This window comes from Corticicoccus populi, assembly GCF_042686195.1.
In the GTDB taxonomy this organism is placed as follows: domain Bacteria; phylum Bacillota; class Bacilli; order Staphylococcales; family Salinicoccaceae; genus Corticicoccus; species Corticicoccus populi.
In genome coordinates, this window is the sequence record NZ_JBHUOQ010000001.1 from 690,999 (window position 1) to 921,684 (window position 230,686).

General features: G+C 39.3%; 238 protein-coding genes, 1 other RNA gene, 1 riboswitch and 1 other annotated feature (2 of these 241 only partly in view). Of the genes, 58 read left to right on the forward strand and 181 right to left on the reverse strand.

The genetic code is table 11. The features are described 5' to 3' along the window. A protein-coding gene (gene holA, locus ACFSX4_RS03605) for a DNA polymerase III subunit delta (protein WP_377771624.1) crosses the window boundary here: on the reverse strand, positions 1-111 show its 5' end (the start). 852 nt of this gene lie to the left of the window's left edge; only the first 111 of its 963 coding nucleotides appear in the window; its start codon is at positions 109-111; its stop codon lies beyond the left edge, outside the window. A gap of 92 nt (positions 112-203) precedes the next feature. On the opposite strand from holA, the gene ACFSX4_RS03610 reads away from it, so the two are divergent. Beyond that, positions 204-344, forward strand: coding sequence for a YqzM family protein (locus ACFSX4_RS03610; protein ID WP_377771626.1), 141 nt, complete (start codon positions 204-206; stop codon positions 342-344). A gap of 25 nt (positions 345-369) precedes the next feature. On the opposite strand, the gene ACFSX4_RS03615 is transcribed toward ACFSX4_RS03610, so the two are convergent. The 24 genes from ACFSX4_RS03615 to ACFSX4_RS03730 form a co-directional block, all read right to left on the reverse strand. Further along, positions 370-2,448 (reverse strand): DNA internalization-related competence protein ComEC/Rec2, encoded by a 2,079-nt coding sequence (locus ACFSX4_RS03615; protein ID WP_377771628.1) that lies wholly within the window; start codon positions 2,446-2,448, stop codon positions 370-372. Positions 2,449-2,588: 140 nt separating this feature from the next. After that, on the reverse strand, positions 2,589-3,050 hold the full coding sequence (locus ACFSX4_RS03620) for a ComE operon protein 2 (protein WP_377771630.1): 462 nt from the start codon (positions 3,048-3,050) through the stop codon (positions 2,589-2,591). Positions 3,051-3,066: 16 nt separating this feature from the next. Beyond that, the gene (locus ACFSX4_RS03625; RefSeq protein WP_377771632.1) at positions 3,067-3,678 is read right to left on the reverse strand and encodes a helix-hairpin-helix domain-containing protein; all 612 of its coding nucleotides are present in this window, start codon (positions 3,676-3,678) and stop codon (positions 3,067-3,069) included. A gap of 112 nt (positions 3,679-3,790) precedes the next feature. Continuing rightward, positions 3,791-4,516 (reverse strand): class I SAM-dependent DNA methyltransferase, encoded by a 726-nt coding sequence (locus tag ACFSX4_RS03630; RefSeq protein WP_377771634.1) that lies wholly within the window; start codon positions 4,514-4,516, stop codon positions 3,791-3,793. Beyond that, on the reverse strand, positions 4,503-4,841 hold the full coding sequence (gene rsfS, locus ACFSX4_RS03635; RefSeq protein ID WP_377771636.1) for a ribosome silencing factor: 339 nt from the start codon (positions 4,839-4,841) through the stop codon (positions 4,503-4,505). Before rsfS ends, ACFSX4_RS03630 begins: the two co-directional genes overlap by 14 nt. 4 nt (positions 4,842-4,845) lie before the next feature. After that, positions 4,846-5,415, reverse strand: coding sequence for a bis(5'-nucleosyl)-tetraphosphatase (symmetrical) YqeK (gene yqeK, locus ACFSX4_RS03640; RefSeq protein WP_377771638.1), 570 nt, complete (start codon positions 5,413-5,415; stop codon positions 4,846-4,848). Further along, complete coding sequence (gene nadD / locus ACFSX4_RS03645) at positions 5,405-5,965, reverse strand: nicotinate (nicotinamide) nucleotide adenylyltransferase (protein WP_377771640.1); 561 nt, start codon at positions 5,963-5,965, stop codon at positions 5,405-5,407. The genes yqeK and nadD overlap by 11 nt, the downstream gene beginning before the upstream one ends. Then, complete coding sequence (gene yhbY, locus ACFSX4_RS03650) at positions 5,962-6,258, reverse strand: ribosome assembly RNA-binding protein YhbY (protein ID WP_377771642.1); 297 nt, start codon at positions 6,256-6,258, stop codon at positions 5,962-5,964. The genes nadD and yhbY overlap by 4 nt, the downstream gene beginning before the upstream one ends. 4 nt (positions 6,259-6,262) lie before the next feature. Further along, positions 6,263-7,054, reverse strand: coding sequence for a shikimate dehydrogenase (aroE, locus tag ACFSX4_RS03655; protein ID WP_377771644.1), 792 nt, complete (start codon positions 7,052-7,054; stop codon positions 6,263-6,265). 2 nt (positions 7,055-7,056) lie between these two features. Beyond that, the gene (gene yqeH, locus ACFSX4_RS03660) at positions 7,057-8,163 is read right to left on the reverse strand and encodes a ribosome biogenesis GTPase YqeH (RefSeq protein ID WP_377771646.1); all 1,107 of its coding nucleotides are present in this window, start codon (positions 8,161-8,163) and stop codon (positions 7,057-7,059) included. A 3-nt stretch (positions 8,164-8,166) separates the two neighbouring features. After that, positions 8,167-8,691: a YqeG family HAD IIIA-type phosphatase gene (locus ACFSX4_RS03665; protein ID WP_377771648.1), complete on the reverse strand. Its 525-nt coding sequence runs from the start codon at positions 8,689-8,691 to the stop codon at positions 8,167-8,169. Positions 8,692-8,885: 194 nt separating this feature from the next. Next, the gene (locus tag ACFSX4_RS03670) at positions 8,886-9,590 is read right to left on the reverse strand and encodes a 5'-methylthioadenosine/adenosylhomocysteine nucleosidase (RefSeq protein WP_377771650.1); all 705 of its coding nucleotides are present in this window, start codon (positions 9,588-9,590) and stop codon (positions 8,886-8,888) included. Continuing rightward, the gene (gene greA, locus ACFSX4_RS03675; protein WP_377771652.1) at positions 9,583-10,053 is read right to left on the reverse strand and encodes a transcription elongation factor GreA; all 471 of its coding nucleotides are present in this window, start codon (positions 10,051-10,053) and stop codon (positions 9,583-9,585) included. The genes ACFSX4_RS03670 and greA overlap by 8 nt, the downstream gene beginning before the upstream one ends. Before the next feature lie 24 nt (positions 10,054-10,077). Continuing rightward, on the reverse strand, positions 10,078-10,695 hold the full coding sequence (gene udk, locus ACFSX4_RS03680) for a uridine kinase (protein WP_377771653.1): 618 nt from the start codon (positions 10,693-10,695) through the stop codon (positions 10,078-10,080). A gap of 9 nt (positions 10,696-10,704) precedes the next feature. After that, positions 10,705-11,325, reverse strand: a complete 621-nt coding sequence (locus ACFSX4_RS03685; RefSeq protein WP_377771655.1) for an O-methyltransferase — start codon at positions 11,323-11,325, stop codon at positions 10,705-10,707. A 104-nt stretch (positions 11,326-11,429) separates the two neighbouring features. Then, the gene (mltG, locus tag ACFSX4_RS03690) at positions 11,430-12,560 is read right to left on the reverse strand and encodes an endolytic transglycosylase MltG (protein WP_377771656.1); all 1,131 of its coding nucleotides are present in this window, start codon (positions 12,558-12,560) and stop codon (positions 11,430-11,432) included. A 70-nt stretch (positions 12,561-12,630) separates the two neighbouring features. Next, positions 12,631-12,933, reverse strand: coding sequence for a DUF1292 domain-containing protein (locus ACFSX4_RS03695; RefSeq protein ID WP_377771658.1), 303 nt, complete (start codon positions 12,931-12,933; stop codon positions 12,631-12,633). Positions 12,934-12,935: 2 nt separating this feature from the next. After that, positions 12,936-13,367: a Holliday junction resolvase RuvX gene (ruvX, locus tag ACFSX4_RS03700; protein WP_377771660.1), complete on the reverse strand. Its 432-nt coding sequence runs from the start codon at positions 13,365-13,367 to the stop codon at positions 12,936-12,938. Beyond that, entirely contained in the window at positions 13,360-13,623 is a 264-nt protein-coding gene (locus ACFSX4_RS03705; protein ID WP_377771662.1) for an IreB family regulatory phosphoprotein, read from the reverse strand. The genes ruvX and ACFSX4_RS03705 overlap by 8 nt, the downstream gene beginning before the upstream one ends. A gap of 63 nt (positions 13,624-13,686) precedes the next feature. Next, positions 13,687-16,305 carry an alanine--tRNA ligase gene (gene alaS, locus ACFSX4_RS03710; protein WP_377771664.1) on the reverse strand — a complete coding sequence of 873 codons (2,619 nt, stop codon included), beginning with the start codon at positions 16,303-16,305 and terminating at the stop codon, positions 13,687-13,689. Positions 16,306-16,559: 254 nt separating this feature from the next. Then, entirely contained in the window at positions 16,560-18,920 is a 2,361-nt protein-coding gene (gene recD2 / locus ACFSX4_RS03715; RefSeq protein ID WP_377771666.1) for an SF1B family DNA helicase RecD2, read from the reverse strand. Between the two features lie 19 nt (positions 18,921-18,939). Then, entirely contained in the window at positions 18,940-19,581 is a 642-nt protein-coding gene (locus ACFSX4_RS03720) for a tetratricopeptide repeat protein (RefSeq protein ID WP_377771668.1), read from the reverse strand. Further along, the gene (gene mnmA, locus ACFSX4_RS03725; RefSeq protein WP_377771670.1) at positions 19,578-20,684 is read right to left on the reverse strand and encodes a tRNA 2-thiouridine(34) synthase MnmA; all 1,107 of its coding nucleotides are present in this window, start codon (positions 20,682-20,684) and stop codon (positions 19,578-19,580) included. Before mnmA ends, ACFSX4_RS03720 begins: the two co-directional genes overlap by 4 nt. A gap of 20 nt (positions 20,685-20,704) precedes the next feature. Further along, entirely contained in the window at positions 20,705-21,853 is a 1,149-nt protein-coding gene (locus tag ACFSX4_RS03730) for a cysteine desulfurase family protein (RefSeq protein ID WP_377771672.1), read from the reverse strand. Positions 21,854-21,989: 136 nt separating this feature from the next. Between ACFSX4_RS03730 and ACFSX4_RS03735 the strand changes: the two genes are divergently transcribed. After that, positions 21,990-22,991 carry an LLM class flavin-dependent oxidoreductase gene (locus tag ACFSX4_RS03735; protein WP_377771674.1) on the forward strand — a complete coding sequence of 334 codons (1,002 nt, stop codon included), beginning with the start codon at positions 21,990-21,992 and terminating at the stop codon, positions 22,989-22,991. Between the two features lie 48 nt (positions 22,992-23,039). Here ACFSX4_RS03735 and thrB read toward each other — a convergent pair whose 3' ends face one another. From thrB to ACFSX4_RS03750, 3 genes are read right to left on the reverse strand one after another with little or no spacing between them, the layout of a single operon-like run. Then, positions 23,040-23,912, reverse strand: a complete 873-nt coding sequence (thrB, locus tag ACFSX4_RS03740; protein ID WP_377771676.1) for a homoserine kinase — start codon at positions 23,910-23,912, stop codon at positions 23,040-23,042. Continuing rightward, positions 23,902-24,969: a threonine synthase gene (gene thrC, locus ACFSX4_RS03745; RefSeq protein WP_377771678.1), complete on the reverse strand. Its 1,068-nt coding sequence runs from the start codon at positions 24,967-24,969 to the stop codon at positions 23,902-23,904. Before thrC ends, thrB begins: the two co-directional genes overlap by 11 nt. A 3-nt stretch (positions 24,970-24,972) precedes the next feature. Beyond that, positions 24,973-26,166 carry a homoserine dehydrogenase gene (locus ACFSX4_RS03750; RefSeq protein WP_377771680.1) on the reverse strand — a complete coding sequence of 398 codons (1,194 nt, stop codon included), beginning with the start codon at positions 26,164-26,166 and terminating at the stop codon, positions 24,973-24,975. Positions 26,167-26,329: 163 nt separating this feature from the next. Here ACFSX4_RS03750 and ACFSX4_RS03755 point away from each other — a divergent pair, with 163 nt between their 5' ends. After that, the gene (locus ACFSX4_RS03755) at positions 26,330-27,682 is read left to right on the forward strand and encodes an aspartate kinase (RefSeq protein ID WP_377771682.1); all 1,353 of its coding nucleotides are present in this window, start codon (positions 26,330-26,332) and stop codon (positions 27,680-27,682) included. A 42-nt stretch (positions 27,683-27,724) separates the two neighbouring features. Here ACFSX4_RS03755 and ACFSX4_RS03760 read toward each other — a convergent pair whose 3' ends face one another. Both ACFSX4_RS03760 and ACFSX4_RS03765 read right to left on the reverse strand, forming a co-directional pair. Next, positions 27,725-29,410, reverse strand: a complete 1,686-nt coding sequence (locus ACFSX4_RS03760; protein WP_377771684.1) for an ABC1 kinase family protein — start codon at positions 29,408-29,410, stop codon at positions 27,725-27,727. 27 nt (positions 29,411-29,437) lie between these two features. After that, complete coding sequence (locus ACFSX4_RS03765) at positions 29,438-29,854, reverse strand: RrF2 family transcriptional regulator (RefSeq protein ID WP_377771686.1); 417 nt, start codon at positions 29,852-29,854, stop codon at positions 29,438-29,440. A gap of 190 nt (positions 29,855-30,044) precedes the next feature. Between ACFSX4_RS03765 and ACFSX4_RS03770 the strand changes: the two genes are divergently transcribed. The 3 genes from ACFSX4_RS03770 to ACFSX4_RS03780 all read left to right on the forward strand — a co-directional run bounded on the left by ACFSX4_RS03770 (position 30,045) and on the right by ACFSX4_RS03780 (position 32,453). Then, on the forward strand, positions 30,045-30,407 hold the full coding sequence (locus ACFSX4_RS03770; RefSeq protein WP_377771688.1) for an MmcQ/YjbR family DNA-binding protein: 363 nt from the start codon (positions 30,045-30,047) through the stop codon (positions 30,405-30,407). Positions 30,408-30,480: 73 nt separating this feature from the next. Continuing rightward, positions 30,481-31,092 (forward strand): Type 1 glutamine amidotransferase-like domain-containing protein, encoded by a 612-nt coding sequence (locus ACFSX4_RS03775; RefSeq protein WP_377771690.1) that lies wholly within the window; start codon positions 30,481-30,483, stop codon positions 31,090-31,092. An 89-nt stretch (positions 31,093-31,181) separates the two neighbouring features. Further along, complete coding sequence (locus ACFSX4_RS03780; RefSeq protein ID WP_377771692.1) at positions 31,182-32,453, forward strand: replication-associated recombination protein A; 1,272 nt, start codon at positions 31,182-31,184, stop codon at positions 32,451-32,453. 26 nt (positions 32,454-32,479) lie between these two features. Here the strand turns inward: ACFSX4_RS03780 and ACFSX4_RS03785 are convergent, their stop codons facing one another. The 3 genes from ACFSX4_RS03785 to ACFSX4_RS03795 form a co-directional block, all read right to left on the reverse strand. After that, the gene (locus ACFSX4_RS03785) at positions 32,480-32,872 is read right to left on the reverse strand and encodes a hypothetical protein (RefSeq protein ID WP_377771694.1); all 393 of its coding nucleotides are present in this window, start codon (positions 32,870-32,872) and stop codon (positions 32,480-32,482) included. Positions 32,873-33,020: 148 nt separating this feature from the next. After that, a non-coding RNA gene (gene ssrS, locus ACFSX4_RS03790) (6S RNA) lies at positions 33,021-33,212 on the reverse strand. A gap of 63 nt (positions 33,213-33,275) precedes the next feature. Then, positions 33,276-33,968, reverse strand: coding sequence for a Crp/Fnr family transcriptional regulator (locus ACFSX4_RS03795; RefSeq protein ID WP_377771696.1), 693 nt, complete (start codon positions 33,966-33,968; stop codon positions 33,276-33,278). Between the two features lie 119 nt (positions 33,969-34,087). On the opposite strand from ACFSX4_RS03795, the gene ACFSX4_RS03800 reads away from it, so the two are divergent. Genes ACFSX4_RS03800 through ACFSX4_RS03810 form a run of 3 tightly spaced genes read left to right on the forward strand, consistent with a single transcriptional unit; the run spans position 34,088 to position 36,426 of the window. After that, entirely contained in the window at positions 34,088-34,249 is a 162-nt protein-coding gene (locus ACFSX4_RS03800; RefSeq protein WP_377771698.1) for a cytochrome c oxidase subunit 2A, read from the forward strand. A 13-nt stretch (positions 34,250-34,262) separates the two neighbouring features. Further along, positions 34,263-34,757: a cytochrome c oxidase subunit II gene (locus tag ACFSX4_RS03805; RefSeq protein ID WP_377771700.1), complete on the forward strand. Its 495-nt coding sequence runs from the start codon at positions 34,263-34,265 to the stop codon at positions 34,755-34,757. Continuing rightward, a complete protein-coding gene (locus ACFSX4_RS03810) occupies positions 34,747-36,426 on the forward strand; it encodes a b(o/a)3-type cytochrome-c oxidase subunit 1 (RefSeq protein ID WP_377771702.1) in 1,680 nt (559 codons plus the stop codon). Before ACFSX4_RS03805 ends, ACFSX4_RS03810 begins: the two co-directional genes overlap by 11 nt. A gap of 48 nt (positions 36,427-36,474) precedes the next feature. Here the strand turns inward: ACFSX4_RS03810 and ACFSX4_RS03815 are convergent, their stop codons facing one another. From ACFSX4_RS03815 to ACFSX4_RS03945, 27 genes are all read right to left on the reverse strand, one after another. Further along, positions 36,475-37,062 (reverse strand): helix-hairpin-helix domain-containing protein, encoded by a 588-nt coding sequence (locus ACFSX4_RS03815; RefSeq protein WP_377771704.1) that lies wholly within the window; start codon positions 37,060-37,062, stop codon positions 36,475-36,477. 152 nt (positions 37,063-37,214) lie between these two features. After that, a complete protein-coding gene (gene aspS / locus ACFSX4_RS03820; RefSeq protein ID WP_377771706.1) occupies positions 37,215-38,978 on the reverse strand; it encodes an aspartate--tRNA ligase in 1,764 nt (587 codons plus the stop codon). Positions 38,979-38,980: 2 nt separating this feature from the next. Continuing rightward, the gene (gene hisS / locus ACFSX4_RS03825; protein ID WP_377771707.1) at positions 38,981-40,240 is read right to left on the reverse strand and encodes a histidine--tRNA ligase; all 1,260 of its coding nucleotides are present in this window, start codon (positions 40,238-40,240) and stop codon (positions 38,981-38,983) included. A gap of 303 nt (positions 40,241-40,543) precedes the next feature. After that, positions 40,544-41,284, reverse strand: a complete 741-nt coding sequence (locus tag ACFSX4_RS03830) for an N-acetylmuramoyl-L-alanine amidase family protein (protein ID WP_377771708.1) — start codon at positions 41,282-41,284, stop codon at positions 40,544-40,546. Further along, entirely contained in the window at positions 41,284-41,736 is a 453-nt protein-coding gene (gene dtd, locus ACFSX4_RS03835) for a D-aminoacyl-tRNA deacylase (protein WP_377771710.1), read from the reverse strand. Before dtd ends, ACFSX4_RS03830 begins: the two co-directional genes overlap by 1 nt. 10 nt (positions 41,737-41,746) lie before the next feature. Continuing rightward, entirely contained in the window at positions 41,747-43,924 is a 2,178-nt protein-coding gene (locus ACFSX4_RS03840; protein WP_377771712.1) for a RelA/SpoT family protein, read from the reverse strand. A 102-nt stretch (positions 43,925-44,026) separates the two neighbouring features. Next, positions 44,027-44,557 (reverse strand): adenine phosphoribosyltransferase, encoded by a 531-nt coding sequence (locus ACFSX4_RS03845; protein WP_377773439.1) that lies wholly within the window; start codon positions 44,555-44,557, stop codon positions 44,027-44,029. 2 nt (positions 44,558-44,559) lie between these two features. Then, a complete protein-coding gene (gene recJ / locus ACFSX4_RS03850) occupies positions 44,560-46,803 on the reverse strand; it encodes a single-stranded-DNA-specific exonuclease RecJ (RefSeq protein ID WP_377771714.1) in 2,244 nt (747 codons plus the stop codon). Between the two features lie 45 nt (positions 46,804-46,848). Beyond that, a complete protein-coding gene (secDF, locus tag ACFSX4_RS03855) occupies positions 46,849-49,128 on the reverse strand; it encodes a protein translocase subunit SecDF (RefSeq protein WP_377771716.1) in 2,280 nt (759 codons plus the stop codon). A gap of 103 nt (positions 49,129-49,231) precedes the next feature. Continuing rightward, positions 49,232-49,492 carry a preprotein translocase subunit YajC gene (yajC, locus tag ACFSX4_RS03860; RefSeq protein WP_377771718.1) on the reverse strand — a complete coding sequence of 87 codons (261 nt, stop codon included), beginning with the start codon at positions 49,490-49,492 and terminating at the stop codon, positions 49,232-49,234. 22 nt (positions 49,493-49,514) lie between these two features. After that, entirely contained in the window at positions 49,515-50,660 is a 1,146-nt protein-coding gene (gene tgt, locus ACFSX4_RS03865; protein ID WP_377771720.1) for a tRNA guanosine(34) transglycosylase Tgt, read from the reverse strand. After that, positions 50,650-51,693, reverse strand: a complete 1,044-nt coding sequence (queA, locus tag ACFSX4_RS03870) for a tRNA preQ1(34) S-adenosylmethionine ribosyltransferase-isomerase QueA (protein WP_377771722.1) — start codon at positions 51,691-51,693, stop codon at positions 50,650-50,652. The genes tgt and queA overlap by 11 nt, the downstream gene beginning before the upstream one ends. Positions 51,694-51,695: 2 nt before the next feature. Beyond that, complete coding sequence (gene ruvB, locus ACFSX4_RS03875) at positions 51,696-52,715, reverse strand: Holliday junction branch migration DNA helicase RuvB (RefSeq protein WP_377771724.1); 1,020 nt, start codon at positions 52,713-52,715, stop codon at positions 51,696-51,698. 17 nt (positions 52,716-52,732) lie between these two features. Then, on the reverse strand, positions 52,733-53,308 hold the full coding sequence (gene ruvA / locus ACFSX4_RS03880; protein WP_377771726.1) for a Holliday junction branch migration protein RuvA: 576 nt from the start codon (positions 53,306-53,308) through the stop codon (positions 52,733-52,735). A gap of 9 nt (positions 53,309-53,317) precedes the next feature. Next, on the reverse strand, positions 53,318-54,598 hold the full coding sequence (gene obgE / locus ACFSX4_RS03885; protein WP_377771728.1) for a GTPase ObgE: 1,281 nt from the start codon (positions 54,596-54,598) through the stop codon (positions 53,318-53,320). A 91-nt stretch (positions 54,599-54,689) separates the two neighbouring features. After that, positions 54,690-54,974, reverse strand: coding sequence for a 50S ribosomal protein L27 (gene rpmA, locus ACFSX4_RS03890; protein ID WP_377771730.1), 285 nt, complete (start codon positions 54,972-54,974; stop codon positions 54,690-54,692). Positions 54,975-54,984: 10 nt separating this feature from the next. Next, positions 54,985-55,305 (reverse strand): ribosomal-processing cysteine protease Prp, encoded by a 321-nt coding sequence (locus tag ACFSX4_RS03895; protein ID WP_377771732.1) that lies wholly within the window; start codon positions 55,303-55,305, stop codon positions 54,985-54,987. Next, on the reverse strand, positions 55,305-55,613 hold the full coding sequence (rplU, locus tag ACFSX4_RS03900) for a 50S ribosomal protein L21 (protein ID WP_377771734.1): 309 nt from the start codon (positions 55,611-55,613) through the stop codon (positions 55,305-55,307). Before rplU ends, ACFSX4_RS03895 begins: the two co-directional genes overlap by 1 nt. A 14-nt stretch (positions 55,614-55,627) precedes the next feature. Then, positions 55,628-55,701, reverse strand: a sequence feature (ribosomal protein L21 leader region). Between the two features lie 43 nt (positions 55,702-55,744). After that, a complete protein-coding gene (gene mreD / locus ACFSX4_RS03905; protein WP_377771736.1) occupies positions 55,745-56,263 on the reverse strand; it encodes a rod shape-determining protein MreD in 519 nt (172 codons plus the stop codon). Between the two features lie 4 nt (positions 56,264-56,267). Beyond that, positions 56,268-57,116 carry a rod shape-determining protein MreC gene (gene mreC / locus ACFSX4_RS03910; protein ID WP_377771738.1) on the reverse strand — a complete coding sequence of 283 codons (849 nt, stop codon included), beginning with the start codon at positions 57,114-57,116 and terminating at the stop codon, positions 56,268-56,270. 203 nt (positions 57,117-57,319) lie between these two features. Continuing rightward, positions 57,320-59,053 carry an ABC transporter ATP-binding protein gene (locus tag ACFSX4_RS03915; protein WP_377771740.1) on the reverse strand — a complete coding sequence of 578 codons (1,734 nt, stop codon included), beginning with the start codon at positions 59,051-59,053 and terminating at the stop codon, positions 57,320-57,322. Then, the gene (locus ACFSX4_RS03920) at positions 59,040-60,785 is read right to left on the reverse strand and encodes an ABC transporter ATP-binding protein (RefSeq protein WP_377771742.1); all 1,746 of its coding nucleotides are present in this window, start codon (positions 60,783-60,785) and stop codon (positions 59,040-59,042) included. The genes ACFSX4_RS03915 and ACFSX4_RS03920 overlap by 14 nt, the downstream gene beginning before the upstream one ends. A 430-nt stretch (positions 60,786-61,215) precedes the next feature. After that, on the reverse strand, positions 61,216-62,370 hold the full coding sequence (locus ACFSX4_RS03925; protein WP_377771744.1) for an aminotransferase class I/II-fold pyridoxal phosphate-dependent enzyme: 1,155 nt from the start codon (positions 62,368-62,370) through the stop codon (positions 61,216-61,218). 1 nt (position 62,371) lies between these two features. Further along, a complete protein-coding gene (locus tag ACFSX4_RS03930; protein WP_377771745.1) occupies positions 62,372-63,175 on the reverse strand; it encodes a MetQ/NlpA family ABC transporter substrate-binding protein in 804 nt (267 codons plus the stop codon). A gap of 1 nt (position 63,176) precedes the next feature. Beyond that, complete coding sequence (locus tag ACFSX4_RS03935) at positions 63,177-63,836, reverse strand: methionine ABC transporter permease (RefSeq protein WP_377771747.1); 660 nt, start codon at positions 63,834-63,836, stop codon at positions 63,177-63,179. Then, positions 63,829-64,842, reverse strand: a complete 1,014-nt coding sequence (locus tag ACFSX4_RS03940) for a methionine ABC transporter ATP-binding protein (protein WP_377771749.1) — start codon at positions 64,840-64,842, stop codon at positions 63,829-63,831. The genes ACFSX4_RS03935 and ACFSX4_RS03940 overlap by 8 nt, the downstream gene beginning before the upstream one ends. 369 nt (positions 64,843-65,211) lie before the next feature. Then, positions 65,212-65,622: a phosphoribosylanthranilate isomerase gene (locus ACFSX4_RS03945; RefSeq protein ID WP_377771751.1), complete on the reverse strand. Its 411-nt coding sequence runs from the start codon at positions 65,620-65,622 to the stop codon at positions 65,212-65,214. A 244-nt stretch (positions 65,623-65,866) separates the two neighbouring features. Between ACFSX4_RS03945 and ACFSX4_RS03950 the strand changes: the two genes are divergently transcribed. Continuing rightward, entirely contained in the window at positions 65,867-66,373 is a 507-nt protein-coding gene (locus ACFSX4_RS03950) for a GNAT family N-acetyltransferase (protein ID WP_377771753.1), read from the forward strand. Between the two features lie 25 nt (positions 66,374-66,398). Here the strand turns inward: ACFSX4_RS03950 and ACFSX4_RS03955 are convergent, their stop codons facing one another. Then, positions 66,399-66,860, reverse strand: a complete 462-nt coding sequence (locus tag ACFSX4_RS03955; protein ID WP_377771755.1) for an AAA family ATPase — start codon at positions 66,858-66,860, stop codon at positions 66,399-66,401. Between the two features lie 92 nt (positions 66,861-66,952). Here ACFSX4_RS03955 and ACFSX4_RS03960 point away from each other — a divergent pair, with 92 nt between their 5' ends. Next, complete coding sequence (locus tag ACFSX4_RS03960) at positions 66,953-67,453, forward strand: GNAT family N-acetyltransferase (RefSeq protein WP_377771757.1); 501 nt, start codon at positions 66,953-66,955, stop codon at positions 67,451-67,453. Between the two features lie 80 nt (positions 67,454-67,533). Here ACFSX4_RS03960 and rsgA read toward each other — a convergent pair whose 3' ends face one another. Next, positions 67,534-68,517, reverse strand: coding sequence for a ribosome small subunit-dependent GTPase A (gene rsgA, locus ACFSX4_RS03965; protein WP_377771759.1), 984 nt, complete (start codon positions 68,515-68,517; stop codon positions 67,534-67,536). A 554-nt stretch (positions 68,518-69,071) separates the two neighbouring features. Here rsgA and ACFSX4_RS03970 point away from each other — a divergent pair. The 4 genes from ACFSX4_RS03970 to ACFSX4_RS03985 all read left to right on the forward strand — a co-directional run bounded on the left by ACFSX4_RS03970 (position 69,072) and on the right by ACFSX4_RS03985 (position 74,486). After that, positions 69,072-69,854: a gluconate 2-dehydrogenase subunit 3 family protein gene (locus ACFSX4_RS03970; RefSeq protein WP_377771761.1), complete on the forward strand. Its 783-nt coding sequence runs from the start codon at positions 69,072-69,074 to the stop codon at positions 69,852-69,854. Continuing rightward, positions 69,854-71,617, forward strand: coding sequence for a GMC family oxidoreductase (locus tag ACFSX4_RS03975; protein ID WP_377771763.1), 1,764 nt, complete (start codon positions 69,854-69,856; stop codon positions 71,615-71,617). The genes ACFSX4_RS03970 and ACFSX4_RS03975 overlap by 1 nt, the downstream gene beginning before the upstream one ends. A gap of 337 nt (positions 71,618-71,954) precedes the next feature. Next, positions 71,955-72,722, forward strand: a complete 768-nt coding sequence (locus ACFSX4_RS03980) for a gluconate 2-dehydrogenase subunit 3 family protein (protein ID WP_377771765.1) — start codon at positions 71,955-71,957, stop codon at positions 72,720-72,722. Continuing rightward, the gene (locus tag ACFSX4_RS03985; RefSeq protein ID WP_377771767.1) at positions 72,723-74,486 is read left to right on the forward strand and encodes a GMC family oxidoreductase; all 1,764 of its coding nucleotides are present in this window, start codon (positions 72,723-72,725) and stop codon (positions 74,484-74,486) included. A gap of 62 nt (positions 74,487-74,548) precedes the next feature. Here the strand turns inward: ACFSX4_RS03985 and ACFSX4_RS03990 are convergent, their stop codons facing one another. Beyond that, entirely contained in the window at positions 74,549-74,731 is a 183-nt protein-coding gene (locus ACFSX4_RS03990; RefSeq protein ID WP_377771769.1) for a PspC domain-containing protein, read from the reverse strand. 124 nt (positions 74,732-74,855) lie between these two features. Here ACFSX4_RS03990 and ACFSX4_RS03995 point away from each other — a divergent pair, with 124 nt between their 5' ends. The 4 genes from ACFSX4_RS03995 (at position 74,856) to ACFSX4_RS04010 (ending at position 76,625) form a co-directional block, all read left to right on the forward strand. After that, positions 74,856-75,278 (forward strand): MarR family winged helix-turn-helix transcriptional regulator, encoded by a 423-nt coding sequence (locus tag ACFSX4_RS03995; protein WP_377771771.1) that lies wholly within the window; start codon positions 74,856-74,858, stop codon positions 75,276-75,278. 30 nt (positions 75,279-75,308) lie between these two features. Beyond that, positions 75,309-75,803, forward strand: coding sequence for a GNAT family N-acetyltransferase (locus tag ACFSX4_RS04000; protein ID WP_377771773.1), 495 nt, complete (start codon positions 75,309-75,311; stop codon positions 75,801-75,803). 134 nt (positions 75,804-75,937) lie between these two features. Beyond that, entirely contained in the window at positions 75,938-76,402 is a 465-nt protein-coding gene (locus ACFSX4_RS04005; protein ID WP_377771775.1) for a DUF2975 domain-containing protein, read from the forward strand. A gap of 13 nt (positions 76,403-76,415) precedes the next feature. After that, complete coding sequence (locus tag ACFSX4_RS04010; RefSeq protein WP_377771777.1) at positions 76,416-76,625, forward strand: helix-turn-helix domain-containing protein; 210 nt, start codon at positions 76,416-76,418, stop codon at positions 76,623-76,625. 45 nt (positions 76,626-76,670) lie between these two features. Here the strand turns inward: ACFSX4_RS04010 and ACFSX4_RS04015 are convergent, their stop codons facing one another. The 3 genes from ACFSX4_RS04015 to ACFSX4_RS04025 all read right to left on the reverse strand — a co-directional run bounded on the left by ACFSX4_RS04015 (position 76,671) and on the right by ACFSX4_RS04025 (position 77,768). Beyond that, positions 76,671-77,219, reverse strand: a complete 549-nt coding sequence (locus ACFSX4_RS04015) for a DUF4256 domain-containing protein (protein ID WP_377771779.1) — start codon at positions 77,217-77,219, stop codon at positions 76,671-76,673. A gap of 66 nt (positions 77,220-77,285) precedes the next feature. Further along, on the reverse strand, positions 77,286-77,444 hold the full coding sequence (locus ACFSX4_RS04020) for a hypothetical protein (RefSeq protein ID WP_377771781.1): 159 nt from the start codon (positions 77,442-77,444) through the stop codon (positions 77,286-77,288). 120 nt (positions 77,445-77,564) lie between these two features. Then, complete coding sequence (locus ACFSX4_RS04025) at positions 77,565-77,768, reverse strand: hypothetical protein (protein WP_377771783.1); 204 nt, start codon at positions 77,766-77,768, stop codon at positions 77,565-77,567. A 216-nt stretch (positions 77,769-77,984) separates the two neighbouring features. On the opposite strand from ACFSX4_RS04025, the gene ACFSX4_RS04030 reads away from it, so the two are divergent. Further along, positions 77,985-79,244 (forward strand): MFS transporter, encoded by a 1,260-nt coding sequence (locus ACFSX4_RS04030; RefSeq protein ID WP_377771785.1) that lies wholly within the window; start codon positions 77,985-77,987, stop codon positions 79,242-79,244. A gap of 425 nt (positions 79,245-79,669) precedes the next feature. Here the strand turns inward: ACFSX4_RS04030 and ACFSX4_RS04035 are convergent, their stop codons facing one another. Next, positions 79,670-81,331: an ABC transporter substrate-binding protein gene (locus ACFSX4_RS04035; RefSeq protein WP_377771787.1), complete on the reverse strand. Its 1,662-nt coding sequence runs from the start codon at positions 81,329-81,331 to the stop codon at positions 79,670-79,672. Between the two features lie 235 nt (positions 81,332-81,566). Here ACFSX4_RS04035 and ACFSX4_RS04040 point away from each other — a divergent pair, with 235 nt between their 5' ends. Continuing rightward, the gene (locus tag ACFSX4_RS04040) at positions 81,567-81,935 is read left to right on the forward strand and encodes a VOC family protein (RefSeq protein ID WP_377771789.1); all 369 of its coding nucleotides are present in this window, start codon (positions 81,567-81,569) and stop codon (positions 81,933-81,935) included. A 51-nt stretch (positions 81,936-81,986) separates the two neighbouring features. On the opposite strand, the gene ACFSX4_RS04045 is transcribed toward ACFSX4_RS04040, so the two are convergent. The 9 genes from ACFSX4_RS04045 to ACFSX4_RS04085 all read right to left on the reverse strand — a co-directional run bounded on the left by ACFSX4_RS04045 (position 81,987) and on the right by ACFSX4_RS04085 (position 89,580). Next, the gene (locus ACFSX4_RS04045) at positions 81,987-82,925 is read right to left on the reverse strand and encodes a nucleoside hydrolase (RefSeq protein ID WP_377771791.1); all 939 of its coding nucleotides are present in this window, start codon (positions 82,923-82,925) and stop codon (positions 81,987-81,989) included. After that, positions 82,906-83,718: an energy-coupling factor ABC transporter ATP-binding protein gene (locus ACFSX4_RS04050; RefSeq protein WP_377771793.1), complete on the reverse strand. Its 813-nt coding sequence runs from the start codon at positions 83,716-83,718 to the stop codon at positions 82,906-82,908. The genes ACFSX4_RS04045 and ACFSX4_RS04050 overlap by 20 nt, the downstream gene beginning before the upstream one ends. 2 nt (positions 83,719-83,720) lie before the next feature. Beyond that, complete coding sequence (locus tag ACFSX4_RS04055) at positions 83,721-84,554, reverse strand: energy-coupling factor ABC transporter ATP-binding protein (protein ID WP_377771794.1); 834 nt, start codon at positions 84,552-84,554, stop codon at positions 83,721-83,723. Then, complete coding sequence (locus ACFSX4_RS04060) at positions 84,551-85,291, reverse strand: energy-coupling factor transporter transmembrane component T (RefSeq protein ID WP_377771796.1); 741 nt, start codon at positions 85,289-85,291, stop codon at positions 84,551-84,553. Before ACFSX4_RS04060 ends, ACFSX4_RS04055 begins: the two co-directional genes overlap by 4 nt. Then, positions 85,288-85,893: an ECF transporter S component gene (locus ACFSX4_RS04065; protein ID WP_377771798.1), complete on the reverse strand. Its 606-nt coding sequence runs from the start codon at positions 85,891-85,893 to the stop codon at positions 85,288-85,290. Before ACFSX4_RS04065 ends, ACFSX4_RS04060 begins: the two co-directional genes overlap by 4 nt. A 108-nt stretch (positions 85,894-86,001) precedes the next feature. Beyond that, positions 86,002-86,700, reverse strand: coding sequence for a Crp/Fnr family transcriptional regulator (locus ACFSX4_RS04070; RefSeq protein ID WP_377771800.1), 699 nt, complete (start codon positions 86,698-86,700; stop codon positions 86,002-86,004). A 303-nt stretch (positions 86,701-87,003) separates the two neighbouring features. Continuing rightward, positions 87,004-87,483, reverse strand: coding sequence for a GNAT family N-acetyltransferase (locus ACFSX4_RS04075; RefSeq protein WP_377771802.1), 480 nt, complete (start codon positions 87,481-87,483; stop codon positions 87,004-87,006). Positions 87,484-87,701: 218 nt separating this feature from the next. Continuing rightward, positions 87,702-88,688 carry a ketoacyl-ACP synthase III gene (locus tag ACFSX4_RS04080; protein WP_377771805.1) on the reverse strand — a complete coding sequence of 329 codons (987 nt, stop codon included), beginning with the start codon at positions 88,686-88,688 and terminating at the stop codon, positions 87,702-87,704. A 217-nt stretch (positions 88,689-88,905) separates the two neighbouring features. Next, positions 88,906-89,580 (reverse strand): HAD family hydrolase, encoded by a 675-nt coding sequence (locus tag ACFSX4_RS04085; protein ID WP_377771807.1) that lies wholly within the window; start codon positions 89,578-89,580, stop codon positions 88,906-88,908. A 228-nt stretch (positions 89,581-89,808) separates the two neighbouring features. Between ACFSX4_RS04085 and ACFSX4_RS04090 the strand changes: the two genes are divergently transcribed. From ACFSX4_RS04090 to ACFSX4_RS04100, 3 genes are all read left to right on the forward strand, one after another. Continuing rightward, complete coding sequence (locus ACFSX4_RS04090; RefSeq protein ID WP_377771809.1) at positions 89,809-90,783, forward strand: S41 family peptidase; 975 nt, start codon at positions 89,809-89,811, stop codon at positions 90,781-90,783. Between the two features lie 122 nt (positions 90,784-90,905). Then, complete coding sequence (locus ACFSX4_RS04095) at positions 90,906-91,628, forward strand: DUF5694 domain-containing protein (RefSeq protein ID WP_377771811.1); 723 nt, start codon at positions 90,906-90,908, stop codon at positions 91,626-91,628. A 42-nt stretch (positions 91,629-91,670) separates the two neighbouring features. After that, positions 91,671-92,147 (forward strand): peptide-methionine (S)-S-oxide reductase, encoded by a 477-nt coding sequence (locus tag ACFSX4_RS04100; protein WP_377771813.1) that lies wholly within the window; start codon positions 91,671-91,673, stop codon positions 92,145-92,147. Between the two features lie 66 nt (positions 92,148-92,213). On the opposite strand, the gene ACFSX4_RS04105 is transcribed toward ACFSX4_RS04100, so the two are convergent. The 3 genes from ACFSX4_RS04105 to ACFSX4_RS04115 form a co-directional block, all read right to left on the reverse strand. Then, a complete protein-coding gene (locus tag ACFSX4_RS04105; protein WP_377771815.1) occupies positions 92,214-92,726 on the reverse strand; it encodes a GrpB family protein in 513 nt (170 codons plus the stop codon). 28 nt (positions 92,727-92,754) lie between these two features. Beyond that, a complete protein-coding gene (locus ACFSX4_RS04110) occupies positions 92,755-93,495 on the reverse strand; it encodes an SDR family oxidoreductase (protein WP_377771817.1) in 741 nt (246 codons plus the stop codon). 373 nt (positions 93,496-93,868) lie between these two features. After that, a complete protein-coding gene (locus ACFSX4_RS04115; protein ID WP_377771819.1) occupies positions 93,869-94,042 on the reverse strand; it encodes a hypothetical protein in 174 nt (57 codons plus the stop codon). Positions 94,043-95,140: 1,098 nt separating this feature from the next. Here ACFSX4_RS04115 and ACFSX4_RS04120 point away from each other — a divergent pair. After that, on the forward strand, positions 95,141-95,440 hold the full coding sequence (locus ACFSX4_RS04120) for a hypothetical protein (protein ID WP_377771821.1): 300 nt from the start codon (positions 95,141-95,143) through the stop codon (positions 95,438-95,440). Between the two features lie 112 nt (positions 95,441-95,552). On the opposite strand, the gene ACFSX4_RS04125 is transcribed toward ACFSX4_RS04120, so the two are convergent. Both ACFSX4_RS04125 and ACFSX4_RS04130 read right to left on the reverse strand, forming a co-directional pair. Then, positions 95,553-96,425 carry a GNAT family N-acetyltransferase gene (locus tag ACFSX4_RS04125; RefSeq protein ID WP_377771823.1) on the reverse strand — a complete coding sequence of 291 codons (873 nt, stop codon included), beginning with the start codon at positions 96,423-96,425 and terminating at the stop codon, positions 95,553-95,555. A gap of 111 nt (positions 96,426-96,536) precedes the next feature. Continuing rightward, on the reverse strand, positions 96,537-97,751 hold the full coding sequence (locus tag ACFSX4_RS04130) for a helix-turn-helix domain-containing protein (RefSeq protein ID WP_377771825.1): 1,215 nt from the start codon (positions 97,749-97,751) through the stop codon (positions 96,537-96,539). Between the two features lie 105 nt (positions 97,752-97,856). Here ACFSX4_RS04130 and ACFSX4_RS04135 point away from each other — a divergent pair, with 105 nt between their 5' ends. Together ACFSX4_RS04135 and ACFSX4_RS04140 are read left to right on the forward strand one after the other, a co-directional pair. Continuing rightward, positions 97,857-98,399, forward strand: a complete 543-nt coding sequence (locus tag ACFSX4_RS04135) for an MFS transporter (RefSeq protein WP_377771827.1) — start codon at positions 97,857-97,859, stop codon at positions 98,397-98,399. A gap of 49 nt (positions 98,400-98,448) precedes the next feature. After that, positions 98,449-99,147, forward strand: coding sequence for a hypothetical protein (locus tag ACFSX4_RS04140; protein ID WP_377771829.1), 699 nt, complete (start codon positions 98,449-98,451; stop codon positions 99,145-99,147). A gap of 48 nt (positions 99,148-99,195) precedes the next feature. Here the strand turns inward: ACFSX4_RS04140 and ACFSX4_RS04145 are convergent, their stop codons facing one another. The 4 genes from ACFSX4_RS04145 to ACFSX4_RS04160 form a co-directional block, all read right to left on the reverse strand. Further along, positions 99,196-99,735 carry a GNAT family N-acetyltransferase gene (locus ACFSX4_RS04145; protein WP_377771831.1) on the reverse strand — a complete coding sequence of 180 codons (540 nt, stop codon included), beginning with the start codon at positions 99,733-99,735 and terminating at the stop codon, positions 99,196-99,198. An 88-nt stretch (positions 99,736-99,823) separates the two neighbouring features. After that, positions 99,824-100,219, reverse strand: coding sequence for a hypothetical protein (locus tag ACFSX4_RS04150; protein WP_377771833.1), 396 nt, complete (start codon positions 100,217-100,219; stop codon positions 99,824-99,826). Further along, positions 100,212-101,528: a Y-family DNA polymerase gene (locus ACFSX4_RS04155; RefSeq protein ID WP_377771835.1), complete on the reverse strand. Its 1,317-nt coding sequence runs from the start codon at positions 101,526-101,528 to the stop codon at positions 100,212-100,214. The genes ACFSX4_RS04150 and ACFSX4_RS04155 overlap by 8 nt, the downstream gene beginning before the upstream one ends. A 120-nt stretch (positions 101,529-101,648) precedes the next feature. After that, positions 101,649-103,859 carry an alpha-galactosidase gene (locus ACFSX4_RS04160; RefSeq protein ID WP_377771837.1) on the reverse strand — a complete coding sequence of 737 codons (2,211 nt, stop codon included), beginning with the start codon at positions 103,857-103,859 and terminating at the stop codon, positions 101,649-101,651. A 242-nt stretch (positions 103,860-104,101) separates the two neighbouring features. On the opposite strand from ACFSX4_RS04160, the gene ACFSX4_RS04165 reads away from it, so the two are divergent. The 4 genes from ACFSX4_RS04165 to ACFSX4_RS04180 all read left to right on the forward strand — a co-directional run bounded on the left by ACFSX4_RS04165 (position 104,102) and on the right by ACFSX4_RS04180 (position 106,257). Continuing rightward, positions 104,102-104,581: a GNAT family N-acetyltransferase gene (locus tag ACFSX4_RS04165; RefSeq protein ID WP_377771839.1), complete on the forward strand. Its 480-nt coding sequence runs from the start codon at positions 104,102-104,104 to the stop codon at positions 104,579-104,581. Positions 104,582-104,687: 106 nt separating this feature from the next. Next, complete coding sequence (locus ACFSX4_RS04170) at positions 104,688-105,233, forward strand: GNAT family N-acetyltransferase (RefSeq protein WP_377771841.1); 546 nt, start codon at positions 104,688-104,690, stop codon at positions 105,231-105,233. Between the two features lie 26 nt (positions 105,234-105,259). After that, positions 105,260-105,688: a PH domain-containing protein gene (locus ACFSX4_RS04175; protein WP_377771843.1), complete on the forward strand. Its 429-nt coding sequence runs from the start codon at positions 105,260-105,262 to the stop codon at positions 105,686-105,688. Between the two features lie 47 nt (positions 105,689-105,735). Next, positions 105,736-106,257, forward strand: coding sequence for a DNA topology modulation protein FlaR (locus ACFSX4_RS04180; protein ID WP_377771845.1), 522 nt, complete (start codon positions 105,736-105,738; stop codon positions 106,255-106,257). Between the two features lie 29 nt (positions 106,258-106,286). Here ACFSX4_RS04180 and ACFSX4_RS04185 read toward each other — a convergent pair whose 3' ends face one another. The 4 genes from ACFSX4_RS04185 to ACFSX4_RS04200 all read right to left on the reverse strand — a co-directional run bounded on the left by ACFSX4_RS04185 (position 106,287) and on the right by ACFSX4_RS04200 (position 108,143). Continuing rightward, positions 106,287-106,601: a hypothetical protein gene (locus tag ACFSX4_RS04185; protein WP_377771847.1), complete on the reverse strand. Its 315-nt coding sequence runs from the start codon at positions 106,599-106,601 to the stop codon at positions 106,287-106,289. 17 nt (positions 106,602-106,618) lie between these two features. Next, entirely contained in the window at positions 106,619-106,870 is a 252-nt protein-coding gene (locus tag ACFSX4_RS04190; protein WP_377771849.1) for a DUF3923 family protein, read from the reverse strand. A 19-nt stretch (positions 106,871-106,889) separates the two neighbouring features. Continuing rightward, positions 106,890-107,522 (reverse strand): hypothetical protein, encoded by a 633-nt coding sequence (locus ACFSX4_RS04195; RefSeq protein WP_377771851.1) that lies wholly within the window; start codon positions 107,520-107,522, stop codon positions 106,890-106,892. Positions 107,523-107,591: 69 nt separating this feature from the next. After that, positions 107,592-108,143, reverse strand: a complete 552-nt coding sequence (locus tag ACFSX4_RS04200) for a GNAT family N-acetyltransferase (RefSeq protein WP_377771853.1) — start codon at positions 108,141-108,143, stop codon at positions 107,592-107,594. A 150-nt stretch (positions 108,144-108,293) separates the two neighbouring features. On the opposite strand from ACFSX4_RS04200, the gene ACFSX4_RS04205 reads away from it, so the two are divergent. Next, positions 108,294-109,010, forward strand: coding sequence for an alpha/beta fold hydrolase (locus tag ACFSX4_RS04205; RefSeq protein ID WP_377771855.1), 717 nt, complete (start codon positions 108,294-108,296; stop codon positions 109,008-109,010). A 4-nt stretch (positions 109,011-109,014) separates the two neighbouring features. Here ACFSX4_RS04205 and ACFSX4_RS04210 read toward each other — a convergent pair whose 3' ends face one another. The 3 genes from ACFSX4_RS04210 to ACFSX4_RS04220 all read right to left on the reverse strand — a co-directional run bounded on the left by ACFSX4_RS04210 (position 109,015) and on the right by ACFSX4_RS04220 (position 111,772). Next, positions 109,015-110,250, reverse strand: coding sequence for an MFS transporter (locus ACFSX4_RS04210; RefSeq protein ID WP_377771857.1), 1,236 nt, complete (start codon positions 110,248-110,250; stop codon positions 109,015-109,017). A 43-nt stretch (positions 110,251-110,293) separates the two neighbouring features. After that, positions 110,294-110,560 (reverse strand): DUF2087 domain-containing protein, encoded by a 267-nt coding sequence (locus ACFSX4_RS04215; protein ID WP_377771858.1) that lies wholly within the window; start codon positions 110,558-110,560, stop codon positions 110,294-110,296. A 90-nt stretch (positions 110,561-110,650) separates the two neighbouring features. Next, entirely contained in the window at positions 110,651-111,772 is a 1,122-nt protein-coding gene (locus tag ACFSX4_RS04220; protein ID WP_377771860.1) for an MFS transporter, read from the reverse strand. A 187-nt stretch (positions 111,773-111,959) separates the two neighbouring features. On the opposite strand from ACFSX4_RS04220, the gene ACFSX4_RS04225 reads away from it, so the two are divergent. Together ACFSX4_RS04225 and ACFSX4_RS04230 are read left to right on the forward strand one after the other, a co-directional pair. Next, positions 111,960-112,385 carry a GNAT family N-acetyltransferase gene (locus ACFSX4_RS04225; RefSeq protein ID WP_377771862.1) on the forward strand — a complete coding sequence of 142 codons (426 nt, stop codon included), beginning with the start codon at positions 111,960-111,962 and terminating at the stop codon, positions 112,383-112,385. Positions 112,386-112,409: 24 nt separating this feature from the next. Continuing rightward, positions 112,410-112,883 (forward strand): DUF1572 family protein, encoded by a 474-nt coding sequence (locus tag ACFSX4_RS04230; RefSeq protein ID WP_377771864.1) that lies wholly within the window; start codon positions 112,410-112,412, stop codon positions 112,881-112,883. 18 nt (positions 112,884-112,901) lie between these two features. Here the strand turns inward: ACFSX4_RS04230 and ACFSX4_RS04235 are convergent, their stop codons facing one another. Together ACFSX4_RS04235 and ACFSX4_RS04240 are read right to left on the reverse strand one after the other, a co-directional pair. After that, on the reverse strand, positions 112,902-114,488 hold the full coding sequence (locus tag ACFSX4_RS04235) for an ATP-binding cassette domain-containing protein (protein WP_377771866.1): 1,587 nt from the start codon (positions 114,486-114,488) through the stop codon (positions 112,902-112,904). Positions 114,489-114,639: 151 nt separating this feature from the next. Further along, on the reverse strand, positions 114,640-115,431 hold the full coding sequence (locus tag ACFSX4_RS04240) for a PHP domain-containing protein (protein ID WP_377771868.1): 792 nt from the start codon (positions 115,429-115,431) through the stop codon (positions 114,640-114,642). A 182-nt stretch (positions 115,432-115,613) separates the two neighbouring features. On the opposite strand from ACFSX4_RS04240, the gene ACFSX4_RS04245 reads away from it, so the two are divergent. From ACFSX4_RS04245 to ACFSX4_RS04260, 4 genes are all read left to right on the forward strand, one after another. Beyond that, a complete protein-coding gene (locus ACFSX4_RS04245) occupies positions 115,614-116,141 on the forward strand; it encodes a YceI family protein (protein ID WP_377771870.1) in 528 nt (175 codons plus the stop codon). Between the two features lie 211 nt (positions 116,142-116,352). Further along, positions 116,353-116,670 carry a PadR family transcriptional regulator gene (locus ACFSX4_RS04250; protein WP_377771872.1) on the forward strand — a complete coding sequence of 106 codons (318 nt, stop codon included), beginning with the start codon at positions 116,353-116,355 and terminating at the stop codon, positions 116,668-116,670. Positions 116,671-116,681: 11 nt separating this feature from the next. Further along, positions 116,682-117,212 (forward strand): DUF2812 domain-containing protein, encoded by a 531-nt coding sequence (locus tag ACFSX4_RS04255; protein ID WP_377771874.1) that lies wholly within the window; start codon positions 116,682-116,684, stop codon positions 117,210-117,212. 95 nt (positions 117,213-117,307) lie between these two features. Further along, the gene (locus ACFSX4_RS04260) at positions 117,308-118,117 is read left to right on the forward strand and encodes a nucleotidyltransferase (protein ID WP_377771876.1); all 810 of its coding nucleotides are present in this window, start codon (positions 117,308-117,310) and stop codon (positions 118,115-118,117) included. Between the two features lie 81 nt (positions 118,118-118,198). Here the strand turns inward: ACFSX4_RS04260 and ACFSX4_RS04265 are convergent, their stop codons facing one another. The 3 genes from ACFSX4_RS04265 to ACFSX4_RS04275 form a co-directional block, all read right to left on the reverse strand. Continuing rightward, entirely contained in the window at positions 118,199-119,929 is a 1,731-nt protein-coding gene (locus ACFSX4_RS04265) for an ABC transporter ATP-binding protein (protein WP_377771878.1), read from the reverse strand. Beyond that, positions 119,930-120,748, reverse strand: a complete 819-nt coding sequence (locus tag ACFSX4_RS04270; protein ID WP_377771880.1) for a MerR family transcriptional regulator — start codon at positions 120,746-120,748, stop codon at positions 119,930-119,932. Between the two features lie 166 nt (positions 120,749-120,914). Continuing rightward, positions 120,915-121,244 (reverse strand): hypothetical protein, encoded by a 330-nt coding sequence (locus tag ACFSX4_RS04275; protein ID WP_377771882.1) that lies wholly within the window; start codon positions 121,242-121,244, stop codon positions 120,915-120,917. Positions 121,245-121,499: 255 nt separating this feature from the next. Here ACFSX4_RS04275 and ACFSX4_RS04280 point away from each other — a divergent pair, with 255 nt between their 5' ends. Both ACFSX4_RS04280 and ACFSX4_RS04285 read left to right on the forward strand, forming a co-directional pair. Next, positions 121,500-121,925 (forward strand): hypothetical protein, encoded by a 426-nt coding sequence (locus ACFSX4_RS04280; RefSeq protein WP_377771884.1) that lies wholly within the window; start codon positions 121,500-121,502, stop codon positions 121,923-121,925. Positions 121,926-122,335: 410 nt separating this feature from the next. After that, positions 122,336-124,027 (forward strand): ABC-ATPase domain-containing protein, encoded by a 1,692-nt coding sequence (locus tag ACFSX4_RS04285; protein WP_377771886.1) that lies wholly within the window; start codon positions 122,336-122,338, stop codon positions 124,025-124,027. Between the two features lie 58 nt (positions 124,028-124,085). Here the strand turns inward: ACFSX4_RS04285 and ACFSX4_RS04290 are convergent, their stop codons facing one another. After that, entirely contained in the window at positions 124,086-124,457 is a 372-nt protein-coding gene (locus tag ACFSX4_RS04290; RefSeq protein ID WP_377771888.1) for a general stress protein, read from the reverse strand. A gap of 242 nt (positions 124,458-124,699) precedes the next feature. Between ACFSX4_RS04290 and ACFSX4_RS04295 the strand changes: the two genes are divergently transcribed. Further along, positions 124,700-126,445 carry a GMC family oxidoreductase gene (locus ACFSX4_RS04295; protein ID WP_377771890.1) on the forward strand — a complete coding sequence of 582 codons (1,746 nt, stop codon included), beginning with the start codon at positions 124,700-124,702 and terminating at the stop codon, positions 126,443-126,445. A gap of 41 nt (positions 126,446-126,486) precedes the next feature. Here the strand turns inward: ACFSX4_RS04295 and ACFSX4_RS04300 are convergent, their stop codons facing one another. From ACFSX4_RS04300 to ACFSX4_RS04310, 3 genes are all read right to left on the reverse strand, one after another. Beyond that, positions 126,487-126,879, reverse strand: a complete 393-nt coding sequence (locus ACFSX4_RS04300) for a RidA family protein (protein WP_377771892.1) — start codon at positions 126,877-126,879, stop codon at positions 126,487-126,489. 241 nt (positions 126,880-127,120) lie between these two features. Continuing rightward, entirely contained in the window at positions 127,121-127,927 is an 807-nt protein-coding gene (locus ACFSX4_RS04305; protein ID WP_377771894.1) for a metallophosphoesterase family protein, read from the reverse strand. A 57-nt stretch (positions 127,928-127,984) separates the two neighbouring features. Continuing rightward, the gene (locus ACFSX4_RS04310) at positions 127,985-129,451 is read right to left on the reverse strand and encodes an MDR family MFS transporter (protein WP_377771896.1); all 1,467 of its coding nucleotides are present in this window, start codon (positions 129,449-129,451) and stop codon (positions 127,985-127,987) included. 315 nt (positions 129,452-129,766) lie between these two features. Between ACFSX4_RS04310 and ACFSX4_RS04315 the strand changes: the two genes are divergently transcribed. From ACFSX4_RS04315 to ACFSX4_RS04330, 4 genes are all read left to right on the forward strand, one after another. Then, positions 129,767-130,471 (forward strand): MBL fold metallo-hydrolase, encoded by a 705-nt coding sequence (locus ACFSX4_RS04315; RefSeq protein ID WP_377771898.1) that lies wholly within the window; start codon positions 129,767-129,769, stop codon positions 130,469-130,471. Next, positions 130,468-131,049, forward strand: a complete 582-nt coding sequence (locus ACFSX4_RS04320; protein WP_377771900.1) for a TetR/AcrR family transcriptional regulator — start codon at positions 130,468-130,470, stop codon at positions 131,047-131,049. The genes ACFSX4_RS04315 and ACFSX4_RS04320 overlap by 4 nt, the downstream gene beginning before the upstream one ends. 155 nt (positions 131,050-131,204) lie before the next feature. Further along, entirely contained in the window at positions 131,205-131,783 is a 579-nt protein-coding gene (locus ACFSX4_RS04325) for a type 1 glutamine amidotransferase family protein (RefSeq protein WP_377771902.1), read from the forward strand. Between the two features lie 88 nt (positions 131,784-131,871). Continuing rightward, complete coding sequence (locus ACFSX4_RS04330) at positions 131,872-133,008, forward strand: DNA alkylation repair protein (protein WP_377771905.1); 1,137 nt, start codon at positions 131,872-131,874, stop codon at positions 133,006-133,008. An 83-nt stretch (positions 133,009-133,091) separates the two neighbouring features. Here ACFSX4_RS04330 and ACFSX4_RS04335 read toward each other — a convergent pair whose 3' ends face one another. The 4 genes from ACFSX4_RS04335 to ACFSX4_RS04350 all read right to left on the reverse strand — a co-directional run bounded on the left by ACFSX4_RS04335 (position 133,092) and on the right by ACFSX4_RS04350 (position 136,196). Continuing rightward, on the reverse strand, positions 133,092-133,622 hold the full coding sequence (locus ACFSX4_RS04335) for a tetratricopeptide repeat protein (protein WP_377771907.1): 531 nt from the start codon (positions 133,620-133,622) through the stop codon (positions 133,092-133,094). Between the two features lie 94 nt (positions 133,623-133,716). Further along, positions 133,717-134,385, reverse strand: coding sequence for a thiaminase II (tenA, locus tag ACFSX4_RS04340; protein ID WP_377771909.1), 669 nt, complete (start codon positions 134,383-134,385; stop codon positions 133,717-133,719). A gap of 76 nt (positions 134,386-134,461) precedes the next feature. Next, a riboswitch (TPP riboswitch) is annotated at positions 134,462-134,561 on the reverse strand. Between the two features lie 100 nt (positions 134,562-134,661). Continuing rightward, entirely contained in the window at positions 134,662-135,861 is a 1,200-nt protein-coding gene (gene chrA, locus ACFSX4_RS04345; protein WP_377771911.1) for a chromate efflux transporter, read from the reverse strand. A gap of 26 nt (positions 135,862-135,887) precedes the next feature. Beyond that, positions 135,888-136,196, reverse strand: coding sequence for a PadR family transcriptional regulator (locus tag ACFSX4_RS04350; protein ID WP_377771913.1), 309 nt, complete (start codon positions 136,194-136,196; stop codon positions 135,888-135,890). A 197-nt stretch (positions 136,197-136,393) separates the two neighbouring features. Here ACFSX4_RS04350 and ACFSX4_RS04355 point away from each other — a divergent pair, with 197 nt between their 5' ends. Then, the gene (locus ACFSX4_RS04355; protein ID WP_377771915.1) at positions 136,394-137,698 is read left to right on the forward strand and encodes a TrkH family potassium uptake protein; all 1,305 of its coding nucleotides are present in this window, start codon (positions 136,394-136,396) and stop codon (positions 137,696-137,698) included. An 87-nt stretch (positions 137,699-137,785) separates the two neighbouring features. On the opposite strand, the gene ACFSX4_RS04360 is transcribed toward ACFSX4_RS04355, so the two are convergent. Beyond that, positions 137,786-139,324, reverse strand: coding sequence for an AbgT family transporter (locus ACFSX4_RS04360; protein ID WP_377771917.1), 1,539 nt, complete (start codon positions 139,322-139,324; stop codon positions 137,786-137,788). A gap of 925 nt (positions 139,325-140,249) precedes the next feature. Here ACFSX4_RS04360 and ACFSX4_RS04365 point away from each other — a divergent pair. Together ACFSX4_RS04365 and relB are read left to right on the forward strand one after the other, a co-directional pair. Beyond that, entirely contained in the window at positions 140,250-140,885 is a 636-nt protein-coding gene (locus tag ACFSX4_RS04365) for a LysE family translocator (RefSeq protein ID WP_377771919.1), read from the forward strand. 704 nt (positions 140,886-141,589) lie between these two features. Then, entirely contained in the window at positions 141,590-141,775 is a 186-nt protein-coding gene (gene relB, locus ACFSX4_RS04370; RefSeq protein WP_377771921.1) for a type II toxin-antitoxin system RelB family antitoxin, read from the forward strand. Between the two features lie 517 nt (positions 141,776-142,292). On the opposite strand, the gene ACFSX4_RS04375 is transcribed toward relB, so the two are convergent. Together ACFSX4_RS04375 and ACFSX4_RS04380 are read right to left on the reverse strand one after the other, a co-directional pair. After that, complete coding sequence (locus ACFSX4_RS04375; protein ID WP_377771923.1) at positions 142,293-142,673, reverse strand: VOC family protein; 381 nt, start codon at positions 142,671-142,673, stop codon at positions 142,293-142,295. A 32-nt stretch (positions 142,674-142,705) separates the two neighbouring features. Continuing rightward, the gene (locus ACFSX4_RS04380) at positions 142,706-143,056 is read right to left on the reverse strand and encodes a n-acetylglutamate synthase (RefSeq protein ID WP_377771925.1); all 351 of its coding nucleotides are present in this window, start codon (positions 143,054-143,056) and stop codon (positions 142,706-142,708) included. Between the two features lie 186 nt (positions 143,057-143,242). Between ACFSX4_RS04380 and ACFSX4_RS04385 the strand changes: the two genes are divergently transcribed. The 3 genes from ACFSX4_RS04385 (at position 143,243) to ACFSX4_RS04395 (ending at position 145,560) form a co-directional block, all read left to right on the forward strand. Then, positions 143,243-143,731 carry a MepB family protein gene (locus tag ACFSX4_RS04385; RefSeq protein ID WP_377771927.1) on the forward strand — a complete coding sequence of 163 codons (489 nt, stop codon included), beginning with the start codon at positions 143,243-143,245 and terminating at the stop codon, positions 143,729-143,731. 87 nt (positions 143,732-143,818) lie between these two features. Further along, positions 143,819-145,180 (forward strand): aldehyde dehydrogenase family protein, encoded by a 1,362-nt coding sequence (locus tag ACFSX4_RS04390; RefSeq protein WP_377771929.1) that lies wholly within the window; start codon positions 143,819-143,821, stop codon positions 145,178-145,180. Positions 145,181-145,215: 35 nt separating this feature from the next. Continuing rightward, positions 145,216-145,560, forward strand: coding sequence for a DUF6176 family protein (locus ACFSX4_RS04395; protein WP_377771931.1), 345 nt, complete (start codon positions 145,216-145,218; stop codon positions 145,558-145,560). 63 nt (positions 145,561-145,623) lie between these two features. On the opposite strand, the gene ACFSX4_RS04400 is transcribed toward ACFSX4_RS04395, so the two are convergent. From ACFSX4_RS04400 to ACFSX4_RS04410, 3 genes are read right to left on the reverse strand one after another with little or no spacing between them, the layout of a single operon-like run. Continuing rightward, positions 145,624-145,992 carry a hypothetical protein gene (locus ACFSX4_RS04400; protein ID WP_377771933.1) on the reverse strand — a complete coding sequence of 123 codons (369 nt, stop codon included), beginning with the start codon at positions 145,990-145,992 and terminating at the stop codon, positions 145,624-145,626. Between the two features lie 15 nt (positions 145,993-146,007). Then, positions 146,008-146,688, reverse strand: a complete 681-nt coding sequence (gene radC / locus ACFSX4_RS04405) for a RadC family protein (RefSeq protein WP_377771935.1) — start codon at positions 146,686-146,688, stop codon at positions 146,008-146,010. Beyond that, positions 146,685-147,401 (reverse strand): prepilin peptidase, encoded by a 717-nt coding sequence (locus ACFSX4_RS04410; protein WP_377771937.1) that lies wholly within the window; start codon positions 147,399-147,401, stop codon positions 146,685-146,687. The genes radC and ACFSX4_RS04410 overlap by 4 nt, the downstream gene beginning before the upstream one ends. 276 nt (positions 147,402-147,677) lie before the next feature. Between ACFSX4_RS04410 and ACFSX4_RS04415 the strand changes: the two genes are divergently transcribed. Then, positions 147,678-148,700, forward strand: coding sequence for a lactonase family protein (locus tag ACFSX4_RS04415; protein ID WP_377771939.1), 1,023 nt, complete (start codon positions 147,678-147,680; stop codon positions 148,698-148,700). Between the two features lie 71 nt (positions 148,701-148,771). Here the strand turns inward: ACFSX4_RS04415 and msrA are convergent, their stop codons facing one another. Further along, positions 148,772-149,293 carry a peptide-methionine (S)-S-oxide reductase MsrA gene (gene msrA / locus ACFSX4_RS04420; protein ID WP_377771941.1) on the reverse strand — a complete coding sequence of 174 codons (522 nt, stop codon included), beginning with the start codon at positions 149,291-149,293 and terminating at the stop codon, positions 148,772-148,774. A gap of 250 nt (positions 149,294-149,543) precedes the next feature. Here msrA and ACFSX4_RS04425 point away from each other — a divergent pair, with 250 nt between their 5' ends. Both ACFSX4_RS04425 and ACFSX4_RS04430 read left to right on the forward strand, forming a co-directional pair. Next, positions 149,544-150,602 carry a DmpA family aminopeptidase gene (locus tag ACFSX4_RS04425; protein WP_377771943.1) on the forward strand — a complete coding sequence of 353 codons (1,059 nt, stop codon included), beginning with the start codon at positions 149,544-149,546 and terminating at the stop codon, positions 150,600-150,602. Positions 150,603-150,727: 125 nt separating this feature from the next. Then, a complete protein-coding gene (locus ACFSX4_RS04430; protein WP_377771945.1) occupies positions 150,728-152,134 on the forward strand; it encodes a YfcC family protein in 1,407 nt (468 codons plus the stop codon). Positions 152,135-152,255: 121 nt separating this feature from the next. On the opposite strand, the gene ACFSX4_RS04435 is transcribed toward ACFSX4_RS04430, so the two are convergent. Next, positions 152,256-153,188 carry a nucleoside hydrolase gene (locus ACFSX4_RS04435; protein ID WP_377771947.1) on the reverse strand — a complete coding sequence of 311 codons (933 nt, stop codon included), beginning with the start codon at positions 153,186-153,188 and terminating at the stop codon, positions 152,256-152,258. A 263-nt stretch (positions 153,189-153,451) separates the two neighbouring features. On the opposite strand from ACFSX4_RS04435, the gene ACFSX4_RS04440 reads away from it, so the two are divergent. After that, positions 153,452-153,916 (forward strand): hypothetical protein, encoded by a 465-nt coding sequence (locus ACFSX4_RS04440; RefSeq protein ID WP_377771949.1) that lies wholly within the window; start codon positions 153,452-153,454, stop codon positions 153,914-153,916. A gap of 42 nt (positions 153,917-153,958) precedes the next feature. On the opposite strand, the gene ACFSX4_RS04445 is transcribed toward ACFSX4_RS04440, so the two are convergent. From ACFSX4_RS04445 to ACFSX4_RS04480, 8 genes are all read right to left on the reverse strand, one after another. Then, positions 153,959-155,152, reverse strand: coding sequence for a CynX/NimT family MFS transporter (locus ACFSX4_RS04445; RefSeq protein ID WP_377771951.1), 1,194 nt, complete (start codon positions 155,150-155,152; stop codon positions 153,959-153,961). A 176-nt stretch (positions 155,153-155,328) separates the two neighbouring features. Further along, positions 155,329-155,937 carry an SCO family protein gene (locus ACFSX4_RS04450; protein WP_377771953.1) on the reverse strand — a complete coding sequence of 203 codons (609 nt, stop codon included), beginning with the start codon at positions 155,935-155,937 and terminating at the stop codon, positions 155,329-155,331. A gap of 69 nt (positions 155,938-156,006) precedes the next feature. Next, the gene (locus ACFSX4_RS04455) at positions 156,007-157,431 is read right to left on the reverse strand and encodes a DHA2 family efflux MFS transporter permease subunit (RefSeq protein WP_377771955.1); all 1,425 of its coding nucleotides are present in this window, start codon (positions 157,429-157,431) and stop codon (positions 156,007-156,009) included. A 47-nt stretch (positions 157,432-157,478) separates the two neighbouring features. Continuing rightward, the gene (locus ACFSX4_RS04460) at positions 157,479-160,472 is read right to left on the reverse strand and encodes an AAA family ATPase (protein WP_377771957.1); all 2,994 of its coding nucleotides are present in this window, start codon (positions 160,470-160,472) and stop codon (positions 157,479-157,481) included. Continuing rightward, entirely contained in the window at positions 160,459-161,574 is a 1,116-nt protein-coding gene (locus ACFSX4_RS04465) for a metallophosphoesterase family protein (protein ID WP_377771959.1), read from the reverse strand. The genes ACFSX4_RS04460 and ACFSX4_RS04465 overlap by 14 nt, the downstream gene beginning before the upstream one ends. Before the next feature lie 286 nt (positions 161,575-161,860). Then, positions 161,861-162,727 (reverse strand): 2-oxoacid:ferredoxin oxidoreductase subunit beta, encoded by an 867-nt coding sequence (locus tag ACFSX4_RS04470; protein ID WP_377771961.1) that lies wholly within the window; start codon positions 162,725-162,727, stop codon positions 161,861-161,863. Beyond that, positions 162,728-164,464 (reverse strand): 2-oxoacid:acceptor oxidoreductase subunit alpha, encoded by a 1,737-nt coding sequence (locus ACFSX4_RS04475; RefSeq protein ID WP_377771963.1) that lies wholly within the window; start codon positions 164,462-164,464, stop codon positions 162,728-162,730. Positions 164,465-164,569: 105 nt separating this feature from the next. Further along, positions 164,570-165,328 (reverse strand): TIGR00282 family metallophosphoesterase, encoded by a 759-nt coding sequence (locus ACFSX4_RS04480; protein ID WP_377771965.1) that lies wholly within the window; start codon positions 165,326-165,328, stop codon positions 164,570-164,572. A 77-nt stretch (positions 165,329-165,405) separates the two neighbouring features. Between ACFSX4_RS04480 and ACFSX4_RS04485 the strand changes: the two genes are divergently transcribed. Then, positions 165,406-165,633 carry a hypothetical protein gene (locus ACFSX4_RS04485; protein ID WP_377771967.1) on the forward strand — a complete coding sequence of 76 codons (228 nt, stop codon included), beginning with the start codon at positions 165,406-165,408 and terminating at the stop codon, positions 165,631-165,633. A gap of 42 nt (positions 165,634-165,675) precedes the next feature. Here the strand turns inward: ACFSX4_RS04485 and rny are convergent, their stop codons facing one another. The 41 genes from rny to ylqF form a co-directional block, all read right to left on the reverse strand. Further along, a complete protein-coding gene (rny, locus tag ACFSX4_RS04490; RefSeq protein ID WP_377771969.1) occupies positions 165,676-167,235 on the reverse strand; it encodes a ribonuclease Y in 1,560 nt (519 codons plus the stop codon). A 148-nt stretch (positions 167,236-167,383) separates the two neighbouring features. Beyond that, positions 167,384-168,439: a recombinase RecA gene (recA, locus tag ACFSX4_RS04495; RefSeq protein WP_377771971.1), complete on the reverse strand. Its 1,056-nt coding sequence runs from the start codon at positions 168,437-168,439 to the stop codon at positions 167,384-167,386. A 170-nt stretch (positions 168,440-168,609) separates the two neighbouring features. After that, a complete protein-coding gene (gene pgsA, locus ACFSX4_RS04500; RefSeq protein ID WP_377771973.1) occupies positions 168,610-169,197 on the reverse strand; it encodes a CDP-diacylglycerol--glycerol-3-phosphate 3-phosphatidyltransferase in 588 nt (195 codons plus the stop codon). 4 nt (positions 169,198-169,201) lie between these two features. Continuing rightward, on the reverse strand, positions 169,202-170,029 hold the full coding sequence (locus ACFSX4_RS04505; protein WP_377771974.1) for a helix-turn-helix domain-containing protein: 828 nt from the start codon (positions 170,027-170,029) through the stop codon (positions 169,202-169,204). A 9-nt stretch (positions 170,030-170,038) separates the two neighbouring features. Then, entirely contained in the window at positions 170,039-170,860 is an 822-nt protein-coding gene (locus tag ACFSX4_RS04510) for a DUF3388 domain-containing protein (protein ID WP_377771976.1), read from the reverse strand. Next, positions 170,857-171,543 carry an SDR family NAD(P)-dependent oxidoreductase gene (locus tag ACFSX4_RS04515; RefSeq protein WP_377771978.1) on the reverse strand — a complete coding sequence of 229 codons (687 nt, stop codon included), beginning with the start codon at positions 171,541-171,543 and terminating at the stop codon, positions 170,857-170,859. The genes ACFSX4_RS04510 and ACFSX4_RS04515 overlap by 4 nt, the downstream gene beginning before the upstream one ends. Next, entirely contained in the window at positions 171,536-172,819 is a 1,284-nt protein-coding gene (gene yfmH / locus ACFSX4_RS04520) for an EF-P 5-aminopentanol modification-associated protein YfmH (protein WP_377771980.1), read from the reverse strand. The genes ACFSX4_RS04515 and yfmH overlap by 8 nt, the downstream gene beginning before the upstream one ends. Before the next feature lies 1 nt (position 172,820). Beyond that, positions 172,821-174,071 (reverse strand): EF-P 5-aminopentanol modification-associated protein YfmF, encoded by a 1,251-nt coding sequence (gene yfmF, locus ACFSX4_RS04525; protein ID WP_377771982.1) that lies wholly within the window; start codon positions 174,069-174,071, stop codon positions 172,821-172,823. Positions 174,072-174,082: 11 nt separating this feature from the next. Next, positions 174,083-176,524 (reverse strand): DNA translocase FtsK, encoded by a 2,442-nt coding sequence (locus ACFSX4_RS04530; RefSeq protein ID WP_377771984.1) that lies wholly within the window; start codon positions 176,522-176,524, stop codon positions 174,083-174,085. A gap of 57 nt (positions 176,525-176,581) precedes the next feature. Beyond that, entirely contained in the window at positions 176,582-178,255 is a 1,674-nt protein-coding gene (locus tag ACFSX4_RS04535; protein ID WP_377771986.1) for a ribonuclease J, read from the reverse strand. Between the two features lie 17 nt (positions 178,256-178,272). Beyond that, complete coding sequence (locus ACFSX4_RS04540; protein ID WP_377771988.1) at positions 178,273-178,530, reverse strand: hypothetical protein; 258 nt, start codon at positions 178,528-178,530, stop codon at positions 178,273-178,275. 1 nt (position 178,531) lies between these two features. Next, positions 178,532-180,652: a polyribonucleotide nucleotidyltransferase gene (pnp, locus tag ACFSX4_RS04545; protein WP_377771990.1), complete on the reverse strand. Its 2,121-nt coding sequence runs from the start codon at positions 180,650-180,652 to the stop codon at positions 178,532-178,534. A gap of 113 nt (positions 180,653-180,765) precedes the next feature. Then, positions 180,766-181,035: a 30S ribosomal protein S15 gene (gene rpsO, locus ACFSX4_RS04550; protein ID WP_377771992.1), complete on the reverse strand. Its 270-nt coding sequence runs from the start codon at positions 181,033-181,035 to the stop codon at positions 180,766-180,768. Positions 181,036-181,212: 177 nt separating this feature from the next. After that, a complete protein-coding gene (locus tag ACFSX4_RS04555; protein ID WP_377771994.1) occupies positions 181,213-182,181 on the reverse strand; it encodes a bifunctional riboflavin kinase/FAD synthetase in 969 nt (322 codons plus the stop codon). A 12-nt stretch (positions 182,182-182,193) separates the two neighbouring features. Then, positions 182,194-183,120 carry a tRNA pseudouridine(55) synthase TruB gene (truB, locus tag ACFSX4_RS04560; protein ID WP_377771996.1) on the reverse strand — a complete coding sequence of 309 codons (927 nt, stop codon included), beginning with the start codon at positions 183,118-183,120 and terminating at the stop codon, positions 182,194-182,196. A 95-nt stretch (positions 183,121-183,215) separates the two neighbouring features. Continuing rightward, positions 183,216-183,551 (reverse strand): 30S ribosome-binding factor RbfA, encoded by a 336-nt coding sequence (gene rbfA / locus ACFSX4_RS04565; RefSeq protein ID WP_377771998.1) that lies wholly within the window; start codon positions 183,549-183,551, stop codon positions 183,216-183,218. A gap of 5 nt (positions 183,552-183,556) precedes the next feature. Next, positions 183,557-185,614: a translation initiation factor IF-2 gene (infB, locus tag ACFSX4_RS04570; protein ID WP_377772000.1), complete on the reverse strand. Its 2,058-nt coding sequence runs from the start codon at positions 185,612-185,614 to the stop codon at positions 183,557-183,559. 4 nt (positions 185,615-185,618) lie between these two features. Then, the gene (locus tag ACFSX4_RS04575) at positions 185,619-185,927 is read right to left on the reverse strand and encodes a L7Ae/L30e/S12e/Gadd45 family ribosomal protein (RefSeq protein ID WP_377772002.1); all 309 of its coding nucleotides are present in this window, start codon (positions 185,925-185,927) and stop codon (positions 185,619-185,621) included. Continuing rightward, on the reverse strand, positions 185,924-186,208 hold the full coding sequence (gene rnpM / locus ACFSX4_RS04580; RefSeq protein ID WP_377772004.1) for an RNase P modulator RnpM: 285 nt from the start codon (positions 186,206-186,208) through the stop codon (positions 185,924-185,926). Before rnpM ends, ACFSX4_RS04575 begins: the two co-directional genes overlap by 4 nt. Positions 186,209-186,222: 14 nt before the next feature. Beyond that, a complete protein-coding gene (gene nusA, locus ACFSX4_RS04585; RefSeq protein ID WP_377772006.1) occupies positions 186,223-187,281 on the reverse strand; it encodes a transcription termination factor NusA in 1,059 nt (352 codons plus the stop codon). Between the two features lie 16 nt (positions 187,282-187,297). Then, entirely contained in the window at positions 187,298-187,765 is a 468-nt protein-coding gene (gene rimP, locus ACFSX4_RS04590; RefSeq protein ID WP_377772008.1) for a ribosome maturation factor RimP, read from the reverse strand. Positions 187,766-187,886: 121 nt separating this feature from the next. After that, positions 187,887-192,167, reverse strand: a complete 4,281-nt coding sequence (locus ACFSX4_RS04595) for a PolC-type DNA polymerase III (protein ID WP_377772010.1) — start codon at positions 192,165-192,167, stop codon at positions 187,887-187,889. A 42-nt stretch (positions 192,168-192,209) separates the two neighbouring features. Next, entirely contained in the window at positions 192,210-193,895 is a 1,686-nt protein-coding gene (locus ACFSX4_RS04600; protein ID WP_377772012.1) for a proline--tRNA ligase, read from the reverse strand. Positions 193,896-193,907: 12 nt separating this feature from the next. Continuing rightward, complete coding sequence (rseP, locus tag ACFSX4_RS04605; protein ID WP_377772014.1) at positions 193,908-195,191, reverse strand: RIP metalloprotease RseP; 1,284 nt, start codon at positions 195,189-195,191, stop codon at positions 193,908-193,910. 4 nt (positions 195,192-195,195) lie between these two features. Next, positions 195,196-196,320, reverse strand: coding sequence for a 1-deoxy-D-xylulose-5-phosphate reductoisomerase (locus tag ACFSX4_RS04610; RefSeq protein ID WP_377772016.1), 1,125 nt, complete (start codon positions 196,318-196,320; stop codon positions 195,196-195,198). Between the two features lie 16 nt (positions 196,321-196,336). Next, entirely contained in the window at positions 196,337-197,131 is a 795-nt protein-coding gene (locus ACFSX4_RS04615) for a phosphatidate cytidylyltransferase (protein ID WP_377772018.1), read from the reverse strand. Positions 197,132-197,135: 4 nt separating this feature from the next. Continuing rightward, entirely contained in the window at positions 197,136-197,882 is a 747-nt protein-coding gene (locus tag ACFSX4_RS04620; protein ID WP_377772020.1) for an isoprenyl transferase, read from the reverse strand. 256 nt (positions 197,883-198,138) lie between these two features. Beyond that, positions 198,139-198,696, reverse strand: coding sequence for a ribosome recycling factor (gene frr / locus ACFSX4_RS04625; RefSeq protein ID WP_377772022.1), 558 nt, complete (start codon positions 198,694-198,696; stop codon positions 198,139-198,141). Positions 198,697-198,710: 14 nt separating this feature from the next. Then, complete coding sequence (gene pyrH, locus ACFSX4_RS04630) at positions 198,711-199,433, reverse strand: UMP kinase (RefSeq protein ID WP_377772024.1); 723 nt, start codon at positions 199,431-199,433, stop codon at positions 198,711-198,713. Positions 199,434-199,504: 71 nt separating this feature from the next. After that, positions 199,505-200,383 (reverse strand): translation elongation factor Ts, encoded by an 879-nt coding sequence (gene tsf, locus ACFSX4_RS04635; protein ID WP_377772026.1) that lies wholly within the window; start codon positions 200,381-200,383, stop codon positions 199,505-199,507. A gap of 70 nt (positions 200,384-200,453) precedes the next feature. Next, positions 200,454-201,224, reverse strand: a complete 771-nt coding sequence (gene rpsB, locus ACFSX4_RS04640; RefSeq protein ID WP_377772028.1) for a 30S ribosomal protein S2 — start codon at positions 201,222-201,224, stop codon at positions 200,454-200,456. Positions 201,225-201,382: 158 nt separating this feature from the next. Further along, a complete protein-coding gene (gene codY, locus ACFSX4_RS04645; protein WP_377772030.1) occupies positions 201,383-202,153 on the reverse strand; it encodes a GTP-sensing pleiotropic transcriptional regulator CodY in 771 nt (256 codons plus the stop codon). 21 nt (positions 202,154-202,174) lie between these two features. Next, on the reverse strand, positions 202,175-203,542 hold the full coding sequence (gene hslU / locus ACFSX4_RS04650; protein WP_377772032.1) for an ATP-dependent protease ATPase subunit HslU: 1,368 nt from the start codon (positions 203,540-203,542) through the stop codon (positions 202,175-202,177). A 13-nt stretch (positions 203,543-203,555) separates the two neighbouring features. Next, a complete protein-coding gene (hslV, locus tag ACFSX4_RS04655; protein WP_377772034.1) occupies positions 203,556-204,083 on the reverse strand; it encodes an HslVU peptidase proteolytic subunit in 528 nt (175 codons plus the stop codon). A gap of 9 nt (positions 204,084-204,092) precedes the next feature. After that, positions 204,093-205,031 (reverse strand): site-specific tyrosine recombinase/integron integrase, encoded by a 939-nt coding sequence (gene xerA, locus ACFSX4_RS04660; protein ID WP_377772036.1) that lies wholly within the window; start codon positions 205,029-205,031, stop codon positions 204,093-204,095. A 189-nt stretch (positions 205,032-205,220) separates the two neighbouring features. Next, complete coding sequence (topA, locus tag ACFSX4_RS04665; RefSeq protein WP_377772038.1) at positions 205,221-207,290, reverse strand: type I DNA topoisomerase; 2,070 nt, start codon at positions 207,288-207,290, stop codon at positions 205,221-205,223. Positions 207,291-207,384: 94 nt separating this feature from the next. Next, positions 207,385-208,194 carry a DNA-processing protein DprA gene (gene dprA, locus ACFSX4_RS04670; RefSeq protein WP_377772040.1) on the reverse strand — a complete coding sequence of 270 codons (810 nt, stop codon included), beginning with the start codon at positions 208,192-208,194 and terminating at the stop codon, positions 207,385-207,387. Between the two features lie 157 nt (positions 208,195-208,351). Beyond that, the gene (sucD, locus tag ACFSX4_RS04675; protein WP_377772042.1) at positions 208,352-209,260 is read right to left on the reverse strand and encodes a succinate--CoA ligase subunit alpha; all 909 of its coding nucleotides are present in this window, start codon (positions 209,258-209,260) and stop codon (positions 208,352-208,354) included. Between the two features lie 24 nt (positions 209,261-209,284). Continuing rightward, positions 209,285-210,448 (reverse strand): ADP-forming succinate--CoA ligase subunit beta, encoded by a 1,164-nt coding sequence (sucC, locus tag ACFSX4_RS04680; protein WP_377772044.1) that lies wholly within the window; start codon positions 210,446-210,448, stop codon positions 209,285-209,287. An 81-nt stretch (positions 210,449-210,529) separates the two neighbouring features. Further along, positions 210,530-211,288 carry a ribonuclease HII gene (locus ACFSX4_RS04685; protein WP_377772046.1) on the reverse strand — a complete coding sequence of 253 codons (759 nt, stop codon included), beginning with the start codon at positions 211,286-211,288 and terminating at the stop codon, positions 210,530-210,532. Continuing rightward, positions 211,275-212,141, reverse strand: a complete 867-nt coding sequence (gene ylqF, locus ACFSX4_RS04690; RefSeq protein WP_377772048.1) for a ribosome biogenesis GTPase YlqF — start codon at positions 212,139-212,141, stop codon at positions 211,275-211,277. Before ylqF ends, ACFSX4_RS04685 begins: the two co-directional genes overlap by 14 nt. A gap of 294 nt (positions 212,142-212,435) precedes the next feature. Here ylqF and ACFSX4_RS04695 point away from each other — a divergent pair, with 294 nt between their 5' ends. Then, positions 212,436-212,831 (forward strand): ribosomal protein L7/L12, encoded by a 396-nt coding sequence (locus ACFSX4_RS04695; protein ID WP_377772050.1) that lies wholly within the window; start codon positions 212,436-212,438, stop codon positions 212,829-212,831. Between the two features lie 41 nt (positions 212,832-212,872). On the opposite strand, the gene rplS is transcribed toward ACFSX4_RS04695, so the two are convergent. The 6 genes from rplS to ACFSX4_RS04725 form a co-directional block, all read right to left on the reverse strand. Continuing rightward, positions 212,873-213,220 carry a 50S ribosomal protein L19 gene (rplS, locus tag ACFSX4_RS04700; protein WP_377772052.1) on the reverse strand — a complete coding sequence of 116 codons (348 nt, stop codon included), beginning with the start codon at positions 213,218-213,220 and terminating at the stop codon, positions 212,873-212,875. 134 nt (positions 213,221-213,354) lie between these two features. Continuing rightward, positions 213,355-214,023, reverse strand: coding sequence for a tRNA (guanosine(37)-N1)-methyltransferase TrmD (trmD, locus tag ACFSX4_RS04705; protein WP_377772054.1), 669 nt, complete (start codon positions 214,021-214,023; stop codon positions 213,355-213,357). Continuing rightward, entirely contained in the window at positions 214,020-214,511 is a 492-nt protein-coding gene (gene rimM / locus ACFSX4_RS04710; protein WP_377772056.1) for a ribosome maturation factor RimM, read from the reverse strand. The genes trmD and rimM overlap by 4 nt, the downstream gene beginning before the upstream one ends. A 70-nt stretch (positions 214,512-214,581) precedes the next feature. Continuing rightward, on the reverse strand, positions 214,582-215,283 hold the full coding sequence (locus ACFSX4_RS04715; RefSeq protein WP_377772058.1) for an aspartate/glutamate racemase family protein: 702 nt from the start codon (positions 215,281-215,283) through the stop codon (positions 214,582-214,584). A 63-nt stretch (positions 215,284-215,346) separates the two neighbouring features. Beyond that, positions 215,347-216,060, reverse strand: coding sequence for a GntR family transcriptional regulator (locus tag ACFSX4_RS04720; RefSeq protein WP_377772060.1), 714 nt, complete (start codon positions 216,058-216,060; stop codon positions 215,347-215,349). A gap of 130 nt (positions 216,061-216,190) precedes the next feature. Beyond that, on the reverse strand, positions 216,191-217,390 hold the full coding sequence (locus ACFSX4_RS04725; protein ID WP_377772062.1) for an enolase C-terminal domain-like protein: 1,200 nt from the start codon (positions 217,388-217,390) through the stop codon (positions 216,191-216,193). A 284-nt stretch (positions 217,391-217,674) separates the two neighbouring features. On the opposite strand from ACFSX4_RS04725, the gene ACFSX4_RS04730 reads away from it, so the two are divergent. Next, positions 217,675-219,024: a PTS transporter subunit EIIC gene (locus ACFSX4_RS04730; protein ID WP_377772064.1), complete on the forward strand. Its 1,350-nt coding sequence runs from the start codon at positions 217,675-217,677 to the stop codon at positions 219,022-219,024. Between the two features lie 119 nt (positions 219,025-219,143). Here ACFSX4_RS04730 and ACFSX4_RS04735 read toward each other — a convergent pair whose 3' ends face one another. The 13 genes from ACFSX4_RS04735 to ACFSX4_RS04795 all read right to left on the reverse strand — a co-directional run. Beyond that, positions 219,144-219,371 (reverse strand): KH domain-containing protein, encoded by a 228-nt coding sequence (locus ACFSX4_RS04735; RefSeq protein ID WP_377772066.1) that lies wholly within the window; start codon positions 219,369-219,371, stop codon positions 219,144-219,146. 5 nt (positions 219,372-219,376) lie between these two features. Continuing rightward, entirely contained in the window at positions 219,377-219,652 is a 276-nt protein-coding gene (gene rpsP, locus ACFSX4_RS04740) for a 30S ribosomal protein S16 (RefSeq protein WP_377772068.1), read from the reverse strand. A gap of 96 nt (positions 219,653-219,748) precedes the next feature. Continuing rightward, entirely contained in the window at positions 219,749-221,095 is a 1,347-nt protein-coding gene (gene ffh, locus ACFSX4_RS04745; protein WP_377772070.1) for a signal recognition particle protein, read from the reverse strand. An 11-nt stretch (positions 221,096-221,106) separates the two neighbouring features. Further along, positions 221,107-221,442, reverse strand: a complete 336-nt coding sequence (locus tag ACFSX4_RS04750; protein ID WP_377773441.1) for a putative DNA-binding protein — start codon at positions 221,440-221,442, stop codon at positions 221,107-221,109. Further along, complete coding sequence (gene ftsY / locus ACFSX4_RS04755; RefSeq protein ID WP_377772072.1) at positions 221,435-222,535, reverse strand: signal recognition particle-docking protein FtsY; 1,101 nt, start codon at positions 222,533-222,535, stop codon at positions 221,435-221,437. The genes ACFSX4_RS04750 and ftsY overlap by 8 nt, the downstream gene beginning before the upstream one ends. Positions 222,536-222,550: 15 nt before the next feature. Next, a complete protein-coding gene (gene smc / locus ACFSX4_RS04760) occupies positions 222,551-226,081 on the reverse strand; it encodes a chromosome segregation protein SMC (protein WP_377772074.1) in 3,531 nt (1,176 codons plus the stop codon). Beyond that, positions 226,081-226,848, reverse strand: a complete 768-nt coding sequence (gene rnc, locus ACFSX4_RS04765; protein WP_377772076.1) for a ribonuclease III — start codon at positions 226,846-226,848, stop codon at positions 226,081-226,083. Before rnc ends, smc begins: the two co-directional genes overlap by 1 nt. A 97-nt stretch (positions 226,849-226,945) precedes the next feature. Then, positions 226,946-227,182, reverse strand: coding sequence for an acyl carrier protein (locus ACFSX4_RS04770; protein WP_377772077.1), 237 nt, complete (start codon positions 227,180-227,182; stop codon positions 226,946-226,948). A gap of 33 nt (positions 227,183-227,215) precedes the next feature. After that, positions 227,216-227,953 (reverse strand): 3-oxoacyl-[acyl-carrier-protein] reductase, encoded by a 738-nt coding sequence (gene fabG, locus ACFSX4_RS04775; protein ID WP_377772078.1) that lies wholly within the window; start codon positions 227,951-227,953, stop codon positions 227,216-227,218. Further along, a complete protein-coding gene (fabD, locus tag ACFSX4_RS04780) occupies positions 227,946-228,851 on the reverse strand; it encodes an ACP S-malonyltransferase (RefSeq protein ID WP_377772079.1) in 906 nt (301 codons plus the stop codon). The genes fabG and fabD overlap by 8 nt, the downstream gene beginning before the upstream one ends. Then, positions 228,851-229,828, reverse strand: a complete 978-nt coding sequence (gene plsX / locus ACFSX4_RS04785; protein ID WP_377772081.1) for a phosphate acyltransferase PlsX — start codon at positions 229,826-229,828, stop codon at positions 228,851-228,853. Before plsX ends, fabD begins: the two co-directional genes overlap by 1 nt. Then, positions 229,821-230,393: a transcription factor FapR gene (gene fapR, locus ACFSX4_RS04790; RefSeq protein ID WP_377772083.1), complete on the reverse strand. Its 573-nt coding sequence runs from the start codon at positions 230,391-230,393 to the stop codon at positions 229,821-229,823. The genes plsX and fapR overlap by 8 nt, the downstream gene beginning before the upstream one ends. A gap of 193 nt (positions 230,394-230,586) precedes the next feature. Then, a protein-coding gene (locus tag ACFSX4_RS04795; RefSeq protein ID WP_377772085.1) for a class A sortase crosses the window boundary here: on the reverse strand, positions 230,587-230,686 show its final stretch. The gene runs 572 nt beyond the window's last position; only the last 100 of its 672 coding nucleotides appear in the window; the start codon falls outside the window, past its right edge; the stop codon is at positions 230,587-230,589.

The window sequence follows — 230,686 nt, forward strand, 5'->3', positions numbered from 1 at the left end:
TGTAATCAGATTAAAGTCATCCGGCTCACCGACATACTGTTTAGAGATTGACGCCGCTTTTTCATCAATCCGCATGACGTTGCTTCCATATATAAGTTGAATTAAATTCATGTTTGTCCCACCTTTAAACCGATAAATCTATTATAGCTTTTTTTTAATATTTATCATATACTAGATTATGAGAAGTTAATGGGGGTTTTCGTATGAATAAATTCGAAAAACAAGTGCAGTCTAAAAACAATGATGTCATTGATGCGGGTCTTGCATTTGTTGTCGGCTTACTCGGCTTCACTGCAATTTATGTAATTGCTCAGGCCTTTGAAATCGTGAGCAGACTCTGGTAACTGATATTTTAAAAGACGAATGTTTTCATTCGTCTTTTTTTATACACAATTTTTTCTCATCAGTGAGTTTTGCTTCACTGCACATTATATTTTCACGAATTTTAAAACGCACCATGCCGTCAGTTACGGTACTGTATATGTGTGTATTCCCGACTCTTTCCATCACTTCAGTATCCGGGTGATGATACCTGTTGTTTACTCCTGCAGACACAAGAACTGTGTGATAGTTTACAGCACTGAGAAACTCCTCTGTTGAAGATGAATTTGAACCGTGATGTGCGAGTTTTAATACGTCAGCAGTGACATCCTGACCACTATTAATTAAATTTTCCTCCATGTCCCCTGTCATATCTCCAGTCATTAAAAATGTATATGCATTCATTTTTAATTTCAGTACAATTGAGAAATCATTCGATGATTCTGAACTTGATAAATAATCAAAGTACAGATTTTGAATTTCTATATTTCCTGCTTTTAAACTTCTGAAACTGTTTGAATCAATCAAATCCCCTTTAAAATTTCGAAGATCTGAATACCATTCCCGAAATTTGATATCCATCTGATTGACCACAAGGCGCTCCACCTTCAATTTCGAGATTATATGCTTGCTCTCACCCATATGATCAATGTCCATGTGCGTTAATATCATCATGTCTATTGTATCTATTCCCTGTTCCTTTAAATACGGAAGAATATTCTTCTCCGACTGCTTCACATTTGAATCATCCATGTAAAATCTGCCGCCGGTATCAATTAGAACCACCGTATCATTATTATGGTCTTCAATAATAAATGCATCACCCTGTCCGACATCCACCATTGATACTGTAAAATCATTATACTGAATTTTATTGTTCAAAAATAATAAGACGAAAAACACTAAAGCAGTGAAAATCAACTGTCTATAACGGCCTAAAAGAAGCATCTTAGACATGATATACGTCAAAATCACTAAAACAACAATCAGAAAATCATTCATATTCCTTACCGGGAAACGGTGTTTAAAAGCACTTCCGAGAAACATGATTAACTGCTGGAACCAGGTAAATATCCATTCGATTAAATCATTAAAGAAATAAGTGGAATTTAACAGAACAGCCAAATTATACAGAATGACTGCTGGAAAAATAATGATCGAGAACAAAGGAACAAAAATCATATTCATTACTATACCGCTCATACTAATTTCATTAAATTGCACAATAACAATCATAATAGTAGATAATTCAGCAATCACTGTAATACCGAAAAGCTGCTTTACTGGAGAAACATCTGCAAAAAATGTCCGGGACAATAATATAAAATAAGTTGTAATGTATGACAGCTGAAAGCCTGCATGAAAAATCACCAACGGATTCATCATAATTTGAATTAGTGCCGATACAGAAATGACCGTTAAGTACGGCTTCCTGCGGAACATTGATGTGATAAACAGAACAACAGCCATAAACACTGCTCTGAAAACACTGGGGCTGAAGAAATTAAACAGGAGAAACAGAATCAATACTGTAATCAACAGCCATTTAATCGTTTGAATCGTCAGTCTCATCTTTTTGAATATGAAAAAAAGCACTCCGGTGATAAATGCCACATGTGTGCCTGAAATTACATATAGGTGATATATACCGAGTTTCTGAAGTGCATCAAAAAATTTCGACTCAATGTATGATTTGTTGCCGATGGACAACGTGATGACATCGAATTTAAAGCTGCCGCCTGTACTGCTTAAAATTTTATTAATATAGTCAGATCTCATTTGACTGATTTTCATTATGAAAGATTTTTCAACCGGTTCACAGTGCTGAATGTCGTCATCGTATATCCTCCCGTCGACACCATTCATTAAGAGCCTGAGACGTTCATTCTTTTTAATGAAATTTCGTTCTTCACCCGGAACTTCAATTGAAAACGGACCGCTGCACCGGTCTCCGATGAGAAGCTTCTGAGATGAATACAGATCAAACTTATTCCCGTCTGATTCAACAATGTAGCTTAAACTTTCTCTGTAGTACTTATAATCCACTACAACAAATGAGGGAATGCTCTCAACTGCATCACTGTATGTCATTTGATCTGCGAAAATAAAAGTGATGATTGTCGTCAATAATACTAAAGCACCCATCAGTTTATTCGTGCATCTTCTGACGGCGATAAGTAGCGTGACGAGCAAAAAAAATAAGCCCGCAAAGGGGCTTATCGTCAATATGAATCCTGTAATAACGGCCAACAGCACTAAGAAGGCTGTCATGAGAAGGTTTCAAAGTAACGTGCTATTTTTTGTTTATCAAGATGAATGCGGTGGTATTCCACACCTGTTTTGTCCAGTAATTCCAATGCATACGGATGATTTTTATAATCTTCCGCATAGTAAATGTTTTTAATGCCTGCCTGGATAATTGATTTCGTACAATGGACGCAGGGAAAATGCGTGACATAAATGCTCGCACCTTCTGTTGATACCCCGAATTTTGAACACTGCAGTATCGCATTGATTTCTGCATGAATGGTTCTTATACAGTGACCACCCTCAATATAACACCCGGCATCAATACAATGGTCTTCGCCGGATACAGAGCCGTTATACCCGCCTGCAATCACCCGGTTGTCTTTAACAATGGTTGCCCCTACCTTTAATCTCTCACAAGTGGAACGGAGTCTTAACAGGTGGCTTTGTGCCAGAAAATATTCGTGCCAGTCTATACGCATTTTATCCCCTCTTTCTCTATTCTATTGTAATATACGGTTCGAGACTTTCAAATGTTTTTTCACCGATACCGGAAATATTCATCAGGTCTTCTTTTTTCATAAACAGCCCGTTCGCTTCCCTGTACTCAATAATCAGTGCTGCTTTCTTCTCGCCGATGCCGTTTAATGTCGTCAGATCATTTATATCAGCTGTATTAATATTTACAGTATCCGTTTCCTCAGACTTTTCATCTTCGGACGAAAAATCAGCTTCGACTTCTTCACCTTCGTACGGCACATAAATCACCATCTCGTCCGATATTTTTTGAGACTGATTGACACTCTTCAAATCAGACACAGAGAGAAGCCCCGCCATATCAAGTACATTAATCACACGGGCATCTTTCGCAAGCTCATAAACACCAGGTGATTTCACTGCACCTTTCACTTCTACAAAAAATGTTGATGATTCTGCTTCAACCGATTCAGTTTCCGCGTCTTCAGTTTCAGGCACTGTATCCTCTATTTCTGCACTTTCAATCACTTCAATATCCTTACTGTTCATCAGCCAGAAAACAGATAATATCAGTATGACTGCAGCGCCTCCTGCAAAATACCATTTAAACTGATTGATAAATTCTTTCACCATCTTATCTCTCCTTTTTATAAGACCCTATACTTATATATGGAGGAAAATCAGCGTTTTACTTTTTAAAAATATAAGTAAATAAATAAACTCAAAAAAACTTTGTAACTAATAGTTACAAAGCCTTTTTTACGATATAAAAATTTCTGTCGGAAATATCAATAATAGAGTGATCGATATCGAAGTCACTGAAAGCATTCACACATAAAAGCCCTGATTTTTCGAGCATATTGAGAATATCTTCATGAGTATAGGTTCTCTGAGTATATACTTCATCATATCTTTCATATTTATTATTTTCCTGTTTGATAAAAAACGTCATATCATGTGTCACAGTGAGCGGTGTCTCTTCACGAACTGCATTCCATATATATACGAGATGTTCGGTCTCATCACTGTAAGTCATATCCATGAATTCTTCATTCATTTTATATACACTGTGGACATCGAAAATAAATACACCATCGTCTTTTAGATGACTTGCAATATTTTTTAAGGCTGTCACAAATACATCCGGTCCACTGCAGTAATTCATCACGTCAGCAGTCGCAGTAATCATATCGAACTGTCTTGAGAGGTTGAAATCCGTCATATCCCCAACAAAATAATTAATATCAGGATGTTTTGTTTTGGCAATATCAATCATTGTACTTGATATATCCAGTCCTTCAACATTTGAAAAATCAAGCCTGCCGGTTAGTTCACCCGTTCCGCAGCCGACATCAAGCACCGATTCCCTCTCTTCTTTATAGTGATGAATAATATCGAGCCATAAGTTATACGGCATGTCATATGTCAGCTCATCATAGTATTCACTTAAAAATGCCTTATTCGACTCCAACATGCTCACCATTTGTAAACAGACGTTCTAAATTGTAATACTCTCTTTCAGGTTTATAAAATACATGGATAACCACACTGTGGAGGTCACAAAGAATCCATTTCGCATCCTTGTAGCCTTCAATCAGCGGCTCTATGTCATTGTCTCTGGCAACTTCTTTAACTTCATCAGCAATGGCCTGCACCTGTCGGTCTGATGTACCATGGCAGATTAAATAATAATCACACACAGAACTTGTTTCTCTTACATCAAATTTCATTATATCTTCAGCACGCTTATCATCACATGCTTCAATCATTTTGTTCAGTAATTCTTCCGTAGACATTCAGTCACTCCTTAACCATATTATAATAATTGTAACACTCAACAGTGTTTTGATAGATTGAACGGTTCTTACTAATTAAATGCTCCAGATTGGCTTTTGTAATTTCATATACTGCCAAATCCAGATTTTTTTGTTCAAAAACTATTTTTCTGATTTTCTCTACACCCGGCTGTGTACGTTTTGGTTCAATGTAGTCGGCAACAAAAATAATTTTCTCGACAAGGACCATATGTGCCCGTCCGGTTGTATGATTTTTAATCGCCTGAAAAATTTCTTCATCATCTACACCGTACTGTTCTCTCATCTTAACCGCAGCAACAGGTCCGTGAAGAATCTCACTTTTAAAACCAAGCAGTCTCGGATTTAATTTATATTTTGTGACCACCTGATACATTTCACCAAGTTCATCATATTTGGAATAGTCATGCAGTATTCCGGCAAGATAACATTTTTCTTCATCAGCATTAAATATCTCCGCCATTTGAAGTGCTGTTTTCGCTACTCTTTTTGAATGCTTATAACGTCTTTCAGGGAGTTTTTCTTTAACAATTTCTTTGGCATCCTTACGTTTCATACAAATTGTTCTCCTTTATATAACCGTACACACTTTCCGGCAATAAATGACGGTATTCATCTTGTTTTTTTATCCTGTGTCGTATATCCGTTGAAGATATCTCTATGACCGGCTGACCGACATCTATAAACGGTTCTAAAATCACGGCATTACTATCATGTCTTCTCATGACTGCAAAGTGTATCATTTCAAGCAGTGATTGATACCTGTACCATTTTTCAAAATTATCATACTGGTCTGTACCGATTAAAAAATAAAGTTCATCCCCGGCATACTTGTTTGTTAAATACTTCACTGTATCATAAGTATAGCTGAGTCCTTTGTTCTTAAGTTCAAAAGTATCAATTTCAAAAAACGGATAAGATTCAACTGCAGACTCAAGCATTTGAAGTCTGTTTGTATCACTGCCGGGCTCTCCCTTATGCGGAGACTGAAAGGCCGGAATAAAAATCACTTTATCAAGCTTCAGCGTCTTCCGAGCCTCCACAGCAGAGATCATATGCCCGGTATGCACCGGATCAAAAGTACCGCCGAAAACACCTATTTTCATGATAATTCAATCTGTTTATGATTCACAGATTCTTTATACAGTATGATTGTGTTACCGATTATTGTCACGATATGACTGCTGGTTTGTCTGCTGATGTCATCTGCGATTACATCTTTGTCTTCCAGACAGTTCTGCAGTACGGAGACTTTTATCAGTTCCCGTTTCTCAAGAACATCACTGATTTGATTTATAAAGTTATCGGTAACACCATTTTTACCGATTTGAAAAATAGGTTTTAAATGATGCGCCGATTTTTTCAGTTGTTTTACTTCAGAAGAAGTTAGTTTTTCCATAATTTCATCCTCCAAGATGTGACTTTAAAGCCTTATTTACAGCCTGATAATCGCCGTCAATACCGGTCCATATCTTAAAAGCATGCATCGCCTGATATACAAGCATAGGCAGTCCGTTCATAGTGTTTTTCTGATTAAAGTAAGTCAGAAATTTTGTTTTTTCAGGATTGTATATTAAATCAATACCAATCATTTTATCATTAACAAGCGCAGCATCCAAGTTCAAAACTTCAAACAAATCCTCATCTTTCAGACCGACCGGTGTTGCATTTATAATGACATCATAATTCAGATTTTCAACACTCGAAACCGGTGTGAAATCATCTATAATAAAACTTTCGAAACTTTCTTTTCTTCTCGCATAAATATATACCTCGTCACCGAGATCTGAATGTGCACGATGAACTGCTTTTGCCGCACCGCCTGCACCAAGAATTAATATCTTTCTCCGTCTGTCTTTGAAAGCATCCAGATATGCACTTTTATAACCGGAGACATCCGTGTTATGTCCGATATACTTTCCGTCTTTGATGTGTACAGTGTTAACCGCACCGATTTGTTTCACATTTACATCCACTTCATCAAGATATTTCATGATATTCTCTTTATGCGGAACCGTTACATTAAAACCTGACAACTCATTTTCAATGGCAGTATCACGTATGACACTTAAATGATCAGGTGTCACATGAAGCGCCTGATAATCTGCATCCAGCTGCAGTGCCCTAAAATTGGCACGGTGTATTAAGGGAGACATCGTATGACTTATCGGGTCGCCGATGACAGCAAAATTCATAACTATACGCCCCCTTTAAAGATGGTCGGACGAACAGAAACTTCAACTCCATCCGGAACTTTGACAGTCACTTCCGCACCGCTTTGAACCGCTACAAAAGCGAGACCGCTGATTAGAATATCACTGTCTTCATTCATTTGGAAAGTGATGTCCTTACCGTTCTTTAGAAGCAGTGATTCGTCGAGCTCCGGCGGCCCTAAAAGAGTGTTGTAGTGTTTCTCATAAAACTCATCTGCCCGTTCTAATTTAGTACGGTGAATAGTTAAATGCTGACAACCGTATATACTGAAACTCGTGCGTCTGCCGCCGGTAAAATCAACCCTCGCAAGGTTCCCTATAAATAAAGTCTGTTCAGGATTTAACTGAAATGTTTTCGGTTTAATTTCCTTAGCCGGTGTAATATATTTTAAGTCTTTCGGCTTTACATAATGAGCCATCTGGCTTGGTACGACAATTCCCGGTGTATCATAAATAAAATGCGATTCATCCAAAGGAATATCGATTAAGTCAAGAGTCGTTCCAGGGAAACGGCTCGTTGTAATCACATTATCATCTCCTGTTGAACGTTTAATCAATTGATTGATTAACGTTGACTTCCCAACATTCGTTGTTCCGACTACATAAACATCCTGATTACTGCTGTATTTGGAAATCACTTCAACAAGTTCGTCTACACCATCATTTTTTAATGCACTGACAGCAACTGTTTCTACTGCTGTAATACCAGCTTCTTTCAGCATGTGTTTCGCACGGTGAATCAATCGTTTTCTGTTTGTTGATTTAGGCAGTAAATCCAGCTTATTAATAACAGCAATGACTTTTTTATCCCCTACTATTCTGTTGAAGGATGGTACAAGACTGCCGTTAAAATCAAATACATCGATGACTTTAACAATAACACCGGTTGTTTCATAAAGTGAGTTCAGCATTGTTAAAAAGTCTCCGGATGCAACATCCACATCCATCACTTCATTATAATGCTTCAGCCGGTAACACCTCTTACAAATTGCATCTTCTTTCATTAAGCCGCTCTCCGGAATATATCCCGGTTGATTCTGATCATTCGACTGCAGTGCAGCACCGCATCCGATACATTTCAATTCACCCACGCATTAATCCTCCTTACTCAATAATCCTCGTTTATTAAAATATCTCATAATCATTCTTTCCATTCGTCTATTTAATATTGTTGCGAGACCGTCTTTATCTTTTACAGGAATCACAAGAATACTTTTCATATTCACTCTATTTGCTCCGAAAATATCCGTCATTAACTGATCTCCAACCATAACTGTATTTTCAATATCCGCGTTCATTTCTTTAACTGCGCGTCTGAAGTTTTTTGACAGTGGTTTTCGCGCGCTGCAGATATACTGGAAACCGTTCGGTTCACAAAATGTTCCGACACGGCCGCTTTTGCCGTTCGACAGAATCATTACATTTATACCGTTCTCTTTCAGATTACTAAACCATTCCACAACCTCATTATCTGCATCAGGCTCATCGAAAGCGACAAGTGTATTATCAAGATCTGTCATCACTGTATTAACACCCATATTTTTCAAACGCTCCGGTGTAATGGCTTTAATATTCTCAACATAAGAAGTCGGTAAAAAGTATTTTTTTAGTAAATTCAATATCCGTACTCCTCATCATTTTTATTTACTTTATTTTATCACAAAAGAAAAGCACCTTAACGATTTAAGGCGCTTTTCTTTTACTCGATAATTTCGTTATCTTCTGTTTCTGTTTCGCTGTAAATCAAATAACCTATTACAACTGTAATAATGATTGAAAGAATCATTAGTAATAGCATACGGTCCCCTCCAGATTACAAGTCCTTTATCAATAATTTTACAACTTCCGATGAATTTACACAAGCTTTCTTCAAAAATTCATCATATGTCATATCTGCACTGTCATCTGCCTTATCTGATATAGAGCGCACGATCACAAACGACGTTGAAAACTGATAGCATGTCTGTGCAATGCTCGCGGACTCCATATCGACAGCAAGTGCCTGTTTAAAATTACCGGTGATTTTCTGTTTCTGATCACTGTCTGCGATAAATGAATCACCACTTACAATGAGACCCGTATGGCCGTTAACATTTCCAAGTGACTGAATCGCATTATAGCTTCTTTTTACAAGACCCTTATCTGCGATATAGTAACGCGGCATCCCGGGCACCTGACCAAGTACATAACCAAACTCCCTTGCATCAACATCATGATGAAGGACCTCAGATGAAACGACCATATCAGTCACATCCAGCTTATCGGAAAGGCTGCCTGCAACACCGGTATTGATAACAATACATACATCAAAACGTTCTATCAGAAGTGCGGTAATCATACTTGAATTGACTTTGCCGATTCCACTTTCGACAAGCACCACATTTTTGCCGTCAAGCGTTCCAACAAATACTTCAACATGTGCAATGTACTCAGTTGAAGTGATATCCATCCACTCCTTCAGGATATCTACTTCCGGTTTCATCGCACCGATAATGCCAATGACATTATTATTAGTCAATGGAAACGATTTTCACTTTCATATCATTGCCGTTTGGGAGCGGAACATTAATTTCATCTTCTAATTTCGCTCCTAAAAGCGATTTTGCGATTGGAGATTCATTGGAGATTTTACCTTCGAATGGATCTGCTTCAGCACTTCCGACGATTTGATACTGCTCTTTATCTCCGTCAGGCAGTTCAATAAATGTTACAGTTTTACCAAGTTGAACACTGTTATTATTGTTGTTGTCTTCAATAATTTTCGCGTGTCTGATCATGTCTTCAATTTTTGTGATTTCCTGTTCTACAAATCCCTGCTCGTCTTTTGCTGCATCATACTCTGAGTTCTCGGATAAATCACCGAAACTTCTTGCTACTTTAATTTTTTCAACAACTTCCGGTCTTTTTACTGTAATTAACTGTTCAAGTTCTTCCTGTAATTGTTCATATCCACTTTGTGTCATTGGAAATTCTTTTTGCATTATAAAACCCTCCGTATATTATTTCTAATTAATTAATGTTCTGATTTTAGTAGTAATTAAGTCAATAGCAACGTAATTTTCTCCGCCCTCTGGGATGATAATATCGCTGTGCCTTTTTGTCGGTTCGACAAATTGAAGATGCATTGGACGGACAACTGATAAATATTGATCAATTACTGAATCCATAGTTCTGCCGCGCTCATTAATATCACGCCGCATTCTCCTTAAGATTCTGATATCCGAATCCGTATCCACGTAAACCTTCACATCCATCATTTGACGAAGCTGTTCATTTTCAAGTGCGAAAATACCTTCGACAATAATCACTTCTTTTGGATCAACAGTAATTGTTTTTTCACTTCTTGTATGCTCTGCATAATTATATGTGGGAATCTCAACGGATTCCCTGTTGATTAACTGATTGATATGCGTAATTAAGAGATCATTATCAAATGCAAACGGATGATCATAGTTTGTCTTCAGCCGTTCATCCATCGTTAAATGGCTTTGATCTTTATAATAATAATCCTGCTCAATTAATACCACACTATGCCCTTCCAAAGCTTCCATCACCTGACGGGTAACAGATGTTTTTCCAGAACCGGAACCGCCGGCAATACCAATAATTGTTGGTTTCTCCATGATTATAACCTACCCTTTTGTAATGACTAATAATCCGTCACCGACAGGTAAATATGATGTTTCATGATTAGACTCTGCCAATTTTTGATTAAAATCATTTACTTTTTCTCTCAGTTTTCTGCGGTTTCTGCTGCTCAATTCTTCTTCAACGATCTGTCCCCGCAAAAGAATATTGTCTACAATAATTAAGCCGCCTTTTTTTATATACTTACTGTATTTATCAAAAAATAATTGATTGTTACCTTTAGAAGCATCGATGAATAAAAAATCCAGTGATTCATATAAAGCATCAGGTTCAAAAGTTTTGGCATCACCTTTTATTGCAGTGACACGCTCAGAAACTCTGTGATTTTCAAAATTTGATAATGCCGTTTGATGCTTTTCCTCATCTATCTCAATCGTTATTAATTTTGAGTCCGGAAAAACGGATAATAGATGCAGACCGCTGTATCCAATCGCCGTGCCGATTTCCAAATAATTCCTGGCACCTGAAATTTTCAATAAATGTTTAACCACAGTCAGGGCATCAGAATCAATAATTGGAACATTATTTTCGATGCCGTATTGATAGACATCAGAAAATATTTCATCTTTTGTGTTTAAATTTTTAATATAAGACATTATATCCATATAAACTCACCATATACAAAAAATACAACTGATAACAATTGTTATCAGTTGTTCTAACCATTATTGATATATTAGCATATCACATCTATTTTGAAAAGTACCTTTTATTCCTGGTTGTTAATGTACTCTTCTCTGTTTTCTATGTGTTGTTCAAATGTTTCTGCAAAGTGATTGTTTCCTTCACTGTCTGACAGGAAGTAGTAATAATCCGTATTAGAAGGGTTCAGTGTACTTTGTACAGATTCTTGACCTGGTGAAGATATTGGTCCCGGCGGCAGTCCCGTATTCAAGTACGTATTATACGGATCTTCAACCTCTAAATCTTCAAACAGTGTTCTTTCCTGATGTTCACCGAGTGCATATAATACAGTCGGGTCTGTTTGAAGCGGCATTGCAGGGTCAGAAGCCAGACGATTCAAAAATACACTGGCAATCATTGAACGGTCCGCAAGTGATGTTGCCTCCATCTCTATTAGTGAAGCAAATGTCAGGAATTCATGGAATGACTGATCCTGATACTCTCCCTCAAATTCAACCTGATAGTCTTCAACTGCGTTATATTCCTGGAAGCTGTTGGACTGTGTTGCATCAAGCATCTGTCTGATGATACTTTCAACAGTCGGATCTTCTTCAGTAATATCATATGTTGCAGGGTATAAATAACCTTCAAGCGGGAACTTGATATCGTCTGCCAGAATTTCATCTGTCAGCATTTCCGGATATTCTTCAATCAGTTCCTGAATGAATGACTCATCCTCCATGACCTCCATGAAACGCGCAGCAGATACAGGCGCATTTTCTTCAATCTGCGTAGCAATCTGATCAACTGAATAGCCTTCAGGAATCGTTACTCTGTATAGAACTTCCTGATATACAGTACCTGTTTCAAGTGTTCTCGCAATCTGCTCATAATTCATTGAAGGAGAAAGTTCATAATCCCCCGCCTGATAATCCGAGATACTGTTTAATTGTAAGTATATATGAAACATTGTTCCGTTGCCTATAATTCCTTCACTTTCGAGGATGTCGCCAATTTCACCGCCGCCGGATCCCGGAGCGATTGATACTTCAGTCATTTCTGTAGAATTTTCATCAAGCGGCTCGGAAGATGATGAAATATAAAAATACACAACGATGCCGCCTATAATAATTGCGAGAGCAAGTATTATTATTATAAACAGCGATAAGTAAGACGAGACACTTTTAGAAAATCGAATGTCATCTGATTTAGCCATAAAATACTCCTGTTCTTGTTAAAGAAGCTTCCAATACCTCTTATTGGAAGCTTTCTTCTGAAAATTATTTTTACTCTTCAGGTTCATCCATTTGAGTATTGACAACTTCTTCAATCATATCCCATTCCTCATCAGTTTCGACAGGCAGGAATTTACCGCCTTCGCCGTCTTCATCAGGAACATTAATCATTGGAATCAATTCAATATCTTCATCATCATCACTGAAGTTTCCTTCTTCAGCTAATATAATATAGTCTTTCCCAAATTCAGGATGGTGAAACTCCAGCATTTTGCGGTATAGTACCTCGTTGCCGTCTTCATCATACAGAGTCAGTAACTCTTCTTCAGAGTTGAATTCCATCTCTTGTGTCATTGTTATTCTCCTTTAGCCGGATTATCTAGATATCCTTGTAATATAAACACAGCTGCCATTTTATCAATAACTGCTTTTCTTTTTTTGCGGGATACATCAGCTTCAAGTAAAGTGCGTTCTGCACCCATGGTACTCAATCTTTCATCCCACAATTGTATTTTAACATTTGGAAGATGTTTCGCAAGTAATTTACTGTATTCAATAGAACGTTCTCCGCTTTCGCCGATGGAATTATTCATATTCTTCGGCAGTCCGATGACTACAGTTTTCACATTGTGTTCTGAGACGATATTTTCAATTTCTTTAAAACCATATTTACCATTATGATAATCTATCTTTAATGTGGTGATTCCCTGGGCTGTCCATCCGAAAGCATCACTTACCGCAACACCAACAGTTTTTGTTCCGACGTCCAGCCCTAAAATTTTATCCATTGATTTCCCGTTCGATATATGTTCTCACAAGAACTTCCATAATCTCATCACGGTCTACATGACGAATCTGGTTGCGGGCCTCATTATTACGCGGAATATACGCTGGATCACCGCTTTGTAAATATCCCACCAATTGATTAATCGGCTCATATTCCCGTTCTTCAAGAGTGTTGTACACATTAGTTAAAATTTCTTTTACATGCTTCGCGCGTGAGTCTTCTACGTTAAATTTCATAGTCTCATCAAAACGTCCCAAAATAAAGCACTCCAATCTTGCTGGTATTTGACCTTCATTATAACATTTATCCCGAAGAATCAGTTACTTTTTAATGTACTCTTCAACAAACTGTAATGCTTTTGTTAAATTCCGAGGATTTGTTCCGCCGCCCTGTGCCATATCCGGACGTCCACCGCCTCTGCCGTCAACCTTCTCAGCCATACCTTTCATTATCTCCCCTGCTTTATAATCAGCAGTTAATGATTTCGGTACTGTGACGACGAGAGATACTTTTCCGTCTGTCACTGCACCGAGTGCGATAACAGCATCCTGATGGCTTGATTTTATATCATCCATAATACTGCGCAGCTCTTTAGCATCATCAACGGATACTTCCTGCTTGATCACTGAAACACCGTTAATATCTTCAATTTGAATGTCCGACAGTTTATCTTTCTGAAGCTCGGATTTCAACGTTTTATTATTTTCTTTCAATTCTTTTACTTCATCAAGAAGCTGATCAATTCTGCGGTCAATATTCTCTTCCGTGGATTTCAATCTGCCTGCAATCTGCTGGAGATGGTTTTCTTTTTCCTGATAGTATTTAACTGCATATTTACTTGTGACAGCTTCAATACGTCTGATTCCGGCACCGATACCTGATTCTGAAACAATTTTAAATAGACCGATATCTCCTGTATTCCGGACATGGATTCCGCCGCACAGTTCTACTGAATAGCCTTCAATATCCACAACACGTACAATACTTCCGTATTTCTCTCCGAAAAGTGCCATCGCACCTTTCTCCTTCGCTGCATCAATCGGCATCTCTTCGATTACAACATTTAAGCTTTCAAATATCTTTTCATTTACAATGTTCTCAATTTTTTCAATTTCTTCAGTTGTTAATGCTTCAAGATGTGAAAAGTCAAACCGCAGACGCCCTTCCTCAACAAGGGAACCAGCCTGGTTCGCATGTTCTCCGATTGTATCTTTCAATGCCTGGTGCATTAAGTGTGTTGCAGTATGATTTTTAATGATGAAACGACGTGCTTCTTTATCCACCTGCAGATGATACTTTTTCCCTGACTCAAGTACACCGGAAATTATTTTTGCAACATGAACATTCTGGTTATTCGGTGCCTTGTACACAGACTCAACTTTCAGTTCAACACCGTCTGCAGTGATCCGGCCGGTATCTGCTACCTGTCCGCCGCTTACAGCATAAAACGGTGTACGGTCAAATACAAGTTCAACAAATTCATCTCCATCATAAGCATCTACCCGCTCATTATCTTTCACAATAAGGAGGAGTTCCGCATCTTCTTCAGTCTGTTCATAGCCGGTAAACACACTTTGTTCGGTAAATGAAGACAGTGTTTCTGACTGAACCTGCATTGACTCACTTCTTTTCCGTGCATTTCTGGCACGTTCTCTCTGCAGTTTCATTGATTCGATAAAGCCTTCTTCATCAACTGACAAACCGTCATTTTCAGCATATTCTTTAGTGAGTTCATACGGGAAACCGTAAGTGTCGTAAAGTTTAAATGCATCTTCTCCTGAAATTGTTTTCGTAGTATTTTTCACTGAATCCCGAAGCCCTTCATAAATCCGGATACCTTCATCCAGTGTTGAAAGAAAACGCTCCTCTTCTTTTCTGACAATGTCTTTAATGAAATCTTTCCGCTCTGCGACATTAGGATAGAATTCTTCCATGATACCGGACACTGTATCAACCAGCTGATACATAAATGCCTGTTCAATGCCGAGTTCTTTTGAGAATCTTACTGCACGGCGCAGAAGGCGTCTTAATACATAACCTCGTCCTTCATTAGAAGGCAGTGCACCGTCTGCGACTGCGAAACTTACAGTACGAATGTGGTCGCTGATCACTTTAAATGCAACGTCCTGCGAGTCATTTTCACCGTATTTTTTACCGGATACTTCCTCAATATTACGGAGAATCGGCGTGAACAAATCCGTATCAAAGTTTGTACGAACATCCTGAATGACACTTGCCATACGTTCAAGTCCCATACCCGTATCAATGTTTTTCTTAGGGAGCGGTGTATATGTCCCGTCCTGATTATGGTTGAATTCACTGAATACAAGATTCCAAATTTCTAAATACCTTTCATTTTCACCGCCGGGATACATTTCCTCCTCAGGGTCAAGACCGGAATACTTTTCGCCACGGTCATAAAAGATTTCGCTGTTCGGACCACATGGACCTTCACCGATATCCCAGAAGTTCCCCTCAATTCTAATAATCCGGTCTTCTGATAAACCAATCACTTCTGTCCAGAGACGGAATGCTTCTTCATCTTCAGGATGAATCGTGACATATAAGAGTTCAGGATCAAAACCAATCCATTCGTCACTCGTCAAAAATTCCCATGCCAGTTCGACAGCTTCTTTTTTAAAATAATCACCGATTGAAAAGTTACCGAGCATTTCAAAAAAAGTATGGTGTCTTGCTGTAAAACCGACATTTTCAATGTCATTTGTACGGATTGATTTCTGTGCATTTACAATCCTTGGGTTTTCAGGTATCACACGTCCGTCAAAATACTTTTTCAGTGTTGCCACTCCGGAATTAATCCAAAGCAGTGAATCATCATCTATCGGTACAAGAGGTGCACTTGGTTCAATCATATGATCTTTAGATTTAAAAAACTCCAGGTATAAATTACGAATCTCATTTCCAGTTAATATCTTCATTACATTACTCTCCTCAAAAAATAAAATAAAAAAGCCCCTATTTATTTAAAAATAGGGACGAATCACTCCGCGGTACCACCCATGTTATGGCTCTGCCATCACTTTAGTGTCATAAATATAACCGGAAAACAGCACAGAAATAATTGTGTCATTGTTTCCACCAGCCACAATGTCTCTTAAAGCTACAAATTATTCCCTTAAAAATTCCGGAAGTATTAAGTTATTTCTGATTATATGGATTATTATCATCAAAGTCAATTAAAATCGTAAGGGGTTTTATCGACACCAATCATTGCGGGGATTTTAAACATCACCGCTTCTGTCAGGTGTTCAATACGGCTCAATATGTCGTCTGCTGATTCTCTTTCCACCTGAAACTTATCCCTTAAAAACTGCTTTAATGTAGTATCTCTTTTGATACCTTCACGGCTGAGTGCATCGTAAAATGCATTTTGGTCACCGCAGATAATCAAGGATTCTTTTGCTCTCGTAATACCGGTGTATACAATATTTTTTATCAGCATTCTTCTGTAGCTGTTGACGACCGGCATAATTACAATCGGGTATTCACTGCCCTGGGCTTTGTGGATACTTGTACAGTACGCATGAGAAAGTTCCATTAAATCCTTTCTTTCATACGTAATGTGTATTCCGTCATAATCCACATTCACCATATCTTTTTCGGCACCGTTCTCATCCTTTAAGAATATACTTTCTATGATGCCGCCGTCACCATTAAACACATTATCCTCTCTCCTGTTGACAAGCTGAATGACTTTGTCACCCTCCCTGAAGATAGTTTCACCGGAGACAAGCTCATTCTTCTCATCATTTTCTGGATTAAGTATATTTTGAAGAATTTGATTCAGTTTGATAATCCCTGCATTTCCGCGGTAAATCGGTGCAAGCACTTGTATATCCCGCATGTCATAACCTTTTTTCACTGCCCTTTGCACGATATTATCAATCAGCTCAGCAATCTGGTCCACACGTGCCGGAATGAATGACCGGTCTCTGTGTTTTTCCGTAATATCAATCTGTGTACCTTCTTTAATTTCATGCGCCAGCCGGATGATGGACGAGCCTTCGCCCTGACGATAAATGGTATCGAGTTCCGTGACTTTAAGTACATCAGATTCAATTAAATCTTTAAAAACAGTTCCCGGGCCGACTGACGGCAGCTGATCTTTATCCCCGACAAACACAAGTTTAGTATGGGACGGCACATTTCTTAAAAACTGATAAAACAGCCACGTATCAACCATGGACATTTCATCAATAATGATTAAGTCGGCATCAAGTTCTGCATCGATTAATTCATCCTTTTCAGTATCCTGCCCCCAGCCGATCAGCCGGTGAATCGTGGATGCTCCAATTCCGCTGGTTTCACCGAGACGTTTTGATGCCCTGCCTGTCGGCGCAATCAGTTTTATCGGATACTCATCTTCCTCATAGTCATCCATATCCTTTAAATCAAATAATTCATGATAGGCATTAATAATCCCTTTTACAATTGTTGTCTTACCTGTTCCGGGACCACCGGTAATAATCGATACTTTTTCATTTAAAGCATGATGAATTGCAGACTTCTGCCTCGTGTTATATTCAATTTTGAACAGGGATTCGAGTTCCTCAACAGCAGTATCCACATTTTCATCCGTGATATCATCTTCTTCCGGATGATTGACCAGCCTGAAAATTTCATCTGCAGCCTTGTACTCCGAATAAAACAGTGTCGGCAGGTACACATGATTATCTACTACAACGATTTTCTCTTCTGCTTCAATATCAGAAACGGCTTCTTTAATCTGTTCATCACTGAAATAAACAAGCTGCGGTGTATTTAATAATTCATCCACCTTCATAATGACATCATTGATATGCAGAAATGTATGTCCTTCAGACATTGTTACATCATCGACAATATAGAGAATCCCGGCATAAAGACGCCTGATTTCATTTAATTCAATTCCAGATTGAACAGCAATTTTGTCAGCAGTTTTAAAGCCCACACCGTCAATATCCGTAACAAGACTGTACGGTGACTCTTCTAAAATACGGAGAGTGTCTTCACCGTAATATTTAATAATTCTCGCACTCATACTTGCACCGAAACCGATATCATTCAGACGAATCATAATTCTTTCCGTTTTCTGGTTCTCAAGTATTGTATGATAAATCATTTCAATCTTGGATTTTGACAGGCCTTCAACTTCTTTCAGTGCATTTTTATTATCCGCAATGATTTCAAGCGCATTTGTCCCGAGTGTGTCCACAATTCGTTCAGCTGTTTTCCGCCCGATACCATGAAATACATCACTCGACAGATAATTAATCACTCCGGTATTTGTTTTCGGCATCTCATGCTTAAAACTGACAGCACTGAACTGTTCGCCGTAGCGTTGATGTTCCGTCACTTTACCAGTGAAACGATATGTTTCTGATTCACTGACATCATGAAAGTAACCGGTGACAATGGTCTCACCGGTAAACTTTGTATTTGTTTCATCTACTAATACTTTCAATACATGAAAGCGTGTCTTTTCACTCAGGAAAATGACACGCTCAACCTCACCTGTTAAATATAAATCATCATAAATGGATGACTGTGACATGACTTTCACCGCCCGTTACTTATCCCTCTAGTTTTTGAAGTGCATTCTGTGCGAGATGGTGGGAAGCTTGAATATTTACAGCTTCCTTAAATAATCTGACTGCCTCTTTCTTATCATCATACATCATAAGCATCACTAAGCCCAGATTGTAACAGGCATCAGCATGCGGTTCTTTCTCAATCACTTCAGACAGCAGTATATCCGCCTGCTTATACAGTGACAGCTGGCAGCACAATAAACCATACTGAAAAGTAATATCTGTATCTTCCGGCTTTTCTTTATGGGCCACTTCATAAAACTGAACCGCCCGGCGTTTATCATCTATATGCGTGTAAGACAATGCCAGCATAAAATTCAAATCGGGATCCTCAGGGTTCCTGCTGTAGGCAATCAAATATAAACGGATGGCTTCTTCATAACGTTCATTATCGAAATAAAGACCCGCAAGCGTATAATAGGCACTTGTACTTGCACCGTTCAGTGTGATCGCTTTCTGAAGAAATTTTTCCGCTTCTTCATCTCTGCCGATTCTGTGCAGGAGGCTGCCGCCGTTAATGTAGTGGACTTCTTCATCCGGTTCTTCCTCAACCGCTTCAAAAATCAGCTGCAGTGCCTTCTCGTATTCACCATTTCTGATTGCATCTTCATATACTAAAGTCATCCTAAATACTCCAACTCTCTGTCTTCGTTATATACTGTGTCAATTGTTGCACCGCCGAGACATACATCGCCGTCATATAAAACGACAGCCTGACCCGGTGTCACTGCACGTGCTTTATCGTGAAAATGAATATCAATTGTATCATCAGAAAGTCGTTTCACAGTGACAGGTACATCACCCTGACGGTATCTGAATTTCGCAGTACAATCGAAAGTTTCAGGTACTTCATTGATAAAGTTAATATCCGATGCGACCAGGCGGGATGATTCAAGCGCTTCATTATCATAGCCTGAGACAACGTACAGTTCATTTGTTTTCAGATTTTTTCCTGCAACAAAATAAGGTCCGCCGTCACCGCCGATACCAAGCCCCTGTCTCTGGCCAATCGTATAGTACATTAAACCGTCATGCTGCCCTTTGTCCTCACCTGTATCCATATTAATCATACGGCCGGGATTTGCCGGCAGATAACCGCTCAAAAATGTTTTAAAATCTTTCTCACCGATAAAACAGATGCCTGTTGAATCTTTTTTATCTTTAGTTGCCAGGTCATATTTATGTGCAAGTGCTCTGACTTCCTTTTTCTCAAGGTGTCCGAGCGGGAACATCACTTTTGACAGCTGGTCTCGTGACAACTGGTTCAGAAAATAAGTCTGATCCTTATTGTTATCAACACCCCGCAGCATCTCAACTCTGCCTTCTTCATGATTCATACGTGCATAATGACCCGTTGCCACATAATCTGCACCAAGTTTCATCGCATGGTCCAGAAATGCCTTAAATTTGATCTCCTTGTTACACATAACATCCGGATTCGGTGTACGCCCTTTTTCATACTCCTCAAGAAAGTATTTAAATACTCTGTCATAATACTCTTTTTCAAAGTTTACAGAATAATAAGGAATGCCGATTTGTTCTGCAACAAGCCTCACATCCTCATAATCTTCTGTTGCAGTACAGACACCGAACTCGTCAGTATCATCCCAGTTTTTCATAAAAATACCAATGACATTATACCCTTGTTCTTTTAATAGCTGTGCCGTCACAGATGAGTCCACTCCGCCGCTCATACCGACCACAACCGTTGTTTCAGAACGATCCATATACAGTCTCCTTTCATTTACTAAATCATTTTACTCTCGTATAGTCTCGTATATATTTCTTTTAAAGATGCAGCAATCTGTTTGATATCATCTTCACTCATTAAATGCGAAAAGCTGAAGCGGATTGAATGACCCGCTCGCTCATCATCATACATCGCCTTTATAACATGCGACGGCTGTACCGTGCCGGCATGACATGCAGAACCTCCGGAAGCATATACTCCCGCCATATCCAAAGCAGTCAGCAGAAATTCAGATGCCGTCCATGGAAAATGCAGGTTAATAATATGGCTGCTCATCTGGTTGACATCCCCGTTCACTTCAAACGGGACCTCGGATGCGGTCAGTTCAGTCAAAAACAATTCCTTCAGCTGCATCTCTTTCAGAGTCCGTTCTGTAAGGTTGTCTCTAACTTTTGTCAATGCAAGGCTCAAGCCTTCCGTCCACTGTATATTTTCAGTTCCGGCCCGCCGGGATTTTTCCTGGTCACCGCCGGTAGTGAGTGCTTTCAAATGAATACCGCTTCTATGATACAGTGCGCCGATTCCTTTCGGGCCGTATATTTTATGTCCGCTTAAAGACAGAAAATCGATTTTTAAATCGTTAACGTCTATTTCCATATGCCCGACAGCCTGTACTGCATCAACATGCAGATATGCCGGGTGGTCCGACAATACATCCTGAATATCATACATCGGCTGCACAACGCCGGTTTCGTTATTTACAAGAACAATCGACACAAGCACTGTTTTGTCAGTCAATGCGGATTTTAATTCATCGGGACTGATCAGCCCGCTTTCGTCCGCACTCAAATATGTGACAGTACATTTTCCTTCTTGTTCGAGCAGCTCTATTGTACTCAGCACTGAAGCATGTTCTATCTCTGTTGTAATAATGTGCGGCGTATCATTCCCGGCAGCAATGCCTCTTATAGCCATATTATTCGCCTCGGTTGCACCGCTCGTAATAATTATTTCTTCCGGTTCTGCACCGATTGCGGACGCGATATTCCGTCTGTTTTTTTCAAAATATGCCTTTGCGCGCTTCCCTTCCTGATGAATACTGGAAGGATTACCAAAATACTCTGACGACGAAAGTATTGTTTCAAGTATTTCCTTATCTATCGGCGTTGTCGCTGCATAATCCACATAAACTGACACTGTAGTCACCTGCTTTTCTCTTCTTTACATCATTAGATTTTAACATGAATCACTTTCATTTTATACTTTTTAAGACCAATCATTAGATTTTATTAAAATCAACCGATACAATACTATAATGTATTCATTTAATGGAGGGAAAGTAATGGCGAAACCACTTAATATTTCAGTTTTAAATTTAGTTCCTGTCAGAGAAGGAAAAGATGCAACGGGAGCTATTGAAGATATGATCACGCTTGCCCGTCATGTTGACGGTTCAGACTACCAGCGTTACTGGATTTCAGAGCATCATAATATGAGAACACTTGCCTCCAGTGCAACCCGGATGCTCATCCAGCATACACTCGAGCATACCGATGAAATTCGTGTCGGCAGCGGGGGCGTCATGCTGCCGAACCATTCACCACTGATTGTTGCAGAGGAATTCGGCACAATGCATGCTATTCATGGCGACAGACTCGATATCGGACTCGGCCGGGCACCGGGTACTGATATGCAGACAGCAAGTGCGATACGAAGAAATAATCATGACGGTGTTTTTTCATTCTCCAACGAAATTGAAGAACTGCAGAGATATCTGTCAGATTATCCCGGTCATGTCATCGCATACCCGGGTCTCGGGTCAAATATACCCGTCTATGTTCTCGGGTCGTCTACAGACTCTGCATACGTTGCAGCAAAGCTCGGACTTCCTTATGCATTCGCAGCACATTTTGCACCAACACATATGGAAGAGGCCTTTAAGATTTACGAACGGGAATTTGAGCCGTCCAAACAATTGGACAAACCATATAAAATGGCAAGTCTCAATGTCATTTGTGCGGATACAAATGAAGAAGCGGAATATATTAAAACCACTCATTATTTTAATATACTCAATTTAATCAGAAATGAAAGAAAGCCGCTCCGTGCGCCTGTAGAATCTATGGAGGGTGAATGGAACGAACGGGAAGAATACGCAGTAAAAACACAGTTCCCGATTGCATTTTCAGGTGATGAAGACAAAGCCCTTGAAGAACTCAGAGCTTTTCAGACACAGTTTAATGTAGATGAGGTTATGGCAGTTTCATATATTTATGATATGGACGCCTGCCTGAAGTCTTACGACATATTTGAAAATGTTGTAAAACGTTATAATGAATCATAGAACAGAAAAACGTGTGTGATGTTATCTATCACACACGTTTTTTGGTATTTATTTATTAAATAAAGAGATTCTTTCATGAATGACACCGTCAATTTTCTTAAGAGATTCAAAAATAGTATCCTGGTTTTCTTTACTGCACACTGTCAGAACACTCGGTCCTGCACCGCTTATTGTCGTAGCATATGCCCCGTTTTCGATAGCTGTGTCTTTAATATCATTGAACTCCCGGATTAACGGCTGACGGAACGGTTCATGAAAACGATCTCTCATCATCAGACGTCCCATATCTTCATACTTACCTTTAACCAGCGCCATGAGCATTACATTGTTCAATGCATTCTGGCTGACAGCGACGGATTTATGATATTCAGCAGGCAGTCTTTTACGTGCTTCATCCGTATTAATTTCATAGTGCGGTACAGAGATGATAAACCTCAGCCCGTCGTCATTAATAGTCTGGTAAAATAACTCCCCGTCTTCAAAATAACCGACAAATATTCCGCCTGTGATACAAGGACCGATATTGTCAGGATGTCCTTCAATATTACAGCCGAGCATCACCTTATCATGTTCACTGAGTTCAAGACTGCAGAAATGATTTGCGAGCTCAATTCCCGCAACAATAGCAGATGAAGAACTTCCGAGCCCGTGGGAAAGCGGGATTTCACTATCCATCACAAGATTTAGTTTCGGCAGTGTTTTTCCGAAAAGTCTTGCTGTATGAATTGCAGTATCAAGTACCAGATTAGTCTCATCAAGCGGCAGTACATTCAATTCTTCCTGTAACATTTCGATTGAATATGCATCACTGACAGATGCTTCCACTGTTAGAAACTTATTTACGGCAAGACCCATAGAGTCGAAGCCCGGACCGAGATTCGCACTCGTCGCAGGCACCTTTACAACAAAATTACTCACCATTGTTCAGGCTCTCAATATACTCAATGATTTTGTCCTCGTCATTCGGCAGAACTTTCGGTGTGATATCCGCCTGGTCCATCGCAGTCTGCGGATCCTTTAATCCATTGCCGGTCAACACTGTCACAACCGTCGAACCTTTTTCTATACTGCCGTTATTCACAGATTTAATGACGCCTGCCACACTGGCATTTGAACCTGGTTCTGCAAACACACCTTCTGTCCGTGCCACTTTATTATATGCATGTAAAATCTCATCATCCGTTACAGAATCAATCACACCGCCCGATTCGTCGCGCGCTGCTTCCGCAAGCTTCCAGCTTGTCGGATTTCCGATACGAATCGCTGTACCTATTGTTTCCGGATTTTCAATCACTTTCCCTTTAACAATAGCAGCAGAACCTTCCGCTTCAAAACCGAACATTTTTGGAAGTGTAGAGCCTTTCTTATCATGATACTCTTTGAAACCTTTCCAGTAGGCCGAAATATTTCCCGCATTGCCGACAGGAATCGCTAAATAGTCCGGTGCTTTTCCTAGCTGCTCCACCACTTCAAATGCCGCTGTTTTCTGACATTCGATACGGTATGGATTGACAGAATTAACGAGTGTTACTCCTTCATTCTGTTCGGCAACTCTTCTTACTGCCCTTAGTGCATCATCAAAGTTCCCTTCAATTGACACAATTTTTGCACCATACATAATTGCCTGAGCAATTTTACCGAGCGCAACTTTACCGTCCGGAATAACAACGATTGTATTTAAACCGAGTCGTGTTGCGTAGGCTGCTGCAGATGCAGAGGTATTTCCTGTAGAGGCACAGATTACTGTATGTGCTCCCTCTTCTTTTGCCTTGGCAACCGCAAGCACCATCCCGCGGTCTTTAAATGACCCTGTCGGATTTAATCCTTCAAATTTCGCAAACAAATTAATTCCAAGTTCTTCGCTTAAACTGTTAAGCGGAATCAAAGGTGTATTCCCTTCCTGCAGAGAAAGTGCCGGTGTATTCTCTGTCACCGGTAAATAAGATTTAAATTCTTTTAATAAACCGTCCCATTTCATAAATTACTCCACTCCAATCACTTGATAACGTGCTTTAATATTTAAATTTTTCTCCAGCTCATTCAGTTCATCTGCACTGATTTTTGGAGTGATAAATGTTGTATTGTTTTCTTCAGAGATTATTTTTAAGTCTTTTCCGAGTTGATTGACCTCGCCGGCAGTATTCTCTGTGCGGATAAAATAGTTTTTTGTACTTTTTCCTGCCTGAATCTCTACTTTTTCCTCAGGTACTATGTTCTTTTTATGGCCGCCTGATGCCACATGAATTAAATCCGATACAACCGCACTCGCTGTTTCTAAAGACCCGGCACCTGCACCGTAATACATTGTTTCACCGACTGCATTACCGATAACATACACCGCATTCTTTTCATAGTTGACGCCCGACAGCTGGTGGGATTCCGGAAGAAGAACAGGTTCTACGCTGATCTCAAGCTTACCGTTCTCAAAGTGGCTTTTCCCGAGTAATTTCATTATTAAACCTTCTGCTTTTGCGGTCTTCAAATCGTTTACGTCAACATTTGAAATACCCTTTGTCTCCACATCATCAATATCGACCTTCACATGATACGCCAGCCTTGAAAGAAGCACGATTTTCCGCAGTGCATCGATTCCTTCCACATCATTTGTCGGATCAGCCTCCGCATAACCTTTTGCCTGTGCTTCAGCCAGTGCACGTTCATAGTCCCAGCCGTCTATTGTCATTTTCGATAAAATGTAATTGGTTGTGCCGTTGAGTATTCCCATCACTTCACTAATATCATTGCTGTTCAGTGATGATTCAATTGTCCGGATAATCGGAACACCGCCTGCAACACTTGCTTCATATGAAAAAGTCACATTATTTTCATTTGCGGTCTCAGTTAATTCGTCTATATGTTTTGCAAGCATATCCTTATTGGCACTGATTACATGCTTGCCCTGTTTTAATAATTTAATGAGGATATCACGTGTATTTTCAATTCCTCCCATCACTTCAATCACAATATCAATATCAGCATCTAACAGCTCTTCAACATCATCTGTTAATTTAATGCCGCTGACATCAACATCTCTTTTTTTATTCACATCATTAACAACCGCATGAGTCACTTTAAGCTCATCATCGGAAAGACGTGAAATTTTTTCCTGATTTTCTGAGAGTACTTTTAAAACACCTGTTCCGACTGTACCCATTCCTAATAAACCTATTTTCATAAATACGTGTGACCTCCTCAAAAAGCTTTATAGATATCCATATTAGATTGAATAATTGAAAAATTCAAGGAAATTTTTAATATATGTCTACACAAATGCTTTTTTTTATTGTATTATAATTTCTAAAATTCAATTTAATTAGACGTGAGGGTGTTTAGAGATTATGAAAGTAGCAAAATTCGGCGGCAGTTCCCTGTGCTCAAGTACACAAGTGGAAAAATGTGCAAATATCATCAAAAATGATTCAGAAATCAAGGCAGTGGTAGTCAGTGCTCCAGGTAAACGTTTTGAAAAAGATACTAAAGTCACCGATTTACTTATCGCACTGTATGTCAACCATACTGCTGACTTAAAAACAGATAATGCACTGCAGGCAATCATGGACAGATATGATGATATTATTACCGGTCTCGACATAGACCGCACCCTGTTGGATACATTTGAAGCAACAATTAAAAAATATTTAACTGAAATCAAAGACCGGGATCGTCTGCTTGACGCATTAAAATCATGCGGTGAAGATTTCAATGCGCAATTAATGAGTGCCTATTTAAATAAATTAGGTATCAATGCAGTATATTTATCCCCGAGGGATGCCGGAATCTTTGTAACCGATGAGTCATCAAATGCAGCACTGTTAGAAGAATCCTATGCGCATTTAGCAAAGCTTAAAGAACGGGATGAAGTCATTATTATTCCAGGATTTTTCGGAGAATCCAAAAATGGGCATATCGTTACATTTCCGCGGGGTGGTTCAGATATCACAGGTGCGATAGTCGCACGCGGTCTCCTCGCAGATATTTATGAGAACTATACCGATCAAAGTTATATTTTCTCCGGTCATCCCGGAAAAATAGAGAATCCCCTGCCGATCACAGAAGTCACTTACCGGGAGATGCGGGAACTGTCATATGCAGGATTCGGTATTTTTCATGATGAAGCACTGCAGCCCCTGTATGAAGTTGAAATTCCTGTAATGATTAAAAATACAAATGCACCTGAGATTGAAGGGACAAAAATTGTACCGAAAAGAGCCGTCACACCTGAAAAGCCGGTCATCGGCATCAGCTGTGATGAAGGATTCACTTCGATTTCAGTCAGACATTACTTAATGAACCGGGAGATCGGGTACACAAGACGTCTTTTACGCGTATTTGAAAAATATGGGGTGAATATTGAACATATTCCGTCCGGTATCGATAACTTATCTGTCATTGTTCGTTCAAATCAGTTTGACGGTAATAACAAAAAAGAAAATATTTTAAAAGAAATTGAAGAACGCATGAATCCTGACTGGATCGGCATTGAAGAAAACCTTGCACTGCTGGTGATTGTCGGCGAAGGTATGGAAAGACACATCGGCGTTGCGAATAAAGCGACTAAAGCACTCGCAGACCACAATATTAATATCCGCATGATGAATCAGGGATCCTCTGAAATCAGCATGGTCTTTGCGGTCAGAATGGAAGATGATGATCTGGCATTATCCTCAGTTTATAATGAGTACTTCAAATAAACACAAAAGGGCACGGCGGAATTCCGCCGTGCCCTTTTTAATTTAAAATCGTCCCGATCTGAATATAGAATATAGTAATCCAAGAAATAAAAATACTGCGAGTACAAATCCAATCTCAATTGCAGGAATACTCCATATTACAGTCGTCTGTCCTGCAATGGCAGCACCGACAATCAATCCGACCATAATAATGCTGAATGAAAGCAGCACAATACTGAACGATAAACGGTTGCCGACCCTATCCATCTTTTTGAATAAATCATCTGCACCTTTTACTTCCATATCCACAGGGAGCTTCTGGTGTTTCAGACCTTTTGAAAAATCTTTCAGATTTGTCCGTACATCAGACAAGTCATCACCGAGTTCCAGTAAATCAGACCAGTAGCGGTTCACCATATTTTTAGGGTTGTATTTTTCTTTCATCAAAATATGACCAAACGGTTCTGCAACATCAATAATACTGAACTCCGGATCGAGCTGACTGACAAGGCTCTCAAGAGTGATTAAAGCTTTTGCAAGAATCGTAAAGTCCTGCGGCAGTCCGATACGGTGCTTATTGGCAATTTTAAAAACATCCTGCACAGCTTCACCAAAATTAAGCTGGCTCAGTTCAACATCATAGTATTTATCGCGGACTTTTTCCGTCTCTCTGTTTAACGAAGCCATGTTCACATCATCCGGCACAACACCCATCTTAATAATCGCCTTCACTACTCCTGAAGCATCCTGCTTCATCATGGAAATCAAAAGTGATGCAAAGTGCCCTTTCATTTCGCTCGTTAATCTGCCGACCATTCCAAAATCCATAAAAATAATCGTATTATTTTTCAGTACACTGACATTGCCTGGATGCGGATCCCCGTGGAAAAACCCTTCTACAAAAATCTGATGGAACATTGCATTAGCAAGGCGCTCCGCCAGAAGTGTACGGTCATATCCGGCATTATCAAGCTCTTCCAGGTGATTAATCGCAATACCATCCACATACTCCATCACTAAAATCTCTTTAGTAGACAGGTCCCGCTTAATTTCAGGCACTTTTACTGTCTCATCTTCTGTGAACTGTTTTCCAATTTTTTCAGCATTACTTGCCTCAATTGTATAATCCAATTCATCAATAATTGACAATGAAAACTCCTCAATCATTTCCACTACATGATATTTTCTCGCCCACTCCAGCCTGTGTTCTGCGAGCGTCGCCAAATGATGCAGAATTTCAAGATCATTTCTGACAATGCGTTCAATATTCGGTCGTTGAACCTTAACCGCAACAATATCGCCTTCAACTGTTTTCGCTTTATGCACCTGACCGGTTGATGCCGAACCAAGCGGTGTTTCATCAAACTCACTGAAAAGGTCATCAATCGGTGCACCGAGAGAGTCTTTAACAATCTTCTTTACCGCTTCAAATTCAAACGGCGGCACACTGCTTTGAAGCTTCTCGAGCTCCTTCACAATATCATGCGGGACAATATCAGGACGGGTACTCGCGATTTGTCCGAGCTTAATAAAGGTCGGTCCCATACGCTCCAAAAAGATACGGATTCGTTCCCCTCTGGATTTTTCCACATGTTCGTTTTTTGACTGCCTTAAAAGTACACGCTTTGGAATACTTAAAAACTCGTCCAGCCCAAGTTCTTCAACAATAAAGCCCAGTCCGCTTAAAGAAAACTGCTTTGCAATCTCACGATAACGGTTAATATACTCAATGCGTTTTTTTATTATCATTACACTCACCATGTTTATCTATATTATTTAAATATAAAACATATAGTCATCAATTTCATCTTCATCATAATCAATCATATCTTTTAAAGTGGTATGATCCAGAACGTCACTGACAGCATCCCTGATACGTCTCCAGAGGAAACGTTCTGCTTTCCCGTCTTTTTCATCACTCTCAACGGCTACAATATTTTCTTCAACCGCTTTAAATATTTCACCGACATACATTTCCTCCGGCGGCTGATTAAGTTCATATCCGCCGTATGCGCCGCGCGTACTTTTTACGAGCCCTGCCTTTTTCAAACTTGCTACAATCTGCTCCAGATATAAGTCACTGATATCATGTTCTGTTGCGACTGATTTTACACTTCTTTTTTTAATTCCATACTCATTTGCAAGTGTCAACATAAAGTAAAGACCATAACGGCCCCGTGTTGAAATCTTCATAATACACCTCGTCTAAATTCTCATTGTTTAATTTTAATATTTAATACAATAATATCATAGATGAGCCATTACCACATTTAATAACACGGTGCAGTATCCTGAAAAATAATATACATTTAAGTATGCGTTTCTTTTTATAATGACACGGGTACATTTAATTACTGCTGAAGTTGAAAATGAGAGGTGCATAATGATTAAAAGAGAAGAAATCTCACAGTACATTAATAAAAATTATGATATTCATCCGGATTATCCGTGGAGTAAATTCCCCGGTTATGCTGCTTTCAGACATAAAGAAAGTGGAAAGTGGTTCAGCTTAATCATGAATGTCACAGGAGACAAAATAGGTCTCAGTAGTAAAGAAGAGATTGATATATTAAATGTAAAAGCAGAAAAAGAATTCATCGGTGCACTTAGAAATAAAAGTAATATTTATGCAGCTTACCATATGAATAAAGATAATTGGATTACAATTAATCTGAATGAAACAACAAACATCTCACAGATTAAAGACCTTATTGAAGACAGTTTCAATTTAACCGGTCCGTCATAAAAGAGCTATTTGATGCTCTAAGAAAAGAATGTAACAAACTCAAATCTCAATAAATATTAAGGGGCTATCTTCAATGAAAATTTTACTCACCTCAACTGGGTTCTATGCCCAAAAAGTTAAAGAGAAATTTCTGTCTATGACTACAGAATCAACACAAAAATATAAAGTTGGAATCATCACAACCGCCTCTCCTGAAAAAGAACACAATATGTTTGCTATAAAAGCTAAAACAGATTTTCTTAGTATGGGTTTCACAAATATCGAGTTTATAGATATTGAATTTGATAACCCTGATAAACTTTTAGACAAGGACATCATATATATTAATGGGGGTAATCCCTTTCACCTATTGTTTCACATAAGAAATAACCATATAGACTATATTCTAAAAAATATGCAGTCAAAAAATACAATTATTATTGGTGTAAGTGCCGGTGCACTAATCTTTTGTCCCAATATCAAAATTGTTGACTTTTTCACCCCGCAACTGAATGATATTGGTCTTAAAGATTTATCCTCATTGAAATTCACTGATTCCTTTATCTTTCCGCACTATGGCAGAGAAGATTTATTTCCAGATGATGAAAATAAATCAATCGATGATAGAATAGAAGAATTTGAAACCCTTGAGAATTGTAGCGTTCAGCGTATGAATGAAAAACAGTGGAAATACATAAATCTTTGAGCAAAATTAGGACATGAACCCTCTACTATTAAGATAACCAATATATGTGATAGTATTAATACGATTAAACAACTAAAGCAGGTGAAATTATGTCAACACAGCCTCTAAGCTACAAAATGCGTCCAAAATCGATTGATGATGTGCTCGGGCAGAGCCATTTGGTTGGTGAGGGCAAAATTATCAGAAGGATGGTTGAAGCTAAAAAGTTATCTTCAATGATTTTATACGGACCGCCGGGTACTGGAAAGACCAGTATCGCAAGCGCTATCGCCGGATCCACAAATTATCATTTCAGAACTTTAAATGCTGTCACAAATACTAAAAAAGATATGCAGCAGGTTGCTGAAGAAGGGAAAATGAGCGGTTCAATTATTCTGCTGCTGGATGAAATTCACCGGCTAGATAAAGGAAAGCAGGATTTTCTTCTTCCACATTTAGAAAACGGTACGATTATTTTAATAGGTGCAACAACTTCCAACCCCTATCATGCCATTAATCCGGCAATCAGAAGCAGGTGTCAGATTTTTGAAGTCCATCCGCTTGAGGAAAAAGATATAAAAGAAGCACTGAACAGGGCACTGAAGGATCAGACATCAGGTTTAGGCAGTATGAATGTTTCTATTGATGATGACGCTGCAGAACATTTCATTCTATCCAGCCATGGTGATGTCAGAAGTGCTTTAAATGCTCTGGAACTGGCTGCTCTCAGCACGAAGCAGGATGAAGACAATCAAATTAATATTACACTCGAGGACGCTAAAAACTGTATGCAGCAGACTGCATTTCTGCATGATAAAGACGGCGATCAGCACTATGATGTCATGAGTGCATTTCAAAAGTCAATCCGAGGCAGTGATGTAAACGCAAGTCTGCATTATCTGGGACGTCTTGTTGAAGCGGGTGATCTGGTAACCATTGCGCGCCGGTTAATCGTCATTGCACATGAAGATATCGGACTCGCGAATCCTCCGCTCGCAGGACGGACACTGGATGCGATTATTGCAGCAGAACGACTCGGATTTCCGGAAGCAAGAATCCCGCTTTCTTCTGCAGTGATTGAACTTGCTTTGTCTCCTAAATCAAACAGCGCAATTAAAAGTATCGACAATGCGATGTCGGATATCAAATCCGGACATATCGGTTCTGTTCCTAAACATCTCCGTGACGGACACTACAGCAGTGCTGAAAAACTCGGCAATGCGATTGGATATAAGTACCCTCATAATTATCCGAATCATGTTGTAAAGCAGCAGTATCTGCCTGATTCATTAAAGAACAAAAAATATTTTGTTCCTTCATCGAATACTAAATATGAGCAGCAGCTTGAAGATATTTACGATAAATTAAACGGACTCACATAAAAAATCCCTGCAGATGCAGGGATTTTTTATCTCAATTTGTTATCTTCCGTTAAACCTGAAGCTTCAAAAGCATCTTCTTTATCATCAAACCTTGCCAGAGACTTAACTTTGTCATTAATGATAGTCAAAAATGTATACACATCCTGTCTTCCTTTAACACTTCCATCCTGTTCCAGCCACTCAGCATGCTGACTCAGAATAATTTTATTATTATCTGCATAAATCTCAAACGTTTCAAGTCGGATTCCTGCACGGTTCAACCAGTCTTTAATTCCTTCTGTATCAAGAACTGCAGTCCCCTTTGGACCGGATACTTCAAATTCTTCTTCAGTAATTGCCTTTAATTCATCTATATTTTTCTTATTACACCATTCTGTCCAATTTTCAGCAATGGCAACTGTTTTTAAAGTGTCTTTCATACTTACACTCCTATCCCGTATTAAATGGTTATTCTGTAAAATATACATTCTATTATTATATGTATCTCAAAACCAATGATTATAAACATTACAACGTTAATTTTCAATAAAAAAATAAGCACTGAATGCGAACATCCAGTACTTACTTGAAATAACCGAGCTTAAGCCGTGTGTTTTTGTTGATTATTTTGGCCTGCTATTTGCAGGTGGGTGTCCTGTTTCCGATTCCAAACGTCCTGTAAAACAGGCATGTTTTTCAAAGGAAAACCTATTAGACTCCCGTTTATAAAAGTGTTAGGTCAAAATATAATTCAACACATCACGAACTTCTCAGATATTTCTATTACAGATACTATAGCACATTAATTTATAAAAGAAAAGAAAAACAATTATTTATACATAATCAGAAAATCTGGCAGACATCAACAGTACAGTTGTCACAGTTAATGCTTTCTTTTAATGCAGGAAGATTATGAATGGTTATATACTTGCGGTCAACCGATACAATTCCCGTCTCTCTCATTACAGCAAGCATTCTGTTCACTGCTTCCCTCGATGTTCCGCACAACTGTGCAAGATCCTGATTGGTGAGCGGTGTATCAATCAATATGCCTGATGCAACTTCCCGGCCGAAAGAATTTGAAAGCCGGATTAATATTGAATCCAGAGCACCACCCTTCCCGTACATCATTAAATCACGCATTTTAGAAGCGTAGCGGTTTCTGTCTATATCCAGCCACCGCATCCATTCCGTTGTGAACACCTGGCTGTCGAGCACTTCTTTTTCAAAAATTGTACGTTCTATCTTTTTCACTACAACATTTGTTTTCGCTTTTGCATATGTATTATATTCTTTTGCACCGCAGAATAAAGTCACTGCTCCAAATATGCCGTCTTTATCAATGAAGTTTGTCACAAGTTCTTTACCATCTTCCTGCATACGGCTGACAAATACCTGTCCCTCTTCGAGCAGGAAAACATGTGATGCCTGATCTCCCGGGTGATAAATAAATTCTCCTTTTTTAAAAGTGATTTTTTCACCTGTTGCTGCAATATATTCAAGGATTGACGACGGTTTATATACATTTTCGTGCACTATTTTTCCGCCTCCCTTATTTTTCCTGAATTATATCACAAAATGTGATTTTTATCACTTTTTTTAAGGACATTATTCTTTATCATCATATATATACAAATGGACAGGGAGTGGTATAAATGGTTGAAAAAAATAATCTTTCAGAGGAAAAACATACAGCTCATCAAGATGATCATTCAAACCTGGATTTACGCGGTACATTAATGATGGTTCTGTTTTTAGGCGGCCTGATTTTAGTAAGCTGGTTTGGTGCTTTCATGCTGTTTATGGGAAGAATGTAAAGGAGGATTTACAGTGCATAAGTTTGAAAAATTATGGTTGATTATCGGAACAGGATCGCTTGTTCTCTTTTTAGGAATTTTAGGGATATCCGCGGTACATGCCGGACATACCCCCGCTGCAAGCGGAATAGAAACGATTCATCCGGATCATGTACGGGAAGATTCAAGATTTAGTGAACCGGGTTTATACGAGTCAGATTCTGATGCATATGATTATGATTTATACATGGTCGCAAGTGCTTTTATGTATGAGCCGAATGACATTGAAATTCCTGAAGGGTCAAGAGTCAACATTCAGGTCGCTACAACAGATGTCATTCACGGTTTTCAAGTTGCAGGAACCAACATTAATATGATGGTTGAACCCGGCTTAATTTCTACATATGAAGCAGATTTCAACAATACCGGTGAATATTTAATTTTATGTAATGAGTACTGTGGTGTCGGACATGCAGAGATGACATCAAAAATAACAGTCGTTCCAGGAGGTGACAGCAGTGAGCAATAATTTATCCCCGGACAAAATATTTTCTCCGCTGCAAAAAGTAGGCGCTAAAGATGCAAAACTGGTACTCGCAAATATGTACTGGGTGATATTCTCTTTATTTATCGGCGGTACAGCCGGACTGTTGCAGACCTTGGTTCGTTCAGGGCATCTGGAACTGCCTTTTGGAATCGGTTATTATCAATTACTGACATTACATGGTGTCATACTCGCACTCGTTCTGACATTCTTCTTTATCATGGGCTTCCAGATTGCGATTCTTTCAAAAGTCTGCGGTCCGTTATCAAGAAGCCAGAGAAAACTCGGCTGGACCGGCTTCTGGCTGATGACTGCCGGTACATTAATGTCTGCTGCGATGATTGCACTAAATGAAGCGACTGTATTATATACTTTTTATGCACCGCTGCAGGCACATGCCATCCACTATATCGGACTCACTTTAGTCATCGTCGGTACATGGGTGTCTGTTGCAGGTCAGCTAATGAAATACTTCAGCTGGAAAAAAGAATTTAAAGGTCATAAGACGCCACTCTTGTCATACATGACCGCTGTAAATAATGTCATGTGGATTGTTTGTACAATCGGAGTTGCTGTCACTGTATTATTCCAGTTTATTCCGTGGTCACTCGGATGGGTGGACCGGATCAATGTATCCCTAAGCAGAACCTTGTTCTGGTATTTCGGGCATGCGTTAGTATACTTCTGGCTGCTACCTGCTTACATGTCATGGTATGCAATTATTCCTAAAATACTCGGAACAAAAGGATTTTCAGATAATCTTGCAAGAATGAGTTTTGTATTATTTCTATTCTTCAGTATTCCAGTTGGAATACACCATCAGCTGGTTGAACCGGGAATTGACGCTTTCTGGAAAGGACTGCAGGTGGTACTGACATTCATGGTGATTATTCCTTCACTGATGACTGCATTCAGTCTTTTTGCTGTATTTGAAACATACGGCAGAAACCGTGGTGCAAAGGGTTTACTTGACTGGTTCAAAAAACTGCCGTGGAAGGATGCTCGGTTTGTTCTCCCATTCCTCGGTATGCTGTTCTTTATTCCGGGAGGTATCGGCGGTATCATAAATGCTTCCGGTCAGATGAATCAGATGATTCATAATACGATATGGGTTGTCGGACACTTTCACATTACTGTCGGTGCACCGGTTATTCTGACATATTTCGGGGTCATGCTTTTCCTTCTGCCGCATCTTACCGGCCGGAAGATTACTAAGCAGACGAATAATATGGCCTTATACCTCGGATACACATGGACATTTGGAATGGGAATTATGAGTCTTGCCATGCATTTTGCGGGGCTGAGAGGTGCACCGCGCCGTTCAACTTATTCAGAGTACGGCGGTGCCGGTATTGCTGAAGAATGGATTACTTATCAAGTTATGCAGGCTGTCGGCGGTTCATTTTTATTCCTTGCGATTATTATCGCAGTCATTCTGTTCTTCAAACTGATGACCGGACCTAAAGCAGATCAGCCTGAAGTTTTCCCTGTTGCAGAAATGATGGATCAGAACGCCCCTCAGACAAAATGGGTGGAAAACTGGAGACTCCTCATCATTATTACAGTATTCCTGATTTTGATTGCCTATACTGTGCCGATTACACAGATGTTTACTGAAAACATACCAGGTGCCGAAGGCTATAAACTTTGGTAAATAATATAATATATGAAGAAAAATGCCGGTGAATTCACCGGCATTTTTCTATTCTAGAAGATAACTTTTCACTGCTTTCAGCTTTGCATCTTTCTTATGATTCTCAAATGTATAAAAATCTGCAGTGTGAATACGGCTGCCGCTGTTTAACGTGATGACTGAATCTGAAGCACCTGCTTTGCCGTGTGAAAGATTAGTTTCAATCACCAGGCTGCTGATGGTCCGTTCTCCTGTTGTCATTGAATCAATAAACTCTTCGAAACCCTGAACAGTCTTCCCGTTCACCGTCTCATATTCAAAATCCTCCGTAATGAGCTCTTTCAGCTGACTTTTATTCACTGCTGTCCGTGCAATAATGAAATCCCGAATCACTCTTCTCTTCGGTGCATTATCACATTTTAAATCACCGAATACAGCAAAGCCTGGATTAAATGCCAAAGGTTCAGGATTTTGAAATTTCAACTTTTTCTGATCCATCTCCGCCTTTAGTAGCTTTACTGCCTTTGGTCCGACACCATGAATTTTCAGCAAAGTTTTTTCATCAAGCTTCGATACCTCTTCAAGTGTTGTGATGCCGATATGATTCAGCGCATTCCCTGCCGGCCTGCCGATATTCGGAAGCGGTGTACTTCCCATAAAATCTCCCCCTTCATGATTAAATTACGACTGTTTCTATTTAAATTGATATTACACAAGTTTTTAGATACATACAATAAAAAGCCATTTAAAAAGGATGCCCCGCTTTAAAACGGGACATCCTGCTTTTTACGTACTTATCTAATCTGAAATTACTTATCTTCTTCCAACAGTTCAATGTGCAGTTCTTCAAGCTGATCTGTTGATACACCTGACGGTGCATTCATCATTAAGTCTCCTGCACTCGCAGTTTTAGGGAATGCAATGACGTCTCTGATATTTGTAGTACCTGCAAGAAGCATTACAAAACGGTCAAGACCGTATGCGATTCCACCGTGCGGCGGTGCGCCGTATTTAAATGCTTCGATTAAGAAACCGAACTGTTCATCTCTTTCTTCATCAGTAAATCCGAGTGCCCGAAACATTTTCTCCTGCAGTTCTGCATCATTAATACGGATGGACCCGCCGCCGAGTTCATAACCGTTTAATACAATATCATAAGCATTCGCTTTCACCTTCTCAGGTGCAGTTTCCAATAATTCAATATCTTCTGTTCGCGGTGCTGTAAATGGATGGTGTGCTGCAGCAAACCGGTTATTTTCTTCGTCATATTCAAGGAGCGGCCAATCTGTCACCCACAGAAAATTATATTTACTGTCATCAATCAGATCGAGGTCACGTCCGAGTTTATTTCTTAAGTTGCCGAGTGCCGCATGAACGACTTTCTCTTTATCTGCAACGAACAGAACCAGGTCGTCAGTTTTTGCACCAAGCACTGATTTCAGCTCTTCCTGCCTGCTCTCATCAAAGAATTTTGCAATTGGTCCAGTGAGTCCGTCAGCCGTCACCTTAACCCATGCAAGGCCTTTCGCACCATATGTTTTCACGTAACTCTCAAGTTTATCAATATCTTTACGTGAATAATTTCCAGCTTCGCCCTGCAGCACAAGTGCTTTTACTAAACCGCCGTTCTCAACTGTTGATTTGAATACTTTGAAGTCCACTGTATGACTGAAGTCAGATAAGTCCTGAAGACGCAGTTCAAAGCGTGTGTCCGGCTTATCTACACCGTAATCCGCCATCGCATCATCATAAGTCATGCGTGGGAACGGCAGTGCCACATCAAGCCCTTTAACTTCTTTCATAACATGTTGAATCAACCGCTCATTCATTTCAATAATATCTTCCTGATCTGTAAATGACTTTTCAATATCAATTTGAGTGAATTCCGGCTGTCTGTCCGCACGTAAATCTTCATCACGGAAACACTTAACAATCTGGTAATACTTCTCAAGACCGGATAACATCAATAACTGCTTATAAATCTGCGGAGACTGCGGCAGTGCATAGAATTCCCCTTCATGTACACGGGATGGTACGAGATAATCCCGGGCACCTTCCGGTGTTGACTTTGAAAGGACAGGCGTTTCAACATCGATAAAATCTTCATTATCGAGGAATTCTCTGACACTTTTATTGATTTTGTGGCGCAGTTTTAAAATATTCTGCAGCCTCGGACGACGGAGATCCATATAACGATATTTCAGTCTGACATCCTCTGTTGTTGTCTCATCCTGAATTTGAAACGGCGGTGTTTCTGCCTTCGACAATACTTCTATACTGCTTGCAAACACTTCGATTTTCCCCGTTTTTATTTTATCATTCACCTGGGCCTGATCCCTTTTATTCACTTTACCTTTTACTTCAATGACATATTCACTTCGAATGTTTTCTGCACATTCCAGTGCTTCTTTTGAAACATCCGGATTAAACACGACCTGCATCACACCTTCTCTGTCACGGAGGTCAATAAAAATCAACCCGCCGAGGTCACGGCGCTTCTGTACCCATCCTTTTAATATCACTTCTTCGCCGGTATGTTCTTCTGTAACTTCTGTAGTATAAATTCTCGACATCATTATTCCTCCAAGTGGCTGGCAATTTCTTCAAAGTGTACGCTTTTTGTTTCACCAGTTTCCATATTTTTAAGTTCAGCCTGTTTTGTTTCGAGTTCGTTTTCACCAAGTACAATTGTATATTTAGCACCTTTTCTGTTGGCATCTTTCATCTGTGCTTTTAATTTACGGTGCTTATAATCCATATCTGCACTGACACCGTTTGTACGCAGGTTGTAAAGAAGACGGTTTGCAGTTACTGCAGCTTGTGAATCAAGCGTACAGATATATAAATCAAGACCTTCCGGTTCCGGCAGTTCTATACCTTCCGCTTCCAAAGCGAGAAGCAGACGTTCTATGCTCAATGCAAAACCAATTCCGGTTTCTTCCGGTCCGTCCAAAAGCTCCAACAGACCATTATATCTTCCACCGCCGCAGAGCGTAGTAATCGCACCGAAGCCGTCTGCACTGCTCATCATTTCAAAGGCAGTGTGTGTATAATAATCCAGCCCTCTGACCAGGTTATAATCCACCTCATAATCTATACCGAGTGCTGTCAGGTTTTCTTTAACTGTTTCAAAGTATGCTTTTGATTCATCATTTAAATAATCATACATGATCGGGGCATTTTGAATTAATTCATGATCCCGGTCTTTCTTACAGTCAAGTATCCTCATCGGATTTGTGTGAATACGTGACTGACAGTCACTGCAGAACTCGTCAATTCTCGGTTCAAAATGTTTCACCAGCGCTTCATTGTACTGCGCGCGGGAATTGTGATCTCCAATGGAATTAATGTGCAGCTTTAAGTGTTTGAGTCCGAATGATTGATAAATATACATCAGCATGGAAAGGACCTCTACATCAATCAGAGGGTCCTCTACGCCAATCGCTTCAACACCAAATTGTACGAATTGACGGAAACGTCCTTTTTGACTGCGTTCATATCTGAACATCGGACCGTTATAAAATACTTTTACCGGCTGGTTGACATCATGCTGCATTTTATTTTCAATGTAGCTTCTTGCTACAGAAGCAGTACCTTCCGGTCTGAGTGTAAGACTCCGGTCACCTTTATCTTTAAATGTATACATTTCTTTATTTACAATATCAGTAGATCCTCCGACACCTCTTACAAACAAATCAGTCGCCTCAAAAATCGGTGTACGGATTTCTGCATAGTTAAAATTTTTGGCAATTTCATTCAGCTGGTTTTCAATATACTGCCATTTATATGTGTCCTTAGGTAAAACATCCTGTGTCCCTCTTGGAATTTGAATCATCACAGTCACTCCTTTTAAATTTTTGAAAATAAAAAAGCCCCTTATACCTGACGGTATAAGGGACGAATATATCGCGTTGCCACCCTGCTTCGATCATCATTAAATGATCCTTTAACATGATATCGACTGCCGCCGCCTGATTGTCAGGATTCTGCCAAAGTGTCAGCAGATACATTTTAGAAGAATTCACTTTCAGCCTGTGATGAATTTCTCTGGTACTTCCTATAATCTATCCTCTTTGGGTCATCGAATATAATATCTGATTATTTTATATAATAGTGACTTATAAAACCAAAGTCAACCCTACTCATACAAATAATTATAAATTCCTTCTACAAGTGCATCCGCCATTAATTCCTGATACTCCTCGTCAGCAATGATTCTGTCATCCAGCGCATTGCTTAAATAGCCGAGCTCCACAAGAACACCCGGATAATCGAGCTGCCATGTCACCTGGAAGTTTTCCTGGTTAACACCACGGTTGTAGAAATATGAGTATTTGTCCAATGCACTGCTGATATTTTCTGCAAATTCCTGTTGATTCGGATAAGTGTAATATACTGTAAAACCGGATATCGAGCTGTCTTCTATTGCATCACTGTGAAGTGCCACAAATAAATCACCATCAACATTACGCTCATCAAGTGTTTTAAATTCATCAGGTTCCCGGGTTAAAATAACTTCCGCTCCCTGACTCTCAAGTTTTTCCTGCATTTGTAAAGCCACATTATAAACAATCTCGTCTTCAGTGAGGCCAGTTACACTTGAAGCACCCGGATCATGACCGCCGTGCCCCGGATCAATCACAACGGTTTCACCGTTAAATTCATAGACAGGTTCATCTGTTCCACCCGTAAAATCCATTGTGATCTCCTCTGTCTCTTCAGGCACCAGATATCGTTCATATATAAAGTTGGCAAGCAGAATAAACAGTACACTGACAAGAATAAAATACATTGGAATAATATACAGATGCTTTTTATTCTTTAGAAAAAACAAACATTTTTCCATGACACTTTTAAAGATTTTCTTAATACTGTCCATTAAACAATTTTTCCATCTCTGGATTCATAAATCATCGTAATCGGTCCGTCATTATGGATAGTTACATCCATATGCTCGCCGAAAAATCCTTCTTTTACTACAATGTCATGTGATTCTAAATGTTTATTAAAATGTTTATAGAGCGGCAGTGCTTTGTCTTTCCCTGCTGCATTTGTAAAGCCGGGTCTGTTTCCTTTCTTTACATCTGCATATAGTGTGAACTGTGAAATACTTAAAATCTCACCGCCGGCATCTTTAATTGATAAATTAATTTTTCCATCACTGTCTTCAAAATTCCTGGAGTTTGCGATTTTATCTGCCAGTTTTTCTGCATCTTGTTCAGTTGATTCATTGTTTACTCCGACCAGCAGCATATACCCCTGGTCAATTTCATTATATAATTCTTTTGTTGTGACTCTTGAATAGGACACTTTCTGTAAAACAACCTTCACTAATTACACCTCACTTAAAGACTCTTTCAACACTGTAAACATCTGCAAGTTGTTTTACCTTATCTACTACACGATGTAAATCAGTGGTGTTCTGCACCATTACAGAAATACTCACTTTTGCGTTCTTATCTTCATCCGCTTTAGCATTTACGCTCGTAATCGGAAATTTTGTGCTGGTAACTACATTGAGGATTTCATTGACGAGACCCTGTCTGTCGTAACCGCGTATCTCTAAATCCGCCTGATATCTGCGGTCTTTATTCTTGCTTTGTACCCAGTCCACATCGATTAAACGCTCTTTTTCATTGCGAATATTCGGACAACTTTCAACGTGGACTTTCACACCGTGTCCTTTTGTGATATATCCTTTTATAACATCTCCCGGGATTGGATTACAACATTTAGACAAATTGATGAGCAAATTGTCCATGCCTTCAACATAAACACCGGATTCAGTGGACACTTCTTTGTAATGGTGTGTTCTGTCTATTTCAGAGATTTGTTCATTTTTCTCTTCACGAGCTTTAATTTTTTCCATCAGCCGGTTCGTAACCTGCTGGGCAGTCACACCGCCAAAGCCGATCATCGCAAATAAATCATCTTCCTGATTCAAATTATAACGTTTTAATACAGGATCAACATTCTTGTCCTTTAAAACATCATCCGGCTTATATTCTCTGTTTTTAATCTCTGTTTCAACCGCAAACCGGCCTTTTTCAATATTACTCGCACGGTCCTGTTTTTTAAAGAATGAACGGATTTTATTTTTTGCACTGCTGGATTTAACCAGTTTCAGCCAGTCCATACTCGGTCCGTACGACTGCTTGCTTGTTCTGATTTCAACAATGTCACCAGTATGAAGTTCCTGGTCAATCGTCACAATTTTCCCGTTCACTTTCGCACCAATCATTTTATTCCCGACTTCAGAGTGGACCTGGTATGCAAAATCAATCGGTACAGCACCCTGCGGCAGCTCGACAACATCGCCCTCAGGTGTAAATACATATACTTTATCACTCAAGAGGTCTGTTTTTAAGCCTTCCATAAACTCTTCAGCGTCCGGCGAGGATGTTTCCTGCTCTGCGATATCTTTAAACCAGTTAATTCTTTTCTCAACAGCTTTCGTCTGATTTAAAGTTTTACCTTCTTTATACGCCCAGTGTGCGGCAACCCCGTGCTCTGCGATATCATGCATTTCAAATGTCCGGATTTGAATTTCAAGCGGATCACCCTGCGGACCCACCACTGTTGTATGCAGTGACTGATACATGTTTGGTTTCGGCATAGCAATATAATCTTTAAACCTGCCGGGCAGCGGTTTCCAGATTGTATGAATCACACCGAGTACAGCATAGCAGTCTTTAATACTGTGTACCAGCACCCTCACTGCGAGTAAATCAAAAATCTGATCAAACTGTTTATTCTGCTTCTTCATTTTCCGGTAAATGCTGTATATATGTTTCGGACGTCCGGATAAATGTCCGTCCACATGTGTTTTCTTCATCTCGGACTCAATTTTTTCTATCGCCTCGTTAATAACACCTTCACGTTCACTGCGTTTCTTTTTCATCATGCTGACAATTTTAAAATACTGTTTCGGTTCAATATAACGAAGTGCAATATCTTCAAGTTCCCATTTAATACTCGAAATACCCAGCCGGTGTGCAAGCGGTGCATATATTTCAAGTGTCTCCATAGAGATTCTATACTGTTTTTCCTGAGGCATCGCCTTTAAGGTCCGCATATTATGGAGCCTGTCAGCAAGCTTAACCAGAATCACCCGGATATCCTTAGCGATGGCGACAAATAATTTTCTGTGATTTTCCGCCTGCTGTTCTTTATCCGACCGGTATTTTACTTTCTCAAGCTTTGTGACACCATCTACAATGACTGCCACTTCCGCATTAAACATTTTCTTTAAATCATCATAGGTATACGCTGTGTCTTCGACAACATCATGTAAAAAGCCGGCAATGATTGTCGGACAGTCTAAATTAAGCTCCGCCAATATGCCCGCCACTTGTACCGGATGTAATATATAAGGCAGACCGTTTTTCCTAAGTTGACCGTCATGTGCTGCATATGCCAGATCATAAGCCTTCTTAATTAAGACGATGTCTTCGTCACTCATATATTTTTGACACATATTAAATACATCTTCAGCTGTATACGGATACTCTTTACTCATGACCTCACCTCTTATTGTTCAGGAAAATAGATAAATCAATCATACTATAAAACATTCTGCAAATAAATATATCAATGAAAAAAAGCCTGTAAACACAGACTTTTACTCATCATAAGTAATTAATGAGACAGTATCGTACCCTTCCAGCTTTTCAATCCCGTTCAAATACTTAAGTTCTATCAGAAAAGCAATTCCTGCGACAATACCGCCCATTTCCTCAATTAGTTTAATGGTTGCGACTATCGTCCCGCCTGTTGCCAGTAAATCATCTGTAATCAGAACACGCTGTCCCGGCTTAATCGCATCACTGTGCATCGTTAATACATTAGAGCCGTATTCAAGGTCATACTCATACTCAATCACTTCTCTTGGAAGCTTACCTTTCTTTCTGACCGGCGCAAAACCGATTCCCATACTGTAAGCAACCGGGCAGCCGATTATAAATCCTCTTGCTTCAGGACCGACAACAATGTCAACTTCCTTTTCCCGCGCATACTCAACAATCTGGTCTGTCGCATATTTATAAGCTTCACCGTTGTCCATAACTGTCGTGATATCTTTAAAACTGACGCCCGGCTTCGGCCATCCTTCAACTTCTGATACATATTTTCTTAAATCCATAACTTCCTCCATCATTAAATCATGTCTTTCATCAGTGACTTCACTTCATTTGCAGATGACATTTTCAATTGACTTTCCGCATCAAGACGTGACAATAAATTTTTCATTAACATTGAATCATGTAAAGGCACACTCTCAATTGATTGAAATTTGTCCTTCTTGTATATTATAGCATTTTCTACAGAAATAATGCCCAGTTCCTCAAGTATATCAATCGCCATTTTTAAAATTTTCATACTGATATTCAGCTTCTCTGAAAATTTAGGTGCGTGTTTCATCAAATTGATTGCGCCGTCATCCGCCCCGCCGATCAGGCTGAACACTTTATCCATAATCACTTCATTTGGAATACCCGAGAAATAAAGTTCCTCTTTGCTGTTAAAAATCATGATAATTTTAGATACATGAATCCCTTTCAAAGAAGCTTTCAATTTTGATATATCTTCAGGGAGATCTCTCAGTATCAATGTATCCATCGTAAACGGCAGTGCCTCTCCATAGTAATAATAATGGTCACTCCGGCGTTCGCCTGATGAAACCAGAAAATAATCATTCTGTGAAATGATTGAGAAATCCTGAGTGGCACGGCTCCGCATATCAAGAAGCTGCACCTGGTCCATTCTGATATCCTGCAGAATCATCTGAAGTTTTCTTTCCTGATTAAATTCATTCACATTCACAGCACCAATGATGCTGATATCGTCCCCGACAGATACTTCATGTGCCAGATGGCCGAAGTTGAAGCCGATAACATCTACATCGATACCATCAAGTGTCATTTTAATATGTGCCGCATCTTTGCCGACCCGCTTTAAAGTTCTGACTTTCACATTACTGATCATAAAAAGCGGCGTCATAAACTGATGACCGAAAGGCTTCAGCCGGTTGAATCGTTCGAATTCTTTTAAAGTTAAATTAGACTGGTTAATCGCATAGTCAATATTTTTTAACGGCTTAAAATCCATATCGAGCTGTGAAACATGTTCAACAATGTCAGATTTGAATCCTTCTATGGAATCTTCTGCAACTTCAATACCGAAAGCACCCGCATGGCCGCCGCAGTTTAAATAATCCGCACCGCTCTCTTTGACCAGAGATAAAAAATCAAGTCCTTCAATTGAACGTGCAGACCCCTTATAGCTGCCTTCTTCAGACAGTGTGAGTGCAATGACAGGCTTGCCGTAATTGTCTGCAATCCTTGATGCCACAATACCAAGTACACCCGGATGCCACTCATTATCATAAACAATAATGACATCTTCATCTTTAATTTGTGCTTCCGCTTCTTTATAAAACTGATGGACCAGGTCCTTCCGTCTCGCATTCAATGACTCTATTTCAGTTGCACTCTCGTATGCCTCTCCCTGGTCTTTCGTCATCAGCAGTTCAACACCGATTGAGGCATCATCAAGTCTGCCGGCAGCATTTAACCTCGGCGCTATCGTAAAACCGATGGTTTCTTCGTCAATGTTTCCACTGTGTCCGCCGACTCTGAGAAGATTTTTAATCCCTATAGGTGTGTCAGAATTTAACTCTTTTAATCCATCCATCACAATCCGTTTATTTTCACCTGTCATCTTCACGATATCCGCAACTGTCCCTACTGCCGCAAGACCGAGATATGACGCTTCATGGAGACCCAGTGCTTCTGTCAGCTTATATGTGATTCCGACACCTGCAAGATGAGGAAACGGATATGTCCCTTTTGGATGAGCAGGATGAATAATCACTGCATCCGGCAGTTCAGCAGCGAATGTATGATGATCCACGATGATGACATCAATATCATGTTCCCGCAGCATAGCAATTTCATGTGCTGCAGAAACACCGTTATCTACAGTAATGACTAAATCAAAATTACCGATCACTACTTCATTGAATATTTGTTCATTCGGTCCGTATCCGTCAGTGATACGGTTTGGAATAAAGTACTCAACATTACTTGTTTTCTTCAGCAGTGCGTCATATAAAACAGCGGTACTCGTAATACCGTCTGCATCGAAATCACCATATATTAATATGCTTTCATCATTTTGAAATGCCCGGTTAATCCGGTCAACGGCTTTATCCATTTCAAAAATATCTTCATACGAGTGACAGACAGGCTCAAAAATATCATTTAATGATGATTCATCACAATATCCTCTGTTTTCTAAAATCGTTTGTTCCAGACCGTTCAATTTAAAACGTTCGACTAACTCATCGCTGATTTCTGACGTTTTTTCACGTACTTTCCACTCAAATTTTGATTGATACATACATACCATCCTTTTAAAAACGCCTGGGAAACCCCAGGCGTTAATTTATACTAATATTTTGTCATCATCTTTTTTCTTCTCACGGTATACAACCAGCTCCCCGCCGGCTGCTTTTAACTGACGTTTCTTCAGAACACCCCAAAGCTGTGCTGCGATAAAGAATGATGAGTATACACCACTGATAAGTCCGATTAACAGACCGAGAGAGAAGCCGAATATTGACCCTGCCCCGAACAGCACAAGGAATACTACAACAACCATCACAGTCAGTACAGTATTAATCGACCGGGTAGCCGTCTGCCTCAATGACCGGTTAACAATAATATCGATTGTTTCCGGATCACGGATGATTTTAATTTTACGCAGATTTTCTCTCATTCTGTCCAGTGTAACAATCGTATCATTTATGGAATAACCCACAATTGTTAATACTGCTGCGATAAATGTAATATCTATTTCAATTCTGAAAATCGAAAATACTGCAAGCATAATAAAGACATCATGCAGGAGTGCGAGAACAGCCGGCAGTGCCATCCGCCACTCAAAACGAATGGAGGTATAAATAATAATACCAATGGATGCGATGGCAAGCGCAAGCAGTGCATTTCTCACGAGTTCCTGACCGATTGTCGGACTGACTGTACTGATCATCGGTTCATGATCATACATTTCACTGAATGTGGTCTGTACGGAGTTCACTTCTTCCTGGGATAAGTCGGAAGTGTATCTCGCAACAACCATCGCCTCGCCGGATGTCGTAATATTATCCGGCGGCACATCCAGTGATTCCAGTGTCTCTTCTACTTCAGTGACAGACTCCGAACCGTCCGTCTCGATATCCACACGGGTACCACTCGTAAAATCAATACCGAGATTTAACCTGAATATGCTCAAGATAATCAATCCCGCGATAATCAAAAGACCGCTGAAAATAAAGAATTTCTTTGCGTGCTTAACAAAGTTAAACCGGTCCCATGGTGTAGTTAAGTCTTCAATCCCTTTATTCTCAGCCAATTTGTAACGGGACTTTTCACTCACACCGAACAAGCCGAGTTTCTGACTGAAATAATTCGAATGAACCACCAGTCTCATTAGAATACGTGTTAACAGTACAGCTGTGACAAAACTCATTAATATTGACAGAATCAGCATCGTTGCGAAACCTTTAACACTGCTTGTACCAAAGGCAAACAGGACAAGCCCTGCAATCATTGTCGTCAAGTTCGCATCAATAATCGTCCATATTGAATTTCCTGCTGCACGCCTGTATGCCTGCTTTAATGAATGACCGATTCTAAGCTCATCTTTCAGCCGCTCATATAGAATAATATTCGAATCGACTGCCATACCGACACCGAGAATCAATGCTGCGATCCCCGGCAGTGTGAGAACACCGCTGATTGTATTAAACCCAAGTACAGTTAAGTAAATATAAACAACCAGTGTTACCGCTGCAATAAGACCCGGCAGGCGGTAGAATGCAATCATAAATATTAATACGAGTGCAACCCCGATAAAGCCCGCAAACAATGTCTCCTGCAGTGCCTGCTCCCCGAACTGTGCCCCGACTGAAGTGGAATACACTTCTTCAAGATGTACAGGAAGTGAGCCTGAATTTAACAGTTCCGCAATATTCTGTGCCCGTTCGACACCTTCCTGACCCTGGAAGCCCCCTGAAATCATTACTTCAGTAGAATTGATTGCTTCACTGACACTCGGTGCAGAGATAAATTTCGGATCTTCCGACTGAGCTTCCGCACTGAAGGAATCTTCTCCTTCAACAAAGTCCATCCAGATGACCATTAAATTTTCTCCTGCAGGCCGTTCAGAAATTTCCTGAGTGACTTCCCTGAACTTATCGGAATCCTGAAGCTGCAGTGAAACCATTGCATTATTCATCTCATCAAAGTTCTGGCTGGCACCGCCCTGTACAAGATCCGCACCGGACAACAGAATATTATCGTCGACATCACGAATAGTCAGTTCCGCCTGTGTGGATAAAAGCTCACGCGCTTCCGCCTGATCTTCTATACCGGCAAGCTGAACACGTATTCTGTTGCCCTCTTCAATCTGAATATTCGGTTCGGATACCCCGAGCACATTCACACGTGAATCCAGTGTACTCGCAGTACTGCTTACCGCTGTATCATCAATAACGTCTCCTTCATCCAAAGGTTCGACCTGGTACAGAACTTCAAAACCGCCCTGTAAGTCCAGACCCAGATTAACATCACTTCTGACATCATCAACAGTAAGGAAAATAGTGGTGCCTAAACCAAGTATGATTAACAGCACTAATAAAATGTGACTAAACTTCTTTCTCAAATAAGACACCTCGATTTTATATAAAACATCAACGCTTCTATTATAACGCGGGAATATCTAAATATAAATACAAAAAGCCGACAACAATGTGCCGGCTTTTAATTTATCTAACAACTTCTTTTAAGGCTACACGTTCAAACTTAAGTATCGGACCATTGTCTTCTGTACGGATGTACATATGCTTCTGGTCGAAAGATTCAACAGTTCCGTGCATGCCGCCGATTGTTACGATGTCATCACCTTTTTGCAGATCATTCTGCATTTCCTGGACTTGTTTCTGCTTTTTTTGTGCAGGACGAATCATCAGGAAGTACATTACAGCGATAATTGCGATAAAAGGTAAAAATGCCATAATCATATCCATGTTTAAAAATCACTCCTTTTGCTTAGAAATTTTTAGGATTAGCAATGTTTAATCCATAAGATTCGAAAAACGCTTCTTTAAAATCCAATAAGGAGTCATTCAAAATCGCACTTCGAACATCTTCCATTAATTTTAACAGAAAATATAGATTATGATAAGTAGTAAGTCGTAATCCTAGAATTTCATCTGTTTTAAATAAATGTCTGAGATACGCGCGGGTGTAGTTCCGGCAGGTATAACAGTCACAATTCGGGTCAAGCGGTGAAAAATCACGGGCAAATTTCTGGTTTTTCACAACGACTCTGCCCTGAGATGTCATTGTTGTGCCGTTTCTTGCGATACGTGTCGGCAGCACACAATCAAACATATCAATCCCTCTGATGACACCTTCAATCAAAGCATCCGGAGAGCCTACTCCCATTAAATAACGCGGTTTATCAAACGGCAGGAGCGGTACAGTGTCTTCCAGCACCTGATACATGATTGGTTTCGGCTCGCCCACAGACAAGCCGCCGATGGAGTATCCCGGGAAATCGAGAGATACAAGGTCTTTCGCACTCTGCTCACGCAGATCTTTATACTCGCCGCCCTGAACAATACCGAACAGTGCCTGGGTTTTGTCACGGCCTTTTTTCACATGATGATTCAGACCGCGTTCAGCCCATCTCGTGGTTCTCTCAATAGAATCTTTAACATATTTATGCTCTGCCGGGTGCGGCGGGCACTCATCAAATGACATCATAATATCAGAGCCGAGGTCATGCTGTATATCCATTGCACCTTCAGGACTTAAGAAAAGCTTGGAGCCATCCAGATGACTTCTGAAATGAACGCCCTCTTCCTTAATTTCACGGCGGTCACTTAAACTGAACACCTGAAAGCCGCCTGAGTCTGTAAGAATCGGCTTATCCCAGTTCATAAAACTGTGAAGTCCGCCCGCTTCCCTGACCAGGTCACTTCCCGGTCTCAGCCATAAATGGTACGTATTTGATAAAATAATCTGACTTCCAATATCTGCCAGTTCTTCAGGTGTCATTGATTTAACTGTCGCCAGTGTACCAACAGGCATAAATATCGGCGTATCAATTACACCATGCGGTGTATGCAGCCTGCCGAGGCGTGCACCTGTCTGTTTACATGTTTTAATATGCTCGTACCTAATTGCCATCTGTCTGTCCTCCATAAATAATCATCGCATCACCGAAGCTGAAGAAACGATAGTTTTCTTCAACAGCATGCCTGTATGCATTCATGATATTGTCACGTCCCGTGAACGCACTGACCAGCATTACAAGGGATGATTTCGGCAGATGGAAATTAGTAATTAATGTATCCACTGCCCTGTACTGAAAACCAGGATAGATAAATATATCCGTAAAACCGCTGGCTTCTACGAATTCACCGTAGTCTCTCACGACTGTTTCAAGTGTCCGGGTACTTGTTGTTCCGACACTGATAATCTGTCTGCCTTCACTTTTAGCACGGTTCAGACGCTCTGCCGCTTCCTTTGAAACAGTATAATATTCCGAATGCATTTTATGTTCTTCAATCGTATCTGCACTGACGGGTCTGAATGTACCTAAGCCGACATGAAGAGTGATTGTGACAACATCTACACCGGCACTTTTAATCTCATCCAGCAGCTCATCAGTAAAATGAAGCCCTGCAGTCGGTGCCGCGGCAGATCCGGTTTCTTTTGCGTACACAGTTTGATAACGATCATTGTCATCTAATGTTTCCTTGATATAAGGCGGCAGCGGCATACTGCCGAGTTCATCCAGCACATTTTCAAGAATCCCTTCATGCTCAAGCTTCACATGACGGATTCCTTCATCAAATACTGCCGTACATACTGCTGTCAGTTTACCGTGTCCAAAAGATACTCTGGTGCCTTCCTTCACCCGCTTCGCAGGACGGATCAGCACCTCATATGCTTCTTCAACCGGCTTTAAAAGCAGCATTTCAATTTTTGCACCGGTATCTTCTTTCTCACCGAACAGGCGGGCGGGAAGTACTTTTGTATCGTTTAATACCAGCACATCTCCGCGGCTCATATAGTCAGTAATATTTTTAAATACACTGTCATTTAATGCGCCTGTTTCTTTATTCACCGCAAGCAGACGGCTGCTGGAACGGTCCAGCAGCGGCGTCTGTGCGATTAATTCTTCTGGTAAATCAAAATCAAATTCATCTAACTTCAACGTTAATCCTCCCGGCTGAACAAGTCACTTTGTCGTTTTCCCTCAAAGTACTCATAACTTTTCGTCGTTGCTTTTCTTCCGCGCGGTGTTCTTTCTAAAAAGCCCCGCTGTATTAAATAAGGTTCATACACATCAAGCAGCGTAATCACTTCTTCACCTATTGAGACCGCAACAGTCTCAAGGCCGACCGGTCCGCCGCCGTACGTGTTAATAATGGTCTGCATAATTCTGTGATCTGTCGGGTCAAGCCCCTCGGGATCAACTTCAAGCACTTTTAGTGCATGATTCGTCGTTTCAAGTGAAATTGACTGCTCGTCTTTCACAATGGAAAAGTCACGCACCCGTCTTAACAGCCTGTTCGCAATACGCGGTGTCCCCCGGGACCGTCTCGCGAGTTCAACTGCGCTGTCGTCATCAATAGCCACTTCGAAAATATCAGCCGTTCTGTTAACAATTGTAATCAGACTTTCCGTATCATAATATTCGAGACGGAGCTGTACACCAAAACGATCACGAAGCGGCGCTGACAAACTGCCAAAGCGCGTCGTTGCACCGACCAGTGTAAACGGCGGCAGATCAATACGGATACTTCTCGCCTCTTCTCCTTTACCGATAACCACATCGATAAAAAAGTCCTCCATTGCCGAATATAAAATCTCTTCAACAGCACGCGGCAGCCGGTGAATTTCATCGATAAATAAAACGTCACCTGCTTCAAGGCTCGATAAAATCGCCGCAAGATCCCCGGCCCGTTCTACAGCCGGTCCGGTTGTGGTCCGTATATTTACATTCATTTCATTCGCAATAATATTGGACAGCGTCGTTTTACCAAGTCCCGGCGGACCATATAGTATCACATGGTCCAAAGCCTCTTTTCTGATTTTTGCAGCTTCAATAAATACTTTTAAATTACTTTTCAATGCACCCTGACCAATATACTGAGTTAACAGTTCCGGCCTTAGGGACATTTCAAACTGCTCTTCGTGAGCCGTCTGTCCTTCGTCTAAAATACGGTCGTCCATTTATGACACCTCTTTAACTATTGAACGAGTAATTTCAAGCCCTGCTTCACTGCATCATCCACCGACGACACATCCTGCCCGCTCAATTTTTTGTTAATTTTACTTAATTCTCTTTTTGAATACCCGAGTGCTTCCAGTGCAAGCATCGCTTCTTTTATGAAGTGTGCACCGCTTGAAACACTGACTTCCTCACCTGGTGTCAGCTTGCCTTTTAAATCCAGAATAATCTGGCTCGCAGTCTTCTTACCGACACCCGGAAACTTCTGCATATAAGCCTGATCTTCATTATCAATGGCTTGAATCACTTCCCGAGGTGCTGATGCTGCAAGGATAGCGAGTGCACTTTTCGGACCGATGCCGGTCACTTTTAACAGTGACAAAAATAATTCTTTCTCCTCCATTGTTTTAAAGCCGTACAATGTATGACTGTCCTCTCTGACAATCAGTTCAGTATATACCGTAACATTTTCATTAATACTGCCTTCAAAACGAAAAGGATTCGGTGCATGAATTAAATAACCGACGCCCTGTACATCCACTGTAATATGGAGCGGGGTCACTTCTTTTAATGCACCCGAAATATATTGATACATATTCTCACCCTATTCTACAAATTCAAACTCTCCGCCGAGAATACGGACTGTTTCACCTGCTTTGATGCCGCGTTCACGCAGTGCTTCGTCAATACCCATTGAGCGCATCTGTCTTGCAAAACGGCGCACGGCTGCATCACGGTTAAAGTCCGTCATCTTAAACAGACGCTCAATCGCACCGCCTGAAACAACATATGCACCGTCATCATCACGTGTGATTTCAAATGCATCCGGATCTTTTTCGTGACGGTATACCACTCTTGTATCTGATTCTTCCGGAACGATTTCTTCCTTTTCAGTACGCTCAAGTAAATCAGCCACACGGTAAAGCAGTTCATCAATATTTTGATGGGTCGCCGCAGAAATCGGATAAATTTCTTTATCTTCTCCGACCTCCGACTTAAATAATTCATACACTTCTTCATCATTCACAAGGTCTGCCTTATTCAGCACAATAATTTCAGGACGTTCAGTCAGTCTTTCATTATACCGTTTAAGTTCACGGCGGATGATTTTATAATCCTCAACAGCATCTCTGCCTTCCATTTCACTGATATCAATCACATGAAGAATGACACGCGTTCTTTCAACGTGGCGGAGAAACTGATGACCGAGTCCCGTTCCGTCAGAAGCCCCTTCAATCAATCCCGGAAGATCAGCCATTACAAATGAACGCCCGTCTCCTGTTTCCACTACACCAAGATTCGGCTTAATGGTTGTAAACGGGTAGGCACCGATTTTTGGCCTCGCCTTTGATACCGTGCTCAAAAGTGTTGATTTCCCGACACTCGGAAAACCGACAAGGCCGACATCCGCCATTAGTTTGAGTTCAAGAACAACTTCAAGTTCTTCCCCGGGTTCACCGTTTTCTGCATAATCCGGTGCTGAATCACGCGCTGATGCAAACCGGGAATTCCCGCGTCCGCCGCGTCCGCCTCTGGCAATCACGCTACTCTGACCATGCTGTGTTAAATCTGCGAGTGTTTCATCTGTATCTTTACGTTTCACAATTGTACCCGGCGGCACTTTCAAAACAAGTGCTTCACTGTTCTTGCCGTGCATGTTTTGATTCATACCATGGACACCCGGCTTCGCCTTAAAATGTCTTTGATACCTGAAATCCATTAATGTTCTTAATCCTTCATCGACTTCAAAAATGATGTCCGCACCATTTCCGCCGTCACCCCCGGAAGGTCCGCCGAGAGGTACATATTTTTCTCTTCTATAGGCAACAATACCATTTCCGCCGTCACCGGCTTTTAAGTATATCTCAACCTGATCTATAAACATGCCTTCACCTCAATTCCTTAATCATTATATCATTGATCTATTTTTATACATAAAATAAAAAGCACCAGCAGAAGCTGATGCTCATCACTCATTATTTTGCTTCCTTATATACGGAAACGCGTTTCTTATCGCGACCGAAGCGTTCGAATTTAACCACGCCGTCGATTTTAGCGAATAAAGTATCATCACCGCCGCGGCCTACGTTTTCACCTGGGTGAATTTTAGTACCACGTTGACGGAAAATGATTGAACCGCCGGTAACAAATTGTCCGTCTTGTCTTTTAACACCAAGGCGTTTAGATTCTGAATCACGACCGTTTTTCGTTGAACCTACACCTTTTTTGGATGCGAAGAACTGTAAGTTTAATTTAAGCATGAATTTCACCTCACAAATACTTTATATTAATATATTCCCCATATTCATCTTCTATGGTCTTAAGTGATATTATCATTGATTCAAGAATGATTTGCAACTTTTCCACATCAGGATCGTCTACTTCAAAATGAAACAGTCCGTTCTCCTCATTCATATTAATCATCGGCTCGCTCTTTGTCATATTGATTACAGCATTGACTGCACCGAACACAACAGCAGAAGCACCTGCACATACAATATCTTTGCCGTACTCATCAAAATCAGCATGACCGGACATTGTAAATGCGTAGACTAAGCCGTCATCATTAATATTAATTGTGACGTGAATCATTACGCTTCAATCTTTTCAATTGTCAATTTTGTATAAGGCTGACGATGACCTTGTTTGCGTGAATAGTTTTTTCTGCGCTTGAACTTAACAACAGTGACCTTTTTACCGCGTCCGTGTTTTTCAACTTTCGCTGATACACTTGCGCCTTCAACTGTTGGAGCGCCAACTTTAACGCTGTCTCCACCTACGAATAATACTTTGTCAAAAGTAAATGTTCCGCCTTCTTCAGCGTCGATTTTTTCAACGTAGATTGTTTGTCCTTCTTCAACTTTAACCTGTTTACCGCCTGTTTCGATGATTGCAAACATACTTACACCTCCTGATATTTAATAAGACACGCCATTTACAGGTGGACAACTGTCTCTTTAACCCGTAATTGTGCGGTTGATATTTACAAAATTCATCAACTACTAAACTATAGCAAAACACCACTGCAGTGTCAATATTTACCCAGAATATTTTTTCTCACTTTTGATGTTTTAAGACTCACAATAAATATAACCATATAAAGCAGCGCATTGATTAACAGACTCGGCACAGAACGGAGTGCGAAATAATCAAATAACGGCATGTCCACAAGACCGAGTATCGTATACACAAGATAAATATATGCATCATATAAAAATGTTAGCAGCAGGACAACAAACGCCATCGCCACAAAGTCTTTGTAAAAGACTCTGAATGCTGTATGCATGAAAATAACGAACATCACGATTCCAAAAGTATGTACCCCGTATATAAGACCGACATACACATCAATCATCAGACCGAACAGCACCGCAAAAAACGCACTGATCTGCGGACTGACATAGATGGATATCAGCAATATGTACATAAACAGCATTCTCGGAACAATATAAATACTCAGTTCATTGATAAACAGCGGACTGAACTCTGAAAATAAAAAATCAATATACATAAAAATCAAACCGCAGATAAATATAACCAATGCTCGCATAAAACTAATCCTCCACCGATTCAGGATTACGTTCCAGTACAAAGACCATATCCACATTTTCAGGACTGCTGTTCAGTCTGACATGTGCATTTTGACTTAAACCGTACTCATCATTCTCAACTTCAACCACTTCGCCGATAATCAATCCTTCAGGGAAGTCGCCGATTAAACCGCTCGTAAACACTTCATCGCCTTCTGCGACTGTCTGATTATTACGGATATTATCCACAACGAGAAGCCCCCGTTCCTGATCAAAGCTGTTGATATTTCCAAAAACCTGCTCACCGTCATGATGAAGTTCAACGGACAAATTGTTCTGCGATACGTTTGTAGTAATCATTTCAACAAAACTTGAATTACCGTTTGCACGTTTTACCGACCCGATTAAGCCGTCCGGTGTCATGACCGCCATACCTTCCTGGATGCCGTCATTTTCACCTTTATCAATAGTGAAATTATCAAGCCACTGATCCTGGTCCCGTGAAATCACACGTGCATTCACCGCTTCATATTCCCGCTTTGAACTGACATCAAGTGCCTCTCTGAGTTCTTCATTCTCCGCTTCAAGCCGTTCAATATCCGCCTGCATCTGCGGCAGCATGGACAGCTGGTTACGAAGTTCTTCATTTTCGCTCTGGGCTCTGAAGCCGCCCGTAATATTTGTAAAAATATTAGATATAAAATTCACCGGCGCGCCGATAATCGACTGTGTCGCTGCGACAGTATCACCAGTAAATTGTTCTGCTCTGGTGGAAGACGTCCGGTCGGACATAGAAAAACCGATCATTAGTATTAGTACAATGATACCGACAAGAATCAGTAACATACGATTTCGTGTAAAAAGCTTTACCAAAATGATACGCCCCCATTTAATTTTCTTAATAAAGAATACCACACTTCTGAACTTTCTAGAAAGCAATATTGATAAAACAATAGTGAGACAGTCATGTGTTTTTTTAACACTGTAAATTTAACGTGTTTCTTCATTAGAATAGTCTGATTGAAAAAAATACTGCAGAACATATCATGTCTGCAGCATTTGATAAATACAGATGTTTAATGCTTTGTCACCTGCATACGGTACATTTCAGCATATCCTCCGTTTAGTTCCATCAGTTCTCTGTGACTGCCTTCCTCAACAATAGTGCCCTGACTCAGCATAATAATATTTTCCGAATGCTGAATCGTCGAAAGTCTGTGTGCAATGATGAATGTTGTGCGGTCTTTACTGACCACCTTCATCGCATGCTGAATCATCTGTTCTGTCTCAGAGTCAATGTTACTTGTTGCTTCATCAAGTATTAATACTTTCGGCTTAAAAGCAAGGGCTCTGGCGAATGAAATCAGCTGACGCTCACCAAGAGACAGTGTTGCGCCGCGTTCGGTCAGTACTGTATCCAGACCATCCTGCATCCGTTCAAGCATCGGCGCTCCACCGACACTGATCAATGCTTTTTCTGCATCTTCTTTTGATATCCCTTCGTTATTTAAACGGATATTATAAAATAAAGTACCGCTGTAAATAAAAGGATCCTGAAGCACAATAGACATCACCGAGCGCAGATTTTGTTTGTTAATCATCCTGGTATTCTCGCCATCAAACAATATTTCGCCTTCATCCGGGTCATAAAAACGCATCAAAAGATTAATAATGGAACTTTTTCCAGAGCCCGTGTGCCCGACAAGTGCCACAGTATCTCCGTTGTTCACATCGATATTGATATTTTTTAATACCTTGTTTTCTCCGTCATAACTGAAATTCACATTCTTAAACTGAATATTTCCGTTAAAATTTTGAAGTCTTCCGGAATCTTCTTTTTCAGAATTTTCATCGAGCAGTTCAAATACTTTCACACTCGCAACACGTGCCTGTTCGAGCACGTTCAGCTGACTGACAATATCAAGCAGCGGGTTAAAAAACCGCGATACATAATCAACGAGTAAATACATTGCTCCGACAGTCAGCGCCATTTCACCGCTTAAAAATGTTGAAGCAAATATATAAATGAGTATCGCAAAAACAATTGAACGCATACTGTCGACTAAATTATCACCGGTCAGTGAATCAGCATTGACAATTTTCATCGCACTCTTCGTGTACTGATCATTCAACTGCTTAAATTCACCGGCAATTTTCTGCTCCTGATTATACACCTGAATAATCGGCATGCCGTTAATTGATTCATTAATCATAGCATTCATATCACTGTTTCTTTCACGTTTTACATGATTGTGTTTATTCACATACACTCTGTATATGATAATCCATAATATGATGACAGGGATGAATGCGAGCATTACCATTCCTGCGAACGGATTCACAAAATAAATTGCCCCTGTAATCCCGACAATAGTAAGAATGCTCACTAAAAATGTCGGAATGACAGATGAAAATAATGCCAGTATTGACTCTGTATCATTGGTAATTCTTGCAACCACCATGCCTGCCGGCAGGTTGTCAAAGTATTTCACCGGCAGTTTCTGGACATGTCGGAATACATCTGTTCTTAGTTCCTGTACGGTTTTCGCACCTGTATTCTGCAGTACAATATGACTGAAATACGCCGCCACGGCATGAATCAGGCGGATTAGGAAAAACAGTGCGAGCATCATGAGTACGGGTGATAAATCAATCGGACCGTCAATATCTATATATCTGTCGAGTACTACCATGAGTACCACCGGACTCAAAAGCTGCAGTGCTACTGTCAACACAGTGAGCACCACGCCGAGCACAAACCACCACTTAAATTTCATGGCATACGCCGTAACTCTTTTAAACTCTGTCATCAGGGCCACCTCCTGTCTGATAATAACTGTGCTGTGTACTGTACCAGCCCTCTTTTGACGATAATGTTTTATGGTCGCCAATCTCTATAATTTCACCGTCGTCCATTACAATGATTAAATCTGCATGCTGCACCGCGGACAATCGATGCGTCACAATAATGGTTGTTTTATCCGCACGGCTCTTTTGAATACTTTCAATAATACGTTTTTCGGTTTTAGCATCCACCGCACTAAGTGCGTCATCCAATATTAAAATATCCGGATTTTTAATCAGACTTCTTGCGATTGAAATTCTCTGTTTCTGCCCGCCGGACAACGCCACACCTTTTTCACCGACAAGTGTTTCGAGTCCTTGAGGCATATTTTTCAAATCCTGATCAAACGCACTCAGTCGTATCGCCTCAAACATTTCTTCTTCTGTTGCATCCGGACGGCCGAATAAAATATTCTCTTTTACTGTCCGTGAAAATAAAATATTCTCCTGGGACACATAACCGATTTTCTCTCTAAGCTCACTCTTACTGAGTTCCGACACTTTAACGCCGTCAATGATTAACTGTCCCGAACCCGACGGATAAAATTTTAAGAGCTGTTTAATCAGAGTCGATTTACCGCTCGCTGTTCTGCCGACAACACCAAGTGTCTCGCCTGCTTTCAGCTCAATATTAATATCTTGAAGACTTTCCCTGTCGCCGGTCGGATAACGGAACGTTACATCACTGAAATTCATTGATGTATTCTCTATTTTTTCAACCGCGTCATCTCCGACATCGTCCACAACATCAAGCACATCGATGATACGATTATATGAAGCATTGCCCCGCTGCATAATATTAAACAGCATGCCGATCGCAAACATCGGCCAGACAAGCATATTCAAATAAATATTGAATGCAACAATGTCCCCGGTCGTAATCTGTCCCCGGTTGACAAGTACCGATCCAAAAGCAAATGCAGTCACAAAACTTGCCGTTGTAATAATAATAGTGAGCGGACGGAACAATGCATCGAGTCGTTCAACTTTCATGAACTTATCCAGGTAATCGCCTGTCATTTTTCTGAAACGTTTATTTTCTGCATCTTCCTGCACGAAACTCCGTGTCAGCCTGACGCCTTCTACCACTTCGAGTACAGAATCATTCATCGCACCGAATGACTTCTGGGATTCACTGTGGGTTTCATTAATCCGCTTCCCAATTTTTGCTTCAATCACTGCAAGAAGCGGCAGCGGCAGCATCGCAAGAAATGTGAGCGGCCATGAGATCGTCACACCCATAACGATGACAATTGTTAATAAAAACACTGTTGAATCAAGCAGTGTCAGGACTCCGAATCCAAGCGCCACATTGACGCTCCTTAAGTCATTTGTTGCTTTTGCCATTAAATCACCGGTCTTATTCCGTTCATAAAAGCTCGGTGACAGCAGTAAAAATTTCCCCATTAAGCGTGTTCTGATAATACTTTCTATGTCATACGCACCGCCGAACAATAAATATCCCCATGTATAATTAAAAAGATAAGAGATCAAAATAATCGACAGCAGCAGACCAACTGACTCCCACATTAATTCCTGAGTCATGCTGCCGGATGATATTTGATCAATAACCCGCCCGAGAAACAACGGCGGCAGTGTATCCAATACATTCTGCATCAGAAGAAGCACGAGTATGACGCCGTACTTCAATTTGTGTTTTTTAAAATACCATTTCAGCTTTATTAAAATATCAAACATGTTAAACCTTCTTTCTTGATGTCGTAATTTTCGCACAAAAAAAGTGCGCACTATTTCTGTGCGCACTAAAAAATGACATAAAAATAGAGAGACTACAAAGCCTCCCGTCATAATATACTGTGTAATGGATTCATTATTCAGTAAAATTGCTGCTAACTTTCAAAGAACACACTTAAGAAGGCATTATTTAATTGATGGTTTGCTGTCGGGACATTCAGTAAGTTGTTGTACATATCAATTTCCTCCTTTTGTAAGTCTGTTTTCATTATAGTCCAGCAATTTAAAATTTACAAGAAAATTTTAAATTTTTACTGAAATGAAATTTTCGGTGAATTTAAAAATATGGTTGAACCTGATATTCCACCATACAAAAAAGCCGGATACTAAAGTGATCAACTTTAATATCCAGCCTTCAATTTAAGAAATAATTTCACTGCCATAAGTCCTTTATTTCTTTAAACCTGCTAACCAGTTCTTCTAAATCTGCATCCTCTACAGCAAGTGATATTCTGATATAGTTTCTGCCTCTTGAACCGAATGGAATGCCCGGTGTTACAAGGATAGACTGTTCCTTTAATAAATATCCGGTAAACGATTCACCGTCAAATCCTTCAGGCACCGGGAGCCAGCCGAATATACCGCCCTCTATCGGATTAAGCGGGACTCCCATCGCTTCAAACTCGGAAACAATATAATTTTTGCGTTTTAAAAATATCCTCTGCTGCTCAGGGAGTACGTCAGGTGCACTTGACAGTGCAGCAACAGCCGCATCCTGCAGTACGCCCCACATCCCTGTCTGGGTATGATCCTGAAATTTATTGATGGACTCAATCATTTCCGGGTTGCCGACCGCAAAGCCGACCCTGAAACCCGACATATTAAATCCTTTCGATAACGAATAAATTTCCATACTGCATTCGAACTCAGGGTCACTTTGGAGAATACTCGGATGTTTCCCTGAATAACTGAATGGTGCGTAGGCAAAATCATGTACAATCCGCGTTTTCGTATTTTTAAATCGATTAATGGTTTCATCAAAAAATGATTTGTCCGCAACTGCACCGAGCGGGTTCGATGGATAATTCAAATAAATCAAGCGGGCATTTTCAACTTCCTCCGGATTCAGTGCATCATACACCGGCAGAAAGTGATTTTCCGGATGAAGCGGCAGATCATATACTTCACCGCGGGCAAGGTTAACCCCCGCTTCATAATCTGCATATCCCGGATTCGGAAGATAGACACCTTCACCCGGTTCGATAAAAGTCATTGGAAACTGTACGAGTGCACTTTTTGTCCCGTATAATACCGCAATATTTTCCTCTGACAATTTCACATCGTATTCTGATTGATAAAATGCAATAATCGCTTCTTTAAATGACGCTTTCCCCCGGAAAACACCGTAACGCTGATTTTCCGGCTGTTCCACCGACTGTTTAACAGCATTAATGACTTGTTCCGGTGTCGGCTGGTCGGGAATTCCAACCGCAAGATTAATCACCCGCTTCTTTCCCGCTTCAAGTTTTTTACTCATCGCACTCCCGAAATAACTCGGCGGAATGGATTCAAGTAATCGATTCGGCATTTTATTCCTCCTCCGGCTTATCGAAACCTTCAAAGTCCTGATCAATCACTTCATTAAAATGTTCTGACTGTACAGCTTCAATTAAATCTCCTGCAAATTCACTGTCCACATCTTTTGAATTGACTACTATCTGGTTTCTGAAATTTTCATTCATACGCTCTAAAAACAATGCATCTGCAAGGTCCATATCACTCGCGAGGGCAAAGTTCCCCGGAACAAGTGACAGTCCAATCTGATCGACACTTCTCGGCAGCTGGCCGGCGTCCTGGAATATAAACTCGAGGTTCTTAGGATTTGAAGTGATATCTGATTCCTCAATCGCAAAAGTATTCGCATCATCACTGATTGTTATCAGGCCGGCATCCTGCAGCGTTAAAAGTCCGCGGGATGTATTCACCGGATCAAGCGGAAGCGCGACTTCACTGCCGTTTTCAATCTCTTCCAGACTCTCATATTCAGAAGAATAAAGTCCCATCGGCGCTGTCGGCACCTGAATCAGCTCGGAAAAATCAGTGCCGTTTTCTTCATTAAAATTATTCATAAAAGTAACATTTTGATACAGATTCGCATCAAGGTCGCCATTGTGAAGTGCATTATTCGGCTGTACCCAGTCAGTATATTCTACAATTTCAACTGAGTACCCCATCTCTTCCAAAGGCGGTTTAATTGCGAAGTTTACCATATCACTGAATGGTCCTGTTGATGCACCGATAGTAATGACCTCACCTTCATCTTCATACAGCAGCACACTGGATATGAGAACCACTGCAAGTGTTGATGCCAAAAATATAAATATACTGCGCATATTATCTGTCCCCCTGTTTCTGACTGATGAAATCACCAATCCATTGAATCAGCTGTACGACAACAATTAATACAATAACAGTCACAATCATCGTCACAGTGTCATATCTGTAGTAACCGTAGCGAATCGCGAGGTCGCCAATACCGCCGCCGCCGACAACTCCGGCAGTCGCACTGAAAGTAATGACTGAAATAATCGTCAGTGTAATTGCCTGAGTAATACTCTTTTTCGCTTCCGGAATCAGCACATCCGTAATAATCATATATAGAGGTGCACCGCCGGCAATACTTGCTTCAATCACTCCCGGATTAATACTGTTGAAACTCGATTCCACGAGACGTGCAAATAAAGGAATCGCTGCAATAGAGAGTGCAACACTCGCAAATACCGGTCCGTGTGATGCGTTCACGAGCCATGTTGCGAACGGCATGATTGCGACAATCAAAATAATAAACGGGAACGACCGTATGACATTCACCACTGCACCCAGTACTTGATTGAGGGGTTTTATTCTGAAGATTAACGGGTGCTGGGTGATATATAATAAAACACCGAGCGGAAGTCCCACTAAAACTGCGAAAAATGTTGAAATAGATACCATTAATGTTGTTTCTAAAAATGCTTTATATAAAAGCGGGATGAGTGTTTCCAGTCTATCCATAAATATCCGCCCTTTCTACACCTGCGATATCGTCTATATAAGTAAGCATCCGGTTAATCTCTGTTTCTTCACCGGAAACGCTCAACATAATAATTCCGAGCGGCTCATCTTTAATATATTCAATGCGGCCGTTTAAAATACTGATATCGAGTTTAAATTCACGATACAGCTGATTTAAATGATTTTCTTCTGCATTATCATTCAAAAATTTCAATGTGACCAGACGGTGTGCATCACTTTCCTGTATATGCTTTGGAACAATAAAATCATAAATATCCTGAACAAAGCCTTGAGTGACTGTATGTTTCGGATGACTAAAAATGCTGTAAACATCATTTATCTCAACAATTTCACCTGCTGACATCACACCAACCCTGTCTGCAGCATCTTTAATCACTTCCATCTCGTGAGTAATTAATACAATCGTAATACCAAGTTTTTTGTTAATATCTTTAAGCAGTTTGAGAATATTTTTTGTTGTTTCCGGATCAAGTGCACTGGTCGCCTCATCACACAGAAGCACTTCAGGATCATTTGCGAGTGCACGTGCAATCCCGACACGCTGCTTCTGCCCGCCGCTTAGATTACCCGGACGCTGATCATGCTTATCCGACAGACCGACCAGTTCAAGCAGCTCATTAATCCGTGATTTCATCTGCTTTTTGTCAAATTTCCCTGCTTTTAATACAAATTCAATATTTTCATATACCGTTTTTGACTCAATTAAATTAAACTGCTGAAAAATCATCCCGATTTTCTGCCTTTTAATACGTAAAGATTTTTTATCAAGATCCGTCAAGACTACATCACCAACAGCAACACTTCCTGTGGTTGGAAATTCAAGCAGATTCATCATACGCAGAAGCGTACTTTTACCTGCACCGCTGAATCCGATTAAACCAAAAATCTCTCCCGATTGAATAGTCAGGTCAACCGGTTTTAAGGCTTCTATCCGATTGCCTTTGTGAAGATATGTTTTAGAAACATTTTCAAGCTTTATTGACACAACACCACTCCTTAGCACTATTAATTTTTAACATAAACCATACCATAAAACTATGTATTATAAAAGACAAAAAAGAAGAGGTGGATATGTCCACCCCTTCTCAATACAGATAAATAATATAATATATGATATCTAGAACAACTTGACTCGAGTGTTCTATCGAAGGCATCCGCAGACCTGCGAATCGAAAATATAAAACATTATACGTTCAAGTGACCGCCTTGTTATGTTAGTTTAATTATATTTTAATCTAATTCTCATTTCAAGGGGTCATCTGCAATTATTCCCCTTTGTAATCTAATTGTAACATTGGATATGACCAATCACTTCATTCAATAATCCTGTATTTCTATTATAAAACCCTTCATATCAGTCGTCCAGAACTTCTTTTAAGTAATCAATTTTCTTAAAATCTTTAAAATTATTATTTTCATTTCTATAGCTGTCTTTTGATGATTCCTGATAAATTGACAGGAACTGTTCTTCTGACGGTACTGAAAACTGGACACCACCCACATTTTCCTGTCTTAAATCTTCGGGATTCACACCGGAAAACTCAAGCAGCGTATCCTTACTGCCGAATTCCACATAAACACCATTCTTTTCAAATTCATGTTCATGCAGGTCAACCAGTCTATATCCTTCATCTTCCATCAACGCCTGAATCTTATCCCAATGATATATCCTGTCCTCATCCGGGGCACGCCATCCCCTTGGATCACCGGGTACATGAATGTCAATATCAGACGGACACCAATCTTTCTCGCTGACATATTCCAAACCCAGCGATCCCATCAATACCGGGACATTTCCCGTTGCTTCAGGCGTGCGCCAATTTCCAAAAAATGTTTAAAAAGTTTTTCTTCCATACTACTCCCCTTTTCGATTTTTCAATTGTACATCGTATTTATTCTTATTATACTGATATTAGAGATTAAATAATTCTGAATTTTAATATTGTATTATGAATCTATAAAAGTTATCTTTAAATATAATAATAAAAATAATGGAAGCAGGGATGGTTATGGTAGAAATTAAAAGAGCAGACAAAGATCATGTTCACGCGATAGCGAAGCTGTGTATAGACGGCTACTGGAATACATTCGGCGGAACGCATTCCAAAGACTACATAAAGCGGATTATTAATGAATTTTATAATATTGACAGACTCAGAACAGAAGTTGACGAGAACAGTGAAGCCTGGGGCGGTTATTTCATCGCCGTCGATGACGGTAGAATTAAGGGTGCCAGTGCAGGCGGTATGATTGATTCCAATGCAGGAGAAGTATTCTTTCTTTATGTTGATTCCAATGAGAGACATTCCGGTGTGGCATCAAAACTTCTTGAAGCAGTGACTAAGCAGCAGGTTGATATGGGTGCCGATGAACAGTGGATTTCCATTCATGCAGAAAATGAAAACGGCATTGGATTTTATGAATCAAAGGGCTTCGAATTTAAGCACGAAGGTCCGGGCTCCGGGATTTATCAGGACGGCAACTACCTTTCTTTAAGGTATTCACGTAAAATTTAAAATAACAGGCACACTTGCGTGCCTGTTATTTTATATAACGATAAATTTCATCGATTGTATCTGTAACCGGCTGAGTCGTATCGATTGTTAAATCACTCCCCTTAATAATGAGTGCTTCAAAATCTTCTTTATCTTGAACGATCTTCCGCCATTCCGAGTCACTTCTGCCGAAAGGATTATCCGTTCTCTGCATGATGCGCTCCTTCATTACATGTAACGGAGCGGTCAGTGTAACGACAGCATCCAGATACGGATATATTTGCCCCTGATTCACTGCAGTTCCGGCAAGAAAAATATTTTCTTCGGAACGTGACCTTATAAGCTCAATAACCCGTGCAACATCCAATATATACTCTCCGGAATCGTCATGATATATCATCCATCCTCCGTAATCCAGATCGACAGTAACATTCCCGTCATCTTTCAAATGTTTTAACAGTGTCGATTTCCCTGTACCCGACATACCGGTCAAAAGAACAACAGACATAATACACCCCCGTAATGAAATTTATTACAATATTAGTAAAATAACCTTTATATAATATATTATAATAATACATCAATATTTAGGAGGTCGTCATGTTAAAAATAATTAATTTGGATATCCACAATGAAAAAGCACTCAAAGAAGTAAATGAAATTTTCCAACGGACCTGGAATGATTCTATCGAAGAATCTCTAAAGAAACATACAGGATACGAAGGTTTTCAATGTATACTGCTTCAAATTGAAGAAAAAACTATTGGTTTTGCATACGGCTATTCGAGTGTGCCGGGTCAGTATTATCACGACTTACTGCACCGTCATTTAAGTCCACAGGACTACGAGTCTTACCTGACAGACTGTTTCGAATTTGTTGAACTCGCTGTCCTTCCGGAATACAGGAAAAAGGGCTTCGGTGCCAGGCTGACCAACTGTCTTTTAAATCAAACACCTCACAAAAATGCAGTTTTAACGACGCAGTATGAAAATCATCGTGCGAAACATTTATATCATACACTCGCCTGGGTGACTCTCGATGATGCCTTCATTCCACGGGATGAAAGATATGTGATTATGGCAAAAAAATTAAATAAATAAAACAGACAGAGATTTTTTCTCTGCTCGGTTTATTCAATTGATGCCTGAACAGATTACACAGTACTCAAATACTGAATATTTCACCGCATCCGCTTTTTTCTTGCCTCATGCCGCATTTGACCGTTCACAATCCGGCGGTTTTCCAAATACCGCTTGTAATAGGCTTCTGTTATTTCACCGGTGTCTACTGCATTTAACACCCGGCACCCCGGTTCATGAACATGAGTGCAGTCATTAAATTTACATCCGTCTGCAAGCCTTTTTATGTCCCCGAATAACACATATTCATCCATTTGATTTGTCGTGCTGATGGTTTTAAAACCCGGGGAATCAATAATATATGCATTCACTGAGCCAACATACAGCATTCTCGTAGTCGTTGTTGTATGTCTGCCTTTGCCGTCCCGACGGACTTCATTCGTCAAAATTTCATCACTCTCAAGCAGTTGATTCAAAAGTGTTGATTTCCCGGCGCCGGATGAGCCAATTAATATTGCTGTTCCGTCTTTTTGGAATAATGTCTTTACAGTTTCTACAGTACTTTTTTGGAAATTAGAGAACACGGTGATTTCAAAGTCGGGATAAACGGATAAGATCCGGCTTCTGATTTCTTCAGCACGGTCCGAATAATCTCCTTTTGAAATTAATACATGCAGACTAATATTTTTCCTGTTGAAAGTCAGAACATACCTTTCAAATTTCGGCAGTGTAAAACGCTGGTCTGCTGCGATTAATATGAAAATTTGATCAACATTGGCAGCAAGAATCTGCTCCCCTTCTGCAGTGTGAAAACTCTTTGAAGCATGACTGGTCTGCTTTGAGACACTACTGATCCGCGGCAGTACTTTAACAATTAAGTATCCGCCCGCCTCATAGTCAATAAATTCAACAAAATCCCCGACAAAAATATCCTGTGTCGATAAATTATTGACAGTCTTCATCTGTACAACTTCACCATCACTCGTTCTGACAGTATATAAATAGTTCTTTTTATCAATAATTCGTCCATTCATTTCCGTACATTCAATCTCATGCATTTTAAAATATTGTTTAATATCATTCATTTTTCTGACCATCCTATTTTATTTTTTACGTATACTCCGAAGTATCAGACGACGCAAAAACATAATAGATGCCTGCCTAAGCATTGATTCTCTTTATTCACTTAAACTTCCCCGGTCCAAAATAAAACACTTCCCGTACGGCGAGTCTATACTCATCCTCCGGAAAGCGTCATGTTAATTGATATCTATTTCACACATCACTTATAAGCCGTCCTTAAAGCATTTCATGCCAAAGTCAGTTAAATGATATTTTAATATTTATCTGCATAAACCTTGAATTCGGAAGAGGGTCTGAGACCATATATTATGTTTTTGTTTAAACATTTTAATCTCTCCCTTCTAAAATTCATTAATTACAAATTACCACAAAATTTGCTTACAAGAAAGCCTTTTCAATAATTTCTTATAAATCTATGAATATATTTACAAATTTCATTTTTTAACCCCCTCATATAAACGTAATATAATTGTCATACTATTGACATATTTGTGGAAAGCGATACCATTATAGTAAGTATGTTTAATACTAAACCATATTTTGAGGGGGCATAATAATGGCTGATAAAAATAATGAGAAACAATTTTCGAGGCGGGACTTCCTAAAAACGACCGGGGCCGCAACCGGCGGTATTATCGGGGGTTCCCTTCTCGGTGGGTTAGTCGGATTCAGAATGGACGGCAGTAACGCACCGGCTGATGAAGCACCAACGGATACTGCTTCTGAAACAGAGTCCGGTGGAGAAGAAAGTGTTGAAGCACGTACTTTCTTCAGCCGGAGTGAGGATTTCAGAACACTGGCTGCTGCTGTTGAAAGAATTTATCCGGAAGATGATAACGGACCGGGGGCTGTAGCGCTTGGTGTCCCTTACTTTATTGACAGACAGTTATACGGCTTTTGGGGTTCAAACAGTAATGACTATAAAAAGGGACCGTTTGATCCTTCAAGAACAAGTACACATGGTCTTCAGGAAAGAATGAACCGGGGTGAAATATTCCTTGCAGGTGTCAGAAAACTCCAGGAAATCAGTTTGGACGAACACACTGAAGAATTTCCTGCACTTGACGGCGGTCAGCAGGATGATATCCTGAGACAATTTGAAGCAGGTGAAGTTGAAATTAAAGGAACGAGTTCAAGTACATTCTTTTCACTATTGAGAAGAACCACCATTGAAGGCGTCTATGCAGATCCTGCATACGGCGGGAATAAAGATATGCAGGGCTGGGAAATGATTAAATACCCGGGACCGCGTATGGGATGGATGGAAGAAATCGAATCGGAAGAGTTTCAGGAACTCGAACCTAAAAGCTTAAGAGCGTATCAAGGAGGCGGCGTATAATGGCTGAACAATTGGAAAAAGTAGATGTTGTTGTTGTCGGCATGGGCTGGGCAGGCGGTGTTGTAAGTGCCGAACTCGCTAAAGCAGGCAGAAGTGTTGTTGCATTAGAAAAAGGAAACAGTAAAACAAGAAGTGATTTTATAGGTGTTAAAGACGAGCTCCGTTTTGATAACCGTTATCATATTATGCAGAGTCTGGCGAATGATACAGTCACTTCCCGAAATGAGATTGATGAGACTGCACTTCCAATCAGAACACCCGGAGAGATGCAGCTCGGTATTGATGTCGGCGGTGCCAGTCTGCACTGGGCCGGAGCAACATACCGGTACTGGCCGTACGATTTTGAGATCCGCAGCCAGACCATTGAACGGTACGGTGAGGATAAAATCCCTGATGATATGAACCTTCAGGACTGGGGTATTACATATGAAGAGATGGAACCTTATTATGAAATGTGGGAAAATACCGCCGGAATCAGCGGTGAACAGGACCCGCTTGCACCTGAACGGGCTATGCCGTGGCCCAATCCGCCTATGAAAGAAACACCCTCTTTAAAATTATTTAAAGAAGCAACCGCAAACCTTGGACTGCATCCTTTTCAGCTTGCTGCAGGAAATATGACTCAAAACTATACCAATCCTGACGGAGAACAGTTGAATCAGTGTATGTACTGCTCGTTCTGTACGAGAGCAGGCTGTGACTTTGATGCGAAATCAGATCCGCTCGCAACTGTTGTGCCTACCGCGTTGCGACATGATAATTTTGAACTCCGGACACGCGCCAATGTAAGACGTGTATTGTATGATGAAGACAATAACCGTGCCACAGGAGTGATGTATACGGATGAAACCACCGGTGAAGATTTTGAACAGCCGGCTGATGTTGTTGTACTTGCTGCATTCGCATTCACGAACAACCGTCTTCTGCTCCTTTCTGAAATTGGAGAACCGTATGACCCTGAAACAAGAGAAGGTGTTATTGGAAGAAGCTTCAACGGTCAGTATAATCACGCATTTAACGGTGCCTCCGGTTACTTTGAGGATAAGCAGTTTAATTTATTTATGGGCGCCGGTGCACTGGGTGCTGTTGTAAATGACTATGCCGCAGATAACTTCGACCACTCCGACCTCGATTTCATCGGCGGCGGTGCAATTGAACTCAGACAGTACGGCTATGCAGCCATTTCAAGCAGTAACAATGCCCCGGGTGACACGCCAAACTGGGGTCAGGAATATAAAGAGCAGTCCTTAAAATATGCCTACCGTAAATTAACCATCTGGTATACCGCAACTGCGATGTCATACTGGCATAATTTTGTTGACCTTGACCCGACCTACGAAGATGAATACGGTGACCCGCTTCTCCGTGTCACTTATAAATTCGGTGATAATGAAAGAAACATTGCTGCTTTTGGTATTGAGCGATGCCGTGAAATCATGGAGGAAATGGGCGCAGATATTGTAGAAGAAGGTTCTGTACCGGAAGAGTTCAACCATGTCTATTCAGGCGGTCACTACACAGGCGGTGTTGCCATGGGTGATGATCCTGAGACGTCCGCTGTCAACAGTTATCTTCAAATGTGGGATGTAGATAATTTGTTTGTTGTCGGCGGCTCAGCATTCCCTCAATTCGGAAGCCACCATCCGACACCAACCATCGGTGCACTTGCCTATCGTGCAGCTGAAGGTATTGAGATGTATCTTGAAGACGAAGGACAATTAGTTGAAGCAAATGCATCATCAAGAAATCGTGCAAATGTTTAAATATCAGTAATATAACATATGCTTTCTAACGCCCTGTAAGTGTGACAGTAATAACTGCTTCAGCACTTTCAGGGTGTTTAAAATATTAACAGCAATAACTTATCCTTAAAAATAATTCATAAAACCTTATTTCCATTTTTTTATTTCATTATGAAATGTAACAATACTCCAAAGACTGCCCATAACTTTTTATTATCTGCTGATATTTAATTATTTCAAATATTTATTTTTTCTATTCATTTAGTCAATATCATTAAATTTACAGATGATTGACATATTTCCGAAAACATATACCATTAAATTATATAATCTACCAATTTTTGAAAGGAGTAATATTATGTCTTCTGATAATCAAAAATTTTCAAGGCGTGACTTTTTAAAAACAACCGGTGCAGCGACCGGTGGAATTATAGGCGGGTCTTTACTCGGCGGCTTTGTGGGCTTCAAAATGGACAGTACTGACCTGCCGACAGAGGAAGCAAATGAAACTGCTTCTGAAACTGCCGAAGACATGAACATGGAAGCACGTACATTTTTCAGCCGCAGTGAAGACTTCAGAACGCTCGCTGCAGCTGTAGAAAGAATCTACCCCGAAGATGATAACGGTCCCGGCGCTGTTGAACTCGGCGTCCCCTACTTCATTGACAGGCAGCTGAACGGGCAGTGGGGCTCAAACAGTGACGACTATATGCAGGGTCCGTTTAATCCAGCTGCTTCTGAAACCCATGGTATTCAGGAAAGAATGAACCGTGGTGAGATGTTCTTAGCAGGCGTCAGACGTATTCAAGAGATTAGTATGGATGAACATGATGCGGAATTCACAAGTCTCGACGGCGGTCAGCAGGATGATATTCTCCGAAGCTTTGAAGCCGGTGATGTTGAAATCAAAGGTATGCGTTCAGAGTCATTTTTTGAGTTATTGAAAGAAACGACTATAGAAGGTGTTTATTCAGACCCCGTATACGGCGGCAATAAAGATATGATGGGCTGGAAGATGATTGAATACCCAGGTCCCCGTATGGGCTGGCTGAGTGAAGTACTGACAGATGAGTTTATGACATTGGAACCCCAAAATTTAAGAGACTATCAGGGTGGTGGCGTATAAATGGCTGAAGAACTGGACAGAGTGGAAGTTGTTGTTGTAGGTACAGGCTGGGCCGGCGGTATTGTCAGTGCAGAACTCGCTAAATCAGGAAGGAACGTTCTTGCACTGGAACGCGGCAGCAGGAAAGACCGTGAAGATTATGTCGGTGTTAAAGATGAACTGCGGTTTGACAACAGATTTGAAATGATGCAGAAATTATCAAGCGAGACTGTAACATCCAGAGTTGAACTTGATGACACAGCACTGCCAATCAGATCTAAAAAAGAGATGCAGATGGGAACTGATCTCGGCGGCGGCAGTGTACACTGGGCCGGGGCAACATACAGATACTGGCCCTATGACTTTGAATCATACAGTCAGACAGTTGAACGTTACGGTGAAGATAAAATCCCGGATGATATGACTTTGCAGGACTGGGGTATTACTTATGAGGAAATGGAACCTTATTACGAGAAATGGGAGTATACTGCCGGAATTTCCGGAGAACAGGATCCGCTCGCGCCTAAACGCGCAGCTCCCTGGCCGAATCCTCCCCTTGGCGAAACACCGGGATTAAAATTATTTAAAGAATCAGCAGAAAGTCTCGGGCTTCATCCATTTCAGCTCGCTGCTGGAAATTTATCGCAAAACTATGAAAACCCTGACGGTGAAACACTGAACCAGTGTATGTACTGTTCGTTCTGTACTAGAGCCGGGTGTGATTTTGATGCGAAATCAGATCCGCTCGCAACAGTCATTCCGACTGCTTTAAGACATGATAATTTCGAACTCAGAACCAATGCGTATGTCCGCCGTGTACTATATGATGAGGAAACAGAACGTGCCACCGGTGTATTGTATGTAGACGAAACAACAGGTGAAGAATTTGAACAGCCGGCGGATGTCGTTGTTCTGGCAGCCTTTGTATTCTCGAATAACCGCCTCCTGATGTTATCAGATATTGGAGAACAGTATAATCCGGAGGAACGGGAAGGTGTTATCGGACGGAATTTTACCGGTGAATTTTCATTTTCACATATCGGTACTAAGGGATTCTTCGAAGATAAAAAATTCAACCTCTACATGGGGGCTGGTGCACTCGGTGCTGTCGTCAATGATTATGCAGCTGACAACTTTGATCACACCGACCTCGATTTTCTCGGCGGCGGTGCGATTGAACTGAGACAGTACGGCTACGCCGCGCTCGCAAGCAGTGATAATGTTCCAGGTGATACACCTGAATGGGGACAGGAATATAAAGCACAGTCTTTAAAATATGCCTACCGGACACTTGAAATCTGGTACACTGGAGCGGCAATGCCATACTGGCACAATTATTTAGACCTTGACCCGACATATGTTGATGAGTACGGTGACCCCCTCCTCCGTGTCACATATAAATATACAGACCAGGAAAGAAATATTGCAGAATTCGGTGTCGCGAGATGTCATGAACTGATGGAAGCTATGGGTGCTGATATTATTGAAGATGATCCCATTCCGGATGAATTTGACCATGTATACTCAGGCGGCGGTTATGTCGGCGGTGTTGCCATGGGAGATGATCCTGAAACATCTGCGGTCAATAATTATCTGCAGATGTGGGATGTAGAGAACCTGTTTGTTGTCGGCGGTTCTGCTTTTCCCCACCGGGGCAGTCACTATCCGACTCCAACCATCGCAGCTCTCGGTTACCGGGCTGCTGAAGGAATAGAAATGTATCTGGTAGATGAAGGGCCGCTCGCCGAAGCCAATACACGCTCCAGAAATCGTGCCAACGTATAAAATTATACCGTTTCATACTAAAAGTCCGCATAAATACTGCGGACTTTTTTTGAATCAGAATACTATATATATCCATCATCAAATACAAAGTATAAAAGTGTAAAATACACAAACACTGAGACAGGTGTCGTAAATATAAATAACAGTCTCACTAAAATCGAAGGAATATTAAATTTCTCTGCGACTGCACCGGAGACACCGTAAAATATTCTGTCATCAGATGATGTTTTTATTTTACCGGCCACTGTTCTCCCCTCCTGTATTTATAATTATTACTAAATTTTCCCTTATTACTCATTCACTAAACCATTGTTGACAAAAGCCACAATAAAGATAAAATAAAATTATTCTTATTATTTGGAGCCTGTGATGAAGAAAAATGAAGTTGATGCAATCAGAGCGTTTAACAGAGAATACATTTTAATACTCGGTATTTTAAACAATAATATGAAAGACTTGGACTTCTCCTTGACCGAAGGACGGGTGTTGTTTGAAATTAATGCGGGAGAAAATATTATTGCCAATCAACTGGCTGTTAAACTGCAGCTCGACAGAAGCTATCTTAATCGTTTAATCAATAGGCTGTCGCATCTCAATTTAATTGAAAAAAAGAATTCCGAATCAGATCACAGAATTAAAATTCTAAACTTAACCGGTAAAGGGCATTCTGTCTTAAAAGAAATAAATTTGCAGAACGAAAAAATGACCGAAGAAATTTTTTCAAAATTTTCTCAGAATGAACTGCACGATATTATTCAAACAATGCATTTAATCACAAATAGACTGTTGTGAATACACTCAGTAAATAAGGAGAATACATTTATGAAACCATCATTTTTTATTGCACAGGAAACAGATCTGCCGGAAATTGTACGCATTTATAACCAGACTGTTTATACACGTCAATCTACTGCGGACCTTGAGCCGGTCAGTGTGGATGACAGACGCGAATGGTTCTTTCAGCATAATGAAGACCGCCGTCCACTCTGGATTATAAAACTCGGGGATAACATTGTCGGCTGGATCAGCTTGACTGACTTTTACGGAAGGATTGCCTACAGCAAAACAGCTGAAGTCAGCATCTATATTGATGAAAACTACAGGGGTAGACAGCTCGGTGTGAAAGCACTGGATTTTGTTGAATCATGTGTGAAAGATTTTAATATTGAAACAGTTCTCGCGTTTATATTCGGCCATAATCTGCCGAGCATATCATTATTTAAAAAATTCGGTTATGTGTCATGGGCACATCTTCCGGAGGTTGCAGAAATGGACGGGATAAAAAGAGATTTAGTGATACTCGGGAAAAAATATTAATCGTCTGTACTAAAATATAATCTTTTCATTTTATTAAATATCGGAAATTATTTATCGAAAAACAATATATATTTATTGTTTATTACAATTAATCATGGTAATATTATCTTCAAATAAAAAAGGAGATAATTCAAATGACGAAAACCATATTTTTAAGAATCACCTTGTGGATGATTGTCGGTGTAGCACTGTTATTCAGTACACTTCTCGGAGTTCAAATCATCACTGCTGAAAACCAGTTACTTATCGAAATGTATATTGCAGCTGCTGTTTTCTGGATTGATGTCCTGCTCGCTATATGGATTGCTTTAATATTGCACAAAATGCTCCGTCTGATTGACAAAAAAGAAATCTTTACAGAAACGACATTGCACTTGCTCCATACTATTCAAAAATTAACACTTTCAATTTCAATCGTTTCTATCGGCTTAATGCCGCTTTTTGTTAAAGCTGCACATCTGGATGACGCTCCGGGACTCGTCCTGTTTGGACTCGGTATTCTGTCCATACCATTTGCTGTGTTTGTATTTGTTTCTGTTCTTAAGGAACTGATGCATCAGGCGGTTAACATCCAAAAAGAAAATGAGCTAACAATATAGTGAGGGGAAAAATATGAAAATTATTGTGAACCTTGATGTCGTACTTGCTCAGAGGAAAATGAGCATGACTGAACTTGCCAGTGAAGTCGGCGTTACTATGGCAAATCTGTCAGTACTTAAAAATAATAAAGCAAAAGCCATTCGTTTTTCAACATTGGAAAAGATATGTGAAGTTTTAGACTGTCAGCCGGGGGATATCCTTGAATATCGTGCCGGTGACTGATTACACGCATTAAAGATATAAAGAAGACAGCCGCGGCTGTCTTCTTTATATCTTTAATCTGCCTCTGAATCCACGTGCACCGTAATATGAGTCTGCCCCGTTATGATATAAAAATACCGTATCATAGCGCCGGTCACAGAATAAAGCGCCGCCGAGACTCCGGACATCATCAGTGGTCAGCACCCAGCTGGATGTTTTCAAATCAAACGGTTCAATTGACTGAAGCTCACGGTATTCACTTTCTGTTAATAGTTCCACACCGATTTCACGGGCAAGGTCAACCGCAGAGTTGGCAGGCTTATGCTTTTTCCGCGCCTCAAGTGCCGCCCTGTCGTAACATATGCTCCGTCTACCTTTCGGACTCTCCTTCGAGAAATCTGCGAATACAAGATTTTCCCCGAGAAATACCACATCCGGTTCTCCACCAGTAATATCCATATTATAAAGTACACACAGCTGATTATCATTCAGCTTATTCTGAACATCCGTCCATTCAACACCTTCGTGACGCGCTGTATGTGTTTCAAAACGTGACTTCAGCTGATTCAGTAAAGTATCTTTTTCTTCTTCTGACAATGCCTGTTTTAATTCCATCAATCATCCACACCTTTCAAGATAAGTATATAAAATCCTTACAGGAAATACTACTGTATTAAGTTCTCAGCTGTTCACACGATCTAAAGCATTTAATATCAGTTCGGTTGACGCAGTGTTCGCAGGATTAATTTTTCTTCTTAGATCCAATGATTTTTCTGCATAAAATCTGGAACGGCTGTAATCACCCGTGTCAAAATACATCTTGGCCTGATGCTGGTACAAATATCCCTTCATCAAATCATTGTTATTCTCTTCACAGTGTTTTTCCGCCTGATGATATATACGTTCTGCGTAATTGAATTCTTCTCTCCAGTGATAAACTGCTGCTAACCTGATTAATGCCTAAGCATATTTCTCTGTTCCTTTACATCTCCCGGCAAATAAAAGCCCAGAATCACGTGCTTCATCAAATCTTCCTGTCATTCTTAAAAAAGAAACCACTTCCGGATTATCTGAGTTTTCTTCACACCACTTTTCAGTATACTTCTGATTAAGAATCAGCTCTCTCAAAGTATATTCATCAATTGTATATTCAGGATAATTCACTTCATCTCTCCTCAACCAGTCGTATTCATTTTATTCTAATCGATATCACGTATTTTTGAAAACAGACTCTCAAATCATACCTTTAAAATGAAAATATTATAAAACACTTGATATTTGTATTTACAAATCGTAATATTAAATTAAATCAATTTGTAAATGCAAATATAAGATTTAAAAATACAAATTGATAATATTATGATTAAGGGGATGAAACATATGGGCAAGATTAAGCCGTTTGTGAAAGAAAAAAATTTTTTAATTTTAATGACCGGGGTTTTTATTAATGAATTGGGAAGTGGGATTTACTTGATTGCAGGAATGCTGTTGGTTCTTGAATTGAGCGGCAGTGTACTCTACTCTGGGATAGCGGTATTCGCAACAACACTCCCAGGGGTACTTGGCTTTCTTATTGCGCCTCTCGCAAATTACATGAAATATAAAAACGGGCTGGTATCGAGTAACTTTATTAAAGCACTGTTGTTATTCACTATCCCGCTGATACATTATACTGTCGGTCTTGATGTATGGTATTTAATCGCTGTACTGTTCTTAAGCAGCTTGCTGTCACAGTTTACCTACCCGATTGAATCGACCATTCTTACGATTATTGCCGGTAAAGATAATGTTGTCGATGCAAATGCCTACTTACAGACTTTACGACAATCAATGGATTTTATATTTATCGGCAGTGCCGGCATTATTGTCGCATTGATTGGCAGTGTTAATGCACTAATGATTACTGGTGTCTGCATATTCCTCGTCGCTGTAACATATACATTCTTTACTTTTAAACAGCCTGCACAACCGGATAATCAGGATCCATCATTTAAAGGCACGTTAAAACAATACCCTAAGGACTTAAAGGGCGGTTTTATCTATATTAAAGGCTCTATCATTCCTAAAATGATTATATCTGCTGTAATCATCAATTTTTTAATGGTCATTATGACAACAAATATGCCCGCATTCTCATTAATTAAAGGTAATGGTAATGAAGCCATATACGGCTTTTACTTAGCCGCTTTATCACTCGGTATACTCGCTGGTACCATCATTTCCCCGAAATTAAAGCATATTGATTTTGGAAAAATGATTATATTCACTTATGCTGCGAGCGGTGTCATGTGGCTGGGTACAGCACTCCTTCCACTCATTCCTTCACTGATTTTGTTCAGTACAGGCGCAGTTTCAATCAGTATATTTAATATCCTGCTTATATCTTCTATTCAAAAGCAGGTGGAGACTCATTATATCGGACGCGTCATTACATTACTGACAAGTATAGCCACTATCGGTATGCCGATCGGTGCACTTGTCGGCGGAGTTATTGGGGATTCCTTTAGTCCTGTCATTACAGTAATCGTAGGCAGCATGGGGATGATTATATTCAGTATTTACTGGTTGAGCAGCTCCGTTTTGAGAAAACTGCCGAACATTGAAAAAGTAAATCTGTTTCCGGAAAGAGCAGCGGAATAACTGTTTGTCCTGCAGATTAAACTGACATTAATCATTTTTCTTTGAGACACACCACAGTTTTATTTTGTTATATGAATACTCCATCACATCAATGATTTTTTTGCTGATTAGATAAGAAATAATAATATTAAAAATAACAAAAATAATCATCATTAGAAATTGTGTTGCTCGTGAAGGGATTCCAAATAATTGATTCACTAAAAAAGCCCATAATTCCCAGATGAAATAGAAACAAAAGATAAAGAAAAGGATATTGAACAGGCCTTTCAGGATTTTCCTCATTGTATCACCTCAATGACCATTATATTTTTACATCATTTTCCTGATGGCTCTTATTTTTCTATATCCGTCCGTAAAATATTTAAACATCATATCAAAACCACCGCTGTGATGAAAACACGAGCGGTGGTTTTAATTCAGTGACCTTATTTAAATGAAACATCTTCCAGTCTGATATATCCTGCGGCATCAATGTTTACACCGTCCAGCTGATCCGTGTTAAATGCCAGCGTCATATTCGGATGACCAAGCGGCAGGTACGGTACTTCTTCACGGAGAAGATTATGAATTTTTGTATACTCTTCTAAGCGTACCTCATCTTCTGTTGCGCTTCTTGCTGATTCCAGCAGTCCATCCAGCGTTTCATTCTCATAGAATGCTCTGTTACCTCCGAAACCGGCATTAGTACTTAACGTCAGTGAACTCAGCAGATAATCTGCATCAACAGTGGACGCTGTGAAATCAAGCAGGAACATATCATGGCCGCCGTTACCAAGCATATCGAGAAATGCTGCAACTTCAAATTGTTCAATGCTGACGTTAATATTCAACTCACGGAGCTGTTCCTGAATATATACTGCAGAATCAATCAGTGCCTGTGTATCCTCAACCCAAAGTGTCGCATCAAAACCATCTGCTACATCTGTCTCTGACAGTGCTTCTTTCGCTTTATCAATATCCTGTTCAATCAGCGGCAGTTCTTCATTGTAGCCGAACACACTGGATGACACCATACTGTTTGGAATACTTGCCATTCCGTCATATATCCCCTGCTGCAGTGCTTCTCTGTCTATAGCAAAATCAATTGCCTGTCTGACTTTAACATCATCAAAAGGTGCTTTTTGAGTGTTAATCCCTAAATAATTTGTTCTTAGTGATTCCTCTTCGACCAGTTCTATGACATCATTACTGTTGATTCTGTCCATCATTGACATATCAACAGGTGTTGTCAAATTAACACCGCCTGATTCAAGTTCGGCCATCATGGAACCTGCTTCCGGAATCACCTGGAACGTTAAGTTATCAACGACACTGTCCCCTCTGTAATCTTCAAATCTTGAGAAAACAATGTTCTCACCCGGTGCTCTTGATTCAAACTGAACATAGTTGGTGCCGTCAGGTTCATTAGTAATATGCTCTCCTGTATACTCAGCAATCTGTTCAGACACTTCCTGGAATTCGTCACCCCCTGCTTCCCTGAGTGAATAGTACTCGTCGAGCGTAACCTCCGATTCAGCAAGATCAAGCGCATTTTGGTAATCTGCATCAATACTTTCCTTACTCATTATACTTGCCGCTGCATGGGCAAGGTTATTCGGAAGCGGTGCAAAAGGATAAGATGTCGTAATCTTCACCTCATAATCATTCACAACCTCTACACTCTCAATCATTTCAAAAAGAAATTTTGTCGGTGCACTGACACTCGGATCCACTACTCTGTCAAGAGACGCCTTAACATCTTCTGCAGTAAAGTCTGAACCATTATGGAATGTGACACCTTCAGTAAGTTTGAATGTCCATATATTCTCATCATCCTGTGTCCATTCAGTGGCGAGCCCCGGCTTATATGACATATCAAGTTCTCTGTCCACAAGTCTCTCAAATAAAAATCGTCTGACTTGAATTGCATTCACATCATTCGTACCGTGCGGATCGATTGTTGATATATCCTGATTAAATCCAATCACAATATCCCCAGTCTTTTCCCCGTCCGTACCTTCACCCTCAGTATTGACCTGGCTGTCATCTGTGCAGCCTGCCATTACTAAAAGCATCATGAGAAATAAAAACAATAATCCTTTACGCATATCATCATCTCCTGTTGTTCATTTTAAATATCTGAATATTAAAATTATACAGTTAATTATCATGAAAAACCAGCTGACAAAGGATTAATATACGAAATATTTTTATCCGCCCCCTTTAAAGTAAATATATTCTTTTATTTACTAAATGCTTCCTTTTAGTTTATAATAAATTTAGAATAACTTATATAAAATTGAATAATTAATAAGTTAAATTTATATTTAGGATGTGATTATTTTGTCATTTGAATTTACAGATTTTGATCATATTCAACTCGCAGCTCCGCCTCAAGACGAAGCAAAAGCCCGTGAATTTTTTGCCGGAATTTTAAATCTTAAAGAGATACCCAAGCCCGATAATCTGGCAAAAAGAGGCGGTGTGTGGTTTAAAGTCGGAGATAAAGAACTTCATATCGGAATTGAAGACCCTTTTTCACCAGCCAAAAAAGCACACCCTGCTTTTGCAGTAGATGATATTGAAGATTTAAAAATACAGCTCAGAAAAAATAATATCCCTGTTCATGAAGATACGCCGCTTCAAGGTGCAGAGAGATTCTATACACATGATCCTTTCGGAAACAAAATTGAATTTATTGAGCGTAAATAATTATTAACCCCTCCATGCACGAAGGGGTTTATTCGTCTCCATTTTTATGATTCAGCCTTCGGAACGGGAATCTAATAATTCTAATGCCTCTGTCAACAAAGCAACAAAATCTTTTCTGTTTACATCTGTCAGCACATACGTATTTCCCGATTGTTTAGTATGTCTTCTTTTATCAATGTATGTCATACCTCTTGCATCACTGTCATCCGTGATAACTTCTACATCATGCTTACTGCCTGTAAAAATTTCTGGTTTCAATATATAAGCAACCGCACACAAGTCATGTACAGGACTATTGATAAAACCGAACTGTCTGCCGGATTGGTTATAAAAATCGAGGAGTTGATACGCAAGATGCGACACCTTTCCTTTGTTTTTTAAAGAGTGGATTTCATCGACAGTAATTTCAGCCTGTTCAGTAACATCCAGTCCGGACATCACTACAGGGATACCGGAATTAAAAACAATATCCGCCGCTTCAGGATCTACATAAATATTAAATTCCGCCAGTGCTGTAACATTTCCGTGAGAAATCCCCCCGCCCATAATACTGATGAAATCAATTTTTTCTTTAATTTCTGGAAATGATTTCAGAAGCAGCGCAATATTCGTCAAAGGTCCCAGTCCGACAAGTACGACTTTATCCTCAGCAGAAACAATAGACTGATACATATGTTGAACCGCATGTCCTCTTTCAACCGGATAATGATTATCGCCAAAATACGGTCCATCCATACCGGAATCCCCATGAGCCTCGGGTGCTGTATTCAATTCCTTAACGAGCGGTCTCTCTTCCCCCTTGACGAGTGGAATGCGGGCATCAATAAAGGACAATACGTTTTGTGCATTTTTAGTGACTTTATCCAATGTCTGATTACCCCCGATTGTGGATACACCTAGTATATTCACTTCATCAGGGTGCGCAGCGGCAGTCAATATTGCAAGCGCATCATCATGTCCGGGGTCACAGTCAATCCATAGTTGTTTCATGATGCCGTACCTCCAGTAATTCTTCAATTGTTATAATATCTTTATGTCCCAGCAACCCTGCCAGCTGACAAATATACGGCTGTTTTAAATCGCTGAAAGAAAGCAGTTCTTCATCCCAGAATATTTCTTTCGGTGTTCCCTCTTTACGTTTCTGTTTATCTGCAAGTACAATGACCCGTTCAAATTCAGAAGCAACAAATTCCATATCATGCGTAATAGTAATGACTGTTTTATTATTCTGTGTCAGTTCCTTAATAATCTCTCCAAGTCTTTGAATAGAGCCTCTATCCTGACCGGCAGTCGGTTCGTCTAAAATAATGACATTTGGATTCATTGCAGTAACAGCCGCAATCGTTATAAATTTCCTTTTAGAATAAGGCAGATTATAGGGATGTTCTTCTAAATCATTTTCAAGTCCGCATAATAATGCCGCTTCTTTTACAATCCTGTTGATATCGTCTTTTTTTAATTTCTTCTTCTTCAAACCAAATGCAATTTCTTTATAAATGGTATCCTGAAATATCTGTTCATCCGGATTTTGAAATACATAACCGACGTATTGAGACACTTCTGCTGTTGTCATTGACGCTATACTCTTTCCTTCCAGCAATACAAGGCCTTCAGACGGCCTCAATAATCCATTCATCATCTTTACAGCAGTAGTTTTTCCCGCTCCATTCTGTCCAACGACAGCAGCTGATTCACCCAGTTCAAAATCAAGGTTTAAATTCTTCACTGCTTCATGACCATTTGGATACGAATAGCTGACTTCCTTCAACGATAAGTAAGACATGACTATTCACTCCCTTCCAGCATTTGATATGCAGCTTCTACTGTTAACGGAATGTTTGCATTGTTCAGTTCTGACTGAAGGAAATACAGGACAATCTGTGGAAGTCCTGCCCCGTATTTGAGCACTTTTTCATCAGATAGTATATCTTTAGTTTTTCCCTGCATCACCATTTCGCCCCCGCTTAACAAAAATATTTCATCACAGTACTCCGCGAGCAGATCCACTTTATGTTCCACCAGAAAAATAGTTTTCCCCTGTTTTTTCAAATGCTCCACTACTTTAAAAATATCTTCTGTACTTTTAGGATCAAGCTGTGATGTCGGTTCGTCCAGAATAATGATTTTCGGATCAAGTGCCGTTACTGACGCCAGCGCTACACGCTGTTTTTGACCGCCGGAAAGTTCGAACGGATTTTCATTTATAAGTTCTTCTAAGTTAAACAGTGCTGCCAGTTCATTGACACGAGCTGTCATCTGTTCTCTCGAAATTCCTAAGTTCTCCATACCGTATGCAATTTCCTCAAAAACAGTTTCTTTAACTCCCGAAATTTGAGTAAACGGATTTTGAAAAGAATAACCGATTTCAGATGCCAGATCTCCAATATTATATTCGGCGATATCTTTTCCTTTATATAATATTTCTCCCGTCAATTCTCCTTTATAGAGCTCCGGTATAAATCCCCGCATAATATTGCATAAGGTTGTTTTCCCCGATTCATTGGCTCCGATCACACCGTAAACTTTCCCCTCCTTTAAATCGAAAGAAATATGTTTTACTGCTTTTTCCGCTTCCAGAGGGTACTGGTAACTGACGTTTCGTAATGATAAAATACTCATCCGTTATTCCTCCAAATCACATACAGTATAAATACTAAAACACATAATCCAAAAATGAGATAATCCGTTGTACTCTTACTTATTTCATGAATGGAAGTTTTTTTATTTTTAGAAGAGAAACCCCTCGATTCCAATGTTAAGACCCGCTCTTCGGTTTGTTGAATTGAAGAGAGCACCAGAGGTCCGAGCATAGGTAAAAATGCTTTCATCCGAACAAACAGCGACCCTTCCGTTTCAATCCCTCTTGATTTTTGTGCATCAGAAATAGTTTTCGATAATTTTGTCATTTGAGGAATCAGCTGAATTGTCGATGCAACCACGAAAGTCACTTTTTTCGAGATATTCACTCTTTCCAATGCAAGAATAATATCCTTAACACTTGTAACTTGAAAGAACCATATAATCACTGAGCTGATTGCAGCGATTCGTGTGGAAATATCAATACTGACTGCAAGTCCAGTCTCAGAGTAGCTGATAAAAGCCCATAATTGTGATGAATCTTCATTGTTCACGATAAACACCTGAATAATGAAGATAAACAGTACAATCAACGCAATTGACTTTAAAAATGTGCTCAGAAACTTCGACAATGTTTTTGAGATGGCGGACAGTACTATAACGACCCCAAATAAAACCAGTTGAAAAATATAGTCAGGTGTAAACATGCTGAGTACAATGATCAGCAGAACAATTAAAAACTTTGTCGATGGGTAAAGATGCCAAATTACATTATTCATGATTTAATGGCCCCTTTCTTAATAAATTGTCCACCGTAGTTCAATTTAATTAAGAACCTGTCAGGTATTCTGTGAACAATCAGCAGTCCGACTGCAACATTAATTACAGTATTAGCTGTACCGGTAATCAGGTTGGTAGATATTACAGAACGCCATAATTCCTGTCCTGCTGCTAAAAACGCTGCTGTAACTAAATCAGTTCCAGCCCCTGTCACACCGCCAAATAACAAGACTGTCACAACAGCTGCTGTAGATGCTGAAAGAACGGTCAAAACAATCACTGATAATATAATGCCGAAAATATTCCTGAATAAACCCCATCTGGAGAAAAAACCTGCAGCAAGACCAATGCTCATAGAGACCAGCCCATAAGGAATCGCAATAGGATTAATCATACCGTTTACCACATTGGCCAATAAGCCTGTAATGAGCCCTACCCACGGTCCTGCAATTAAAGAAACCAGAATTGTTCCAATCTGGTCTATAATTAGCGGGAGTTTTAATATTGTCGACAATTGATAGCCCACAACATTCAAAGAAACACCGACCGGAATCAGCAAAAGCGCCAAAAGCGAGAAATCATACTTCAAACCTCTCTTCATTTCATAACCTCCTGAATTTGATGAAACGCTTACATTTATGATTTCTAAGTTTACTCGACTTTTCCATCTGCTGAAAGGACATCTGTCCTCTTCCTGGTCTTTAAAAAATTAATGCAGGTTTTTTCGTATTTTTTCAACATGCGGATAATCCAGCATCACCTTTTTCTTTCCATACATTATCTCCCCGCTGTTTTTCAATGACTGAATACTTCTGCCAACTGTCCGGACACTGATTCCGAGCTCAAATGCAATGTCCTGATACTTGCTTTTCACTTCTACTGCAGCAGTTCCTCCGCTGTTTTTATCAAAATACTGTATGAGATAGTGTCTTACTCTGTCTATACCTCTGTAGCGGTAAAGCAGCCCCTCATTGCCTGAAGTTGTATATAAGTCTTGCGACAACAGCACTGAACACCTTCTCAGCAGTGAAGGATCATTCATTATTTTTTGATATATCAAATATGAAGGAATTTTAACCGCAGTCATTTCAGTTAAGGATGTAACAGTAGAAATATAAGCCTCTCTTCTCCCGAGAACTTCCAAAAGACCTAAGTTACCATCCGACTGGTCCACTTGAAAATAGACATACTCATTCCCATCTTCATACGCCCGTTTTCCTCTCGCAATCCCTTCTTTGATAAATAAAATATCAGATGGAAATTCCCCTTCTTCCACTAAAATCTCACCCGCTTCATATTTGACTGTTTCACCATTTTGTTCTAAAAAATCATGGATAACAGAAAAATTAAAGGTCGTTTCCTCAGAATACTTTTCCCAATGCATTTTCAGAGATCTTTTCTTATCCATAAATACCTGTCCCCTTTAATTCTTGTCATTTTCCAAATCAAAAATTTATCTGTTTCAGTAAAATGTTGTATATGGTTATAAATTTAAAATTTAAATCACACACTTCGCTCCTGCTTAAGACATTTAAATATAAGTATATTAATATACTTATATTAGAAAATGCCGTCCGAATAAAATATACCTGTGTATTTTTAATAAGTCTTTTAATGTTTTATTGATTCCCATTGTGAATCTATTATTAGAAACAGCAGATTTCTCATCCTATCCGGATTACTATCAACTCATAATTACTTTAGATTTTTATTAATCCAATTTCTTTATTAATTCTATTTCGTCCCTGATTGGTATACCATTATTACCAATCAAAGGGATTTCCGGTTTTAGTTTTCTTGCTTTATTCACAGCATTATTAATAATATTTTTCAGAACAAAACCTCTCTTTTGATAAAATTTCAGTGCTGATAAATTATCATTAGTCGTTATAAGTCTAACAGCGTTACAAGTTTTCTTGACGGCATGTTTTTCTATCTCTTGAACCAAAAATGTCCCTATCCCTTTACCTTCATCTATGCTGTCCAATGATATAATTTCTATTTCTTTTCCTTTTATTATGTAAGTAATTAATCCTATAATTTCTTCTTTATCATTTACTATTGCAAAACCATCTAATTTACTACAATCATAAACACCACTTGAGAGAACCATTTCTGAACTTCCCCAATGAGATTTAAAGAATTTAACTATTTTCTTATTCGGTATATTTTCAGCAGAATATATTTCCATTGTCTTCCTCCAAAAATTGTAAGTATTTCTTAAAGTATATTATACATTACCGAAATGCACCTTAGATTTTACTGAGTATATGTAATATTTATCTTTGATACAGACATTTATCCTAAAGCACTCATCTACCACTTGAATTTTTTATCAAATAAAATTATCCCCTCAATAACACTGGATTGAAGGGATAATACGCTTGTATTCAATTAAAACTATAATTATTAATCTATCGTCCAATTAATTAGAAGGCCGGCATAGGCAAGACCACCGCCGAATCCGTATAAAATTAACTTGTCATCTTTTTTAATCCGGTTTTCTTTAACTGCCAGATCAAGTGCTAAAGGGATGGTTGCGGATGATGTATTACCAAAATACGGAATACTGCTCAAAGTATTTTCTGTAGGAAAATCAATTTTCCTGCATATAGATTCTAGTATTCTGCTGTTTGCACTGTGTGGAACAAACCAGTTAACATCTTTTAATTCAAATGGTGTGTTTGATAGCAGTGAAGGGATATTATTTGCCACTGTGCTAACAGCCCACTTGAACACTTCACGACCATTTTGTACAATCATTCCGTTATCTATGATATCCTGATTAAATATTTTGTCTGAAAGATTCGAACTATACAAACTTCCGCCTTTTTCACCATTCGAACCTAATTGATGTGAGATGAAGCTTGGACTATCTTCAGTATATTCAACAAGCACAGCGCCACCACCGTCACCAAACAATATACAACTACTTCTATCTTCATAATCAGTAATTTTTGATAATGTTTCTGCTCCAACCACTAATATTTTCTTATTAAGTCCTGAAGTAATTAATCCGTTAGCTAAATGCAGTCCGTAGGTAAAACCAGCACATGCAGCATTTAAATCAATTGCTCCTGTTTGAACAAGCCCCAGCCCTGCCTGTACTAATGAAGCTGTGCTGGGTGTGTGGTGATCTGGTGTTAAGGTACAGACTATAATTAAATCCACATCATCCAACGATTTATCATATCTCATTTTTAGGTTTTCTACTGCTTTTATACAAATATCACTTGTAAATTCATCTTTACTGCTGATTCTCCGCTCTTTAATGCCTGTACGTTGAACTATCCAATCATTATCTGTTTCTACTATCTTCTCTAAATCTGTATTTGTCAGCTTTCTACTGGGTACATAGGAACCTATCGCAGTTAATTTCGCTCTTGATTCAACCATATCCACCATCCTTAGTACTAGATTTTAGTATCTGGTGCTAAATTGATGATAACATCTTTTTGGGTTATGTCCAAACCTAAATACTTTTTATTTAGATTTTTCAGATTTTTAAGTCGATTTATTTAATATAGAAAAGAGCTCTCCTGTTATTATTTAAGTAAGCATCAAAGTGCATCATAGCCCTCCAGCCTAACACTTTCCAGATACATATCTTTCCCTACTCTATCCATTTTAAAAGATCACCCATATTTTTGATTTCTTTTGAAGGATGTATGTGTGTATTGTTTTCATGATTCAATGGATTAAACCATACATCATTCATTCCGGCATTTTGACTCCCTTCGACATCCCATTCCAGGTGATCACCGATAAACAAAACCTCTCCCGCCTCCAGTTCAAGATGATTCAGTACCATATCAAATATTCTTCTGTCAGGTTTTCTCACTCCTGCTTCTTCTGAAATAAGGATTGTTTTAAAGTATGCATCGAGTCCACTATTTTTAATTTTGGCGTTTTGTCTTTCACTTGTACCATTCGTTACAATTGCCATTTTCACTTTGGAGGATATTTTGTCAAGAATGCTTAATGTTTCTTGATCTGCCTTAAAACATTTCGGAAAATATGTATTCCAAAATTCCATCATTTCATCCTTGTCCATTTCAATATCCGGAGGAAACGTTTCAAAAAATGGTTCTAAAACTTTTGTTTTATCAGCCTTTCCAAAGTTTTCTTTATCATAATGCCTGAACTGATACAGCATTTTATCAGTATCTATATCACCTGAAGAGTTGTAATACTTTTCAACAAGCAAATATAATAATTCGTCTACCGCTACATTTCTGTCTAATAAAGTATCATCCAAATCAAAAATAACTGCCTTATACTTTTTCATAAGTTTTCACCCCTTTATTCATATTTCAGAACTATCTCTTTAATATAAAACAATTTCATTTATATTCCAATTTTTCTAATTATTCATGAATTATGCTACACTTGAAATGATTTAATACATAGAAATCGCATTAATACGAGAGATACGCGACAATTTTTTCTTTTAATATTTTAAAATCAGAGTTCAAATCTGCACGTTATTAACGGTTGACCATAAGGAGTCGTTTTCATGAGACAAAAACTAAAATCTATCTTCCGATTGAAGACAGTCGGTATATCTATATTTTCATTAACACTCGTGTCACTCATCATTACTATACTTTATCGCTTTGCCCCCTATTTCGGCAGATATTTCTTTAAACCATCTCCAAAACATTACGGTGAAATTGCTTTAAATACTATTCACCTGCAGGCACTTTATGCCACAGGTGATTCCTGGGAGAAGAAATATAAAATATTACACAGTAAAATTAAAAGCTGCAGGACCTATGAAGAGACTCTTCCATTTATTAGTGAGGCCTTAAAAGCAGGTGGTGGGAACCATTCATTTTTAATGAAGCCTGACATGGGAAAGACTTCTAAAATGCCCATGGAATATCCGAGAATTGATACTAAAGACGATTATTTATATATTAATATTCCACGATTTTCAGGGACACCAGAAGAATGTCAGAAATTTAAAGATATCATTGAATCTTCGCTGCTGAACAAAAGTTTTGAAAATGTCATCATTGACTTACGAGAAAACAGCGGTGGTAATATGGGACCGATGATCACAGGTTTAACCTCACTGTTAAATGATGGACATTTAATCTCTTTTGTTATGAAAGACCATTCCGAATTTAAAGTGAATATTGAAGATGGTGAAATTAGGAATGCAGGTACACCGACGACTGTTAAGCACAGAAAATTTGTAAGGGTAAATAAGATAGCTGTATTAATCAGCGGCCGGACAGCAAGTTCCGGTGAGATTATCGCAATTTCATTTGACGGTGTTCCAAATACTAAAATTTTCGGAGAAAAAAGTGCTGGATTCACTACCAGCAACAATACCGTTACTTTATATGACGGTGTCATGCTGAATATTACAACATCCAAACTTAAGACCAGAACCGGAAAAATCTATGAAAACAATCCAATTGTTCCTGATGTAGAAACTAGTCATCCATATGAAGACGCTGTTGAATGGTTTAAAACTGTTTAAATGAAAGACCTCCTCATCAATTTGATGAGGAATTTTTCTATAAATAAGTTAAATATCATTTAACTTATAACTATAATATGATATATTATAGTTATAATACATTTAATAAAGGTGTGGTGGGCATGAAACCGGAAATACTTATTGTTGGAACTTTTCACTTTTTTTCTACAACTGATTTAATAAAAAATGATGACTTATTTAATCAAGAAGAGCATTATAACGAGGTGATTGAACTAATTGACATTCTGAAAAAGTTCAAACCTTCTGCTCTGGCAGCTGAGTGGACAAAAGACACACAAAGTATTCTTGATAAGCAGTACCAGTCATACTTAGAAAATGATTTTAATCTATCTGAAAATGAAATTCATCAAATATTATTCAGACTGGGACAGTCTGAAAATATTCCCCGTATTAATGCTGTTGATTGGATGGATTCCATCGGAGAAAGGAATTTTGGAGACATAATAGAATGGGCAAAGAAAAATCAACACGAATTCTATACAGAATTAATTGAAAAAATTTCAGTAAATGAACTAACCAAAGGTGACTCTCTGATGAAAAATTTCAAAAAAATTAATGATGAGAATAGTATTTTCCACAGTCATCAGGCACATCTTAAAGTCTCACAAATAGGAAGTGAAACAGACTATATTGGTATTGACTGGGTAAGATGGTGGTACCAAAGAAATTTGATTATTTATAAAAATTTAATTGATATCATAAATGAGGGACACTCCAGAGTTTTACTGCTCGTCGGTGGTGCGCACATTCATCTTGTCCGCCAATTCCTTGAAGAAACAGGAGAAGCAAACGTTTTAACATTTAATGACTTGGATATTACATAAATATTCTATTATAATGAATTCAAAAAGACAGGAGAATTAATGATGGCAGTTGTATATTTAGCCGGTGGATGTTTATGGGGAGTTCAGGAATTCGTAAAAACACTTCCTGGTGTGATATCCACAGAAGCCGGACGTGTGAATGGCAGCAGTAACGACTTAGATGGAAATTATGATGGCTATGCGGAGTGTGTTAAAACTGAATTTAACCCGGAAGTTGTGTCAGTAAAATCACTCATGACATATTTATTTGAAATAATTGACCCCTACAGTATCAACCAGCAGGGAGAGGATGTCGGAGAAAAGTATCGAACAGGCTTCTACAGTGAAGATTCTCTTCTTTTAAAAGAAGCGGAACGTTTTATTCTCGAAAGAGATGATAAAGAGCGTATTGCTGTAGAGGTACTGCCTCTCAGAAACTACATTAAAAGTGCTGATGAACATCAGAACCGTCTGGAAAGATATCCGGAGGATATCAGTTACTGTCACATCCCGCCTACGCTGCTTAATAAATATACCTAGAAAAGGTACAGACAGCTTTCAAAAACGAGGAGCTGTCTGTACCTTTTATTCTAAGTTTTATCCAGTTTAATATTCATATTTCTCTAAAACATCATGTATAAACCCCGTCTTCATCTCCGCATATTTATGTTTATCTTCTGCATGGGCTTCAACCAATTTTATTTTCAATAATTCATATCTCTCTTTGATACTGTTGTTTTTACGCAGTATATCTCTAAATGTAATCTGCTCTTCTAAAAAGGAATTTCCTTTCTCGAACAAATGAATCTGATGGGTTCTGGGCTCCCCTTTTATAAAATAGTATCTTTCCGGAAGAATACTACTGCCCATATTTTTATACCCTATACGCTCAAGTCCTTGAATATATTCTTTAATATCTTCAAAGTTGTTAATTTCCATTCCAATATCAAGAATAGGTTTTGCTTTTAAACCCTCTACACTCGTGCTTCCAATATGATGAACTCTAATATTTTCATCAGGAAATACACTTTCTATTTTGTTTTTCTCGATAATAAAAGTCTCGGCCCATTCCTTTGTCCACTCTGATAAAAATACAGTTCCTCTTGGGAGACCAAGCATATGCAGCACCTCTTCAAATATTCTAGTCTTACCTTAAAAATCCACCCTCGCTATTAATGACCTGTCCTGTAATCCATTGCCCTTTATCGCTGTGAAGGAATGAAATCAAGTTCGCAATATCAGAGGGTTTCCCCCACCGCTTCTGATTAAAACGTGATTCAATTTCCTTATACACTGATTCATTTTCATCAATATATCCTGTATCCGTCGGACCCGGGTTCACTGCATTAATCCTAATATTTTCTTCACCCACCAGGAATGATAAGTGAAGCGGCAAGTTTGCAACGCCTGCTTTAGAGACTGCATACGGTATTTCACTAATCATTGGACCCAGTAGCTGACCGGATGAGAACAATGTAATACAGCCCTGTTCACTGTTAAACTGTTTTTTAAATGCCTGTACGAGCAGCATAGATGCAGTAATATTTGTAATAAGATGTTTGTTAATTTCTTCAAAGCTCCAGTCTTTGAAATGACTTTGAGTGCTGTATGCATGGCATAATACCAAGTGATTGATATTACCATTCGACTCAATCATTTTAGCTAGTTCTTGTATTCCATCTTCAGTAGATAAATCAGAATCAGCTAATTTAACGACATCCCCTTCAAATTCTGCTGCTGAATCTTTATCTTTGTAAAGCATCTGTTGATCATATTGATTTAACCCATGTACAATCACATTAAATCCTTCATTTAAAAAGTGTCGTGCTATTTCTGTACCAATACTCCCCGGGCGACTCACTCCTGTAATTAATACTGTGTTAGACATAATGTCCTCCTATTAATTATTTAATATAAAAAGTTCTATCACACATCTGTGTGATAAATCCAGGTACGTGACAAGTGATTAATATTTTATATAACACTAGTGCAGCATATCCAAGATCATATATGCTGCACTATCTCACTTAAACTCATTTTTCTTTTCCTCATCTAACTTTGCGATTCCTATACCAGTATAACCTAGTACAATTGCAAAGATAAACCCTACATAACACAGGAGCATAACTAAACGTAGAAACTCCCAAAGTTCCAGCCATAAACACTCCTGCTGATGACCATGAAATTAATGGAACAGTGACTGTTGCAGTCAGATTACCTGTCAAAAACAATACTGTTATTTTAGATAGAAAAAAACCTCTTCATAGAAGGTTTTTTAAAGACTGAAAATCATGGGGAGCACACCTCATGTAAAGACCCACACAATAAATCCAAAAACCCAAAGGCACACCAATCCATTCCGGCCACACTTCAAACAATCCTGCGGTCATCACTACAAATCCTAACGCCAACAACATATATGGTTTTTCATTCATTTAGTATCACTCCTTTACTTATTCTCCTCATAATAATTAATTTTAATTTTAATTTTAATAGCAAACAGACAAAAGTATGACTGGTAACGGAGTTACTTGAAGAATAGAGATTTCATTTTTTATTTATACTATATTCTAGACATAATTTATAAATACTACATGAAATCATTTATCGCTTCTCACAGAAGCAAGGAACTCATAACAGGTATGAGTCTACATTCTGTGAGAGCGATTTTTCATGCAAAATAGAGTATCGAACAACCACTTGAAAGTCTTATATTTTGAACAGAACAAAAGATAGATGTAAATTTTAAGCATTATTAGATACATTAACTAAAATTTGATTGTATTTACGTTTTAGAATTTTAAAAAAAGGTATGAGAAATAAAAAACTAGAGGTGTTATTATTATTAAATATATTAGATATGGTCTAACAGCTTTTCTTATTTCACTAACATCCTCAGCATATTCAAAAGAGACGATTGAATTATCTGATGTTGGTTGGGCATCTTTTTTTGGACTATTATGTGTAGGAGTTTATTATTTAACACAAAATCCCTTTCATAAAGATGATGATGCAGAAAAAGATAATGATAATTAACTGAACTGTAACCCGAATAATAGAGAGCTTATAAAAAGTATCTCTTATTCGCGTTTTCCTATGCCCTAAAGGTCGTCTTGTTTATTCTTACGTCAATGTCATGAAAATGATAGTATTATTTATTTTGATTTCTTCTAAATCCTATTAAGTAATTTTACACTTAATTTAAAAAAGTGTAAAATTAGGTAAAGGAGTGAGTGCGAATGAGCCTCTCAATGTATGACAAAATATCATTACCTATTATGATTATTATCTTTTTTATTATACTGTTTTCATTAATCAGTGAGCCGACGTTAATAAAAGTCGGATTTCTAATCATTCCTATTATTTATTTCTTTAATATATTTTTAAAATTAAAGAAATCTAAGACCTAAAGATCATGGATTTAAAAATGAGTATGACCTGATGGTGAAATCACCCATGAATCTGAAAGTATTAAGAATGTCTCTAGTATTGAGGGAAGGTAAAGCTGTGCGTTTTCAAAGGAGTTGTTTAATTTGAGTATCGAAGCACTCATTATCATCGGAGTAATTCTTTTAATTATTATTTATTTGATAACTGACTTAATTGCTTGGAAAAAAAATAAAGAAATAACATTCTATGCAGATATAATCGCCCCATTTTCAGTATTCACGCTATCTATGATTATCCCTATTATGTATCCTGAACCAGAATACTGGGCAATTGCGATACCCCTTATCATGGCAAGAGTATTTGTTCCTATTTCATTGGTATTTACAATAATTAAAGTGATAGTAATATTTATAAGAAAGAATAAGAGAAGCAGCTCAAATTGACGCTTTCCTAAACTTTAATACTGCCATCTACAACCAGATGACACCAGCCATAAAAATAACCTCTATTCTATCCCACTAGAATGAGGCCATTTTGAAAACACGATTTAAACACTTATTGAATTTCGTAGCTCTCTAAAATATATTTATCTTTAAAACCAACAGATTTATATAAATTTATTGCTTTCTCATTAGTACTTGATACACAAATATCTACTTCCTCAATAGTTGGATAAGAGAAAATTTGATTTAGTGCATCCTCAATAAGCTTCTTCCCGATTCCATTACCTCGTAAATCAGGATCTACAGACACATATTCAATATTAGCTTCTTTATGTTTTGGTTGAGTTTCGATATACACATATCCTTTGATATTTGTATCGTCATTTTTCATTAATAGTAAAGTGTTCTCTTCATTTATTCTATTTATAATTTCATTAGCGTTAAAGTAAGTCTTAGGAAAAGCTGTATTATGCAGCTCTTCAAAGGATTTTTGATAAGCTTTTTCAAATTTTATCGACTCAGTTACACCTATACTAGAAATAGTATCCTTAGTTATGCTGAATACAAAATCTGTCCCTGAAAACTTAGCATTATTTTTCTGTAAAAATTCTTTTACATATAAGTTATTTTCATTTATAAAAAAGGAAAATGACTTTACATCTTCCGGAGCTTTTAATAGAATATCATTCCACAACTTTTGTGCTATTTCTATATCATTGTTTGTAACAAAGGGTCCCCATACATCAGCATATTGATCTTCAAGGTCTATATCTAATCCAATTGCTCCAATTATTTCAGCGTCATTATAAGCCACTAAAAATGAATCATTAATGCTTAAATCAGAGAAATCATTCATTAAAGAATCGTGGATTTCTTCCCTTTCTTCCCCACAAAATCCAATATGAGCTGCACTTTGTGCATTCATTTTTTCAAGATAAATAGAAAGTTCTTTTATATCCTTTGGTGGAATAATTTTAACATTCATAACATAATTCCTTTCTAGTGATTTTATACCCAACTATTCCTTTTTGAATATTTGAAAGTCCAAAAAATACTTAATTATACAAAACTTGAGATTTCATAAAGTATTAATCCGTCACTGGTTAATAATCTCCTTTATTTCGTATAATTCTTTTGCAAATATCATATGCGAAATATCTTTCACTTCACGCTCTATTCTGTCGAATTCTGATACAGCCTTCGATTTTTCTCCGAGATAATACAGGCATAACGGATATACACACTGCCGAATGGCAATTGTCATTCTATCTACCTGATGGTTTGCTGAATGTCTGTGATAATATTCTTTCTTAAATTCTTTCAATACTTTTTCATACTCACCACTGAAATAATACAGTTCCAACTGAAAAATCGGTAAATAAAACTCCAGAAATTTGAACTCAGACTCCTTATTTCTTTCAAGGTAATCTTTAAGCAGTAACCTCTCTTTTTCTTCATCTTCAACCAGTAGAAACTTTAATGTAACCGGTGATTCCTTATTTAGAAAAAGAGCATCATATTTAGGGTCATCATTAAAATCAATATACGATTTTATTTTTTTAAAATAATACTGGTACTCTGAATCATTCAACAGCCCATAATAGCAGCTCATTAGATTATTCAGAGTAAGATAGTTTTTAAAACTCTGTAACTTGTGACACATTCCAATCGCTTCACGCGAATATTTTACAAATGCCGCTTCATCTATAGACACTGAAAATAAAGCGAGCATAAAATAATACTCAAGTTTAATCTCCGGCACTGTTTCTGCAATCACTTCGACCTCATCATACAGGTCGAGTAATTTATTGAATGTTTTCTCATAATTATATTGATTGATGTATGATACAGCATCATCAATTTTGTCCTTCACAGCAAGATGCTCAAGACCAAGACGATTATAATAATCATAGATTCTGCTGCTGATATCATCCGCTTTTCTATCATCGTACTGTCTTCGAAAATATCCTCTCAAATACAAGTACACCCGGACACCGGTTTCTGTTTGACTGATTTTATCCATATTCGGAATGATTTCATTCTGGACTACTTCTTCCGGATAATTAAAATCATCATAAATTCTAAGTTTTTTAAATATCTCCCGTGTCCATGCTTCGTCACCTTCCTGCGTTAAATATGAAACCGGAACGCCCAGTTTTTTCGCAAGGTAATTTAATGTTTCGAGTGACGGGTCTGATTTATCATTTTCAATAATGCTTAACATATTCTTTGTGATTCTATCTCCGGCTAAATCCGTCTGTGTTAATTTTTTTTCTTTCCTAAGTGTTCTAATACGCTGACCGAGTGTCATTATTATCACCTCTAGTTAAATTATATTTAACTTAATATTGACTTTCAAGTTTTTCTGCTTTATATTAAATACCAAATCATAAGTTAAACTACATTTAACAAAGGTGTGATATTTATCTTCCATCGTTCTGTACCTTTATATGAAAGAGCAAATTTTATTATTTATATTTTAAGCCGTTTATCCGTTAACCTGGGTCAAAGTGTATTTATGTTTGCCGTGACATACTTCATCATGTACGAAACCGGATCCGCACTGTATTTCTCTATCAACCTCGTGATTAGTATGGTGGTCAGTTTTATCGTTCTGCCCTTTTCCGGCTATTTAAGTGATTTCAAAAATAAGAAAAGAATTATATTATACGGAGAAGGCATACAGGTATTACTCATTCTTTCTTTTTTCGGACTTGTTACTTTTTCAGGTGTCAATTTGTTTGTGATATATACTTACACCTTCTTAAGCAGCCTGGTATCTCCATTTATCAGTAATGCCTTTCAGTCTGCCATTGTAGAACTCTTTGATAAATCCCGGATACAGAAAGTGACCGGCTATACAGCTTCTATACTGTCTTCTGTCATTATCGGCGGCCCGATACTTGCAGGCATATTATTCGGGTTATTAGAATTTAATCAAATGATACTCCTTTTTTGATTTTCTACAGCATTTCTTTTTTTCTAGATTTTTTCTTAAGTTACATTCTATGGATAATACAATTGAGGATACTAATGAAGATAACAAAAACTATATCAAAGAATTTACTGAAGGGCTTCGCTTTATTTTAAATCATGAATTATTCAGTAAAACACTGATTGTTTTTATCGGTATTAACTTCTTTGGGTCATTTCTTGCAGTACTTCCGGAAAAAATGATGATTAATGAATTGAACTTCCTTCCGGAGCAGGTGGGCATTGTAAATGCTGTTGCAGGTACCGGTATACTTATTGGGGGATATATGATTGGTAAACGAAAAAACATTAAGAACCCTTTAGCATATATGAAATTCGGATTTACATTATCCATACTGTTAATCCCTTTATATATCCTTCCTATTTATCTCGACATGGGTTCTACTGTCTCTGTTCTTTATATCGCATTATTGTTCTTTATGTACTTGTTTCTAAACCAAATCTCTAATGTTCCTTTTTTGTCTTTTATACAGATTGTTGTCCCGCATAAAATCAAAGGCAGGTTCTTTGCAGCAACCCAGGTGGTGAATATGGTACTCAATCCGCTTGGCGTCATTTTATTCAGTCTCTTATACGACTTAGGATATTACTGGCAGGTCCATTTGATTGTGACAGTTATTTTGCTTCTGCTTATTTTCACTATGATTAGAAAGACATTATTAAAGAAATCTGAACAACTATATATACAGGCATTACACAAAGATGAACACTAACAACATGAGGTCATAGTCTTTACTGAAGTATTTCTATTTTGAAAATTATTACCATGCGGTTCCCCTGATATCAATATCACCTTTTGGAAAGTCAGCAATCCCGTTATTTATGGCAGATACCAGTATCGGATCACCTGTTCTTACAATTTTCTTGTGACTAAAGTTCTCAAGGAATATTTCTGTACGATAAATTCTGGTGAAACCACATGATTCATAAAATCTCACCACTTCTTCCCGGCACCCTAAATATGCAAAATCTGCTGTCTGATTGTATTTAAGATAGCTTTTCAGTTCTCTCATCATATTTTGAGCAAGCTTCTGGTTTCGAAAACCCGGTGCAACCAGTACACCGCCTATTCCTGCTGCAGATACTTCAGTGCCTCCTACTGAAATCATACGCTGCTCAGCACCAATATGCCCTACCAAATTATTTTCATTATCAAAAGCCAGAGTTCTGACAGATGCCGGTGAATAACCATAGGGGTCATTCCTTGTCCACTGAGCATCTGTATATTCTTGATTAAACAACATCTCAATTTGTTTAATTACTTTATCTGAGCACTCATTGTCCAATACTGTTTTAATCATTACAGTTAACCACCTTTACAATATTTGTACTGCCGTTATTTAGACTTCACACTACTGTATTATATAATTCAACTGCTTTTCAGAGGAGCTACTCTCCTTCATACCACTCTTCCACCCTCATAATTTCTGCATTTCTTATTTCCTCTATCATACAGTTGACTGAGCGGCCGTCCTTAAGCTGCAGGTATATTCTGTTATCAGCATATCCGGAAACTTTACATTTCAGATCCTGATAATAATAACCGTTCTTTAATATATTCGCCTGTATCCGGACTGGATAATGATAAGTAAATGACTGGAATAATATATTGGATATTTCTGTGTCTGTCATTTCCGCCTTTGCTTTCACTTCTCTTTTCCTGCTGTCCTGTGATTCTTTCTTCAGGGCCTCGGAGTGATCACTGAGCATCATCCCGAGCCACTTCACAATACCCCGGTCTTTATATTTCAAATCGTCAGGTGTTACTTTTTTACTGTTACTCATTTTTCTCACCCTTCCCAGAGCGGTGGCCGCCGAGTAAAGTTGCTCTGTATTTTGCCATAGCTCCATCCATCAGACTCGATGCATGGAGGATCGATGTATAACCGTACTTCCTTCTCATCTTGTCTACCGTTTGATCTAAATGCTCCCCCTTTATATTTTCTTCCACAGGTTCAAATAAATTCAGCTGCATATCCAGATTTTGTTTCTTTTCAAAATGCCCGAAAGTAATATTTACTGTCCGTACAGGATAGCCTTCATAATGTCTGCCAAAGATCAGAAGGAGATATTCTTTTAATTTCTTTGATGAATCTGTCGGGTCAATTGTCATATGTTTACTAAAGCCGTCTTCCGGCACATTTTTTGAATAGCCGATGTACAGCCCGACTCTCGAAGTGACAAAGCCGTGTTTTCTCATCCTGACAGCATTCTCATCAGTCATTTCCCTTATCACAATCTCCACGTCTGTCTTTTTGACATAGTCTGTATTCAGAATCTGATTTCTTGAGAATGACGTACTTTTCGGTGTGTATTTGTCCGATATTTCTGACCGGTCAACACCGTGGGCATGAAAGAATAACTGCTCACCAATGACTCCGAACTCTTTTTTCAACTGTTTCAAATCATACTGGGATAAATCATAAATACTTTGAATACCAAGGCGGTTCAGGGCACGCTCCATCCTGTGTCCGATTCCCCAAAATTTGCTGAGGGGTTTAATCGGCCAGACTTTTTCCTGTACATCTGTATAATGCCAGACGCTTATAAAATGATTTAAGGCATCGTGTTTTGCATCGTGGTCTAGAGCAAGCTTCGCAAGGAGCGGATTATCCCCCATGCCGATTGTCAGTACCAGTCCGAGCTCTTTCCACACATCTCTTTGAATTTTGCGCATCATTCTGTAAGGAGAGCCGAACAAATGGTGATACTTAGTAATATCCAAAAACGACTCGTCAATAGAATACACCAGAATATCCTCCTCCTGAACATAACGTTTAAAGATACGCTGTATATCAAGATTTCGCTCTACATACAATGCCATTCTCGGTTCAACAATTTCTATGTCTGCACCAGGAGGGATTTCATATATTCTTGTTCCTGTCTGAACGCCGTACTCTTCCTTTATACGGGGAGAGGATGCAAGAACCAGTCCACCCTTATTTTCAGGCTTTGACACTACGGCAATTCTTGCTTCGAGAGGATTCTGCCCGCGCTCAGCCGCTTCTACTGATGCGAAAAAAGACTTTGCATCTACACATATCACCTGTCTTTTCTTCTCGTCGACATAATCAATCGTAAATATATCACTCATCTCATCACCGCCTTCCTATCTGTCTGTGTTCTCATCATTATTATACGAACATACGTTCTGTCAGTCAAGAAAATAAAATCCCGCCCCCTGATAAAGAGAACGAGATTTTTATTCCAAAAATTACTGTATTTTATCTTCTGATACTTTTTCAAATACCCATGTCATACTGTGAAAATCTTCTTTCACTCTCGGAATTGAAATACCTGCGTACATCAATTCATCACCGCCGAAGCATTCACCGGTCTCCAAATCTCTGTAAAGACTTGCCGGATCAAGACCGTTCAGTTTTAATATTCTGATTGGTGCGCTCGGAAGTGAAAAACGCTTAACATATGTGACAAGACACCGGGACTGTTCCTTGTCTGTATACATCCATGCCGCCTCATTTCCTTCTATCGGATTAATTAGTCTGTACTGATTACCAAATTGTATCAGTTTTCTATATTTCTTATAAAAATTAATCTGTGCCTTTATCTCACGCTTTTCATCTTTACTGAGCGCATTCAAATCCAGTTCATAACCGAGGTTTCCAGCCATAGCCACATCCCCTCTTGTTTTAAGCGGGGTGATCCGGCCGACCTGATGATTTGGAACTGTTGATACATGGGCACCCATAGTTACTGCTGGATAAGTCAGACTTGTCCCGTACTGAATATTTAAGCGTGATACAGCATCTGTATTGTCACTGGTCCATGTCTGCGGCATATAGTAAAGCATCCCCGGGTCAAATCTTCCGCCGCCGCTCGAGCAGCTTTCAAATAAAACATCCGGAAAATCACAGGTCAGTCTCTCCATCAATTCATAGAGCCCGAGAATGTAACGGTGGCCGGTCTCCTGCATTCTGTCCTCAGGCAGTTCTTTGGACCCGGGTTCTGTTATATTTCTATTCATATCCCATTTCACATAATCTACATCCGCTGTTTTCAAAACTTCTGAAATAGAATCATATAAATAATCACGTACATCTTCCCGTGTTAAATCCAGTACAAGCTGCATTCTTCCATATGAAGAATTTCTGTTTGGAATCCCGAGACACCACTCCGGATGACGACGGTATAAATCACTGTCTTCAGACACCATTTCCGGCTCAAACCAAATACCGAATTTCATATCAAGTGCATGAATTTTTTCAGACAATCTTTCAAGCCCGCCGGGAAGCTTCCCGGTATCTACTGTCCAGTCACCCAGTGAACTTTCAAAACGGTTTCTGTCCTTGAACCAGCCGTCATCGAGAACCATCAGTTCAATGCCGAGTTCACGCCCCTCCTCTGCGAGCTGAACGATTTTCTCCTCATTAAAATCAAAATATGTCGCTTCCCAGTTGTTTAATAATACCGGGCGTTCTCTGTCTTTATGACTGCCGCGGAGAAGATGCTTTCTGTAGAAATCATGAAACTGACGTGACATTCCTCCAAAACCGCTGTCTGAATACGTCATCACGGCTTCAGGTGTCTGGAATGATTCTCCAGAATCCAGCTTCCATGAAAAATCATACGGATTAATTCCCATTGATATTCTCGTTGTTTCGTATGAATCCAGTTGCACCTGTGCTAAAAAACTACCGCTGTATACCAGCTGGAAGCCGTATACTTCACCATGAAATTCTGTCGTATCTGGTTTTGCGAGCGCAGCAAACGGTGCCTGATGTGCGCTGCTTGATATTCTCGTACTCTCAACAGATTGAATGCCCGGTACAACTTTCCGTCTGACTGCATTCCGTTCATTATTATGAGAACCGTAAAGTGTCACCAAATCGAAATCCGGGTCCCGGAAATCAATATTCATACTTAATGCACGCAGCAGTTTAACGGACTGACTGGTTTCATTAATAAATTTAACGGAGCGTGTCATGACATCTGCATGATAAAAAACAGTGTATTGAAGTTCAACTGCTAAACCATTTACAGCATCTTTCGCATGAATGATTAACGTTTCTGCATCACCTTTATTTTCCGCATGCGTATGTGGAAGCCCCTGCAGCTTTTGTTTCCCTTCAATCACTTCATAGGAATCAAAATGAAATCTCGATATTCTCGATCCGTTTCCTTCAAGCGTCTGATAAGCTGCTGTACGAAAATCCCCGTCGCCGTTTGTCGGATACTCCTGGGGGATGGTGTCATAAGAAAAAGTACTGTCTTCAAGTGTCGGATTCGGTGAAAACCCGCGGTCCACAAAGATATAAGATTTCGATCCATGATACCGGCGGAGTCTTTTACCGTAATATATATGGCTTAATGTACCGTCTTTAAGAATTTTAATAATATAACTGCTGTTCTTTGTATTTAAATGAAAAATATTCTGCTTGGTGTCAAAATGGATGCTTTGATTCATCATCTTCCCCCATGAATTTTATATTTTAATTCCGATTCATCATAACTACAGTATATATTACAGAAAATTTTTAAGATGATAAATAAAACCCTCTCATCCCTCAGTTTAAAACAGGTAAAATAGACAATATCATCTTTTTATCTGATTCAATATATGCACCTGTGCTAAAATTCCATAAATGATGCGATTGAAATCCCCCGTAAAATGAAAAGATTTGATTAAGTCAGGAGGTAATGACTTTGATGATTAAAAATGTAACACCAGATACTATTCATGAATTCTCTTCTATTTTAATTGCTGCATCAAGGTGGCTGAAAGAAAACAACAAAGAGATGTGGCGGTATGATGAACTCACTGTATACGCATTATTGAACAAAAATGATATGAGTGAGATGTTTATCGGCTGTTTAAATAATGAGGCTGTGGCAACCATTATTGTTCAGCAGAACGATCCTGTATTCTGGCCGGAAAAAACAAACAATAATGCACTTTACATTCACAAATTTGCGGTTAAAAGAGCCTGTGCGGGCAGGGGTATCTCAAGAGATATGATTCACTGGGTAAAAAATGAAGCAGAAAGGCAGAATAAAAAATATATCCGGCTCGACTGTGCATCTGATCGTGAATCACTATGCAGATTTTATGAAAAACAAGGATTTAAACATATAGAAGACCGTCAAGTTGACGATTTTCATGTTTCTTTGTACGAATACAAAATCTAATAAAAAATGACTTTTTATATAAATTATGTATTATAATGGTTATTAAATTTCACAAGAAATGATATAATTTTCAGAACTGCTGAGGGAAATCAAAGGAGGAAAAATGATGCTGGTACATAAAATTGATGATGAGGTGTCTTTAAGACTATTCAATAAAAACGACGCGGAAGAATTCTATCATCTTACGATGACTTCCAAGCCTTACTTGAAAGAATGGCTGGGCTGGCTGGATTATGTTAATACAGTTGAAGATACCGAAAAAAATATTCAATCAAGATGGGACGAGCTGAAAGCTAACGGCGGCTACCCGCTTTCATTTGCCATCATATATAACGGCCGGATTGCCGGGACTATCGGTTTTAATCAGATTGTCTGGGCAAATAAAACAGGTACAGTTGGATACTGGCTTGGCGAAGACTATCAGGGGAAGGGGATTATGTCCCGGGCATTTCAGGCCCTGATTAATTACGGATTCGATGATCTTAAGCTTAATCGAATTGAGGTTCGTGCTGCGTCCGGGAACGATAAAAGTACTGCCCTGCCTGTGAAATTCGGCTTTAAAGAAGAAGGCGTCATCCGGCAGGCTGAATGGCTGTATAATCATTATGTAGATCATGTGATATACGGTCTTTTATCTGAAGACATGAAATAACTACTTAAAATGTAAGGAGCATCATGATGATATTCCGTTCCAAAATGGACAGAGGGTTTAAAATACTAATGACTATTGTCTTAACTATTCTTACGCTCTCAATGATACTGCCGGTTTTTTCACCACAGACTGATTATTTAACAGCCTTTTTTCTGGCCGCCTTATTTATTGTTACAACTGGTTTAATACTGTGGACTGTTCTTCATATAAAATATGTGATGTATGACGATTATTTATACGTACAAGGTGGACCGTTTCGTTCTAGAATTAAATACTCCGATATTATTGGAATTAAAAAAACAAATCATATTGCGATGGGATTTCGCATAGTGTCTTCCAGTGATGCTGTTGAAATATCATATAAATCCGGATTTTGGGGACATGTCATTATTTCACCTGAGGACAGGGATTTATTTATTGAAGAACTTGAAAAAAGACGATCAAAACTTAATTAAGAGCGCACAAATTACTACAACACTAACTTGAAACGAATGAGGTTGCTATGAAAAATAAAATTCATATTATTGGTTCCATCGGCAGCGGTAAAACCACAATTGCAAAAACACTTTCGGTCCTTCTCGCTGTCCCCCATTATGAGCTCGACAATGTCGTGTGGAAACGGCTTGACTCCGGAGATACGAAAAGAAGTATTAGTGACAGGGATGAATATTTAAACCGCCTTGCAGGTTCAGATAAATGGATTATTGAGGGGGTTCATCACAAATGGATTGAGCCTTCTCTTAAAAGTGCAGACTTAATTATATTTCTCGATATAGATCAATCAAAAAGAAAATGGCGAATCATAAGAAGGTTTATAAAGCAGATATTGAGAATTGAAAAGGCAAATTATAAACCGACCATTAAAATTTTCAGGTTTCTCCATAATTATAATCAACAGTTTGATAATCAGCAGAAACCTGAAATTTTGAAACTACTTTCTTTATATCATTCCAAGGTCATCACTCTTAACAGCGATGACGATATTGCTGTACTGCTTCACCGTTTAAAGGCTGAGACGTTTTGACAAGTATTACTGTATTCGTACTCCCCTCACTACACCCGCTTCGTCCGCCACAGTTCTTTACATTTATCCAAATATTTTAATGAAATTGGATATACCTGCATCGGAGGCGGGCAGCTGAGGTTATAGGCGGCGATTAATTGATTGATTTCATCAATATCAGCTGCACTTTCTGCCGACTCAATTCTCTTTGCTATCATCTCTTTCTTACTCACCCAGCTTGGTTTATACCCTTCTCTTTTTGCTGTTTCTTCCATCGACTTCAGTGTAGATAAGTTACTGTTGTTTGATGCTTTAACCGGTGTTTTACTTAACATTTCACCGATTAAATCATTATGTTTTCTCATCGTTACACCTCCCCTGTCTAATCACCTGCATACTGATAATTAGACTTTTTATTACTTACAATTATATTTACAACCAGCCAGATACACTGAATCACTATTGGAATGATGAAAAATGCTAACAATACACCTATATTTATCAGTTTAATCTCAGGTGTCTGCAGTACACCTGCACCATCTACTTCTCTCTGCCATAAAAATATAGAAATCCCGATCAACAGCGCGATTTCTGTAACACTTACAATCGTCCAGAGAATCCAGGACAACTTCATGATGTTTTCCTCCTCCAATTTATAAGTTTAATGAATTCTTTTTCAGATAATGATCTATATATTCAACCGCTTCTTCAAATAAATTATCCTGATCTTCAGTCGCATCCAGTACCAGAGTCTGCGGATTCCGGTACTTTAACAGCAGATTCCGTTTTCGTTCAAGAATATCCGGTGACCTTTCGTCATATGTCATCTCTCCGCCTCTGTTAAGGATTCTGTCATACGCCGTTTTCCCCGGACAGTTCATCAAAATGCTGACATCCGGTTCAGGACAGAATTTATTAATCTCCTTCACCCACTGATCATCAAGCCCTCTTGCTGCAAAGGAGACAATGCCGTCAAGCTTATATCGGTCAGAAAATATCATGTCCTTGTCCGAGAGCTCATGCTTTAAATCACTGACATGACAGAGCCGGTCGAAGGCTGACAACAGGGCGAGCGCTTCCGGCCCTGCCTCAGTCCTGCCGGTACTTAAATTGTCTTTTACAAGCGGATGTGTCATATAATTTAACGTCGGTTGTTTTGTTAATAAAGTCTCTTTGCCGAGTTTGGTGTAATGTGAATTTAAACGTCCAAGTAAAGTTGTCTTGCCGCTGCCGTCAATGCCGCTTATTGAAATGATGATTCCTTCTCCGCCGCTGTTATTATTCATGTTCGAGCATCCTCTCAATTGATTGTGCTGTATTACTAAAAAACACTTACTTCATTTTCAAATGTAGTGTCAGCTGTCTGTTTTCAAAGATAAACCGTTCAAATTTTTACTCATGATGACACTTTCATAATTAGTCATCTCCCAGTCCACATACCCGATAAAACGGTAGCCTCTTCTTCCGTAATATGATCGTAAATGCTGTGTACCCTCTGCAGTATCCAAAGCAATTTCTGCAGTTCCTTCACTATGGGCAGCTGCTTCAACCATATCCATCATGTATGCCCCGAGTCCTATCGAACGGTAACCAGGCAGTACACCAAACTGTCCCACAACACCGACATCTTCTTTTTCATACCATTCACTGCCTGACTTAATCCCCGGTTTGTAATATGTAATCGTCGCTATAATTTTATCATTATGTATACCGACCAGGCAGTATGCACCGTCAATCCGCTGTCTTGTGACATCAGAGTTCTGATATGTCGCATGATACTTAAAGCCCATGTCATCGAGCTCTTTATATGCACGGTTCAACAATCGTGTCAGCTCTTCAATATCATCACTTTCCCGCTTGAACGGACGAATCAGAATATTTTCGTACATATGAATTTTATTGTTCATCAAATTGTCACTCCAAGTTCCATATTATGTATTCAATTTTACATATATGAGTTATTATTTTCAAACTATTCTTTATTTAATATATCAATCATCTCTTTATTCAGTCATAATTAAAATATAGAAAATATAAGAAATAAAGGAGAAATAAGTATGATACTGCATACAGAAATTACAGGGAACGGTGCACCTCTGCTTTTTTTACACACGGCACTTCAAACCGGGGCTGTGGAACTTGAAGATCAAAGGGAGTATTTCAATCAAAACTATCAGGTCATACTGCCTGACTTACGCGGTCATGGCAAATCTGTAACAGAAAACTTTAATCTCAATAATTATTTTCAAGATTCTGTATCGGATTTAGTCGAAACCCTGGATGACTTAAATGTACAAAAAGTTCATCTCGCCGGCTGTTCCCTCGGTGCTCTGGCCGCACTTCATTTTGCGAAAGCCCGTCCGGACAGAGTACAGAGTCTAATGCTGTCAGGCATCATTCCGGAACGGCCGGATAATTGGGAGGATATTAATGAGAAAGAGAATAAAAATATTGCCGAATTATTAAAAGACGAAGAAACTGCTGCATATTTTGATCAGCTTCATGACGGCGACTGGAGAGCAGTCCTTCAATCGACTGAAGGAAATGACTGGTATCCTTTTGACCAGACAAAAGATTTATCAGATTTACACATGCCCGTATTGTTTATAGTCGGCGGGGATGCAGACCTCGAGACAATCGGTGCAGTAAAATATCCAAAAGAGAATGAAAATATTCATGCTTCAATACTTCCGTTTGCCGGTCATACCGTACACCTTGATCAACCGGAGCTGTATAACAACATTCTCGATCAGTTTTTAAAACAAGTCGTTTAAATGATTAACGGGAGTTCACCAATGGCTTAGCCTCAGATTTCTTAATTTTGTATCTGCCTGTTACCGCAAATGATATCAATAAAATCCCGCCTGTAGAAAATAGTGCTGATAATGGGCTTACTGTCATTAATAACGGAATCAGCAGTAATGACAGTGAGTCACTTGCATAACTCAACGATCCTGAAGTACTGAATACCTTTCCGAGCAGGTGTTCCGGTAGTTTTTCCTGAAAAATTGTTACCCGTGTCAGTCCCTGGGCGGCCTGTCCGGTGCCGAGCAGTATGGCTGCTGCATAAATGAGTATTAAGTTCGGTGACAATCCGATAATCAAAAGACCAGTCCCCCAGATAAATACACCGGCAACAAAAGTCAGCTGGCTGTTATAATTCTTAACCATTCCAAGACAGAGTGATGTCAGAAGTGAAGCTGTCCCTAAAATACCAATCATATAACTGTAGGCTGAGACTCCTGCATTTAATTGGACACTCAGCAGTAAAGGAAGTGCGACTCTCCACAGTCCTGTATTCACAAGGATACAGAGTGCGGAACTGAACATCGGTACGGATATTTCAGGATGACTTTTAATATAACTGAATGTGTATTTCATTTCCGCAATATCAGACATCTGCTTCCGCTTCGTCTCCGCTCTTTTATCCTCATATTTAATCAATAGATGTGAGACAAGTGCTAAAAGGATAGACGCTGCTGCGACACTGAATATATGAACTTCCGGAAGAAACAATAGAAAAAATGTAATCGTGACCGGTACAAAAATTGCTGCACCTCTTTGTATTGAATCAAGAAGCGCATTACCCTGCTTCAATTTATCCCCCGGCAGAACTGAAGGCAGTATTGAGCGGAAACTGGGTTCTGAAAAACAGTTACAGATCGTAAATAACACCGTGAGTATCACCAGAACGGTAAAACTCAGCAAGCCTGTAAAATACAACATCGGTATCACTAATAACAATGGTATGGCAAATAAATCAGAGAAAATCAGCATTCTCTTTTTATTCCATTTATCTGCCTGAATGCCGCCGTAAACACCAAAAATGATATATGGCACCGTCTGTGCAACCGCAATCACCGACAGATGAAACGCAGACTGATTCGTTAAATCCAGTGTCAGCCAGATAACCTCAATACTGAATAATGTCATACCTGCAATTTTGAACAGCCTTCCAAGTGCGAGCGATATAAAATTCCGCTCTGTTTTCAATTGTCCGTATGTATGCCTCATCTGTTCCCTCCCCCAATAAAAACTTCAACCAATATTAAATTTTTTACTTTTCCTTATCTGTTTCAGACACAACATATTCACTGCCGTCAGTACTTCTTTCCAGATAACCGTAATCTACCATGTATCTTCTCAGAACTGCATGGTCGTCATAGACAGACCGTAATGTGAGGTTGACTTCGGATTCACTGTAAATTTTTCCTGTCTCAAACCGTTCACTTAAGTAATCAAAAAGTGCTATTTTATCTTTTTCTTTTTTTGGTACATGGTTCAATCTGTCATCTTTAAAAAATCTTTTTTTAATATCGCTCATTTCCTTCACTCCAATGATTAAAATTTATATTTCCAAAACTTCATAATGATATACGCCTTCATAAAACCATTCCTGTAATAACAATCCCTATCATTCATTCTCTGCCGCCGGAACATTCATTATATTTCTTGATAGTATATAAACTAATACAGAACTTAAAATATAAATCACACCGCTCAAAATATAAACCGTTGTAATGGTTGTCACTTCAGCAAGAAATCCCATCATCATCACTGCTACACCGTTCCATGGTGTTAGAATTGCGGACCTTGCTGAAAAAACAGTTGTCCTGTTTTCATCATCTGTATACATCTGCAGCGCTGTCGTTTGATATATATTTCTTATCTGATATATCGGACCCATAAAAAATGCAGCTGCCAGTGCTGTCCACGTATTCCCTGAAATTGTCATAATTAAAGTCAGTGCACCCATCACACAACCGCAGATAATAATCAGACTAAATAAATTAAATTCTGTATTCTTTAACAATGTAACGAGTACAATTCCACCGATAATCGAACCGGCAAAATAGAGTGCGTTAATATGTCCCCACACCATCTCATCCGCATTTAAAACATATAGTGTGAACGACAATAATAGTGCAGAAGTCCATATTGTATTGGCGGCACTTTCGAGCATATCAACAACAGTAATGTTTAAGACCACAGGATGCGTCAACAATATTTTAAAACGCTTTTTCTTATGCTCTTTTTTAGATATACGCTGATTCAGTTTAATCAATGAAGCCAGCACAGCCGATAAGGCAAACAGGCAGAGTATAATAATAACTAAAATATCCGACTCCAGATACAATAAAAGTATTCCGCCGAGAGACCATCCGACTGCCTGAATGACTTCATTTGTTGTGGACAAAAATGTATTGATTTCACGCAGCTGTTCCCTTCTGAATAACAAGGGAATAATTGACTGGCCGGCAGGTGCAGACCATGCTGAAAAAAATGACTGTACCATCAAAAGAATCATAATCAGCAGAAGATTTTCCGAATTGATACAGATATAAAGTGCAGACACAGTGAAGATACGCAGAATAGAAGTGGTCACTAATATATTTTTCAGTTTAAAATAATGAATAAAACGTGTCACAATCAGCCCGCTGAAAAATGCACTTAATGCCATTACCCCTATAATCATCGATGTCATAAACACCGACTCTGTCATCTGGTACACTTTAACCATTATTGTAATTTCCAACAATGTACCTGCAAGCTTCAGAAATAAGTTAAAAAAATAAAAACAACGGAAAGATTTCAGCTTAAATATATCATCACCGTCTTCCTTTTATGTAATGTTTTAACAGGTACATTTTAAATGCTACTATAACTGTAAGACTTATCATATCGTCCAAAGGTATTATAAATTAAGAAATGAGGGATGTTTAATGAAGGTTACAGCCTTGAAAAACCACCTGTCTGATTCAGAAATACTGACACTCCTGTCCTACAGTGAGTATCCCTGCAGCCGGCAGAAACTCATTAACATTGCTGAAAGATACAAATCTAATCCGGAAATATACGCATTTGGCTGTGAACACTTAGAAACTGTAGACGGTATCATTATTGTAAAAAAGCACAGCCTGAATCATATTGAGATTAAAAGTATTTCAGTCTCTCCCGACTATAGAAAAGAAGGTATAGGTTCATATCTGATTTCTTATATTGCCGGCTGTAATCTTCATAGTAAAATTACAGCAGAAACTGATAATGATGCCGTAGTATTTTATCGAAAAAATGGTTTTCTTGTGGAGAGATTAAAAGAAAAATATGTTGGGACACCCCGTTATTTGTGTACGCTTCATTTAAATTAATATTTAAAATTTGGAGGTCATACCATGACATACTTAGACATTACGATAAAACAGTTTAGCCACATTAAAAAACGGGCGGAAGAAGGTTTGAGCCAATTAAATGATGAAGAATTCTTTTATCAGCCGAACGCGGCATCCAACAGTGCTGCTGTTATCTTGAAACACTTAAGCGGAAATATGCATTCAAGATGGAAAAATTTTTTAACGGAAGACGGGGAAAAACCCTCCCGGAAACGGACGGAAGAATTTAAATATGCAGGTGAAAAAAGAGAGTTTTTAATGCAGCAGTGGGAAGACGGCTGGTCTTTATTATTCAATACATTGAAAGAACTGAACGGCAGCGATTTAAATAGAACGGTTTACCTGCGGAAGCAACATTTAAGTGTCATGGAGGCTGTACAAATTGAATTATCCCACTTAAGTTATCATCTGGGGCAGATTTTATACATTGGTAAGTTATTAAAAAACAATGACTGGAAAATATTAAGCATCAAATAAGCAGAGAATGAGGACTGCCTATTTATATTCACCGAGTTTCAAAGTCTTATTAAAACGGCTGCTGATTTCTCTCGTGAGCCGGTGTTCAATATTAATAACAGTTCCGGGATAATCAATAATCAACTGATTCAAGCGGTCGGCATTCGAACTGTCGAGCCCTGATAATGCTTCATCCACAATTAAAATGTCTTTCTCATTTAACATTGCCCGTGCGACTTCCAGCCGTTTAAGTTCACCACCCGACAACTGACGGCCGGATCCAATCTCTGTATCGAGACCTGTCTCATCTGCCAAGCTGTCCAAGCCGACCTTTTTCAGTACAGCGTACAACTTTTCATCCGGTACAGATTTCCCAAGAACAAGATTATATCTCAGTGTGTTATAAAAAACGAACGGCTGCTGTTCAACAACAGCGAACGTGTCTGTTAATTTACCTTTTAAGTTCTTCCCGTATTTCAATGAACCTGATAAAGGATTCTGTTCATTCAATATTGTTTTCAGCAGTGTTGATTTTCCTGAACCGGACGGTCCCTCAATTAAAATTTTGTCTCCCTTTCTGATTTTAAAATTTAAATTTTCAAGGACAGGATGATTTTTGTCATAACCAACTGAGACATCTTCCAGATGAACTAAATAATCCGACTGATTTGTATATACCGGCGGCAGAGTCGGTGCAGTGGATGGACAACTGTCCAGCACCTTTCTTAGCAGCGGTTCTGAACCCGCCATATTATTATAAATATTCGCAAGTGATATTAACGGGCTCGTGACACGGTCTGCCGCCATATAAATGGTAATCATTACACCGATTGTGATATTCCCCTGAATCACCATCCATGCTCCAAATACCAGTGACGCCATCGCTGAAACGACATATAATGCACTGACGAGGTATGAGGACGCACTCTGCCGGATATTCATTGTAAAATAACTGCTCTGTTCTTTTGACAACGCCCGGTACAATTCCTTAAAAATAAAAGGAACAGCATCATACCGCTTGACGAGACTTCTTGCATTTAAACCGTCCTCAAGTTGTCTAATATAACTGTGATTTTCTTTCTGCCACTCTTCCGTTCCTTTTTTCAGCCATTTTGATGTAAATTTCGGAATCAGAGCCGGCAGAAAACCGAAAGCAACAAATACAAGCCCGACCTGCCAGTTCAAAACTAAAAGAAATACCAGTGTCACCAGACTCTGAAGAATACAGTATATGAAGGTCATCGAGTTATCTATAAAGTCTTTCTCAATCTGCTTAATATCAGCAGTGATCATTGAAATGTACTTACTCGAAAATACACCGCTGTTTCCTTCGTCATACGAACGTTTAAACACCATATCTTTTAAATCAATGTTGATATCCCGGCGCAGCTTGCCAAAGAAATACGAAAACGCAAATTGTGAACTGACAAGAATCAGCCAGATGATAAACCATAGCATCAAAAGACTTGAAACACTGTCGTATTCCCCTGCCGTCAGAACATCGGTAAAACGTCCTAAAAAGTATGGAAACATAATACCGTCTAAAGAAAGTATACTTAAAAATAAGAAACTCACCACTGCCATCCGCCATTTTCCATGATAAATACGCTGTATTAATTTCATCATGATAGACCCCTCCTTTTAATCCAAAGGTTTTTAGTAATTACGGTATTCCAAAAGTTTAATTTAATTAAACTAATTGTAAAATAATTACTCTGATTAATCAAGCAAAATAAAATCCAGTATAATGACAATCAGTCATCATACTGGATTATTATTATTCACTGTCGGGAAGTTTGGTAATATATCGTTCTTTTCCTTGAAAAACAACTAAATGATTCACATCAAATATTTTCAGCATGGCAGACATTTCAGGAAATAACATTTGATAGTCTTCAGCTTTGTGGGCGTCTGATCCGAGTGTAAACAATTTTCCGCCGAGACTTTGATAAAGCGGTACTGCGTAATGGTAAAGTTCAGCATTTTTATACGGTCCAAAGCTTTTCGCATTAATCTCTACCGCCATTTCTCTGTTAATCACCTTTTTAAAAATAGAGGTCAGCTCCCGTTCAAAATTTTCTTCCAGCTCTTTTTTGCTGAAGTCAAACTGACGGAGACCGTATTCAAAGTGCGTTAAAATATGACCATCCTTAAACGTATCAAGCACCCGGTCCATCTGATCAAAATACATCTTTACCACGTCGTATTTGTTTTTCTTTAAAACAGCTGGATCCATATAATCAAACCGGCCGTTTTGATGAATGCTTACAAGCTTTAAATCATATGGATGTTTTCTCAAATAATCTTCAATATCAGATTCCTGTCCCGGCACCACTCCAATTTCAACACCTCGCAAAAAGTTTGTCTCGTATGTTTCGCTCAGTGAGTTCAATGAACGGCTTAGTTCATTATAATCCGGAATCTCATCGGCAAAGTTGGTTCCCGGATTTTTTAAATCAAAATGATCCGTCGCAGTAAAGTATTCAGGCTGGTGCTTTAAATAATTTTCAAACGTCTCATCTGAATCAAACGATAATGAGGTATGTAAGTGCTGATCATAATACTTCATAAAATAATCCCCCTTTTTCTATTTACTTTATATTATCATAACGTATTCAAATATCGTCACGGGCCATCTGTTTTATTTATATATATTATCTTTATGATTTATTAATGTAATTCACTTTCTTTATGTAACTAACTATGATATTATAACTTTAGAAATAAAACTTAACTCAAGGGGGAATAACAATGACAAAATTTGTAGCAGATAATGCACACTCAGAAGTAGAATTTATGGTAAAACACATGATGGTGACAAAAGTAAAAGGGACTTTCGATGATTACTCAGTTGAAATTACAGCAGATGACATCGAAGATTTTGAAAATGCCAAAGTATTCGCTAAAGCAAACGTCGCTTCAATCAATACAGGTGTTGCAGACCGTGATGGTCATTTAAGAAGCGGTGATTTCTTTGAAACAGACACTTATCCTGAAATTACATTTGAATCTTCTAATATTGAAAAAAGCGGGACTTCTTACAAAGTAACCGGTGATCTGACTATCAAAGACGTGACTAAAGAAGTCACTGTTGAACTTGATTATAACGGACAGGCAGTTGACCCGATGTCCGGTTCTACCGTTTACGGTTTTGAAGGTAAATTCAGCCTCGACCGTGAAGCATACGGTTTAACATGGAATCAGACACTTGAAACCGGCGGTGTCCTTGTCAGTAAAGAAGTAAAAATTTCTGTTGAACTCCAGTTCAGAGAAGCTTAATAAAAATAGAATATTATATGATGATGTACTCATTGGCGACTGTGTTAAGTCCGGTGTTCCACCGGCATAACGCAGTCTTTTTTATTATCCTGATCTGATTATTCAATCCCCTCTTTTAACTCCTACTAAAATTAATTCCCTTCAGAAAAATTGACAAGTATATCGCACCTCGATATACTATAAGTAACAAATACATCGAGGTGCGATATATATGGAGGATAGAATACAAAAGATTTATTTTCCAATGACTGAAACGGCATTTTATATTTTATTATCTCTGCAGACACCGAGATACGGTTATCTGATTATGCAGTATGTTGAAGAAATGACTCACGGCCGTATCCAACTCGGGGCGGGTACATTATACGGCAGTCTGTCTAAAATGCAGAAGGATGGTCTAATCGACATTATAAAAATAGAAAACAAGCGGAAAATATATCAAACAACTAATCTCGGGAATCAGCTTCTACTTATGGAAAAAAGCAGAATTACAGAGCTATATAAAAACTTAGAAAGGATTGAGGATTAGTGGAGAAAAAAGTGCTGAAATTTTTTACTGTAGATAACTTTGAAAAAGAAGGAATGTATCTGCGCAGCATGGCTCAGAAGGGCTGGCATTTCAAAGCCTATAAAAACTTCAAATATATTTTTGAAAAAAGTGAATCAAAAGACGTGTACTACCAAATCGATTATCACAGCCAGGCTGAAGGTGATAAAGATGAGTATATACAATTTTTTGAGGACAGCGGCTGGAGTTTTGCTTTTTCATACCCTATTTTTGACGGTGAATGGATTTATTTTAAAAAAGAAAGCAGTGCAACAGGCACTGCAGAAATTTATACTGATACATCATCCAAAATTAATCTGTTTCAAAAAATAAGAAAACGATGGTGCCTGTTCGGAATCTTTATATCTATTTTTATGATTATGGCTTTATTCATTAACGGACTTGCTCTTGAAAGCCCATCTATCTCTCTTTATGTAATTATGATACTCGCATTATTCGTAATTATTTTGTACAGTAAAATGATTGTTAATCTTACACGAAAAATTCGACAGCTCCAAACCTAATGTTCCTGTCTTTCATTGTAAACTGTCTGAGTACAGAAAAAATTGATTTCTCTTTTATAGTGGAATCAGAGAATACTAATCAATGGGGTGCTTTATTGACACAAATTAAAAATATCGGACAATTTTGTCCAACCGACAACCGGGGTTACATCATAAACGACACCAGTCTGAAGAATATTCAACCGGGCTTCCATAAAGTGATTGAAGAAGTAGTGAATGCCTATGATTTTCATTTAAAAGATCAGCTGCACAGTATATATATCAGAGGTTCAGTTCCGCGCGGTTTTGGTATTGAACAAGTCTCTGACCTGGATACAATTGCTGTCACCACAAAAGATATCACTGATGTTGACCTCGCTTGGGTTGATCAGGTACAGAATCATCTGGAAAATGACTTTGATATTGTAAGCGGTGTGGAATTCGCTGTATTCAGCATTGATGAAATTCTATCTGCTGATAATACTTCGATTATCTCTTTCATAATCAAAACGCACAGTATCTGTGTATACGGAAAAGATTTAATCCCTTCCATACCAGATTATAAAGCAGATAACTTACTGGCAGGTTTTCATCTGAATCCTCTGGAAAATCAGATACAAACAGCAAAGTATGATCTTAAGGATAACGATGATATAGAAGATATTTTAGACTGCTGTGTATGGATTATGAAAATAATTGTCCGTGCAGGACTTGCGCTCGTGATAGAAAGAGAGCATAAATACACAAGAGACTTATATCCTGCCTATCAGCTTTTCTCCAGACATTATCCTGAAAAAGAAAATGATATGAGACAGGCAGTTCAGTACGCTGTTAACCCTGTAGAAGAGCCGGACAGAATCATCTCCTTTTTAAACACATTTGGAAACTGGATGATTCATGAATCCAAGGGTCAGATGAGAACTTAAACACAAAACAGCTGAACATTACCTCAATTAAATAATACCCAAAAAAGGCAGAATACCTGAACAGGTACTCTGCCTCATCATTTATTTTAACTGCTGTTTGGCGAAGGAACGATATAGCTCGTGGCTCTCTATCAATGATTGATGGGATCCTTTGCCTGTAATCTGTCCATTTTCAATAAAGATAATTTGATCGGCATCTACAATGGTCGACAGACGATGTGCGATAACGAATGTTGTTCTGCCTTCCATCAGCCGCTGCAGTGCTTTTTGAACCACTTGTTCAGACTGGCTGTCGAGACTTGCGGTTGCTTCATCCAGCAGAAGAATTTTCGGGTCTCTTAAAAACGCGCGGGCGATATTAATACGCTGACGCTGACCACCCGATAATTTAGTCCCTCTTTCCCCTACTTCTGTTTCCATTTTATCCGGCAGTTCTTCGATAAAAGTCGTTGCATAAGCCATTTCTGCGACTGCCCAAAGTTTGTCTTCACTGATCTTGTCCGCTTCCGGCAGACCGTATGTTAAATTATCCCGAATCGTACCGGACATCATTGAACTCTCCTGGGATACATAACCGAGCTGGGAACGCCAGGATTCGAGTGAGATATTTTCCACACTCTCTCCCCCAAGCAGCACTTCACCCTCATCCGGTTCATAATAACGTTCAATTAATCCAAAAACAGTGGTTTTACCGCCGCCGCTCGGTCCTGCAAATGCAATCATCTCTCCCGGTGAAGCTTTAAATGAGATTTTGTTTAATACTTTCTCACCGGAATCATAGGAGAAGGATACATTCTGGAATTCAATTGGAAGATTTCCAATTTGTTTTTCCTGACCGGTAAGCCCTTCTTCCTCTTCTTCAAGTATCTCCACAATACGCTCCGTTGCACCTTTCGCTTTCTGCAGTTCTGTAAAGAACATCGCAAAAGTGGTAATCGGAAATACGATTTGGAATAAATACAGTAAAAATGCGACGAGCGACCCAGTGGTCATTGTCCCCTGCTCAACTCTTATACCGCCGTAACCGATAATAATGACAATCACAAGCATCACTACCATGTACATGAACGGTCCGATAACCGCAAAAATTTTAGCTTCAGTCAAACCTGTTTTCAATAGCTTTGAAATACCTGTTAATCCGCGCGTCTTTTCCATATCCTCTGCTGTAGAAGATTTCATCAGTCTGATTTCACTGACAGTCTGCTGAATTTCACCTTGAAAATTCGCAGTCTGATCCTGAAGTCTCCTGGACACCTTAGCCATTCTGCTGCCAAGCGGTATCATTACAACAAGTGTAATCGGCACCGCGATAAACATAATCAATGTCATCTTCCAGTCCATAAATAATAAAATGATAACAGCACCAATAATAGATATAAGACCCGATATAAATTGAGGAAAGTGCTGGGATACTAAATCTTTTACAATACCTGTATCATTGATGACCCGGCTGACAGATTCCCCGCTCGGCTGTTTTTGAAAGTAACTGACCGGCAGTCGTATTAATTTTTTCCATACAATTTCACGTAATTTAGCCACTACATTCTGACCGACATATGCAAGTGCGTAGGCCGAAAGACCATCAACAATCGCATGAATTATAAATACACCGACAATCACTGCGATAAACCACCAATTTAAATCGGCGATGGAAAAACCGTCGACAAGCTCTCTCGTCAGGAGCGGAATCGTTAAGCCTACTAAAGTGGTAAGTATACTTCCAAGCAGTCCGAGTGTTAACACGAATTTTGATATTTTTGTTGATAAAATCAGCTGGATAAAACTGCTTGATTTCTGTTTTGAATCGTTCATCTAATTTTCCTCACTTTTTTTATTCGACAGAGAATCTGAATATTCCTCCGTTATTTTCTGAAGCCACTTATCTTCCTTCTCAGTCAGCGGTGTCGGGAACATACGGTCCATTTCATACAGGTACTGATTGATACGTTCTGTATCTTCCTGACTATCAAAATCAACCGTATAAATTTCTGCCAATTCTTCAAGAGTATCTATTTTAAACGCTTTAAGAACTCCTCTGTAAAAAGCATCAAGCATTTCCTTTACCTCAAAATCATCAGCAGATCTGCCGTATAATTGTTTTACTTTTTTATAAAACTGCATCATCTCTTTTTCAAAAGTCATCTTATCTTCAATTTCACCGGGAAACATCGCTTCTATAATATCACTTCGAATAATCCCTTCCGTAAGTTCCTGCTGCTTTCTTTCATTCTGCATACCGGAGAGAAGACTGACCAGAATAGCGTCATTCACTTCCTTTTCATCTTCAAACAGTTGAATGGTTCTGTGAATGGATTCAAGTGCAGTGTCAATCTGCTCACGGTCTTTACGAAGCTTTGTCTCCTGAAGATGTAATGTATCGATAAAACTTAATCCGAATGTGTTCTGCTGCATATACTCACTGATATTATCCAAAGTCAAACCGAGGAATTTTAAAGTCATAATTTTATGAAGCTGAATTAAATCCTCTTTATCGTATATACGGTGCCCCGACTGATTGTCCCGCTTCGGCTTCAAAATATTTTTGCTGTCATAATAATGAAGTGTTCTTACTGAAACACCAGTATATTCAGCAAATTCGCTTACTGTAAACGTCCCTTTCTCCATATTCATTACTCCCCTTCGTGAGATAGATTCATCATATCACCTAACGTTACGTCAGGCACAAGTAGAAACTCAAGTTTTTATAAAAAATAACACTTTGCCTCTATTTGTCGAGAATCATCCTCAACAACTGTTTACATAAGTTCTGTATAGAGCGTCAAAGGACAAAGTCGTACTAAAAATGATATTCAGTACGCGTCCCCTGATGAAAAATTAATTTCCATTCTCCTTGAAACACGATCCAGACAGAACTTCTGTTACTCGCCTGTTTCTTAGTCGTATTCAATAATAAATAAGTACACAACCTGCTTTCTTTCGATAAATCCGTGACTGAGAAATGTTTTATTTCATACTCACTGTTATCAGAAATAGAATCTGGAAAATCTTGTGTTACATATATATTTCCCGACTGTCCAAATTCTTTGAAATCCGGATGTAAGACATTTTTAAATTTTCCTGTTCTTCTATTTTCCTTATTTAGATGGAACTGCTCATAGCTGATCATAAAGTCCTCCCTGTAAATATTCATATTTATGCTGCCTTTAACATGATTACAATGATTTAATATTATACGAAATAATGATGATGAAACAATTAAACAGATGAATTAATTGATATCTGGGGAAGTAAAAAACAATGAGAGTGTTTATAAATTAGTTAATAAAAACCAACAATAATAATATTGACAGAAAATTTATTTAAATGTATTGTTTAAGATAAAGTAGGAATATTTTCCATTAAAAATGAAAGGATTGATTATTTGAAATTATTCGGTATACTGCTGACAATTTCGGCCTCTCTTTATTTTTTATCCGGATGCAGTCTGTTAAATAATATGTCTGGTGAAGAAATAGACGGAAATTTAGAGACTGCCTTTAACAATGATACTGGTGAAGGATCTATTGAATTACTGACATCGGATATTACTACAGAAAGCAATCAAATTGAGATTCAAACACATGGTATTGATGAAGACAAACACACCTCTATTTCCGTAGCAAATGAAACAATTTATGAAGGAACAATTGACAATGACAGCGTCTATACATTACAGATTGCCGATATTGACGGTGCCTTGAGTACCGACTATGATCCCAAAATACAGCTGCTCCAGACAACTACCGATGATGATGATGGAGATATCACTACTTTTAAAGAAATTAGATATTCAGTTGAAGAAGAGTAAGTTCAGCCTCCCCTGTTCGTAATTTTCAGGTGGCGGCTTTTTATCGGAATCATTAAGCTGATCTATTGAAAAACTAGTCTCTACCTCTCAGTTCTGTTTTCCTTCTATAATATAATGCCTTTCATAGTTTAATGTGTACAATAAGAATTGAATAACCTCATCCATATACTTTCTTCCCTAAAGAAGTACTTTCTAAAAAATCTATAGACTCAGAATTAACAAACCGCTTAATATGGACTTTTATTCTTTACCATTCTTTACGGTAGTTACTGACTTGACCAGAGATATCTATTTTATCAGACTGTATAAATTACTCAGAAACTTCATGGATTTCGATTAACGAGTTATTTATGTTATTATTTGCTCATCTTACACGAATGAATCACACTGTTGAAAAAGGAGAATCTCAAATGAAAAATGCTGAGTACTTGGAACGTTTACTTTCCTCTTTAGACGGCCAAAAGTATGGTGCATACAAAAAACTGAGAAACACTTATCAGTTTAATCAATATAGGCTTGCAGTGGATCATGTGCAGGTTGACCCTTATGCACCGCCGTCTAAAATGAGAATCATTATAAAACGAACAACTTCCGGAATACCTGATGAACTTTTGGATTCAAAAGATAAAATCACTGCTGTTTCTGACTTTTTAACCCGTGCCTTCTACAGCAATATCAAAACTTTCAATAAAAATTCTAAAGGAAAGAATATCTTCATCGACCGCTGCGGACAGGAAATTCTGGAACGCACTTCTGTCATGATTAACAGGGATACTATTGAATTACGATTTGAAGTAGGACTGCCGGCAGCAGGCAGAAAAATCCGCGGCAAATCTGCCTCACAGCTACTCACTCAAATGCTTCCAAAAATCGTTCGTGAATCACTCTTCTACAGTCGCTTAGACCAGGGTTTATTGAAAGAACATGTATCTCTGGTACTTGACCAGGTGCATATACGTAAAGAGCTGAAACAAAGAAAATTGACAGCATTTGTTGCGAATGATGCCATCCTTCCAAGAGAAAGCGGTGTGTCTGACCGTCCGCTAAAAAGTGCAGTTCGTTTTATCAGTCCGGTAAATTTTGAAGTGCACCTCACACTTCCGAGCGGCAGAACAGTCAGTGGAATGGGGATCCCAGAAGGCATTACACTGATTGTCGGCGGCGGTTATCACGGTAAGTCAACACTGCTTCAGGCTCTGGAACGCGGTGTGTACAATCATATCCCAGGAGACGGCAGAGAAATGGTACTCACACAGGATGATGCGGTCAAAATTCGTGCCGAGGACGGCCGTAATATTGAGAAAGTGAATATCAGTCCGTTCATTAATAACCTGCCAGGCAAGAAAGATACACACCGGTTTTCAACTGAAAATGCCAGCGGCAGTACTTCACAGTCGGCAAATGTCATTGAAGCAATTGAAGCGGGCAGCTCTTTATTATTAATCGATGAGGATACTTCCGCAACTAATTTTATGATTAGAGATATCCGGATGCAGAAATTAATCTCATCTGATAAAGAGCCGATCACTCCATTTACCCATAAAGTGAAAGCATTGTACGAAGAATTAAATACTTCCACAATTCTAATCGTCGGCGGCTCCGGTGATTACTTTGAAGCTGCTGACCAAATTTTCATGATGGATGAATATCGATTAAAAGATGTGACAGATGCTGCGAAATCCATCACACAAACCGAGGGCTTTCAACGGGATATTATTTCAGACCTTTCATTTGGACCACAATCTTCAAGGATTCCTCTGAAATCCAGTTTTTCTAAAACCGGTAAAGACAGCCGCTTCAAAACAAAAGGAATGCATACGATACTCTACGGCAGAGAAGCGATTGATCTCTCCGGGCTGGAGCAGCTGGTTGACAGCAGCCAGACCAGTTCTATTAGTGCTATGATTGACTACCTGCAAAGGGAAGTTCTCGATAATACTATGACACTGCAGGAAGCCGTTCATCAAGTCTACCGGCATATTGAAGAAAACGGACTTGATGCTGTATCACCTTATTCAGGGCATCCCGGCAATCTTGCTTTACCGAGAAAACAAGAACTCTTCGCTGCACTTAACCGCTACCGCGGTCTTAAAATTAAATAAATCTATGATAAAAAAACCGTCATATCCTAATCAGGACATGACGGTTTAAAATTTCCTACTATTCATTTAACAATGTTTCAATATTAACTTTCTCTGCATCGCCCTCTACATCAGTGACGATAAGAAAGACGGCGCCTTTATCCATTTCCGCTTCATATTTTGACGCTTCCTCAGTACTAAATCCGACATTCTGCAACTTATTTCTGAGTTCATCACCCTGTTTTTCAAATGTCGTTTTTACAGCATCAGCAAGCCCCTGCTCACTTAAGCCGATCGTATTTGCACTTGCATTATCAACGATACGCTTTGTACGATCATCATCATGACAGATAACGTAAATATTTTCTTGTTCAATGTTATTTGATTTTAAAGTTTGAATTGCTTCCTGTATTTCCTCATCATTATTATATTCTTTAATAAATGGTGCCATTCTAAAACCTCCATAGATTATAGATTCTAATGATTTTGTTACATTATTATATAACCACACATTAAAATTTTTAAACATAGTTCAACTATACTGGTCAGTTATATGTACATTTATCAATACAATTTATATCTATTAATCTCATTTATTGACTTTTTTTATAAATAATATAGCATTAAGTGTATAGTCTTTATTTTCTGAATATTTATGTGTTATATATTTTAAAATCAAATAAGGAGGAAACTATGCCGACAGTACTAGACAGAGTAGATGCCGTCATTGTAGGAACAGGCTGGGCAGGTGGAATTATCAGTGCCGAGTTAGCTAAAGCAGGCCATAATATTGTTGCCTTAGAACGTGGAAAAGATAAAAATAGAAATGATTACATAGGCGTGAAAGATGAACTGCGTTATGATAATCGTTTTGATATTATGCAGAAATTGTCCAGTGAAACAATTACTTCAAGAACTGATTTAGATGAAACAGCGTATCCGGTCAGGTCAAAAAAAGAAATGCAGTCAGGAACCGACTTAGGCGGCGGCAGTGTTCACTGGGCCGGCGGTACTTACAGATACCTGCCATATGAGTTTGAGGTACTAAGTCAAACAATTGAGCGATATGGTGAGGAAAAAATCCCTGCAGATATGAATCTTCAGAATTGGGGGATTTCATATGAAGAAATGGAACCCTACTATGAAAGATTTGAGTATATGGCAGGCATTTCAGGTGAACAGGACCCTCTGGCACCAGAACGAAACAGTCCCTGGCCCAACCCACCACTCGGTGAAACACCACCATTAAAACTTTTCAAACAGGCTGGTGAATCTCTCGGTCTGAACCCATTTCAAACTGCTGCAGGAAATATGTCCCAAAACTATGAGAATCCTGATGGTGAACAATTGAATCAATGTATGTATTGTTCGTTCTGCACACGCTCGGGTTGTGATTTCGATGCTAAATCAGATCCTCTCGCAACTGTAATTCCAACAGCTTTAAGGCATAATAATTTTGAACTTAGAACTAATGCTAATGTAAGACGTGTTCTTTACGATGATGACAGCGAACAAGCTTCCGGAGTATCATATATTGATGAAACAACCGGAGAAGAATTTGAACAGCCTGCTGATGTCGTTGTTCTCGCTGCATTCTCCATCACAAACAATCGTTTATTAATGCTGTCAGACATTGGAGAACAGTATGATCCTGAAACAAGAGAAGGTACTCTTGGACGTAATTTTTCAGGTGTCTTTAACCATTCGTTACTCGGTGCGACTGGATTTTTCGAAAATGAAAAATTTAATTTATACATGGGGGCCGGTGCGCTCGGTGCATCTATCAGTGATTATGATGCAGATAATTTTGACCATTCCGATATTGATTTTATCGGCGGAGGTATTATTGAAATAAGGCAGTATGGCTACGGTGCACTTGAGAGCAGTCAGACAGTTCCTTCAGATACACCCGGTTGGGGAGCGGAATATAAACAGAAATCTCTGCATTATGCTTATAGAAACCTTCACGTTCGATACTGTCCTATGATGATGTCTTATTGGCATAACTACTTAGATCTTGATCCAACTTATACAGATGAATATGGTGATCCACTTTTAAGAGTCACATACAGACCGACTGACCAGGAAAATAATATCAGCCAATTCGGAGTCGACAGATGTCATGAAATTATGGAAGCCATGGGTGCAGATATCATTGAAGATGATGAAATTCCAGATAATTTTAATCACATTTATGAAGGTGGATCATATGTCGGAGGTGTTGTCATGGGTGATAACTCTGAAACATCCGTAGTCAACAGCTATCTGCAGATGTGGGATGTTGAAAATTTATTTGTAGTCGGTGGTTCAGCATTTCCTCAATTGAGTAATAGTCACCCTACAAATACAATAGGTGCTCTCGCATATCGGGCTGCTGAAGGCATTGAACAATATTTGGAAAACGGTGAAGCCTTAGCAGAAGATGCCGGTGAAAACTAACAAAGACAGCAGGCAGATGCCTGCTGTCTTTAAGTAATGTGTTAAAATTCCGCACACCACAGTTCTATTTCAATCTTTAATTCAGGAAGTCCGAGTGCCTGAACGTAAGCGATTGTCATCGATGGATAATCAGATTCAAACAACCAGTTCCATTCATCATACAAATGATCCCAGTCAATTTCTTCTGTTGCCCAGATATTAACCTTGATGACATTTTCTTCACTCAAAGATTCAGAATCAAGGAGCTTTTTCATATTTAAAAACGTATTTGTCACCTGGCTGTTAAACTCTGAAGGAATGCTGCCGTCTATACCAGTACCGACCTGCCCCGAAGTAACAACTAGTTCTGCTCCCTTCGGCACACGCGTCACATGACTGTAGTGACCGACCGGCTTCGGCATAAATTTTGGATTGCTTCTCATAATTTTTTTCATAACAATACCCTCATTTTATATATTCTGCTGTTCTCTTCTAATTAGACAGACTCACCCAATTCTATAAAATTTAAAAGAAAACTGCAGTGGAGTATCCGTAACCCATGGAAATATACATTAATATTTTCTTTTTCATTACAGACACTCCCTTCATAAAAATATTGAGGTTGAAGTTTACTATTCTTTTATACTGTATCAAACATGGTGACTGGACTCCAGCATCATGCTATAATCGCCCTGCCTATATTTCTCCGCTGTCTACAAACATCTCCTGATAGTTTTTCCCGTTGATAATAAGACAGTTTAACCTGCCGCCGTACGCACATGCACCGTCAATTCCGATTTTTTTATTACCGAAATAAATATTATTATCTTTATCTCCCCGGATAAACTGAGCAGGTGTATGACCGTGTACTACAGTAAAATCATACGGATGCTCTGCTCTGAAAAATGCATCACGAATCCAGATCATGTCATATTCCGGGGTGTCTCGCCAGTCGTCAAGACCGGGATCAATTCCGGCATGGATAAACAGATGATTATCTGTTTCAACATAATACAGAAGTCCGGAAATAAAATCGATATGGTCCTGATAATGCGTTTTTATATATGATTTTGCCGACTCCAGATTTTCCATTGTGACACCATTTTCAAAATGTTCTTTTCCCACATAAGTTTCCAGTGTCACCTGACCGCCGTTCATCATATAGTGCTGTGCCCGCTTCGGATTATCACTGTTAATAAAGTCTAAAAACATCTGATCATGGTTGCCTCTAAGTGCTGATGCTCCTAAATTTACAAGCTCCATCACACGCTCCAATGTCTGTTTTGACTTTGGTCCCCTGTCCATATAGTCTCCGAGCAGAATCAACCGGTCACTGGAGGAATCAAATTGAATCCGTTCTAACAACAATTGGAATTCATCATAACAGCCGTGAATATCACTGATTGCAAGTATTCTCTGTTCAGAAATAACAATCGCTCCCCTTTCAGCTAAATTATAACATGGAAAAGGAAAATTCTGATTAATCTGATATAAAATAAGCACTTACAGACATTCTGAAAAGACTCGAGCCATAGCTCTTAATCACCTGGCAGTATATTTCTATAACATCTTTCTCGTCTTCGATCTGTAAACGAAAAAGGATATAAGAAATGCAGTCACAGCCATATAAAATGCAATAAGATAAACTAATTCCATTCCTCCGATCATTGCTTCACTGACAGCAGCTGGATCTGCCGGCACCGGGGACTCTTCCAATAACTGCTCCTGTCTTGCATTCATTATACTGATAAAAACAGATACACCAATTGCGCCTGCAATAGGCTGAAGTGTACTTACAATAGCTGTTCCGTGAGGATACAATTTTTTCGGAAGCTGATTTAAGGCATTGGTCTGCGCTGGCATCATAACAGCCGAAACAGACACCATTAATAATACAAATCCTATAGTAATAAACCATACAGGCGTATCCATACTTAATTGACTGCTCATCAAAAACATTGTAGCGCTTAATATTAAAGTTGCAGGAATGATTATTACTCTCGGTCCGAACTTATCAAATAAAGCACCCATTACCGGTGACATCAATCCGCTGATAATACTGCCCGGCAGTAAAATCAAACCGGCAGTCGTCGGGGACAGCGCCAGTGGCCCCTGCATGTAAAGCGGAAGTATAATTTCAGATGCAAACATTGCCATAAGCACAAACAATACTAATATAATTCCAAGAGTAAACATCGGGTAACGAAATGCTTTCAGATTCATAATCGGTTCATCCAGTTTAAGCTGTCTGACTGTAAATAGTATCAATCCCACTCCACCTATTATTAAAGGAATCAATACAGATGAATCCAGAAATCCATTCTCGGAATGGCCGACAGAACTAAATGCATATACCGTTCCTCCAAATCCCAGAGTAGACAAAACCAGTGAGATGATATCAATTTTCGGTCGTTTCACTTCAAAGACATTTACTACATATCTGTATGCCAGCAAAATTGAAAGTAATGCGAACGGAATTACTGAAATAAATAAATAGCGCCATCCAAGATGTTCAACAATAATTCCTGAGAGTGTCGGACCGATTGCCGGTGCAAACAAAAGCACCAGACCCAGGAGACCCATTACTTTACCACGGCGTTCAGGCGGATATATTAACAAAAACACATTCGATATAATCGGTAGCAGCAACCCTGTTCCAGCAGCTTGAATCAATCTTCCTGTAAGTAACACTTCAAACGATGGTGCCGCTGCACAGATTGTTGTACCCACTATAAATGTAAGCATTGTTCCGATAAACAGCTGCCGAGTTGAAAACCACTGCATTAAAACTGCAGATGCAGGAATTACAATCCCCATCACCAGCATAAAACCGGTTGCCATCCACTGAACTGTAGGAAGAGTAATTTCAAATTCTCCCATTAATGTCGTTAATGCAATATTTAACAGTGTTTCATTCAAAACTGCAAAAAATGCACCGACAATAAAAGCAATCATAATAGGTGCTGCTTTAAAATCGGGATTTTCCGCTAAATATTCATAGTCATTACTCGTCTTTTGATTAGTCATTTCATAATCTCCTTCTCATTTTAAAATTCTTGTCCCATGATTGACTGTTTAATACCAGCTTACTTCCTCTCTGTTGTGTGAAATCATCGTATCACCTGACGCAACGACAGGCGCAAGCAGGAATTTTAAATTATTTTGTGGATGACACAGCCAATATCTAAAAGTCATTAAATTCGTGACCTTTAATCATGATTATTGATTTTTATTTGAAAAAGAAATAAGGATGAAATGAAAATTTAACTAAAAACCACCTCACAGCATCATTCTAGACAAAACTAATATCATTAGTTAAAATGAATATGTGGGGGAGATTATATGAATATTTCAAAATACAAGAATATTTATCAGCTTACTTTCGCAAGGTATTTATTTCCTATCAATTGCTTTGTCATTGAAAGAGAAAATGATTTGGTAGTGATTGATATGGGTCTTAAAAATTTCAACAAGGAGATAGTGAAGCTGCAGAGAAGCACAGGCAAAAATGTATCAATGCTTTTACTGACACACGCACATAGTGACCATGTCAATGGAACAAATACATTTCGTAAATATTTTAAAAATGCTGAAATCGGAATTTCAAAAAGAGAGTCTTATTTGTTAAATGGAGACATGAGACTCTTAAAAGATGAATCACAAAATAAAATACGCGGCGGCTTCAGTAGAGGTATTATACATACAGATTTCACATTCGAAGAAGGAGACGTATTCGACAGTATTCAGGTCATCAATACACCTGGACATACTCCCGGCTCAGTGAGTTTTTATTTACCTGCAAACAGATCGATCATTGTCGGAGATGCATTTCAAACTAAAGGTAGACCTGCCGTTTCAGGAGATTTGAACATTACTTTTCCCTTCCCAGCCTTAGCTACCTGGGACAAAAAAACTGCATTAAACAGTGCATATAAAATAAAAGAATTACATGCCTCCTCTCTGTTTTGCGGCCACGGTCATTTCATTATTCATCCTGAGAAAGAAATTAATCAAGCAATCAAACATTTGGAGAAAAAATTACTATGAAAAAAGGAATTAATTCAGATTCTATTATTAATGCTGCTCTAAATATTATTGATAACGAAGGAATAGAACAGCTCAGCATTAAAAAAATTGCTGATTTTCTTAATATTAAACCGCCCTCTCTATATAACCATATTCAAAGTCTTAATCAAATTATCGATTTATGTGCTATGGAGAGCTTAGCAATTTTATTAAAAGAAATAGAAGATGTCCTTAACAATTCTGAACGTAAAATCAGTATTTTATATGAAATTGCGTGTGCTTATCGATATTTTGCGCATAAATACCCCGGAAGATATAAATTAACACAGTCACCTGAATATTGGCACAGTAGAGAAACACATTCAAAAGCTGACAACATTATCATAAGAATGTTACAGGAATTCAGCGATTCAAATATTAGTAAGGAATCGAAAATTCACTTTCTTCGAATATTTAGAAGTTATCTTCACGGCTTTATTACATTGGAATTAAATCAATCTTTTCAATTGGAACAGGATATAGATGAAAGTTTTCAACAAGGTATTCATTTATTTACAGAAAATTTTTCAGAACACCTTAGTGCAGATATAGAAAATTAAGATACAAAAGCACTATTATAAAGCAGACAAAAGCTGATTTATTTGAAATGCTGAAAAATTCTTTATTTACTGAATGCTTTCTAGATAAAATTACTTTTTAGATATATACTATGACTGACTTATTAAATATCAGTTGTTAGTAATGGGGGATAATATTGAATAAAAATGAAGTTTTAATACTTTTGACAGACCAATGGTGTGACTGGGAAGCTAGCTATGCAGCCGCTGTCATCCATTCATTTTCCGAATATAATGTTAAAACTATTGCGATGGATACTAAACATAAAGTATCAATGGGCGGCATAAAGACTGCAGTTGATTTTAGCATTGATGATTATAATACTTTCAACAATCTTGCGATGCTTATTCTTCCCGGTGGACTCTCCTGGGAGAATAATACTTATGATGAAATTGCCAAATTTGTTAAAACAGTCCGAGAATTAAACATTCCTGTCGCCGGTATATGTGGTGCAGCCTCTTTCTTATGTCATCATGGATTTCTTAATGATGTTCAGCATACCGGAGATTCTCTTGAACTATTCAAAAAAGAAGAGCGCTACAGTGGAGACAATCTTTATATACAGGCTCAAGTGGTTTCTGATAAGGGAATCATCACTGCCAATGAAACAGCTGCCGTTGAATTCGCGTATGAGATATTCAAAGTTTTAAAAGTAGACAATACAGAAGAAATCAATCAATGGTTTGATAATTTTCAAAATGGTGCTGTTCGATGAAATAACTTGCTTTGTTGAGTGTAAAAAATAACATCATAATATGTATCCACTCTCTCTTATCACAGTACCGTTTATAAAGGAGACAAAAATGGCAGATCTACTAAAAGACAAATACAATGACACATCGGTTCGTAAGCTCGCTTTAAGTGTTAAGGATGTTTATCCTTCGTTCGAAGTTGAACGGTTTGTTAATGACACGATAGACAACACCTGGCAGGAACTCAGTCTGAAAGCACGGATGCGCCGAATTACTCTAAATTTAGGAAAATACCTGCCTTCTGACTATGAAGAGGCACTCTCGGTCATTGATGCAGTCATTAAAAATCTCCCTGCAGACTTGAATGACTTTACTTTGATGTACTTTCCGGATTTTGTTGAGGTTTTCGGACTGGATGAACACCATTGGAATTTATCCATGGCTGCTCTTGAAAGGTATACTTCATCCTCGTCTGCTGAATTTGCTGTAAGACCATTTATCACAAACTATGAAGAGCGTATGATGGCTCAGATGGCTGTCTGGGCGAAGCATGACAGCGCGCATGTCCGCAGACTCGCCAGTGAAGGCTGCCGGCCCAGCCTGCCGTGGGGACAGGCACTTACCAGTTTTAAAAAAGACCCGACACCCATCCTTGGTATTTTAGAAGAACTGAAAAAAGATCCATCTCTTTATGTCCGTAAAAGTGTCGCGAATAATCTAAATGACATTTCTAAAACTCATCCCGAATTAGTTGCGGGCATCGCCAGAGACTGGTACGGTGAAAACGAACATACGGACTGGATTATTAAACACGCATGCAGAACCCTACTCAAAAATGGGAACAGAGATGTCCTCTCAATCTTTGGGTTTTTGGATTCCCGGCATGTGACTGTTAATGATTTTAAATTAGACAGCACATCTATTGCGATTGGTGACCGTATCACTTTTTCATTTGATATTGAAGCAGAAAAAGAAACTAAAATACGGATGGAATATGCCGTTTATTATGTGAAGGCAAATGGGAAACGAAACCGTAAAATATTCCAGATATCTGAGATTTCTTTAAAAGAAAATGAGAAAAAACACTACATTAAAAAACATTCCTTTGCAGATATGAGTACGAGAAAACATTATTCTGGCCTTCACGCCGTTACACTCATTGTGAATGGTGTGGAACAGGGCACACTGGACTTTGACGTCCGAAGTGAACAGCCTGTCAGAACTGAAACTCTAATTGATTCGATTTGAAACGTTCACACAATTATTAGGCTCATTAATTTACCCCCTGAAACAGTGAAATTCTGCTTCAGGGGGTATTATATTTAAACGTATCAAAATTCATCTTTCTTATCATAACTGTATTGTTCCGGATTCCAAGTGTCATCAATATAAGATGTATAATATTTTAAAGGTTTATTGTACTGGCTAATGTTTGAGTCATTCGTTGTATCCAGTAAATTATTTAATGTCACCTGCATGGCTTCTTTAAATTCTTGATTATTGTATAGAGCAATCGCATAAAATGTCTGAATTGCCCGGTTTTCCGGGAATTTTTTATATCCCTTTCTAAGCACTGATACGGCATATTCATATTGTCCGGTTAAACGATAAGAACTTCCAAGCCCTAATATACAGCCCTCTAAATCTGTCGAACTTAAATCCAGTTCAATGGCTTTTTCGTAAAACGGAATGGCATCCCATGTGTAACCGGTACTGTCAAAATTCACCGCTATATGATAATTAAGTTCCGGAGAATCATCGTAATCTTTTAACAGACTCAGCATTCTTTGCGTCGACTCTTCCCCTGAACCCTTTTTCCTTAAATCAATTGCTGCTTGTAAATGTTGTTCCAACCCTTCCATTACCAGCCACCTACTTTTTATATTTATCCAGGGAAAACAGTGGGTATTAAAATTTAACCCAAAATGTCCGCTTCATTTCACATCAATCCTGACTTTATCTCTTAGACAGCCAGTCCTCGAAAGTATAGGACATCTCCCAGAAATGCAATTCAAAATCTTTTGCGATAATAAACTGCTCTTTAACACTCTCTTTTTCCTTGTCATTCATGTCTTCAACAAGTGAATCCATTAAATCAATCATTTCGTTGGTTGAATCCTGGAACCAGTCTCCTGCATACATTTTGATCCAGTTTTGATAAATCTCAAGTTCCGGAACTGCATCTTCATTGACCTTTCCTATATCCGCATACAGCCAGTAACACGGCAGTATCGCAGCAATAGAATGTGCAAGACTACCGAACATCGTTGCCCTGTACAGATGGGATGTATATGCATAAGCAGTGGGTGCAGGTTTAAAATTTTTCATATCTTCTTCTGTTATATTTAAAATCTCAGCGTGCTCTTTATGTACTGTCAGCTCCGCTTCGGCAGTAAATCTCGCTTTATCAGCAAGCAGTGCAGTAATTTTAAAATCAGCAGCCTGAGATGCCGCAATGGCATGTATTTTGCCGTAATGTTTTAAATAATAAATATCCTGCAGAATATAATTTTTGAATTTTTCCAACGGCAGCGTCCCTTCCACAATCCCCTGCACAAAAGGATGATTCAAACTTTTCTCCCAGCTGACTTTAGTCGCCTCTCGTAATTCATCAGTAAATTTCATGAAAATCCTCCTATAATCTTATTTCCAAAGACTTTACAGGAGGATTATAACAGTCGGAGGGTATAATAATAATCCTCAACTGCTCACTCTACTTCCCTCCGCTGGTCTTAACCAATCAGGTTCCAAGGGTCTAAATCAAATTTATCTCAGCCTGTACGGCACCCCTAGTAGAAATATTAAATTTTTGTTATATATTATGCTATCAGAACTTCAAATTAAATCAAGGATAAGTATTCAAATTCTCTTTCATCTCATCCTTATCAAATAGGAATAAAGTTATAAAATGCCGAGAACTACCCCGCCGGCGGCACCTGTTATGACGATAACCCAAGGCGGCAGTTTAAAATAGACCAGCATGCTGAACAAAACTGCTGCGAATGCAAAATCAACAGGTTCTCTAATTGTACTCGTCCAAATCGGTTGATAAAAAGCTGCAATTAAGATACCGACAACCGCAGCATTGACGCCCATCAGTGCACCGCTCACTTTATTATTATGCCGTAAAACATTCCAAAACGGTAGAGCACCGATGATAAGAAGGAATGCCGGCAGAAAGATTGCGGCTGTTCCCAGTAATCCGATCTGCCACCCGCCGATAACTGTTCCGAGATATGCTGCAAATGTGAATAAAGGTCCCGGAACTCCCTGTGTCGCCCCATACCCCGCAAGAAAGGATGCTTCGCTTATCCATCCGACGGGAACCAGTTCCTGCTCAAGCAGCGGCAGTACCACATGACCGCCTCCAAAAACGAGCGCCCCTGCACGGTAGAAACTATCGAACAGTGCAATCCATTGGATGGAAGTAATATCTCTTAAAACCGGCAGCAGTATTAGTAATCCAAAAAACAAAGTCAGGCAGACACCGCCGACTGTTTTAGACACAGGAAAATGTATTTTAGAATGATGCTCTTTTACTTCATGGTTCTTATAAATAAAATAACCCACGATACCGGCTGCTAAAATAACAAAAACCTGAGAATAAACAGCATTCCACAACAAGATGACAACTAAGGCAGATAAGGCAATGATTTTCCTCTTTAAGTCCGGCGTTAAATTTTGAGCCATTCCCAATACCGCATGTGCCACTATTGCCACTGCGACTAATTTCAGCCCCTGAATAAAACCTGTTTCTGTAATGTTAAATTTCTGCAGAACCAGTGCGAATGCTATCAAAACAATGACTGAAGGGAGTGTAAATCCAAGGAAAGATATAAAGCCGCCCAAAACACCGGCACGGGCAACACCGATACCAATTCCCACCTGACTGCTCGCTGGCCCCGGCAGAAACTGTGACAGTGCAACTAAATCAGCATAACTCTTTTCATCTATCCACTTCTTCCTTCGTACATATTCCTCATGAAAATATCCAAGGTGTGCCACCGGACCGCCGAATGATGTAAGTCCGAGTCTTGTAGAAACGATGAGAATCTCAAATAAAGTACGGAAAGAAAATTGCTTCTTTTCGTTATCATTCATTGACTCACTCCCCTTCCTACGAGTCTTCAATCACTGATTTCCTTAAATAGTTCATATGCTTTTTCCCTTGCTTCTTCCAGCACCTGGATCCCTTTGTCAGTTGTCTGATAATATTTTCTGATTTTACCATTATTATTTCTTTCCTCTTTAATGAGCAGGCCGTCTGATTCCATCGAGTGTAAAATCGGATATAATGTTCCGGCACTGATACTGTATCCATGATTCTTTAACTCTTCCACCATCCATAATCCGTAAATCGGCTGTTCATCTGCATGATGGAGAATATGTATATGAATGAATCCGAGAAATAATTTGCGTAACACTTTATCTTCCATTATTTCATCCTCCTTCACTACCGATATCGAAATTCGATATCGGTAGTATATATTAAAATTATCATAATAATTCCCATGCTGCCACAGCATTTACAAAAGCTTTACAATTCTTTTTACGAGATTTTCGATTAAATTTAATTGCTTTTATATGAATAAATATGTACGATTCTATTATTAAAAGATGAGGGTGCCGGCCTATGAAAAATATAACAAAACTAACACTTATATATTTGTTATTGTTTTTGAGCACGACTGTTGTTGGAACAATATTTTTGTACCTGCCTGTTACCGGTGAAGAACCCGTTTCCTTGATTGATGCATTTTTTATTACCAGCAGTGCGTTTACAGTAACCGGTCTCGCATCTATTGATATATCGACACATTTCAACGCTCTCGGACAGACGATTATCATGCTCCTAATCCAGATCGGCGGTCTTGGTATTGTGACTTTATCTATATTCGTGTTAATACTGAGCAGAAAAAGAATCACTTTTAATAACCGCAATCTGCTCATGCTTTCATGGAACAGTGATGCCGAGCCTAAACTCTTGAGGCTGACTGTTCAAATCGTCGTCTTCAGCCTGATGATTGAGGCTGTTGGTTTTTTATTTCTAACGATGGTGTTCGTGCCTGACTATGGTTTTAAAGAGGGAAGCTTTATCAGCATTTTCACTTCCATTTCGGCATTTAATAATGCAGGCTTTGGCCTGTTTTCAGACAATCTCATGTCTTATAGTAATGATTTGATTGTAAATATTGTTGTTCCGGCACTCATTATTCTAGGGGGTATCGGCTTTATCGTCATTGCCGATATTTGGAAAGTAAGACGGTTTAAAAAACTCAGACTGCATACCAAAATTGTCCTTGTATCTACGCTTTTCCTGATTGTTTTCGGCTTTTTAAGTTTTTGGCTGCTGGAAGCAGATAATGTATTACAGGGACTGCCTATTCATGAACAGATATTTAACGCCTTCTTTCAGTCTGTCACCACCCGGACTGCAGGATTTAATACTGTTGATATCGGTCAGATCAATGTTTCGACTCTGATACTTTTCATTGTTTTGATGTTTATCGGAGCTGCACCGATGAGTACAGCAGGCGGCATAAAAGTAACGACATTCAGCCTGATTCTAATTCACTTATATTCAGGAATGAGAGGAACGGCGCACCCTCATATATTCAAAAAATCTGTTGATTACACACAGGTTAATAAAGCTGTATCCGTATTTCTATTGGCTTTTTTCACAATTTTTTCTGCGTCATTTATCATTGTGCTGTGCCATCCGGATATCGACTTTATAAAAATATTATTTGAAGTCGTATCTGCTTTCGGCACCGTCGGTTTATCAACAGGCATTACTGATGATTTAAATAATGTGTCTAAAATCGTGATTATCATTGTAATGATTCTTGGGAAAATCGGTCTTTTCATATTGCTGACTATCTTCCAGACCCCTTCATCGGAATCTTATTATTATGCAAAAGAAAAAATAGAAATGTAGATGATTCATAAAAAAAACAGGATGCCGGGCATCCTGTTTTACTTTCATAGAAATTTAATCGTTGTTTAATTCAGTTGTTGATTCGACCTAATAGCTCATACTCGTTCCCGGGCCTACAGGGATTCCAAGGAGATACCAGATGATAAAGAAAATAATCCATGTAACTAAGAATATCACTGAGTAAGGCAGCATAAGTGAAATGACAGTACCGACCCCGTTCTCTTTACCATACCGCTGTGCAAATGCAACAACCAGCGGGAAGAACGGCATCAACGGTGAAATAATATTCGTTGAGGAGTCACCGATACGATAAGCAACCTGCGTCACTTCCGGAGAAATCCCCATCTGCATGAACATCGGGATAAATACCGGCGCCATAATTGCCCATTTGGCAGAATCTGCTGCAATAAACAAGTTGATCAGTGCCGTGATGATGATCAATGACACTAAAAGCGGTGCCCCGGTCAGATTGATGGACTGTAAAAATTCTGCGCCGTTTACTGCGATAATTGTACCCAGGTTTGTATAGTTGAATAGGGCAACAAACTGTGCCGCAAAGAAAATCAATACGATGAAGCCCGCCATTGTTTCAAGTGAAGAAGTCATTAATTCTGCGATATCTTTATCATTCTTCACTGTTTTAGTCACAATACCATATACAATTCCCGGAATCAGGAATATCAGCATCATAATAAAAATAATACTGCTCATAAATGGCGACTGAATGAACCCGCCGTCATCACCACGGAGCGGTGCATTTTCAGGAATGACTAATAATGAAATCCCTACGATGACCAGCAAACCGGAGATATTCGCAAAACGCAGTGCTTTTTTCTCCTGTTTTGATAAACCGTTTGCTCCTTCATCTTCTTTTCCAACATGATATTCGCCTAGTCTCGGTTCAATAATTTTATCCGTGATTAATGTTCCCAAAATAACAATAAGGAATGTCGATACAAACATAAAAAACCAATTGTCTGTAGCATTGACAATATAGGACGGGTCCAGAATATTTGCCGCTTCTGTTGAAATACCACTTAACAGCGGATCATTCGTACCGAGAAACAAATTCGCCGAGTAGCCTCCGGCAACACCCGCAAAGGCAGCAGATAAACCAGCTAAAGGATGTCGTTTAAACCCAAGGAATATAATAGCACCGAGCGGTACTAAAACAACATAACCTACTGAAGCGGCAACGTTTGATAATACACCCATTAAAACAACAATCGGTGTCACGAGCTTACGCGGTGCCTTTGTCACAGTATTGGTCATCAATGCACTGATATAGCCGGATTTCTCAGCGACTCCGACACCAAGCATTGCCACAAGGACAGGACCAAGTGCTACGAATGATGTAAAATTCTCAACTACACTTGAGAACATATGCGCAATACCGTCTGAAGTTAACAGGCTCACTGCACTGACTGTCAGTTCTTCAATCTGTCCGGTCTCATCATTTACACCTTCAAACTGAACACTGACATTACCAATGTACAATAGATGTGCAATAACAATCACAGCCAGTGTAAAAATGACAAATATCGTGACAGGATGAGGCAGTTTATTTCCCTTGTCCTCAATAAAATTTAAAAGACGTAATGTAAAAGATGGTTTTGTTTCTTTCATAATGCACTCCTTAATTTTTTACTGTACCGGATAGTATACACCTTTATAAAACAAAATTTGAAATTTTATGTTTGGAATGCTGATAATTTAATATGAATAAATAAAAAAACATCCGACTTTGAACCAATACTTGAAAATTTTCGATGGTATAGTTAAAAGAGGCATATGATATAAGTCTGTCTTGCTTTTTATTTAGCAGTAATAATACAAATATTTAATATCTTCTATACAATTCATACAATATTAAGAAAAACCAGATAATGCAATACAATTTCCGCATATAAATTACCAGTTATTGCTTAATCAGCTGATCAGTATTTGTTATAGTTCATGCTATAATTTTTACTGGCAACTAGCCCCGGAAGGGGGTGTATGTCATGGAGATATTTCTATCAATTTTCGTCGGTCCATTCGTAGTTGGGCTGACACTATTACTCATTAGTCGTTGGTTAGACGACAGTGATAATAACAATAACTAGCTGCCATCTAACCCACAGAAAAAGCCCATCAGTACTACCATACTGATGGGCTTTGTGCTGTCATGGAACATAGTTCCTATCAATTTCATAGTTATTATAGCATATTTTTTTGGATTTGTCTGCCATATCAATACCACTCAGTCATTAATTTCTTACTTACCATATCTCTTTATTTTTTGTATCTTATCAAAACTGGTGAAACTTCAGAGTCATCAGACTCTATTTGTTCTAATAAATTATATTTATCCATAAAATAAAAAGTATCTCTTCAAATTTTCGTCGCTAGTTGTTTTTAAAGTAATAGGAGACATACATATTGTCCAATACATTCCATATGCAATCCCTGTCAGAAGCCAAGAAATGTTATTCTTATTAATATAAGCTGTATACCATTTTCAAATTATTTACCTAAAAAAATAATACATTCCTAACGAAAGGAAATTTATATGTTTTTATTTTTGACATATGTCGCTGCGGGTATTGCAATTGCAATGCCTGTCGGTGCAATTACCATTGAAATGACAAAACAGGGCCTTAAAAATGGCTTCTTTCATGGCTGGGCTGTGGGGCTTGGCGGAATGACAATTGACTTTGTCTTAATCGCAGCACTGTATTTTGGACTTGCTTCTATTTTACAGCTTTCTTTTGTCCAAATTCCCATGTGGTTCATCGGTGCGGTATTTTTGGTTTTAATCGGATATGAGTCCATTAAAAATGCAGATAAGGATATAACCCTGCCGGGAGAAAAACCCGTAAAGTCTATCTTCTCCTCTTATCGTAATGGGTTCTTAGTAGCTGTCTCCCCCGGAAATATCGTATTCTGGCTCAGCGTATTCGGAGCAGTCTTAAGTAATACATACGATTCAAATGATGCAGGAAATTTTCTTATTATCGCTTCAGGTATTTTAACAGGAATTTTACTACATGACATTGGGCTACTAACCATCACCACTCTGACTCGAAAAGTAATCAACCGTTCTATAATTAAGTGGTTCTCAATTACTGCAGGTATCGTATTAATTAGTTTTTCGGTATATTTTTTATATGAATTTATTATGTCTATCATACGTATTATTCAGTGACTACTTTCATTCTATTAAATATTAGGAACAAGATATTATATTTATTAGTAGATTATCCAAAATATAGAGTATAATTAAAATATGTAAACTAAATATTTAGAATTGAGGATGAATTATGAAATATAGATATATAATATATATTCTAATAGGGATTATCGTAGTGTTTTCGTTCTCTTTTTTTATTTTTAATCATAGTCTAACTGTATCTTTAATTGTAAGTCTTTTTTATACTGTAACAGCATCCGTCACAGCGATATATAAGATAAAAAAAGGAAATCTATAAAATAGAACTCCTTTTTTTATAAATAATATTTCATCTTTCTTTCCTATGAATATTTCACTGAAGAAAATGGTTGAATCAAGTTTTCTTCCTCTTCTTCAATTACTAACTTTTCTTCATCATCTACTATCACATTCATAATTGAAACTCCTCTTGTTAAGGCTTCAGTCATACTTACAATGTCTTTTAATTTATCATTCGATAACTCTACACCATCATTATAAAATCAGAGATATACTCTTCATATGAAACTTCAAAGTTATCAGACTCTAATACTTCATCATTATTTGATTTTTCATAAAATAAAGTATCTCTAAAAGCAATAGTATGTTCATAACTAAAAATAAGTTGCTGAATGTTAATTCTGAATAATGTATTCGCTCATGTTATATTGAATTTATTAAAGTATGAAAGGGCTGATTGTATGACTACAACCACAATCCGTATACCTCAAGAAGATTACAAAAAAGTGGAATCACTCGCAGCATTTGAAGGAGTAAGTGTTTCTGAATTCATGCGTAAGGCAGTCATGGAACAAGTCGAAGATACTCTTGACTATGAAGAAGGAATTAGTATCTTAAGTGAGCATAATGAGCGTGTGTCCAGGTAAGATGTTTTGAAAGCAGTGTTCTCTGAGTGATATACTTCGAGTTTTGAAAAAAGCACTTAAAAATTAAATTCAATGATTCAAAAAGAATCGTTAAATGGTTAGATAACCATATAGAAGGATCTGGAGACCCCTGCTAATGAGGAAAAGCACTCGAAGGGGATAAGAAAACACTTTGGCGTTATCGTGTAGGCGCATTTCGTTTGATTGTTGATATTATTGACAATCAATTTATTGTCCTAATTCTTAAGACCGGTAAACAAAATGATGTGTACAAAAATAAATAACTTTTAAATATTTCTATAGAAAACATTATTGAATGTAACTGTTCAAATAATGTTTTCTTTTGTTTAATCACTCCACTTAACCCGCTTCAATTTTATTCGACGCATTTAGAAGTATAGTTCATTCAATAAAATCATTGTTGAGCCTTTGGTGATTCCCTACACAAAAATCAGAAAAATATTTTACCAATGCACTGAACAGACTCTTCATCAATGAATTGCTGGATAATAACATGCTAAATCGTAAGCTCCAGAAGATTTCCCTCCGGGTCTTCTATAACACTCTCATAATAACCGTCACCGGTCGTTCTTGGTCCATTTATTAAATTATAGTTGTCATTCGTTAAACGTTTTGTCATTTGATCTACCTTCTCCTTACTCCCCAAAGAAAAAGCAATATGTGCAAAACCTGTCCTATTTCTGGAATCCGGTTGATCCACCCCTTTTTGACGCATTATTTCCAGACGGGTATTGTCATCAAAAGATAAAAAGTAAGATTCAAATGCTTTCTTATCATTATGATATTTTTCACCTGCTGTTCCATTAAAATAGGTCTCATAAAATTCCCGCATTTTCTCTAAATCTCTAACCCAAAGTGCAACATGTTCTATCTTCATTTTGAATACCTCTCTCTTCAATAGATTCTCTACTACTTCTCTATCACCACTGATGTCCCCGTAGACTTATCACCATTCAACCACTGCCAGTTTTCATCCATAACGAGCCTGCCATTATCAGTCTTTCTCGGCACACTATGGCACTTTCCAATCCTTATTTCTCCATCTTCATTCAAGTGCTGATAATGAAAATCCAAAGTACCGTTATCAGCCGCTGTACCAATTAAATGGCCTCTTACCACTTCACCGCCTGAATATTCCGCCCAAAATACACTGTCCTCCTGGTGATAGGAAAACTCAGTAGCCTCGCCGACTTCACCATTCTCACTGTTTTCTTTCGCGATAAACGTTCTGCCGTCATAATTGATTTTAGAATTAGACATATTTAAATTCTCCTTGCTCATGTACATGTTTGACAGTTATTTTAACACAATATTCCATCTATGCACCCAACTCTCACTTATAATTTAAATGACTGCTTCTTTTATTTCATACATAGGAGAGGTTTTTTCCCGACTTAGATGATAAACTAATTTTATGTGCAGTTTATTATATTGAGGTGTCCTAAAATGAAATCTATTCTGTTAACGAAACAGTTATTAAAAAATATGAATGAATTGGAGTTAACTGATCTTGCCTTAGAAAATCAAAACCGACCTTATGAAGGTGCATCATTTTGGGTTAACAATATTCACTTCAGAAGCAGGATGGCAAAATTAACACCAAAAAAGCCCGGTTATTTTGTAACGCTTTGGGAAAAAGGGAGCGATGGAAAAAATCAGCCGTTCAAATATGAGGAATGTCCGGATAAAATAATTATTTCTATAATAGACGGTAATTTAAACGGGCAATTCATATTCAATAAAGATATTTTGTTGGAAAAAGGTGTACTGCGAAGCGAGGATACTGAAGGAAAAATGGCAGTGAGAGTATACCCATCTTGGATTAGTGATTTAAATCCATCAGCTTCTAAAACCAAAGAATGGCAGAATGAATACTTTGTTGACCTGACTGATGAATGTCCTCAGGAACGTATTAAAGAGTTATATTTATCCTGATAGATTATTGAAGGTTATAGAGGTGTTTTTTAGGGAAACATTAAGTTAATCATATTCTAAAATGATTATTTAAGAAAGGATGATTGGATGACAGAACTCCACTCACATCAGCATTTTTTCAATTCAGGACGTACACAGTCTGTCTCATGGCGGAAAAAGCAGCTTCGTATACTGTTAAAAGCCGTGACACAGTATGAAACAGAATTGTATCAGGCATTTAAAACAGACCTTCATAAAGGCCGTTTTGAAACATTGTCCACAGAAATCGGACTCGTCAAACGGAGTATCCGACATACAATTAAACATCTGTCCGACTGGACGGAACAAAAACATAAAAGTACACCTTCCATACTCTTCGGAAAAAAGAGCTTTACTGTCTATGAGCCGTACGGTACGGTTCTTATTATCGGTCCGTTCAACTATCCGTTTTTATCTGTCATTGAGCCATTGATTGGTGCTGTGGCATCAGGCAATACAGCAGTCATTAAACCTTCCGAGCTGACGCCTAATGTCAGTAAAGTAATTGAAGAAATGATTCATACACACTTCACTTCCTCTTATATCCAGGTAGTCACAGGCGGTGTCAGTACAACCCAGTCACTGCTCGACAAAAATTTTGATTTTATATTCTTTACCGGAAGCCCGCGGGTTGGTAGAATTGTGATGGAAAAAGCTTCAAAAAATCTGACACCTGTCCTTCTTGAACTCGGCGGGAAAAGTCCTGTTGTTGTGTTGAATGATGCGGATGTTAAACTTGCTGCCGGACGAATCATATGGGGAAAATTAATGAATGCCGGACAGACATGTATTGCGCCGGATTATTGTTTAGTGCATACTTCATTGAAAGACAAATTGTTAAAGGCAATGGTTAAAGAAATCAAATCTCTATACGGTAAAAATGCACAGTTGTCCAAAGACTACGGCAGAATTGTGAGCAGACGTCATGCAGACCGTCTGATAGAAATGATAAACAGTCACTCTGATGAAATTGTATACGGTGGAAAATACGACGACCGGTACATTGAACCGACTGTTCTCGACTTAAAATCAGCTGACGGACCATCAATGGAAGAAGAAATATTCGGGCCGGTCCTGCCAGTCGTTTCCTTTTCGACGGAAGAAGAGATGTATCAAGTGATTAAACAGTATCCAAAGCCACTTGCATTCTATATCTTTGGAAAAAACGAACAGAAGATGAATCATATTATCAATAACGTATCCTCCGGCGCAGCTGTAATGAATGATGTGATGATTCATGCTGCAAATGAACACCTGCCATTCGGCGGTGTCGGCGGGTCAGGTATCGGCAGATTTCACGGCCGATACAGTATCGAAGCTTTTTCACACGAAAAAGCTGTCATGATATCCAAATTTCACGGTACAGATTCATTTCTTAAAGCACCTTACACAAGGAAAAAATATTCACTGTTAAAACGATTATTCCGATAATCATTTAATAATAGATAATAAAGGGAGATTAACCAATGAATGTAGAAATTACGAGATTTAAAGTGTTAGACGGTAAAAGTAAACAGGTAGACGAATGGATGGAATTTCTGAACAAAAATATGAAAGATGTTCTCCTCACTCTGGAAGATGAGAAGATGTATGTTGAAACTATTTTCAGAGAAGTATTAAATGGTGAAGAATATCTATATTGGTATGCTGTCCAAGGGGAAGGCGGTCAGGATGTAACAGAATCCTCACACTGGATTGATATTAAACATCTGGAATACTGGAAGGAATGTATAGACCCTTCTTTCAGACCAGTGGATTTATCCACTGAAGTCGTTATGATTCCCGATAAAATCAAAATGCATATGAACTAAATCACCAAATATAACAGACTCGTGGGCAGATCCTTGAGTCTGTTATATTTATGTCTGTGTATATCAATAATGCCAATGCGCAATAATATACAGACGATAACGGCTGTAATCCAGAAATTTTGCATGATAGAAGTCAGATGCCGCCTGCCTGACATGATTTTTATATATTTTGTCGTACTCGAGACTCCCAAATAACGGACCGTCGAATGAAGGAAGCAGCACATCACTCTTAAGTGAGTTATATTTTATTTCATTTAAAATCAGATACAGTTCATCTATCGTGTCCCTGTTAAGATAAATTTTCACCAAATTGTCTATCCCGCATTTTCTGTGAAAGTAACCGTACAGGGCATTAAAATTCCTGTAGCGGCTGTACTCGACATGTTCAGATGTATGTGTATCCAGAAGATACAAACGAATATCAAGCCCCATATACCATCCCCCCGGTCATATATAGCTTAATTCCTTTAAACTCAAATACCTGCCTGAACCGATAATGATATGATCCAGAAAATCAACACCAATCAGCTCACCGCACTCCACCAGACGCTTCGTAACTTCGATATCCTCTTTGGACGGTGCCGGGTCCCCGCTCGGATGATTATGCACACATATAATCGCAGCAGCACTTCTCTTAACAGCACTCTTATATATTTCCCTTGGATGCACAATGCTCGTGTTCAGTGACCCCTTAAACATCGTTTCCTGATGAATAACCATATTTTTTGTAGATAAAAATAATACAACAAAGTGCTCCTGCTGATAGTAGCGCATCTGTTCCATCAACAGATTGGATACATCCTCCGGACTTTTAATATATACTTCTTCCTCAAGTGAATGTGAGTGCATTCTGACTGCAAGTTCTATCACGGATAAGATTGTGACTGCCTTCGCCTCCCCTATTCCTTTAACACTCATCAGTTCCTGTAAAGTAACATCTCTCAGCTCCCGGATGGATTTCATATCTTTAATAATCCGGCTCGCAAGGGTCAGGCTCGATGCATCCTTACTGCCGCTGTTAATGATAATTCCAAGAAGCTCCTGATTCGTAAGTTTGTCCGGACCGTATATCATCAGTCTTTCACGCGGTTTATCAGATGAATGCATCTCTTTAATCATCAGTGTCATAAAAATCCTCCATAATATATCATATTAATTTCCTCATAGAGGAAGAAAACAATTACTACCGCATTTGTAATAAAAGGAACGAGCGGTACTTTTTTTATCGTTCTGTTTTTAATCATCTGGATAAATACGATAAATGCACCGCCGATTAAATAAGTAAACAGTACTGTGTACAGGAAAAAAGAAACAGGTGTAATCAATGTGAGCACAGTAAACAATTTAATGTCACCGTAACCGATGGATTCGTTAAATAGGAAATAGACAATATGAAGCATGAGAATAATCAATATATCGTAAAACGGCTCAAAATAATTTAGATGCGTCAGAAACAATCCGGTAAATAAAAAGAGCAGTGTCATATGATTTGGTATTTTCATATGTTCATAGTCATAAACAGAAAGCGGTACAAGAATAAGAACCGCTAAATAGTAAAGCGTTAATTCATACAATCCAATTTCAAAAAACAACGGCAGTATAAAAAGTGCGACTGTCATCACTTCTGTAACTAAATAACTTAATGAGATGGTTTCATTACAATTAAGACACCTGCCTTTAAGAAATAAAAAGCTGAATACCGGAACGAGTTCAAACCACGACAGTGTATGTGAACAAGTCTCACATCTGCTCCTTCTGAACAGAAAACGAATACCTTCCATCGATGTCACAGCAAAAAGAAAAGAAGCAAGCAGCCCTCCAAAAATAATCAGTATCAGCATTTGTCCACTCCTCTAGATCATTATATGAGAATTATAAACACCCGTGAAATAGTTGTAAAAACGCAAATATACAGTGTCTGTCACCAACCATCATGTAAAACAGCTGAAGTGAAGCAGTCTGATATACATATTAAATTACAGGCTTCAGATTATTAAATTTTGAAAGATATTTAAATGTTGTATTTGAATAAGCCTCTGCTATATGAAAGTGTCACATTCAGATTATTAAACATTATATGTTAATATGGGGATAATCTCGTATATGGAGGGTTTATTGTGCAGGAAAAAATATTATTGGGGACGTATACCCGTCGTGAAAGTAAAGGAATATATTCTATTGTTCTTGATACAAAAAAAGAAGATTTAACAGACTTAACTTTAATGACTGAAGAAACCAGTCCAACCTATCTCTCAGAGAGCCGGGATGGTTATATTTACTCCGTAACATCAGTAGATGATAAGGGCGGTACAGCTGCTTACGACCGGAATTTCAATTTAGTAAATACTGTCGTTAAGGACGGGGCACCTGTATGTTACACTGCGGTCGATGAAACACGCGGTCTCGTTTACGGTGCCAACTATCACGAAGGTGAAGTGAATGTTTACAAAATCCTAAAAGACGGATCTTTGGAAGCTGCAGATACTATTGTTCATGATGAACCTACCGGCTCTCATGAAAACCAGGATTCCGCCCATGCCCACTACGCAGATTTAACACCGGATAAGCGGCTTACAGTCTGTGACCTCGGTACAGACAGTGTCTACACTTATGATGTCTCAGACGATGGTATTTTAACAGAGACCGCTGTCTATACTGCAGAAGACGCAACAGGGCCGAGACATTTAACATTCAATCCCAACGGCAGATACGCTTATCTGTTCGGGGAACTCGACAGTACAGTCACCGTACTGTCTTATGAACAGGAAACAGGTGTATTTACAGAGCTGCAGAAAGTAAGTACACTGCCTGAAGGATACAGTGATTTTAATGCGGGTGCCGCCGTTAAAATTACAAAGGATGGAAAATTCCTTTATCTATCAAACCGCGGCCATAATTCAATCGCAGTATTCAAAATAAATGCAGATGGTTCTGAAGTCACTTTTGTTGAGCATGTTTCGACTGAGGGCAGTACCCCGAGAGACTTCTCACTCAGCCCGGATGATCAATTTCTAATCGCGGCCAATCTTGATTCAGACAATCTCACTTTATACCGGAGAAACAGTGATTCCGGCAGACTGTCAGTCATCAAAAAAGATATTTATGCACCAGAAGTGGTCTGTGTGCTGTTTACAAAGTAAATATTCTATAGAATACTGCATAACAAAAGCCGTCATTTTTGACGGCTTTTATACTGCGGTAATATTCATATCTACTTCCAGTTTTCTGCTATAAATTCATCTCTGCCGGAATTTTCCCGGTCCGCTTCATATGCATCTTTACTCTTTATATAGAAATCCTGATGATATGTTTCTGCTTTATAAAATGTTCCGGCAGGTTTTATTTCAGTGACGACCGGCTGATTGAATCTGCCGCTCGCATCAACTGCCGCTTTTGATTGTTCCGCCAGTACTTTCTGTTCATCATTATGATAAAAAATTACCGTTCTGTACTGAGGGCCTCTATCCTGGAACTGACCGTCCGGATCTGTCGGATCAATCTGCGGCCAATATAAATCAAGAATGGTCTCGTAGTCGATGACTGTGTCATCGTAACTAATTTCAACCGCTTCATAGTGACCCGTCTCACCTGTTTTCACTTCCTCATAAGAGGGATTGACTGTCTCCCCGCCTGTATATCCGGATAATACCTGGTGTACACCATCCCATTGATCAAAGGGCTTCACCATACACCAGAAACACCCGCCTGCAAATGTTGCTTTTTGAACTGCCATGCTGCTTCCTCCTTGTTACTCTTTATCATCCACTATATATTTTAAAACGCTTTTGTTTTTCAGGATTGTTTCCATCATTCATCAGACGGTACTTCCTTAAATTTAAACACTGTAGCATATATTGTAATCCTTTTATCAGTTAAATTCTATATTTTGATATGAAGTATAGGAACAGAAAAGAATATTACCCGGCATCTTCTCTTATTTACTCTGTTATTATTATCTTATGCACTATTCTGGAGGTCATAAAATGAAAAAAGGTATCCGTGATTATAATATTAAAATCGGCAGCATGGCACACGGAAAGAGAAACTCTGTTTCCGATGTCCCCGGTGTCACTGTCGGTCATACGACTCTGTCTGACGGTGATATTCAGACGGGTGTCACTGCTGTACTGCCGCATCAGGATAATATATTCCGGGAGAAACTGATTGCAGCAAGCCATGTAATTAACGGTTTCGGCAAAACAACCGGTCTCGTCCAAATCGATGAACTCGGCACACTGGAATCCCCTATACTGCTGACAAATACATTGTCTGTCGGCACGGTGCAATCTGCACTTGTTGATTATATGCTGAATGACACACCTGAAATCGGTCGTTCCACCGGTACAGTCAATACAGTTGTCGGGGAATGCAATGATATGGTTTTAAATGATATACGGAGAGAAAGTATTCAAAAAGAAGATGTATGGAACGCCATACGCACTGCTTCTGCAGATTTTGAAGAAGGCGCTGTCGGTGCCGGACGAGGAATGGTCTGTTATTCTCTTAAAGGCGGAATTGGTTCTTCTTCAAGGCTGATTCCCCTGCCGCACGGGACTTATACGCTCGGTGTTCTCGTCTTATCGAACTTCGGCTTTATTTCAGATTTAATGATTAACGGCCGTCAGTTCGGTATGGAAATCAAAGATAAGATTATTCCACCCGAGGACACCAGTGATAAGGGATCGATTATAATTATTGCAGCAACTGACCTTCCTGTATCACAATTACAGTTAAAACGAATTATTAAACGCTCTGCCGCCGGTCTTTCGCGAACCGGTTCAATTATTGGAAACGGCAGTGGTGATATTGTCATCGGCTTTAGTACCGCATCAAGGATTCCCCATCAAAAAACGCAGTCACCCTTTGACATACCGCAGATTCACGATGATGAGATTGATCATGCATTCCGTGCTGCCGGTGAAGCTGTCGAAGAAGCTGTTTTAAATTCTTTAATCAATTCAGAATCGGTTACGGGTCGTAATGGTGTAACGAAAAAAAGTTTAAAGGAATTTTTAAATAATAATTATAAAAATAACACTTAATTTACTTAAAAATCTAAAAATTACATTTACAACCTCTTTTGTGTATAGTATTTTATTAAATATGTATCTTCGAATGATGCATCACTTGATTTAATATCCCAGTTACACTAAGGAGGAAACTGTAAATGGCCAAAGAAAAAAGGTCAGAGAAAAAAGGCTTTGTCATGCCTCATATATATGTCATTTTATTTGCAATGATTACTCTCGCAGTGATTGCTACATATATTGTACCAGCAGGTGCTTATGACCGTGAAACTGTGAATGGTGTCGATATGATTGTTTCAGATACATTTAGTTTTGTCGGACAGACACCGGTCAGCTTCATGGATTATATGACATCCATTCCACGCGGTGTTATTGCAACAATTGAAATTATATTTGGAATTATGGCGATTGGTGCTTTATTTAAAATAGTTGAAAATGCAGGAGTCATTAACTTAATCATTGATTTCCTGACAAAGAGATTTAAGAAAAAAGGATTACTGCTTATTCCTACAGTAATGATTCCATTGGTTATTTTCGTAACAATTACAGGAAACATTGAATCTTCATTGATCTTTTTACCTGCAATGCTTCCATTATTTTTAAAACTTGGCTTTGATAGAATTGCAGCAACCGCTACGACTCTCGTTGCTACTGTAGTTGGTTTCACAGTCTCACTGACCGCACCTGCCAATCTCGGTACAGCTCAAACGATTGCAGAGCTGCCGCTCTATTCCGGAATGGGATTCAGAGCTGTTGTTTTAACTGTAATGACGATAATCGGGATTATCTATGTCCTCTGGTACTCAAAGAAAGTATTGAATAACCCGGAGAAAAGTTTAGTTACTAATTATGTTGATCCCAAAGAATTCAGCAGTGACACTGAAAATCAGCCGGAAATTACAACCCGGACTAAAATTGCTACCGGGGCATTTGTTTTGTCTTTCGCCGGAATGTTTTATGGTGTGTTAGTTCATGGATGGTATTTTACAGAGCTTGCAGGTTTTTATCTGTTCGCAGGTATTATCTGCGGTCTGATTGCGGGCATGGGACCGTCTAAAATTGCTGACTCCATTAATGACGGAATTAAAAATATTCTGCTTGGTGCTTTAATTGTCGGTGTGGCACGTGCAATTTCAATTGTATTAGAAGACGGACAGATTTTAGATACTGTTGTTTATTCTTTAAGTTCAATCATCGAGATGATTCCCGGAACTTTCGTTCCTGTAGTAATGATGATTACACAGGGTCTGATAAACTTCCTGATTCCGTCAGGAAGCGGCCAGGCAGCAGCAACGATGCCGATTATGGTCGGTATTGTGGATATCACTGAGATGACCAGACAGAATGCAGTACTTGCGTTCCAGTTCGGTGACGGCTTCTCAAACATATTTTATCCGACATCAGGATACTTCATGGCGGCACTCGTTATTGCGAAAGTGCAGTATACAGACTGGTTAAAATTCATCTGGCCGCTTCTCGTCATCTGGTATTCGGTCGGTGCAGTATTTCTCATCATCGCCCACTTAATGAACTGGGGACCGTTTTAAATACGGACCTTATCCATTTAAAATTTAGAAACAGTAAAGAAGCAGACATTCAACTTCAGTTGAGTGCTGCTTCTTTTTATTCCTGTCCGTGAAATGCTGGTTATTTGTCAGTTGTGTTCATTTATTTCCCACTGAATGATTCGAGTATATGATAGAACTGTTCCCAGAACGTCTCCTGATTCACTCCAACCGCAAACTTTACATTTTTCTTTTTACCAGTTGTCCGAAGCAGGTCCACTACTGTCATTCCATACGCTGCCTCACCTTTTGTTTCAATGGTCACATTCGTCTCTTTAAAGTCGAACATTTCAGGATTGATTAAATACATTGTCGTACATGCATCATGAATCGGACCACCGTTAAACCCGAAATGATTTTCATACATCTTCCCAAAAAATATCAGCAGTTCTTTTACAAAGACCGCTGTTTTATTATCGATTTGTGCTACCCGATCAATGACTTTCTGATCCGCAATGACTTGATGTGTCACGTCCAGACCGAACATTGTGACAGGAATACCGCTTTTACAGACCACTTCCGCCGCTTCTGCGTCAACGTATATATTAAATTCCGCCGCCGGTGTCCAGTTGCCGAATGTCCCGCCGCCCATCAATACAATCTCTTCAATATTATCTTTAATCGATGGTTCTTTAATCAATGCAAGTGCAATATTAGTTAACGGCCCAGTTGGTACAAGTGTAACCTTTTCATCCGACTGTTTTACTGTATCTATAATAAAATCAACAGCATGCCCTTCATGTCTCACTTTGACGGGATCCGGCAGCACAGGGCCGTCCATTCCGCTCTCCCCGTGAATCTCCGGTGCGATTTCACTCTCTTTGACAAGCGGTCTTTCCGCACCTTTTACAACCGGTACATCCAGCTTTAAAAGATCACACACCTTCAGTGCATTCACTGTATTTTTTCCGACATCCACGTTACCTGCCACTGTTGTAATTCCTAAAATATTCAGGCTGCTCTGTTTAGATGCGGCAATAATAATTGAAACCGCATCATCATGCCCCGGATCACAGTCCAGTATCACATTTCTCATCTCGTTGACCTCCACTTTGATATTTACTTTCAGTTTATCAAATTTATGTTCTGTTTCGTAATCAAAATGATTAATCTCAGCTGTTCTGTCTCTATATCAAATTTTTATAGACGTATCCTCTTTACAATACGAACATATGTTCGTATAATGAGTTTAAAGAATTCTCTTTTTCCTTCCGTTACATTCTGCTGTTTATTCTTTATATACATTCAACTGTCACTGCGCATCAAATGACAGTTCGATTAAAAGTAAGGAGTTTCATTATGAAAAATAATCAAAATCACTATAACTATTCCGGTTATGTCATTGGTGCAGGTTTGATCTTTGTTCCTGCCTTGTTTTATATTATGCTGCCGGGGCTGATTATTAATTCAGCCGCTTTCTTCATATATATTTTTGGTATTCTATTTATCACATTTGAACTGATTCGAAATAAAAAAAGAAATTCCGCTTTTATGATTTCAGGCGTCGGTTTTTTCCTGCTGGCATTTCAGTTTTTCAACAGTGATAATACGTTTTATACTGTCGTATTTATCCTTCTGTCTTCAATTTCATTTTTAATATTTGTTGCCGGACTCATCGAATCTGCACAAAGAAGAAAAACTAAAGCAGCCAATGATGAAGATAACAAAAAATGGAGCCGTCCATTCCAGACACTCCAGGATATTATCGGTATCATCTGTTCCATTCTATCCATTATTGGTTTTATCGTTGAATTTATACTGTAGTATTCAAGCAGTATAAAAAAGGTGAGTGCAGGGCACCCACCTTTAATTCGTTACTGTTTTATTACTTCCGGCAAAATATCCGAGCACAGCAATGATTAATGATATTGTCATTAAAATAATCAACGGGATATTCCATCCTCCTGTAATTTCGGAAATCATTCCAAGGAATAAAGGACCTGTTGCTGCAATAATATACCCTGCAGACTGAGCCATTCCTGATAACTGCGCTGACTGTTCAACTGAATTTGTACGGAGTACAAAGAACATCATTGCGAGAGTAAATGTAGTACCTGCACCGACACCCGCCAGCACAAGAAACGGAATGATAATATTACCGTTGAAAATTGTCACTCCAAGCAGTCCTGTAAACCATAATAAGCCGCTGACTGCTCCAATAACGCGCTGATCTGAAAATTTATAGGCAATGACCGGTGCAATGAATGCAGTCGGCAGCAGACCCAGCTGATAAATCGTCAAGAGCCACCCTGCCTCACTTTCAGTGAAACCTTTTTCCACTAAAACTGCAGGCAGCCATGCAAATAATGTATATGGTATTAATGACTGACAACCCATATACAGTGTAATCACCCATGCAAGCGGTGATTTCCACAGTTTCACTGACGGTTTATCATCAATTTTCTTGAAGACTTTCTTTCGTTCATCAAGTACCATCGGCATCCTGAGTATCAGCACGATAACACCAATCAACGGAAAAATTCCCCACATGGTCAATGCCGCCCGCCAGTCAAAATCCGGACTTGCTGCGACTGAAACAGACAATCCGCCGGACAAGGCAGATACAATATTCATAGAAAACGAATAAATTCCTGTCATTATACCGACTTTAAATGGAAATGTTGCCTTAATCAACCCCGGTGACAGTACATTCCCCACCGCAATAGACATACCGATTAAAGCTGTTCCGATGAATAAAAGAAACGGTCCGTCAAGACCGCGGATTAATATACCGACAGATAGAATAATCATTGAAATAAGAAGTGGTATCTCCATTCCGAATTTCCCGGCGAGCCTTGGTATAAATGGTGAAAATATACCAAATGCGAGCAGCGGCAGTGTATTTAAAAGACCGATTGTTGTATTTGTAATCTCAAGGTCTTCACTGAAAAAAGGAACCAGAGGTCCGACAGATGAAATCGGTGAACGCAGTGATGCACCGATAAATACAATGGCTAAAACTAATAATACGATATAATACCTTTCTTTGCGGACAGACATTTTACCACCTCCATATAAATAACTTAATCATCATATCATGGAAAACCATGTAAAATGAAGACATGTTTTAATGAAAAATAAACTGTAATACGTTTTCATAGTTAAAAGAATTTAATTATACGTGAAAACCCGTCAATCCAAAATTGACGGGTTCCATTGTATTTATCAATACTCTGCTATTCAAGTTCATTGGTCAGTGTTTCCACATCACTGACGATTTCTGATAACGGAAATTCTGTGTCTCCAACATTTACACCTGCATAATCCTTAATAACTGTACCGTTTTCATCTATTAAATAAAAACTCGTACCGTGTGTGACCTGATTACTGCCTTTTGGCGGTGGTGCTACAATTGTTTTGAAATTCTTTTCTGCGAATGCACGGATAAAATCATAATCATACCCAGTCATGAGGTGCCATTCTGTGCTTTCTGGTACATCATACCAGCTCATATATTCAGTGAGAACATCAGGCGTGTCCGTTTCCGGATCCACACTGAAGCTTAATACTCCGTAATTTTCCACTCCATTTTCTTCAAGTTCATTCACAACATTTGTCATATTTGTTGTCATCGGCGGACAGACTGTTGCACAATTCGTGAACATAAAGTTTAACAGCCAGACCTTACCGTCCATATCGGCACGTTCAAATGACTCATCGTTCTGGTCGGTCACTTCAAAGTCATTGATTTCATTACCGTAGCGGCTCATTGTTTGAACATCAGAGGAACTGCATCCGGATATTATTAATGCACTAAACAAAATAGATGCAATGATTCTTTTCAATATGTATCCCTCCATCATTTTACTTAAACACAGTATAGCAAATAAAAAAACACCATAACATGGTGTTTTTTAACGTTTCTGTGTCTGATCTTTCACTTTTTTATTATCTTTCAAAAAGAATACCATCACAAGCCCGATTAACGCAACGACAGACGCCACGATAAATGATGCATTAACGCCGGTAATCTGGTCTTGGGCAGCCAAGGTGCCTGTACCCGCAGCACGTATACCGACACCTGTCATTACTGTCACCAGTAATGCTGTAAATAAAGAACTGCCGATTTGCCGCATTGTATTATTGATGGAAGTCCCGTGTGAAATCATCCGGGTACTGAGTGCATTCATGGCAAATGTCGACAGGGGCATCATGGATAAGCCCGTCGCAAATAACCGGATCGTGTATACAATGACGATGTATTTAAACGGCGTCTCTTCACTTAAAAATGTAAGAAGTACAGAAGTTACAAGAATTAATGATAAGCTGATGACTGCAAGCATCTTAATACCATATTTATCAAAGAAATATCCTGCAGCAAAAGACATTATCCCCATCATTAGTGCACCAGGCAGTAATGCGAGTCCGGATTCAAGCGGAGAATACCCGAGCATATCCTGCATTAAAACAGGAATAATGTTGTTAGCACTCACCATTGATGTGAAAACAATGACGCCGATTAATGTGCTGATTAAAAAGTGTTTGTTTGTAAATACACTTAAATTCAGGATCGGCTGCTCAAGTTTCAGCTGCCTTGTCACAAAGAAAAATACGATGGCCCCGCCTGCTGTAATCGGTAAGATGACCGGCATGGACATCCAGCCCGCTGTCCCAGCGACTGAGAAGCCGTACAATAATCCACCGAAACCGAGAGTGGATAAAATAATCGACAGGATATCCACTTTAGGATTGGTGGTCTCTACTACATTTCTCATAAATATGAATGCAAAAATAATATTAAATACTGCGATTGGTGCCACGACTAAGAATAAACTTCTCCACGGCCAAATTTCCACAATATATCCGGAAAGTGTCGGACCGATTGCGGGCGCAAACCCGATAACAAGTCCGAAAAGTCCCATTGCCCTTCCCCTGTTTTCAACCGGAAACATTGTCAGGAGCACCACCTGGGTCAGAGGCATCATAATTCCGGCACCTGAGGCTTGAACAATACGACCGATTAAGAGCGTCGGGAAATGAACAGCCACTGCCGCAATTAAAGTACCAATAGTAAACATCGTCATTGCGTATATATAGAGTTTTCTGGTTTCAAATTTATTAATCAGAAAAGCTGTGACCGGAATCATTATCCCGTTCACGAGGAAGAAACCTGTTGTCAGCCACTGTGCCTGGCTGAACGGGATATTCAAATCCGCCATAATTGAAGGTACTGCCGTAATCAGCAGTGTCTGATTCAAAATAGCGATAAACGCCCCGATAATTAAGTTCGTGACAATGAAATTACGTTCGCTGAAAATCCCCTTTGACTGTATCTCCATAAATTCACTACTCTCTTGATATCATAAATTAATTATATCAATAAAGGTTACATATTAAAATGTGTCGTACTTTTCTCATTTTCTGCTGTGACATACAGTATATTTTCCATACGCTCTTTTAATTCTGCAACATGTGAAATCACACCGATTGTTTTACCGCTCGACTGAAGGTCAATTAACGTATTGATTGCGATATCAAGCGTTTCAAGGTCCAGTGTTCCGAAACCTTCATCAATCAGCATTGTGTCCAGACTGATCCCGCCGGACTCCTGCTGGAGTGCCTCGTTCAATGCCAGTGCCAGCGTTAAGGATGCCTGGAAAGTCTCCCCGCCGGACAATGAAGTGATATGCCTCTGCTGGTTGTTGTAGTAATCGAACACCTCAATATCAAGTCCTGTCTGACGATTCATCCTGGATGTGCTTCTCACCAGTGCATAACGATGGTGAGTCATTTCAAGAAGTCTCTGATTGGCAATTTTTAATATTCTCTCAAGATAATACGTCAGGACATAGCGCTCAAGCGATACTTTCGCATGATTCTTCCCTGACACAATATTGGAGAGCTCCATCAACTGTCTTAAGGATTCTTCATTTTGGCTGAACGCATCTGCCTGTTGTTTCATTTTCTGATGAATTTTCTCATTATGTTCAATCGTATTTTTAACTGCGGCAGAATCATTAAAGAGTGCCTCAAGCTCCTCTTTAAATGATGACAATGTATGATTCACTGTCTCTAAATCATATGGTTCCAGTGACTGAAGTGATGACTGCGCCTGTTTAATCTGACGGTCGTACAGCCTCAAGTCCTCATAGAAACTCTGAATTTCCTGCTCTGTCCCTCTGATGTCGGACAGATTTAATGCCGACCATACTTCATCTCTCGAACTGAAGTTTTTTTCACTGATAAATGTCTCTACCCGGCTGCTGTATTTCTCCTTCAGCCCGGATAATTCACTGAGCCGTTCGTTTAAAAATTTTAAGCGTTCATCCATTTTCACCTGTTCCTGGTTCTGCTCTTCCAGTTCACGCGTCAGTGAATCCATCTGCTTAAAATACTTTTCAACCGCTTCTTTATCAGCATGAAAAAATTCAGAGAAATCATCATACCGGCGGAATCCTGTTGAATCCGTAAAATCACGCTTCAAGTTTAATACTTCATTCAAACGCGTTTGAAATTTTTCATGTTTTAAATCCTGTGTGTGACCTGTCTTTTCCAATGTCTGAATTTCATCTTTTTTTGATGTGACATATTCGAGCAGTGACTGCTGATGTTTCAAGTTTTTTTCTGCCGTTTGAATCGTTGACTCGAGAGATTCACGTGTCTCTTCTGCTTCTTTAAGATTAATGCGCTCTGTACCTTCCAGACCTTTACGCTCTGCATATAACTCTCTTTCCGCCGTCTCTATCCCTGCTTCTATCGACTGCCGTTCATTTCTTAAAGACTCAATCTTTTCTTCTTCATCTTTTGACAGATACGTCACATCGTCCGGCAGGATGTCTACTGTCTGCCTGCAGACAGGACATGGCTCACCAATCTTCAAGTGATTGATCAAATGCTCGATATGCACCTTATCATCACTCACATATTTCCCCTTAAGTGCATCCTCTATACTTGAAAATTCATGATCACACCGTTTTAATGCCTGCTGCAGGTCACTTTCTTTTTTAACTAATGCATTAATCCTCACATCAGCTTCACTAAACTTTTTTTCCTGCTTTATTGATTCCTGCAGCTGCTCACGCCGGCTTCTCAGTTCAAATAACTTTTCCTTTTCTTCATCAATATCACTTTGAGATATTTCCGACTGGGAAATTTCTTTTTTCAAGGATTCAATCCGGGCTTTATTTTCATCCATCTCACGCACCAGATCTTTAATAATCAGACGTCCTTTTTCTTCACTTTCATCAAGATTTCTGTACTGATTACCGAGAAACCGCTCGATGCGCGTCAATCGCTTATCACGCTGTTTCATACCGTCCTCATCATGTTTAAGTTTTTGAAATAAAGTCTCCTTCTCTTTGACAGACGCTTTAAGTTCTGTAAGGGACTCTTCAAGTATCCGGCGGTCATTATTTTTATTTTCAGCTTCAACTGATATTTCCTGTTCCTGCTTCAATTCATATTGAATCTCCGCTGCCAGATGATAGGCTTTCACTGCTTTTTCAAGACGTTCTATCTTTTCTTTGTCATCTAAAAGCAGACGCCGTTTCTCTTTCAGAGTTTTGAGTTCCAAAAGTGATGCGTTATGCTGCTCTTTTAATTTTAATTCCTTTTCGGTTTCTGCTATACGTCCCTGAAGCACGTCGATTTTTTCATTGACAGTCTCTAAACGGGATACGTCTCTGTCAATCAACTCCTGAATTAAATTCAGTCGTTCCTTCATCGACGGTGAATCATCGAGCGGTTCATCTGAAATAACAGACTGGTACAAACCGTTAATATGAGATTCTATTAATTCAAGTGACTTCTGTTCTTTTTTCCATTCATCTTTTAAGGTTTCTTCAAACTGTACAAATCGTTCTGTTTGAAACAGTGTTCTTAAAATAGATTGTTTTTCCTCACTTTTCGATAATAAGAGTCGTTTAAACTCACCCTGCGGCAGTATTAAAATCTGTCTGAATTGATTCACTGAAAGCTTTACAATATCAATGACCTTTTCAGTGACACTTCTCACCTGGCTTTCAAGAACATTACCTTCGCTGTCAAAGAGTACAGCTTTATTGGGCACCTTACTTTTGTTGCCTTCTTTCTGATAAGTCAGCTCCCGTTCAACCGTATACATTTTGTCTCTGATACTAAATGACAGGGAGACGCATGAAATATTGTCATCAAGAGCAAACTGGCTCCGGACAGACTGTTCATTACGGTCTGAAGTCGATGCTTCCCCGTAGAGCGCAAAAGTAATGGCATCAAAAATCATCGTTTTACCAGAACCGGTTTTTCCGCTGATTAAGAACATCTGATCCTGCACTCTGGAGAAATCGATAGTTTCTTTTTCAAATGGTCCAAAATATGACATGTTCAACTTAATGGGTTTCATCGACTTCTCCTTTAAACATATTTTTAAATACTTCGTTCTGATATTCAGAAGAATCACTTTCCGTAATCTCCTGAATAAATGATTGAAAAATTTCAAAATCATTCGTTGCACTGACATCAATGGTTTGGATTTCACGGTCACTGCCTGTCACTTTTGGTCTGAGTTCCAGTGTGTTGGGATAAATCTGCTTAATTTTAGACATAGGTTCTTTAATATGGAGCATATTTTCAAGCTCAAATTTAAAATATGCATTAACATCATCAAACATAATGTCTTTTTCAATCACTTTGTTAAAATCACCTTCATAGTAAACAAGATCATGCATGGGGTACAGCCTTTTAAATTTAACTTCCTGACGCTCTGTGTCAATCAAGCGGTAGCCTTTCGGCTGATTGATTTCAGAAAAGGAATATTTTAAGAGTGATCCGCTGTAGAAAATTCGTTCATCAGTCACTGCGAACGGGTGATGCAGATGACCGAGCATTACATAGTCGAACATCTGAAATGTTTCTTTGTTCACCTCTTCAGATAAACCAATGGACAAAGGCCGCTCTGAATCACTCGCTTCTGCATTGGATACAAACAAATGACCGACCAGTATATTAACCATACCCGGGTCAAGATTTAGCTTTATTTCATCCATAATCCTGGAATATGCATCCTGATGACTTTTAATCGAATCATCATCAAAATAATGTCTTACTTCCAGTACATCAACGTGCGGGAGCAGATAAAAATGATGTCCCTCATGCTCAATCGGCTTTAATGCCGCTTCAATGGAAGTCGAAATATGCAGGCCGCTTTCTTTGAACCAGGCACTGCCGTAATTCAGACGTTCTTTTGAATCATGATTTCCGCTGATGACAAATGCCGGTTTTTTCAGTTCAATATTTAATTTATATAAGTACTGATTCACGAGCTCGAGTGCTTCCTTTGACGGATTCGAACGGTCAAATAAATCACCGGCAATTACAATAACATCCGGGTCATCTTCAATGACACTGTCAATAAGCTGATCCAGAACATACTTCTGCTCTGATAATAAGTCGAACCCGTTCAGTTTTCTTCCAATATGCCAGTCGGCAGTATGTAAAATTTTCATATAAACACCTCAACTGTTAATTATACTAAAGAAGTGCCCTGAAAAATATTCAGGACACTCATTTTATGAATGGATTATCGTTCTGCAGTTGCTTACATCATTTGTAGAGTGATGATTGATTCACATAGTTCATCTGTTTGTTCTCAGCCAGTGCAAACAGCTTATCACTGTTAATCAATAAAAAACTGAACCTGCATAATGCAGATTCAGCATCTTACGCCTGCTCAATATCAAGCAGATATTTCTTCGTTTTTATTAAATACCATTTCTCATAACAGAATACCCGCTATTTAAACTCTGCCATCATTTCATCAAAGTTTTCTTTTTCAAGACGCATTTCTCTCGAAATAAGCGGCTGATCCTGATAACCGTCTAAATGTTCCTGGTATGATTTTGCATTTTCATCATGATAAATAATACCTTTTAAAAGCCCTTCATACTCCATAATTGCATTCATGGCATTTTTGGAATCATGTTTGTCATAGTTTTCAATATCTTCAACCGGTGTTAAATGTTCTTTAAACCAGTCATATGTGTTTACTTTATTATAAGTGACACATGGACTGAATACGTTGACGAAACTGAAACCTTTATGGTTAATTGCTTCCTGAATAATTGCAGTCAGCTGTTTAATATCGGAGCTTACACTTTGTGCAATAAAGGTTGCACCGCTCGCCATGGCTGTACGGATTGGATGGATCGGGTTTTCAATCGCACCGTCCGGCGTAGATTTTGTAACAAATCCTTTTGCTGAAGACGGGGAAGTCTGCCCTTTTGTTAAACCGTAAATCTGATTGTCCATCACAATGTAGGTAATATCAATATTACGTTTTAACGCGTGGACTGTATGTCCCATACCTATCGCAAAACCATCACCATCACCGCCTGAAGCAATCACGGTTAAATCATCATTTGCCATCTTCACACCTTGTGCAACGGGCAGGCTTCTGCCGTGAGTGGCATGAAAGCCGTAGGATTTAATATATCCGCTTAATCTTCCGCTGCAGCCGATACCTGTGATTACTGCTAGTTCATCAGGTTCCAGTCCATTTGCTGCACATGCTTTTTGTATTGCAGCCTGTACACTGAAGTCACCGCAGCCGGGGCACCAGTTTGGTTTAATATTATTTCTAAAATCTTTAAAAGTCGCCATTTATAAAACTTCCTTTACTTCCATAATTGACTCTATATGCGATTTAATTTCGTGAGGTTTAAAAGGCGTTCCGTCATATTTGGTATATGACTTCAAACGGTCATGTCCATAATAATTCATTTTTACAATATTATATAACTGTGCACCATAATTCTGTTCCACAACAAGTATTTTCTTCGCACCGTCAAGATACGGTTTAATCGTCTCAATCGGGAATGGATGCAGCTGCTTCATCTGAATGCGTGTGATATTACCACCGCTTTCTGATGCACCCTCTTCCACTACACCGTTGACACTTAAAAAGCTGATAATCAGAAGGTCGCTCTCTTTTTCACCGCGTACTTTGAAAGGCTCATCCATTGAGAAATTATGAAGCTTTCTCATCCGTTTATCCATCATCATCTGACGGTTTTCATGAGTTTCACTTGGCGTTCCGGTCTGATTGTGCTCTACACCGGTCACATGGTGAATACCGCCTTTCAGCCCCGGAATCGGTCGGTTGGATATACCGTCTTCTGAATCATTATATCTTTCATAATACCCGTCTGTTTCTTCAATATCCTCGAGAACAGTTTTTCCTCTGTTAATATCAATCTTATCAAGATCGAACGGTCTTGCTGACTGTTTACCTAGAGACATCTGTAAATCTGATAATAAAATCACCGGTACCTGATAATATTCAGCTAAGTTAAATGCATCGACAGTCGTATAGAAGGCATCCTCTACATCACTCGGTGCCATAACGATTTTCGGAATATCTCCGTGCGTGCCGTAAATCATCTGGTTTAAGTCTGACTGCTCCTGCTTTGTCGGCAGGCCTGTAGACGGCCCCCCGCGCATTGTATTAACAATTACAAGCGGTGTTTCTGTCATTCCCGATAATCCGATGGACTCCATCATCAGGCTGAGGCCCGGACCGGCTGAGGCAGTGAAGCTTCTCGCTCCGGCATAGTTGGAACCAATCGTCATCGTCACTGCAGCGATTTCATCCTCAGTCTGGATAACAGTACCGCCGAGCTTCGGAAGATGTTTAATCATATATTCCATGATCTCACTTGCAGGTGTAATCGGATAGGCAGGCATAAATCTGACACCTGCATTGACTGCACCAAAACTGATTGCATCATTACCAATCAGGAATAACCGTTCTTCCTCGGGTGCTGCTTCCATCTCAAAGTCATCTTCGATGTTCTGCATCTCTTCTGCCATTTTTTCTGCTCCAAGTGCAAGAGCTCTGTTGTTGGATGCGACAATCTCTGCACCTTTACGGATGAATATTTTATGAATCATTTCCTCAAAAGGCGCCAGTTCCAAATTCATCAGCTTCGCACTGGCACCGATCGCAACCATGTTTTTCATCAGCTGGCTGCCTTCTTCTTTGGCAATTTCAGTAAACGGGATACTGACAAGTTTTACATCCAGGTCTTCATTTACTGTCGGGTTAAACTTACTGTCTGCAAGAATAATCCCGCCCCCGACCAGTTCATGACTGTTAACATCTATAGTCTGCTGGTCAAACGCAACAAGAATATGAATATTATCAGCAACAGAACGTACTTCATCAACTGATATTCTTACATTATTATTCGTATGACCGCCTTTAATACGGCTTGAAAAATGTCTGTAGCTATATAAATGGTAGCCCATTCTGTTCAGCGTAGTTGAAAATATTTCTCCTGTGGATTCGATACCTTCACCCTGCTGACCGCCCACTTTCCATGATAACTGCTTTCTCATTTTATAAATAGCCTCCTTATTCATATAAAATTATAACAAATTTAAGCCACTTTCACATAATACTTAAGGCTGTTTATTTAAAAATCAGTCCTTTGGATGAGCCGCTTATTCGGTAATTTTAATTTTTTCTATTTTATGATAGTCCGTATCAATAATCACACCGCTTAATATTCCTTTCCCTGTTTCAGGAACATTGTGTTTTACGGGCAGCTGGTGGAGAAAACGATCAATCACTTCTTCTTTTGAAATACCGAGAATGCCGTCTTTAAATCCTGTCATTCCGACATCTGTAATATATTTTGTCTTATTTTCAAGCACTGTCTCATCATTGGTCTGTACATGTGTATGCGTACCGACCACTGCATCCACACGGCCGTCTAAATAATATCCCATGGCAATTGATTCACTTGTTGTTTCACTGTGAAAATCTACGAAAGCATAATCATATTCATTTTCTTTTAGAATTTGATCTACACATCTGAACGGACAGTCAATGGCCGGCATAAAACTTCTGCCCTGGATATTCATAATCAACAGCTTTTTACCATTGATATTAATCGTCTGATGGCCTTTTCCCGGCACACCTTCCGGATAATTTGCGGGACGGATCATACGTACATCGCGCTCGAATAAATCATAGATTTCTCTTTTTTGAAATGCATGGTTGCCGAGAGTAATAAAATCAGCACCATATCCAAGCAGTTCTTTATAAATTTTCTCAGTAATCCCTTTCCCATGAGCCGCATTTTCACCGTTTACAATTGCAATCTGTGCACCGTGCTCTTTTTTTAATTTTAAAAGATGTTCCTGAACCATTCTGCGGCCCACTTTCCCGACAACATCTCCAACAAATAAAATTCTCATATATTAACATCCTTATATTTTTATGTTTTTTCTGAAACTTAACAGGGTATATTAAAAAAGACTAACTTTTTATAGGAGTGAATGTATTGGCACTATCAATTGATCCGAAAGAATTCGCGAAGATGACAGTAACAGCAAACCCTTCTAACAAAGAGACAGCAGAAGACAAGGCAAAAGACGCGCTCGAGCTTTATCTTACCGCCTACAGACTGGCTGAGAACTATGACCGTTATTCAACTGCTCATAATTCTCAAGAGACTTCCACAGTATTTCATGCAATTAAAGGTGAAGATTTCCAGTTGTAAGACTCATGAAAAATCCCGAACTATATTCAGTTCGGGATTTTTTTATTTGGCATATTCTACTGCCCTCATCTCACGGACCACTGTCACTTTAATGTGTCCTGGATATTGCAGTTCGTCTTCAATCTGTTTTTTAATATCTCTGGCAAGGCGATGTGCACTTACATCGTCAATGTCTTCCGGTGATACCATGACTCTGATTTCCCGTCCGGCTTGAATGGCAAATGTTTTCTGTACACCATCGTAGCCTTCTGCAATCTGTTCGAGTCTTTCAAGACGCTTCACATAGTTTTCCAATGTTTCACGACGGGCACCGGGACGTGCTGCACTGAGTGCATCCGCTGCAGCAACCAGTATGGAGATCACACTTGTCGGCTCAACATCCCCGTGATGGGAATGAATCGCATTAATGACAGTGTCAGATTCTTTATAACGTTTTGCAAGTTCCACACCAATTTCAACATGACTGCCTTCCACTTCATGGTCAATGGCTTTACCAATATCATGAAGCAGTCCTGCACGGCGTGCCACAGCAACATCTTCGCCAAGTTCACTCGCGAGAATGCCGGATAAATATCCGACTTCAACTGAATGTTTCAGAACATTTTGTCCGTAACTTAAACGATATTTCATTTTACCTAAATGTTTAATTAACTCTGGATGAAGATTATGAATATCAAGCTCAAATGCGGCTGCTTCGCCGGCATCACGAATATCTGTTTCCATATTACGTTTTGCTTTATCCACCATCTCTTCAATACGGCCCGGATGAATCCGCCCATCCTGAACAAGTGCTTCAAGCGCATTTTTCGCAATCGCACGTCGGATTGGATCGAATCCTGATAAAATAACTGCTTCCGGTGTATCGTCGATAATTAAGTCGACACCAGTCAGAGTTTCCAAAGTTCTTATATTACGGCCTTCACGGCCAATAATACGTCCTTTCATTTCATCATTAGGCAAGTTAACAACTGATACTGTGGATTCTGAAGTATATTCTGCAGCATAGCGCTGTGCTGCTACTGCCAGAAGTTCCTTCGCTTTCTTATCCACTTCTAGTTTCATTTGGTCTTCTTTTTCTTTGACCATAACAGTCATATCATGTGACAGTTCCTTCTCGAGTTCCGAGAATAGTTCATCACGTGCTTCAGCACGTGTGAGTCCGGAGATGCGGGATAATTCTTCTTCTTGTTGACTGATAATATCTTTAATCTTTGATTCCTCGGCATCAACCATTTGCTGTTTTTCTTCAATTTTTGCTTCTTTATGCTCCAGTGCATCATCTTTTTTATCAAGTGATTCACTTTTGCGGTCAAGATTTTCTTCTTTCTGCAGCAACCTGGACTCATAAGCTCTAAGCTCATCACGCTTCTGCATGACTTCACGCTCAGTAACATCCTTCAGGTTTTGGTTTTCTTCTTTTGCCTCAAGCAGCTTTTCTTTCTTGATACTGTTCGCTTCTTTTTCTGCTTCACCAATGATATGTTCCGCAGATGTCCGCGCTTCTTGCTGCTGAGTCGTCATAATTTTTTTGACGATAAAATATCCGATGACAACACCTAGAAAAATGCCAAGCAAGATTAAGAGAATGTCTATCAAATCCACAATAAACACCTCCTTAAACAGGCTTTAGCTATTATTTAATATAATAAAATTTTTAGATAATATTATATACATATAATTCTAAAGATGTTTATACATAAAATCAAGCACCAGTGTCATCAAATTATGAACCGGTGCCTGAAAATTTATATTATTCGTTTGTATCAAAGAGGCTGTTCTCATCAGCTACGGAATCTTCTTCTACATCTTCGTCGGATTTTTCACCGATTCCAAGTTCATTACGAAGCTTTTGATTGATTTCATTAAATACCTCTGGATTCTCTTCCAGGTAAACTTTCACGTTTTCTTTACCCTGCCCGAGTCTCTCACCATTATATGAGTACCATGCGCCGCTCTTTTGAATGATATCATATTCGGATCCGAGATCAATCACTTCACCGGTTCTGGATATTCCTTTACCGTACATCATATCTACTTCTGCTACTCTGAACGGCGGAGCGATTTTATTTTTCACTACTTTAATCTTTGTACGGTTACCGACAATCTCCTGCCCGAGTTTCAGCTGTTCTGAACGACGGACTTCAAGGCGGATTGAGCTGTAGAACTTCAGTGCACGCCCTCCAGGTGTTACTTCCGGGTTACCGAACATTACACCGACTTTTTCACGAATCTGGTTGATGAAGATGGCAGTCGTGTTACTTTTAGAAATCGCACCGGACAATTTTCTTAGAGCCTGTGACATCAGTCTTGCCTGAAGTCCGACATGGGTATCTCCCATTTCGCCTTCAATCTCTGCTTTCGGTGTCAATGCCGCTACTGAGTCAACAACAACCATATCCACTGCACCGCTTCGTACAAATGCTTCCGCAATTTCAAGACCCTGTTCCCCGTGGTCCGGCTGTGACAGATATAAATTATCAATGTCTACACCCAGGTTTTTCGCATATACGGGATCAAGCGCATGCTCTGCATCGATGAATGCTGCGATGCCGCCGTTTTTTTGTACTTCTGCAATCGCATGAAGTGCAACGGTAGTTTTACCGGAGGACTCAGGACCATATATTTCAATGATTCTTCCTTTAGGATATCCTCCTGCACCCAGCGCATTATCCAAAGTAATTGACCCGCTTGAAATTGTTGACACTTTACGTGCAGTCTCTTCACCGAGTTTCATCACTGAACCTTTACCAAAAGACTTCTCCATATTTTTAATCACTGTATCTAATGCTTTTTGTCTTTCGTCCATAATAACCCTCCAATATTTCTTATCCGAAATCAGTATATCACGAATAAAACAAAAAAGCGAACATATATTCGTATGAAATGATGTCGAATTTAAATTTCTTATTACGAAAATAAAATTCCAGGTGTTTGACTTCCCGGAATTTGAATAACTCTATTAAATTAAGTGCAGTTTTATTTTTCTTTATCCGCCAGAAAGACATCTCTGCCTTTATAAAAATACTCAATGCCTGACAAAATAGTAAAGAAAACTGCAATATACATAAATATCATGCCGAGTGAGAACGGAAGATATGTGGTAAACAAGTCACCAAACAATAAAAACACAAGTGCCAGCATCTGAAACGTGGTTTTTATTTTTCCGAGCTGTCCTGCGGCACTGACGAAACCCTGCTCTATTTGAAGCAGTCTGAGTCCAGTCACTGCAAATTCCCTCGCAATAATGACGACTGCAATCCAGGAAGAAATCGTATGCCACTCGACAAGAACGATTAATCCCGCAGTAACAAGCAGTTTATCTGCAAGGGGATCAAGGAATTTCCCCATGTTCGTAATCAAATTCCATTTTCTTGCAAGATAGCCGTCCAGGAAGTCTGTTAGAGCTGCCACAACAAAAATAATGCCGGATATCAGCTGTTCTATTAAAATGACGTGTCCGCCTAAAAATGAAACTGTGCCGAAACCGAAATCAGCAAGTGCAAACACCAGAAATACCGGAATCAGCACCACTCTGAAAACTGTTAACTGATTTGGGATATTCATATGATTACTCCGTTTCTATATTGAATTGATAATAAACTGTAATTGATCCGTCTGTCTGATTATTCTCAAGCAGTTCACCGTTTACGGATACATCAAACTCCTGGGCATTGCCGAGCGTCACGTATACTTCACCTGCTTCAGAATCAATTTCAAACTCACCTGATTCTAATTCTTCATAAGCATATGTGTTGCCGATATCATCAGTAATACTCACCCATGAATTGGTACCATCCAGTGAAAGTGTCAATGCTTCACTGGTTGTCACATTATAAGTCAGAACATTATCGTTCAGACCGGCAAAATCAATCACTGTCTGAGGTGCTTCTTCTTCAGGTTCCGGTTCTGATGATTCTTCTTCCCCTTCTCCTGCAGCATCCGCTTCCTCTTCAGGTTCTGAAGCTTCTTCATCAACTTCAACATCTGCAGTTTCATAAATCGGCTTCCGTTCAAATACATCTGCTTCAGAGCCAATCTGCAGAAGTACCATCCAGACAACAAACAATACCAGTATCATGACAAAAAAACTGATGAAAACTTTCTTTAAATACTGGAAATCTTCATTATCCGTCTGGGTGCGTTTTTTATTGGAAGACTCTCGTTCATATGTAAAGTCTTCACTGAACCGTTCAATTAATGCTTCACTGTCCAGGCGGAGAACCTTACAGTATTTATCAATTAAAAGCGGTGCGTACCTTGGTTTCGGCAGCTGAGTGAAATCACCCTTCTCCAAGGTTTTAATAATTTCTTTCCGGATACCGGATTTCTCCTGCATCTCTTTTAAAGTAATTCCTTCTTTTTCACGTTTATCTCTTAAATAAGGTCCGAGTTTCATGGTACCTCCTTAAAATCCGCCAAAGAAGTCCATGTCCTCATTCTGGAACCAATGCTTCTTCTTATGCTTTTCATAGGTAATTTCCTGATCTTCTGTTTCACGAAGTTCAATAATATAATCAAAATCATTCAGCGTGTAATGCATTCCCTCAATAAACAAATCCGGATGCTCCACTACCTTTATCGCTGGGAAAGTCATAATTTCCCTGATCAATTCCTTATGTGCCTGACTTGTTGAATTGGTTGTCACCGCACCGTCAATAATAAACACATTTTTTTCATCGTACTCACCCTTTAACAGACTTGTTCTAAGCGTCTGTTTAATCAGCGTACTTGATAAAAAGAGCCATTTCTTCTTTGCGGTAACACTCCCGGCAACTATGGATTCCGTCTTTCCGACACGCGGCATGCCGCGCACCCCGATTAAACGGTGTCCTTTTTCCGAGAATATTTCTGCAAGAAAATCGACTAAAATACCAATCTCGTTTCGTGTAAAGCGGAACACTTTCTTATCCCCTTCATCACGCTTAATAAAACGGCCGTGCCTTACAGCAAGACGGTCTCTGACCTGGGGCGTTCTGACTTTCATAATATTAATGTCATCAACATACTGGCTGATATATATAAACCGGCGCAGTTTATTGATATTATCCGTCCTTAAAATCAGACCCCGCCTGCTTTTTTCAACACCGTTAATTGTATTGATACTAATGCCGAGGTTTCCAAGAAGTGAAGAAATATCTCCGAGGAGTCCCGGACGGCTGACTAAATTCTCATATTCCAGATACTGTTCTATATTTCTTTCCGGATGAAGATCACTGCCTTCTTTCACGTATACCAACCCCCGTTAATGTTGAGAATTTCACCTGTGACACTTGAGGCGTTCTTATTTAGCAAGTATAACACTGAATGTGTTATTTCGTCCGGTTCAATCATGCGGTGCTGCGGCAGTTCATCAAGCAGATACTCAAGATCACTGCTGCCGAGTTCATCTGTCATTTTACCCCGGACCACTCCCGGGGCAACCGCATTGACAGTCACACTTGTACCGGCAAGCTCTTTTGCGAGTGATTTAACAAGGGACTCTTCCGCCCCCTTCATCGCACTGTAAATACTTTCAAAACTTGCACCCACGCGTCCCCATACCGAACTGATTACCACTATTCTACCATGTTTCGACTGTTTTAGTTTAGGGAGCAGTACTTTTATAAACACGATGAGTGAACGGATACTGATATGATACTGTGTATCTACTTCAGAAAGTTCAGTATCCTCAAGCATCTTAAATAATGTAATTCCCGGTGCCCAGATTAAACCGTCAATCGTATCCGTGTTTTTAAACAGCTCATGCACTTCTTCTTCTGTCACAGCCTTTGACACATCCAGAAAATGATGTTCACTTTCATATTCAGGCATTCTGGATTTGGAAATAGTAATGACACTGTCTTTAGACAATGCTTTATGAATACTCTGACCAATATCTCCGGTGGCGCCGACAATCACATATTTATTCATAAGGCTTCACAAGACATTCTACTAGATAGTCTTTATTCAGTACATCAAACACATGGAACTTTACTTCCTCAAGTGTAATATCTTCAATAATTTCCGGCAGCTGATATAAATCATAACCGTCCAGGTGATACTTTGTATATTGATTCGCTATATATTCAGGAGAGTTCAAACTGGATAAAAAGTCACCGATAACTTCACGTTTTTGATTATCCAGGCGTTCTTTAGTAATGGTATTATTATGTTTCGCTTCTTCAATAATCTCCAGTATCCGGTCTTTGAATGCATCCGGTGCATCTGTGTTCGTTGTCATCAGTACATGGGAAAACTGAGTCTCCTCCTGGTGACTGAAATTAAAGGAATCATCAATCAGCCGGCTGTTCAGCATTTCATAATAATACTCTGACTGTTCCCCGAACAGCATATCGAGTGCAAACATCATGCTGATATCGCGCTTTAGTCTGTCATCAGGATCCTCGAGATCCTGATGGTGCTTGAAGCCGAGCATCACTTTCGTTTCATTCACATCAAGTTCAAGTACTTTTTTCCTTGTATTGACTTCACGCGGTTCCTCAGGAAGCAGCCGCTCAATAGCCATTTCATCAGAAATTTCACGTTTTGACTGATGTTCTTTAACGTAGCCGATTACCTCTTCCACATTATAATCCCCGACCATGATTAAGACCATGTTGGACGGATGATAAAATGTTTCATGACAGAGGAAAAGATGTTCTTTTGTAATTTCACTGATCGAATCAAGTGTACCTGCAATATCGATTTTTACAGGAAGGTTCTGATACATTGCATTCAGCGTTTCGAAATATAATCTGTACCCGGGATTATCCTGATACATCTTAATTTCTTCATTGATAATACCAACTTCCCGTGCAACTGTCTCATCTGTAAAATACGGCTGTTCCACCATATCCATCAGCAATTTTAAGTTTGGATAGAACTGCTCTGTCGTACTGAACAAATAAGATGTTCTGTCAAATGACGTAAATGCATTTGCATTCGCACCGTTTTTTGAAAACAGATTAAACACATCACCGTCTTCTTTCTCAAACATTTTATGCTCAAGAAAATGGGCAATTCCGTCCGGTACTTTATGGGAGACACCGTTCGCAGTAAACTGATCATCCAGTGAGCCGTATTTTGTAGTGTATGTGACAAATTTTTTATTGTAGCCTGGCTTATTAATAATAAAGACATCGAGACCATTATCAAGTGTCTCCTGATACACTTTTTCATCAATTGTTTTATACTCATGTAAAATCATATTAAGACTCTCCTGTTAAAGTATAGACTGTATCAAGCTTAATCTTTCCTGCAACTTCAGAAACGAGTGTTTTATCCACCTTGTCAATACAAGTTTCCCATGACGGTGCATCTTCCGGCAGAAGCAGCTGGTTATATACCAGCGTCAGAAGTGATTTCGGCTGATCTTTAATTTCTTCACGGCTGATTTTCATCATGTTCTTAATTTCATTTACAAATTCTTCTTCAAAATCCCCGTCTTTAAGTCTTGCCAGCTCTTCAAGTACCGCATCCTCTGTGATCTGTACTTTCCCTGCATCGACACCGCCTAATACAAATAAATAACCATTTTTCATATCTACCTGGGAATGAATCTGGTACGCAAGACTTTTTTCTTCCCGGATATTACGGAATAAAAAGCTTGAGGCCGTTCCGCCGAACATCTGGTTTAATACATTAAAAGCCATACGTTCATAAGGCCCGTTAATATCCGCCCGGAAACCGAGATTCAATTTTGCCTGTTCAATTTTCTGAACATCTGTCTTATGTGTTACTTCACCCGTCTCTTTAAACGGGTATGATTCATATGATAATGACACCGGGGCACTGCGTTTTAAAATATTCTGCAATTCTTCTGTAATATCATTATCAAAATTACCGACAGCAGAAATCACCACTTCGTCTTCCTCAAGCATTCTCTGATGTTCGTGTTTCAAATCCTCCATTGTGATACCCTCAATATCTTCAAGGACACCATGGGATAAATACTTATAATCCTCATCCTTGAACATTTCATTGAGCAGTGCTTCAAAACTTTTCTGTGCACGATTGTCCTTCATCGACTTTAAACGGTTCTCATACAGCCGGCGTTCACGCAGGAAAAATGTTTCATCTTCCTCTGTGTATTTTGAAGGCGCCGACAGGGCATCATTCAATACCTCTGTCATCGCTTTTAAAATATTCAAATCTTCTTTTACAAATTTGGAATTCACAAACTCAACACTGAATGTCACCAGGTGGTCTTTCCCTTTTTTCGTTACAGTCGATGTCAAATGTGCACCGTAGTGATGCGCTAAATATTCGAGCAGCTCACTTTCTGTTTTAAAACGACTCGTACGTTTGACCATCATTCGGCTTAATAAGTTCCGAAGCGTCAGACGTTCCCTGTCGAGTCTGCTTCTAAATTGTACACGTAATGTAATTGTTTTGAACTGTTCTGTCTGCACCAGTACAACCGGTATATTATTTAATTCATGTTGCTCTACTGTATACATCAAAAGACTCCTTATTCTTGATTTTCAATGAGTACTGTCCGCGGTTTACTGCCGCTCGACGGTCCGATGACACCGTTTGCCTCGAGGTCATCAACAAGCCTTGCCGCACGGTTATAACCGATTCTGAACTGTCTCTGCAGTAATGAGGCACTTGCACGCTGTTCTTCTATGACGAACCATTTCGCATCCGGATACAGCTCATCTTCAGATTCTACACTTTCTTTTTCAGGTGCCTTATTCATAATTGATTTCTCATAATTGGCTTTCATCTGACTGGTAATAAAGTCAACAACATCATAGACTTCATTGTCTGATAAAAATGCGCCCTGAACCCTGATTGGTTTTGAACGGCCGGACGGAAGGAATAACATATCCCCTTTACCCAGAAGTTTTTCAGCACCCTGTCCGTCGATAATTGTTCTTGAATCGGTTTGAGAACTCACACTGAAAGCAATTCTTGACGGAATATTCGCCTTAATAATCCCGGTGATAACATCAACCGACGGACGCTGTGTCGCGATGATTAAGTGAATTCCTGCTGCACGTGCCATCTGTGCAATACGTGTGATTGATGCCTCTACATCTTTTGAAGCGACCATCATTAAGTCCGCAAGCTCATCCACTATAACGACAATGTAAGGAAGTTTCTGCACTTTTTCAGGTTCATCCGCTTCTCTTTCCAAGTATTGGTTGTAAGCTTCAATATTACGCGTTCCTGAGTGTGAGAATAAATCATACCGCCGCTCCATTTCACTGACGATTCTGTTTAACGCGTCACTCGCTTTCTGCGGGTTGGTCACCACAGGCGATAACAGATGTGGAATACCATTGTATACATTCAATTCCACCATTTTCGGATCAATCATCATCAATTTGACTTCATGCGGCTTCGCATTCATCAAAAGACTGGTAATAATACCGTTAATACACACAGATTTACCGCTTCCTGTTGACCCGGCAACAAGCAGATGGGGCATTTTATTGAGTTCAGCTGTAATCGGTGCCCCTGATATATCTTTTCCAAGCACCACTTCAAGCGGATTGTCTGTCTGCTTTCTCTTTAATACTTCCCGGAGCGTGACCATGCTGACAACTGAATTCGGCACTTCAATACCCACTGCAGATTTACCAGGTATCGGTGCTTCAATACGAATGTCTTTTGCTGCAAGACTCAGTGCAATATCATTTTGAAGATTGATGATTTTGCTGACTTTGACACCGATGTCCGGTTGGATTTCAAACTGTGTTACCGCAGGGCCGATACGGATTTTTGAAACTTTGGCATTCACACCGAAATTTTTCAATGTTTCCTCAAGTACACGCCCCTGTTTAAGTACCTCTTTATTACTCATTTTCTCGGATACTTCGGCATCTTTAAGCATTTGTATCGATGGCAGCTTATATTCTTTCAACTGTGCAATCTCTTCATCGTCCAGAACATCTACAGAGCTGCTGCCGGTATTATCCGACTGCGTCTGATCGAGATCATCTGTTTCATATTGAATTTCCTGAGGCTTCTCTTCCTCAGTATCAATCTGCATGCCGTTAGTGTCATTTTCTTTTACTTTGGCAGTCGTTTTAGCTGCTTTTTTATTCGATGATGCAGGCTTCTCTTCTTTAAGTTCCGGTTCATCATATGAGTACATATCTTCTATAATCGTTTCATCCGGTGTTAAATCTTCAAATTCCTTCGGTGCATCGACAGCTGCAGTTGAAGATTCTTTTGATTCCGCCTTCTTTTTCGGTGCTTTTTTCGGTTTTTCCTTCACAGACTTTTTATTTTCACTGCTGCCGTCAAATAAACTGCTGTATAGTGTTTTTAAACGGCTGAATGCACTTCCTGTAATCTTCACAAGTCCGGAAGCTGCACCTTTCACAAATTTCACCATATGCGAAAAATCTGTAGACAATGATTCTTCTATACTTTTTCCTGCAATCAGCAAATAACTGAAGTATATGAATATCACACTGAGAAGCAGTGTGCCGAAAAGAGAAACACCTGTTGATGAGAAACTGAACAGTGCCTGGCCGATAATTCCACCGCCGAAAAATCCGCTCTCACCCGATGTCCGTATTGTATTTAGGATTTCATCAAATGTATAGAACGATTCAATTCTTGACCGCTCAGTAATATATAAAATAGAGTGGAATAAAAACAAGAGACCAAACTGAAGCAGCAGATAACCGCCCATACGTTTAGTAAATGGAATTCTCTGCTCTGTCGCTAAATACACACTGAGTAAAACAATAACCACATAAGTGAAATACCGGCTGAGTCCGACAAAGTATGCAAAGAAACTGTCAATATATTCTCCGATAACGCCAAGCTGAAACACCGCAATAACCGTTAACAGAACTAATAGGAATGCAGTAATTGAATAATAGGTACGGTTATTCTGAGGCGTTTTGCGCTTTGTCGTTTTTCTTGTACTCTTCCTTGGTTTTGCCGCCATACAAATTCCCCCTTCAATTGATAATGAGACTGCCTTAACCCGACAGTCTCATGCACTTTATATTTCAGATATGATAGGGATAATCATTGGGCGCCGCTTCGTACTGTCGTACAAGTATTTCCCTAAATCATCACGGATACTCTGCTTAAGTGTACTCCACTCAATTTTCTTACTGCCCAGTGCATCATTAACGATATCCGTCACTCTGTCGGATGCATCATTTAAAAGTTCTTCACTCTTTTTCACATAAACAAATCCGCGTGACTGTAATTCAGGTCCCGCAACAATCTGTCTTTTCTTCGGGTCAATTGAAATGACCACGATAAAGATTCCATCTTCACTGAGTAAACGTCTGTCACGAAGCACAATATTGCCGACATCACCGACACCGCTGCCGTCAATCAACACGTTGCCCGCTGCCACTTTCTCTGCACTGACCATCTCTTTACCGTCATAGGACACAACGTCGCCTTTTTCAAGTAAAAAGATATTTTCAGGAAGTACACCTGTTTCAGTCGCAAGACGTGCATGGGCAATCTGCATTTTAAATTCACCCTGTACAGGGATAAAGTAGCTCGGCTTCATTACATTCAGCATCATTTTAAGTTCTTCACTCAAACCATGACCGGATGCATGACTGTTCTGTTCAGGTGTTAACACTTTCGCACCTGCTTTTACCAGTTCATTAAGCGTGCTGTAAAGAATGACTTCCATATTGGATGAAGGTGTCGTTAAAATGTAGACTACATCACCTTCTTTAATATTTGTCACTGAATGACTGCCCTGTGACATCGTGCTTAGAGCTTCAATCGGTTCCCCTTGGGACCCGGTTGCTATAATTACAATTTCGTTGTCCGGATATTTACCGATTTCATGACTCGGTACAAGAAGACCTTCCGGAATATCAAAATAGCCTAAGTTTCTTGCCACTTTAAATGAGCTTTCAAGTGTTCTTCCAAGGAAAGACACTTTACGCTTGGCTTTTACAGCATTATTCAACACCTGTTGAATTCTGACGAAGTTAGACGCATAGCATGATACAATAATACGTCCTTTTGCCTTATAAAATTCATCCAGAATATGTTCTTCAACGACATTTTCGGCAGTATTATAACCGCGTTTCTCCGCTTCTGTTGAGTCACTGATTAATGCCAGAACATTTTTTTCTGCAATTTCATACATTTTTTTCATATTATAACCGTAATCTCCGGTTAAACTCTGATCAAATTTAAATTCCCCTGTATAGACAATGGAACCGTATTTTGTTTCGAGACTCACACCATATGAATCCGGAATACTGTGGCTGGTTTCAAAAAATACCATTTCCACATGTTTAAATTTCATACGTGACTCGCTGTTGATTGTATAAAACTTAACTTTCTTTCTGACACCTTTCTCTTTCAAACGTTCTTTAACAAGAGCAAGTGTCAGTTTTGAACCGTATACCGGAACATTTAATTCCTCTATGATATACGGAAGTGCACCAATCGAGTCCTCATGACCATGGCTTAAAAAGATTCCTTTTAAACGCTTCTTATTTTCCAGAACGTATGAAATATCCGGGATAACAACATCAATCCCGAGCATTTCATCTTCCGGAAACATCAGACCAGCATCTAAAATGAACATCTCCTCATCGACTTCGACGACGTACATATTTTTGGCAATTTCACCAACACCGCCAAGTGGAATGATTTTCACATTCACATTATTTTTTTCTGCTGAATTCAACTTATTTCCTCCTAAATCTACTTAAAAGTGGCATGGTAATACTTACCGTCAATAGTCACATGGGACACAGATACATTTTTTGTAACGTAGCGTGTTTCATCAGAATTTTTTATGACTAATTCTGAAACTTCATCACCTTTTGACAATAGATCTTTTAATTCATTTCCAAGCATCATATCTTCAAAAATAATTTTCACTTCGTTATCGTCTTTAATTCTTAACTGGCCCGAAGTATCATATTCTTTACTATTTAACTGGACATAATCAAATATCATTCTATGCCTCTCCTTTATCTTTATCTGACTCTAACATTACCTTTCTTGATGCATTTACTCTGCCCTGGTTGTCAATTTCCGTTACTTTAACAAGGAATTGATCACCCATTTTTACAACATCTTCTACTTTATTTACACGTTTGTTTTCAAGCTGGGAAATATGAACGAGTGCATCTTTACCCGGGAATAACTGTACAAATGCGCCGAATTTTTCGATACGTTTTACTTCACCCATATACACTTGTCCGACTTCCGCCACACGTGTAATATCTTCAATCCATTTTTTCGCTTCATTAATCATATTCTGATCACTGTGCCCGATAAATACAGTACCATCCTGTTCAATATCAAGCTTGACACCTGTCGCATCAATAATTTCATTAATTTTCTTACCGCCCGGTCCAATGACATCACGGATTTGAGCCGGTTTAATGTGCATCACTTCAACCTTAGGTGCATATTTAGAGAGCTCTTCACGCGGTGCACTGATTGTCGCAAGCATATTATCAAGAATATGCAGACGGCCGACACGCGCCTGTTCCAGAGCTTCATGCAGAATATCTTCACTCAGACCGTCAATTTTAATATCCATCTGAATTGCAGTAATTCCTTTTTCTGTACCTGCCACTTTAAAGTCCATATCGCCGAGCGCATCTTCCATACCTTGAATATCTGAAAGAATCGTATAATTTTCTGCTTTTTTAACAAGCCCCATCGCAATACCTGCAACCGGTGCTTTAATCGGCACACCTGCATCCATTAACGCAAGTGTCGACCCACAAATCGATGCCTGTGACGTTGAACCGTTGGATTCAATGACTTCTGATACAACACGGATAGTGTACGGGAATTGTTCTGCATCCGGAATCACCTGGAATAAAGCACGTTCACCAAGTGCACCGTGTCCGATTTCACGACGCCCCGGTCCGCGGATCGGTCCGGTTTCACCTACTGAGAAGTGCGGGAAGTTATAGTGATGCATGTAGCGTTTTTCTTCTTCGGTACCGAGACCATCGATAATCTGATGTTCCCCGAGCGCACCAAGTGTACAAACGGACAGCGCCTGAGTCTGACCGCGCGTAAATAAACCTGAACCGTGTGTTCTAGGCAGTAATCCAACCTGTGAGTTAAGCGGTCTGATTTGTTCCGGCGCACGTCCGTCAGGACGGATTTTTTCATCAGTAATTAAACGGCGTACTTCTTCTTTAACGAGGCTGTTCAGTATTTCACTGACTGCTTTAAGTGTTTCTTCATAATCTTCAGCTTCATCATCCAGTGTAGCAATGACCTGATCTTTAGCCTCTGAAATTTTTTCATCACGTGCCTGTTTCTCATGTTCCTGAATAGCTTCAAACAGCCCTGCTGCTTTTGCTTTTTCAACGAGATCCTTATGAAAATCTGCATCTTCTTCCTTAAGTACCACATCAGCCTTTACAGGCTCAACGTCTTTAATGATTTCTTCCTGGAATTCGACTACTTTTTTAATTTCTTCATGGCCGAACATAATCGCCTTCAGCATCGTTTCTTCAGTCACTTCTTTCGCGCCTGCTTCAACCATGTTGACAGCATCTTTCGTACCAGCAACCTGAAGCTCCAGTTCTGATGCTTCAAGTTGTTCAACGGATGGATTTAAAACAAATTCCCCGTCGATTAATCCCACTGTCGCTCCGGCAATCGGTCCCTGGAACGGAATGTCACTGACACCAAGTGCAAGTGAAGATCCGAGCATTGCCGCCATCTGTGGTGATGCATCGGGATCTACTGAAAGCACCATTGATATCACTTGAACATCATGTCTGTATCCATCCGGGAACAACGGGCGGATCGGTCTGTCAATCAGACGGCTTGTCAGTGTTGCTTCTTCGCTCGGGCGTCCTTCTCTTTTATTAAAACCGCCGGGAATTTTACCTGCTGCATATAACTTTTCTTCATAAGCAACAGTCAGTGGGAAGAATGGAAGATCTTTCGGCTCTTTGGAACCAGTCGCTGTGGATAAAACAACTGTCTCGCCGTAACGTACTAAAACGGCACCGCTTGCCTGCTTTGCCATTTCACCGTACTCAATTGTTAAGTCGCGTCCTCCCCATGTTGTGCTGTATGTTTTTTTAGTTGATTCTGTCATAATTTGTTTACTCTCCTTAGTGTGGCTACTTATAATTAAGTGTATCATTTTTACAGTAAAATATATATATAAAAAGGCATATCCTGTTTGTCGGATATGCCTTAAGTGTGAGATTAGCGGCGAAGACCAAGTCTGCCGATAAGTTCACGGTATCTTTGAATATCTTTTTCACGAAGGTAAGTCAGCAGGTGTTTTCTGCGGCCGACCATTTTCAAAAGTCCACGTCTTGAATGGTGGTCTTTCTTGTGTACTTTCAAATGTTCGTTAAGTGTAGTGATTTCTGCAGTCAGTACAGCGATTTGTACTTCCGGAGAACCAGTATCACTTTCGTGAACACGGTATTCTTCGATTAATTGATTTTTGCGCTCTTGTGTAATTGCCATGTTTAGCGCCTCCTTAAATAAATAATATTCACCTGTACCCGAGCAGTCGTCGGAGTTTCTAACTGCCAAGATAAGGCACTTGACTAAGTATACAGAAATCATCTTGTATTTTCAAGAGATTATTCCTATTTAATCATTCCCTTGATATAAAATGAGTGCAGAAATAATTCTACTCAATTATACTGCAGGTTCCGACAAGCTGACTTCCGATAATAATGTTTCAGCTGTATCCTTGTCTTTAGTAATCTGGGCAACAAGTTCTTCAATGCCGTTAAATTTCTTCTCATCCCTGATAAATTCATGCCAGTAAACAGTGACGCTCTCACCGTATATACTCCGGTCAAAATCAAAGAGGTGTACTTCTATCGACGGCTTTACCGCTGAGTCATGGAAAGTCGGCTTAACTCCGACATTACATACCCCTTTCAACAACGTACCTTCATTATTCAGCCTAAGCGTTACTGCGTAAACACCGTTACGCGGCAGAAAGTACCGGTATTCCGATTCAATATTGGCTGTCGGAAACCCGATTGTCCTGCCTCTTTTTTCACCCTGAACAACGAGACCGCTGACAGAATAAGTTCTTCCAAGCGCATCATTTACATCCTGAATATTTCCTTCAGATAAGTCTTCACGGATTTTTGTCGTTGATATTTTAGCCTCTGAACCGCTGCACTCACACTTGTCGATGACTCTGACTGTAAATTCATCATAGTCCGCCAAAGTGTTTATATTGCCGCGACCTTTATATCCGTAAGTAAAATCGAACCCTGCGATTAAGGTATTGATTCTGGAGCCGATAATGTACTCCTGAACAAAGTAATCCGGGTCCAGTGATGCAAAGCTGCTTGAAAAATGAATAATAAAACAGTAATCAATTCCTTTTTTTTCAAGCATATCCAGTTTCACATCAAGCGGTGTAACATATGTGGTTCTCTGCTGCTTTGGATTCAGTACAACTGACGGGTGGGGATCAAATGTCATTACAGCTTTTTTTAATCCTTTTTCTTCTGCAATTCTGCTCATTTCATCAATCACGGATTGATGTCCTCTGTGAAGCCCGTCAAAAAAACCAATTGCCGTCGCACTTTCTTCTATATCAGTCAATTTAATATCATTGGGATGATGTAATCTAAACGTCTGCATTATTTAACCGCCTTATATATCAATATCACTTGTAAACATTTTAAATGGTTTCAGTTCATCCGGTTTTTTCGGGTGTTCCATATAAAGGGCAATCACTTTTCCCTCGTGCTTAAAGACAATATATCCTGAAGTCACAGATGAACCATCAACATATTTAATCATATCATTTTTATATATTTTCTGCCCGTTCCTGATTTTGAAAAATAAATCTTCATCAGAAATATGAATGGTATTTTCTTCAGTAATAATATTTTCAACCGGCTGAATCACTTCTTCCGGATTCATTTCACTGAGCTCTGAAAGAGTGACTGCCTGACTGATAGTAAATCCACATGATGCATTTCGAACCAGATGTGACATATGTGCAGGCACCCCGAGCTTTTTCCCGATATCCACAGCGAGTGTACGTATATATGTCCCTTTAGTACACAGCACCTCAATGTTAAATGTAAGTGTACCGTCCTTCCTTACAATGTCATCAGTTCTTTCAATGTCTTTTATAAACACTGTTTTGACAGGTCTTTCAACTTCTATCCCTGCCCGTGCATATTCATAAAGCTTTTTTCCGTTCACTTTCACTGAAGAATAAAGCGGCACCTGCTGATGATATTCTCCTGTAAATGACTGAATCGCTTTATCAATTTCTGCAGTGTCCAATTCCGGCACTTCAGCCTGTTCAATAACCTCGCCTGAAGCATCTTCTGTCACTGTAGAAACCCCGAGTGTCACTTCAGCGGTGTATGCCTTGTCCCGCTCCTGCATATATTCCGTAAGCTTTGTCGCCTGACCGAGAACCAGCGGCAGCACCCCTGTAACATCGGGATCAAGTGTCCCTGTATGTCCGATTTTTTTCATTCCTAAAATTTTTCGTGCTTTAAATACAACATCATGGCTGGTCATTCCAGCCTCTTTATATATGGGGATTACACCATGGTACATTTGTATTCTCCTTACTTTCGTCTTTATGACCAAAATTAGTATAATCCATTCAAAAAAAATAGGCAAACTCAAAATTCTGAGTCTGCCTTTTCTTCTTACTTTTCTTTTATATCATTCAGTAATGATTCAATTTTATGACCGTATTCAATGGACGTATCATATTTAAAGAATAATTCAGGTGCTTTTCTCAGACGGATACTTCTTGCCACCTCTGAACGTACAAGACCTTTTGCACGGTCCAGTGCCGCCTGTACTTTTTCTTTATTATCATTGAATGATGTGTAGTAAATCGTTGCATTTTCAAGTTCTGTTGTCAATTCAACATCAGTCACTGTCACCATGCCGATATCTTTATCATCGACTTTAGTACGCAGTGCCTCACTGACTACTTTTTTAATTTCTTCTGATACTCTTTCACTTCTGTTACTCATTTAGATCACCTTTCAATCTCAACCATGACATAAGGCTCAATCTGGTCGCCTTCTTTAATGTCATTGAAGTTCTTAATCGTGATACCACACTCATAACCTGCAGAAACCTCTTTCGCATCATCCTGGAATCTCTTCAGCGCATCAAGTTCACCTTCATAAATGACAACACCGTTACGAATTATGCGGACAGTAGAGTCACGTGTAATCTTACCGTCTGTAACATAAGAACCGGCGATTGTACCGATTTTAGATACTTTGAATGTCTGTCTGACTTCAACGTTACCGATGATTTTTTCTTCGTACTCAGGATCAAGCATCCCTTTCATCGCCTGTTCGATTTCTTCGATGACTTTATAGATAATGCGGTGAAGTCTCATATCCACATTTTCCTGGTCTGCCGCTTTCTTCGCATTAGTATCCGGTCTCACGTTAAAACCGATAATGATTGCATTTGAAGCATTCGCAAGTGTCACGTCCGATTCGTTAATCGCGCCGACACCTGTGTGGATAATTCTGATATTAACACCTTCAACGTCAATTTTCATCAATGACGCATTCAATGCTTCAACAGAACCCTGCACATCCCCTTTAATAATCAGATTCAAGTCTTTCATTTCGCCTTCTTTCATTTGTTCAAATAAATTATCAAGGCTGACTTTCTGAGTCTGTTCACGATCTTTCAGGATTTGATTTTCGTGACGTAATTCACCGATTGAACGGGCTTTTTTATCGTCTTCAAATACAACAAAACGGTCGCCTGCCTGAGGCACATCATTCAATCCTGTAATCTCAACCGGTATTGAAGGACCGGCATTATTAATCCGTGCACCTGTATCGCTTGTCATTGCCCGGACTTTACCGTAAGTGTTGCCGACAACTACAGAGTCCCCGACTTTAAGAGTTCCGTGCTGAACAAGGAGTGATGCTGCGGGACCGCGTGATTTATCAAGTTCCGCTTCAATTACCGTACCGATTGCAGGACGGTTCGATTCTGTTTTCAGTTCCGCAACCTCACCGACAAGTGTAATCATTTCGATTAAATCATCAATACCTTCTCCGCTCAATGCAGAAAGTGGTACGAAAATAGTGTCGCCGCCCCAGTCTTCTGGATACAGACCATGTTCACCAAGTTCAGTCATTACACGGTCAGGATTTGCTGTCGGCTTATCGATTTTATTTACTGCAACAATAATCGGCACTTCTGCTGCTTTCGCATGGTTGATTGCTTCAATAGTCTGAGGCATAACACCATCATCTGCAGCCACAACAAGAATTGTAATATCAGTCACCTGCGCACCGCGTGCACGCATTGTTGTAAATGCTGCGTGACCTGGTGTATCAAGGAATGTGATTTTCTTACCGCCCGACTCAATTTGATACGCACCGATATGCTGTGTGATTCCGCCTGCTTCGCCGGCAGTCACTTTCGTATGGCGTATGGAGTCAAGAAGCGTTGTTTTACCATGGTCAACGTGCCCCATAATTGTTACAACACTTGGTCTTTCTTCAGACATATCATCACTCAAGTTAAAGTAATGCTCTAAATCCGTATCATCAACAACCACTTCAAGCTCCGGAGTGAAACCGTAGTTGTCTGCAATCAGTTCAACAGATTCATTTTCAAGCGACTGGTTAATGTTTGCCATTACCCCTACCATAAATAAATCTTTAATCACTTTAGATGCATCTACTCCAAGCTTTTCAGCTAACTCACCGACTGTAATACCTTCTTCATAAGTGAAGGTTTTACTTTCCGGTTCTTTAGGTGCTTCTTTTTGAGGCTTTTTGTCATTATTTTTAGCAGTATTCTGCTTTTTGTTCTGCTGATTCTTATTATTTTTCTTAGCATTGTTGTCTTTCTTGCCGGAAGTATTCTTGTTGTCTTTTTTAGAATCTTTGGATGCTGATTTTTTAAACTTCGCATCCAGCATTTTGACTTCTTTATCTTCTAATGAACGCATATGGCTCTTAGCTTCAATGCCTTTTGTCTTTAAGAAATCCATAATATCTTTTGTTGAAGCTTTTACCTCTTTTGCATACTCGTGGATTCTGATTTTACTCATTGAATCACTTTCCTTTCCCTGCAAGCTCCAGACACTTTTTCCCAAATCCTTTATCCACCACCGCAAGAACGACCCGGTTTCCGGCGCCGGTTGCACTGCTGAGCTCTTCTTTGGTGTATTGGTCTATCACTTGTACTTTATAAAACTTAGATTTATCTTTAATTTTCTTCGTTGTACTTGTACCCGCATCACTGGCCAGAAAAATAACACTCGCCTGCTGACGTTTAATCGCATCCAGCGTTTTTTCTTCACCATTCTGCATTTTTCCGGCACGCTTAATGAGCCCGAGTAAGTTTAAAAGCGGATCTGTCATCGTTTTGGAATATCCTCTCTATAAATCAGGCGGATGATTTCATCATATACAGACACCAATGATTCGGGATCTCTGCCGAGTTTTTTTTCAAGTACTTTTTTATTTCTTGCATTTTCAACTTTCTGCAAGTCCTTTACCACATAACTGCCGCGTCCGTTTTTCTTACCGGTAGGGTCGACAAATATTTCGCCTTCCTTAGTTACGACAATTCGGATTAAGTCTTTTTTAGGATGCATTTCATTGGTTAAAATGCATTTCCTAAGTGGAATTTTTTTAGCCAAGTTTAATCACCTGCTCATTCTTCTTCAATAATGCCCTCTTCAGCTGCATCTGAAGCAGACTTAATATCAATCTTCCAGCCGGTTAACTTCGCAGCAAGACGCGCATTTTGACCGCGTTTACCGATTGCAAGAGACAGCTGGTTATCCGGTACAATCACTACTGTCGACTGGTTTTCTTCATCAACAATAACATCAACAACTTGAGAAGGACTCAGCGCATTTTTAACAAACACTTTAGGATCCTTATCCCAAAGAACAATGTCGATTTTCTCGCCGGACAATTCATTCACAATTGCTTCAACACGAGCACCTCTTGCACCGACACATGAACCGACAGCATCAACATCGCTGTTTTCTGCATGCACACTGATTTTTGAACGTTCGCCTGCTTCTCTGGCAACACTCATCACTTCAACAGTACCGTCGTAAATTTCAGGTACTTCCTTTTCAAATAAACGTTTTAACAAATTCGGATGTGTACGTGATACAAAAATCTGTGGTCCTTTTGTTGTCTGCTCAACTTTATTGACATATACTTTAATCCGTTCATTCGGTGTATATGTTTCGTTCGGCATACGTTCAGATTCAGACAAGACAGCATCTGTACGTCCGAGTTGAATATAAACAAAACGATGGTCGACACGGTCAATCAGACCTGTCATCACTTCGTCTTCCTTATTAATGAACTCATCATACAAAATACCCCGTTCTGCGTCACGTAAACGCTGCATTACTGCCTGTTTCGCTGCCTGTGCACCGACACGGTTGAAATCTTTAGGTGTCACATCTTCATCAAACGGGTCACCGATTTCATAAGCAGGGTTTGTCATACGTGCAGACTCAAGGTCGATTTCAGCTGTTGAATCTTCTACTTCCTCCACAACATCCTTGCGTGAAATCACCCGGTATGTGCCGCTTTCAACATTCAAGTCCACGCGGACATTTTTATGCTGCGTATAATTCTTTTTATATGCTGTAATCAGTGCCGCTTCAAGCGTTTCAAAGAGCACCTCTCTCGGAATGCTTTTTTCCTTTTCTAAATAGTCAATCGCATTCAATAGTTCCTGATTCACTTTTTAATTCCTCCCATCATAATAAAACAGCTTTTCTTATTGTTGCAATCTTATCTCTGTCTACAGTCACTGTTTTCTTTCGTGTTTTATCTTTGTACTCAATTGTGACAGTGCCTCCGTCATAAGACGTCAATATGCCTGTCCATTCCTTCATTCCGTTAATCTGCTGGTATGTTTTCACATAAATACCGTTATTCAGTGTCATTTCTAAATCATCATCATCTTTAATCGGTCTTTCCGCTCCAGGCGATGACACATCTAAAAAGTATGCCCCTTGAATGATATCCCATTCATCCAGCTTTTCACTTAAAACTTCACTTGCAGCAGCACAGTCCTCTAAAGAAATACCGCCTTTTTTATCCAGGTAAAGCCTCAGGAAATAATCAGGACCTTCTTTGACATAATTGACTTCAATCAATTTAAAGTTAAGTGTTTCAATGATTGGTTTCACATGGTCAAATACTTTTTGCTCTGTGTGATTCACTTTAAAATCGCCTCCTTATAAACGTAAGAAAAGAACGGGTAACCCCGTTCTTCTCCTCGCTTCTCTGAGTATTAATATCAAAGTAATTATAACATAACAAAAATTGTCATGCAAATGAATCTTAAATGTCAAAAATCGATAACTGCGCCTTATCCGGAAGATGATCCAGAGATCCAAGTGCTGTCATATAATCGATAATTTTCTGGGATACCCCGGCACGTTTATTCAAATCTTCTTTGGAAATAAACGGTTCTGTCACCCGGGTGTCGACGATTCTCTGTGCAACACTTGCACCGAGTCCCGGTACTGCGATAAACGGCGGAATCAATGAGTCGCCTTCAATCTTAAATTCAAAAGCGTCGGATTTTTCAACATTGACCGGTGCCATTTTATAACCGCGGTGGGCCATTTCATTCACAATTTCCAATACAACAAGTGTATCTTTCTCTTTCTTTGATAAATCATGAAACATACTGTTCATTTCTTTTACTTTATGACGGATGGTTGATTTATCTTTCACCATCGTCAGTAAATCAAAGTCCGATGCACGGACAGTGAAATAACTCGCATAATAAAATAAAGGATGATGCACTTTAAAATATGCAATACGCACTGCCATTAATACATATGCTGCGGCGTGCGCTTTCGGGAACATGTACTTTATTTTCTTACATGATTCGATGTACCATCTTTCCACACCGTTCTCAATCATCGCCGCTTCATGCTCTTCTGTCAGACCTTTACCTTTTCTCACTTTCTCCATAATGTTAAAAGCAAGTGACGGTTCAAGCCCTTTATACATCAAGGTCACCATAATATCATCCCGGCAGCCGATAACATTTTTCAAGTCACAGGTTCCCTGGCGTATTAAGTCCTGTGCATTGCCGAGCCATACATCCGTACCGTGGGACAATCCGGATATCTGAACGAGCTCACTGAAAGTGGACGGCCTCGTGTCTTCAAGCATCTGACGGACAAACCCTGTTCCAAATTCAGGCACACCGAGTGTCCCCGTCCGGCACAGTATGTCATCTTCCTTAACTCCGAGCGATCTTGGAGAACTGAACAGCATCATCGTTTCCTTATCGTCAACCGGAATGGTTTTCGGATCAATACCGGACAAGTCCTGAAGCATACGTATCATAGTGGGATCATCGTGTCCGAGTATATCAAGTTTCAAAATATTATCATGGATAGAGTGGAAATCAAAGTGTGTTGTTTTCCATTCGGAATCTACTGCATCGGCCGGATACTGGATTGGTGTAAAATCAAAAATATCCATATAATCCGGCACAACAATAATCCCGCCCGGGTGCTGGCCTGTCGTACGCTTAACACCGCTGCATCCTTTCACAAGACGGTCGACTTCAGCACCGCGCCGTGAGATTCCATGATCATTCATATATCCCTTCACATAACCGTACGCCGTCTTTTCAGCCACCGTACCGATAGTGCCGGCACGAAACACATAATCCTCCCCGAATAATTCTTTCGTGTAATTATGTGCTCTCGGCTGGTAGTCACCACTGAAGTTCAAATCAATATCCGGTACTTTATCCCCTTTAAAACCAAGGAATGTTTCAAACGGGATATCCTGACCGTCTTTTATGAGAGCCTGCCCGCATGTTTCACATTCTTTATCCGGAAGGTCATAACCCGATGACACACTGCCGTCTGTGAAAAACTCTGTTGTTTTACAGTTTCCACATATATAATGCGGAGGCAGCGGATTTACTTCTGTAATTTCTGTCATCGTTGCGACAAAACTTGAACCGACCGATCCCCTGGAACCTACCAGGTACCCATCGTCCAAAGATTTCTTAACGAGTTTTTGACTGATTAAGTAAATAACACTGAAGCCGTTACCGATAATACTGTCGAGTTCTTTTTCCAGACGCTCAACAACAAGATTAGGAAGGTCCTCTCCGTAGATAGACTTCGCATTATTGTAGCTGAGCTCTCTGATTTCTTCGTTGGCACCGTCAATATTCGGCGTATACAGGTCATCTTTAATCGGTTTTATATCATCAATCATTGCTGCCACTCTTTGCGGTGCATCAATAATAATTTCTCTTTTTAACTTTTCATCAAGAAAAGCAAATTCATCATACATTTCCGCTGTTGTTCTGAAATGCGCATCCGGCAGGTTCCCTCTGCTGAGCGGATTACCCGGATTACTTTTCACGAGTATTTCACGGCACAGTTTATCAGACGGATCCAGATAATGTACATTTCCTGTCGCAACAACCGGTTTATCAAGCTCCCGGCCGAGTTTTATAATATTCATAATAATCTCTTCAAGCGTCTCTTCGCTTCTGACTATCTCCCGTTCCAGAAGACGTGAATACAGCGCTTTTGGAAACACCTCGAGATAATCATAAAACTTCGCCGCTTCTTTTGCTTCCTCGTAAGGTTTCTGCATCATTGCAGTAAATACTTCACCCTGATCACATGCACTGCCGATTAGAATACCTTCTCTGTATGTTTCAAGGACCTGTTTTTTTATTCTCGGTGTCCGGTAAAAATGATCCGTCAGAGAATGAGATACAATCTTAAACAGGTTTTTTAACCCTTCCTGTGTCTGTACAAGAAGCGTAATGTGGGAAGGCATTGCCCTTTTATATGCGTCTTCTTTGGCAAGCTTCGTATTTATTTCCTTATGATTCGTAATACCGAGAGATTTAATCTGCTGCAGCATTTTTATAAATATATACGCAGTCGCTTCCGCATCATAAATGGCACGGTGATGCTGTGTCAGTTCGACATTGTATTTTTTTGCGAGAATATTGAGTCCGTGCTTTTTAAAGTCCGTATTTACTGTACGCGACAATTCGAGCGTATCAATGACACCGTTTGTGTAGCTCCCAAAGCCTTCCCTCTGATAGGCCGCTTCAATAAAGCCCATATCGAATGATGCATTGTGTGCAACAAATACCGCATCACCGACCCACTCTTTGAAGTCGGTAATCACTTCGCTGATCGGCGGTGCGTCAACAAGCATATCATCAGTAATGCCGGTAATTTCTTTAATAGTTTCTGTCAGCGGTTCATTCGGATTACTGAAGCGTTCAAATTTATCGATGATTTCCCCGTTCTTCACTTTAACGCCCGCAAGTTCAATGATCTGGTCATATTTTGAAGACAAGCCGGTCGTCTCAACATCAAATACTACAAATTCATGTTCATCAAGAACAATATCCTGCGGCAGGTAGGCAATCTGGACACCGTCATCAACGAGGAGTCCCTCCATACCGTAGAGAATTTTAACCCCGTGTTTCTGACCCGCATAATATGCATCCGGATAAGCCTGCACATTATTATGATCTGTAACGGCAATGGCACCGTGCCCGTATTCCTTTGCACGTGCAACATATTCTTCAATATTTTTAAGTGCATCCATCTGACTCATGGATGAATGAAGGTGCAGTTCAACACGCTTGTCATCAAACGGATCTGTTTTTTTCTTCTTCTTCACTGCAGTCAGGTTCTTGATTAATAAAACCATGTCCTTCATGAATTCATCGTATTCAACGTTACCTTCAATAATCACCCAGTCATTCTCGCTCAATGCATCAAAGACCAAGTCATCATCCTTGTTATGCCGCGAAAACATTTTACATGCGATGGAATCTGTATAATCCGTCAGCTTCACCGTCAGTATTTTTCTGCCCGTCCGGGTCTCTTTGACTTCTTTGTCGAAAATTAAACCTTCTATCTTAACATTGAATTCTTCATCTATTACATTTTGAAGCGGTCTGACACCATCAAAAGTAAGCGGCTTGCCGATCTGCTTTTCAACTTTAATATCTTCATTCACTTCTCTATCCTTCAACTCTTCCTGATGAGAAATAAAGTTCTGAACGAGTTCGGTTTTTTCTTTTTTCAAACGTTCTTCAAGTTCATTTCTTAAATTTTCATCAAGTGTTGAATCGACTTCAAATGCGATTTCATCAAACGGCATGCCGTACTCAGTATAGATATCTTTTAAATTTCCGTTAATATGCTTATTGAAATGACTTTGTGCTATCTCATTCTGCACTGAAAATATCAGTCTTCCATCCTTATAAGCCTTATCACAATTCAAAAGCTGGAACTTCACATTTTGGTTGACATTGATGGTATCAAGCATCATTTCGAGGTAGTCAATAATCCGCTGCTCATCGAATGAATCACTTGTTACAACAAGCTTTGTATCCGCAATACCTTTAAACGCTTCTTTAATATTTGCCTCCATCAACTGACGCATACTTGACGGGATCATCCGGTCAAAATGGAGATGGAACTCAAAACGCCGTTCCTCATCAAATGACACAATTTTTTTGAGCACCCCGCTGTTGAGGTGCTCATTTAAGTTAATATCCGCTTGTTTTAATAATATTTCAAACTGTTCCTTGCCGTGCATGGTCAACACTCCTATAAAGGTGTTGTTTAATTGTAAAACAACTTAATAATTTGCATTTAAGAAAGATACCAGTTCATCGACCGGAACCTCTTGTGACTCTTCTCCGCTCCGTGCCTTCACTTCAACAATACCATCTTTAATACCGCGGCCGACAACAACACGGTACGGCAGCCCGATTAAGTCGGAGTCTGCAAATTTAACACCTGCGCGCTCTTTACGGTCATCATACAGTACCTTGTATTCCTTCTTCAGTGTTTCATAAATGGCTTCAGCAGCTTCAGCGGCAGCTTTATCTTTAGGGTTCGCAGTCACAACATGAATATCAAACGGCGCCACATTTTTCGGCCAGATAATTCCTTTGTCATCATGATGACTTTCAATAATCGCAGACAGAGTCCGTGAAATCCCGATACCGTAACAGCCCATTAATACAGGTACACTTCTGCCGTTCTCATTAAGTACATTCAAGCCCATTGCTTCTGAATATTTCGTACCCAGCTGAAACACCTGGCCGACTTCAATCCCGCGCATGAATTTAACCGGTCCACTGCCGTCAGGAAGATATTCTCCTTCTGTAATAAAACGGAAGTCCCCGTACCCTTCAACATCAAAATCACGTTCATGATTGACATTAATGAAATGCACATCCGTTTCATTCGCACCTGTCGGATAATCTGACATGCTTTTCACCTGATAATCCACATACACCTTAACCTTTGTATTCACAGGACCGAGACTGCCTGGTGAAGCATTAAACTGCTCAATAATGTCCGCTTCATCCGCCAATGTCATCTCTTCGATTCCAAAATAGGATTTCACTTTAATATCGTTTAATTCATGATCCCCCCGCAATAACAGCATAATCAGTTCATCTTCTGATTTAAGGACCATTGTTTTTGTTGTATTTTTAAGCGGTATATTTAAAAAGTCCGCGAGATCCTGACAGCTCTTAACACCAGGTGTGCTCACTTTTTCAAGTGTCTTAAACTCACCGGAAGGCTTTTCTGTTTCTACGCATGGTGCTTTTTCAATATTCGCTGCATAATCATCATCTTCAGTAAATACAATGGTATCTTCACCAATATCCGCAAGCGCCATAAACTCATGCGTGTGGCTCCCGCCGATAGCACCGGAATCCGCTTCGACTGCACGGTAATTTAAATTCACTCTTGAAAATATTTTTGAATATGCCTGATACATATCATTATAAGTCACATCAAGTGATTCTTTATCTACATGAAATGAGTATGCATCCTTCATGATAAATTCGCGTCCTCTTAAAAGTCCGTATCTCGGTCTTAATTCATCACGAAATTTTGTCTGAATTTGAAATAAAGTGAGCGGCAGCTTCTTATAACTTTTCAGCTCATCACGTAAAAGTGCAGTAATCATTTCTTCGTGCGTCGGGCCGAGCGCAAACTCACGGTCGTGCCGGTCATTTATTCTCATCAGTTCTTTACCATACGCCTGCCAGCGCCCGGATTCTTCCCATAGTTCCTTTGGATGCAGTACCGGCATGTGGATTTCAACACCGCCGATGCCATTCATTTCTTCACGTACAATCTGTTCAATATTATTCAAAACAAGTTTTGTAATCGGCAGGTAAGAATAAATACCACTTGCCATCTGCTTAATCATTCCTGATTTTAACATTAAACGGTGACTTAGACTCTCCGCATCCTGTGGTGTTTCTCTTAATGTTGGTATAAACATTTGCGATTGTCTCATTACAGTTCACTCCTATAGGAAAAATGTTTTGATGTCATTCCAAGTTACCAGTACCATAATCACCAGCAGGAATAAAACACCTAGTAATTGTATATTGATTTCAACTTTTCTGTTCAGCGGCTTTCTGAAGATTCCTTCATACAGGACAAATAAAATACGTCCGCCGTCAAGTGCCGGAATCGGCAGTAAATTCATAATACCAAGGTTAACACTCAACACTGCTGTAAAGTTGATTAATGTAATCAAGCCCTGTGCCGCCACTTCTTCGGTCACTTTATAAATTCCGACCGGCCCGTTCAGCATATCAAATGAAAACGTCCCGTCAAAAATACTGAAGAACAGCTGGCCGACCAGTTCAAAGATTAATGTACTCATTGCATAAGTCTGCTCGAGACCCCACCATATCGGTGCAACTGTACCTGTTTCCCTGTCCTGTCCGATTCCAATAATCAGCCTTTCGACGACTTCCCCGTCAGGCAGTTCATTACTCATAACTTCAGGTGTTAATTCAAGTGTACGGTTTTCACTGTCACGTGTTGTTTCAAGAGTCAGTTCCGTATCTCCCTCACTTTGAATCACTTCCGTCATATGATCCCAGTCTCTGATTTCTGTGCCGTTGATTGAATCAATTCTATCACCGACTTCAAGGCCCGCTTCTTCTGCAGGAGAATCTTCACCAATCAGACCCGCAACAGGTTCATCGGACGGTCTGCCTTGAATGTAAAAAAGAAGTACAAATAATACAAACGCCAGCAGGAAATTAAATAACGGTCCTGCAAAAAGTGTCATAAACCTCTTCCATACTGATTTTGATTCAAATCTTGCAGACTGCGGTGCGATTCTTTCAAGGTCGGAATTTTCAACATAATACGCTTCATCAGCGATATGATACGTAATTTCCTCCTGGTCATGAAGGCGTGTCGCAGTGACAACCATTTCCTTACTTAAATCCGAAGAAACGACCTCTACTTCTTCAATGTTTGTAAAATTGTGCTTGTCATCAAGAAGTATATGTGTAATTTCATTCTCGTTGTTTACTTTTAACTGGATCCGCATCCCTGCATTTAAGGGGTTGGTCTCCATGTCATTTGAAGCCATACGTACATAACCGCCGACGGGCAGAAGACGTATGGTATATAATGTATCGTTATACTTATAGGAAAATATTTTCGGCCCCATGCCGATCGCAAATTCGGGGCACATAATTCCCGCTCGTTTGGCAAAGATCAAATGGCCCAGCTCATGAACTGTAACCAGCACACCAAAAACGACGATAAAAGCTAAAATGCCGGTCATTTAATCACCTCATATCAGACTTGTACAGTTTGTCATAATGTAAAATTGTTTCTAAATCAGGATTCGCCACCACTTGATGGGCATCCATCCGTGATTCTACTATCTTCTCAATATCAAGAAAAGAAATACTTCCTTTTAAGAATTCCGACACAGCAAATTCATTGGCTGCATTCATCACCGCAGGCATTGTCCCGCCTGTTCTCAGTGCCTGATAGCTCAAATCCAGCAGCCGGAAGCGTTCATAATCCATCTGTTTGAAATTCAGCGTTGATAACTGACTGAAATCCATCGGATTATGCATCGGCAGCCGTTCAGGATGACTGAATGCAAATTGAATTGCTGTCTTCATATCTGAGTTCCCCATCTGTGCCATAATGCTGTTATCAACAAATTCCACCATAGAATGAATGGTACTTTCACGGTGCAGGATGGTCGTAATCTGATCAACATCAAGATCAAAGAGCCATTTAGCTTCAATGACTTCAAGTCCTTTATTCATCATTGTCGCTGAATCAATTGTAATTTTCTCACCCATTGCCCAGTTCGGATGCGCGAGAGCCTGTTCACGGGTCACATCTTTTAATTCATGACGTGATAAATCCCGGAATGATCCGCCGCTTGCAGTTAAAATGATTTTGCTGACTTCTTTCAGCGACTCACCTCTCAAGCATTGAAAAATTGCGGAATGCTCTGAGTCAACGGGAATAATATTAACATTCTTCTCCCGTGCACGGGACATGACAATGTCACCAGCAGCAACGAGCGTTTCTTTGTTGGCGAGCGCAATATCCTTCCCTTTTTCAACAGCAGCAAGTGTCGGAGATAAGCCGACACTGCCCATGACTGCAGTGAGCAGCATATCCGAATCATCACACGCTACCGCATGAAGGCCTGCCCCGCCGTACTCTACACTGATATCAGGGAATGCCTCTGCAATGATTTTTGCATCAGACGCTTCTGACACTGAAACGAGTTCCGGAGAAAATTCATCAATAATATTCTTTAGTCTTTGAATATTTTTTCCGACGGATACACTTATTAATTTAAATTCGTTCGGATTATTGCGAATAACCTCAAGCGCCTGGGTTCCAATTGACCCGCTGGCACCGAGAATTGATATTTTCTTCATACTTGTACTCCTTATTTTAAACGATTAACGGCAGAATATTCATTAAAGGAAGAACGAATATAAAACTGTCAAAACGGTCTAATACTCCGCCGTGTCCGGGAAGAATTCTCCCTGAATCTTTCACATCAAAGTGACGCTTCAATGCAGATTCAACCAAATCCCCGAGCTGACCCGCCACACTTAATACCATTGTGAACACGATTAAAAGAACAACAGGCAGGTTATCAATCCAGCCGAAGAAATAAAATACCAGGGCAAGAATCACACTTGAAAATATTCCGCCGGCAAATCCTTCTATGGTTTTATTAGGGCTGATCTGCGGCCAGAGCTTACGCCGGCCGATGGCGCGGCCGAACAAGTACGCTCCGGTATCTGTAACCCAGACAATCAGCAGTGCGTATAAAATATAAATCAGTCCCGCTTCACGTGTTTCATAAAAATACATAAAACCAATACCGATATAAGCCACCGCAAGAACACAAAAACCCATATCAACGAAGGAGAAGCGGTTTTTACTCACTACTGTAAAACTCAGCATTAACAGTGCCATTACTATAATCAGATCAACCTGTACATCAGTAATATAGCTCTCATAAGAATATGAAACTTCCGGCATCATAATAATAAATAAAGCAATAAGTGATAGTATGCCGGGAATCGAGAAAATATGTATACGGTTCATCTTTAAAATCTCATATAAAGCTGTAAACGATAATAAATAAACCAATATCAGCATTGGCAAAGAACCTACGACTACTATCGGTACAAAGAGAAGTAAAGCAATAATAGCCGTTATTGTTCTAGTTTTCATCATCTCACCCTTCCTCGCTTAAGCCCCCAAAGCGACGCTCACGCGTTCGATACTGTGTAATTAAGTCATCCAGTTCATCACTTGAAAATTCCGGCCAGTTTGTTTCTGAAAAGAACAGCTCGCTGTATGATGACTGCCATAATAAAAAGTTCGACAGCCGGTACTCTCCGCTTGTTCTAATAATCATTTCCGGATCCGGTATATTTTTTGTCATTAAATACTGGTCAATCGTATCTGCAGAAATATCTTCAGGTGACAATACACCAGCTTCAATTTCTTTATACATATGTTGAAACGCATCTGCCATTTCATCACGGCCGCCGTAGTTCAAAGCGAATACAAGATTCAATCCGGTATTCATTTTTGTTTTTTCAACAGCTTCACTTACCGCCTTTACAGTGTGTGAAGGCAGTGCTTCAAGGTGGCCGATTGTCGTTACTTTAACATTTTTCTCAATCAATTCCGGAAGGAAAGTCCCGAGAAAATCGCCGGGCAGTTTCATCAGGTAGCTGACTTCACTTTTTGGACGTGCCCAGTTCTCTGTTGAAAATGCATACAGTGTTAAAAACTTAATTCCGATATCAGAGGCATGCCTGGTAATCCGCTTCACATTCTGCATTCCCTCATAATGACCATGTATCCGCGGCCTGTTTCGTTTTTTGGCATATCGTCCATTACCATCCATGATGATAGCGATATGTTCAGGTAGATTTTTGTCTACTTTATCTTCTTTCTTTTTCTTCCCAAACATATTAGGTAAACCTCCAAAATGATTATAATAATAAGTATACAATGATACATATGTGTCCTCAATCAATTTATTGTAACACACTATCGATTATTTTACGGGAATGAACACAGCCTGTAAGAAACCCCTCAACAATATTCGGATGATGTGCATTGCAGTGGGACTAAGTCGGTAAAAAAGATTCTTTATAAATCATCGTTCCTGATTAAAAGCGCATATAAAAAAGGCAGGAAAATTCCCGCCTTTAAAATAGTGAAGATTAAACTGCCAAAATATCTTTCTCTTTATCATCACATAATGCATCAACTTGTTTAATAAAGTCGTTGGTCAGTGACTGTACATCGTCATTATAGCCTCTCAAATCGTCCTCGGAAAGTTCACCGTCTTTTTGCAGGCTTTTCAGCTTATCATTGGCATCACGACGGATATTACGAATTGCCACTTTGGACTCTTCTCCGATTTTCCGTGCATCTTTAACAAATTCTTTACGGCGTTCTTCTGTCAATTGAGGTACAGTAATGCGAATTAAAGTACCGTCACTTGTCGGATTGACACCTAAATCTGCTTTTTGAATTGCTTTCAACACATCGTCCACTGAACTCTTGTCATATGGTGTTACTGTCAGCATTCTTGCTTCCGGTACACTGATTGTCGCAAGCTGATTGACAGGTGTCTGAGCACCGTAATAATCAACAGTGACACGGTCCAAAAGACTTGCATTTGCCTGTCCTGTACGAATTGAGGCAAGTTCCTTATTCAAACTTTCAAGCGATTTCTGCATTTTTCCTCGTGCATCTTTCAAAACTGCTTCACTCATAGTTTTCTCTCCCGTTACTTTTTAATCGTTGTACCGATTGTCTCTCCCGATACAGCTCGTTTGATATTACCTTCTTCTGTAATTGAAAATACCACAAGTGGGATATCGTTGTCCATACAGAATGATGATGCTGTTGAATCCATGACTTGTAAATTCTCCTGCAGCATTTCCATGTATGTTAAGTTATCATACTTAAACGCAGAATCATCAAGTTTAGGATCTGCTGAATAAACACCGTCAACATTATTTTTACCCATTAAAATAACATCAGCTTCCACTTCTGCAGCTCTTAATGCCGCTGTAGTATCCGTAGAGAAATACGGGTTACCGATTCCTGCAGCAAATATAACGATGCGGCCTTTTTCAAGGTGGCGGATTGCTCTTCTTCTAATATAAGGTTCAGCAACCTGTTTCATCTCAATCGATGTTAATACACGTGTTTCGCAGTCCAGCTGTTCAAGACTGTCCTGCAGTGCAAGTGAGTTCATCACTGTAGCAAGCATTCCCATATAATCCGCTGTGCCACGGTCCATGCCTAAGTCACTGCCGACTTTACCTCTCCATATGTTGCCGCCGCCGACGATTACTGCAATCTCAACACCAAGTTTTTTTGCATCTGCCACCTGGCTTGCGATATTTTTAATTACAACCGGGTTAATACCAAAGCCGTCATCACCCGCAAGTGCCTCACCGCTCAATTTTAAAACAATGCGTTTGTATTCGGAAGTTTCAGCCATAACACTTCTCCTCACTATTCATAATCAGTTATTATTTTTTAGAAAAAAAGACACCGAAGTGTCTTAATTTATTATTTATTCACTTGACCCATTACTTCTTCAGCAAAGTTATCTTCTCTTTTTTCAATACCTTCGCCGACTTCGAAACGTACAAAGTCTTTAAGAGTCGCATTATGCTGGCTCAAGAATTTTTCAACTGTTACGTCTGAATCTTTAACAAACGGCTGGTCAACCATGCAGATTTCTTCAAGGTACTTACGCATTCTTCCTTCAACCATTTTATCAACGATTTTTTCAGGTTTACCTTCGTTAAGTGCCTGAGTTCTTAAGATTTCTCTTTCATGATTCAGCTCATCTTCAGATACCTGCTCTTTAGATACAAACTTAGGGTTTAAAGCAGCTGCATGCATTGCTACATCTTTAGCGATAGAAGCATCAGTTGTACCTTCAACAGTCGCTAATACACCGATACGTCCGCCTAAATGCAGATATTCACCGAATGAATCATTGTCTGTTTTAGTTTTGATTTCAAATCTTCTAAGAGTCAGTTTTTCACCGATTTTAGAAACTTCTTCTGTCATTCTGTCTTCAACAGCCTGACCGTTGATTTCAGATTTATTTAAAGTTTCAAGATCTGCAGGTTTAGTTTCAAGAATGTGGTCCGCAATATCCTTAACAAGTTTTTGGAATCCTTCGTTACGTGCAACGAAGTCTGTTTCGGAATTGATTTCAACGATTACTGCATCGTTACCTTTAGATTGAACATATACAGTTCCTTCTGCAGCAACACGGTCTGCTTTTTTAGCAGCTTTCGCGATTCCTTTTTCACGAAGGAAGTCAATCGCTTTATCGATATCTCCATCAGTTTCTTGAAGTGCTTTTTTGCAGTCCATCATACCAGCACCAGTTTTTTCACGAAGTTCTTTTACTAATTTTGCTGTAATAGCCATTCATAGTCCTCCCAGGTATTTATTTTAAAAAAGGTGATAAGAGTCATTACTTATCACCGTTATTGCACTATTATTCGTTATCGCTTTTTTCTTCAGTTGCTTCTGCAGCTTCTTCGTTCAAATCAATGTTCTGCTCTTCAGCAACATCTTCATTGGAAACACCTTGCTGTCCTTCTAAAACAGCATCTGCCATTTTACCAGTCATCAGGCGTACTGCACGAATTGCATCATCGTTTGCAGGGATAACGTAGTCTATTTCATCCGGGTCACAGTTAGTATCAACCATCGCAACGATAGGAATGTTTAATTTTTTCGCTTCTGCAATCGCATTGCGTTCTTTTCTTGGGTCCACGATGAATAATGCTTTAGGCATTTCTTTCATATCACGGATACCGCCAAGGAATTTAATCAAACGATCATATTCTTTACGAAGTTCTCCAACTTCTTTTTTAGGAAGTACATCGAAGATACCGTCTGCTTCCATTTTTTCAATTTCATCAATACGTCTGATACGTTTTGAAATTGTTTTATAGTTAGTCAGAATACCACCGAGCCATCTTTGGTTCACATAAAGCTGTCCAGCTCTTTCAGCTTCTTCTTTGATTGCATCCTGAGCCTGCTTCTTAGTACCAACGAAAAGTACTTTTCCGCCGTCTTCAGAAACACTTTTAACGAAGTCGTAAGCTTCTGCAACCTTTTTAACTGTTTTTTGTAGATCAATGATGTAGATGCCGTTTCTCTCAGTGAAGATATATCTCTTCATTTTTGGGTTCCAACGACGTGTCTGATGTCCGAAATGTACACCAGCTTCAAGCAATTGTTTCATAGTAATAACTGCCATGATAAATTTCCTCCTATTTGTTTTACCTCCAATACTGTTAACATTAACCACTCTAATTGATAAAGAGCACCGGTTAACACACTACAGTATTGTGTGTATTGGCATATTTATGCCGTTTAATAATATATCATATACCTTTAAACAAAGCAACAGATTAATTAGCTGTCTTTTCTAAGTTCAGGAAGGAAGTCCTCTTTTTTCACTTTAATGAAAGTACCCTTCATACCAAGTGAACGTGATTCAATTACGCCTGCACTTTCAAGTTTACGCAGCGCATTAACAATTACAGAACGGGTAATACCGACTCTGTCGGCAACTTTAGACGCTACAAGGAGCCCCTCATCCGCATTTAATTCATCAAAAATGTGTTCAATTGCTTCACGCTCTGAGTATGATAATGAACGGATTGCCATAGCAATACTTGCTTTATCACGCGCTTTTTGTTCGATTTCTTCATGTTTCTCACGAAGAATCTCCATACCTACTACTGTACCCGCATATTCAGCAAGAACTAAATCTTCTTCTTTAAATGAATCAGATTCACGCCCAAGCACCAACGTACCTAAACGTTCACCGCCGCCGTAAATCGGCAGAATGCATGTATCAGACTCCTGGAAAGAATCCTCTGTAGGGAATACTGTTAGTTCATCTTCAAATGCAATATTTTCTAAAGTTTCACTGATTCTCATAATCTTATTGACATAAACATCAGGGAACTGACGATCTTCAAGCATTGCATTAATCCGTTCATTTGTAATCTCCTGGCTGACACCGTATCCAAGCAGACGCCCTCTTCTTGATACGATAAAGACGTTACATTCCAATACGCGGCTGACTTTGTCTGCAACTTCGTTGAAGTCTACCTTTACCCCCGAATGACTTTGAATCAATGTGTTAATCTCTCTTGTTTTTTGTAATAAACTGACCATTTATATACTTCCTTTCTTTTCCTATAATATAAATTCACTTAAATTTCTATCTGCTTTAATTTTATTTAATTTGCCCTGTACATACTGTTTTGTTACTTCTACATGAGCACCTTGCATGCCGCTTGCTTCAAACAATAATTCTTCCAGCAGTGTTTCAAGAATAGTATGCAGACGTCTGGCACCGATATCATCAGTGTCTGTGTTAACCTGAAACGCAATATCGGCAAGTTCTGTAATGGCTTCATCCGTAAATGAAATCGTTACATCTTCCGTTTGAAGGAGTGCTTCATACTGCTTCAAGAGAGAACTCCTCGGTTCCTTTAGAATCTTCTCAAAGTCCTCTGCTTTCAACTTGTCAAGTTCCACACGAATCGGGAAACGTCCCTGCAGTTCAGGAATTAAGTCACTCGGTTTTGAAACATGGAATGCTCCGGCACCGATAAACAGAATGTGTTCCGTATTAATCGGACCATACTTTGTTTGAATTCGTCCGCCTTCAACAATCGGCAGAATGTCACGCTGGACACCCTCTCTTGAAACATCACCTGAATTTTGATTGCTTTTTGCAATTTTATCCATTTCATCAATGAAAATAATGCCCATCGTTTCAGCAAGCTGGATTGCCTCATCATTAACACCGTCCGTATCAATCAGCTTTTCTGCTTCTTCACGTTTTAAATATTCACGCGCAGATTTTACAGGAAGCGTTCGTTTGTGCTTTTTCTTCGGCATAAACTGCTTCAGCATATCCTGCATACCGCTGTCATCCATTCCAGGCATCATCATACCGGAAGGATTCTGTTCCTGTTCGACATCAATTGTCACTTCAACATTCTCAAGCTTCCCGTCCTCAAGATCCCGTTTAATTTCAGACCGTTTGGTCTTCACATCATCCGTTACCTCTTCATACTCTTCACCTTGTTGATTCATCAGCATCTCAAACGGGTTGGATGCCTGCTTGGTGCGTTTCTTTCCCGGGGCAATCAGTCCGGCAAGGCGGACATTGGCGAGACGGAGTGCATCTTCTTCAACTGCTGCCATCTTTTCATCTTTGACTATATTCACACTGACTTCCACCAGGTCTCTAATCATGCTCTCAACATCTCTACCCACATAGCCGACTTCAGTAAACTTAGTCGCTTCCACTTTAGTGAAAGGTGCTCCGGTCAGCTTGGCCATTCTCCGTGCAATCTCTGTTTTTCCGACACCTGTCGGACCAATCATTAAAATATTCTTCGGAATCACTTCATCTCTTAAATCATCATCCAAAAGCATTCTTCGGAAACGGTTTCTCATAGCTATTGCTACTTTACGTTTTGCATCATTCTGCCCGATGATATCTTCATCAAGACGTGCTGTAATTTCCCTCGGAGTAAGGTTTTGTCTCAATGTCAACGCTCCTTTAATCTATTGTTTCCACAATGATATTATCATTTGTAAATACACATATTTCACTTGCGATACCGAGACTGTCTTTCGCAATAGTCTCCGCACTTAAATGTTCACCGTGTTTTGTCATTGCGCGTCCCGCAGCGAGTGCATAGTTCCCGCCGCTGCCGATTGCAAGAATACCGTCATCCGGTTCAATCACTTCACCAGTACCCGATACTAAAAGAAGTGTATCCTTATCCATCACAATAAGCATCGCTTCCAGTTGACGCAGAATTTTATCCCCGCGCCACTCTTTTGCAAGTTCCACAGCTGCTCTTTGGAGGTTGCCGTTGTATGAGTGCAGATTCGCTTCAAACTTTTCAAATAAAGTAAATGCATCTGCCACACTTCCCGCAAAACCCGCAACCACTTTACCATCAAAAAGGCGTCTTACCTTTTTAGCAGTATGTTTCATTACCACCTGGTTGCCGAGTGTCACCTGTCCATCACCCGCCATCGCTTTTGAGCCCTGATGATTAATCGCAAAAATCGTTGTCATTATTCATTGTCACCTCTTTTTATTTCCTGGATGTGCATTCATATACGTTTTTCTCAACTGCTCTTTTGATACATGCGTATATCTCTGTGTCGTTGACAGTGAATCATGGCCGAGCAGGTCCTGAACCGCCCTGAGATCTGCACCGTTATTCAGCATATGTGTTGCAAAGCTGTGTCTGATTTTATGAGGATGCAGATGAAACGCAGCACTGCTTTTTTTTACCATCATATCCACGATGTATCTTAAACCTCTTGAAGTCAGTGCCGCACCTCTATGGTTCACCCATAACGACCCGCATGCATTAATGTCATATGAAAACTCATCAATATACTGCTGCAGTGCCTCTTTTGCACTGTCATTGAAAGGAACAATTCTTTCCTTGTTTCCTTTACCCGTCACTTTCAGCAGCTGATAATCCAAATCAATACGTGACAGCCTGAGAGATAACAGCTCACTTGAACGAATACCCGTCGCATAAAACAGCTCCAGCACTGCCAAATCACGTGAATACATCTTTGACTGTTTATCCAGCGAATCAAACAGCATTTGAATTTCATTTTCATATAAAAATGAAGGGAGCGGTTTATCTTTTTTCGGGAAAGGCAGATTGACAAAAGGATTCGCTTCAACCTCGCCTGAATCTATCAAGTAATTATAAAAGCTTCTTAAGGCTGAAATTTTTCTCGAAACGGTTGTTTTTTTATGATTTTTATCATATAGATATGTCAAATAACCTCTTGCATCAATATATTTAAAACTGAAAATATCGAGAGACTCTGTTTCAATATAACGAATAAATTCCATTATATCCAAACGATAACTCGATACTGTGTGCTCAGATAAATTACGTTGAAAAGTCAGCTGCTCTAAAAACGCATTTAGTGCTTCAATGACTTCACCCCCCATTAATCTGAATTTTATCACAATTTTAAATTCATAAGCAATCATTTAATATACGGCTGAATATACCTTTGAAATTACCAACAACTATTCTAATATATTTCAAAGCAAATTGCACATAATAATATGAATATTAATAATATCTTAACAATTATTTTCATATGTTCCATTTTAAAAGTTCTAAAATAAGAAAAATAAACGGAAAACCCATTGTTTCAAGGCTTTCCGAAAAATTTATTAATTATTTTCTTTTTCAGTATAATCACAATTTGAACATTTAACTTGTGATTTCTTTCCTTTTTTAGCTTCAACCAGATAATGGTCACATTTCGGACAATTTCTTGCGATTGGTTTATCCCATGAGATAAAGTCACATTCCGGATACTGGTCACAGCCGTAGAATAATCTGTTCTTTTTGGATTTTCGTTCTACAACTTCCCCTTTTTCACATTTCGGACATTTCACACCGATTGTCTTAACAATCGCTTTTGTATTTCTGCAGTCCGGGAAGTTTGAACATGCCATAAATTTTCCGTAGCGTCCGAGTTTATAAACCATTTCCGAACCGCATTTTTCACATTTCTCTCCTGCCGGCTCATCTTTGATTTCAATTTTCTCCATTTCTTCTTCAGCACGTTTGACCTGCGGTTCAAAACCTTTATAAAAGTCATCAATGACTGTTACCCATGTTAAATCACCATCAGCAATATCATCCAGTCTGCTTTCCATGGAGCGGGTGAAATCTACGTCAATAATATCAGGGAAGTATTCATTCATAGACTGGTTGACGATTTCACCGATTTCAGTCGGAACAAAACGTTTTTGATCCAGCCGGACGTAATTTCTTTTTTGAATAGTATCAAGAGTCGGCGCGAAAGTTGACGGACGGCCGATTCCAAGCTCCTCCAGAGTTTTTACAAGTCGTGCCTCTGTAAATCTCGGCGGCGGCTGAGTGAAGTGCTGTGCAGGTTTAATTTCTTCCGCCTTAACAACCTCGTCCTCTTTTATATCAGGCAGACGATTATTCAGATTTTCATCTTCATCATCTTTACCTTCCACATAAATCTGCATGAAACCTTTAAATTTAATAGTCTGCCCGTTACTTCTGAAAATCACTCCGTTATTGGATAATTCCATTTTAACAGTATCTAAAACAGCAGGTGACATTAAACTTGCTATGAAACGGTCCCATATTAATTTATAGAGACGGTATTGATCACGCGTCAAATACGGTTTAATTTTCTCAGGAGGACGGCTTACAGACGTCGGACGTACTGCTTCGTGAGCATCCTGTGCAGATTCACTCTGCTTGCGTTTTTTCTTTGGTCCGACATGATCACTGCCGTATTTTTCCTTAATGAATTCAGCCGCTTCTGCTTCAGCTACAGGTGATATACGTGTTGAGTCTGTTCTCATATAAGTAATGAGTCCGACTGTCCCCTGTCCCTTAATATCAATACCTTCATAAAGCTGCTGGGCAACCATCATCGTTTTACGTGCTTTGAAATTCAGCTTGCGGGCTGCTTCCTGCTGCAGAGATGAAGTTGTAAAACTTTGTGCAGGGTAGCGTTTCTTTTCCTTTTTCTCTACAGTATCTACCTTAAAGTCATCACCCTTAATTTTTGCCAGTACTTCATTCACATCTTTTTCAGTTGAAAGTTTAATCTTTTTATCAGAAAGGCGATTAAACTTCCCTTCGAAGTTCTTTCTTTTATGCTTGAATGTTCCTGTAATGGACCAGTACTCTTCAGGCTTAAAATTCCTTATTTCATTTTCTCTGTCAATAATCAATCTGAGCGCAACAGACTGTACACGCCCTGCTGATAATCCTTTTTTCACTTTCTTCCACAATACAGGAGAAATATTGTACCCTACCAATCTGTCAAGGATACGTCTTGCCTGCTGGGCATCAACAAGCTTTTGATTAATTTCACTTGGATGTTTAAAACTGTCTTTAACTGCGTCTTTTGTAATTTCATTAAAAACCACGCGTTGATATTCATTATCTTCTCCCAATGCATGTGCTAAATGCCATGCAATAGCTTCACCTTCACGGTCAGGGTCACTTGCAAGAAAAATTTTCTTTGCTTTTTTGGCTTCTTTTTTTAAATCTTTTAATAAAGGGCCTTTTCCACGAATAGTAATGTACTTCGGTTCGTAATTATTTTCCGTGTCGATTCCTGTCTGACTGCGAGGTAAATCCCGAACGTGTCCCATTGACGCAACGACTTTATAACGTTTGCCTAAATACTTTTCAATCGTCTTCGCTTTTGCAGGGGACTCAACAATTACCAGATTATCTGCCACCGTTCGATTACCTCCTTTAGTAATTCTATTTTCAAGTCCAAATATTAAGTGCAAAAATTTGCTTTGTCAACTGTAAAATACTTTTTGTGTCTTTTTAAACTAAATAATCCGGGTTTAATTCCTGAATAATATCACTCGATGAAAGCACTGATTTTGCGCCTTCCTGGATTCTTTTATTGGTCCCTGTGCTTAATGCCGACGTGATATTTCCCGGCAGACACATGCCCGACCGGTTTTCATTTAAAGCCATATCGAGTGTAATCAAACTGCCGCTGTTTTCTTCCGCCTCTGTTACGAGAATCCCTTTTGAAAGACCTGAAATAATACGGTTCCGTCCGATAAATTTCCATTTTTCTATAGTTGAATGCGGGGGATATTCACTGATTGTCAGCCCTTTATCTTCAATTATCTGTCTCGTTTTTTCTGTTGTTTTCGGATAATGAATATCATGACCGAATGCCAGTATTCCAATTGTTTTCACATCATTAATAAGGCTCACCGTATGGGCTGTTTCATCCGCGCCGTACGCAAGTCCTGAGACAATCACATATTCTTTAAGCTCCGGGATCAATGTTTCCAGTGACTTCCTCGTGTATGCCCCTGCCTTACGGCTGCCTACAACGCCGAGCATATCACGGTTCAGAAGAGACGAGTCCCCTTTCAAATACAGTATATACGGGGGATCATAAATTTCTTTTAACAGATGAGGATATTCATCCTCCAAAATCGTTACTGTGGATATCTCTTTTTCTTTCAGTTTTTCTTTTAAAAATACTGGGTTTAAAGATGATGCGTAGTTTATTTTTTTCTTCAAACCACCCGTCATTACGCTGGATTGTTTTTCCGTCATCTGTTTGTATTCAAGCGCTGTAACACCTGCATAGGATAATGTAATCAGTTCCATTTCGACCTCCGTATTTTAGTATCTATATTATAGTAGAAACTAATCATAATTACGCATTACATTCCATTAACAAAATACTGCCGAAAACAGACAAAAAAGAACAGCCTGATGTTCATCAGACTGCTCTTTTAATATAAACATGATGTTTATATGACATTTACTTTACAGTTAAACATTTTTCATATAAACCATCTTCTTTTTTAATACGTTCAATAAGCGTCTCACCAATTTCAGAAGGTGTGTCCGCTGTTTCAATGCCGCACGCATTCATTGTTTTGATTTTTTCGTCTGCAGTCCCTTTACCGCCGGAAATAATCGCACCGGCATGGCCCATACGCTTTCCTGGAGGGGCTGTCACACCACCGATGAAGCCGACAACAGGTTTAGTCATGTTTTCTTTCACCCATTCTGCCGCTTCTTCTTCAGCAGTTCCGCCGATTTCACCAATCATTACAACTGCATACGTTTCAGGGTCTTCATTAAATGCTTCCAGAGCATCAATAAAGTTTGTACCGTTAACCGGGTCCCCGCCGATTCCAACGGCTGTTGTCTGGCCGATTCCAGCCTGGGTTAACTGATGAACCGCCTCATAAGTCAGTGTACCTGAACGGCTGACTACGCCGACATGTCCTTTTTTATGAATATAACCCGGCATGATTCCGATTTTACATTCATCTGCAGTGATTACACCAGGACAGTTAGGTCCGACAAGACGTGTTTTCTTGCCTTCTAAATAACGTTTCACTTTTACCATATCAAGAACCGGAATATGCTCAGTAATACAAATTGCCATATCCAGTTCAGCATTTGCGCACTCGATGATAGAGTCTGCAGCAAATGGTGCAGGCACGTAAATGACAGAAACTGTCGCACCGGTTGCTTCTTTTGCTTCTTCAACAGTATTGAATACAGGCACACCTTCCACTTCCTGGCCGCCTTTACCTGGAGTTACACCGGCAACAATTTTAGTGCCATACTCAAGCATCTGCGTTGTATGGAAATGTGCTGTTGCACCAGTAATTCCTTGTACCATTACTTTTGTATCTTTATCAATAAAAACACTCACAGTAAATTCCTCCGTTATCGATTATTATTTTCCAACTGCTTCAATAATTTTCTGTGCACCTTCAGCCATTGTACCTGCCGGGATAATGTCATATCCTGATTCTTCCAGGATTTTTTTACCTTTATCAACATTTGTACCTTCAAGGCGTACCACTAAAGGAATTTCAAGACCGACATTTTCAACTGCACCGACAACACCTTCAGCAATGACATCACATTTCATGATTCCGCCGAAAATGTTTACAAAAATACCTTTCACACCTTCGTCACCAAGAATGATTTTGAATGCTTCGGTAACTTTCTCAGTCGTTGCACCGCCCCCTACATCAAGGAAGTTTGCGGGCGTTCCGCCGAAATGATTGATTGTATCCATCGTTGCCATCGCAAGTCCTGCACCGTTAACCATACAGCCGATATTGCCGTCTAATGCAACATAGGACAAGTCATATTTTGAAGCCTGGATTTCTTTTGGATCTTCTTCTTCCAAGTCACGGAGTTCAACGATTTTCTTTTGTCTGAAAAGTGCATTGGCATCAAAGTTAATCTTTGCATCAAGTGCAAGGACGTCACCTTCACCAGTTGTTACAAGTGGATTGATTTCAACAATTGAGCAATCTGTATCGATAAATACTTTGTATAAAGACAGAATTAATTTAGCTGCCTTTCCTACAGATTCCTTAGGAATATTTATATTGAAAGCGAGACGTCTTGCCTGATAAGGCATCAAGCCGACAACAGGGTCAACGACTTCTTTAAAGATTTTTTCAGGTGTTTCTGCTGCAACCTCTTCAATCTCAGTTCCGCCTTCTTCGGACCCCATTAATACAACACGGTCTGTCGCACGGTCCACTACAAAGCCGATATAATATTCTTTTTGAATATCGCAGCCTTCTTCGACGAGAAGACGCTGTACTTCTTTACCTTCAGGTCCTGTTTGATGTGTAACCAATACTTTACCAAGCAGTTCTTTAGCATAATCTTTCACTTCATCCAAAGATTTAGCAATTTTGACACCGCCTGCTTTACCTCTTCCACCTGCGTGGATTTGAGCTTTAACAACATAGACTTTAGAGTCCAGTTCTTTAGCTACACTAACAGCTTCTTCCGGAGTGTAAGCGACACCGCCGTTCGGTACGTTTACGCCCATGGAGCGAAAGATTTCTTTCCCTTGATACTCATGGATATTCATGTTCATCCTCCTAAGACTTTTTATAACACTGTACATTTCAATTATAGAAAACGCATACTTCATTGTAAACAACGATGTTTACTATTTTACAGTAAATTTCGACTTTATTGGTTCAAATGTCTTTCTATGAATCGGAGTAATCCCATTTTTTTCTAAACCATCCAGATGTGTGGAAGTCCCGTAACCTTTGTTTTTGCTGAAATCATATCCTGGATACTTTAAATCATATGCTTCCATCATGCTGTCTCTTGTTGTCTTCGCTATAATACTTGCAGCTGCGATTGAAACACTTCTCTGGTCACCCTTAATCAGGGATGTTTCTTCAATACCACAGTTTAAGGTCATCGCATCCACTAAAAGATGATCCGGCTGTTTTTTTAAATTGGAAACAGCTCTTTTCATGGCACATTTAGCCGCTTCATATATATTCATTTCATCAATTTCTTCAACCGTTGCAATTCCTATTCCGTAATCTGCTTCCTGCATAATAATTTCACGAAAGGAAAGCCGTTTTTTTAATGACAGCTTCTTTGAATCATTGAGTCCCGGCAGATAAAAATCAGCAGGCAGAATCACCGCAGCGGCTACAACTTCTCCCGCGAGCGGTCCTCTCCCTGCTTCATCAATACCGGCAACAAAGCTGTCGGTATGCTGTAATTCAAACGCCATCATTTCATGATATTCATCACGAAGCTGTATTTCTTTTACCAGCTGGTTCCGACGTGATTTTAATGCATTTTGAACACCTTTACGCGGATCCTCCTGATACTCGGAGGACTGCAGTGCTTCAAGTGTATTAATGCATTTAATATCAGAGACAGACGATTTAATGGTCTTCATTATAATCCTCAACCTTATCAAATGTGTACGCACCGATTTTACCCTGTCTGATATCATAAATAATCCGCAGTGTAACGGCCTCATAATTAATTTCATTGCCGCTCATTTTAAGTCCTCTTGAAATTCCGACTTTATCATAGACTTTTACAATCTCTGTATCTTCAGTGATATCGATATTATAGAATTTATTAAAATCTTCAAGTGCATTCTGCTGCATATACTGGATACCGAAAATCGCCACCTCATCAAGCGGCACCACAGAATCTTTAATCGCCCCTGTTAAAGAGAGTTTTTTACCTACTGTCTCATCCTCAAACTTCGGCCATAAAATTCCCGGCGTATCCAGGAGTTCCATTCGTTTACCGGCTTTAATCCACTGCTGCTTTTTAGTTACACCAGGTGTGTTGCCGGTCTTTGCGATATTTTTCTTCGCGATATTATTGATGACTGTAGACTTTCCGGCATTTGGAATTCCGATGATCATCGCACGGATTGCACGCTTATTTATCCCTTTGTTTTCCATTCTCTCAAAAATTTCAGCTGTTGCTCTTTCAGCAGCAGGTTCAATTTTATTCATAATGTTATTCATTTTGCCGTACAGCGTAATGGGATGCTGGCCTTTTCTCTTAAAATGACTCATCCACTTATCAGTTTCACGCTCATCCGCTAAATCCATCTTGTTTAAAATAATGACACGCGGCTTATGATCCGTGATTTCATCAAGCATCGGATTATGGCTGGAATATGGAATACGTGCATCTAAAATCTCAATTACAACATCTACTTTTTTTAAATTTTCTTCAATCTGCCGGCGGGCTTTAGCCATATGTCCGGGAAACCAGTTAATACTCATTTTAATTACAGTCCTTTCTTCAGTCTGAGATATTACTCAGTTTTAATTATTCATTTATACTTCTATATTCAACGCTACTCTATCATAGTTATCTTGCATTAAATTGTCTAGTCTTTTTGAAATTTTATGTTGAAGAATTTTCTAAAGACACGTGATTAAAAAAATAGGACGTCATTGTTAACGAGATTCACACTGAATTCTTTACTTTATACCATTTATATACCCAAACATTATATAATATAATGTTTAAATTCCGGCCGGATGTGCTATTAACTATTAAAGGAGGTGACCTTCATGACGCTCGAATTTATTTTAATTCTACTAGTCATTATAATGATTATTTCATTTATACTTGCGAAAATAAAAAAGAGGCCGAAACAAGATTTCCGAAGTGTTGATTCTGTTCTGCCGGAAGTGAGGGAGAGACTGAATAGTGATGAAGATTCTGTAAAAATAATTAAGTATGTCCGGGAGGAAACAGGACTCGGCCTTATCGATGCAAAGGCTTTAGTTGACCGGGAAAAAGGTGATGGCACGCGGATGGATGACAAAGAATTAGCTGATTCTGTTGACGCGATGCTTCTTGAAGGAGAAAGTGAAATAAAAATCATTAAACATGTGAGGACAGAAACCGGCCTCGGTCTTAAGGACGCGAAGGATTATGTAGATGAAGTAAAAAATAAGCAGTAAAAAAACCCTTGGATATCCAAGGGTTTTCATCTAATCGATGATTATCGAATTTCTTTAATACGCGCTGCTTTACCGCGAAGGTTACGCAGGTAGTACAATTTAGCACGACGTACACGACCACGACGTGTCACTTCGATTTTTTCGATTTTTGGTGTGTGTACAGGGAAAGTACGTTCAACACCAACACCGTAAGAAATTTTACGTACAGTGAAAGTTTCAGAAATACCGCCGCCGCGACGTTTGATTACGACACCTTCAAACACCTGGATTCTTTCACGGCTTCCCTCTATGATACGTACGTGAACACGTACAGTGTCTCCTGATTTGAATTCAGGAAGATCTGATTTAAGCTGACTTTGTGTCAACTCGTTAATAAGTTGTTGTGACATTATATTCTTCTCCTTCTTCCAATTATCTTGCCGGTTATAGCAGCGGATGATTGTGATATGTGCGTTTTGCACTCGTATAATATTACCATATTGTAAAGTGTGTTTCAACTCTAACTTCGTTAATTTCTTCTATATTAATTATCCAGTAAATCCGGACGGCGTTCACGCGTCCGTTTCAGGCTTTCTTCAGTTCTCCACTCTTCAATCAGCTTATGATTCCCGCTGATCAGTACATCCGGCACTTTCATACCTCGGTATTCACGCGGCCGTGTATAATGTGGATGTTCAAGCATTCCCGTTGAAAAAGAGTCCTCCTGATGACTTGCCTCATTTGACAGTACACCCGGAATCAGCCGGACAATCGCATCTGTCATCGTCATACTTGCAAGTTCACCGCCTGTAAGTACATAGTCTCCGATGGACACTTCATCAGTCACCAATGTTCTGATTCTTTCATCATATCCTTCATAATGACCGCTGATGAACACAATATTCTCTTCTGTTGATAAATCTTCAGCCATTTTCTGATTAAACGGACTGCCCTGCGGACACAGTAAAATCACTCTCGGTTTTTCAACATTGATTTTATCCATGGCGTTAAAAATCGGTTCGGGTTTCAACACCATACCGGCACCGCCGCCGTATGGATAGTCATCCACTTTATTATGTTTGTCCTCCGAATAATCACGGAAGTTAATCAAGTGGTAATCGACAATCCCTTTTTCCTTTGCACGGGCTAAAATAGAGGAATTCAGTACACCCTCATACATCTCTGGAAAGAGTGTCAAATAGTGTATATTCATTCAAGAAGACCCTCCATAGGAGTTATCGTGACTAGTTCGTTTTCAAGATCAATATCAGTGATAATATCTTCAATATAAGGAATCATGTATTCTTTGTCACCCTTGACCACCCATACATCATTGGCACCTGTTTGAATAATATTGATGACTTTTCCGAGGGTACGGCCGTCATCAGTCTCAACATTCAGACCAATGATTTCATCAAAATGAAATTCCCCCTCTTCAAGGGTCAACTCAACACTTTCATCATCCTGAAGCACATCTTTGCCTTTTAAATGTTCGACTTCGTTAATGTTTGTTACTCCTTCAAATTTAACTAAATGAAAGTTTTTATGTGTGCGGTATTGAGTGATTTCATAGTTCTCATTATTTATCTTAACAATATTGCCCGGCGCAAATCGTTCAGCAGTAAAATCCGAGGCACTTACAATTTTAACTTCACCTTTGATGCCGTGAAAATTTACGACTCTGCCTATTGTAATATCCATTTATTCATCCACCTTATCCATTTCTCTTAACAGTAATATATATTATACGGGTTTTAACTGTCACCGTAAATCAAATTTCTTCATTTGCCAGTGCATAGTTTACAGCCTCATGCGCATGAATTTCAGTCGTATCAAATAACGGCAGAGCGGAATCTGACTGATCAATCAAAAGACCGATTTCAGTACATCCGAGAATAATCCCTTCTGCTCCCCTGTCAGCAAGTCTCCGGATGACCGAACAGTACTGTTCTTTGGATTCCGTTTTAATCTCTCCTCGGCATAATTCTTCAAAAATGATAGTATTAATCAGCTCCCGGTCTGCTTCATCCGGCACTATAATATTGATTCCTGAATCCTTAATTCTCCCTTTATAGAAATCCTGCTCCATTGTATATTTTGTACCGAGAAGCCCTGCTGTTTTTATGCCTTCCTCTTTAATCACCTGAGCTGTTGCATCTGCGATATGCAGAACCGGTATATTTATTTCCTTCTGAATATATTCCGACACCTTATGCATCGTATTGGTACAAATCAATATAAAATCAGCACCCGCCTGTTCAAGTAAAAGAGCTGCCCGCTTTAAAATATCCGCTGCATCACCCCACCTGCCCTCTGACTGGCAGCGTTCTATAATTTCAAAATCAACACTGTACAGTATACATTCAGCAGAATGAAGGCCACCTAGCCTGTTGTTGATTTCTTCGTTTATCATCCGGTAGTATTCTGCTGTAGATTCAAAGCTCATACCCCCGATTAAACCGATTGTTTTCATGTTCATTCCTCCAGACAAAATATTAAAAACTCCTACTGTTATTCTACATGCTGAAATTTGTGATTACCTTGCTCTGTACTGATGATTTGCGGGTTCAAATGGTGTAAAGTACGTTACTGAGTAATCAAGGCTGATCATTTCGCTGTACTCAAAAATTCTACCGTCTTCTAAAATACCTCTGTTAATAATCTTCATTGCGGGTTCACCTTTTTTACAATTTAAAAGTTCTGCATCTTCTTTGGATATAGAAACAGGTGTATAAGTAGTTATGAAATGAGATATTTTATATCCTGCGTTTTGAACAAACTCGTGAACTGATTGTGTAATCACTTTTTCAGTTATCTCAGGAAACAGCTGATAAGGAAGCCATGACGTTTCAATTTGTCTTTTTTGATAGTCAATAATTCTTACACGCTTATACTCCCATAATTTCTTCCCCTTAGAATTCAGATCAAAGATTTTTAATAATTCATCACTGGATTGTATCTTTTTAAGATACACAATTTTTGATTGAATTTCCGTAAATTTTTTTTGCGTTAAAGAATTATATATTAAAGGACCTTTATACTTTGTGTCCATTACAATCGAACCCGATCCATGAATTACTTTGATACTTCCTATTTCTACAAGTTTTTTTACAGCTTCTCTGATAGTATAACGGGATACTCCGTAAATATCAGCCAATGTTCTTTCAGTAGGAAGCTTTTGACCTGCTTTATATTTATTCTGATATATTTTACTGAGAATATCGTCTGAAACAAAGTCTCTTTTCTTCAAATTCATTCCTCCCTCCCCATATTTACTATCAATTATGAACTATTTATTTTTCCATGTCATGAATCTCATTACAGAAAACGCTGTCATAAACAAACAGAAAACAACCCGCAGTTAAACACTGCGGGTCTCTTTAAGGCGTGTGCACAGAGCCATTCGGAAGTCTCGCTTCTGTCCATTCATGTTTCCGGTAATATACAGGATATTTTTCGACCATTTCTTCATTAAATGAAACACCGATACCTGAACGTTCCATTGGATAAATATAGCCGTCTGTTACTTCAAAATCAGAAGGAAACATTTCTTTTGTAGTTTCATCAGTAATCTGCAGTTCCTGAATGGCTGCAGAAGATAAATGGATGTTCAAATGAGTGTTGACTGCTGTAGCAATAGGCGTCATATCAGACGGGCCGTGCCAGGCAATTCTAACACCAAAACTTTCACATAATGCAGCCAGCTTCAATGCCGGTGTAATTCCCCCTATCTGTGAAACATGACACCGGATATAATCAATATGCCTGTTTACAATGATTGATTTCCACTCCATTGGATTGTTAAAAAGTTCTCCTGTCGCTATTGGAGTTGTACATTGTGACCTGAGCTGGGCGAGCCATTCATTTTGATCAGGAGGCAGTATATCTTCCAGAAAATAAGGTTTGTACTGTTCTAAATCTTTAGCGAGTTGAAGTGCCTGATTCGGTGACAGTCTCTCATGTACATCATGCAGGAAATGAATATCATAACCATATTTCTCTCTTAATGCTTTAAACATCCGTACAACATCTTTCATGTAAATATCAGGATCATAATATTCACCGGTGCCCTGTGTACTTACTTTATGCATTTTTTGATTTTTACCGCCGTATTTACCCAGCTGGCACCGGATATGACGATACCCTTTATCAATCAGTGCATCTACGTTTTCGAAAAGTTCCTCTAATGTAAGACCGTCTGCATGTGTGTATGCTGCCACAGCTTCTTTTGACTTGCCGCCAAGAAGCTGATACAAAGGCATATCTGCAAGCTGAGCCTTAATATCCCATAAAGCCATATCTACTCCTGCAATCGCATTATTGAGAATCGGACCATTTCTCCAGTAGGCATTCACCATCATCACATTCCATAAGTCTTCAATATGATTAGCATCCCGGTCTGTCAGTAAAGGCTTTAAATATTCTTCAACAACATTTAAAACCGCAAGCGGACGCTGCTGAAAAGTTGCACACCCGTAACCCGTAATGCCTTTGTCAGTCTCAACCTTTACAACAACAAGATTATGACGGTGCGGATTTGTTCCAAATGCCTCAATATTTGTTATAAGTGTAGGTTCCAATATAATAGCTCCTTCGTTTTCAATTAAACAGCTTTCCAAAATTGATTTATGCTTATGATTAAATCACACTAAAATTCCTTCGTCAATTTGGTTGAAAAACCATATCATTTATATCTATTTACCATACCAATTCAAACTGTCAATAGATTAAAATACTTTTATATCAAGGATAACAAGAGTGTTTTGGTTTTTATCACAATTTTTCAGCCACTGATTACTATGCTATTATAAGTCTGTCAAATTAAAGTTGCTGTAAAACTTTAAAAACAGAAAAAGGTGAAATGATGGATAAAAAGACTATACAAAAAATCATAGAAAATGTTGGAGGTGAAAACAATATTAAAAAAGTCTGGCATTGTATGACCAGGCTGCGTTTCGACTTGAAGGACGACTCATTAATTAATCACGAAGAGATTAAAGCATTAAAAGATGTAATGGGTGAACAGTTAAATAATGATCAGTATCAAATTATTCTCGGTACAAATGTAAGCGCTTATTATGAAGCGGTATCAGAAGAGCTGGGTAAATCAGATGATACCCCGGAAACGAGTGATTCCCCTGATAAAAAGAAAGGATTTATCTCCCGTCTTCTGGATATTGTTTCCGGTGTATTCGGCCCCGTGGTTCCTGCTATTGCCGGCGCAGGGATGATTAAAGGGCTGCTCGCCGGGTTAATCGCCCTTGACATACTTTCTGAAGACACCCAAACTGTTGCAATATTAGATTTAATCGCAAGCAGTGTTTTTCATTTCCTGCCGTTTTTCCTTGCGGTCTCTGCAGCAAGAATTTTTAAAACAAATGAATATCTCGCCCTGGCAGTTGCAGGTGGATTTATGTATCCAACTTTGATGAATGCCGCACAGGAAGGAAATATTTCTTCATTCAGTTTTATAGGTATGCCCATCCCTGTAATTGATTACAGTGCAAGTATCATTCCAATAATTTTGTCAATATGGGCACTGAGTCATATCCATAAATGGGTAGACAAATTCATGCCGAATGTTTTAAAGACAGTATTTACTCCAACAGTTACACTGTTTATTGCCATTCCTGTCGCATTAATCATCGGCGGTCCTCTTGGAAATTACGTTGGTATCGGACTTGCTCATTTTGTTGACTTATTATTTGATATTTCTCCAGTGCTTGCAGGGATTGTTGTAGGTGGTATCCGCCCGATTGCTATTGTATTCGGAATGCATCACGCTTTGACACCGGTTGCTTTGCAGAATTTCGCCACATCAGGATTTGATATGCTTATGCCGATGTTTTTCATGACTAATATGGCTATTGCAGGTGCAACACTGGCTATGTTCTTCAAATTAAAAAATAAAAAGGATAAATCCATAGCCCTGTCAGCTGCTGTATCTGCTTTTCTCGGAATTACAGAACCCGCACTATTCGGTGTCCTGATTAAGTATAAGAAAGCATTTATCGCATGTACAATCGGCAGTTCAATTGCTGCTACTTTCTTCGCTGTTTTCGGAGTTAGAATTTACGGATATATCTTATCAAGTATTGTAAGTCTTGTTGCTTATGTCGGACCATACTTCACTTATGCAATTATCGGTATTATTATTGCAATCGGAGTATCTTTCCTGCTCACTTATATCCTCGAGAGAAGAAAAAGAGCATAATTTCATTATTAAAATCATTCTATGGCTGACGGAGATTATTATCTCCGTCTTTTTATTTCAACAAATTATTCCAAAATAAAAACCCCTCAACAATAGTTGAAGGGCTGATATCTGATGTTCTAGTCAACATCAACAAACACTTTCTTTGAACTGCCATGATTCGCATTGGAAACGATAATACGGATAGACTTAATGACACGCCCGCCTTTTCCGATGACACGTCCAACATCATCCTCATGAACAGAAATTTTGTAAGAAACATTGTACTGTGTTTCTGATTCATCAATCTGTAAATCTTCGGGATGCTCAAGCATTGGTTCAAGAATTGTTTGCAGTAATTTTTTCATGGGCATTATTTCCCAAGTTTCGCATTATGGAATTTTTCCATAATACCTTTACGACTTAAAATGTTACGTACAGTGTCACTTGGTTGTGCACCATTACCTAACCATTTAAGTGCTTTTTCTTCATCTACAGTGATATTTTCTTCACTTTTAGATACTGGGTTATATGAACCGATTTGCTCGATGATACGGCCATCTCTTGGGCTACGTGAATCAGCAGCAACTATACGGTAGTAAGGATTTCTTTTAGAACCCATACGAGTTAATCTTAATTTTACAGCCATTAGTAATGAACTCCTTTCTCTCTTCAATTTCACCTTTATAACTATATCAGATAAAAAAAGCCTTGTAAAGACTTTTTCCTTTACAAGACTTTTATTTTAAAACGGCAGTCCCATGTTGCCAAATGGGTTCTTTTTCTTTCCTTTGCCGCTGGTCATCTGTTTCATCATTTTCTTCATATCATTAAACTGTTTTAACAATCGGTTAATCTCCTGCAGCGACCGTCCGGATCCTTTTGAAATCCTTTTTTTCCGGCTGGCATTCAATTTTTCCGGGTGTTCACGTTCATAAAGTGTCATCGAACGGATGATTGCCTGAACATGATCAATTTCTTTACCTGAGAAGCTCATTTTATCGAGCCCTTTGATTTTGTTTGCCCCCGGCATCATTTTCAGAAGCTCATCGAGCGGCCCCAATGTTTTTACCTGATCCATCTGTTCCAAGAAATCATCGAGAGTAAAGCTTTGATCTTTTAATTTTTGTTCCAGCTTTTTCTGTTCTTCTTCATCTACATTTGTCTGTGCTTTTTCAATAATCGACAGAACGTCACCCATTCCGAGGATTCTCTGTGCCATACGGTCCGGGTGGAATGCTTCAAGCCCGTCCATTTTTTCACTCATACCGATAAATTTAATCGGTTTTTCAGTCACTGAACGGATAGACAGTGCTGCCCCGCCGCGTGTATCACCATCAAGCTTCGTCAATGTGACACCTGTAATATCAAGGAGCTCATTAAATGTTTCTGCAACATTCACTGCATCCTGACCAGTCATTGAATCGACAACAAGCATGATTTCGTCCGGCTCAGCAATGTCCTTGATTTCTTTTAATTCATTCATCAAATGCTCATCAATATGCAAACGGCCCGCAGTATCAATAATCACTGTATCTAAATGCTGTTCTTTCGCATGACTCATTGCTTTTGTCACGATTTCCTGAGGCTTCACCTGATCTCCCATATTAAATACCGGGATATCAATTTGTTTTCCGACAGTCTCAAGTTGATCAATCGCTGCCGGTCTGTATATATCACCGGCAACAAGTAATGGTTTTTTATTAAATTTCTTTCTCAGATGAAGTGCAAGTTTACCTGCAGTTGTCGTTTTACCCGCACCCTGCAGTCCGACCATCATAATGACTGTCGGCGGTTTGTTTGCGAGATTAATCTTTTGATTATCTCCACCCATTAAATCGGTTAATTCTTCTTTTACAATTTTTATTACCTGCTGTCCCGGTGTCAGGGACTGCATTACGTCACTGCCGAGTGCGCGTTCTTTAACCTGGTTGATAAACTGTTTTACCACCTTAAAGTTAACATCCGCTTCCAAAAGGGCAAGTCTGACTTCACGCATCATTACTTTAACATCAGACTCCGTTACCTTACCCTTACTTTTAATCCGGTCCATCGTGGCTTGAAGACGTTCGCCTAAACCTTCGAATGCCATGTGTTTTCCCCCTAATCCAATGATTCCAATTGGTCTAATATTTCCGTTGTTCTGTCGTTGTTTTTATCATTAAGCAATTGCTTTAATTCTGCATATAATTCCTGTCTTTTGACAAAATTAGCATACATACCTAAGTTTGTTTCATAATCCTCAAGTAAATCTTTTGTGCGCTTTAGATTATCATAAACTGCCTGTCTTGTCACATTAAGTGTCTCTGCAATCTCACTGAACGAATAGTCTTCCAGGTAATAAAGTTCCACATAACCCCGCTGTTTATCTGTAAGAAGTGAGTGGTAAAAATCATACAGATAATTCATGCGCATTGTACGCGCGAGTTCATCATGCATTGTCTTCATCTTCCAGTGCTTCATCAACAGAATCATCAATCATATCGGCGAATAAGCCGTATACATAGTTTTCTGCACTGAACTCCTGCAGATCATCCATCTGCTCGCCGAGACCGACAAATTTAACAGGGATACCGAGCTCATTTTTAATCGCCAGCACGATACCGCCTTTTGCTGTACCGTCAAGCTTCGTTAATACAATTCCGGTCACATCTGTTACTTCTTTAAATGCTTTTGCCTGCGTCAGGGCATTCTGTCCTGTCGTTGCATCAAGCACAAGAAGTGCCTCATGAGGTGCTTCAGGGACCACTTTCTGAATCACTTTTTTGATTTTGGACAGCTCATTCATCAAATTACCTTTATTCTGAAGACGTCCTGCAGTATCACAAATCAACACATCTGTTCCGCGTTTTTTGGCTGCATTTACAGCATCATACATGACTGCTGCGGGGTCACTTCCCTCAGACTGTCTGATTACATCAACACCGACACGGTCACCCCATACCTGCAGTTGATTAATCGCACCTGCACGGAATGTATCCCCCGCTGCAAGCATTACCTGTTTTCCTTCCTGCTTGTACTTATGTGCCAGTTTACCGATGCTCGTTGTTTTCCCGACACCGTTCACACCGACCACCAGCACAACAGTCAGGCTGTCTGATTGAATGTTGACTTCTTCTGATAATGAGTCATTACGTTCATAAATCTCAATCATTTTTTCAACAATAGTTTCTTTTAAATCTTTAGTATCTGTAATATTTTTAAGCTGCGCTTCTTTTCTCAGCTCATCCGTTAATTCCATTACAGTATTAAAACCGACATCCGCAGAAATCAGTACTTCTTCCAGTGCCTCAAAGAAATCTTCATCAACTGTACGGTATTTAGCCATCAGAGCATTGATTTCATTTTGGAATTTTTCACGGCTCTTCTCAAGACCCTGCTTAAATTTATAGCCGATCTGCTCCTGTTCCCATTCTTCAAACTCCTCAATACTGATCAAGCCGTCATCCAGTTCTGCATCGACTTTCTGCTTTGATTTATCTTCCTGTTTTTTCGGTTGAACCTTCTTTTTAAAACGATCAAACAAGCCCATTAAAGGCACTCCTCTCTATTCAGCACTTTCTTCGTAATCCTTTAAATCAACACTGATCAGCTGACTGACACCGCGTTCCTGCATCGTCACACCGAACAGCCGGTCCGCTTCCTCCATTGTACCTTTTCTATGTGTAATCACAATGAACTGTGTACGGTTTGATAAATTTCGTAAATATTTCGCAAAGCGCACGACATTTGCCTCATCCAGTGCCGCTTCAACCTCATCCAAAATGATGAACGGGCTGGTACGGACTTTCAATATACTGAATAAAAGACTAATCGCAGTCAGCGCCCGCTCTCCGCCGGACAAGAGTGATAATGTTGATAATTTTTTACCCGGCGGCTGTGCATATATTTCAACACCGGATTCCAAATAATCTCCATCTTCAGTTAGTCTGAGCTCTGCCTGGCCGCCGCCGAACATTTCCTTGAATACACCGCCGAAATGGCTGTTTACTTTCTCAAACGTTTCTTTAAAACGGTGTGACACTTCTTCATCCATTTCGTTAATGACTTCAAGCAGTGTTTCTCTCGCTTCAAGAAGGTCATCTTCCTGCTCTTTTAAATAACGGTACCTCGTATTTACTCTTTCAAACTCTTCAATAGAACCGAGATTTACCGGTCCAAGCTCTTCAATACTTTTCTTATTAAGGGAAATCTGAACCCTTTTTTGTTCAATATTCGATAAATCTGTATATTCTTTTTCAGCACGTTCAAATGTCAGCTTATATTCCTCTGACAAATAACTGATTCTCTGTTCAAGTGTCGTATCAAGCTTTTCCTTACGCCCTGTTGCGATTCTGAGATCGTGCTGATAGCGGTCAATCTTGTGATAAATATCTTCACGCTGACTGCTTTTTTTCTGGTAGCTTTCCTTAATATCATGCTGTGTTTCAGAATAGCGGTCTGCTTCTTCATATAACGCATCGACTGTCTCTGTCAGTTTTTCCTGCTCAATATTTAATGCATTAATATCAAATGTACTTAAATCCAGATCGACAATTTCCTGCTCATTTTCAGTCCGCTCTATCCGGGCATTAACATCATTAAGATTTTCAGATACTCTTTCCTGTTCTGTTTCACGATACTTCATACGCTCTTTAATAGACAGAAGCTCCCGTTCAGAGGCATTTCTTTCATCCGTCAGTGTTTTAAGTTCATCTTTCTTTTCCTTATCTGAACTGTTTAACAGGCGGATTTTGTCATCTAGGTCCGAAAGTTCTTTGTCCTTTAATGAAATTCGTTCACTCAGTTCATCCATATCCATCGTATCAACTGATTCGCCCACTTCATTTTCAATCATGCTCAATGATTCAGTCTTTGATTCAATACGATAGTTGAGATTGGAAGTTTTACTTTTTAATTCTTCATATTCTTCTTTAAGACTGGTCCCGGAATTCTCAAGTTCTTCAAGCGCCATACTGACAGATGTAAAATCTTCTCCTGTCCGGGCGGCACTTTTTTCAAGTGATGCAGTCTGCTTCTTAAAATCTGCGAGTTTTTTCTCAGTATCGGAAATTTCTTTTTTCGACTCAATGATTGAACTTTTGTTCGCTCTTGATCCGCCGCTCATGGCACCGCCCGGCATAATGGTTTCACCGTCGAGAGTAACGATTCTCAGTCTCTGGCGGGATTCACGGGCAAGCTGTCTGGCGTGATCCATCGTATCTACAACAACAGTTGTTGACAGCAGGTGGCTGACAATATTCCGGATATCTACAGGTGCTTCTACAATATCTGCAAGCACCTTGCCGTAGCTTTCCACTAAATTAAGTAAATCAGTTGAAAGAGAGCGGGATTTCACTGTATTCTGCGGTAAAAATGTGGCGAATCCGCGGCCGCCTTTTTTCAAAAATTGAATCGCACTCTGTGCATCCTGATCCGTCTCCATAATAATACTCTGACTCTGACCGCCGAGTGCTGTATCGAGCGCGGTTACATATTTATCCTCAGTAGAAATCATCTCACCGACAGAACCGACAACACCTTTCAGCTGCGTTCTGTTCTTTAACACAGTTCTGACTCCCGGGAAGTACCCGCGGTATTCATTCTGTACCGATTTCAGCATCTCGAGCTTTGCTTCCTGCTGTTCGAGATAGCGTTTAGCAGTAGCAAGCTTTTCTCTTTCGTTATCATACTGCAGCCTGAGTGTATTCAACCGGCCGCTCATTTCTTTGTACTGCGCTCTCGATTTTGAAAGTTCAGTTTCCGCCCGCTCAAAATCAGCAGACAGTTTTTCGAGGGACATTTTATCTTCCTCAATCGAAGCAGTCAGACGTTTCATCCGCTCCATCTGCTGAGCGTACTGCCCGCTCCGTTCCGACTGCATGGAGGCGATTCGCTTCTGATCATTTTCAAGAGTCGTTTTCTCAACCATCAGCTGATAATAATCATCTTTCAGCTGCTCGATCTCCTCACTCTGGTCTGTGGTCAGGTATTCTTCACGGCGTTTAATATCTTTCAGTGTTCGATTCAGTGCAGCCGTTTTTTCTTGATATGTCTTTATTTCTTCATTAAGTTCAGCCAGTTCAGTTTCAAGTTTTTTTCTTCGTTCAAGCTGTTCGGACAGTCTTTCTTCAAGTTCTTTTTTCATCTGTCCCTTATTATTTTTTCGCTCGGTAAATAACTCAATCTTCCCTGTGACCTGCTCAAGTTTTTTAGACGCATCAACAATTTTTTTATTAACTTCACGGGCATTTAAATCCGCTTCATCACGTTTTTTTGAAAGATTATTCAGTACAGTATCAATACGTGAAGATTCTTCCTGCTGATTTTTAATCTCCGCTTCTGTCCGGTTAATCTTATCTGTTTCTTCTTTCAGCAGTTCTGACAGGTTTTTAATATCATGCACAGAAACTTCGATATCCGCCCGGCTCATTTCATTTTTCAAAGCCAGATATTCTTCTGCATTGGCACTCTCAATCTCCAGTGTGTTCACCCGTTCTTCGAGCTCTTTAATAATATCGTTAACCCTGTTCAAATTGTCTTTTGTCTCAGTCAGACGCTTCTCCGACTCTTTTCTGCGCAGCTTATACTTCATCACGCCCGCCGCTTCTTCAATCAAAGTACGTCGTTCTTCCGGACGCGCTTTTAATAAAGTATCGACTTCACCCTGTGAAATAATATTATATGCATTTCTTCCAAGGCCGGAATCTAAAAATAATTCATGAATTTCTTTTAGTTTTGACCGTTCATTATTAATATAATATTCACTGTCTCCGCTTCTGAAGAGTTTTCTCGTGATTATCACTTCATCATTATTCACTGCAAACATTCCGGACTGATTATCAAGTTTCAGCTTTACAGTTGCAGCATTCATCTCACTTCTCGTGTCTGTACCGCTGAAGATAACATCCTCCATCTTCACACCGCGGATCGTCCGTGCCGACTGCTCCCCGAGCACCCAGCGGATGGCATCGGTTATATTACTTTTTCCGCTTCCGTTTGGACCGACAACTGCTGTGACGCCGCTGTCGAATTTAATATCTACTTTATCGGCAAACGATTTAAAACCATTCGCCTCTATCGCTTTTAAATACACCATTAAAGTTTCTCCCAGCTGTGAATCTCAGATAACGCATTTTCTGCAGCACGCTGCTCTGATTCCTTTTTCGATTTTCCACGTCCTCTGCCGATGATTTCACCATCAAGCAGCACGCCTGTAATAAATTCCTTATTATGACTCGGTCCTGTGGAGTCGATAAGTTGATATGTCACACTTTTTTTAACACGCTTATGTGCCTCTTCCTGCAACAAAGTCTTATAATCCACAACAGCATTATATTCCGCATCCTGAATTTCAACAAATACATATGTTTCAAGAAATCCGCGCGCGGCATCTGTCCCTTGATCAAGGTACAGTGCGCCTAAAAATGCTTCGAAAGTATCCGAGACAATAGACGGGCGTTCACGGCCGTTTGTCTTTTCTTCACCACGCCCGAGTAAAATCAATTCAGACATATCAAGCTTATCTGCAAATACTACAAGTGAGGGTTCACACACAATATTCGCCCGGAGCTTTGTTAAATCCCCTTCCGGCAAATGATCAAATTTATTAAAAATATAATCTGATACCATCAATTCTAGTACTGCATCACCTAAAAACTCCAACCGTTCATTATTATATATTTTATTCATCTGCAGATCATTGATAAATGAACTGTGCATAAATGCCTGCATATAAATATGTTTATTTTCAAGCGTTAAACCAATTTTCTTTTGAAATTTTTCAAACACTGTTAAAAAAGTGTTTACCGCAGCTTTTGCATGCTTATCCTTACGGATTTTTTCATCGACTGTATTAAAGTCCATTTCATCACTCCATTCTTACTTATTTTATCTGAAAATGAACTGTATTAAAAGAATGAAGACAAAATAAAATCCACTTCGGAAAGTGGATTTTCATTAATTAATTGTTATCTAACTTATCGATGTAATTTAATGCATCGCCTACTGTAAGAATTTTTTCAGCTTCTTCATCCGGAATTTCCATTTCGAATTCGTCTTCAAGTTCCATTACAAGTTCAGCGATATCTAAAGAGTCCGCACCTAAATCATCTTTAAAAGATGCATCAGTCGTTACTTTTTCTTCATCGATTCCCAGTTTGTCAACAATAATGTCTTTTACTTTATCAAAGTTTGCCATTCATCTCACCTCCTTTTAATGATAGCACACGGCTTATCCCATGTACATACCGCCGTTCACATGAATCGTCTGGCCGGTAATATAATTCGCTTTATCACTCGCGAGGAATAAAACTGTTTCACTGATATCATCCACACTGCCGAAGTGATTCAATGGAATCTGTCCGAGCATGTCTGTCTTTACTTTTTCAGGAAGGACATCTGTCATATCACTCTCAATGAAGCCGGGAGCGATTGCGTTCACAGTAATGCCTTTTGCAGCGAGCTCACGTGCTACTGATTTTGTTAAGCCGTCAATTCCGGCCTTTGATGCCACATAGTTCGTCTGTCCGGGATTACCGAGAGATCCGACAATACTTGAGACACTGATGATTTTACCGCCTTTTTGACGAATCATCGGACGCGCAACATTCTGGATGACATTAAATGCACCCTTCAAATTCACATCAATCACCTGATCCCATTCCGCTTCTTTCATTCTCATGAGAAGGTTGTCTTTAGTGACGCCCGCATTATTGACAACAAGGTCGATTGAGCCGTAACTGTCTGTAATATATTTAATCATTTCTTTCACATCATCAAAGTTCTGTACATGACACTGATAGCTCTCCGCCTGACCGCCGGATGCCTTGATTTCTGAAACAACCGCATCCGCCTTATCTTTTGAGCCGGAATAGTTCACAACCACTGTATATCCGCTTTCTGCGAGCTTTAATGCAATACTTCTGCCGATACCTCTTGAAGCACCCGTTACTAAAGCAGTTTTAGACATTTTTATACTCCTCCACTTCATTGATTTTTCCGATATTACTTGTTGAAATTTCTTTATCGATTTTTCTGACCAGTCCGCATAATACTTTCTTCGGACCGACTTCAACAGCATCAGTCACCTGCAGCGACCTTGCAGTTTCCACACATTCCACGAACCGTACCGGACTTGTAATCTGCTCAATCAGCTGTGCTTTAATCACACCGCCGTCTGTTTCCGGCTCTGCACTCACATTTTGAATCACAGGAATTTCAGCATCCTTAAATTCTACTGTTTCCAGAAAACGTTTAAATTCTTCTTTGGCAGGTGCCATTAAGTGTGAATGAAATGCCCCGGAAACATTTAATGGCATTACACGGCGTGCACCGCGCTCTTTGGCAGTCTCCTGAAATGATTCCACGAGTGCTTTATCGCCTGAAATTACGATTTGATCCGGTGCGTTAATATTTGCAGGCGCAATACTCATATCGTCTGTTGACAGCTCATCACACAACGCCTTCAAATCATCATATGTCATTCCGATTACTGCTGCCATGCCGCCGCCTTCCGACTCACTCATGAGCTGTCCGCGCTTCTCGACAATCTTAACCCCGTCTTTCAGACTTAAAACACCGGCATGTACAAGCGCCGGCAGTTCACCGAGGCTGTGTCCGAGACAGTAATCACCTTTAATACCTGTTGCTTTAAGTACCGCAAGGCTGTGTGCAAACAGGGCCGGCTGCGTGTACTGGGTCTGGTTTAAACGCTCATCCTCTTCAAACATGATTGTTTTTAAATCAAAGTCTACAATTGAGAAAATTTCATCCAGCACCATTTTGGCATCTGTATTATTTTCGTATAAATCTTTTGCCATTCCGCTGTACTGGGCACCCTGACCCGGGAAAAGAACTAATTCTGCCATTATTCAATACCCACCTTTTCTTTGATTATAGAAACTGCATCCGCTTCTGCCATACGTTTTGCCTGTTTAATCGCATTGTAAATTGCCACTCCGTCACTTGATCCATGTGCCTTCAGCACATTACCGTCAAGACCTAAAAGCGGTGCACCGCCGTACTGACGGTAATCAAGAAGATCTCTTATTTCCCCGAAATCTTTCTTTAAAATCAATGCGGCAATTTTATTCAATGCATTCTTTAAAAATGCGCCTTTAATTTCTTTAAGCATAGAAGTCGCTGTACCCTCTATTGTTTTTAACACCACATTGCCGGTAAAACCGTCTGTCACCGCAATATCAACGACACCGTTTAAAATATCTCTGGTTTCAAAGTTACCGGTAAAGTTTAAATCACTGTCTTTTAAAAGCTTATATGCTTCCTTAGTCAGCTCATTCCCTTTAATATCTTCACTGCCGATGTTAACGAGGCCGACCCGCGGAGATTTTCTATTCTCCATGACTTCCATGTAGATGCTGCCCATGACTGCAAACTGATACAGGTGATTCGGTTTATTATCAGAATTGGCACCCATATCAAGAAACATCATGCCTCTCCGGTCCATACTCGGCAGAATCGATGCGATTGCGGGGCGTTCAACCCCTTTAATCCGCCCTACAGCAAACAAGCCGGCTGCCATAATCGCACCGGTATTGCCGGCGGATACACATGCATCAGCTTCTCTGTCTTTTACAGCCTTTGCCGCACGGACAAGGGAGCTGTCTTTTTTACGTCTCACACTCTTTACCGGATCATCTTCAGAATCAATTTTTTCACTGACTTCAATAAACTCCACCTGAGGATGGCTTTTTGTAAATGATCCCGGAAGACCGTATGCTTTAATCTCTAAAGTTGAATCCTCTTCAACAGCTTTCAAAATACCTTCTTCGATTTTTACCGGCGCATTATCCCCGCCCATTAAATCTACTGAAACTTTAACCATTTATCTCACCTTCATCCGAATAATACATTTCAAACTGCCCCTTAAATATTAAACGACCTTCCACTCTGGATTCAACTGAAATAGATGCATTGTTATTATCCATTTTGTTGACCAGTGCTTTTGATATGATTTTATCATGCAGTTTCGCCTGCCTTAAAAATTCCACATCAGCCCGTTTAGTAAGCGCCAGAGGCTCATCAATCACGGCAACACATAATGAGTTTGCCTGGGCGAACAGATAATGTCCGCGGGCAATCTGATTTCTCTTAAATACATGCCCTTCTTCTATAATAAATAAACTCAACGCCTGCTTGTTCAGCTCAATATCGATGATTTCACCAATCACTTCCTGAAGCGAAAGGCTGCGGATTTTATCCGCTTCCTCACGTGCAACATGTTTAATGCGTTCTCTGAGCTCAGGAATATTCAACTCAAGCCGGTCCAGACGAATCGTCTGTATACTGACATGAAATTTCTCAGCCAGCTTCTCATCTGTCAAAAAAGGATCACGCGCCACTTCATCACGCAGGAGAGACTGTCTTTCCGCCTTTTTATATTTAGCCATATTTATACCTCTTTTAGTAGTTGGTACTAGTATCAGTATTTAGTATATAGAAAGCGTTCATTATTTTCAAATGAAAATTGATTCACAAATACAGCTTCACCACAATTCTGCTGACATAAGTGGATTTTTTCTTATAAAATGCATGTCTACTTCATAAAAAGGCGGCATACCATTAACGGTATGCCGCCTTTCTTCATTCAACAATCTGTGCTTTAACAATCATTCTTTTCTCAAACAATAATGTATCCGGATTATAATCATCACAAGTAATCAGGGTAAGCTCCTGAGGGTTT

What these genes read in the sequence shown, in the direction of transcription:
- ACFSX4_RS03610 (WP_377771626.1), top strand. Translation starts at nt 204, where the DNA reads ATGAATAAATTCGAAAAACAAGTGCAGTCTAAAAACAATGATGTCATT.
- ACFSX4_RS03620 (WP_377771630.1), bottom strand. Translation starts at nt 3,050, where the DNA reads ATGCGTATAGACTGGCACGAATATTTTCTGGCACAAAGCCACCTGTTA.
- ACFSX4_RS03625 (WP_377771632.1), bottom strand. Translation starts at nt 3,678, where the DNA reads ATGGTGAAAGAATTTATCAATCAGTTTAAATGGTATTTTGCAGGAGGC.
- rsfS (WP_377771636.1), bottom strand. Translation starts at nt 4,841, where the DNA reads ATGTCTACGGAAGAATTACTGAACAAAATGATTGAAGCATGTGATGAT.
- yqeK (WP_377771638.1), bottom strand. Translation starts at nt 5,415, where the DNA reads ATGAAACGTAAGGATGCCAAAGAAATTGTTAAAGAAAAACTCCCTGAA.
- nadD (WP_377771640.1), bottom strand. Translation starts at nt 5,965, where the DNA reads ATGAAAATAGGTGTTTTCGGCGGTACTTTTGATCCGGTGCATACCGGG.
- yhbY (WP_377771642.1), bottom strand. Translation starts at nt 6,258, where the DNA reads ATGGAAAAACTAACTTCTTCTGAAGTAAAACAACTGAAAAAATCGGCG.
- aroE (WP_377771644.1), bottom strand. Translation starts at nt 7,054, where the DNA reads ATGAATTTTGCTGTCATCGGCGACCCGATAAGTCATACGATGTCTCCC.
- greA (WP_377771652.1), bottom strand. Translation starts at nt 10,053, where the DNA reads ATGCAAAAAGAATTTCCAATGACACAAAGTGGATATGAACAATTACAG.
- udk (WP_377771653.1), bottom strand. Translation starts at nt 10,695, where the DNA reads ATGGAGAAACCAACAATTATTGGTATTGCCGGCGGTTCCGGTTCTGGA.
- ACFSX4_RS03685 (WP_377771655.1), bottom strand. Translation starts at nt 11,325, where the DNA reads ATGGATATAATGTCTTATATTAAAAATTTAAACACAAAAGATGAAATA.
- mltG (WP_377771656.1), bottom strand. Translation starts at nt 12,560, where the DNA reads ATGGCTAAATCAGATGACATTCGATTTTCTAAAAGTGTCTCGTCTTAC.
- ACFSX4_RS03695 (WP_377771658.1), bottom strand. Translation starts at nt 12,933, where the DNA reads ATGACACAAGAGATGGAATTCAACTCTGAAGAAGAGTTACTGACTCTG.
- ruvX (WP_377771660.1), bottom strand. Translation starts at nt 13,367, where the DNA reads ATGGATAAAATTTTAGGGCTGGACGTCGGAACAAAAACTGTTGGTGTT.
- alaS (WP_377771664.1), bottom strand. Translation starts at nt 16,305, where the DNA reads ATGAAGATATTAACTGGAAATGAGATTCGTAATTTATACCTGGAGTTT.
- recD2 (WP_377771666.1), bottom strand. Translation starts at nt 18,920, where the DNA reads ATGTCACAGTCATCCATTTATGATGATTTATATTTAACAGGTGAGGTT.
- ACFSX4_RS03720 (WP_377771668.1), bottom strand. Translation starts at nt 19,581, where the DNA reads ATGACTTTAGTATATGAAGATGCAATCAGAAATGGTGAATACGAGAAG.
- mnmA (WP_377771670.1), bottom strand. Translation starts at nt 20,684, where the DNA reads ATGGATCGTTCTGAAACAACGGTTGTGGTCGGTATGAGCGGCGGAGTG.
- ACFSX4_RS03735 (WP_377771674.1), top strand. Translation starts at nt 21,990, where the DNA reads ATGGCGAAACCACTTAATATTTCAGTTTTAAATTTAGTTCCTGTCAGA.
- thrB (WP_377771676.1), bottom strand. Translation starts at nt 23,912, where the DNA reads ATGGTGAGTAATTTTGTTGTAAAGGTGCCTGCGACGAGTGCGAATCTC.
- thrC (WP_377771678.1), bottom strand. Translation starts at nt 24,969, where the DNA reads ATGAAATGGGACGGTTTATTAAAAGAATTTAAATCTTATTTACCGGTG.
- ACFSX4_RS03750 (WP_377771680.1), bottom strand. Translation starts at nt 26,166, where the DNA reads ATGAAAATAGGTTTATTAGGAATGGGTACAGTCGGAACAGGTGTTTTA.
- ACFSX4_RS03755 (WP_377771682.1), top strand. Translation starts at nt 26,330, where the DNA reads ATGAAAGTAGCAAAATTCGGCGGCAGTTCCCTGTGCTCAAGTACACAA.
- ACFSX4_RS03760 (WP_377771684.1), bottom strand. Translation starts at nt 29,410, where the DNA reads ATGATAATAAAAAAACGCATTGAGTATATTAACCGTTATCGTGAGATT.
- ACFSX4_RS03765 (WP_377771686.1), bottom strand. Translation starts at nt 29,854, where the DNA reads ATGAAGATTTCAACACGGGGCCGTTATGGTCTTTACTTTATGTTGACA.
- ACFSX4_RS03770 (WP_377771688.1), top strand. Translation starts at nt 30,045, where the DNA reads ATGATTAAAAGAGAAGAAATCTCACAGTACATTAATAAAAATTATGAT.
- ACFSX4_RS03775 (WP_377771690.1), top strand. Translation starts at nt 30,481, where the DNA reads ATGAAAATTTTACTCACCTCAACTGGGTTCTATGCCCAAAAAGTTAAA.
- ACFSX4_RS03780 (WP_377771692.1), top strand. Translation starts at nt 31,182, where the DNA reads ATGTCAACACAGCCTCTAAGCTACAAAATGCGTCCAAAATCGATTGAT.
- ACFSX4_RS03785 (WP_377771694.1), bottom strand. Translation starts at nt 32,872, where the DNA reads ATGAAAGACACTTTAAAAACAGTTGCCATTGCTGAAAATTGGACAGAA.
- ACFSX4_RS03800 (WP_377771698.1), top strand. Translation starts at nt 34,088, where the DNA reads ATGGTTGAAAAAAATAATCTTTCAGAGGAAAAACATACAGCTCATCAA.
- ACFSX4_RS03815 (WP_377771704.1), bottom strand. Translation starts at nt 37,062, where the DNA reads ATGGGAAGTACACCGCTTCCGAATATCGGCAGGCCGGCAGGGAATGCG.
- aspS (WP_377771706.1), bottom strand. Translation starts at nt 38,978, where the DNA reads ATGTCGAGAATTTATACTACAGAAGTTACAGAAGAACATACCGGCGAA.
- hisS (WP_377771707.1), bottom strand. Translation starts at nt 40,240, where the DNA reads ATGATTCAAATTCCAAGAGGGACACAGGATGTTTTACCTAAGGACACA.
- ACFSX4_RS03830 (WP_377771708.1), bottom strand. Translation starts at nt 41,284, where the DNA reads ATGGACAGTATTAAGAAAATCTTTAAAAGTGTCATGGAAAAATGTTTG.
- ACFSX4_RS03840 (WP_377771712.1), bottom strand. Translation starts at nt 43,924, where the DNA reads ATGAGTAAAGAGTATCCGTATACAGCTGAAGATGTATTTAATATGTGT.
- ACFSX4_RS03845 (WP_377773439.1), bottom strand. Translation starts at nt 44,557, where the DNA reads ATGGAGGAAGTTATGGATTTAAGAAAATATGTATCAGAAGTTGAAGGA.
- recJ (WP_377771714.1), bottom strand. Translation starts at nt 46,803, where the DNA reads ATGTATCAATCAAAATTTGAGTGGAAAGTACGTGAAAAAACGTCAGAA.
- yajC (WP_377771718.1), bottom strand. Translation starts at nt 49,492, where the DNA reads ATGGATATGATTATGGCATTTTTACCTTTTATCGCAATTATCGCTGTA.
- tgt (WP_377771720.1), bottom strand. Translation starts at nt 50,660, where the DNA reads ATGGCAATTAGGTACGAGCATATTAAAACATGTAAACAGACAGGTGCA.
- ruvB (WP_377771724.1), bottom strand. Translation starts at nt 52,715, where the DNA reads ATGGACGACCGTATTTTAGACGAAGGACAGACGGCTCACGAAGAGCAG.
- ruvA (WP_377771726.1), bottom strand. Translation starts at nt 53,308, where the DNA reads ATGTATCAATATATTTCGGGTGCATTAAAAGAAGTGACCCCGCTCCAT.
- obgE (WP_377771728.1), bottom strand. Translation starts at nt 54,598, where the DNA reads ATGTTTATAGATCAGGTTGAGATATACTTAAAAGCCGGTGACGGCGGA.
- rpmA (WP_377771730.1), bottom strand. Translation starts at nt 54,974, where the DNA reads ATGCTTAAATTAAACTTACAGTTCTTCGCATCCAAAAAAGGTGTAGGT.
- ACFSX4_RS03895 (WP_377771732.1), bottom strand. Translation starts at nt 55,305, where the DNA reads ATGATTCACGTCACAATTAATATTAATGATGACGGCTTAGTCTACGCA.
- rplU (WP_377771734.1), bottom strand. Translation starts at nt 55,613, where the DNA reads ATGTTTGCAATCATCGAAACAGGCGGTAAACAGGTTAAAGTTGAAGAA.
- mreD (WP_377771736.1), bottom strand. Translation starts at nt 56,263, where the DNA reads ATGCGAGCATTGGTTATATTTATCTGCGGTTTGATTTTTATGTATATT.
- ACFSX4_RS03915 (WP_377771740.1), bottom strand. Translation starts at nt 59,053, where the DNA reads ATGACAGAGTTTAAAAGAGTTACGGCGTATGCCATGAAATTTAAGTGG.
- ACFSX4_RS03920 (WP_377771742.1), bottom strand. Translation starts at nt 60,785, where the DNA reads ATGTTTGATATTTTAATAAAGCTGAAATGGTATTTTAAAAAACACAAA.
- ACFSX4_RS03925 (WP_377771744.1), bottom strand. Translation starts at nt 62,370, where the DNA reads ATGCCGAATCGATTACTTGAATCCATTCCGCCGAGTTATTTCGGGAGT.
- ACFSX4_RS03930 (WP_377771745.1), bottom strand. Translation starts at nt 63,175, where the DNA reads ATGCGCAGTATATTTATATTTTTGGCATCAACACTTGCAGTGGTTCTC.
- ACFSX4_RS03935 (WP_377771747.1), bottom strand. Translation starts at nt 63,836, where the DNA reads ATGGATAGACTGGAAACACTCATCCCGCTTTTATATAAAGCATTTTTA.
- ACFSX4_RS03950 (WP_377771753.1), top strand. Translation starts at nt 65,867, where the DNA reads ATGGTAGAAATTAAAAGAGCAGACAAAGATCATGTTCACGCGATAGCG.
- ACFSX4_RS03955 (WP_377771755.1), bottom strand. Translation starts at nt 66,860, where the DNA reads ATGTCTGTTGTTCTTTTGACCGGTATGTCGGGTACAGGGAAATCGACA.
- ACFSX4_RS03960 (WP_377771757.1), top strand. Translation starts at nt 66,953, where the DNA reads ATGTTAAAAATAATTAATTTGGATATCCACAATGAAAAAGCACTCAAA.
- rsgA (WP_377771759.1), bottom strand. Translation starts at nt 68,517, where the DNA reads ATGAATGATATTAAACAATATTTTAAAATGCATGAGATTGAATGTACG.
- ACFSX4_RS03970 (WP_377771761.1), top strand. Translation starts at nt 69,072, where the DNA reads ATGGCTGATAAAAATAATGAGAAACAATTTTCGAGGCGGGACTTCCTA.
- ACFSX4_RS03975 (WP_377771763.1), top strand. Translation starts at nt 69,854, where the DNA reads ATGGCTGAACAATTGGAAAAAGTAGATGTTGTTGTTGTCGGCATGGGC.
- ACFSX4_RS03980 (WP_377771765.1), top strand. Translation starts at nt 71,955, where the DNA reads ATGTCTTCTGATAATCAAAAATTTTCAAGGCGTGACTTTTTAAAAACA.
- ACFSX4_RS03985 (WP_377771767.1), top strand. Translation starts at nt 72,723, where the DNA reads ATGGCTGAAGAACTGGACAGAGTGGAAGTTGTTGTTGTAGGTACAGGC.
- ACFSX4_RS03995 (WP_377771771.1), top strand. Translation starts at nt 74,856, where the DNA reads ATGAAGAAAAATGAAGTTGATGCAATCAGAGCGTTTAACAGAGAATAC.
- ACFSX4_RS04000 (WP_377771773.1), top strand. Translation starts at nt 75,309, where the DNA reads ATGAAACCATCATTTTTTATTGCACAGGAAACAGATCTGCCGGAAATT.
- ACFSX4_RS04005 (WP_377771775.1), top strand. Translation starts at nt 75,938, where the DNA reads ATGACGAAAACCATATTTTTAAGAATCACCTTGTGGATGATTGTCGGT.
- ACFSX4_RS04010 (WP_377771777.1), top strand. Translation starts at nt 76,416, where the DNA reads ATGAAAATTATTGTGAACCTTGATGTCGTACTTGCTCAGAGGAAAATG.
- ACFSX4_RS04015 (WP_377771779.1), bottom strand. Translation starts at nt 77,219, where the DNA reads ATGGAATTAAAACAGGCATTGTCAGAAGAAGAAAAAGATACTTTACTG.
- ACFSX4_RS04030 (WP_377771785.1), top strand. Translation starts at nt 77,985, where the DNA reads ATGGGCAAGATTAAGCCGTTTGTGAAAGAAAAAAATTTTTTAATTTTA.
- ACFSX4_RS04035 (WP_377771787.1), bottom strand. Translation starts at nt 81,331, where the DNA reads ATGCGTAAAGGATTATTGTTTTTATTTCTCATGATGCTTTTAGTAATG.
- ACFSX4_RS04045 (WP_377771791.1), bottom strand. Translation starts at nt 82,925, where the DNA reads ATGAAACAACTATGGATTGACTGTGACCCCGGACATGATGATGCGCTT.
- ACFSX4_RS04050 (WP_377771793.1), bottom strand. Translation starts at nt 83,718, where the DNA reads ATGTCTTACTTATCGTTGAAGGAAGTCAGCTATTCGTATCCAAATGGT.
- ACFSX4_RS04055 (WP_377771794.1), bottom strand. Translation starts at nt 84,554, where the DNA reads ATGAGTATTTTATCATTACGAAACGTCAGTTACCAGTACCCTCTGGAA.
- ACFSX4_RS04060 (WP_377771796.1), bottom strand. Translation starts at nt 85,291, where the DNA reads ATGAATAATGTAATTTGGCATCTTTACCCATCGACAAAGTTTTTAATT.
- ACFSX4_RS04065 (WP_377771798.1), bottom strand. Translation starts at nt 85,893, where the DNA reads ATGAAGAGAGGTTTGAAGTATGATTTCTCGCTTTTGGCGCTTTTGCTG.
- ACFSX4_RS04070 (WP_377771800.1), bottom strand. Translation starts at nt 86,700, where the DNA reads ATGGATAAGAAAAGATCTCTGAAAATGCATTGGGAAAAGTATTCTGAG.
- ACFSX4_RS04075 (WP_377771802.1), bottom strand. Translation starts at nt 87,483, where the DNA reads ATGGAAATATATTCTGCTGAAAATATACCGAATAAGAAAATAGTTAAA.
- ACFSX4_RS04080 (WP_377771805.1), bottom strand. Translation starts at nt 88,688, where the DNA reads ATGGTTGAATCAAGAGCGAAATTAACTGCGATAGGTTCCTATGTACCC.
- ACFSX4_RS04085 (WP_377771807.1), bottom strand. Translation starts at nt 89,580, where the DNA reads ATGAAAAAGTATAAGGCAGTTATTTTTGATTTGGATGATACTTTATTA.
- ACFSX4_RS04090 (WP_377771809.1), top strand. Translation starts at nt 89,809, where the DNA reads ATGAGACAAAAACTAAAATCTATCTTCCGATTGAAGACAGTCGGTATA.
- ACFSX4_RS04095 (WP_377771811.1), top strand. Translation starts at nt 90,906, where the DNA reads ATGAAACCGGAAATACTTATTGTTGGAACTTTTCACTTTTTTTCTACA.
- ACFSX4_RS04100 (WP_377771813.1), top strand. Translation starts at nt 91,671, where the DNA reads ATGGCAGTTGTATATTTAGCCGGTGGATGTTTATGGGGAGTTCAGGAA.
- ACFSX4_RS04105 (WP_377771815.1), bottom strand. Translation starts at nt 92,726, where the DNA reads ATGCTTGGTCTCCCAAGAGGAACTGTATTTTTATCAGAGTGGACAAAG.
- ACFSX4_RS04110 (WP_377771817.1), bottom strand. Translation starts at nt 93,495, where the DNA reads ATGTCTAACACAGTATTAATTACAGGAGTGAGTCGCCCGGGGAGTATT.
- ACFSX4_RS04115 (WP_377771819.1), bottom strand. Translation starts at nt 94,042, where the DNA reads ATGAATGAAAAACCATATATGTTGTTGGCGTTAGGATTTGTAGTGATG.
- ACFSX4_RS04125 (WP_377771823.1), bottom strand. Translation starts at nt 96,425, where the DNA reads ATGAATGTTAAAATTATTCCACCAAAGGATATAAAAGAACTTTCTATT.
- ACFSX4_RS04130 (WP_377771825.1), bottom strand. Translation starts at nt 97,751, where the DNA reads ATGACACTCGGTCAGCGTATTAGAACACTTAGGAAAGAAAAAAAATTA.
- ACFSX4_RS04140 (WP_377771829.1), top strand. Translation starts at nt 98,449, where the DNA reads ATGGATAATACAATTGAGGATACTAATGAAGATAACAAAAACTATATC.
- ACFSX4_RS04145 (WP_377771831.1), bottom strand. Translation starts at nt 99,735, where the DNA reads ATGATTAAAACAGTATTGGACAATGAGTGCTCAGATAAAGTAATTAAA.
- ACFSX4_RS04150 (WP_377771833.1), bottom strand. Translation starts at nt 100,219, where the DNA reads ATGAGTAACAGTAAAAAAGTAACACCTGACGATTTGAAATATAAAGAC.
- ACFSX4_RS04155 (WP_377771835.1), bottom strand. Translation starts at nt 101,528, where the DNA reads ATGAGTGATATATTTACGATTGATTATGTCGACGAGAAGAAAAGACAG.
- ACFSX4_RS04160 (WP_377771837.1), bottom strand. Translation starts at nt 103,859, where the DNA reads ATGAATCAAAGCATCCATTTTGACACCAAGCAGAATATTTTTCATTTA.
- ACFSX4_RS04165 (WP_377771839.1), top strand. Translation starts at nt 104,102, where the DNA reads ATGATTAAAAATGTAACACCAGATACTATTCATGAATTCTCTTCTATT.
- ACFSX4_RS04170 (WP_377771841.1), top strand. Translation starts at nt 104,688, where the DNA reads ATGCTGGTACATAAAATTGATGATGAGGTGTCTTTAAGACTATTCAAT.
- ACFSX4_RS04175 (WP_377771843.1), top strand. Translation starts at nt 105,260, where the DNA reads ATGATATTCCGTTCCAAAATGGACAGAGGGTTTAAAATACTAATGACT.
- ACFSX4_RS04180 (WP_377771845.1), top strand. Translation starts at nt 105,736, where the DNA reads ATGAAAAATAAAATTCATATTATTGGTTCCATCGGCAGCGGTAAAACC.
- ACFSX4_RS04185 (WP_377771847.1), bottom strand. Translation starts at nt 106,601, where the DNA reads ATGAGAAAACATAATGATTTAATCGGTGAAATGTTAAGTAAAACACCG.
- ACFSX4_RS04190 (WP_377771849.1), bottom strand. Translation starts at nt 106,870, where the DNA reads ATGAAGTTGTCCTGGATTCTCTGGACGATTGTAAGTGTTACAGAAATC.
- ACFSX4_RS04195 (WP_377771851.1), bottom strand. Translation starts at nt 107,522, where the DNA reads ATGAATAATAACAGCGGCGGAGAAGGAATCATCATTTCAATAAGCGGC.
- ACFSX4_RS04200 (WP_377771853.1), bottom strand. Translation starts at nt 108,143, where the DNA reads ATGAACAATAAAATTCATATGTACGAAAATATTCTGATTCGTCCGTTC.
- ACFSX4_RS04205 (WP_377771855.1), top strand. Translation starts at nt 108,294, where the DNA reads ATGATACTGCATACAGAAATTACAGGGAACGGTGCACCTCTGCTTTTT.
- ACFSX4_RS04210 (WP_377771857.1), bottom strand. Translation starts at nt 110,250, where the DNA reads ATGAGGCATACATACGGACAATTGAAAACAGAGCGGAATTTTATATCG.
- ACFSX4_RS04215 (WP_377771858.1), bottom strand. Translation starts at nt 110,560, where the DNA reads ATGAGCGATATTAAAAAAAGATTTTTTAAAGATGACAGATTGAACCAT.
- ACFSX4_RS04225 (WP_377771862.1), top strand. Translation starts at nt 111,960, where the DNA reads ATGAAGGTTACAGCCTTGAAAAACCACCTGTCTGATTCAGAAATACTG.
- ACFSX4_RS04230 (WP_377771864.1), top strand. Translation starts at nt 112,410, where the DNA reads ATGACATACTTAGACATTACGATAAAACAGTTTAGCCACATTAAAAAA.
- ACFSX4_RS04235 (WP_377771866.1), bottom strand. Translation starts at nt 114,488, where the DNA reads ATGATGAAATTAATACAGCGTATTTATCATGGAAAATGGCGGATGGCA.
- ACFSX4_RS04240 (WP_377771868.1), bottom strand. Translation starts at nt 115,431, where the DNA reads ATGAAGTATTATGATCAGCACTTACATACCTCATTATCGTTTGATTCA.
- ACFSX4_RS04245 (WP_377771870.1), top strand. Translation starts at nt 115,614, where the DNA reads ATGACAAAATTTGTAGCAGATAATGCACACTCAGAAGTAGAATTTATG.
- ACFSX4_RS04250 (WP_377771872.1), top strand. Translation starts at nt 116,353, where the DNA reads ATGGAGGATAGAATACAAAAGATTTATTTTCCAATGACTGAAACGGCA.
- ACFSX4_RS04265 (WP_377771878.1), bottom strand. Translation starts at nt 119,929, where the DNA reads ATGAACGATTCAAAACAGAAATCAAGCAGTTTTATCCAGCTGATTTTA.
- ACFSX4_RS04270 (WP_377771880.1), bottom strand. Translation starts at nt 120,748, where the DNA reads ATGAATATGGAGAAAGGGACGTTTACAGTAAGCGAATTTGCTGAATAT.
- ACFSX4_RS04275 (WP_377771882.1), bottom strand. Translation starts at nt 121,244, where the DNA reads ATGATCAGCTATGAGCAGTTCCATCTAAATAAGGAAAATAGAAGAACA.
- ACFSX4_RS04285 (WP_377771886.1), top strand. Translation starts at nt 122,336, where the DNA reads ATGAAAAATGCTGAGTACTTGGAACGTTTACTTTCCTCTTTAGACGGC.
- ACFSX4_RS04290 (WP_377771888.1), bottom strand. Translation starts at nt 124,457, where the DNA reads ATGGCACCATTTATTAAAGAATATAATAATGATGAGGAAATACAGGAA.
- ACFSX4_RS04295 (WP_377771890.1), top strand. Translation starts at nt 124,700, where the DNA reads ATGCCGACAGTACTAGACAGAGTAGATGCCGTCATTGTAGGAACAGGC.
- ACFSX4_RS04300 (WP_377771892.1), bottom strand. Translation starts at nt 126,879, where the DNA reads ATGAAAAAAATTATGAGAAGCAATCCAAAATTTATGCCGAAGCCGGTC.
- ACFSX4_RS04310 (WP_377771896.1), bottom strand. Translation starts at nt 129,451, where the DNA reads ATGACTAATCAAAAGACGAGTAATGACTATGAATATTTAGCGGAAAAT.
- ACFSX4_RS04315 (WP_377771898.1), top strand. Translation starts at nt 129,767, where the DNA reads ATGAATATTTCAAAATACAAGAATATTTATCAGCTTACTTTCGCAAGG.
- ACFSX4_RS04320 (WP_377771900.1), top strand. Translation starts at nt 130,468, where the DNA reads ATGAAAAAAGGAATTAATTCAGATTCTATTATTAATGCTGCTCTAAAT.
- ACFSX4_RS04330 (WP_377771905.1), top strand. Translation starts at nt 131,872, where the DNA reads ATGGCAGATCTACTAAAAGACAAATACAATGACACATCGGTTCGTAAG.
- ACFSX4_RS04335 (WP_377771907.1), bottom strand. Translation starts at nt 133,622, where the DNA reads ATGGAAGGGTTGGAACAACATTTACAAGCAGCAATTGATTTAAGGAAA.
- tenA (WP_377771909.1), bottom strand. Translation starts at nt 134,385, where the DNA reads ATGAAATTTACTGATGAATTACGAGAGGCGACTAAAGTCAGCTGGGAG.
- chrA (WP_377771911.1), bottom strand. Translation starts at nt 135,861, where the DNA reads ATGAATGATAACGAAAAGAAGCAATTTTCTTTCCGTACTTTATTTGAG.
- ACFSX4_RS04350 (WP_377771913.1), bottom strand. Translation starts at nt 136,196, where the DNA reads ATGGAAGATAAAGTGTTACGCAAATTATTTCTCGGATTCATTCATATA.
- ACFSX4_RS04355 (WP_377771915.1), top strand. Translation starts at nt 136,394, where the DNA reads ATGAAAAATATAACAAAACTAACACTTATATATTTGTTATTGTTTTTG.
- ACFSX4_RS04360 (WP_377771917.1), bottom strand. Translation starts at nt 139,324, where the DNA reads ATGAAAGAAACAAAACCATCTTTTACATTACGTCTTTTAAATTTTATT.
- ACFSX4_RS04365 (WP_377771919.1), top strand. Translation starts at nt 140,250, where the DNA reads ATGTTTTTATTTTTGACATATGTCGCTGCGGGTATTGCAATTGCAATG.
- relB (WP_377771921.1), top strand. Translation starts at nt 141,590, where the DNA reads ATGACTACAACCACAATCCGTATACCTCAAGAAGATTACAAAAAAGTG.
- ACFSX4_RS04375 (WP_377771923.1), bottom strand. Translation starts at nt 142,673, where the DNA reads ATGAAGATAGAACATGTTGCACTTTGGGTTAGAGATTTAGAGAAAATG.
- ACFSX4_RS04380 (WP_377771925.1), bottom strand. Translation starts at nt 143,056, where the DNA reads ATGTCTAATTCTAAAATCAATTATGACGGCAGAACGTTTATCGCGAAA.
- ACFSX4_RS04385 (WP_377771927.1), top strand. Translation starts at nt 143,243, where the DNA reads ATGAAATCTATTCTGTTAACGAAACAGTTATTAAAAAATATGAATGAA.
- ACFSX4_RS04390 (WP_377771929.1), top strand. Translation starts at nt 143,819, where the DNA reads ATGACAGAACTCCACTCACATCAGCATTTTTTCAATTCAGGACGTACA.
- ACFSX4_RS04395 (WP_377771931.1), top strand. Translation starts at nt 145,216, where the DNA reads ATGAATGTAGAAATTACGAGATTTAAAGTGTTAGACGGTAAAAGTAAA.
- ACFSX4_RS04400 (WP_377771933.1), bottom strand. Translation starts at nt 145,992, where the DNA reads ATGGGGCTTGATATTCGTTTGTATCTTCTGGATACACATACATCTGAA.
- radC (WP_377771935.1), bottom strand. Translation starts at nt 146,688, where the DNA reads ATGACACTGATGATTAAAGAGATGCATTCATCTGATAAACCGCGTGAA.
- ACFSX4_RS04410 (WP_377771937.1), bottom strand. Translation starts at nt 147,401, where the DNA reads ATGCTGATACTGATTATTTTTGGAGGGCTGCTTGCTTCTTTTCTTTTT.
- msrA (WP_377771941.1), bottom strand. Translation starts at nt 149,293, where the DNA reads ATGGCAGTTCAAAAAGCAACATTTGCAGGCGGGTGTTTCTGGTGTATG.
- ACFSX4_RS04425 (WP_377771943.1), top strand. Translation starts at nt 149,544, where the DNA reads ATGAAAAAAGGTATCCGTGATTATAATATTAAAATCGGCAGCATGGCA.
- ACFSX4_RS04430 (WP_377771945.1), top strand. Translation starts at nt 150,728, where the DNA reads ATGGCCAAAGAAAAAAGGTCAGAGAAAAAAGGCTTTGTCATGCCTCAT.
- ACFSX4_RS04435 (WP_377771947.1), bottom strand. Translation starts at nt 153,188, where the DNA reads ATGAGAAATGTGATACTGGACTGTGATCCGGGGCATGATGATGCGGTT.
- ACFSX4_RS04440 (WP_377771949.1), top strand. Translation starts at nt 153,452, where the DNA reads ATGAAAAATAATCAAAATCACTATAACTATTCCGGTTATGTCATTGGT.
- ACFSX4_RS04445 (WP_377771951.1), bottom strand. Translation starts at nt 155,152, where the DNA reads ATGTCTGTCCGCAAAGAAAGGTATTATATCGTATTATTAGTTTTAGCC.
- ACFSX4_RS04455 (WP_377771955.1), bottom strand. Translation starts at nt 157,431, where the DNA reads ATGGAGATACAGTCAAAGGGGATTTTCAGCGAACGTAATTTCATTGTC.
- ACFSX4_RS04460 (WP_377771957.1), bottom strand. Translation starts at nt 160,472, where the DNA reads ATGAAACCCATTAAGTTGAACATGTCATATTTTGGACCATTTGAAAAA.
- ACFSX4_RS04465 (WP_377771959.1), bottom strand. Translation starts at nt 161,574, where the DNA reads ATGAAAATTTTACATACTGCCGACTGGCATATTGGAAGAAAACTGAAC.
- ACFSX4_RS04470 (WP_377771961.1), bottom strand. Translation starts at nt 162,727, where the DNA reads ATGGCGACTTTTAAAGATTTTAGAAATAATATTAAACCAAACTGGTGC.
- ACFSX4_RS04475 (WP_377771963.1), bottom strand. Translation starts at nt 164,464, where the DNA reads ATGAGAAAGCAGTTATCATGGAAAGTGGGCGGTCAGCAGGGTGAAGGT.
- ACFSX4_RS04480 (WP_377771965.1), bottom strand. Translation starts at nt 165,328, where the DNA reads ATGAGAATTTTATTTGTTGGAGATGTTGTCGGGAAAGTGGGCCGCAGA.
- recA (WP_377771971.1), bottom strand. Translation starts at nt 168,439, where the DNA reads ATGGACGAAAGACAAAAAGCATTAGATACAGTGATTAAAAATATGGAG.
- pgsA (WP_377771973.1), bottom strand. Translation starts at nt 169,197, where the DNA reads ATGAATATCCCAAATCAGTTAACAGTTTTCAGAGTGGTGCTGATTCCG.
- ACFSX4_RS04505 (WP_377771974.1), bottom strand. Translation starts at nt 170,029, where the DNA reads ATGAAACTCGGACCTTATTTAAGAGATAAACGTGAAAAAGAAGGAATT.
- ACFSX4_RS04515 (WP_377771978.1), bottom strand. Translation starts at nt 171,543, where the DNA reads ATGAATAAATATGTGATTGTCGGCGCCACCGGAGATATTGGTCAGAGT.
- yfmH (WP_377771980.1), bottom strand. Translation starts at nt 172,819, where the DNA reads ATGATTTTACATGAGTATAAAACAATTGATGAAAAAGTGTATCAGGAG.
- yfmF (WP_377771982.1), bottom strand. Translation starts at nt 174,071, where the DNA reads ATGTATACAGTAGAGCAACATGAATTAAATAATATACCGGTTGTACTG.
- ACFSX4_RS04530 (WP_377771984.1), bottom strand. Translation starts at nt 176,524, where the DNA reads ATGGCGGCAAAACCAAGGAAGAGTACAAGAAAAACGACAAAGCGCAAA.
- ACFSX4_RS04540 (WP_377771988.1), bottom strand. Translation starts at nt 178,530, where the DNA reads ATGATATTTGATTATGTCCAGTTAAATAGTAAAGAATATGATACTTCG.
- pnp (WP_377771990.1), bottom strand. Translation starts at nt 180,652, where the DNA reads ATGACAGAATCAACTAAAAAAACATACAGCACAACATGGGGAGGACGC.
- rpsO (WP_377771992.1), bottom strand. Translation starts at nt 181,035, where the DNA reads ATGGCAATTACACAAGAGCGCAAAAATCAATTAATCGAAGAATACCGT.
- ACFSX4_RS04555 (WP_377771994.1), bottom strand. Translation starts at nt 182,181, where the DNA reads ATGCAGACGTTTAGATTACATCATCCCAATGATATTAAATTGACTGAT.
- truB (WP_377771996.1), bottom strand. Translation starts at nt 183,120, where the DNA reads ATGTACCATGGTGTAATCCCCATATATAAAGAGGCTGGAATGACCAGC.
- rbfA (WP_377771998.1), bottom strand. Translation starts at nt 183,551, where the DNA reads ATGAGTAACAGAAGTGAAAGAGTATCAGAAGAAATTAAAAAAGTAGTC.
- infB (WP_377772000.1), bottom strand. Translation starts at nt 185,614, where the DNA reads ATGAGTAAAATCAGAATCCACGAGTATGCAAAAGAGGTAAAAGCTTCA.
- ACFSX4_RS04575 (WP_377772002.1), bottom strand. Translation starts at nt 185,927, where the DNA reads ATGACAGATCCGCTTTTAAACTTACTCGGGCTCATTAAGCGTGCCGGA.
- ACFSX4_RS04595 (WP_377772010.1), bottom strand. Translation starts at nt 192,167, where the DNA reads ATGCACGGCAAGGAACAGTTTGAAATATTATTAAAACAAGCGGATATT.
- ACFSX4_RS04600 (WP_377772012.1), bottom strand. Translation starts at nt 193,895, where the DNA reads ATGAGACAATCGCAAATGTTTATACCAACATTAAGAGAAACACCACAG.
- rseP (WP_377772014.1), bottom strand. Translation starts at nt 195,191, where the DNA reads ATGACCGGCATTTTAGCTTTTATCGTCGTTTTTGGTGTGCTGGTTACA.
- ACFSX4_RS04610 (WP_377772016.1), bottom strand. Translation starts at nt 196,320, where the DNA reads ATGAAGAAAATATCAATTCTCGGTGCCAGCGGGTCAATTGGAACCCAG.
- ACFSX4_RS04615 (WP_377772018.1), bottom strand. Translation starts at nt 197,131, where the DNA reads ATGAAAACTAGAACAATAACGGCTATTATTGCTTTACTTCTCTTTGTA.
- ACFSX4_RS04620 (WP_377772020.1), bottom strand. Translation starts at nt 197,882, where the DNA reads ATGTTTGGGAAGAAAAAGAAAGAAGATAAAGTAGACAAAAATCTACCT.
- frr (WP_377772022.1), bottom strand. Translation starts at nt 198,696, where the DNA reads ATGAGTGAAGCAGTTTTGAAAGATGCACGAGGAAAAATGCAGAAATCG.
- pyrH (WP_377772024.1), bottom strand. Translation starts at nt 199,433, where the DNA reads ATGGCTGAAACTTCCGAATACAAACGCATTGTTTTAAAATTGAGCGGT.
- tsf (WP_377772026.1), bottom strand. Translation starts at nt 200,383, where the DNA reads ATGGCTATTACAGCAAAATTAGTAAAAGAACTTCGTGAAAAAACTGGT.
- rpsB (WP_377772028.1), bottom strand. Translation starts at nt 201,224, where the DNA reads ATGGCAGTTATTACTATGAAACAATTGCTTGAAGCTGGTGTACATTTC.
- codY (WP_377772030.1), bottom strand. Translation starts at nt 202,153, where the DNA reads ATGGTCAGTTTATTACAAAAAACAAGAGAGATTAACACATTGATTCAA.
- hslV (WP_377772034.1), bottom strand. Translation starts at nt 204,083, where the DNA reads ATGACAACGATTTTTGCGATTAATCATCAGGGCTCAAAAGCGATGGCG.
- xerA (WP_377772036.1), bottom strand. Translation starts at nt 205,031, where the DNA reads ATGATTGCTTATGAATTTAAAATTGTGATAAAATTCAGATTAATGGGG.
- dprA (WP_377772040.1), bottom strand. Translation starts at nt 208,194, where the DNA reads ATGGAACTGATTACATTATCCTATGCAGGTGTTACAGCGCTTGAATAC.
- sucC (WP_377772044.1), bottom strand. Translation starts at nt 210,448, where the DNA reads ATGAATATCCATGAGTATCAAGGGAAAGAAATCTTTCGCTCCATGGGC.
- ACFSX4_RS04685 (WP_377772046.1), bottom strand. Translation starts at nt 211,288, where the DNA reads ATGAAGACCATTAAATCGTCTGTCTCTGATATTAAATGCATTAATACA.
- ylqF (WP_377772048.1), bottom strand. Translation starts at nt 212,141, where the DNA reads ATGAGTATTAACTGGTTTCCCGGACATATGGCTAAAGCCCGCCGGCAG.
- ACFSX4_RS04695 (WP_377772050.1), top strand. Translation starts at nt 212,436, where the DNA reads ATGACGCTCGAATTTATTTTAATTCTACTAGTCATTATAATGATTATT.
- rplS (WP_377772052.1), bottom strand. Translation starts at nt 213,220, where the DNA reads ATGTCACAACAACTTATTAACGAGTTGACACAAAGTCAGCTTAAATCA.
- trmD (WP_377772054.1), bottom strand. Translation starts at nt 214,023, where the DNA reads ATGAATATACACTATTTGACACTCTTTCCAGAGATGTATGAGGGTGTA.
- rimM (WP_377772056.1), bottom strand. Translation starts at nt 214,511, where the DNA reads ATGGATATTACAATAGGCAGAGTCGTAAATTTTCACGGCATCAAAGGT.
- ACFSX4_RS04715 (WP_377772058.1), bottom strand. Translation starts at nt 215,283, where the DNA reads ATGAAAACAATCGGTTTAATCGGGGGTATGAGCTTTGAATCTACAGCA.
- ACFSX4_RS04730 (WP_377772064.1), top strand. Translation starts at nt 217,675, where the DNA reads ATGGATAAAAAGACTATACAAAAAATCATAGAAAATGTTGGAGGTGAA.
- ACFSX4_RS04735 (WP_377772066.1), bottom strand. Translation starts at nt 219,371, where the DNA reads ATGAAAAAATTACTGCAAACAATTCTTGAACCAATGCTTGAGCATCCC.
- rpsP (WP_377772068.1), bottom strand. Translation starts at nt 219,652, where the DNA reads ATGGCTGTAAAATTAAGATTAACTCGTATGGGTTCTAAAAGAAATCCT.
- ffh (WP_377772070.1), bottom strand. Translation starts at nt 221,095, where the DNA reads ATGGCATTCGAAGGTTTAGGCGAACGTCTTCAAGCCACGATGGACCGG.
- ACFSX4_RS04750 (WP_377773441.1), bottom strand. Translation starts at nt 221,442, where the DNA reads ATGCATGATGAACTCGCGCGTACAATGCGCATGAATTATCTGTATGAT.
- ftsY (WP_377772072.1), bottom strand. Translation starts at nt 222,535, where the DNA reads ATGGGCTTGTTTGATCGTTTTAAAAAGAAGGTTCAACCGAAAAAACAG.
- smc (WP_377772074.1), bottom strand. Translation starts at nt 226,081, where the DNA reads ATGGTGTATTTAAAAGCGATAGAGGCGAATGGTTTTAAATCGTTTGCC.
- rnc (WP_377772076.1), bottom strand. Translation starts at nt 226,848, where the DNA reads ATGGACTTTAATACAGTCGATGAAAAAATCCGTAAGGATAAGCATGCA.
- ACFSX4_RS04770 (WP_377772077.1), bottom strand. Translation starts at nt 227,182, where the DNA reads ATGGCAAACTTTGATAAAGTAAAAGACATTATTGTTGACAAACTGGGA.
- fabG (WP_377772078.1), bottom strand. Translation starts at nt 227,953, where the DNA reads ATGTCTAAAACTGCTTTAGTAACGGGTGCTTCAAGAGGTATCGGCAGA.
- fabD (WP_377772079.1), bottom strand. Translation starts at nt 228,851, where the DNA reads ATGGCAGAATTAGTTCTTTTCCCGGGTCAGGGTGCCCAGTACAGCGGA.
- plsX (WP_377772081.1), bottom strand. Translation starts at nt 229,828, where the DNA reads ATGGTTAAAGTTTCAGTAGATTTAATGGGCGGGGATAATGCGCCGGTA.
- fapR (WP_377772083.1), bottom strand. Translation starts at nt 230,393, where the DNA reads ATGGCTAAATATAAAAAGGCGGAAAGACAGTCTCTCCTGCGTGATGAA.